185 protein-coding genes, 5 tRNA genes, 3 pseudogenes and 1 riboswitch (1 of these 194 running past the window's edge) are annotated in these 230686 nt (G+C 70.4%); of the genes and pseudogenes, 133 read left to right on the top strand and 60 right to left on the bottom strand.

All coding sequences use genetic code 11. The features are described 5' to 3' along the window. Positions 1–101 precede the first annotated feature (101 nt). On the top strand, positions 102–233 hold the full coding sequence (locus GWK25_RS44225) for a hypothetical protein (protein WP_005479955.1): 132 nt from the start codon (positions 102–104) through the stop codon (positions 231–233). Positions 234–324: 91 nt separating this feature from the next. Here the strand turns inward: GWK25_RS44225 and GWK25_RS08210 are convergent, their stop codons facing one another. Beyond that, a complete protein-coding gene (locus GWK25_RS08210; protein ID WP_215449152.1) occupies positions 325–1932 on the bottom strand; it encodes a metallophosphoesterase family protein in 1608 nt (535 codons plus the stop codon). A 142-nt stretch (positions 1933–2074) separates the two neighbouring features. Between GWK25_RS08210 and GWK25_RS08215 the strand changes: the two genes are divergently transcribed. The 4 genes from GWK25_RS08215 (at position 2075) to GWK25_RS08230 (ending at position 7999) form a co-directional block, all read left to right on the top strand. Further along, entirely contained in the window at positions 2075–3118 is a 1044-nt protein-coding gene (locus GWK25_RS08215) for a 3-isopropylmalate dehydrogenase (protein ID WP_184899745.1), read from the top strand. Between the two features lie 251 nt (positions 3119–3369). Then, positions 3370–4455 carry a branched-chain amino acid aminotransferase gene (locus GWK25_RS08220; protein ID WP_215449153.1) on the top strand — a complete coding sequence of 362 codons (1086 nt, stop codon included), beginning with the start codon at positions 3370–3372 and terminating at the stop codon, positions 4453–4455. Positions 4456–4804: 349 nt separating this feature from the next. After that, positions 4805–6409, top strand: a complete 1605-nt coding sequence (cimA, locus tag GWK25_RS08225) for a citramalate synthase (RefSeq protein ID WP_215449154.1) — start codon at positions 4805–4807, stop codon at positions 6407–6409. 207 nt (positions 6410–6616) lie between these two features. Continuing rightward, the gene (locus GWK25_RS08230) at positions 6617–7999 is read left to right on the top strand and encodes a hypothetical protein (RefSeq protein ID WP_215449155.1); all 1383 of its coding nucleotides are present in this window, start codon (positions 6617–6619) and stop codon (positions 7997–7999) included. Between the two features lie 183 nt (positions 8000–8182). Here GWK25_RS08230 and GWK25_RS08235 read toward each other — a convergent pair whose 3' ends face one another. Further along, positions 8183–8965 (bottom strand): serine protease, encoded by a 783-nt coding sequence (locus GWK25_RS08235; RefSeq protein WP_215449156.1) that lies wholly within the window; start codon positions 8963–8965, stop codon positions 8183–8185. A gap of 244 nt (positions 8966–9209) precedes the next feature. Between GWK25_RS08235 and GWK25_RS08240 the strand changes: the two genes are divergently transcribed. Next, entirely contained in the window at positions 9210–10082 is an 873-nt protein-coding gene (locus tag GWK25_RS08240) for an aminoglycoside phosphotransferase family protein (RefSeq protein ID WP_215449157.1), read from the top strand. A gap of 150 nt (positions 10083–10232) precedes the next feature. Here the strand turns inward: GWK25_RS08240 and GWK25_RS08245 are convergent, their stop codons facing one another. After that, on the bottom strand, positions 10233–10850 hold the full coding sequence (locus tag GWK25_RS08245; protein WP_215449158.1) for a YceI family protein: 618 nt from the start codon (positions 10848–10850) through the stop codon (positions 10233–10235). Positions 10851–11003: 153 nt separating this feature from the next. On the opposite strand from GWK25_RS08245, the gene GWK25_RS08250 reads away from it, so the two are divergent. From GWK25_RS08250 to GWK25_RS08260, 3 genes are all read left to right on the top strand, one after another. Further along, positions 11004–13331 (top strand): polysaccharide lyase 8 family protein, encoded by a 2328-nt coding sequence (locus tag GWK25_RS08250; protein ID WP_215449159.1) that lies wholly within the window; start codon positions 11004–11006, stop codon positions 13329–13331. 165 nt (positions 13332–13496) lie between these two features. After that, positions 13497–15080 carry an acyl-CoA carboxylase subunit beta gene (locus GWK25_RS08255; RefSeq protein ID WP_215449160.1) on the top strand — a complete coding sequence of 528 codons (1584 nt, stop codon included), beginning with the start codon at positions 13497–13499 and terminating at the stop codon, positions 15078–15080. A gap of 57 nt (positions 15081–15137) precedes the next feature. Then, positions 15138–15329: an acyl-CoA carboxylase epsilon subunit gene (locus tag GWK25_RS08260; protein ID WP_215449161.1), complete on the top strand. Its 192-nt coding sequence runs from the start codon at positions 15138–15140 to the stop codon at positions 15327–15329. Positions 15330–15602: 273 nt separating this feature from the next. On the opposite strand, the gene GWK25_RS08265 is transcribed toward GWK25_RS08260, so the two are convergent. The 8 genes from GWK25_RS08265 to GWK25_RS08300 all read right to left on the bottom strand — a co-directional run bounded on the left by GWK25_RS08265 (position 15603) and on the right by GWK25_RS08300 (position 26214). Further along, positions 15603–16184, bottom strand: coding sequence for an ATP/GTP-binding protein (locus tag GWK25_RS08265; RefSeq protein WP_043432136.1), 582 nt, complete (start codon positions 16182–16184; stop codon positions 15603–15605). Next, the gene (locus GWK25_RS08270; protein ID WP_215449162.1) at positions 16165–16734 is read right to left on the bottom strand and encodes a DUF742 domain-containing protein; all 570 of its coding nucleotides are present in this window, start codon (positions 16732–16734) and stop codon (positions 16165–16167) included. Before GWK25_RS08270 ends, GWK25_RS08265 begins: the two co-directional genes overlap by 20 nt. A gap of 98 nt (positions 16735–16832) precedes the next feature. Further along, a complete protein-coding gene (locus tag GWK25_RS08275) occupies positions 16833–17246 on the bottom strand; it encodes a roadblock/LC7 domain-containing protein (RefSeq protein ID WP_004983065.1) in 414 nt (137 codons plus the stop codon). 10 nt (positions 17247–17256) lie between these two features. Further along, positions 17257–20472, bottom strand: coding sequence for a nitrate- and nitrite sensing domain-containing protein (locus GWK25_RS08280; protein WP_215449163.1), 3216 nt, complete (start codon positions 20470–20472; stop codon positions 17257–17259). 398 nt (positions 20473–20870) lie between these two features. Next, positions 20871–21446 carry an ATP/GTP-binding protein gene (locus GWK25_RS08285; protein WP_215449164.1) on the bottom strand — a complete coding sequence of 192 codons (576 nt, stop codon included), beginning with the start codon at positions 21444–21446 and terminating at the stop codon, positions 20871–20873. Continuing rightward, positions 21427–21825 carry a DUF742 domain-containing protein gene (locus tag GWK25_RS08290; RefSeq protein ID WP_009314205.1) on the bottom strand — a complete coding sequence of 133 codons (399 nt, stop codon included), beginning with the start codon at positions 21823–21825 and terminating at the stop codon, positions 21427–21429. Before GWK25_RS08290 ends, GWK25_RS08285 begins: the two co-directional genes overlap by 20 nt. 111 nt (positions 21826–21936) lie before the next feature. After that, positions 21937–22350 (bottom strand): roadblock/LC7 domain-containing protein, encoded by a 414-nt coding sequence (locus GWK25_RS08295; protein WP_005479910.1) that lies wholly within the window; start codon positions 22348–22350, stop codon positions 21937–21939. Positions 22351–22359: 9 nt separating this feature from the next. After that, the gene (locus GWK25_RS08300) at positions 22360–26214 is read right to left on the bottom strand and encodes a nitrate- and nitrite sensing domain-containing protein (RefSeq protein ID WP_215449165.1); all 3855 of its coding nucleotides are present in this window, start codon (positions 26212–26214) and stop codon (positions 22360–22362) included. Between the two features lie 603 nt (positions 26215–26817). On the opposite strand from GWK25_RS08300, the gene GWK25_RS08305 reads away from it, so the two are divergent. The 9 genes from GWK25_RS08305 to GWK25_RS08345 all read left to right on the top strand — a co-directional run bounded on the left by GWK25_RS08305 (position 26818) and on the right by GWK25_RS08345 (position 30920). Continuing rightward, complete coding sequence (locus tag GWK25_RS08305; RefSeq protein WP_184899770.1) at positions 26818–26997, top strand: hypothetical protein; 180 nt, start codon at positions 26818–26820, stop codon at positions 26995–26997. A 217-nt stretch (positions 26998–27214) separates the two neighbouring features. Then, positions 27215–27991, top strand: a complete 777-nt coding sequence (locus GWK25_RS08310; RefSeq protein ID WP_215449166.1) for a fumarylacetoacetate hydrolase family protein — start codon at positions 27215–27217, stop codon at positions 27989–27991. Continuing rightward, positions 27984–29459 (top strand): glutamate--tRNA ligase, encoded by a 1476-nt coding sequence (gltX, locus tag GWK25_RS08315; RefSeq protein ID WP_215449167.1) that lies wholly within the window; start codon positions 27984–27986, stop codon positions 29457–29459. The genes GWK25_RS08310 and gltX overlap by 8 nt, the downstream gene beginning before the upstream one ends. Before the next feature lie 126 nt (positions 29460–29585). Then, positions 29586–30317 (top strand): HAD family hydrolase, encoded by a 732-nt coding sequence (locus GWK25_RS08320; protein ID WP_215449168.1) that lies wholly within the window; start codon positions 29586–29588, stop codon positions 30315–30317. Between the two features lie 90 nt (positions 30318–30407). After that, positions 30408–30479, top strand: a tRNA-Gln gene (locus tag GWK25_RS08325). Between the two features lie 40 nt (positions 30480–30519). After that, a tRNA-Glu gene (locus GWK25_RS08330) sits at positions 30520–30592 on the top strand. A gap of 62 nt (positions 30593–30654) precedes the next feature. Continuing rightward, positions 30655–30727: transfer RNA gene (locus tag GWK25_RS08335), tRNA-Glu, on the top strand. Positions 30728–30747: 20 nt separating this feature from the next. Beyond that, positions 30748–30819, top strand: a tRNA-Gln gene (locus GWK25_RS08340). Positions 30820–30847: 28 nt separating this feature from the next. Then, positions 30848–30920, top strand: a tRNA-Glu gene (locus GWK25_RS08345). A gap of 168 nt (positions 30921–31088) precedes the next feature. Here the strand turns inward: GWK25_RS08345 and ndgR are convergent. Next, on the bottom strand, positions 31089–31805 hold the full coding sequence (gene ndgR / locus GWK25_RS08350) for an IclR family transcriptional regulator NdgR (protein WP_020270051.1): 717 nt from the start codon (positions 31803–31805) through the stop codon (positions 31089–31091). 197 nt (positions 31806–32002) lie between these two features. Here ndgR and leuC point away from each other — a divergent pair, with 197 nt between their 5' ends. The 4 genes from leuC to GWK25_RS08370 all read left to right on the top strand — a co-directional run bounded on the left by leuC (position 32003) and on the right by GWK25_RS08370 (position 35341). Then, positions 32003–33433 carry a 3-isopropylmalate dehydratase large subunit gene (gene leuC / locus GWK25_RS08355; protein ID WP_215449169.1) on the top strand — a complete coding sequence of 477 codons (1431 nt, stop codon included), beginning with the start codon at positions 32003–32005 and terminating at the stop codon, positions 33431–33433. 6 nt (positions 33434–33439) lie between these two features. Continuing rightward, positions 33440–34033: a 3-isopropylmalate dehydratase small subunit gene (gene leuD / locus GWK25_RS08360; protein ID WP_215449170.1), complete on the top strand. Its 594-nt coding sequence runs from the start codon at positions 33440–33442 to the stop codon at positions 34031–34033. 287 nt (positions 34034–34320) lie between these two features. Further along, positions 34321–34551, top strand: a complete 231-nt coding sequence (locus GWK25_RS08365) for a hypothetical protein (RefSeq protein ID WP_215449171.1) — start codon at positions 34321–34323, stop codon at positions 34549–34551. A 139-nt stretch (positions 34552–34690) separates the two neighbouring features. Further along, positions 34691–35341, top strand: coding sequence for an HU family DNA-binding protein (locus GWK25_RS08370; RefSeq protein WP_215449172.1), 651 nt, complete (start codon positions 34691–34693; stop codon positions 35339–35341). 191 nt (positions 35342–35532) lie between these two features. Here GWK25_RS08370 and GWK25_RS08375 read toward each other — a convergent pair whose 3' ends face one another. Beyond that, a complete protein-coding gene (locus tag GWK25_RS08375; protein WP_215449173.1) occupies positions 35533–35736 on the bottom strand; it encodes a hypothetical protein in 204 nt (67 codons plus the stop codon). 9 nt (positions 35737–35745) lie between these two features. Beyond that, entirely contained in the window at positions 35746–36396 is a 651-nt protein-coding gene (cofC, locus tag GWK25_RS08380; RefSeq protein ID WP_215449174.1) for a 2-phospho-L-lactate guanylyltransferase, read from the bottom strand. 165 nt (positions 36397–36561) lie between these two features. On the opposite strand from cofC, the gene GWK25_RS08385 reads away from it, so the two are divergent. Genes GWK25_RS08385 through GWK25_RS08395 form a run of 3 tightly spaced genes read left to right on the top strand, consistent with a single transcriptional unit; the run spans position 36562 to position 39601 of the window. Next, complete coding sequence (locus tag GWK25_RS08385) at positions 36562–37377, top strand: 1-acyl-sn-glycerol-3-phosphate acyltransferase (RefSeq protein WP_215449175.1); 816 nt, start codon at positions 36562–36564, stop codon at positions 37375–37377. Further along, the gene (locus tag GWK25_RS08390; RefSeq protein ID WP_215449176.1) at positions 37374–38384 is read left to right on the top strand and encodes an NAD(P)H-dependent glycerol-3-phosphate dehydrogenase; all 1011 of its coding nucleotides are present in this window, start codon (positions 37374–37376) and stop codon (positions 38382–38384) included. The genes GWK25_RS08385 and GWK25_RS08390 overlap by 4 nt, the downstream gene beginning before the upstream one ends. 59 nt (positions 38385–38443) lie before the next feature. Then, positions 38444–39601: a D-alanine--D-alanine ligase family protein gene (locus tag GWK25_RS08395; protein ID WP_215449177.1), complete on the top strand. Its 1158-nt coding sequence runs from the start codon at positions 38444–38446 to the stop codon at positions 39599–39601. A gap of 106 nt (positions 39602–39707) precedes the next feature. Here GWK25_RS08395 and GWK25_RS08400 read toward each other — a convergent pair whose 3' ends face one another. Both GWK25_RS08400 and GWK25_RS08405 read right to left on the bottom strand, forming a co-directional pair. Then, the gene (locus GWK25_RS08400) at positions 39708–40229 is read right to left on the bottom strand and encodes a DUF3515 domain-containing protein (protein WP_215449178.1); all 522 of its coding nucleotides are present in this window, start codon (positions 40227–40229) and stop codon (positions 39708–39710) included. Positions 40230–40249: 20 nt separating this feature from the next. Next, on the bottom strand, positions 40250–40483 hold the full coding sequence (locus tag GWK25_RS08405) for an Lrp/AsnC family transcriptional regulator (protein WP_033526900.1): 234 nt from the start codon (positions 40481–40483) through the stop codon (positions 40250–40252). Between the two features lie 227 nt (positions 40484–40710). On the opposite strand from GWK25_RS08405, the gene GWK25_RS08410 reads away from it, so the two are divergent. Continuing rightward, positions 40711–41676, top strand: a complete 966-nt coding sequence (locus GWK25_RS08410; RefSeq protein ID WP_215449179.1) for a thiamine-phosphate kinase — start codon at positions 40711–40713, stop codon at positions 41674–41676. Then, positions 41673–42482, top strand: coding sequence for a bifunctional hydroxymethylpyrimidine kinase/phosphomethylpyrimidine kinase (thiD, locus tag GWK25_RS08415; protein WP_215449180.1), 810 nt, complete (start codon positions 41673–41675; stop codon positions 42480–42482). The genes GWK25_RS08410 and thiD overlap by 4 nt, the downstream gene beginning before the upstream one ends. A 98-nt stretch (positions 42483–42580) precedes the next feature. Here thiD and rpmB read toward each other — a convergent pair whose 3' ends face one another. Further along, positions 42581–42766, bottom strand: coding sequence for a 50S ribosomal protein L28 (gene rpmB, locus GWK25_RS08420; protein WP_003993230.1), 186 nt, complete (start codon positions 42764–42766; stop codon positions 42581–42583). A gap of 255 nt (positions 42767–43021) precedes the next feature. On the opposite strand from rpmB, the gene GWK25_RS08425 reads away from it, so the two are divergent. Then, positions 43022–44749 (top strand): DAK2 domain-containing protein, encoded by a 1728-nt coding sequence (locus GWK25_RS08425; RefSeq protein ID WP_215457267.1) that lies wholly within the window; start codon positions 43022–43024, stop codon positions 44747–44749. A 265-nt stretch (positions 44750–45014) separates the two neighbouring features. Here GWK25_RS08425 and GWK25_RS08430 read toward each other — a convergent pair whose 3' ends face one another. Together GWK25_RS08430 and GWK25_RS08435 are read right to left on the bottom strand one after the other, a co-directional pair. Then, positions 45015–47951, bottom strand: coding sequence for a tetratricopeptide repeat protein (locus GWK25_RS08430; protein ID WP_215457268.1), 2937 nt, complete (start codon positions 47949–47951; stop codon positions 45015–45017). Between the two features lie 17 nt (positions 47952–47968). Beyond that, the gene (locus GWK25_RS08435) at positions 47969–49864 is read right to left on the bottom strand and encodes an HSP90 family protein (protein ID WP_215449181.1); all 1896 of its coding nucleotides are present in this window, start codon (positions 49862–49864) and stop codon (positions 47969–47971) included. Positions 49865–50052: 188 nt separating this feature from the next. On the opposite strand from GWK25_RS08435, the gene GWK25_RS08440 reads away from it, so the two are divergent. The 8 genes from GWK25_RS08440 to mutM all read left to right on the top strand — a co-directional run bounded on the left by GWK25_RS08440 (position 50053) and on the right by mutM (position 58635). After that, complete coding sequence (locus tag GWK25_RS08440; protein WP_215449182.1) at positions 50053–53280, top strand: helicase-related protein; 3228 nt, start codon at positions 50053–50055, stop codon at positions 53278–53280. A 91-nt stretch (positions 53281–53371) separates the two neighbouring features. Next, entirely contained in the window at positions 53372–54004 is a 633-nt protein-coding gene (gene rsmD / locus GWK25_RS08445; protein WP_286014602.1) for a 16S rRNA (guanine(966)-N(2))-methyltransferase RsmD, read from the top strand. A gap of 26 nt (positions 54005–54030) precedes the next feature. Continuing rightward, complete coding sequence (coaD, locus tag GWK25_RS08450) at positions 54031–54510, top strand: pantetheine-phosphate adenylyltransferase (RefSeq protein ID WP_215457269.1); 480 nt, start codon at positions 54031–54033, stop codon at positions 54508–54510. Between the two features lie 89 nt (positions 54511–54599). After that, on the top strand, positions 54600–55688 hold the full coding sequence (locus GWK25_RS08455; RefSeq protein ID WP_215457270.1) for a cell division initiation protein: 1089 nt from the start codon (positions 54600–54602) through the stop codon (positions 55686–55688). 150 nt (positions 55689–55838) lie between these two features. Next, the gene (locus GWK25_RS08460; RefSeq protein ID WP_184899806.1) at positions 55839–56483 is read left to right on the top strand and encodes a DUF177 domain-containing protein; all 645 of its coding nucleotides are present in this window, start codon (positions 55839–55841) and stop codon (positions 56481–56483) included. Between the two features lie 2 nt (positions 56484–56485). Further along, positions 56486–56659: a 50S ribosomal protein L32 gene (gene rpmF / locus GWK25_RS08465; RefSeq protein WP_007493396.1), complete on the top strand. Its 174-nt coding sequence runs from the start codon at positions 56486–56488 to the stop codon at positions 56657–56659. A gap of 7 nt (positions 56660–56666) precedes the next feature. Then, a complete protein-coding gene (gene rnc / locus GWK25_RS08470) occupies positions 56667–57512 on the top strand; it encodes a ribonuclease III (protein ID WP_215449184.1) in 846 nt (281 codons plus the stop codon). Positions 57513–57774: 262 nt separating this feature from the next. Then, positions 57775–58635, top strand: a complete 861-nt coding sequence (gene mutM / locus GWK25_RS08475; protein WP_215449185.1) for a bifunctional DNA-formamidopyrimidine glycosylase/DNA-(apurinic or apyrimidinic site) lyase — start codon at positions 57775–57777, stop codon at positions 58633–58635. On the opposite strand, the gene GWK25_RS08480 is transcribed toward mutM, so the two are convergent. Both GWK25_RS08480 and GWK25_RS08485 read right to left on the bottom strand, forming a co-directional pair. Further along, positions 58608–59048: a helix-turn-helix domain-containing protein gene (locus GWK25_RS08480; RefSeq protein ID WP_215449186.1), complete on the bottom strand. Its 441-nt coding sequence runs from the start codon at positions 59046–59048 to the stop codon at positions 58608–58610. The genes mutM and GWK25_RS08480 overlap by 28 nt on opposite strands. Positions 59049–59184: 136 nt before the next feature. Continuing rightward, positions 59185–60165, bottom strand: coding sequence for a CAP domain-containing protein (locus GWK25_RS08485; RefSeq protein WP_215449187.1), 981 nt, complete (start codon positions 60163–60165; stop codon positions 59185–59187). A gap of 190 nt (positions 60166–60355) precedes the next feature. Between GWK25_RS08485 and GWK25_RS08490 the strand changes: the two genes are divergently transcribed. From GWK25_RS08490 to GWK25_RS08505, 4 genes are all read left to right on the top strand, one after another. Next, positions 60356–60637 (top strand): acylphosphatase, encoded by a 282-nt coding sequence (locus tag GWK25_RS08490; RefSeq protein WP_184899816.1) that lies wholly within the window; start codon positions 60356–60358, stop codon positions 60635–60637. A gap of 401 nt (positions 60638–61038) precedes the next feature. After that, positions 61039–61239 (top strand): hypothetical protein, encoded by a 201-nt coding sequence (locus tag GWK25_RS08495; protein ID WP_005479841.1) that lies wholly within the window; start codon positions 61039–61041, stop codon positions 61237–61239. 282 nt (positions 61240–61521) lie between these two features. Continuing rightward, the gene (smc, locus tag GWK25_RS08500) at positions 61522–65154 is read left to right on the top strand and encodes a chromosome segregation protein SMC (RefSeq protein ID WP_215449188.1); all 3633 of its coding nucleotides are present in this window, start codon (positions 61522–61524) and stop codon (positions 65152–65154) included. A gap of 90 nt (positions 65155–65244) precedes the next feature. Next, positions 65245–66660 carry a sugar porter family MFS transporter gene (locus tag GWK25_RS08505; protein ID WP_215449189.1) on the top strand — a complete coding sequence of 472 codons (1416 nt, stop codon included), beginning with the start codon at positions 65245–65247 and terminating at the stop codon, positions 66658–66660. Between the two features lie 81 nt (positions 66661–66741). On the opposite strand, the gene GWK25_RS08510 is transcribed toward GWK25_RS08505, so the two are convergent. After that, entirely contained in the window at positions 66742–67713 is a 972-nt protein-coding gene (locus GWK25_RS08510; RefSeq protein WP_215449190.1) for an LLM class flavin-dependent oxidoreductase, read from the bottom strand. Positions 67714–67847: 134 nt separating this feature from the next. Here GWK25_RS08510 and ftsY point away from each other — a divergent pair, with 134 nt between their 5' ends. Then, positions 67848–69044, top strand: coding sequence for a signal recognition particle-docking protein FtsY (gene ftsY / locus GWK25_RS08515; RefSeq protein ID WP_215449191.1), 1197 nt, complete (start codon positions 67848–67850; stop codon positions 69042–69044). A 113-nt stretch (positions 69045–69157) separates the two neighbouring features. Here ftsY and GWK25_RS08520 read toward each other — a convergent pair whose 3' ends face one another. Next, positions 69158–69814: a bifunctional DNA primase/polymerase gene (locus tag GWK25_RS08520; RefSeq protein WP_215449192.1), complete on the bottom strand. Its 657-nt coding sequence runs from the start codon at positions 69812–69814 to the stop codon at positions 69158–69160. 426 nt (positions 69815–70240) lie between these two features. Between GWK25_RS08520 and GWK25_RS08525 the strand changes: the two genes are divergently transcribed. The 5 genes from GWK25_RS08525 to ffh all read left to right on the top strand — a co-directional run bounded on the left by GWK25_RS08525 (position 70241) and on the right by ffh (position 77931). Next, the gene (locus GWK25_RS08525; protein ID WP_215449193.1) at positions 70241–71716 is read left to right on the top strand and encodes a hypothetical protein; all 1476 of its coding nucleotides are present in this window, start codon (positions 70241–70243) and stop codon (positions 71714–71716) included. Between the two features lie 411 nt (positions 71717–72127). Further along, positions 72128–73420 (top strand): ammonium transporter, encoded by a 1293-nt coding sequence (locus GWK25_RS08530; RefSeq protein WP_215449194.1) that lies wholly within the window; start codon positions 72128–72130, stop codon positions 73418–73420. Continuing rightward, positions 73417–73755 (top strand): P-II family nitrogen regulator, encoded by a 339-nt coding sequence (locus tag GWK25_RS08535; protein ID WP_003997576.1) that lies wholly within the window; start codon positions 73417–73419, stop codon positions 73753–73755. Before GWK25_RS08530 ends, GWK25_RS08535 begins: the two co-directional genes overlap by 4 nt. A 26-nt stretch (positions 73756–73781) precedes the next feature. Continuing rightward, a complete protein-coding gene (locus tag GWK25_RS08540; RefSeq protein ID WP_215449195.1) occupies positions 73782–76232 on the top strand; it encodes a [protein-PII] uridylyltransferase in 2451 nt (816 codons plus the stop codon). A gap of 148 nt (positions 76233–76380) precedes the next feature. Then, complete coding sequence (ffh, locus tag GWK25_RS08545; RefSeq protein ID WP_215449196.1) at positions 76381–77931, top strand: signal recognition particle protein; 1551 nt, start codon at positions 76381–76383, stop codon at positions 77929–77931. Positions 77932–78203: 272 nt separating this feature from the next. Here the strand turns inward: ffh and GWK25_RS08550 are convergent, their stop codons facing one another. Then, positions 78204–79064 (bottom strand): SAM-dependent methyltransferase, encoded by an 861-nt coding sequence (locus GWK25_RS08550; RefSeq protein WP_215449197.1) that lies wholly within the window; start codon positions 79062–79064, stop codon positions 78204–78206. A gap of 202 nt (positions 79065–79266) precedes the next feature. Here GWK25_RS08550 and proS point away from each other — a divergent pair, with 202 nt between their 5' ends. The 18 genes and pseudogenes from proS (at position 79267) to GWK25_RS08640 (ending at position 94306) form a co-directional block, all read left to right on the top strand. After that, entirely contained in the window at positions 79267–80682 is a 1416-nt protein-coding gene (gene proS / locus GWK25_RS08555) for a proline--tRNA ligase (RefSeq protein WP_215449198.1), read from the top strand. Positions 80683–80942: 260 nt separating this feature from the next. Then, positions 80943–81539, top strand: a complete 597-nt coding sequence (locus GWK25_RS08560; RefSeq protein WP_033526923.1) for a hypothetical protein — start codon at positions 80943–80945, stop codon at positions 81537–81539. Positions 81540–81901: 362 nt separating this feature from the next. After that, a complete protein-coding gene (gene rpsP, locus GWK25_RS08565) occupies positions 81902–82330 on the top strand; it encodes a 30S ribosomal protein S16 (RefSeq protein ID WP_215449199.1) in 429 nt (142 codons plus the stop codon). Between the two features lie 2 nt (positions 82331–82332). After that, a complete protein-coding gene (locus GWK25_RS08570) occupies positions 82333–82572 on the top strand; it encodes an RNA-binding protein (RefSeq protein ID WP_033526925.1) in 240 nt (79 codons plus the stop codon). Positions 82573–82691: 119 nt separating this feature from the next. Next, the gene (rimM, locus tag GWK25_RS08575; RefSeq protein ID WP_215449200.1) at positions 82692–83234 is read left to right on the top strand and encodes a ribosome maturation factor RimM; all 543 of its coding nucleotides are present in this window, start codon (positions 82692–82694) and stop codon (positions 83232–83234) included. Next, positions 83234–84067, top strand: a complete 834-nt coding sequence (gene trmD / locus GWK25_RS08580; RefSeq protein ID WP_215449201.1) for a tRNA (guanosine(37)-N1)-methyltransferase TrmD — start codon at positions 83234–83236, stop codon at positions 84065–84067. The genes rimM and trmD overlap by 1 nt, the downstream gene beginning before the upstream one ends. 134 nt (positions 84068–84201) lie before the next feature. Beyond that, positions 84202–84552 carry a 50S ribosomal protein L19 gene (gene rplS, locus GWK25_RS08585; protein WP_033526928.1) on the top strand — a complete coding sequence of 117 codons (351 nt, stop codon included), beginning with the start codon at positions 84202–84204 and terminating at the stop codon, positions 84550–84552. A gap of 56 nt (positions 84553–84608) precedes the next feature. Then, the gene (gene lepB / locus GWK25_RS08590; RefSeq protein ID WP_215449202.1) at positions 84609–85337 is read left to right on the top strand and encodes a signal peptidase I; all 729 of its coding nucleotides are present in this window, start codon (positions 84609–84611) and stop codon (positions 85335–85337) included. Continuing rightward, positions 85330–86430 (top strand): annotated as a pseudogene (gene lepB, locus GWK25_RS08595) (signal peptidase I); the annotation flags it as partial. The gene lepB (GWK25_RS08590) and the pseudogene lepB (GWK25_RS08595), both read left to right, overlap by 8 nt. After that, positions 86318–87331 carry a signal peptidase I gene (lepB, locus tag GWK25_RS08600; protein ID WP_374200600.1) on the top strand — a complete coding sequence of 338 codons (1014 nt, stop codon included), beginning with the start codon at positions 86318–86320 and terminating at the stop codon, positions 87329–87331. The pseudogene lepB (GWK25_RS08595) and the gene lepB (GWK25_RS08600), both read left to right, overlap by 113 nt. A 78-nt stretch (positions 87332–87409) precedes the next feature. After that, entirely contained in the window at positions 87410–88156 is a 747-nt protein-coding gene (gene lepB / locus GWK25_RS08605) for a signal peptidase I (protein WP_215449204.1), read from the top strand. Continuing rightward, on the top strand, positions 88146–88682 hold the full coding sequence (locus GWK25_RS08610; protein WP_215449205.1) for an NUDIX hydrolase: 537 nt from the start codon (positions 88146–88148) through the stop codon (positions 88680–88682). Before lepB (GWK25_RS08605) ends, GWK25_RS08610 begins: the two co-directional genes overlap by 11 nt. Positions 88683–88738: 56 nt before the next feature. Beyond that, on the top strand, positions 88739–89047 hold the full coding sequence (locus GWK25_RS08615; protein ID WP_005311352.1) for a DUF2469 domain-containing protein: 309 nt from the start codon (positions 88739–88741) through the stop codon (positions 89045–89047). 128 nt (positions 89048–89175) lie between these two features. Continuing rightward, positions 89176–89601: a YraN family protein gene (locus GWK25_RS08620; RefSeq protein WP_215449206.1), complete on the top strand. Its 426-nt coding sequence runs from the start codon at positions 89176–89178 to the stop codon at positions 89599–89601. Continuing rightward, positions 89601–91211: a YifB family Mg chelatase-like AAA ATPase gene (locus tag GWK25_RS08625; RefSeq protein WP_215449207.1), complete on the top strand. Its 1611-nt coding sequence runs from the start codon at positions 89601–89603 to the stop codon at positions 91209–91211. Before GWK25_RS08620 ends, GWK25_RS08625 begins: the two co-directional genes overlap by 1 nt. After that, complete coding sequence (gene dprA / locus GWK25_RS08630) at positions 91208–92353, top strand: DNA-processing protein DprA (protein WP_215449208.1); 1146 nt, start codon at positions 91208–91210, stop codon at positions 92351–92353. Before GWK25_RS08625 ends, dprA begins: the two co-directional genes overlap by 4 nt. A gap of 272 nt (positions 92354–92625) precedes the next feature. Beyond that, on the top strand, positions 92626–93462 hold the full coding sequence (gene whiG, locus GWK25_RS08635; protein ID WP_215449209.1) for an RNA polymerase sigma factor WhiG: 837 nt from the start codon (positions 92626–92628) through the stop codon (positions 93460–93462). 286 nt (positions 93463–93748) lie between these two features. Continuing rightward, positions 93749–94306, top strand: a complete 558-nt coding sequence (locus GWK25_RS08640) for a TetR/AcrR family transcriptional regulator (RefSeq protein ID WP_215457272.1) — start codon at positions 93749–93751, stop codon at positions 94304–94306. Between the two features lie 58 nt (positions 94307–94364). On the opposite strand, the gene GWK25_RS08645 is transcribed toward GWK25_RS08640, so the two are convergent. After that, the gene (locus GWK25_RS08645) at positions 94365–95018 is read right to left on the bottom strand and encodes a M23 family metallopeptidase (RefSeq protein WP_374200691.1); all 654 of its coding nucleotides are present in this window, start codon (positions 95016–95018) and stop codon (positions 94365–94367) included. A 295-nt stretch (positions 95019–95313) separates the two neighbouring features. On the opposite strand from GWK25_RS08645, the gene rpsB reads away from it, so the two are divergent. The 11 genes from rpsB to GWK25_RS08700 all read left to right on the top strand — a co-directional run bounded on the left by rpsB (position 95314) and on the right by GWK25_RS08700 (position 108210). Then, positions 95314–96222 carry a 30S ribosomal protein S2 gene (gene rpsB / locus GWK25_RS08650; protein WP_215449210.1) on the top strand — a complete coding sequence of 303 codons (909 nt, stop codon included), beginning with the start codon at positions 95314–95316 and terminating at the stop codon, positions 96220–96222. Between the two features lie 159 nt (positions 96223–96381). Beyond that, positions 96382–97218, top strand: a complete 837-nt coding sequence (gene tsf, locus GWK25_RS08655) for a translation elongation factor Ts (RefSeq protein ID WP_184899862.1) — start codon at positions 96382–96384, stop codon at positions 97216–97218. Positions 97219–97413: 195 nt separating this feature from the next. Beyond that, positions 97414–98172, top strand: a complete 759-nt coding sequence (gene pyrH, locus GWK25_RS08660) for a UMP kinase (RefSeq protein ID WP_045561445.1) — start codon at positions 97414–97416, stop codon at positions 98170–98172. Positions 98173–98327: 155 nt separating this feature from the next. Then, positions 98328–98885 carry a ribosome recycling factor gene (gene frr, locus GWK25_RS08665; protein WP_033526942.1) on the top strand — a complete coding sequence of 186 codons (558 nt, stop codon included), beginning with the start codon at positions 98328–98330 and terminating at the stop codon, positions 98883–98885. Then, positions 98885–100003, top strand: a complete 1119-nt coding sequence (locus GWK25_RS08670; RefSeq protein WP_215449211.1) for a phosphatidate cytidylyltransferase — start codon at positions 98885–98887, stop codon at positions 100001–100003. The genes frr and GWK25_RS08670 overlap by 1 nt, the downstream gene beginning before the upstream one ends. A 141-nt stretch (positions 100004–100144) precedes the next feature. Then, positions 100145–101791: an IS1182 family transposase gene (locus GWK25_RS08675; protein ID WP_215448706.1), complete on the top strand. Its 1647-nt coding sequence runs from the start codon at positions 100145–100147 to the stop codon at positions 101789–101791. A 329-nt stretch (positions 101792–102120) separates the two neighbouring features. Next, complete coding sequence (rlmN, locus tag GWK25_RS08680) at positions 102121–103227, top strand: 23S rRNA (adenine(2503)-C(2))-methyltransferase RlmN (RefSeq protein WP_215449212.1); 1107 nt, start codon at positions 102121–102123, stop codon at positions 103225–103227. Positions 103228–103250: 23 nt separating this feature from the next. After that, a riboswitch (TPP riboswitch) is annotated at positions 103251–103358 on the top strand. A 91-nt stretch (positions 103359–103449) separates the two neighbouring features. Continuing rightward, entirely contained in the window at positions 103450–104529 is a 1080-nt protein-coding gene (locus tag GWK25_RS08685) for a thiamine ABC transporter substrate binding subunit (RefSeq protein ID WP_215449213.1), read from the top strand. 179 nt (positions 104530–104708) lie between these two features. Further along, positions 104709–106307, top strand: a complete 1599-nt coding sequence (locus GWK25_RS08690) for an iron ABC transporter permease (protein WP_215449214.1) — start codon at positions 104709–104711, stop codon at positions 106305–106307. A 2-nt stretch (positions 106308–106309) separates the two neighbouring features. Then, on the top strand, positions 106310–107344 hold the full coding sequence (locus tag GWK25_RS08695) for an ABC transporter ATP-binding protein (RefSeq protein ID WP_215457274.1): 1035 nt from the start codon (positions 106310–106312) through the stop codon (positions 107342–107344). Positions 107345–107355: 11 nt separating this feature from the next. Beyond that, the gene (locus tag GWK25_RS08700; RefSeq protein WP_251828778.1) at positions 107356–108210 is read left to right on the top strand and encodes a maleylpyruvate isomerase family mycothiol-dependent enzyme; all 855 of its coding nucleotides are present in this window, start codon (positions 107356–107358) and stop codon (positions 108208–108210) included. 73 nt (positions 108211–108283) lie between these two features. Here the strand turns inward: GWK25_RS08700 and GWK25_RS08705 are convergent, their stop codons facing one another. The 7 genes and pseudogenes from GWK25_RS08705 to GWK25_RS08735 all read right to left on the bottom strand — a co-directional run bounded on the left by GWK25_RS08705 (position 108284) and on the right by GWK25_RS08735 (position 115577). Further along, positions 108284–109054, bottom strand: a complete 771-nt coding sequence (locus GWK25_RS08705) for an LAETG motif-containing sortase-dependent surface protein (RefSeq protein ID WP_215449215.1) — start codon at positions 109052–109054, stop codon at positions 108284–108286. A gap of 105 nt (positions 109055–109159) precedes the next feature. After that, on the bottom strand, positions 109160–110305 hold the full coding sequence (locus tag GWK25_RS08710) for an LOG family protein (protein ID WP_215449216.1): 1146 nt from the start codon (positions 110303–110305) through the stop codon (positions 109160–109162). Positions 110306–110448: 143 nt separating this feature from the next. Next, the gene (locus GWK25_RS08715; protein ID WP_215449217.1) at positions 110449–110856 is read right to left on the bottom strand and encodes a VOC family protein; all 408 of its coding nucleotides are present in this window, start codon (positions 110854–110856) and stop codon (positions 110449–110451) included. A 109-nt stretch (positions 110857–110965) separates the two neighbouring features. Further along, positions 110966–112255, bottom strand: a complete 1290-nt coding sequence (locus tag GWK25_RS08720) for a hypothetical protein (protein WP_215449218.1) — start codon at positions 112253–112255, stop codon at positions 110966–110968. Between the two features lie 458 nt (positions 112256–112713). After that, positions 112714–113427, bottom strand: a pseudogene (locus tag GWK25_RS08725) (ABC transporter ATP-binding protein); the annotation flags it as partial. Between the two features lie 250 nt (positions 113428–113677). Then, on the bottom strand, positions 113678–115042 hold the full coding sequence (locus GWK25_RS08730; protein WP_215449219.1) for an aspartate aminotransferase family protein: 1365 nt from the start codon (positions 115040–115042) through the stop codon (positions 113678–113680). Between the two features lie 19 nt (positions 115043–115061). Next, positions 115062–115577 (bottom strand): Lrp/AsnC family transcriptional regulator, encoded by a 516-nt coding sequence (locus tag GWK25_RS08735; RefSeq protein ID WP_215449220.1) that lies wholly within the window; start codon positions 115575–115577, stop codon positions 115062–115064. 174 nt (positions 115578–115751) lie between these two features. Between GWK25_RS08735 and GWK25_RS08740 the strand changes: the two genes are divergently transcribed. The 5 genes from GWK25_RS08740 to GWK25_RS08760 all read left to right on the top strand — a co-directional run bounded on the left by GWK25_RS08740 (position 115752) and on the right by GWK25_RS08760 (position 122158). Then, positions 115752–117188, top strand: coding sequence for a gamma-aminobutyraldehyde dehydrogenase (locus GWK25_RS08740; protein WP_215449221.1), 1437 nt, complete (start codon positions 115752–115754; stop codon positions 117186–117188). A 92-nt stretch (positions 117189–117280) separates the two neighbouring features. Further along, positions 117281–118438: a PotD/PotF family extracellular solute-binding protein gene (locus tag GWK25_RS08745; RefSeq protein ID WP_215449222.1), complete on the top strand. Its 1158-nt coding sequence runs from the start codon at positions 117281–117283 to the stop codon at positions 118436–118438. Between the two features lie 528 nt (positions 118439–118966). Then, a complete protein-coding gene (locus tag GWK25_RS08750; RefSeq protein ID WP_215449223.1) occupies positions 118967–119626 on the top strand; it encodes a YceI family protein in 660 nt (219 codons plus the stop codon). Positions 119627–119751: 125 nt separating this feature from the next. Beyond that, positions 119752–120297: a hypothetical protein gene (locus tag GWK25_RS08755; RefSeq protein ID WP_215449224.1), complete on the top strand. Its 546-nt coding sequence runs from the start codon at positions 119752–119754 to the stop codon at positions 120295–120297. 118 nt (positions 120298–120415) lie between these two features. Next, positions 120416–122158, top strand: a complete 1743-nt coding sequence (locus GWK25_RS08760; RefSeq protein ID WP_374200601.1) for a sigma-70 family RNA polymerase sigma factor — start codon at positions 120416–120418, stop codon at positions 122156–122158. Here GWK25_RS08760 and GWK25_RS08765 read toward each other — a convergent pair. Both GWK25_RS08765 and GWK25_RS08770 read right to left on the bottom strand, forming a co-directional pair. Next, positions 122140–122847 carry a glycerophosphodiester phosphodiesterase gene (locus GWK25_RS08765; RefSeq protein ID WP_215449225.1) on the bottom strand — a complete coding sequence of 236 codons (708 nt, stop codon included), beginning with the start codon at positions 122845–122847 and terminating at the stop codon, positions 122140–122142. The genes GWK25_RS08760 and GWK25_RS08765 overlap by 19 nt on opposite strands. A 25-nt stretch (positions 122848–122872) precedes the next feature. After that, positions 122873–124086, bottom strand: a pseudogene (locus GWK25_RS08770) (adenosine deaminase). Positions 124087–124184: 98 nt separating this feature from the next. On the opposite strand from GWK25_RS08770, the gene GWK25_RS43275 reads away from it, so the two are divergent. Next, entirely contained in the window at positions 124185–125399 is a 1215-nt protein-coding gene (locus GWK25_RS43275; protein ID WP_251828780.1) for a DUF4190 domain-containing protein, read from the top strand. A gap of 107 nt (positions 125400–125506) precedes the next feature. Here GWK25_RS43275 and GWK25_RS08780 read toward each other — a convergent pair whose 3' ends face one another. Further along, positions 125507–126100: an NADAR family protein gene (locus tag GWK25_RS08780; protein WP_215449226.1), complete on the bottom strand. Its 594-nt coding sequence runs from the start codon at positions 126098–126100 to the stop codon at positions 125507–125509. A 212-nt stretch (positions 126101–126312) separates the two neighbouring features. Between GWK25_RS08780 and GWK25_RS08785 the strand changes: the two genes are divergently transcribed. From GWK25_RS08785 to GWK25_RS08815, 7 genes are all read left to right on the top strand, one after another. Next, entirely contained in the window at positions 126313–127848 is a 1536-nt protein-coding gene (locus tag GWK25_RS08785) for a gamma-aminobutyraldehyde dehydrogenase (RefSeq protein ID WP_215449227.1), read from the top strand. 83 nt (positions 127849–127931) lie between these two features. After that, positions 127932–129176: a spermidine/putrescine ABC transporter substrate-binding protein gene (locus tag GWK25_RS08790; RefSeq protein WP_215449228.1), complete on the top strand. Its 1245-nt coding sequence runs from the start codon at positions 127932–127934 to the stop codon at positions 129174–129176. An 8-nt stretch (positions 129177–129184) separates the two neighbouring features. After that, complete coding sequence (locus tag GWK25_RS08795) at positions 129185–130357, top strand: ABC transporter ATP-binding protein (RefSeq protein ID WP_215449229.1); 1173 nt, start codon at positions 129185–129187, stop codon at positions 130355–130357. Then, positions 130357–131310: an ABC transporter permease gene (locus tag GWK25_RS08800; RefSeq protein WP_215449230.1), complete on the top strand. Its 954-nt coding sequence runs from the start codon at positions 130357–130359 to the stop codon at positions 131308–131310. Before GWK25_RS08795 ends, GWK25_RS08800 begins: the two co-directional genes overlap by 1 nt. Further along, positions 131311–132102 (top strand): ABC transporter permease, encoded by a 792-nt coding sequence (locus GWK25_RS08805; protein WP_215449231.1) that lies wholly within the window; start codon positions 131311–131313, stop codon positions 132100–132102. Between the two features lie 41 nt (positions 132103–132143). Further along, positions 132144–133562: an FAD-binding oxidoreductase gene (locus GWK25_RS08810; protein ID WP_215449232.1), complete on the top strand. Its 1419-nt coding sequence runs from the start codon at positions 132144–132146 to the stop codon at positions 133560–133562. 201 nt (positions 133563–133763) lie between these two features. After that, positions 133764–134216: a hypothetical protein gene (locus GWK25_RS08815; protein ID WP_215449233.1), complete on the top strand. Its 453-nt coding sequence runs from the start codon at positions 133764–133766 to the stop codon at positions 134214–134216. Between the two features lie 173 nt (positions 134217–134389). On the opposite strand, the gene GWK25_RS08820 is transcribed toward GWK25_RS08815, so the two are convergent. After that, positions 134390–135076, bottom strand: coding sequence for a phosphatase PAP2 family protein (locus GWK25_RS08820; protein WP_308404190.1), 687 nt, complete (start codon positions 135074–135076; stop codon positions 134390–134392). A gap of 390 nt (positions 135077–135466) precedes the next feature. Next, the gene (gene gabT, locus GWK25_RS08825; RefSeq protein WP_184899940.1) at positions 135467–136801 is read right to left on the bottom strand and encodes a 4-aminobutyrate--2-oxoglutarate transaminase; all 1335 of its coding nucleotides are present in this window, start codon (positions 136799–136801) and stop codon (positions 135467–135469) included. 271 nt (positions 136802–137072) lie between these two features. Between gabT and GWK25_RS08830 the strand changes: the two genes are divergently transcribed. Beyond that, positions 137073–139211: an ATP-binding protein gene (locus GWK25_RS08830; RefSeq protein ID WP_215449235.1), complete on the top strand. Its 2139-nt coding sequence runs from the start codon at positions 137073–137075 to the stop codon at positions 139209–139211. 228 nt (positions 139212–139439) lie between these two features. Continuing rightward, entirely contained in the window at positions 139440–141317 is a 1878-nt protein-coding gene (locus GWK25_RS08835; protein WP_215449236.1) for a PucR family transcriptional regulator, read from the top strand. Between the two features lie 78 nt (positions 141318–141395). Here GWK25_RS08835 and GWK25_RS08840 read toward each other — a convergent pair whose 3' ends face one another. Next, positions 141396–141974 (bottom strand): TetR/AcrR family transcriptional regulator, encoded by a 579-nt coding sequence (locus GWK25_RS08840; protein ID WP_215449237.1) that lies wholly within the window; start codon positions 141972–141974, stop codon positions 141396–141398. A 90-nt stretch (positions 141975–142064) separates the two neighbouring features. On the opposite strand from GWK25_RS08840, the gene GWK25_RS08845 reads away from it, so the two are divergent. After that, the gene (locus GWK25_RS08845; protein WP_215449238.1) at positions 142065–142511 is read left to right on the top strand and encodes a DUF1772 domain-containing protein; all 447 of its coding nucleotides are present in this window, start codon (positions 142065–142067) and stop codon (positions 142509–142511) included. A gap of 19 nt (positions 142512–142530) precedes the next feature. Here GWK25_RS08845 and GWK25_RS08850 read toward each other — a convergent pair whose 3' ends face one another. Beyond that, positions 142531–142881 carry a hypothetical protein gene (locus tag GWK25_RS08850; RefSeq protein WP_215449239.1) on the bottom strand — a complete coding sequence of 117 codons (351 nt, stop codon included), beginning with the start codon at positions 142879–142881 and terminating at the stop codon, positions 142531–142533. A gap of 192 nt (positions 142882–143073) precedes the next feature. Here GWK25_RS08850 and GWK25_RS08855 point away from each other — a divergent pair, with 192 nt between their 5' ends. Then, the gene (locus GWK25_RS08855) at positions 143074–144561 is read left to right on the top strand and encodes an aldehyde dehydrogenase family protein (RefSeq protein WP_215449240.1); all 1488 of its coding nucleotides are present in this window, start codon (positions 143074–143076) and stop codon (positions 144559–144561) included. Positions 144562–144705: 144 nt separating this feature from the next. Here GWK25_RS08855 and GWK25_RS08860 read toward each other — a convergent pair whose 3' ends face one another. After that, positions 144706–147558: a glycoside hydrolase family 3 C-terminal domain-containing protein gene (locus GWK25_RS08860; RefSeq protein WP_215449241.1), complete on the bottom strand. Its 2853-nt coding sequence runs from the start codon at positions 147556–147558 to the stop codon at positions 144706–144708. Positions 147559–147944: 386 nt separating this feature from the next. On the opposite strand from GWK25_RS08860, the gene GWK25_RS08865 reads away from it, so the two are divergent. The 6 genes from GWK25_RS08865 (at position 147945) to GWK25_RS08890 (ending at position 157098) form a co-directional block, all read left to right on the top strand. Then, positions 147945–149633 (top strand): extracellular solute-binding protein, encoded by a 1689-nt coding sequence (locus GWK25_RS08865; protein ID WP_215449242.1) that lies wholly within the window; start codon positions 147945–147947, stop codon positions 149631–149633. 27 nt (positions 149634–149660) lie between these two features. Continuing rightward, positions 149661–150695 carry a sugar ABC transporter permease gene (locus GWK25_RS08870; RefSeq protein ID WP_215449243.1) on the top strand — a complete coding sequence of 345 codons (1035 nt, stop codon included), beginning with the start codon at positions 149661–149663 and terminating at the stop codon, positions 150693–150695. After that, positions 150692–151654: a carbohydrate ABC transporter permease gene (locus tag GWK25_RS08875; protein WP_215449244.1), complete on the top strand. Its 963-nt coding sequence runs from the start codon at positions 150692–150694 to the stop codon at positions 151652–151654. The genes GWK25_RS08870 and GWK25_RS08875 overlap by 4 nt, the downstream gene beginning before the upstream one ends. Positions 151655–151912: 258 nt before the next feature. Then, entirely contained in the window at positions 151913–154141 is a 2229-nt protein-coding gene (locus tag GWK25_RS08880; RefSeq protein WP_215449245.1) for a 1,4-beta-glucanase, read from the top strand. 29 nt (positions 154142–154170) lie between these two features. Further along, entirely contained in the window at positions 154171–156222 is a 2052-nt protein-coding gene (locus GWK25_RS08885) for a beta-galactosidase (protein WP_215449246.1), read from the top strand. 150 nt (positions 156223–156372) lie between these two features. After that, on the top strand, positions 156373–157098 hold the full coding sequence (locus GWK25_RS08890) for a hypothetical protein (protein WP_215449247.1): 726 nt from the start codon (positions 156373–156375) through the stop codon (positions 157096–157098). Positions 157099–157206: 108 nt separating this feature from the next. On the opposite strand, the gene GWK25_RS43280 is transcribed toward GWK25_RS08890, so the two are convergent. Beyond that, positions 157207–159741: an alpha-galactosidase gene (locus tag GWK25_RS43280; protein WP_308404191.1), complete on the bottom strand. Its 2535-nt coding sequence runs from the start codon at positions 159739–159741 to the stop codon at positions 157207–157209. A 182-nt stretch (positions 159742–159923) separates the two neighbouring features. Here GWK25_RS43280 and GWK25_RS08905 point away from each other — a divergent pair, with 182 nt between their 5' ends. Beyond that, positions 159924–160961, top strand: coding sequence for a LacI family DNA-binding transcriptional regulator (locus GWK25_RS08905; RefSeq protein ID WP_215449248.1), 1038 nt, complete (start codon positions 159924–159926; stop codon positions 160959–160961). A 240-nt stretch (positions 160962–161201) separates the two neighbouring features. Then, entirely contained in the window at positions 161202–163676 is a 2475-nt protein-coding gene (locus GWK25_RS08910) for a CBM35 domain-containing protein (RefSeq protein ID WP_215449249.1), read from the top strand. 63 nt (positions 163677–163739) lie between these two features. On the opposite strand, the gene GWK25_RS08915 is transcribed toward GWK25_RS08910, so the two are convergent. The 4 genes from GWK25_RS08915 to GWK25_RS08930 all read right to left on the bottom strand — a co-directional run bounded on the left by GWK25_RS08915 (position 163740) and on the right by GWK25_RS08930 (position 169640). Then, on the bottom strand, positions 163740–164927 hold the full coding sequence (locus GWK25_RS08915) for a sulfotransferase (RefSeq protein ID WP_215449250.1): 1188 nt from the start codon (positions 164925–164927) through the stop codon (positions 163740–163742). 149 nt (positions 164928–165076) lie between these two features. Continuing rightward, complete coding sequence (locus GWK25_RS08920; RefSeq protein ID WP_308404192.1) at positions 165077–166270, bottom strand: AI-2E family transporter; 1194 nt, start codon at positions 166268–166270, stop codon at positions 165077–165079. Positions 166271–166472: 202 nt separating this feature from the next. Further along, the gene (locus GWK25_RS08925) at positions 166473–168524 is read right to left on the bottom strand and encodes a TIM-barrel domain-containing protein (protein ID WP_215449251.1); all 2052 of its coding nucleotides are present in this window, start codon (positions 168522–168524) and stop codon (positions 166473–166475) included. A 102-nt stretch (positions 168525–168626) separates the two neighbouring features. Continuing rightward, a complete protein-coding gene (locus GWK25_RS08930) occupies positions 168627–169640 on the bottom strand; it encodes a LacI family DNA-binding transcriptional regulator (RefSeq protein ID WP_215449252.1) in 1014 nt (337 codons plus the stop codon). A 358-nt stretch (positions 169641–169998) separates the two neighbouring features. Between GWK25_RS08930 and GWK25_RS08935 the strand changes: the two genes are divergently transcribed. Then, on the top strand, positions 169999–171939 hold the full coding sequence (locus GWK25_RS08935; protein WP_215449253.1) for an acyl-CoA dehydrogenase family protein: 1941 nt from the start codon (positions 169999–170001) through the stop codon (positions 171937–171939). Between the two features lie 133 nt (positions 171940–172072). On the opposite strand, the gene GWK25_RS08940 is transcribed toward GWK25_RS08935, so the two are convergent. Next, a complete protein-coding gene (locus GWK25_RS08940) occupies positions 172073–172528 on the bottom strand; it encodes a lamin tail domain-containing protein (protein ID WP_215449254.1) in 456 nt (151 codons plus the stop codon). A 192-nt stretch (positions 172529–172720) separates the two neighbouring features. On the opposite strand from GWK25_RS08940, the gene dxr reads away from it, so the two are divergent. The 6 genes from dxr (at position 172721) to GWK25_RS08970 (ending at position 180176) form a co-directional block, all read left to right on the top strand. Beyond that, the gene (gene dxr, locus GWK25_RS08945) at positions 172721–174004 is read left to right on the top strand and encodes a 1-deoxy-D-xylulose-5-phosphate reductoisomerase (protein ID WP_215449255.1); all 1284 of its coding nucleotides are present in this window, start codon (positions 172721–172723) and stop codon (positions 174002–174004) included. Next, positions 174001–175305, top strand: coding sequence for an RIP metalloprotease (locus GWK25_RS08950; protein WP_215449256.1), 1305 nt, complete (start codon positions 174001–174003; stop codon positions 175303–175305). Before dxr ends, GWK25_RS08950 begins: the two co-directional genes overlap by 4 nt. Positions 175306–175458: 153 nt before the next feature. Further along, on the top strand, positions 175459–176616 hold the full coding sequence (ispG, locus tag GWK25_RS08955; RefSeq protein WP_215449257.1) for a flavodoxin-dependent (E)-4-hydroxy-3-methylbut-2-enyl-diphosphate synthase: 1158 nt from the start codon (positions 175459–175461) through the stop codon (positions 176614–176616). A 209-nt stretch (positions 176617–176825) separates the two neighbouring features. Next, on the top strand, positions 176826–177680 hold the full coding sequence (locus GWK25_RS08960; protein WP_215449258.1) for a GNAT family N-acetyltransferase: 855 nt from the start codon (positions 176826–176828) through the stop codon (positions 177678–177680). A gap of 159 nt (positions 177681–177839) precedes the next feature. After that, complete coding sequence (locus GWK25_RS08965) at positions 177840–178370, top strand: GNAT family N-acetyltransferase (RefSeq protein ID WP_215449259.1); 531 nt, start codon at positions 177840–177842, stop codon at positions 178368–178370. Positions 178371–178472: 102 nt separating this feature from the next. Beyond that, on the top strand, positions 178473–180176 hold the full coding sequence (locus GWK25_RS08970) for a proline--tRNA ligase (protein WP_215449260.1): 1704 nt from the start codon (positions 178473–178475) through the stop codon (positions 180174–180176). A 309-nt stretch (positions 180177–180485) separates the two neighbouring features. Here GWK25_RS08970 and GWK25_RS08975 read toward each other — a convergent pair whose 3' ends face one another. From GWK25_RS08975 to GWK25_RS08985, 3 genes are read right to left on the bottom strand one after another with little or no spacing between them, the layout of a single operon-like run. Beyond that, entirely contained in the window at positions 180486–181418 is a 933-nt protein-coding gene (locus GWK25_RS08975; protein WP_215449261.1) for an aminoglycoside phosphotransferase family protein, read from the bottom strand. A gap of 28 nt (positions 181419–181446) precedes the next feature. Continuing rightward, positions 181447–181902 carry a ferritin-like domain-containing protein gene (locus tag GWK25_RS08980; protein ID WP_215449262.1) on the bottom strand — a complete coding sequence of 152 codons (456 nt, stop codon included), beginning with the start codon at positions 181900–181902 and terminating at the stop codon, positions 181447–181449. Continuing rightward, positions 181899–182504 (bottom strand): hypothetical protein, encoded by a 606-nt coding sequence (locus GWK25_RS08985; protein WP_308404193.1) that lies wholly within the window; start codon positions 182502–182504, stop codon positions 181899–181901. The genes GWK25_RS08980 and GWK25_RS08985 overlap by 4 nt, the downstream gene beginning before the upstream one ends. Positions 182505–182779: 275 nt before the next feature. Here GWK25_RS08985 and rimP point away from each other — a divergent pair, with 275 nt between their 5' ends. The 9 genes from rimP to GWK25_RS09030 all read left to right on the top strand — a co-directional run bounded on the left by rimP (position 182780) and on the right by GWK25_RS09030 (position 196010). Beyond that, positions 182780–183298 (top strand): ribosome maturation factor RimP, encoded by a 519-nt coding sequence (gene rimP / locus GWK25_RS08990; protein ID WP_184899989.1) that lies wholly within the window; start codon positions 182780–182782, stop codon positions 183296–183298. A gap of 2 nt (positions 183299–183300) precedes the next feature. Next, a complete protein-coding gene (gene nusA, locus GWK25_RS08995) occupies positions 183301–184287 on the top strand; it encodes a transcription termination factor NusA (RefSeq protein WP_215449263.1) in 987 nt (328 codons plus the stop codon). A gap of 134 nt (positions 184288–184421) precedes the next feature. Continuing rightward, on the top strand, positions 184422–184718 hold the full coding sequence (locus GWK25_RS09000; RefSeq protein WP_215449264.1) for a YlxR family protein: 297 nt from the start codon (positions 184422–184424) through the stop codon (positions 184716–184718). 147 nt (positions 184719–184865) lie between these two features. Then, complete coding sequence (gene infB / locus GWK25_RS44495) at positions 184866–187955, top strand: translation initiation factor IF-2 (protein ID WP_215449265.1); 3090 nt, start codon at positions 184866–184868, stop codon at positions 187953–187955. A 226-nt stretch (positions 187956–188181) separates the two neighbouring features. Then, positions 188182–188475, top strand: a complete 294-nt coding sequence (locus GWK25_RS09010) for a DUF503 domain-containing protein (protein ID WP_215449266.1) — start codon at positions 188182–188184, stop codon at positions 188473–188475. Between the two features lie 63 nt (positions 188476–188538). Then, entirely contained in the window at positions 188539–188997 is a 459-nt protein-coding gene (rbfA, locus tag GWK25_RS09015; protein WP_215449267.1) for a 30S ribosome-binding factor RbfA, read from the top strand. Next, positions 188994–189908, top strand: coding sequence for a tRNA pseudouridine(55) synthase TruB (gene truB / locus GWK25_RS09020; protein ID WP_215449268.1), 915 nt, complete (start codon positions 188994–188996; stop codon positions 189906–189908). Before rbfA ends, truB begins: the two co-directional genes overlap by 4 nt. A 529-nt stretch (positions 189909–190437) precedes the next feature. Continuing rightward, entirely contained in the window at positions 190438–194892 is a 4455-nt protein-coding gene (locus GWK25_RS09025; protein WP_215449269.1) for a trypsin-like peptidase domain-containing protein, read from the top strand. A gap of 155 nt (positions 194893–195047) precedes the next feature. Then, positions 195048–196010, top strand: coding sequence for a bifunctional riboflavin kinase/FAD synthetase (locus GWK25_RS09030; RefSeq protein ID WP_215449270.1), 963 nt, complete (start codon positions 195048–195050; stop codon positions 196008–196010). A gap of 94 nt (positions 196011–196104) precedes the next feature. Here the strand turns inward: GWK25_RS09030 and GWK25_RS09035 are convergent, their stop codons facing one another. The 3 genes from GWK25_RS09035 to eccE all read right to left on the bottom strand — a co-directional run bounded on the left by GWK25_RS09035 (position 196105) and on the right by eccE (position 201980). Beyond that, the gene (locus GWK25_RS09035) at positions 196105–199518 is read right to left on the bottom strand and encodes an SCO5717 family growth-regulating ATPase (RefSeq protein WP_215449271.1); all 3414 of its coding nucleotides are present in this window, start codon (positions 199516–199518) and stop codon (positions 196105–196107) included. A gap of 297 nt (positions 199519–199815) precedes the next feature. Next, positions 199816–200589 carry a hypothetical protein gene (locus GWK25_RS09040; RefSeq protein ID WP_215449272.1) on the bottom strand — a complete coding sequence of 258 codons (774 nt, stop codon included), beginning with the start codon at positions 200587–200589 and terminating at the stop codon, positions 199816–199818. A 5-nt stretch (positions 200590–200594) separates the two neighbouring features. Then, the gene (gene eccE, locus GWK25_RS09045) at positions 200595–201980 is read right to left on the bottom strand and encodes a type VII secretion protein EccE (RefSeq protein ID WP_215449273.1); all 1386 of its coding nucleotides are present in this window, start codon (positions 201978–201980) and stop codon (positions 200595–200597) included. A gap of 205 nt (positions 201981–202185) precedes the next feature. Here eccE and eccB point away from each other — a divergent pair, with 205 nt between their 5' ends. From eccB to GWK25_RS09060, 3 genes are read left to right on the top strand one after another with little or no spacing between them, the layout of a single operon-like run. Further along, on the top strand, positions 202186–203709 hold the full coding sequence (gene eccB / locus GWK25_RS09050) for a type VII secretion protein EccB (RefSeq protein WP_215449274.1): 1524 nt from the start codon (positions 202186–202188) through the stop codon (positions 203707–203709). 25 nt (positions 203710–203734) lie between these two features. After that, positions 203735–205057 (top strand): type VII secretion-associated serine protease mycosin, encoded by a 1323-nt coding sequence (gene mycP / locus GWK25_RS09055; RefSeq protein WP_215449275.1) that lies wholly within the window; start codon positions 203735–203737, stop codon positions 205055–205057. After that, positions 205045–205269 carry a hypothetical protein gene (locus tag GWK25_RS09060; RefSeq protein WP_215449276.1) on the top strand — a complete coding sequence of 75 codons (225 nt, stop codon included), beginning with the start codon at positions 205045–205047 and terminating at the stop codon, positions 205267–205269. Before mycP ends, GWK25_RS09060 begins: the two co-directional genes overlap by 13 nt. Positions 205270–205570: 301 nt before the next feature. Here GWK25_RS09060 and GWK25_RS09065 read toward each other — a convergent pair whose 3' ends face one another. Then, complete coding sequence (locus GWK25_RS09065) at positions 205571–205924, bottom strand: DUF4333 domain-containing protein (RefSeq protein WP_215449277.1); 354 nt, start codon at positions 205922–205924, stop codon at positions 205571–205573. Between the two features lie 331 nt (positions 205925–206255). Then, a complete protein-coding gene (locus GWK25_RS09070) occupies positions 206256–207059 on the bottom strand; it encodes an ATP-binding protein (protein ID WP_215449278.1) in 804 nt (267 codons plus the stop codon). A 590-nt stretch (positions 207060–207649) separates the two neighbouring features. Here GWK25_RS09070 and GWK25_RS09075 point away from each other — a divergent pair. Continuing rightward, positions 207650–208492: a helix-turn-helix transcriptional regulator gene (locus GWK25_RS09075; RefSeq protein WP_215449279.1), complete on the top strand. Its 843-nt coding sequence runs from the start codon at positions 207650–207652 to the stop codon at positions 208490–208492. After that, positions 208489–208710 carry a DUF397 domain-containing protein gene (locus tag GWK25_RS09080; RefSeq protein WP_215449280.1) on the top strand — a complete coding sequence of 74 codons (222 nt, stop codon included), beginning with the start codon at positions 208489–208491 and terminating at the stop codon, positions 208708–208710. The genes GWK25_RS09075 and GWK25_RS09080 overlap by 4 nt, the downstream gene beginning before the upstream one ends. A 272-nt stretch (positions 208711–208982) precedes the next feature. Here the strand turns inward: GWK25_RS09080 and GWK25_RS43285 are convergent, their stop codons facing one another. The 3 genes from GWK25_RS43285 to GWK25_RS09095 all read right to left on the bottom strand — a co-directional run bounded on the left by GWK25_RS43285 (position 208983) and on the right by GWK25_RS09095 (position 212489). Next, complete coding sequence (locus GWK25_RS43285) at positions 208983–209234, bottom strand: hypothetical protein (protein ID WP_251828782.1); 252 nt, start codon at positions 209232–209234, stop codon at positions 208983–208985. A gap of 314 nt (positions 209235–209548) precedes the next feature. After that, on the bottom strand, positions 209549–211867 hold the full coding sequence (locus GWK25_RS09090; protein ID WP_215449281.1) for a hypothetical protein: 2319 nt from the start codon (positions 211865–211867) through the stop codon (positions 209549–209551). Between the two features lie 115 nt (positions 211868–211982). Beyond that, positions 211983–212489 (bottom strand): hypothetical protein, encoded by a 507-nt coding sequence (locus GWK25_RS09095; protein ID WP_215449282.1) that lies wholly within the window; start codon positions 212487–212489, stop codon positions 211983–211985. A 600-nt stretch (positions 212490–213089) separates the two neighbouring features. On the opposite strand from GWK25_RS09095, the gene GWK25_RS09100 reads away from it, so the two are divergent. The 5 genes from GWK25_RS09100 (at position 213090) to GWK25_RS09120 (ending at position 217445) form a co-directional block, all read left to right on the top strand. Then, complete coding sequence (locus tag GWK25_RS09100; RefSeq protein WP_215449283.1) at positions 213090–213530, top strand: hypothetical protein; 441 nt, start codon at positions 213090–213092, stop codon at positions 213528–213530. Positions 213531–213532: 2 nt separating this feature from the next. After that, positions 213533–215299, top strand: a complete 1767-nt coding sequence (locus tag GWK25_RS09105; protein ID WP_215449284.1) for a hypothetical protein — start codon at positions 213533–213535, stop codon at positions 215297–215299. A 98-nt stretch (positions 215300–215397) separates the two neighbouring features. Beyond that, positions 215398–216624, top strand: coding sequence for a S8 family serine peptidase (locus GWK25_RS09110; RefSeq protein ID WP_308404195.1), 1227 nt, complete (start codon positions 215398–215400; stop codon positions 216622–216624). A 97-nt stretch (positions 216625–216721) separates the two neighbouring features. Then, positions 216722–217072: a WXG100 family type VII secretion target gene (locus tag GWK25_RS09115; protein WP_215449285.1), complete on the top strand. Its 351-nt coding sequence runs from the start codon at positions 216722–216724 to the stop codon at positions 217070–217072. 73 nt (positions 217073–217145) lie between these two features. Further along, entirely contained in the window at positions 217146–217445 is a 300-nt protein-coding gene (locus GWK25_RS09120) for a WXG100 family type VII secretion target (protein ID WP_215449286.1), read from the top strand. A 140-nt stretch (positions 217446–217585) separates the two neighbouring features. On the opposite strand, the gene eccCa is transcribed toward GWK25_RS09120, so the two are convergent. Then, on the bottom strand, positions 217586–221560 hold the full coding sequence (eccCa, locus tag GWK25_RS09125) for a type VII secretion protein EccCa (protein WP_215449287.1): 3975 nt from the start codon (positions 221558–221560) through the stop codon (positions 217586–217588). Positions 221561–221893: 333 nt separating this feature from the next. Between eccCa and eccD the strand changes: the two genes are divergently transcribed. Continuing rightward, positions 221894–223408, top strand: a complete 1515-nt coding sequence (gene eccD, locus GWK25_RS09130) for a type VII secretion integral membrane protein EccD (RefSeq protein ID WP_374200602.1) — start codon at positions 221894–221896, stop codon at positions 223406–223408. Positions 223409–223536: 128 nt separating this feature from the next. On the opposite strand, the gene GWK25_RS09135 is transcribed toward eccD, so the two are convergent. After that, the gene (locus GWK25_RS09135; RefSeq protein WP_215449288.1) at positions 223537–223830 is read right to left on the bottom strand and encodes a DUF397 domain-containing protein; all 294 of its coding nucleotides are present in this window, start codon (positions 223828–223830) and stop codon (positions 223537–223539) included. A 316-nt stretch (positions 223831–224146) separates the two neighbouring features. Here GWK25_RS09135 and rpsO point away from each other — a divergent pair, with 316 nt between their 5' ends. From rpsO to GWK25_RS09160, 5 genes are all read left to right on the top strand, one after another. After that, entirely contained in the window at positions 224147–224434 is a 288-nt protein-coding gene (gene rpsO / locus GWK25_RS09140) for a 30S ribosomal protein S15 (RefSeq protein WP_033529274.1), read from the top strand. A 456-nt stretch (positions 224435–224890) separates the two neighbouring features. Next, positions 224891–227110, top strand: coding sequence for a polyribonucleotide nucleotidyltransferase (locus GWK25_RS09145; protein WP_215449289.1), 2220 nt, complete (start codon positions 224891–224893; stop codon positions 227108–227110). Next, complete coding sequence (locus GWK25_RS09150) at positions 227107–228486, top strand: pitrilysin family protein (protein WP_215449290.1); 1380 nt, start codon at positions 227107–227109, stop codon at positions 228484–228486. Before GWK25_RS09145 ends, GWK25_RS09150 begins: the two co-directional genes overlap by 4 nt. Positions 228487–228530: 44 nt before the next feature. Beyond that, on the top strand, positions 228531–229283 hold the full coding sequence (gene dapB, locus GWK25_RS09155) for a 4-hydroxy-tetrahydrodipicolinate reductase (RefSeq protein WP_215449291.1): 753 nt from the start codon (positions 228531–228533) through the stop codon (positions 229281–229283). A 15-nt stretch (positions 229284–229298) separates the two neighbouring features. Continuing rightward, positions 229299–229754, top strand: a complete 456-nt coding sequence (locus GWK25_RS09160) for a hypothetical protein (protein WP_215449292.1) — start codon at positions 229299–229301, stop codon at positions 229752–229754. 88 nt (positions 229755–229842) lie between these two features. Here GWK25_RS09160 and GWK25_RS09165 read toward each other — a convergent pair whose 3' ends face one another. Further along, positions 229843–230400 carry a hypothetical protein gene (locus GWK25_RS09165; RefSeq protein WP_215449293.1) on the bottom strand — a complete coding sequence of 186 codons (558 nt, stop codon included), beginning with the start codon at positions 230398–230400 and terminating at the stop codon, positions 229843–229845. 189 nt (positions 230401–230589) lie between these two features. Here GWK25_RS09165 and thyX point away from each other — a divergent pair, with 189 nt between their 5' ends. After that, positions 230590–230686, top strand: partial view of an FAD-dependent thymidylate synthase gene (gene thyX / locus GWK25_RS44700; protein ID WP_215449294.1) — the beginning only. 1553 nt of this gene lie beyond the right edge of the window; only the first 97 of its 1650 coding nucleotides appear in the window; the start codon lies at positions 230590–230592; the stop codon falls past the right edge of the window.

A 230686-nucleotide genomic window follows, 5' to 3' on the forward strand; every position in this document is an offset into this window, starting at 1 on the left:
CCGAGGCAGGCAACCCCTGCGGCCCCGCTCCCCGCCCCATCCGGCGTCTCGTAACCCTCCCGTTTCCGTACTCCGGATTGCCTCGAAGGAGTCGATTCCCCATGGCCGAGACGACCGTCCGCCGCCGAGTCCGTCACGTCTCCCGGACCACCGAGTCCGACCGCAAGAACGCCGCCGCCGCGCTCCAGCGCGCCCTCGACCGCAGGGACAACGGCGGTTCTACCGGGCACTGAGGCCCGCCCACCTGCCGGGAGCCGCCCGTGTCGGGGTGCGGTGCGGCCGCGGGACGACGACCCGCGCGCCGCGCCGCACCCCGGAACAGCCTCACGTGCCGCGCCGCACCTCGAAGTGGTCGACGCGGTCGCCGTTCTGGGCCAGCGCGGACACCTTCAGGGCCGGTCGCGCCCCGCTGACCGCCTCCACCGAGAGCAGCGAGAAGCCCCGGTAGCGCACCCGCGACCACTCCACCGTCTCCGGTTTCGACGCGCGCGACCTGGTCCACTCGAAGGTCTCGACGGCCTCATGGCGGGTGACGTGCCCCTCGTAGCTCTCCTCCACGCCGGACGGGAAGCCGTACAGATCGCGTCCACCGCCGCCCGCCGTGACGTACACGACGCCGTCCCGGGTCGGGTCCGTCGACGCCCCGATGGGGACCGGCCTGCCGACCTCGCCGCCCTTGACGGCGTCGGTGCGCTCGTAGACGTGGTTGTGGCCGTTGATCACCAGGTCCACCCGGTGCTTCTCGAACAGCGGCGGCCACGCGTCCCGGACACCACCGTCGGAGGCGTGCGAGGACGTCGAGTAGGCGCAGTGGTGGAAGAAGACCACGATGAAGTCGACGCCCTTCGCGGCCCGCAGCTCCCCCAGTTTCCTGTCCAGCCACTCGGTCTGCCGTCCGCCCGAGTAGCCGAGGTTGGCGGGGATCTCGTACGACACGTCGTTCGCGTCCAGCGCCACGAAGCCGACGTTGCCGTAGGTGAAGGCGTACACGCCCGGCGCCGCGCGGGGGTCGAAGCCGTTGTCGGGGAGGGACCAGCGGGCGAGCTGGCCGCCGTAGCCGTCAGGCGAGTACCAGGCCTCCATGTCGTGGTTGCCCGTCGTCACCATCCACGGCACGGACCTCGCCACCGGCTCGTTCTGCTTGAGGAACAGGTCCCAGAACCCGGGGTCGTAGCCGTCCGACTCGACCCCCTTGCCGTTGCCGTTGGCGTAGCAGATGTCGCCTGCGTGGAGGTGGAAGGCAGGCTTCTGACGGACGATCAGGTTGTCGTTCGCCGCCGCCGCCTTGCCGACGCCCTGGTCGCCGAACGCGGTGAACACGAACGTCTCCGGTGCGGCGGGCGCCGTACGGAAGGTGGCGATCGTGGCGCGGTGCGCCGGGTCGGCCGGGTCGAAGCCCTCGTGGCCGACGCCGTAGTAGTACGTCGTGCCGGGGCGCAGGCCGTCCAGGGCCGCGTGCAGGTAGTACTGGTCCAGCTCCAGGCGCACGCCCTCGACCCCCGGCGTGTGCAGGTCGCGTACCTCCGCCTCGACCTTCCGGGTCAGCTCCTCGGGCTTCAGGCCCACCCGTACGTACGGCTTCCTGACCGCGAACGGCACCTGCCAGGAGATCCGCATCCGCGTCTTCGGGTCGGCGCCGAACGCCAGATGGCGGCCGAAGGGCCTGACGACGGAGCCGGGCGCCTTGGAGGTGGCGGGCGACGGGGCCGAGGTCGTCGCGTTCGGCGAGGCCGGCGAGCCGGACCCGCCGCAGCCGGTCAGCAGCCCGCCGGCCGCCAGCGAGCCCGCCGTCACCAGGGTGCGGCGCCGCGAGAACTTCGTACGCAGGTACTCGTACTGCTCGGCCATGCTCATCCGGCGCGCGAGCCGCGGCGGGATGCCGAAGTCGAGTACGGGAGGTCCGGGGGGTGTGTCCCTGGAAGGGTGGGTCATGCTCTCGAAGTTCCCAGCGATTCCCAACACCCGCCCCCCTTACGGGTGAACGCGTGGTGACGTGTGGGCAGCGTCACCCGATCGTGCGTCCGTATCGCGGACGCCTCGTGTCATTCCATGGGACAAGGAGTACGGTGCCGTCATGTCTCGCAGCCTCAATCTCGCAGTGATCCCCGGTGACGGCATCGGTCAGGAAGTCGTGGCCCAGGGGCTCAAGGTCCTCTCCGCCGTCCTTCCGCAGGATGTGAAGCTGGAGACCAAGGAGTACGACTTCGGCGCCAAGCGGTACCACGCCACCGGTGAGACCCTCACCGACGCCGACCTCGACGCGCTGAAGCAGCACGACGCGATCCTGCTCGGCGCGATCGGTGACCCGAGCGTCCCCTCCGGGGTCCTGGAGCGCGGCTTCCTGCTCAAGCTCCGCTTCGCCTTCGACCACCACGTGAACCTGCGCCCGTCGAAGCTGCTCCCCGGCGTCGCCACCCCGCTCGCCGGCCAGCCCGAGATCGACTTCGTCGTGGTCCGCGAGGGCACCGAGGGCCCCTACACCGGCAACGGCGGCACCATCCGCAAGGGCACCGAGCACGAGGTCGCCACCGAGGTCTCCGTCAACACGGCCTTCGGTGTCGAGCGGGTCGTGCGTGACGCGTTCGCCCGCGCCCAGGCCCGCCCGCGCAAGAAGCTCACCCTCGTCCACAAGAACAACGTGCTGACCTTCGCCGGTCACCTGTGGACGAACATCTTCAACAAGGTGGCCGAGGAGTTCCCCGAGGTCACCACCGACTACATCCACGTCGACGCGGCCACGATCTACCTGGTCACCGACCCGGCCCGGTTCGACGTGATCGTCACCGACAACCTCTTCGGCGACATCATCACCGACCTCGCCGCGGCCGTCTCCGGCGGCATCGGCGTCGCGGCCTCCGGCAACATCAACCCCTCCGGCGAGTTCCCGTCCATGTTCGAGCCCGTGCACGGCTCGGCCCCGGACATCGCCGGCCAGGGCAAGGCCGACCCGTCCGCCACGGTCCTCTCCGTCGCCCTGCTCCTGCGCCACCTCGGCCACGAGTCCGAGGCCGCTCGCATCGAGGAAGCCGTCTCCGCCGACCTCGCGGAGCGCGTGGGGAAGCCCGCCCGTTCGACGGCCGAGATCGGCGACGCGCTCGCCGTACGAGTAGCCGGCTGACCCGCCGCGCCCACTCGAAATCTTTCGAAGCCGCCGGGTCGCTACCGCACCCGGCGGCTTCCGCATGTCCCCGCCGGGTGCCACCATCATCCCCTGGGTCGCATTCACGCCGTTTTCTTCCGCCGACTCCGCTTGCGATAATCGAACGCGGAGCCGCCGAATGAGGGAATGCTCGGACGTCCTAGCACTCGCCACTGGCAGTACGGACGTGAGCGCGGCCCGTCACAACAACCGGTGAAGGACACCCACTCATGACGCCCACGATCGAGCTCAAGCCCTCCGCCAGTCCGCTCTCCGACGCCGAGCGCGACGCGGTCCTGGCCAACCCCGGTTTCGGCCGCCACTTCACCGACCACATGGTCGTCATCAAGTGGACCGAGGGTCGTGGCTGGCACGACGGCCAGCTCGTTCCGTACGCGCCGCTCTCCCTGGACCCGGCCACCATGGTCCTGCACTACGCGCAGGAGATCTTCGAGGGTCTGAAGGCCTACCGGCAGCCGGACGGCTCCGTCGCCACCTTCCGCCCGGAGAAGAACGCCCGCCGCTTCCAGGCGTCCGCCCGCCGGCTCGGCATGCCCGAGCTGCCGGTCGAGACGTTCATCGAGGCGTGCGACGTGCTGGTGCGGCAGGACCAGGCATGGGTCCCGGCCCACGGCGGCGAGGAGTCCCTCTATCTCCGCCCCTTCATGATCGCCACCGAGGTCGGCCTGGGCGTCAAGCCGGCGAACGAGTACCTCTTCCTGGTCATCGCCTCGCCGGCCGGCGCCTACTTCCCCGGAGGCGTGAAGCCCGTCTCCATCTGGGTCTCCGAGGACCACGTCCGCGCGGTGCCCGGCGGCATGGGCGACGCCAAGACCGGCGGCAACTACGCGGCCTCCCTCCTCGCCCAGGCCGAGGCGGCGGCCGAGGGCTGCGCCCAGGTCTGCTACCTCGACGCGGTCGAGCGCAAGTGGGTCGAGGAGCTCGGCGGCATGAACCTGTACTTCGTGTACGGCGACCGCATCGTCACCCCCTCCCTCACCGGCTCCATCCTGGAGGGCGTCACCCGTGACTCCCTGCTGACGGTCGCCTCGGACCTCGGCTACGCCGCCGAGGAGGGCCGGATCTCCATCGACCAGTGGCAGGCCGACTCCGAGAGCGGCGCCCTCACCGAGGTCTTCGCCTGCGGTACGGCCGCCGTCATCACACCCGTGGGCACGGTCAAGCGCACCGGCGCCGCCTGGCAGCAGTCCGGCGGCGAGCCCGGCCCCGTCACCCTCAAGCTCCGCGAGGCGCTGCTGAACATCCAACGCGGCACGGTCGAGGACAAGCACGGCTGGATGCACGAGCTGGGCTGATGCCGACGGTGAGTGCGGTGACCGTGAGGTGATCAGCACGCTGTTCGCATCCTGAGACGGACGGTGAGGGCGGGGGCGGTCTGTGCCAGACTGCCCCCGTGCTCTCGTTCGCCATGATTATTGGCAGCAGGCGCGCCGGTCCGCAGTGACCGCCACGTACGACCAGGTACGGGTGGACACCGTCGTCCTCGACCCGCGCGCAGACCTCTCGCACCCGCGAGGGGTTTTTCGCTTTTCTGGCCCACCTTCAGCCGGGAGCGCAGCGCGAGGGACCATTGGGGACGGTGGAGCCGGTCATTCCGGTACAGACCGAGATCCAGCGGGATCCAACAGCAGGAGCCTTGACACCATGACGGAAACCAGCGAACTCGACGACTCCTTCCATGTCTTCGACACCACCCTGCGCGACGGCGCCCAGCGCGAGGGCATCAACCTCACCGTCGCGGACAAGCTGGCCATCGCACGGCACCTGGACGACTTCGGCGTGGGCTTCATCGAGGGCGGCTGGCCCGGCGCCAACCCGCGCGACACCGAGTTCTTCGCCCGCGCGCAGAAGGAGATCGACTTCAAGCACGCCCAGCTGGTCGCGTTCGGCGCCACCCGCCGCGCGGGGGGTAAGGCGAACGAGGACCCCCAGGTCAAGGCCCTGCTCGACTCCGGCGCCCCGGTGATCACCCTGGTCGCGAAGTCCCACGACCGTCATGTGGAACTCGCCCTGCGCACCACCCTCGACGAGAACCTGGAGATGGTCCGCGACACCGTCGCCCACCTCCGTGCCCAGGGCCGCCGGGTCTTCGTCGACTGCGAGCACTTCTTCGACGGCTACCGGGCCAACCCCGAGTACGCCAAGGCCGTCGTCCGCACCGCCTCCGAGGCCGGCGCCGACGTGGTGATCCTCTGCGACACCAACGGCGGCATGCTGCCGGCGCAGGTCCAGGCCGTCGTCTCCACCGTGCTGGCCGACACGGGCGCCCGCCTCGGCATCCACGCCCAGGACGACACCGGCTGCGCGGTCGCCAACACCCTGGCCGCCGTCGACGCGGGCGCCACGCACGTCCAGTGCACCGCCAACGGCTATGGCGAGCGCGTCGGCAACTCCAACCTCTTCCCGGTGGTCGCCGCGCTGGAGCTGAAGTACGGCAAGAAGGTCCTCCCCGAGGGCGCCCTGCGCGAGATGACGCGGATCTCGCACGCCATCGCCGAGGTCGTCAACCTCACCCCCTCCACCCACCAGCCGTACGTCGGTGTCTCGGCCTTCGCGCACAAGGCCGGCCTGCACGCCTCCGCGATCAAGGTCGACCCGGACCTGTACCAGCACATCGACCCCGAGCAGGTCGGCAACACCATGCGGATGCTGGTCTCCGACATGGCGGGCCGCGCCTCCATCGAGCTCAAGGGCAAGGAGCTGGGCGTCGACCTCGGCGACGACCGCGAGCTGATCGGCCGGGTCGTCGAACGGGTCAAGGAGCGCGAGCTGCGCGGCTACACCTACGAGGCCGCCGACGCCAGCTTCGAGATCCTGCTGCGCGACGAGGTCGCGGGCAAGCCGCAGCGGTACTTCCGTACGGAGTCCTGGCGGGCCATCGTCGAGGACCGCCCCGACGGCAGCCACGCCAACGAGGCCACGGTCAAGCTGTGGTCCAAGAGCGAGCGCATCGTCGCCACGGCCGAGGGCAACGGCCCGGTCAACGCGCTCGACCGCGCCCTGCGCGTCGCCCTGGAGAAGATCTACCCCCAGCTCGCCAAGCTGGAGCTGGTGGACTACAAGGTCCGCATCCTGGAGGGCAAGCACGGCACCAACTCCACGACGCGGGTGCTGATCTCCACGACGGACGGTACGGGGGAGTGGTCCACGGTGGGTGTCGCCGAGAACGTCATCGCCGCGAGCTGGCAGGCGCTGGAGGACGCGTACACGTACGGCTTGCTCCGCGCGGGGGTCGAGCCGGCGGAGTAGGCCCGGGTGGGTGCGCTTGCGTCGTGAGGGGCGCGGGGAACTGCGCGAGAAGCCCCACCGACCCGCACCCGACAGCGCACCCCGAAAACCAACCCCACCCCGTACACGCCTCCCGACGGCGGAGCCGTCCATTCGAAAGCCCAGGCACTCACGGGACCTGTTGATCGAATCGTCCGTTTTCGTGACGATCGAGGTAGCTTCGAAGGTATGAAAGGCGTACCGGGTCGACGTCGTCTCCTCCTCCTCCGCCTGCTGATCGCGCCGCTCGCCGCGGCGGCCCTGGCGGTGCTGTCGGTCGGTGCGCCGAGCGCCCACGCGGCCACCGACCTGTCCACGGTGGCCGCGGCCCTGCGCGAGAGCCCCGTCTACGTCGACCCGGCCGCCACCGACCTGCTCTCCTCGACGGACGCCGAGGCCCTCGCGGACAAGATCGAGGACGCGGACGAGCCGATCTTCGTGGCGGTCCTCGCGGCCGACCAACCGACCGAGGACCTCTTCCAGAACCTCCGCACCGAGACGGGCATCACCGGTCTCTACGCCATCCGCCTCGGCGACCGCTTCGACGCCCGCGCCGACAGCAGCGTCCTGAGCGAGGACGCCGTCGCCAACCTGGTCACGGCGGTCCAGGGCGCCGGCGACCCGAAGGCCCAGCTCAACGACTTCGTGGACGACGCCCTGCGCAGCAACCCCGGCGGCACGGCCCCGTCGAGCTGGAGCGAGGGCACCGACGCGGGCGTGGACGCCGGTGCCCTGGCAGCGGCGGGCGCGGTCGTGGTGGCGGGCGGCGTCGGCGCGTACGCGCTGGTCCGTCGCAACCGCCGCCGGAAGGAGGAGGAACGCCGCGAGGCGCTGGCCAAGCTCGCGGTGGTGGTGGACGAGGACATCACGGCCTTCGGTGAGGAACTGGAGCGCCTGGACTTCCACCCCGCCGAGGCGGGCGCCGACGACGCGATGCGCGCGGATTACGAACGGGCCCTGGACGCCTACGAGAAAGCCAAGTCCCTCATGGCGGCGGCCACCCGCCCCGAGGAGGTCCGCACGGTCACCCAGACCCTGGAGGACGGCCGCTTCTCCCTGTCCCAGCTCGCCGCCCGCAGAGAGGGCCGCCCGCTGCCGGAGCGCCGCGCCCCCTGCTTCTTCGACCCCCGCCACGGCCCGTCGGTCGCGGACGTCCTGTGGGCCCCGGGTGTCGGCACCGCGCGCGAGGTGCCGGTCTGCGCCGCCGACCGGGCCCGCCTCGCCGACGGCCAGGACCCCATGATCCGCGAGGTGGAGACGGTCTCCGGCGCCCGCCGCCCGTACTGGGACGCCGGCCCCGCCTACGGCCCCTGGGCGGGCGGTTACTACGGCGGCGGCATCCTCCCCGGCCTCCTCGTCGGCACCATGCTCGGCAGCATGATGGCCACCCCCTCGTACGCCGCCATGTACGGCTCCGGTTACGGCGACTTCGGCGCGGCCTCCGGCTACGGCGGCGGCGACGTCTCGGGCGGCGACTTCGACACGGACGACTTCACCGGCGGTTTCGGCGGCGGTGACTTCGGCGGCGGCGGTGACTTCGGGGGCGGCGGCGATTTCGGCGGCGGCTTCTGAGACCCGCCCCGACGCGAGCCCGCGAGGCACGGACGCAGGCACAGGACAGGCACAAGCACAGACAGGCACAAGCACAGGACAGACACCGGCACGGACACGGACCCGGCGCTGGGAGCCGCCGGGCCCGTGGACGTCGTACGAGATCGCGTCAGAGACGATGCGCGTGCTGCCGCGCGGCCTCGCTCAGAGAGTCGCCGCGGCCGACGCGATCTGGGAAGCGAAGGTTGACACCTCGGTGTAGACACCGGGGGCGTTGGGCTGGGCGCAGCCTATGCCCCAGCTGACGATGCCGACCTGGATCCACTGGTTGGCGTTGTCCCGGCGGAACATCGGACCGCCGGAGTCGCCCTGGCAGGTGTCGACGCCGCCCGCCGCGAACCCGGCACAGATCTCCTCGCCGGCGACGAGCCCGCTGTAGCCGCTGTAGGAACGACAGGTCGCGTCGCTCACGAACGGCACGGTCGCCTTGAGCATGTAACGCTGCTGGGCGCCGCCCTGGGTGGCCGCGCCCCAGCCGGCGACCGTGAAGGTGCCGGAGTTGTAGGCGGTGGTCGTGGCGATCTTCAGCGTCGGGAGGTTGATGGGCGCGGCGAGCTTGATGAGCGCCCAGTCCTTGCCGGTGCCGTTGTAGCCCGGGGCTCGGTACACCTTGGTCGAGCGGACCTGGACCCGGCCGCTGGTGCTCTGGAGGTCCACGACACCGGCCGTGGCCGTGATGCCGGTGTTGTTGCCGGTCGCGCCGACACAGTGCGCGGCCGTGAGCACGATCTGCTGCGTGTACAGCGCGCCGCCACAGCCCATCGACAACCGGACCATGAACGGGAACTCGCCCTGCGCGGCCCGCGTTCCGCCGACCACCGGCGCCGGCGCGGCCGTCGCCGCCGACACGGGCTGCAGGCTGGCGATCGCGAGCGCGGCGGCGCCGACAGCCGCACATCTCTTCAGAGCGGTGATGAGTCGCTTCAACGTGATGCCTTCCGTGGGGGGTTGACATGCGATGGGTCGTTCGATGACGCGTACTGCCGAACCGCAGATATGACGCAGGCATGCCAATAAGGCGCCAGGAAACCGCCTTGGATGGCATGCCCAGGTCAATTTCTGTTGCAGGATTATGAGAACGCCGGAAGCCCCTGCACAAGAGGCGGGAACCAGCCAGCTTCTCTCGGAAAAGGGAGTGCGACGGAGCCGGAGGAGTGCGCACACTGACCTGGTGATCGACATTTCGGCCGAGCTCGTACGCACCCTGATCTCAAGCCAGTTCCCGGAGTGGGGCGACCTCCCGGTGAGAGCCGTCGACCGGCAGGGCTGGGACAACCGGACCTTCCGGCTCGGGGACCGGCTGACGGTTCGTCTGCCCAGCGCGGAAGGCTATGTGGCCGCCGTGACCAAGGAGGACCGTTGTCTGCCCGAGCTGGCCCGGCACCTGCCGCTGCCCGTCCCGGAGCCGGTCGCGGTCGGGGCGCCGGGGGCGGGATACCCGTTCCCGTGGTCGGTGCGGCGATGGCTCCCGGGGGAGACGGTCGAGGTCGCGGCGGGCGTCGACCGGACCCGTCTCGCCCGTGACCTCGGCGACTTCCTCACCCGGCTGCGTGAGGCGCCGGTCGGGCGGGGCCCGGCCGCCGGACGGCACTCGTACTTCCGTGGCTGCCATCCCAGCGTCTACGGCGACGAGGTCGAGGCGGCCCTGGAGCGACTGGCGGACTCCGTCGACGTCGCCGCCTGCCGGACCGTGTGGGCCGAGGCGCTGACAACCGCCTGGCCGTCCGCGCCGACCTGGTTCCACGGCGACGTCTCCGTGGGGAACCTCCTGGCGGCGGACGGGGCTCTCTGCGCCGTCATCGACTTCGGCTCCTCCGGCGTCGGCGACCCCGCCTGCGACCTTGTCATCGCCTGGAACCACTTCACGGGCGAGGAACGGAAGATCTTCCGTGAGGCCGTCGGCCTGCCCGACGACGCCTGGCGACGCGCCCGGGGCTGGGCGCTGTGGAAGGCCCTGGTGACTGTGGCGGGACTGTCCGGCCCCGACCCGGAGGGACGGCAGCGTCGGGTGCTCGACCGGGTGCTGGAGGACGCGGTGGTCTAGGAGACGCGCGCTCGGTGCGCCGACGACGCCCCCCAGGCACGGACCGTCGGGCGGACGGGCCGAGCCCTCGCCCTCCGACTGCCGCGGGGGCAGTCGAAGGGCGAGGGCTCGGTGGGGCGTCGATACCGCGCGGCGGCATCGCCGCAGGGATCACGCGTTCCGGATCGCCGAGATGTCGAAGGTGAGCTTGATCTTGTCCGACACCAGGACGCCGCCCGTCTCCAGCGCCGCGTTCCAGGTCAGGCCCCACTCGGAGCGCAGGATCTCCGCCTTGCCCTCGAAGCCGACACGCTCGTTGCCGAAGGGGTCCTTGGCGGCGCCGTTGAACTCCAGGTCGATGGTGAGCGGCTTGGTCGTGCCGAGGATGGAGAGATCGCCGGTGATGCGGTAGTCGTCGCCGCCGAGGGCCTCCGCCTTGGTGGAGCGGAAGGTCATCGTCGGGAACTCCTCCGTCCTGAAGAAGTCCGCGCTCTTCAGGTGACCGTCCCGGTCGGCGTTGCCGGTGTCGATGCTCTCCATCTTGACGTCGATGGAGGCGGTGGACAGGGACGGGTCCGTGCCGTCCAGGTGCAGGTCGCCGGAGAAGTCGAGGAAGGCGCCCTTGACGTTGGTGACCATGGCGTGGCGGGCCGTGAAGCCGATCGTGGTGTGGGACGCGTCGATCGAGTAGTCGCCGGTCAGCGCGGCGAGGTCGGGGTTCACCGCGGAGACGGTCGCCGAGGTGGTGGCGGTCTCGGTGGTCGAGTTGTTGCGGCCGAAGATGCCCATGACGTGCTCCTTGAGTGATGTCGTTCAATGTTCAACGAACTGAACACGGCCCACCGTAGACCCATTCCGTTCAATTTTCAACAGTATCGATTCGGTAGTCGCCGTGTCACGCGTTGTTGATCCGGTGGCTCGTCGGTGGTACACGGCGTGGGCATGACCCCCACACGCCGGACCGTCCTGCTCCTCGCCGCGACCCTGGCGGCCGCGACCGCCCCCGACGCCACCGCGAACACCGGCGACGAGTACGACGCCCTCCGCCACCGCTGGCTCGCCATCGCGCTCGGCGACGGATACGACCACACCGCCGAGCCCTACGCCAGCCGCCTGCGCGAGACCGGCGACCTCGCCCACGCCTTCCGCGCGGCCATGGAGCCCACCGCGCACTCCCTCTGGCCGGGCCACCCCTTCGACCCGCCCGCCGGCATCACCCAGAGCTACAGTCGCCTGTGGACGATGGCCCAGGCCTACACCCAGCCCGGCACCGGCCGCACCGGCGACAGCACCCTCCTCGCGGACGTCCTGCGCGGCCTCGACCACCTCACCGCGACCGTCTACCATCCCGGCACCACCCGCTACGGCAACTGGTGGGAGTGGCAGATCGGCAGCCCGCGCCTTCTGCTGGACATCGTCGCCGCCCTGCACGACGAACTCACCCCCGCCCGCACGGCCGACGCCTGCGCGGCGATCGACCACTTCATCCCCGACGCGATGCTCCGCGACTACAGCGGTACCTCCACCGGCGCCAACCGCGTCGACCTCTGCCGCTCCGTGGCCCTGCGCGGCATCCTCGGCCGCGCCCCCGAGAAGATCACCCTCGCCCGCGACGCCCTCTCACCCGTCTTCCCGTACGTCACCCGAGGGGACGGCCTCTACGCCGACGGCTCGTTCGTGCAGCACACCTGGGTCGCCTACTCGGGCACGTACGGGCAGGTCATGCTCGACGGACTGGGCCGGCTCCTCGCGCTGCTGGCCGGGTCGAGCTGGGCGGTCACGGATCCGAACCGGCGGACCGTGCTCGACGGCGTGGAGCGGGCCTTCGCCCCGCTCGTCCTCGACGGACTGGTGATGGACAGCGTCAACGGCCGTGCCATCAGCCGGGGTCACCTCAAGGGCGACGACCGGCACATCATGCGGAGTGACCACTTCCACGGCCAGGGGATCATCGCCGCGATCGCGCTGCTCGCACTCGGCGCCGACCCCGCCGAGCGCGAGCGGTGGCACGGGCGGATCAAGGGGTGGATCGAACGCGACACGGTGACACCGATCCTCACGGCGCGACAGTTCGGTGTCGCGGACCTCGCCCGGCTGCACGCCGTCGCCGCCTCCCCGGTCGCCGCCGCGCCCGAACCCGTCGGCCACCGTCTCTTTCCGGCCATGGACAGAGCCGTCCACCGTCGCCCCGCCTTCACCGTGAACATCGCCATGGCCTCCGACCGCATCGCCCACTACGAGTGCGGCAACGGCGAGAACCCGCGCGGCTGGCACACGGGTTCGGGGACCACCCTGTGGTGGGCCGAAGGGCACGGCGACCAGTACACGAACTGGTTCTGGCCCACCGTCGACTGGTACCGCCTCCCCGGCACCACCGTCTCCACCAAACGACTCGCCGACCGGGAGGGCGGCGAATGGGGCGCGCCGAAGCCCGCCGTCCGCTGGGTCGGCGGTACGACCGACGGCGAGTACGCGGCCGTCGGCCAGCACCTCGCCGGCCTCGGCTCCACGCTCAGGGCCCGCAAGTCGTGGTTCTGCGTCGCGGACGCCGTCATCTGCCTCGGGGCGGGGATCACGTGCGCGGACGGGGTGCCGGTGGAGACGGTGGTCGACAACCGGAACCTGGGGGAGACCACCGACACGCCCCGGACCCTGCTGCGGGGCCGACGCTGGGCACACCTGGAAGGCCACGGCGGCTGGGTCTTCCCCGAAGGACGTTCGGACGGCGCCCTGCGCACCCTCCGCGAGGACCGCTCCGGCGCCTGGTCCGACATCAACACCGGCGGTACGACAGAGCGCCGCACCCGGCGCTGGCAGACCCTCTGGCTGGACCACGGCACCGATCCGGTGAACGCCGGCTACGCCTATCTGCTCATGCCCGGAGCGTCCCGCCACGCCGTCGAGGCCCGCGCCGCCGACCGGCGCTGGTTGTCGATCTTCACCAACGACAGCACGAGCCAGGCCGTTCATGTCCCCTCCCTCGGGCTGACCGCCGCCAACTTCTGGGGGCCCGGTACGGCGGGCCCCCTCACGGCGTCCGCCGGGGCGAGCGTGCTGGTCCGCGGCCGGGGGAGGGGCGCTACGCTCTGTGTGAGCGAACCGCCGCGCACGGGCGAGCCGGTGGAGATCATCTGGCGTGGCCCGTTCCGTACGGTGAGCCGGGTGGACGATCCGGTCGAGGTGCTGGAGTCGGCCCCCGGTCGGCTACGGCTCCGCATCACCCCCGGCACGGCCTGCGCCACCCACACCTGTGACCTGATTCTCCCCTGACAGGTCCGAGCCGCCTTTGTGTGACCCCTACAAGCCCCACACCCCCTGAGCAGTCGGTTCGACTGCATGGCGACGAGGTTCTGTTCAGGGGTACCAGGAAAACACGCCGGAGACTGTACGGAGTCGACGGACCGCTTTCCTCGCTCGGCTTCGTAAGGTCACTACATGACCGTTTTGGATGAGGCACCGGGTGAGCCGACGGACGCGCGCGGGCGAGTGGCCGAACTGCACGAGATCCGTGCCCAGGCGTTGGCCGGCCCCAGCGAGAAGGCGACCGAGGCGCAGCACGCCAAGGGCAAGCTGACCTCCCGGGAGCGCATCGAGCTGCTGCTGGACCCGGGCTCCTTCAACGAGGTCGAGCAGCTGCGCCGGCACCGGGCCACCGGGTTCGGTCTGGAGGCCAAGAAGCCGTACACCGACGGTGTGGTCACCGGCTGGGGCACGGTGGAGGGCCGTACGGTCTTCGTCTACGCACACGACTTCCGGATCTTCGGCGGGGCGCTGGGCGAGGCCCACGCCACGAAGATCCACAAGATCATGGACATGGCCATCGCGGCCGGTGCCCCGCTGGTCTCGCTCAACGACGGCGCGGGCGCCCGGATCCAGGAGGGTGTCTCGGCGCTGGCCGGCTACGGCGGCATCTTCCAGCGCAACACCCGGGCCTCGGGCGTCATCCCGCAGATCAGTGTGATGCTGGGCCCGTGTGCGGGCGGCGCGGCCTACAGCCCGGCCCTGACCGACTTCGTGTTCATGGTCCGCGAGACCTCGCAGATGTTCATCACCGGCCCGGACGTCGTCAAGGCGGTCACCGGCGAGGAGATCACCCAGAACGGCCTGGGCGGCGCGGACGTGCACGCCGAGACCAGCGGCGTGGCGCACTTCGCCTACGACGACGAGGAGACCTGCATCGCCGAGGTGCGCTACCTCCTGTCGATGCTCCCGCAGAACAACCGCGAGAACCCGCCGCGTGTGGAGCCCTCCGACCCGGTGGACCGCCGCAGCGACGTCCTCCTCGACCTGGTCCCGGCCGACGGCAACCGGCCCTACGACATGACCAAGGTCATCGAGGAGATCGTCGACGACGGCGACTACCTGGAGGTCCACGAGCGCTGGGCCCGCAACATCATCTGCGCCCTCGGCCGGCTCGACGGCCAGGTCGTCGGCATCGTCGCCAACCAGCCGCAGTCCCTGGCGGGCGTCCTGGACATCGAGGCCAGCGAGAAGGCCGCCCGCTTCGTGCAGATGTGCGACGCCTTCAACATCCCGATCATCACTCTTCTGGACGTGCCCGGCTTCCTGCCCGGCGTCGACCAGGAGCACGGTGGAATCATCCGCCACGGCGCGAAGCTGCTGTACGCCTACTGCAACGCCACCGTGCCCCGGATCTCGCTGATCCTGCGCAAGGCGTACGGAGGTGCCTACATCGTCATGGACAGCCAGTCCATCGGGGCCGACCTCACCTACGCGTGGCCCACCAACGAGATCGCCGTCATGGGCGCCGAAGGCGCCGCCAACGTCATCTTCCGGCGCCAGATCGCCGAGGCCGAGGACCCCGAGGCGATGCGGGTCCGGATGGTCAAGGAGTACAAGGCCGAGCTGATGCACCCGTACTACGCGGCCGAGCGCGGCCTCGTGGACGACGTGATCGACCCCGCGGACACCCGCGCGGTCCTCATCCGCTCCCTGGCGATGCTCCACACCAAGCACGCGGACCTGCCGTCCCGCAAGCACGGCAACCCGCCGCAGTAACCCGCCGGTTCCTTCGCGGTACCCCTGCGGAAACTTCTCTCACGGAGACTGACACCCATGAAGCTGCCTGACATTCGCGTCGAGAAGGGCCACGCCGAGCCGGAGGAAGTGGCCGCGATCACCGCGCTGCTGCTGGCCCGAGCGGCCGCGCAGCCGGAGGCCACGCCGGTCCACCGAGGCCGCCTCCGCGCGGGCTGGCGCCGCCTGGAGCGCGAGCCCGGCTTCCGGGCGCCGCACAGCTGGCGCTGAGCCTTGGTTTTCGAAGGGCCCTCTCCGAATGGAGGGGGTCCTTTCACGTGTGGGTCGGGTGCGGGCCCGGTGGGGCTTCTCGCGCAGTTCCCCGCGCCCCTGAAAAGCAGGGGCTGCGCCCCGTGCTTCTCGGCCCGTAGGCCGTTGTTTTTAGGGGCGCGGGGAACTGCGCGACCAGCCCCCACCGGATCCGCACCCGACCCACAACGAAGGGGACCCCTCCCGGAACAACGGGAAGGGGTCCCCTTTCATCGTCGGCTGAGCGCCGCAGGCCTACCGCAGGCGAGCCATCAGCGCATGCTCGACCAGCGTGATCAGCGCCGACTTCGCATCGGCCCGATGCCGCGCGTCCGTCGTGATGATCGGGGTGTCGGGGCCGATCTGCAGCGCCTCACGCACCTCGTCCGGGTTGTACGGCTGCTGCCCGTCGAAGCCGTTGAGGGCGATGACGAAGGGGAGCCCGCTGTTCTCGAAGTAGTCGACGGCCGGGAAGCAGTCGGCGAGACGACGGGTGTCGACCAGCACCACGGCACCGATGGCGCCGCGGACCAGGTCGTCCCACATGAACCAGAAGCGGTCCTGACCGGGGGTGCCGAACAGGTACAGGATCAGGTCCTGGTCGAGGGTGATACGGCCGAAGTCCATGGCGACCGTGGTGGTCGTCTTGTCCCCGGTGTGGGTGAGGTCGTCGATGCCCGCGGACGCGGACGTCATCACGGCCTCGGTACGCAGCGGGTTGATCTCCGAGACGGCCCCGACGAACGTGGTCTTGCCCACGCCGAAGCCACCCGCCACCACGATCTTCGCCGAGGTGGTGGAGCGGGAAGGACCGCCGCTAGAGCTTGCGAAGTCCACTGAGCACCCTTTCGAGCAGTGTCACGTCTGGCTGGCCGCCGGCGCTCTCGTCGCCGCCGGGCTGATGAATGGCGACCAGGCCCGCCTCCGCCAAGTCGGCGACGAGGATCCTGGCCACGCCGAGGGGGATGGTCAGCAGCGCCGAGATCTCGGCGACCGACTTGATCTCTCGGCAGAGGTTGCAGATCCGCTGATGCTCGGGCAACTGGCCCTGCATCTGGTGCGGCTGCGCGGTGGTGTGCACCAGCGCCTCGATGGCGAGCTGGTAACGCGGCCTGGTGCGGCCGCCCGTCATGGCGTACGGGCGCACCAGGGGGTTGGTCGCCGCCCCCGCGGGCGACGGCTCAGGGGTGCGGCGCTGCGGCTGCACGGGCTGGATGCGCGGCGCCGACGGCTGGTCGTACGGCGAGGGGCCGGGGCCCTGCGGTGCGTACGGCTGCTGGCGGCTCGGTGCGGAGGGGAAGTTGTACCGGTTCTGGTCACCCTGGCCCGGCCCCTGGCCAGGGTAGGACCAGTTGCCCGACGATGAACCGCCTGGGGGTGTTGCCACGTTCTCTCCTCCTCCGACTGTGCTGGCATCCATGGCTCATTGGAAGCCGCGTCCCGAAACCTTACGGCCCCGGGACGCCAAAACGCACCGTCTGACTGTTAGTTGAGCAGGCTGCCCTGGAGCTCCGCACGAAGATCGGGCGTCAGGACCGTACCGGCACGATCCACCAGAAGGGCCATCTCGTACCCGATGAGACCGATGTCGGCTTCCGGATGTGCGAGTACGGCGAGCGAGGAACCGTCGGAAATGGACATGATGAACAGGAATCCCCGCTCCATCTCCACAACCGTCTGATTGACGCTGCCACCTTCGAAAATGCGGGAGGCACCCGCGGTCAGAGAGGTCAGACCCGACGCGACGGCCGCCAGCTGGTCGGCGCGGTCGCGGGGAAACCCTTCGGACATCGCCAGAAGGAGTCCGTCGGCGGAGACCACCACCGTGTGCGACACCCCGGGGGTGTTGTCCACGAAATTGGTGATCAACCAGTTCAGGTTCTGTGCCGCCTGGCTCATCGGGCTCACACTAACGCTCCTGGTTGTAGGTGCTGTCAGGACCGAAGCCCTGGCCGTTCGTTTCACTGCCTGCGTTGCGCCCACGCTGGACACCTCGGCGCAGGTTGCTCAGCCTGCCCCGGACGTCCTCGGGAGCGCGGGAGATCTGTGGACCTCCCTGCGGGGTCGTCTTGGCGGCTCCCTCGACCAGGTTGGCCTTGGGCACCCGCCGAGGCAGGCCGGAGGAGGTGACCCCGCCCGCCTTGGGCTTCTTCAGCTGGGAGGCCTGCTGCCAGCGCTCGTCGTTGGTCGAGCGCCAGTCGCCGTTCGGTCCCCCGGCCGTCGGCTGGTCCTGGGCCACTTCCTGCCGTCCGGTCGCGGCGCCCGCGCTCGTGCCGCCCGCGCTCGCGGCGGAGCCGCGGCGGGGAAGGCCGGCGTCGGTCAGCGTGTGGCCGGCGGAAGGGGTGGATCCCGGACGGTCGAAGCCTACGCGGTCCGGCTCCTTCACGTCAGCGGCCTGCGCAGATTCCGGTTCCGGAGCGTACTCGGAGCGGTACGAGCTCTGGTAGTCCTGCTGCTGCGGCCAGTCGTCCTGATAGGACTGCTCCTCGAAGCCCGCGTACGTCTCCGGGGCGTTCGCGGCGGCGGCCGCGTGCTCCTCCTGCACGGACTCCGCATAGGCGGGCTCGGGGTAACCGCCGGTAGCGGTGAACGTGTCGTTCCCCCCCGGGAGGTGCCCGTTGCCGTTCGCCACGCCGTTGTTCTGGCCGAAGTACGCCTCGTCGTACGACGGCTGCTGCGGCTCCTCGTACGGCGTCTGCTGGTCGTAGGACCGCTGCGGGTCCACGTACGCGGTCGCGCCGTTGTCGTAGGACGGCTCGGGCGACTGGAAGTCGTCGCCGTAGCGCGGCGCCTCGCCGGCGGGCAGCTGCGGGTTGTGCGCCTGGGACTCCAGAGCCGCCCGGCGCTCCTCGCGCATCAGGGAACGGCCCACGGGGTCCAGGTCGCGGATGTCGTCCGGAACGTCGTACCGGCTGTCGTCGAAGCCCAGCTCGGCGGCGGTCCGCATCGGGGCGACGCCCGGCTGCTGGAACGAGTGCTGCTCCGGGATGATCTGCGAGACCGTGAACTCGTCGGCCGACGGCTGGTGCTGCTCGCCACCGCCACCGTGGGTGATGACGTCGGGCAGCATGACCAGCGAGGTCGTACCGGCCTGCTCGCCCGAGGGGCGGAGCTGGACCCGGATGCCGTGCCGGTCGGACAGCCGGCCGACCACGAACAGACCCATGCGCTGCGAGATCGCGGCGTCCACGGTCGGCGGGTTGGCCAGCTTGTGGTTGATGTCCGCGAAGTCCTCGGCGGTGAGGCCGATGCCCTTGTCGTGGATCTCGATCATCACGCGGCCGTCGGGGAGACGGGTCGCGGTGACGCGGACCTTGGTCTGCGGGGAGGAGAACGTGGTGGCGTTCTCCAGGAGCTCGGCCAGCAGGTGCACGAGGTCGGTCACGGCGCGGCCGTGGATCTCGGCCTCCGGGACGCCGGAGAGCTCGATGCGCTCGTACTGCTCCACCTCGGAGGAGGCGGCGCGCAGCACGTCGATCAGCGGGACCGGCTGGTCCCAGCGGCGGCCGGGCTCCTCACCGGCGAGGACCAGCAGGTTCTCGCCGTTGCGGCGCATGCGGGTGGCCAGGTGGTCCAGCTTGAAGAGGTTCTCCAGCTGGTCGGGGTCGGCCTCGTTGTTCTCCAGGTCGGTGATCAGGGTCAGCTGGCCCTCGATCAGCGACTGGTTGCGGCGCGAGAGGTTGGTGAAGATCGCGTTGATGTTGCCCCGCAGCAGTGCCTGCTCGGCGGCGAGCCGCACGGCCTCGCGGTGGACCTGGTCGAAGGCGCGGGCGACCTCGCCGATCTCGTCCGTGGAGGTGATCGGGATCGGCGCGACCCGGGTGTCGACCCGGCCGGGGTCGGTGCGCGAGAGCTGGTCGACCAGCATCGGCAGGCGCTGCTCGGCGATGCCGAAGGCGGCGTTGCGCAGCTGGCGCATCGAGCGGCTCATCTGGCGGGCCATGATCCCGGCGAGGATGAAGGCGGCGAGCAGGGCGACGATGACGATGGCGCCGTTGATGTAGGCGTCGCGCTGGGCGTCGGAGGCGATCTGGCCGGCCTCGGACACCGCCCTGTTGATCAGCTCGGTCTCGACCTCGCTGTAGCCCTCGAACTTCAGCGTGGAGGCCGCCATCCAGTTCTGGTAGGTGACGCCCTGCTTGGCGAGGTCCTCGGGGGATGCACCGCTGCCGATCGCCTGGACCATCTTCAGCATGGTGTCCGGCGGCGCGACGTAGTCCGGGTCCTTCGCGGCGGCCTCGGCCACCTGCTTCTTGCCCTCTTCGGTCTTCTGCGCCATCACGGACTCGAGCCGCGCGGCGTCGGCCTCGGTGCCGCCGGAGACGTACTCCTGTACGGCGATGTTCTCCAGGTAGGCGTAGGAGGTGAAGGCGGTGACCTGCTGGCGGCGGACCTTCTCGTCCTCGCTGGGCCGGATCAGCAGGTGCGTGCCGATCGAACGCTGCAGCGAGGCGGCGCCCTTGGCGAGCGTGACCGCGTAGACCGTGCGGCCGTACGCGGTGATGTTGCCGGTACCGAGGCCGAGCTCGTTGGAGAACTCCGCCAGGAGGTGCTCGACGGTGACGTAGCCCTCTTCGGTCTGTACCGGGTCGGCGGCCCGGGTGAAGGCCGTCTGCCGGAGTTTCTCCAGCGCCGGCTCGGCCTCCTCCACCAGACGCAGACGCCGCTCCAGGCCCTGCCCGGCGGGCATCCCGACGACCTCGGCGTGGAAGGCGTCCGCCTTCTCGTCGGTGAAGGCGCGGGCATCCTTGACGACCTCGCTGTCGCGGTCGCCCTCCAGCAGCGGCTGGGCGGAGAGGTCACGCTCGTTGAGCAGTGCCTCGGCGTAGATACCGGCGGCGGCCACGATCTTGGCGACCTTCTCGGCGTCCTTCGCTTCCTGCCAGGTGTCGATCGAGCCCTTCACCTGGAAGCCGCCCATGATCAGGCCGACCAGCACGGGTATGAGGAGGATCGCGTTCAGGCGAGTGGGTACACGCCAGTTGCGGGGGGAGAGACGACTGCCGCTGGGCGCGGGAGCTGCCGTCGGCTCCGGTCCGGTCACTTGTGCGGGTGCCGCTCCGCGCGGCGGCGGGGTGAAGTTGCCCCGCGCCGACGGCTCGGGACCTTTCTTGCTTCGCCTCACTCGACCAACAACCTCTCGGCGCCGGCACCTACGTCGTGCCGCGGGTGACTCCACGCCCTAGTACGTCTTTGACTAATGGGCAGTTCAGGCATTCCAGCACGTCACGCTGAGGACTTCCAAACACTGGGAGGCAACGATTCCGCGTGATGTAAGTCCCAGATAAAACGGTCATAAAGAGCGAGCCCCAGCAAAAAGCGGGGGCATTGTGAGCGCAGCGGCACCGATCGACCGCGACGCGTGGTCGTACCACCCTATTTCTCTGTCGAAACGTTATGAACACCGGGGCCGACCGTGTCAAAGGACACAGCCGGCTCCGGTGTAACTACGACAACTGCCGTATGACGTTGTGGACTTGGGTCCTGTTTTGGGCCCAGTCGTGGTGCTTCGGCGCCTGTTCCCTAGCGCAGCCGCGCCATGAGCGCGTGCTCGACCAGGGTGATCAGGGCCGACTTGGCGTCCGCGCGGTGGCGGGCGTCCGTCGTGATGATCGGGGCGTCGGGGCCGATCTGCAGTGCCTCACGCACCTCGTCGGGCGTGTACGGCTGGTGCCCGTCGAAGCCGTTGAGGGCGATGACGAAGGGGAGCCCGCTGTTCTCGAAGTAGTCGACGGCCGGGAAGCAGTCGGCGAGACGACGGGTGTCGACCAGCACCACGGCACCGATGGCGCCGCGGACCAGGTCGTCCCACATGAACCAGAAGCGGTCCTGACCGGGGGTGCCGAACAGGTACAGGATCAGGTCCTGGTCGAGGGTGATACGGCCGAAGTCCATGGCGACCGTGGTGGTCGTCTTGTCCCCGGTGTGGGTGAGGTCGTCGATGCCCGCGGACGCGGACGTCATCACGGCCTCGGTACGCAGCGGGTTGATCTCCGAGACGGCCCCGACGAACGTGGTCTTGCCCACGCCGAAACCGCCCGCCACCACGATCTTCGCGGAGGTGGTGGCCCGTCCCGCTTCAGAGCTTCCGAAGTCCACTGAGCACCCTTTCCAGCAGAGTCACGTCCGGAGCGCCACCGGCGTTCTCGTCGCCACCGGGCTGATGGATCGCGACGAGTCCGGCCTCGGCGAGGTCCGCGACCAGGATCCGTGCCACACCGAGCGGCATGGACAGCAGGGCCGACACCTCGGCCACCGACTTCACCTCGTGGCACAGGTGACAGATCCGCTGGTGCTCGGGGAGCAGCCCCATCAGGTGGGCGGGGTCTGCCGTCGTGCTGATCAGCGCCTCGAGGGCGAGCTGGTATCGCGGCCGCGTCCGGCCACCGGTCATGGCGTAGGGCCGTACCAGCGGCTGGTCGCCCTCGTCTCCGTACGGCTCTGCGTACGGATCGTGAGGAGCGGTGGGCGGGGTCATTGATCCTCCGAGCGGGACAGCAAGTCGGTCAGTCGTGCCGTCTGACGGGGGCCGGTGGGGGGACTGCGTCGGCCGGACGGTGATGTGGTGAATTCTGTGATTCCGCAGGCGTCAGTGGAGCAGACTGCCTTGGAGTTCGGCGCGCAGGTCGGGCGTGAGCACGGCGCCCGCGCGGTCGACGAGCAGCGCCATCTCGTAACCGACCAGGCCGATGTCGCACTCGGGGTGGGCGAGGACGGCCAGGGACGATCCGTCGGAGACGGACATGAGGAAGAGGAATCCGCGTTCCATCTCGACCACGGTCTGGGCCACGTCCCCGCCCTCGAAGATCCGGGACGCCCCGGCCGTGAGCGAGGTGAGTCCGGAGGCGACGGCCGCGAGCTGATCGGCACGGTCGCGCGGAAAACCTTCCGACATCGCCAGAAGAAGACCGTCGGCGGACACGACGACGGTGTGGGACACCCCGGGGGTGTTGTCCACGAAGTTGGTGATCAACCAGTTGAGGTTCTGTGCCGCCTGGCTCATCTGGCTCAACTAACGCTCCTGCTGGTGAGTGGGGCTCGGGAAGCTGCCGGTCTGGCCGTTGCCGGCCTGTCGACCCTGCGCGATGCCCCGACGGAGATTGGTCAGCCGGCCGCGTACGTCGTCAGGCGAACGCGAGACCTGCGGACCGGTTTGGTGCTGTTGCTGCTGAGCCGTGCCCGGCACGAGGTTGGCGCGCGGGACCCGGCGCGGCAGGCCGGAGGTGGTGACCCCGCCCGCCGAGGGTTGACGGGCTCGTTCGGCCTGGCGGACCAGGTCGTCGTTGGGAGTGCTGCGCCAGCTGGAGGAGGCCGACGCGGCGGGAGCGGCAGGACGCTGGGGAGCGGCCGCCGGACGCTGGGGCGCCGGAGCGGTGTGCTGCTGAGGCGCGGAACCGTTGCCCTGCTGCTGACCGCTCTGACCGCTCTGGCCGCTCTGACCGCTCTGGCCGTTCTGGCCGCCCTGACCGTGGAACCAGTTGGTCTCCAGCGTGTCGTACAGCGGTGTACGGCCGTCCATCGGGCCCGTCGCCGGGGGCAGTGCCTCCGGCTCCTGCGGACGCGCGGGACGCTGCGGGGGCACCGGGGGCCGCTGCGGCGGAACCGGCGGGCGGGGCGCGCCGTAGTTCTCGCCGTTGACCTGCGGCCGCTCGAACTGACCGGTGTCCTGCGGGTTCTGCCGACCCGGCGCACCGTACTGCCCGGCGCCCTGCGGGTTCTGCCGACCCGGAGCCGGGAACTGGCCCGTGCCGGAGCCGTCGTAGCCCGGCGTGGCGAACTGCCCGGTGGATGACTGGTCCTGCGGGGTGCCGCGGGACGGCCCGGTGGGCGCCGGCGGAGCACCGGCCCCGCCGAACACGTCGGAGCGGACGTAGGACCCGGTGCCGTTCTGCGGGGTGCCCGCACCGGGGCGCCGGCTGTCGAAGTCGCCCTGCGGCGAACGCGGGAAGTCGTCGGACGGGCCAGGACCCTGGTGGGGGTCGACGCGCGGCATCGGCGCGGTGACGTCCGGCTGCTCCTCGTGGCCGCGCGGGGCGTCCAGCGAGGCGCGCGGCACCGGCGGCTGCGCGTTGTCGTCGCTCCAGCTCGGCCGCGCCGGGGAGTTGCCACCGGGCAGCTCGGCGCGTGCGCCACCGCGGCCGGGCAGCTGCGGGCGACGCCTGCCGGAACGTTCCTTGCCCTGCTTGGGCGGCACGGCGCCGGGGCCGTTGTCGGCGCCGCCCGGCCGTCCCGCACCGGTGTCACCGGGACCGCCGGCCGGGCGCATGCCCGAACCGGTGGGGAAGCCGCTCTGGCGTCCGGAGTCGTCGAAGCTCTCGAAGCCGCCCGGAGTACCGGTCCCGGCAGCCTGCAGCCCCTGCGGGGCACCCGGCGCCTGACGGCCGCCGAACCCACCGGCACCGGCACCCGCCGGAGCCGGCCGGCCGCCCTGCGGGGACATCGGCGGGCCGCCCTGCGGCCCACGCGGGGCGCCGGGGTTGCCGAAGCCGCCAGGACCACTGGGGTTGCCGGGCAGCGCGGCCCGCGGACCCTGGCCCGCGCCGACCTGCCCACGCTGCGGCGCTCCGCCCAGGAGTCCACCACCGGCGGAGGGACCGCCGAGCGGCGGACCCGACTGGTTGCCCGTCTGGCGACGCGCGGCCGCGGCACCGGCCGCGGCCTGCGCGGCTGCGGGGCCACCGGTGGAGGGGGCACCCTGACCGGGCTTGCCCGGGGAGGGCTTCTTGTTGCCCTGGGCCACGTCGACGGGAAGCATGACGAGCGCGGTCGTACCGCCCGAGTCGGACGGACGCAGCTGGATGCGGATGCCGTGGCGCTGCGACAGACGACCGACCACGAACAGACCCATGCGCCGGGAGACCGACACGTCCACGGTGGGCGGCGAGGCGAGCCGCTCGTTGATCGCCGCGAGGTCCTCGGGGGAGAGGCCGATACCGGTGTCGTGGATCTCGATCAGCACACGGCCGTCGGGCAGCGCGTGACCGGTGACCTTGACCTTGGTCTGCGGCGAGGAGAAGGAGGTCGCGTTCTCGAGCAGCTCGGCGAGCAGGTGCACGAGGTCGTTGACGACCCGGCCGGCCACTTCGGTGGTGGGCACGGCGGCCAGCTCGATGCGCTCGTACTGCTCCACCTCGGACGCGGCGGCGCGGAGCACGTCGACCAGCGGGACCGGACGGGTCCAGCGGCGGCCGGGCTCTTCACCGGCGAGGACGAGGAGGTTCTCACCGTTACGGCGCATGCGGGTGGCGAGGTGGTCGAGCTTGAAGAGGGAGGACAGCTGGTCCGGGTCGGCCTCGCGGGACTCCAGTTCGGAGATGAGCGACAGCTGACGCTGGATGAGGCCCTGCGAGCGGCGCGAGAGGTTGGTGAACATCGCGTTGACGTTGCCCCGCAGGAGGGCCTGCTCGGCGGCGAGGCGGACGGCCTCGCGGTGCACGTCGTCGAAGGCCGCGGCCACCTGGCCGATCTCGTCCCGGGAGTGCACACCGACCGATTCGACGGAGGTGTCGACGTCCTGCGGGTCCGATTCCGAGAGCTGCTTGACCAGCTCGGGCAGCCGGTCCTGGGCGACCTTGGTCGCGGTGTCCTGCAGCCGTCGCAGCGAGCGGATCATGGACCGGGCCACGACGAAGGCGCCGACGAGGGAGACACCGAGGACGAGCAGGATGAGCGCACCGGAGATGATCGCCTCTTGCTCGGCGTCGGCGCGCAGGTTGCGAGCGGTCTGCTCCATCTGCTCGAGGAGCGAGCCCTCGATCTTCTTCATCTGCTCGATCTTGGCCGACGAGTCGTCGGTCCAGTCCCGGTACGAGCGGTTGTCCTGGCCGCCCAGACCGCCGGCGCTGGCGAGCACCCGGTCCGCGTAGACGTCGGCGGCCTCGATGGTGGGGCTCGCGTCGTCGATCGGCTTGGTCAGTTCCTCGGCACCGGATCCGTAGATGTCGGTGAAGGTCCTGCGGTCCGACTCCTCGTTCGACAGGGCCGAGTTCGCGTAGAGCCGGTCGTTCTCGGAGAGCTTGCCGGCCTTGTCGTCGGTCGCGGGGAGCGCCGCCGCGATGACCGCGCGCTGGATGGAGGCGTACTCCTTCGCGGAGGAGAAGGCCGCGAGGGCACGGGTCCGCTTGATCATGTCCGGGTTGCTGGTGGCCTCGGCCATGTCCGTGGACAGGTCCAGCAGCTGGGAGATCAGTCGGTGGTAGGCCTCGACCGTCTGCGTGGAGTTCTTGGGGTCCACGTAGGCGTTCTTGCGGATGCTGCTGAGCTTGTAGAGCTCGCGCACCACCCGGACGAGGCTGTCGCGGACGCCGGGCATCTTCGCGGTGGTGTTCGCGGTCTCGGCGGCCTGGGTCGCGTCCGTGAACTGGACGCGGGCCTGGTCCGTCTTCTCGCGGGTGCCCTTGACGGTGAAGTCGGTGGCGTCCAGACCGTGCGCGAGGGGACCGGCCGACAGGTCGCGCTCCTGCTGGAGCGCGGCGGCGAGTTCGGTCGCCTGCTTGGTCATGTCGGTCAGCAGCCGCATGTTGTCGAGCTGCTGGATGTCGTCCACGTTGTCGCCGATGCGCAGCGCACCGAGCGAGGTCGCCGCCACCACGGGGAGCGCGAGCAGCGACACGAGACGGGTCGAGATGCGCCAGTTGCGCAGGGCTATTCGGGAGCCGCTACCAGCTCCGGTCTTGGTGCCGCCCTTGGGCTTGCCGGGCGGTACGGGAGCAACTGACGAGCCGGGGCGCCCGGAGCGCTCCCCGCCGTCGCCGATCTCCGCCGGACCCGGGTTCTGGGCGTGCTGGGGGGAGGAACCGTTGCCGGTTCCGTTGTGTGGCTCCGGCTCCGCCGAAGCGCTGCCATCCCTCTTGAAACGTCCCTGCACTAGCGTCGCAACCTCTGGACCAGGCGCCCCACCGCGTGAACGGCGGGACGGTGTCGGCGTCTTCGGGGGCGCCCTGAATACGTCCCCAATTGGTGGTCGTGAGTGACCGGCGCTGGCTCCCCCTTCCACCGCCACCAGGCGCTGTTCTTGCGCCCCTGCGCGCCGGCACGATCCGGCGGCGGTCCGTGGAATTCCAGCACAGTGCCGGATCTCCAACAAGGCCAATGGGTAACGGTCTGTTCACTGTGACAGCATGTGAGGACTACGTCACCAGGCGTGGAAGCTGTTTCCGTTTATTACGGACATACCCGTGCGATCCAGGGGTGTGAGCGGGGTGTCCCAGTCGCCATGATCAGGAGCGGAATGCGTGCTTCAGGTCGCTTATGTCGGTTTCACGGGGGCGAGTTGATAGCCCGGATTGCCTGTTTTGCCCATGAGTGAGTGAGCAAACTCACACGCCGATCATGCCTTCTTCACGACTTGACCCGGGAATCGGATGTTTAGCCTGACGCTTTACAGGGATGGCGAATCCGACAACCCGCGCTTGTGGGACGGCCCTTCCGGCCCGCCCGGCGCCCGTACACGACGAGGTCCAGGACAACAGTGAAGACGACGACGATGTTCCGCACGATAGCCAACCCCCGGCGCACGACCCTGGCCCACCTCGAAGACGCCGAGGACCTGCGTACGCCGGAGCAGGAGCACTCCGTCGACCTCCCCTCCGTGACCGCCAACCCCCGCCGGACGGTCCTGATGACGGTCCCGGTCCAGGCGGCGGAGTAGTTGCAGGGTCAAGTACGCGCGGAATCCGCCGATCACTCAAGTCGGTTCCTGTGAAGAATCAGCGGATTCCTGTGAGAGCTTCGCGGAAGGGTGCCCGGCACGTGCCGGGCACCCTTCCGCGCGTGTACCGGGGTTAATACGCGAGGCGGCCACCCCGCCCCGCGTTAGCCTGGACCGTCAGACTCCAGCCAGCTCAGTTAAGGGGCGCAAGCATCCCGTGCGCATCGCCAGGTTCTCCATCGACGGGAACGTAGCCTTCGGCGCGGTCGAGGGCGACAAGCCGGACGAGCTCGTCCTCGACATCATCAAGGGCATCCCGTTCGCGGACTTCGAGCTCTCCGGGACGAAGGTCCCGGTCAACAAGGTCAGGCTGCTGCCGCCGGTGCTCCCCAACAAGGTCGTGGCCTTCGGCCGCAACTACGCCGAACACGCCCGCGAGCTGGGCAACGAGGTCCCCGACGCCCCGTTCGCCTTCTTCAAGCCCGCCACCTCGGTGATCGGTCCCGGCGACGAGATCCAGTACCCCTCCTTCTCCGAGGATCTCCACCACGAGGCCGAGCTGGCCGTCGTCATCGGCCGGATGTGCCGCGAGGTCCCGCGCGAACGCGTCAAGGACGTGATCTTCGGCTACACCTGCGCCAACGACATCACCGCCCGTGACGTCCAGAAGCGGGAGAAGCAGTGGGCCAGGGCCAAGGGCTTCGACACCTCCTGCCCGCTGGGCCCCTGGGTGGAGACCGACCTCGACCCGAGCGACCTGACCATCCAGCTCACCGTCAACGGCGGGCAGCGCCAGCTCGGCCGGACGAGCGAGATGATCAATTCCATCGAGGACCTGATCGTCAACATCACCGAGGCCATGACGCTGCTCCCCGGCGACGTGATCCTCACGGGCACCCCGGCAGGGGTCGGCCCCCTCAACGTCGGCGACGAGGTCGCCGTCACCATCGAAGGCATCGGCACTCTCACCAACAAGGTGATCAAGCGTGGCTAACGGCTCCGTCCGCGTACGTTTCTGTCCGTCCCCGACCGGCAACCCTCATGTGGGCCTGGTCCGCACGGCCCTGTTCAACTGGGCGTTCGCCCGCCACACCGGCGGCACGTTCGTCTTCCGCATCGAGGACACCGACGCGGCCCGCGACTCCGAGGAGTCCTACGAGCAGCTCCTGGACTCCCTGCGCTGGCTGGGCTTCACCTGGGACGAGGGGCCCGAGATCGGCGGCCCGCACGCGCCGTACCGCCAGTCGCAGCGCATGGAGACGTACCGGGAGGTGGCCGAGAAGCTCAAGGACGCCGGCCACGCCTACTACTGCTACTGCACCGCCTCCGAGCTGGAGGAGCGCCGCGACGCCGCCCGCGCCGCCGGGAAGCCCTCCGGCTACGACGGCAAGTGCCGCGAGGTCACGCCGGAGCAGAAGGCGCAGTACGAGGCCGAGGGCCGCGAGCCGATCGTCCGCTTCCGGATGCCCGACGAGACGATCACCTTCACGGACCTGGTCCGCGGCGAGCTGACCTTCACCCCGGAGAACGTGCCGGACTACGGCATCGTCCGCGCCAACGGGGCCCCGCTCTACACGCTGGTCAACCCGGTCGACGACGCCCTGATGGAGATCACCCACGTCCTGCGCGGCGAGGACCTGCTCTCCTCCACCCCCCGCCAGATCGCCCTCTACAAGGCGCTGATCGAGCTGGGCATCGCCAAGGAGGTCCCCTCCTTCGGTCACCTGCCGTACGTGATGGGCGAGGGCAACAAGAAGCTGTCGAAGCGCGACCCGCAGTCGTCGCTCAACCTCTACCGCGAGCGCGGCTTCCTGCCCGAGGGCCTGCTCAACTACCTCTCCCTGCTCGGCTGGTCGCTCTCCGCGGACCAGGACATCTTCACGATCGAGGAGATGGTCGCCGCCTTCGACATCGCCGACGTGAACCCCAACCCGGCCCGCTTCGACCTGAAGAAGGCCGAGGCGATCAACGCCGACCACATCCGTCTGCTGGACGTGAAGGAGTTCACCGAGCGCTGTGCCCCCTGGCTGAAGGCCCCCTTCGCCCCCTGGGCGCCGGAGGATTTCGACGAGGCCAAGTGGGAGGCCATCGCCCCGCACGCGCAGACCCGCCTCAAGGTCCTCTCGGAGATCACGGAGAACGTGGACTTCCTGTTCCTGCCGGAGCCGGCCGAGGACGAGGCCAGCTGGACCAAGGCCATGAAGGAGGGCTCCGACGCCCTGCTCCGCACGGCCCGCGAGAAGCTGGAGTCCGCCGACTGGACCTCGGCCGAGTCCCTGAAGGAGGCCGTCCTGGCCGCCGGCGAGGCGCACGGCCTCAAGCTCGGCAAGGCCCAGGCCCCCGTCCGCGTCGCCGTCACCGGCCGCACGGTCGGCCTCCCCCTCTTCGAGTCCCTGGAGATCCTGGGCAAGGAGAAGACCCTGGCGAGGATCGACGCGGCGCTGGCCAGGCTGGCCGCGTGACGCGCGCACGCGACGCCCTCGTGTGACGAACGACGCAGGTGAGGGGCGGCACCCGGAGGACAGGGTGCCGCCCCTCGTCGTCCCGTCCTGCGGACAGGACGGCCGCCCTGCGGCTACGGTCGGATCATGGACATCAAGGCGGTGCTCTGGGACGTCGACGACACCCTCTTCGACTACACGGCGGCCGACCGGGCCGGAATGCGGGACCATCTCACCGCCGAGGGCCTGCTGCCCGGGCACGAGTCGGTCGAGGAGGCCCTCACCCGCTGGCGCGACCTCACCAGCCTGCACTGGCGCCGGTACGCGGCGGGCGAGGGTGACTGGGAGTCCACCCGCCGTGACCGGGTCCGCGACTTCCAGGGCCGGCCCCTGACCGACGCGGAGGCCGACGCCTGGTTCGAGCGCTATGTCGCGCACTACGAGCGGGCCTGGTCGCTCTTTCCGGACGTCCTGCCCGTGCTCGACGCCCTCGCCGCCAGCCACCGGCACGCGGTGCTCTCCAACTCCAGCCTCCCCGTCCAGGAACGCAAGCTGCGCACCCTCGGGGTGTGGGACCGCTTCGAGACGGTGCTGTGCGCCGAGCAACTGGGGGTCCACAAGCCGGCCGCCGAGGCCTTCCACGTGGCCTGCGAGGCGCTGGAACTGCCTCCGCACGAGGTCGCGTACGTCGGCGACCACCCGGAGATCGACGGCCGGGGCGCCGCCGACGCCGGTCTGCTGTCCGTCTGGATCGACCGCGGCGGGCTCTACGCGACCGTCGACCCGCCCGTCGGGCCGCACCGGATCGCCACCCTCGCCGAACTCCCCGCGATCCTCGGCTCGGATACCCGTTTTGGAGCGCCGTCCACCTTCGGGTAATGTTCTTTCTGCGCCGCCGGAGAGCGGGCCGAAAGGCCGGAACCGACGGAGCGAACTAGAACAAGATCCCCTCAGGGGCTTGCGTTCCAGTGGCCTATGGTGTAATTGGCAGCACGACTGATTCTGGTTCAGTTAGTCTTGGTTCGAGTCCAGGTAGGCCAGCTCGCAGAGCTCATCTGCAGGCGGAGATCAACTCCGCGAAGCCCCCGTTGTGTAGCGGCCTAGCACGCTGCCCTCTCAAGGCAGTAGCGCCGGTTCGAATCCGGTCGGGGGTACAGATCCTTCCCGCGAGGAGAGTTCGGGTCGCACCCGCTCACTTCGATGCAGGATCGCTAGGGCCCCCGTTGTGTAGCGGCCTAGCACGCCGCCCTCTCAAGGCGGTAGCGCCGGTTCGAATCCGGTCGGGGGTACTGACTGGTCTAAACCACATTGGTCTATGGTGTAATTGGCAGCACGACTGATTCTGGTTCAGTTAGTCTTGGTTCGAGTCCAGGTAGACCAGCTCGGACCTGCGGAAACGCAGGCTCCACGCCCCCGTTGTGTAGCGGCCTAGCACGCCGCCCTCTCAAGGCGGTAGCGCCGGTTCGAATCCGGTCGGGGGTACGTTTCACGAAGGCCCTCCACTTCGGTGGGGGGCCTTCGTCGTGTCTCAACTCGCCGTACCGGCCCAGGAGTTCGACGTCGACGGGCCCAGGGGGCGACCGTACGAGAAAAGGCCTGCCGCGGCGTTGAGGCAGGCCTTCTTCGTGGTCGGACGGGAGCTTCGGGGGATCAGCCAGTGCGGCGCAGGGCCTCCGAGAGGCGACCCGCGGCGTCGATCACCGCCTGGGCGTGCATACGACCGGGGTGGCGGGTGAGGCGCTCGATGGGACCGGAGACGGAAACCGCGGCGACCACACGGTTCGACGGCCCGCGCACGGGGGCGGAGACCGAGGCCACGCCCGGCTCGCGCTCGCCGATGGACTGGGCCCAGCCCCGGCGCCGCACGCCCGACAGGGCGGTGGCGGTGAAGCGGGCGCCCTGGAGGCCGCGGTGCAGGCGCTCGGGCTCCTCCCAGGCCATCAGGATCTGGGCCGAGGAGCCGGCCTTCATCGTCAGGGTCGAACCGACCGGGACCGTGTCCCGCAGGCCGGACAGGCGCTCCGCAGCGGCGACGCAGATGCGCATGTCGCCCTGGCGGCGGTAGAGCTGCGCGCTCTCGCCCGTCACGTCCCGTAGATGGGTGAGCACCGGGCCCGCCGTCGCGAGGAGGCGGTCCTCGCCGGCGGCCGCGGCCAGCTCGGCCAGCCTGGGGCCGAGGATGAAACGGCCCTGCATGTCGCGTGCCACCATGCGGTGGTGTTCCAGAGCCACGGCCAGGCGGTGGGCCGTGGGTCGTGCGAGTCCGGTGGCGCCGACCAGACCCGCGAGGGTGGCCGGACCGGACTCCAGAGCGCTCAGGACCAGGGCCGCCTTGTCCAGAACGCCGACGCCGCTACTGTTGTCCATGCAACGATACTCGCGTCTCACTCTGTGAAACGCAAGTTCAATTTCGCGTGGACCTTGCCACTCTGGAAGCAGAACAACGAACGGCTCGCGGACCAACGAGCCCGGCGGCCGGCGCTCATACGAGGGGTACGTGCGCTCGCCACCTCCGATATCTCTAGTTGGGCCGGCGCTCGGACAAGCCGGCCGGAGGGAAAGCGATGGGTAGGACACTCGCGGAGAAGGTCTGGGACGACCATGTCGTCCGGCGCGCCGAGGGCGAGCCCGACCTCCTCTTCATCGACTTGCACCTGCTGCACGAGGTGACCAGCCCCCAGGCCTTCGACGGTCTCCGCAAGAGCGGGCGGAAGGTTCGCCGGCTCGACCTGACCATCGCGACCGAGGACCACAACACTCCCACCCTCGACATCGACAAGCCCATCGCGGACCCGGTCTCCCGGGTCCAGCTGGAGACGCTGCGCGCGAACGCCGCCGAGTTCGGTGTGCGTCTGCACCCGCTGGGCGACGTCGAGCAGGGCGTCGTGCACGTCGTCGGCCCGCAGCTGGGTCTGACCCAGCCCGGTATGACGGTCGTCTGCGGTGACTCCCACACCTCGACGCACGGTGCCTTCGGCGGTCTGGCGTTCGGTATCGGCACCTCCCAGGTGGAGCACGTGCTGGCCACGCAGACGCTGCCGCTGGTCCGCCCCAAGACCATGGCGATCACGGTCGAGGGCGAGCTGGCCGATGGCGTCACCGCCAAGGACCTGATCCTGGCGATCATCGCCAAGATCGGTACGGGCGGCGGCCAGGGCTATGTCCTGGAGTACCGGGGCCCCGCCATCGAGAAGTTCTCGATGGAGGCCCGCATGACCATCTGCAACATGTCGATCGAGGCCGGTGCCCGTGCGGGCATGATCGCCCCCGACCAGACGACCTTCGACTACCTCAAGGGCCGTCCGCACGCCCCCGAGGGCGAGGACTGGGACGCAGCCGTCGCGTACTGGAAGACGCTGAAGACGGACGAGGACGCCGAGTTCGACGCCGAGGTGATCATCGACGGCGCCTCCCTGTCGCCGTTCGTCACCTGGGGCACCAACCCCGGCCAGGGCGCGCCGCTTTCGGCGTCCGTCCCCGACCCGGCTTCGTACGAGGACGCTTCGGAGCGCCTCGCCGCCGAAAAGGCCCTGGAGTACATGGGGTTGGAGGCCGGCCAGCCGCTGCGCTCCATCAAGGTGGACACGGTCTTCGTAGGTTCGTGCACCAACGGCCGCATCGAGGACCTGCGCGCCGCCGCCGAGCTGGTCAAGGGCCGCAAAGTCGCCGACGGCGTACGGATGCTGGTCGTCCCCGGCTCCGCGCGGGTCGGTCTGCAGGCCGTCTCCGAGGGCCTGGACGTGGTCTTCAAGGAGGCCGGCGCCGAGTGGCGGCACGCGGGCTGTTCGATGTGTCTGGGCATGAACCCCGACCAGCTGGCCCCCGGTGAGCGCTCCGCGTCCACCTCCAACCGCAACTTCGAGGGCAGGCAGGGCAAGGGCGGCCGTACCCACCTGGTCTCGCCGCAGGTCGCCGCCGCGACCGCCGTCCTGGGGCACCTGGCGTCCCCCGCGGACCTGACCGACGTCGACACCCCCGCGCCCGCTGGAGTCTGAACAGCCATGGAAGCATTCACCACGCACACCGGCCGGGCCGTCCCGCTGCGCCGCAGCAACGTCGACACCGACCAGATCATCCCCGCCCACTGGCTCAAGAAGGTGACCAGGGACGGCTTCGAGGACGGGCTCTTCGAGGCCTGGCGCAAGGACGAGACCTTCGTCCTCAACCAGCCCGAGCGACGCGGCGCCACCGTCCTGGTCGCCGGCCCCGACTTCGGCACCGGTTCCTCCCGTGAGCACGCGGTGTGGGCGCTGCAGAACTACGGCTTCAAGGCAGTCATCTCCTCCCGCTTCGCCGACATCTTCCGCGGCAACTCGCTCAAGAACGGCCTGCTCACGGTCGTCCTGGAGCAGAAGATCGTGGAGGCGCTGCAGCAGCTCACGGAGAACGACCCCGAGGCCGAGATCACCGTCGACCTCGAGGCCCGCGAGGTGCGTGCCGAGGGCATCACCGCCTCCTTCGAGCTGGACGAGAACTCCCGCTGGCGGCTGCTGAACGGGCTCGACGACATTTCCATCACCCTCCAGAACGAGGCCGACATCGCCGCGTACGAGGCCAAGCGTCCGTCGTACAAGCCGAGGACGCTGAAGGTCTGATCCACCGCGCGGACCCACCCCTCGGGCGGGCCGCGCAAGGCGGATTCCAGCCACCGCGACACCCCCAGGTACCCCCAATCGTGCACGGTTGGGGGTACCTCCATGTCCAGGTCCGGGCACCTTCGAAGTCATGTGCAGAAAGGTTTCAACTCCCCTAGTTACAAAGGCGATTGCCGGGGTACGCGCATCATGGTGTGGCATCTGCCCGGAGTCCTCCAAGGACCCTGGGGAGACGGCAGTTGCCCCCTGCGCAGGCGACAACTCGCCCCAGATGGCACAATCTGTGCATGGAACACGACGGCCAACTCGAGCTCTATGCGGCGGTCGCGAGCCAACTCAAGGAAGCGCACGCAAAGGTGCGCGCACTGCAAGTCCCGGAGGGCGTACGCATGGCGCTGACCCGGAAGCTGCTGGTCATTACGGCCGTGGCCAAGCACGATCTCGCCGACGCGGCAAGGCGTCTGGAGAGCTTCACGACGGACCTCGACGAGGGGCGAATGCCCGCGGAGGAACGCTGAAGGAACTCCATGACCGTCCGAGTTCGTTGCGGCACAAGGGTGATAAGCCCGTTTCGTGTTTGATTTGCGGTATATATCTGCCTAACGTGCGAAAAAGCTTGAACACTATCGTTCGGGCGATGTCTCCGAAGGGGAAGACGTGAACAAGGCGCAGCTCGTAGAAGCGATTGCGGACAAGGTCGGCGGGCGTCAGCAGGCCGCCGACGCGGTCGACGCCGTTCTGGACGCCATCGTCCGCGCGGTCGTCGGCGGGGACCGGGTGTCGGTCACCGGCTTCGGTTCGTTCGAGAAGGTCGACCGGCCTGCCCGTTACGCCCGCAACCCGCAGACGGGTGAGCGGGTTCGGGTCAAGAAGACCTCCGTGCCGCGTTTCCGCGCGGGTCAGGGCTTCAAGGACCTGGTGAGCGGTTCGAAGAAGCTTCCCCGTGGTGGCGAGGTCGCGGTCAAGAAGGCGCCCAAGGGCAGCCTGAGCGGTGGGGCTTCGGCGACGGTCAAGAAGGCGGCGGCGAAGAAGACCACCGCGAAGAAGACCACCGCCCGCAAGACCACGGCCGCCGCCAAGAAGACGACGGCCGCCGCGAAGAAGACCACGGCGAAGAAGACGACCGCCAAGAAGGCCACCACGAAGACGGCGGCGGCGAAGAAGACGACCGCCAAGACGACGGCGGCGGCGAAGAAGACCGCGGCGAAGAAGGCCCCGGCCAAGAAGGCCACCGCGAAGAAGGCGCCGGCCAAGAAGTCGACGGCTCGCAAGACGACCGCGAAGAAGACGGCCGCGCGTCAGGCCTAGGGCGCCGGGTACTCACACACACGCGCCGGGCCGGGTTCCTGCATGGGGAGCCCGGCCCGCGGCGTGTTTTCGAGCAGGGCGGAGGGCCTGTTCGCCGTGGGGGACGTGTTCGCGGGCGGGTGCGGGCTCGTGCGTGGTTGCTCGCGCAGTTCCCCGCGCCCCTTTCGGGCACGGCCCTGGTGCGAGTCCGTTCAGAAGGTCTGCAAGGTGATCAGGGTGATGCGCAGGCTGTCCGCCTCGCCCTCCGTCTCGATCCTGACGCGCTGGCCCGGGCGCAGCAGGCGCAGGGCGCCCGCGTCGAAGGCCGGGGCGTCGAAGGGGAGCGGGGTGCCGTCGTCGAGGAGGACCTGGCCGCTGCGGGTGGCGGGGTCGTAGGTGTACGCGGTGGCCTGCATGGCCGCAGCCTACTGGCCGGGGATCAGCAGGCGCGCGGCCGCCGCGGCCGTACGGGGGCCCACGCCGAGGCCCAGGGCGGCGCGCAGGTCGTCCCCGGTGTCGACGTCCTGGCGCACGGAGTCGACGTCGGCGAGAGCGAGCTCCACGGCGCCCGAGCGGCGGTGACGTCGACGGGAGTCGGGGCCGAAGGCGGGGGAGAGGCCATGGCCCGGGGTCGCGGCGAGCAGGGTCGTACCGGTGCCGGCGGCATCGGAGAGGAAAGAGCGGGGGAATTCGGCGGCCGCGTTCAGTACGCGGGCCAATTCCCCGGGACGCAGCGCGGGCAGATCCGCGTTCAGCGCCGCCACGGGGCTTTGCGGGTGTACACCGCGGACGACGGCCTCCGCGTGCCGCAGAGCGGCGTTCAGGCCGTCCCCGGAGCCCTCGTGGGGATTCTCGGGGACGGTGCGGGCGCCCAGGGCCGCCAGTTCGCGCGCGGCCAGTCGGTCGTCCGTGACCACCACCACACTCCGGACCGCCGGGGCGGCCACGGCCGCGGCCACCGTGTCCTGCGCGAAGGCGAGGGCCAGACCGGGGCGCACCCCGTCGTCGGCGGTGTCCGAGAGCCTGCTCTTGGCCCGCGCCAGGGGCTTCAGGGGTACGACCAGGGTCCACTGCACGGGCGTTCCGTCCCTCTCTTGTCGCGGCCATTGTCACCTGGGCGCAATGGACGGCCGCAGGGCGGGGCGTACGGTGTTCTCGACAGACCGGCAGCCCGGGGCGACACTTGTGCGGCTCCGGGCCCCCGGAACAGGCCCTGGGAAGTCCTAGAGGAAGGTGTCCGCGTGCCCCGCCGGAGAATCGGCTTCTGGTACCGCCTCGCCGCGGTGATCGCCAAACCACCCCTGGTGGTGCTGATCAAGCGGGACTGGCGTGGAATGGAGAACATTCCGGCCGAGGGTGGATTTATCACTGCCGTGAACCACAATTCGCATGTCGATCCCTTTGCGTACGCCCATTATCAGTACAACAGCGGCCGGGTTCCGCGATTTCTCGCGAAGAGCGGTCTCTTCGGCAAGGGATTCGTCGGCGCCGTCATGCGCGGCACCGGTCAGATCCCCGTCTATCGCGAGAGCACCGACGCGCTGAGCGCGTTCCGGGCCGCGATCGACGCCGTGGAGCGCGGCGAGTGCGTCGCCTTCTACCCCGAGGGCACGCTCACCCGCGACCCGGACGGCTGGCCGATGACGGCCAAGACCGGTGCGGCGCGGGTCGCCCTGCAGACCAGGTGCCCGGTGATCCCGGTCGCCCAGTGGGGCGCCAACGAACTGCTGCCGCCGTACGCCAAGAAGCCGAACCTCCTGCCGCGCAAGACCCACCACGTCCTCGCGGGCCCGCCCGTCGACCTCTCGCGCTTCTACGACAAGGAGATGAGCCCCGATGTGCTGAAGGACGCGACGGAGGTCATCATGGCCGCCATCACCCGCCAGCTGGAGGAGATCCGCGGCGAGAAGGCGCCCGCGACGCCGTACGACCCCAAGCGGGAGCGGATCGAGCAGCGGCGCAGGAGCGCCCGCGCGGTGCTCGACAATGGGAAGCGGCAACAGCACAGCCCGGTCCAGCGGGCCCAGGAGCATCAGGAAGAGGGGCAGGGCAAGTGAGCAAGCCGGTCAAGGCGGCCGTGTTCAGCGCCGGTTCATGGGGTACGGCCTTCGGTACGGTGCTCGCCGACGCCGGGTGCGAGGTCACCCTGTGGGCGCGGCGCCCGGAGGTCGCGGACGCGATCAACTCCACTCGGACCAACACCGACTACCTGCCGGGCCTGGAACTCCCGCAGAACGTGCGGGCCACCACGGACCCGGCCGAGGCCGCCGCCGACGCCGACTTCACGATCCTTTCCATCCCCTCCCAGACCCTGCGCGCCAACCTCGCCGAATGGGTGCCCCTGCTGGCCCCCGACACGGTCCTCGTCTCGCTGATGAAAGGCGTCGAACTCGGTTCCGCCATGCGGATGAGCGAGGTGATCGAGGACGTCGCCAAGGTGGGTCAGGACCGCGTCGCCGTCGTCTCCGGACCCAACCTGGCACGGGAGATCGCCTCCCGCATGCCGGCCGCCTCCGTGGTCGCCTGCACCGACGAGGCGGTCGCCCAGAAGCTCCAGGCCGCCTGCCACACTCCGTACTTCCGCCCTTACACCAACACCGACGTCGTCGGCTGCGAGCTGGGCGGCGCGGTGAAGAACGTCATCGGTCTCGCCGTCGGCATCGCGGACGGCATGGGCCTCGGCGACAACGCCAAGGGATCGCTCATCACCCGCGGTCTCGCGGAGACCACCCGGCTCGGTCTCGCGATGGGCGCCGACCCGCTCACCTTCTCCGGACTCGCGGGACTCGGCGATCTGGTGGCGACCTGTTCCTCGCCGCTCTCCCGTAACCACACCTTCGGCACCAACCTCGGCAAGGGCATGACCCTCCAGGAGACCATCGCGGTCACCAAGCAGACCGCCGAGGGCGTCAAGTCCTGTGAGTCCGTGCTGGACTTGGCCCGTCGGCACGGCGTCGACATGCCCATCACGGAGACGGTCGTCGACATCGTCCACGACGGCAAGCCGCCGGTCGTCGCCCTCAAGGAGATGATGTCGCGCAGCGCCAAGCCGGAGCGACGCTGAGCGAAAGCGACCGTTCGGGCACTGACTCGCGCCCTACCACCGGGTACTCTCGTCGCGATATGAGCAGCGAGAACCTCCCCCAGAGCCCTGAGCAGCCGTCCCGCAAGCCGCGCGTGGCCGTCGTCTTCGGCGGCCGCAGCTCGGAACACGGGATCTCCGTGGTCACGGCCGGCGCCGTACTGCGAGCCATCGACCGGAGCAAGTACGACGTCCTGCCGATCGGCATCACGCGGGACGGCCGTTGGGCGCTCACCGCCGACGAACCCGAGCGGATGGCGATCACCGACCGCCGTACGCCGAGCGTCGAGGAACTCGCCGAGTCCCGGGAGGGCGGCGTGATCCTGCCCGTCGACCCCGCCAACCGCGAAGTCGTCTACAGCGAGCCCGGTTCGGTGCCCAAGGCCCTCGGCGAGGTCGACGTCGTCTTCCCCGTCCTGCACGGCCCGTACGGCGAGGACGGCACCCTCCAGGGCCTCCTGGAGCTCTCCGGTGTCCCGTACGTCGGCTCGGGCGTCCTCGCCTCGGCCGTCGGCCAGGACAAGGAGTACATGAAGCGGGTGTTCACCTCCTTCGGGCTCAAGGTCGGCCCGTACGTGGTGATCAGGCCGCGCGAGTGGCAGCTCGATGAGTCGGCCGCCCGTAAGAAGATCATCGATCTCGCCGGTGAGCACGGCTGGCCTCTCTTCGTGAAGCCCGCCCGCGCGGGCTCCTCCATCGGCATCACCAAGGTCGACGACATCGTCGGCCTCGACGAGGCGATCGCCGAGGCCCAGCGCCACGACCCGAAGATCCTGGTCGAGGCGGCCCTGCGCGGCCGGGAGATCGAGTGCGGCGTCCTGGAGTTCGAGGACGGCCCGCGCGCCTCCGTCCCCGCCGAGATCCCGCCGCCCGAGGCCCACGCGTACTACGACTTCGAGGCGAAGTACATCGACTCGACCCCCGGCATCGTCCCGGCCCCGCTGACCCCCGAGGAGACCGCCGAGGTCCAGCGGCTCGCGGTCGACGCCTTCGAGGCCGCTTCCTGCGAGGGTCTGGTCCGCGCCGACTTCTTCCTCACGGAGGACGGCGACTTCGTCATCAACGAGATCAACACGCTCCCCGGCTTCACACCGATCTCGATGTACCCGGCGATGTGGAAGGCGAGCGGGGTGGAGTACGGCGAGCTGGTGGACCGCCTGATCCAGGCGGCGCTGCACCGCTCGACGGGCCTGCGCTGAGCCGCCTTCGGAATGGGGCGTAGCCCCTTTTCCGAGGGGCGCGGGGAACTGCGCGACCAGCCACGATCCGACGTGCAGCCTCCTGACGGCCTCCTGAGGCAACCTCTCAGGAGGCAACCCCTTCGGGAACCGCCTTCTTGATGGCGGGCGCCAGCCCCACCAGAATCGGCGACGTGTCCTGCGCGGCCCGCTCGGCCGTCACGGACACCTCCACGTACACGGACCGATTGGCTGTCGTGAAGCGGTAGGCGCCCCCGTCCCGCTTCTCCATCAGCCAGTCCACCCCGTCGACGGCCCCGGCCACCGCTTCGGCGTCCCGTCCCTCCGCCACCCCGGGGTCGACCATCTTGGGCGGCTGGGGCACCCCGCAGCGCAGTATGATCACCGCGTCGCCCCAGCCCGCCGTCAGCGAGGAGGCGGGCTGAGGATCCCGGCGGCCGAGACCGTCCACCGTCCGCGGCAACACCTCGTCCAGCTTCCGGCACAGTTTCGTGGCGGCGGCACCCGGGCTGGGAACCGCCGCCGAGCCGCTGTCGTCTGCTGAGGAGCAGCCCGCGACGGCGATCAACGAAACAGCCAGGACGGGCAGCCCGCGACGAGCGGGGCCCCGGTGACGCAACGAGTTCACCGGGCAAGGGTAGACGGGGGCTACAGGTGAACGACCGGGCAGGTCAGGGTACGGGTGATCCCGTCCACTTGCTGGACCTTCGCGACCACCAGCCGGCCGAGGTCGTCGACGGTGTCGGCCTGGGCGCGCACGATGACGTCGTACGGGCCCGTCACGTCCTCGGCCTGGATGACCCCAGGGAGCTTGCTGATCGTGTCGGCGACGGTCGACGCTTTGCCGACCTCCGTCTGGATCAGGATGTACGCCTGTACCACGGAACCTCCAGGGCGGCCACGAGGATCATGTGGATCATGTCGGGAAAAGGAACGCCACGGTATCGCGTCGCCGAGCGCCAGGGGGAGACCCCCGGAGGCCGCGCCGCACGCACCGGGGTGCGGGGGCGACGGAAGTTGACGGTCCACTCGACCGTACCGAGGACGACAACAGCCCGCGACCGGGCGCGAGTGACACTGGAAGCGGCACGAGAAGGGGCGATACGACGATGAAGGGCACCGTGGGAGAGCTGGGGGAGTTCGGGCTCATCAGGGAGCTCACCTCCCGGCTCACCACCACCCCGGCGGTCCGGGTCGGCCCCGGCGACGACGCCGCCGTGGTGGCGGCGCCGGACCGCAGGGTCGTGGCGAGCACCGACCTCCTCCTGGAGGGGCGGCACTTCCGGCGCGACTGGTCCACGGCCTACGACGTGGGGCGCAAGGCCGCCGCGCAGAACCTCGCGGACATCGCCGCCATGGGTGCCGTGCCCACCGCGCTGCTGCTCGGTCTGGTCGCGCCCGTCGACCTGCCGGTGACCTGGGCCACCGAGCTGATGGACGGCCTGCGTGACGAGTGCCAGGTGGCCGGCGCCGCCGTGGTCGGCGGTGACGTCGTCCGCGGTGACACCATCATGATCTCGATCACCGCGCTCGGTGATCTGCGCAACCACGAGCCGGTGACCAGGGCGGGTGCCCAGCCCGGCGACGTCGTGGCCGTCACCGGCTGGCTCGGCTGGTCCGCCGCCGGGCACGCGGTGCTCTCGCGGGGCTTCCGCTCGCCGCGCGCCTTCGTGGAGGCCCACCGGCGCCCCGAGCCGCCGTACCACGCGGGTCCCGCCGCGGCCTCCCTCGGCGCGACGGCGATGTGCGACGTCAGCGACGGGCTGATCGCGGACCTGGGACACATCGCCGAGGCGAGCAAGTGCCGGATCGACATCCGCTCCGGCGCGATCGACATCCCCACCCAGATGCACGACATCGGTCAGGCCGTCGGCGTCGACCCCCTCCAGTGGGTGCTCACCGGCGGTGAGGACCACGCGATCGTGGCCACCTTCCCGCAGGACGTGAAGCTGCCCGCGCGGTGGAAGGTGATCGGCGAGGTGCTCAACCCCTCCGCGTTGCCGCAGGTCACCGTGGACGGCGCGCCGTGGACCAGCAAGGGCGGCTGGGACCACTTCGGGGACATCGAGTCATGAGTCCGGCTCCCGCGCGGGTCCTGACCGTGGCCGGGTCCGACTCCGGCGGCGGGGCCGGCATCCAGGCCGACCTGAAGACGATGCTCGCGCTCGGCGTGCACGGTATGAGCGTCGTCACGGCGGTCACCGCGCAGAACTCCCTCGGTGTGCGGGGCGCTTGGGAACTGCCGGTGGAGGCGGTGCGCGCCCAGTACCGCAGCGTCGTCGACGACATCGGTGTCCAGGCCGTCAAGACCGGCATGCTCGCCTCTGCCGAACTCGTCGAGACCGTCGCCGAGTTGCTGGCCGCCACGGATGCGCCGGTCGTCGTCGACCCGGTGGGCGTCTCCAAGCACGGCGACCCGCTGCTGGCCGCCTCCGCGCTGGACTCCGTACGGACCCGGCTGCTGCCGGTGGCCACCGTGGCGACGCCGAACCTCGACGAGGTGACCCAACTCACCGGGGTCACGGTGGAGTCGGAGGCCGGTATGCGCGAGGCGGCCGAGGCCGTGCTGGCGTTCGGGCCGCGCTGGGCACTGATCAAGGGCGGCCATCTCCCGGGGGAAGCCGTCGATCTGCTCACCGACGGCTCCGAGGAGCACTGGCTGCGGGCCCCCAGGTACGACAACCGGCACACCCACGGCACGGGCTGCACCCTCGCCTCCGCGATCGCCTCCCACCTCGCCCTGGGACGGACCGTGCCGGAGGCCGTCACGGCCGCCAAGGAGTACGTCACGGGGGCGATCGCCGCCGGGTTCGCGCTCGGCGGGGGAATCGGACCGGTGGACCACGGGTGGGCCCTCGGGCGGGGCGCTCAACCGGCTTGATCCGCGGTTGGTGGGTCAGGGACAGCAAAAAGCCGGTCCACTCCAGGTGGACCGGCTCGATGCAGCGAACCAGCAGTGGCCGCGCGCTTAGCTGTGCGTCAGCGCGAGACCTTGCCGGCCTTGATGCACGAGGTGCAGGCGTTCACGCGCTTCGGCGTCCCGCCGACCACGGTACGGACGCGCTGGATGTTCGGGTTCCAGCGACGGGACGTACGGCGGTGCGAGTGCGAGATGTTGTTGCCGAAGCCCGGCCCCTTGCCGCAGACGTCGCAGTTGGCAGCCACGGGTCACTCCAAAGACTTCAGATGCACTTACGGATGATCCCGGCAGGCCGGGATCGAGATCATAGGATCAGAGATCTGAGTGGCGTTGCCAGGGGAATGGCCCGATGTGGATCGGGCAACCGGAGCAGCATACAACGACTGCGCCAGTACAACGAAACTACCATGGCCGCTCAGGAGCCCTGCCCCGCCCCCTTCCGGCGGACGCCCTTCCAAGGTCTACTCTGCGTCCAGTCCCAGCAGCTCAAGGAGGCGCAGGTGCCGCAGGTGCCGCAGACATTCTTCGATGCTCTCGCGGTGCGCACCTGGTGCGGACTCGCGCTGGCGGCGCTGGGACGCGCGCGCGAGGAGATCGACGCGATCAACGTGTACCCGGTGGCCGACGGCGACACCGGCACCAACCTGTACCTGACGATGGAGTCGGCCGCGGCGGCCGTCGAGGCGGTGTTCGCGGGCCACGAGACGGCGGGTCCGCCCCTCGGGGAAGGGCCGTACGCCGGAGGGGGTCCGTCCGGCGGAGCGGGGCAGCCCACGCTCGCCGAGGCCGCGCGGGCCATGGCGCACGGCGCGCTCATCGGCGCCCGGGGGAACTCCGGGACGATCCTCGCCCAGCTCCTGCGGGGCATGGCCCAGGTCCTCGCCGACGACGGCGAGGCGCCCCGTACCGACGGCCGGGGGCTGCGGCTCGCCCTGCGGCACGCCGCCGACTCCGCCCGGGACGCCGTCGCGCATCCCGTCGAGGGCACCGTCCTCACGGTCGCCTCCGCCGCCGCCGACGCGGCCGGCGACGCCGAGGACGACTGCGGGACCGTCGCCCGTGCCGCCTACGACGGCGCCGGCCGGGCCCTGGCGGCGACCCCCGCCCAGCTGGCCGCCCTGGCCCGCGCCGGCGTCGTGGACGCGGGCGGACGGGGCCTGGTGGCGGTGCTGGGGGCGCTGGTGGAGACGTTCACGGGAGAGGCGCCGAGGGCGGTGGCCGTGCCCGCCGTGCACGCGCGCGTGGCCGTCGCCGAAGCGGTGGCGGAGGTCTGCGACGGGGACGAGCGGCCCGAGGCGGGCGGCCCGGCCTTCGAGGTGATCTACCTCCTGGAGGCGGAGGACGCGGCGGTGGCCCGACTGCGGCGGCGCCTGGACGAGCTGGGGGACTCCCTCGTCGTGGTCGGCGGAGACGGGCTGTGGAACGTCCATGTGCACGTCGACGACGCGGGGGCGGCCGTGGAGGCCGGGGTCGAGGCCGGGCGGCCGTACCGGATCCGGATCACCCATTTCGGGGCCGAGGACGCCCACATGACCGGCGAGGCCGGGCGGCAGCCGCGCGAGCGCGCCCAGCGGGCCGTGGTGGCCGTCGTGCCGGGGGAGGGGCTGGCCGGGCTCTACGCCGAGGCCGGCGCGACCACGGTGCTGGCCCGGCCCGGGGAGCCGCCCGCCAGCGGCGAGCTGGTGGAGGCCGTACGGCGTGCCCACGCGCGCGAGGTGGTGCTGCTGCCCAACGACGCGGACCTGCGGCACACGGCGGCGGCCGCCGCCGAGCAGGCCCGCGCCGAGGGTGTCCGGGTCGCCCTCATCCCCACCCGCTCGGCAGTCCAGGGCATCGCCGCCCTCGCCGTCCACGAGCCCGACCGGCGCTTCGACGAGGACGTCGTCTCCATGACCTCCGCGGCCGGTGCCACCCGGTACGCCGAGGTCGTCATCGCCGAGCGTGAGTCCTGGACCATGGCGGGCATCTGTCAGGCCGGTGACGTCCTCGGTCTCGTCGACGGGGACGTGGCCGTCATCGGCTCCGACGTGACGGTGACCGCGGCGGCGGTGGTCGACCGCATGCTTGCTGCCGGGGGCGAGATGGTCACGTTGGTGCTGGGCGACGAGGCGCCCGCGGAGGTCGTGGAGCGGGTGGAGGCCAGGGTGCGTGAGGGGTACCTGGCGGTGGACACGGTGGTGTACCGGGGTGGCCGGCAGGGGGCGCTGCTGCTGATCGGCGTGGAGTAGCGCTTCCCGCGCCCCGCCGCCCCTACCCGTGCCATCCCCAGGGGCTGCGCGCCCCTTCGACCCCGCGTCAAAGATTCGGGGCTCCGCCCCGGACCCCGTTCGCGCAGTTCCCCGCGCCCCTAAAAAGGGGCGCGGGGAACTGCGCGAGAAGCCCCACCGGGCCCGCAGACGACCGACGACCGAGCGGGGCCGAAGGGGCGGCAGCCCCTGGAGGACGGGACGGGTAGGGGCGGCGAGGGCGAGGGCATTGGAGGCCCCCGGCTGCTCAGCCCCGCTCCGTCGCCTCCAGCAGCCGTCCCGCCTCCACCCGCCGAGCCACCACCGTCTCGTCGCCGTCACTCCCGTCCGCGCACACGGACAACACCCCCCGGGCCCGCTCGGCCGCGGCAGCGCCTCGCCGAAGGTCCACCTCCAACCATCCCGCCGCCAGCTCCGCGGCGGTACGCGCGTCGACGAAGTCCGGCCCCAGCGACCCGTACACCGACACCGCCCGCTCGACGAACCCCAGCGCCTCCTCGAAGACCGGCCCGAACGAGGCGAGTTCCGCGTCCTCGGCCACGGACCGGGCGAGCAGGTCGCCGAACTGCCGGCAGGTCTCGCCGAGCTCCGCGAAGATCCGCCGCCGGTTCTCCTCCCCGGTCACGTCGGACAGGGCCGCCTCACAGCCCGCCACCGCGTCCCCCATCAGCTCCCGGGCCTCGTCCAAACTCCCGGGCCCGGGAGCCTCAGAGCTCTCCCGCGCCGCGTACCACGCCCGCGCCCGCAGCGCCCGCACGTAGCCGTGGACGTTGCCCAGCTCGCCCCAGAGGTCGACCGCGCGCGCGTACGCCCGGTCGGCGTCGGCGGGGAGCCCCGCCCGCGCCAGCGCCTCGGCGGCGAGATGGGCGAGCATGGCGTGGTCGCGCTGCTCGGGCCAGTGCCGGGCGATGTCGGCGGCCCGCAGCCACCGCTGCGCCGCCTCGCGGTGCTCGCCCAGCTCGGTGTGGCAGTCCCCGAGCCACCACAGGGTCTGCGCCACCGCCCCGTCCCCGTGGGTCTCGGCCGTGAGATCCGGGAGCGCCGACTCCAGCACCTCGGCCGCCTCCGCCCACCGTCCCAGCCGCAGCAGGAACCCGCCGAGCAGATGCCGGGCCCAGGAGCCGAGTGTCGGACCCTCGCCCGCCTCGTCGGCCCAGTGCGCCGCCTCCAGGGCGTGCTCGGCGGCCTCCTCGACCCGTTCCCCGGCGCCCAGCAGCTCGGCCAGCTGGAGGCGCAGCTGGGCGTGGCCCACCGGCTCCAGCTCGGACCCGCCGTGCTCCAACGCGGCCCTGGCCGCCCGCTCCGCGGTCGCCAGGTCCCCCAGCTGCTGTGCCACTCCGGCGAGCCGCGCCTCGTACTGCACCGCGAACCACGGCAGCCCCGCCGCCACGTACCGTTCCGCGGCCTCCGCGAACAGTTCGGCGGCCGCCTCGGCGTCACCGCCGCGCGCGGCCAGTTCCCCGAGCATGCCCCGCGCCTCCGCGGCTCGCGAGGCCAGCCGTACGTCCTCCGCGCGGCGCGGCTCGACGAAGTCCGCCAGCTCCCGCACCGCGTCCTCGGCCAGGGCCACCGCGTCGGCGTCCTCGGACTCGTGCGTCCGCCGCACGAGTATCCGTGCCCGCCCGACCAGCACGGAGGCCGTCTGCCGCGCGCCCGTCCCGCCGGCCGACCAGAGGGCGAGGATCCGCTCGTACGGCTCGGATATCAGCTCCACGGCGGCGTCCACCTGGCCCGTGAGGGCGTGGACGTTCGCGGCACGCGCGCGTGCCGCCAGTGCCTCGCCGGGGTCGCCCGCCGCCTCGTACATATCGGCCGCCCGTTCGAAGAGCGGGCGGCCCTCCGGCCCGAGGCCGATCGCCTCGTGGTCCACGATCTCCGCGCGGTCCCAGGCGTCCAGCTCCGCGCCCTCGGTGTCGGCCGCCCGCGCCACGGCGGCCCAGGCCTCGACGGAACCGGGGTGAAGGGACGCCGAGAGCCGCCGCGCCTCGGCGAGGAGCGCGGGCAGACCCTTAGGCGCGGCGGCGCTCTCCGTCTTCTCCCCGGCGGCGGGCTGCCGGGGCGCGGGCACGGTCACGGCGGTCCGCTTCGCGCGCACGCCCAGCGGCAGCCGGTCCAGCAGGGGGCGCCGGTCCATCCGCTCCCGGACGTGCGTGCTGACGTACGCCGTGCCGTTGCGCGCGTCGAAGAGCGCGGCCAGCGCAAGTGCCTCCTCACGCGCGTGGGAGGCCAGTTCGCGGGCGGTCCACTCCCGGCCGGCGGGGCCGGGGACGGTCTGCTCGCCCAGCCCGCGCGCGGTGAGGCGGTCCATGAGCAGGGCCACCACGCTCAGGTAGTCGAGCTTGCTGCGCGGGTCGCCGGAATCGGTGAAGTACGCCGGACGCTCGGCCAGCAGCTCCAGACCGCGTGCCTCGTTGCCGGTCAGGGCGCAGAACTCCACATGGTCCGCGTACGCGCCCCGCATGCTCTCCATGGCCCGCACCATCCGGAAACCCCGCAGATGGTGGGTCCGCGCCTCGTCCGGGCGCCCCAGGCGCAGCAGCGGCACCAGCGAGGACGCGAGGACGGTGTGCGGCTCGTGGGCGCAGGTGTACTCGCCCTCCAGCACCGGAGCCCACAGCTCCAGCGCCTCGGCGTCCTCCCGGCGCCGCGCCCGCCACCAGCCCTGCCCGTGCAGCTCGCACGCGTGGCAGTCGGCCATCGTGTCCCGGTCGGCGGCCAGCCAAGCCCCGTACGCCCGCTCGGCCCGCGCCAGGTCGCCGATGTGCGCGGCCACACTGAACTCGGCGCTGCGCACGGCCCGTTCCGAGTGACCGGCGAGCCGGTAGCGGTGCTCCATCTCGCCGAGCCACTTCTCGATGGAGGCCAGCGGAATGTGCGGCTGGTTCAGCATGCCGGCCGACATCCACTTGAACACCCAGTGCAGGGAGTGGATCTCGTACTCGTCGAAGTCCTCCGGCCGTTCGTCCCACATGCGCAGCAGGCGCGCGAAGGGGACGAACATCTTGGCCTTCTCGGAGCTGTAGTTGTAGACCTTCAGCTGGTGCCCGAGCGCCTCGATCACGGCGAGCGGCTCGTTCAGCTTCTCGGCCTCGGCGAGCAGCCGCTCCGCGCGCGCGTTGCGCGCCGGGCCCTCCGGCTGCTCGTAGTTCTCCGCCATGGCCCGGCGCAGTTCGTCGAAGTCCATGGAATCCACGACGTCGGTCACCGGCGACCGCCCTCCCCTGAGCCCGCACCGGACCCGTTGCCCGGACCGGCCCCCGGCTCGGTGTGCGTGGCCCACTCCAGCAGGCCGATGAAGGCACGGTTCAGGAGCGCCGAGTCGGCCGGCCTGAGCGGCCGCTGGGCCATCAGCAGGGCCTGCCCGTACAGGGACTCCGTGGCCGTGCCGATCAGCTCCCGGTCGGTGAGGGAACTGATCCGGCGGATCAGCGGGTTGAGATGGTTGAGCACCAGCCGCGCGCGCGGGGCGCTGCCCCGCAGCGAGCCGAGGATGCCCGCCCACAGGTCGTCGGCCTGCTCCTCCGCCTCCGCGCGGGCCTGCTCGTGCCGGGCGGACCGGTCGTCCAGGTGCAGCGCGGGCACCGACAGCGGATGGAAGGCCCGCAGCACCACGTCGCAGCCCAGCGGGTCGAGCTTCGCCCGCGCGGCCGACAGGAAGCCCGCCAGCGCCAGCTCCTCGTCCGGGTCCGGCACGTCCAGGTGCGCCGTCACCGTCTCCGCGTCCAGTTCGGCGACCACCGTCCCCGGCCGCACCGACGGCAGCGCCTCGACCAGCTCGCTGTCGTACGTGTAGCCGCCGTTGACGACGCCGACGCCCTGCGCGGACGCGATCGGCGCGACCTGCCGGTACTCCTCGACCGTCCGCGTGAAGTGCACCACCGGGTGCCGCTGCGCGAACTCCTCCAGGGACAGCCGGCCGTCGGTGGTCTCGAAGGGCAGCCACGGCAGCATCGTGCGCAGCATCTCCCTGTCGTGCCGCGCCAGCGACTTCACGCCCAGGTAGTGCACGGACAGGAAGGCCGCAAGCCGCTCCGGATCGCCCGCGGCGAGCCCCGTGAGCCAGCCCCGGATCCGCTCGCCGAGCGCCTCCCGCACGGCCGCCAGCGTCTCGTCCTCGTACAGCGACTCCCGCGACGCCGTGGGCCGCAGGCTGTCCGTGTCGAGGACGCAGCGCACGAAGAACGCCCAGTCCGGCAGCAGCTGTTCGGCCCGCTCGGTGAGCAGCATGCCCTTCAGATGCACCCGGTGGCTCGCTCGCTGCGCCGGGCTGACGGCGGTCGGCAGGACGTATGCGACGCCCCGGATCCCGGCCAGCGGTACGTCCAGCTCGATCGAGTCCAGCGGTGTGAACCCGAACAGGTCGTGACAGTGCCGGGCCAGGGCCACCCGCCGGCTGGCCGGGGAGGCGTACGCCCGGTCCCAGGGCGCCGGAAGATCGGTGACCGCCTCGTCGCCCACCCGCACGTCGTACGGCAGCAGCGAACCGAAGTCCCGCGCCAGCGTCAGCACGCGCGCGGGGGAGAGCCATTCGGCGGCCCCGGGCCGCGCGGCCAGATGCACGGTCGTACCCGGTTCGGGGCGCGCCTCGTCGGGCAGTGTCCGCACGGTGTACGAGCCGTCGTCGGCGGCCGTCCACTCCACGGGCGGCGCGTCCGGCGTACGGGCGCTACGGCTGACCACCCGGATGCGCTCGGCGACCACGAAGCAGGCGAGCAGTCCGATGCCGAACTGTCCCAGGAAGTCCGAGCGGACCTCCTGTATGCCTCCGTCGTCCCGCTTGGAGCTGCGGCCGATCGTGGCGAGCAGGTTGTGCACATCGGTCTCGGTGAGCCCGATGCCCGAGTCCTCCACCCGCAGCGTGCCAGCCTCGGCGAACAGCCGTACCCGGGCGGGCGCGTCGGGCTGCTCGGACCGGCGCGCGGTGATCGCGTCCACCGCGTTCTGCAGCAGTTCGCGCAGATAGACCTTCGGACTGGAGTACAGGTGGTGCGAGAGCAGATCCACCAGGCCACGCAGATCGACCTGGAACGTGTGAGGCGACTGGGGTGCCTGAGGGGTCTGGGGTGCCTGGGATGACTGTGAGGTCATTGAATCCATCGTCGCAGCGCCGGTGGGAAGGGATTCTGGCGACGGCGGCGGGGTCGGGCGGTCCCGTCGGACGGTGACCGCGGACGGCGGCAGGGCCCGGCTACTGGGCCCGGGAGTGCGTCATCCTAGGCGCGAACGACCCGCCTGACCAGCGGATTTCAAGGACGTATACGGGATTGTCAGTGGCGTGGTGTGCAATGGATCTCGTGCCCGCGCTCGAAGAACCGCTCAAGAACACGCTCGGCGCCGCCACCGCGAAGGTGATGGCCGAGCACCTCGGCCTGCACACCGTCGGCGATCTGCTGCACCACTATCCCCGCAGATACGAGGAGCGCGGCCAGCTCACCCACCTCGCCGACCTGCCGATGGACGAGCACGTCACGGTGGTCGCCCAGGTAGCCGACGCCCGCCTGCACAGCTTCGCCTCCGCCAAGGCCCCCCGGGGCAAGGGCCAGCGCCTCGAGGTCACCATCACCGACGGCAGCGGCCGCCTCCAGCTCGTCTTCTTCGGCAACGGCGTGCACAAGCCCCACAAGGACCTCCTCCCCGGCACCCGCGCCCTCTTCGCCGGCAAGGTCTCCGTCTTCAACCGCCGCCTCCAACTGGCCCACCCGGCCTACGAACTGCTGCGCGGCGACGACGTCACGGAGACCGTCGACACCTGGGCCGGCGCCCTCATCCCGATCTACCCGGCCACCGCCAAGCTGGAGTCCTGGAAGATCGCCAAGGCCGTCCAGACCGTCCTGCCGAGCGCCCGGGAGGCCGTGGACCCCCTCCCGGACTCCCTGCGCGAGGGCCGGGGCCTGGCCACCCTCCCCGAAGCCCTCCTGAAGATCCACCGCCCGCACACCAAGGCCGACATCGAGTCCGCCCGGGACCGCCTCAAATGGGACGAGGCCTTCGTCCTCCAGGTCGCCCTGGCCCGCCGCCGCCACGCCGACGCCCAGCTGCCCGCCGTCGCCCGCCGCCCCGCCCCCGACGGGCTTCTCACCGCGTTCGACGCCCGCCTCCCCTTCACCCTCACCGAGGGCCAGCAGAAGGTCTCCAAGGAGATCTTCGACGACCTGGCCACCGAACACCCGATGCACCGGCTGCTCCAGGGCGAAGTCGGATCAGGAAAGGCCCAACCCCTCGACTCGCTCGTGCTCACACCTGCCGGTTTCCGTCGAATGGGGGAGATGCGGGTCGGTGACGAAGTCGTCGTACCGGACGGGGAGATCGCGTTGATCGACGGCGTCTTCCCGCAAGGAGAGCGCGATGTGTGGCGCCTGGTGCTTTCCGACGGAAGTTCTGTGGAGTGCGACGACGAGCATCTCTGGATCGTCGAAACGAGTTGTGGGTGGCACCGGGGCCAAGCGCCGAGGGTCATGACGACACGGGAGATCCGTCTCGATACGTTCAAGGTGAACGGGTCCTCGAAGTGGTACATCCCGGCCGCAGCACCCGTCGACCTCGGAGGCGACTCGGGGCTGCCACTGGACCCTTATCTGTTCGGCCTTCTCCTCGGGGACGGCTCTTTCCGGCACAACCTGCGGCTGTCCACGATCGACGACGAGATCCGCGATGCCGTGGCCGCAGCCGTGGCGCCGGAATGCCGTCTCGTACCGGTGAAGGGCTCTCGCTGCGACTACACGATCCAGCTCTCCCAAGGAGTCCGCGGATTGCGCAACCCGGTGATCCAGACCCTGCGGGATCTGAACCTCTGGGGCGAGACGTCGCACGGCAAGTCCGTTCCCGACGAGTTCAAGAACACGTCGGTCAAGAACCGTCTCGCTCTGTTGCAAGGACTCCTGGACACCGATGGCACGGTCCATGCGGACGGCATGAGCGTGTCGCTCTGCACGGCCTCGCGCAGGCTTGCGGACGATGTCGCCTGGCTGGTGCGCTCGCTCGGCGGCCGTGCCCGCGTCCTGCCGCAGCAAGCGGCTTTCAACGTCTCGGTCGCGTTGCCCGACGAGTACCCGCCGTTCAGGCTGACCCGTAAGGCCGACCGTGTCCGGCCACGGCCGAAATACAACACCTTCCGGCGGGGAATCCGAGCCGTCGAGCATGTGGGGCGAAAGCCGGTCCAGTGCATCAGCGTGGCGCACCCGAGCCACGCATACGTCACCGACAACTTCACGGTCACGCACAACACGATGGTGGCCCTGCGCGCCATGCTCGCCGTCGTCGACGCGGGCGGGCAGGCGGCCATGCTCGCGCCCACCGAGGTGCTCGCCCAGCAGCACCACCGGTCGGTGACCGAGATGATGGGGGAGCTGGCCGAGGGCGGGATGCTGGGCGGCGCCGAGCACGCCACCAAGGTGGTCCTGCTCACCGGCTCGATGGGCGCCGCCGGCCGTCGGCAGGCACTGCTGGACCTGGTCACCGGCGAGGCGGGGATCGTCATCGGCACGCACGCGCTGATCGAGGACAAGGTCCAGTTCCACGACCTGGGCCTGGTCGTGGTGGACGAGCAGCACCGCTTCGGCGTCGAACAGCGCGACGCCCTGCGCGGCAAGGGCAAACAGCCGCCCCACCTCCTCGTCATGACGGCCACCCCCATCCCGCGCACGGTCGCCATGACCGTCTTCGGCGACCTGGAGACCTCGGTCCTGGACCAGCTCCCCGCCGGCCGCTCACCCATCGCCAGCCATGTCGTCCCGGCCGCCGACAAGCCCCACTTCCTCGCCCGCGCCTGGGAACGCGTCCGTGAGGAGGTGGCGAACGGCCACCAGGCGTACGTCGTCTGCCCGCGCATCGGCGACGACGTCGACGAACCAGGCGACCCGAAGAAGGCCGGGAAGTCCCCGGGGGACGAGGCCGAGAAACGCCCGCCCCTCGCCGTCCTCGACGTCGCCGACCAGCTCGCCGAGGGCCCCCTCCGGGGCCTGAAGGTCGAGGTCCTGCACGGCCGTATGCACCCCGACGACAAGGACGCGGTCATGCGCCGCTTCGCCGCCGGCGAGACGCAGGTCCTGGTCGCCACCACGGTCATCGAGGTCGGTGTGAACGTCCCGAACGCCACCGCCATGGTGATCATGGACGCCGACCGCTTCGGCGTCTCCCAGCTCCACCAGCTCCGTGGCCGGGTGGGCCGGGGTTCCGCCGCCGGCCTCTGCCTCCTGGTCACCGAGATGCCCGAGGCCAGCGCCGCCCGCCAGCGCCTGGGCGCCGTCGCCTCCACCCTCGACGGCTTCGAACTCTCCCGCATCGACCTCGAACAACGCCGCGAGGGCGATGTCCTCGGCCAGGCCCAGTCCGGCGCCCGCACCAGCCTCCGCATGCTGACCGTCATCGACGACGAGGAGATCATCACGGAGGCGAGGGAGGAAGCCGCGGCGGTGGTCGCGGCCGACCCGGACCTGGAGCACCTCCCGGCGCTGCGCACAGCCCTGGACGCCCTCCTGGACGAGGAGCGGGAGCAGTACCTGGACAAGGGCTGAGGCCCAGCGCCCCCGAAGGGGCGCGGGGAACCGCGCGAGAAGCCCCACGAGCCCGCGGCCGTCCACGACGCAACAGCCTCCCCGCCTTCGACTGCCAGACTGGACCCGTGACCACGTCCACGAACAAGGACCCAAGATGACCCGCGTGATCGCCGGCGCCGCCGGCGGACGGCGCCTCTCCGTACCGCCCGGCACAGGAACCCGGCCCACCTCCGACCGCGCACGCGAGGGCCTCTTCTCCACCTGGCAGTCCCTCCTCGGCGGCCCCCTGGACGGCGAACGGGTCCTGGACCTGTACGCCGGCTCCGGTGCCGTGGGCCTGGAGGCGCTCTCCAGAGGCGCGGCCCACACCCTGCTCGTGGAGGCCGACGCCCGCGCCGCGAAGACGGTCCGCGACAACGTCAGATCGCTCGGTCTCCCCGGCGCCGAGGTGAGATCGGGCAAAGCCGAGCAGATCATCCAGGGCCCGGCGCCGGACGAGCCGTACGACCTCGTCTTCCTGGACCCCCCGTACGCCGTCTCGGACGACGATCTTCGAGAGATCCTGCTCACACTCCGTACCGGGGGCTGGCTCGGCGACGAAGCCCTCGTCACCGTGGAGCGCAGCACCAGAGGCGGTGAATTCGCCTGGCCGACCGGTTTCGAAGCCATCAGGGCCCGTCGCTACGGCGAGGGAACGTTTTGGTACGGTCGCGCCGCCTCTACGTGCGAAGACGCACGATGACCGGACCGGAGAGCGAGGGATCCCAAGTGCGCCGTGCCGTCTGTCCCGGGTCGTTCGACCCCATCACCAACGGACACCTCGACATCATTGGCCGCGCCTCCAAGTTGTACGACGAGGTCTATGTCGCGGTGATGATCAACAAGTCCAAGAAGGGCCTCTTCGAGGTCGAGGAGCGGATCGAACTGATCCGCCAGGTCACCGCCGAGTACGCGAACGTACGGGTGGAGGCCTTCCACGGACTGCTCGTCGACTTCTGCAAGCAGCGCGACATCCCGGCCATCGTCAAGGGCCTGCGCGCGGTCAGCGACTTCGACTACGAACTGCAGATGGCCCAGATGAACATCGGCCTGTCGGGCGTGGAGACCCTCTTCGTCCCCACCAACCCCACCTACAGCTTCCTGTCGTCCTCCCTGGTCAAGGAAGTCGCGACCTGGGGCGGCGACGTCTCCCACCTGGTGCCCCCGCTGGTCCTCGAAGCACTGGCCGAGCGACTGAGGCGGGACTGAGCGGACGAACGTCCCCCGCTGGCCGTACAGTCGACCCGACCGTCTCCAACACAGCTGTAGAGAGTGGCGAGCACACGGTGGACCACACGGTGGACGTGCAGAAGAAGCTCGACGAGATCGTCTCGGTGGTCTCCGGCGCCCGGGCCATGCCCATGTCGGCCTCGTGCGTGGTCAACCGCGCCGAACTGCTCTCCCTGCTCGACGAACTGCGCGCGGCCCTGCCCGACTCCCTCGCCCAGGCACAGGAGCTGATCGGCGACCGTGACCACATGGTCGAGCGGGCCCGCCTGGAGGCCGAGCGGATCATCGAGAACGCGCACGCCGAGCGCGGCTCCCTGATCTCCGACACCGAGGTCGCCCGCCGTTCCCAGAACGAGGCCGACCGCATCCTCGGCGAGGCCCGCCGGGAGGCCGAGGAGGTCCGCGCCGAGGCCGACGACTACGTCGACTCCAAGCTCGCCAACTTCGAGGTCGTGCTCACCAAGACCCTCGGCTCCGTCGGCCGGGGCCGCGAGAAGCTCCTCGGCACCGGGCCCGGCGTCGACGAGCGGGGATACGAGAACCCCGAAGACGACGACGCCCCCGAGCGCAGCCACGACCCCGAGACCCTGCGCCGCGACGCCGACGCCTACGTGGACGCCAAGCTCGGCGCCTTCGAGGCCGTCCTCGCCAAGACCCTGGAGGCCGTCGGCCGCGGCCGGCAGAAGCTGCACGGCCGGATCGCCACCGACGACCTCGGCGCCCTCGCCCTGAACGACGACGGCACCTCCCCCCGCCCCACCAGCGACGCCGACTACCTGGCCGAGCTCGCCGCCCTCTCGGACACCCCCGCCCAGCACTCCCCGTCCGTGCCGGAGCAGCCGTCGTACGGGCAGCAGCAGGACTCCTACGCGGCGACGGCGTACCAGCAGGACCCGTACGGCTACCAGCAGCAGTACGCGCAGCCCCAGCAGTCCGCCGACCCCTACGGCTACCAGCAGGCCGACCCGTACGCGGCCGGCTACCCGCAGCAGCCCGCGTACGACCCGAACCAGGGGCACATGGACCCGCAGGGGCACCAGGACCAGGGGCACCAGGGGTACGCGCTGTCGCAGGGGAACCAGCTCGACGAGACCAGCCTCTTCGACACCACCATGATCACGGCGGAGCAGTTGCGCCGCTACGAGCAGGGCCGCTGAAGCGGATTGGGCCGATAGCGAAAGGTCCAGTATCCTGGCTCTTCGGTCGCGCGTGCGCTGATGCTGTCCGCAACAGACGCCCGCGATCGAGCGCTGCCCGGAACACCAGGGGTGGCGCCCTCCTCCGAGTTCCGAAGACCGAAAGCAGAAATGGCTCTGAACGCCCGCCTCGACCACCGCAACCCCCTCGTGTTCGACACGCACGAGCTGGGTCGGCGGCCCGGTGCGCAGCAGCGCCTGACGCGTTCGGTCGACGCTCCCAAGGACCTCGGGATCAAGGGGGTCGTCGGAGTGCCGGAAGGCGCCCCGGTGGAGCTCGAACTCCGTCTGGAGTCGGTCATGGAAGGGGTGCTCGTCACAGGCACCGCCCGTGCCGACGCCAAGGGGGAGTGCGTAAGGTGTCTGGAGCCGCTCGAGCTGGAGCTCGAAGCGGACTTCCAGGAGATGTTCTCGTACCCCGACGCCGATGAGCGGGGCCGCGTGATCGCGGAACCCGACAGCGACGCCGAGGACGACGAGGACAGGCTCTTCCTCGAGGACGGCCTGTTCGACCTCGAACCCGTGCTGCGTGATGCGGTGGTGCTCGCACTGCCGATGCAGCCGGTGTGCCAGGACGACTGCCCCGGCCTGTGCTCCGAATGCGGAGCCCGGCTCGCGGACGACCCGGACCACCACCACGACGCCGTCGACATCCGTTGGGCGGCACTGCAGGGACTCGCCGGTTCACTCGAAGACGGCGAGAAGGACGAGATGAGCGGCGCCGAATCCGGTGTCGACGAGAAGCAGGAGAAGTAGCCGTGGCTGTTCCGAAGCGGAAGATGTCGCGCAGCAACACGCGCCACCGCCGGTCGCAGTGGAAGGCTGCGGTCCCCACCCTGGTTGCGTGCGAGCGCTGCCACGAGCCCAAGCTGCAGCACATCGCGTGCCCGTCTTGCGGCACCTACAACAAGCGCCAGGTCCTCGAGGTCTGAGCGGCTGGTGAGAGGCACTGTGTCCAGCCCCAAGAAGGCGGATGACGCCAAGGCGGAGACCAACGCCAAGAAAAAGGCGGAGAACACAGCCTCGTCCCACACGCTTCTGGAAGGGCGGCTCGGCTATCAGCTCGAGTCCGCCCTTCTGGTGCGTGCGTTGACGCACCGTTCGTACGCGTACGAGAACGGCGGTCTGCCCACCAACGAGCGCCTGGAGTTCCTCGGGGACTCCGTACTCGGCCTCGTGGTGACGGACACGCTGTACCGCACCCACCCCGACCTGCCCGAAGGCCAACTGGCCAAGCTGCGGGCCGCGGTGGTCAACTCTCGTGCGCTGGCGGAGGTGGGCCGCGGGCTCGACCTCGGCTCCTTCATCCGGCTCGGCCGCGGTGAAGAGGGCACGGGCGGCCGGGACAAGGCGTCCATCCTCGCCGACACCCTCGAAGCGGTGATCGGCGCGGTCTATCTCGACCAGGGCCTCGACTCGGCGGCGGAGCTGGTGCACCGCCTGTTCGACCCGCTGATCGAGAAGTCCTCGAACCTCGGTGCCGGCCTGGACTGGAAGACCAGTCTCCAGGAGCTCACCGCGACCGAGGGGCTCGGTGTGCCCGAGTACCTGGTCACGGAGACCGGCCCCGACCACGAGAAGACCTTCACCGCTGCCGCCCGCGTCGGAGGCGTCTCGTACGGCACCGGCACCGGCCGCAGCAAGAAGGAAGCGGAGCAGCAGGCGGCCGAGTCCGCCTGGCGCGCGATCCGCGCCGCGGCGGACGAGCGGGCGAAGGCGGCGGCCGAGGCCGCGGCTCTGCCCGACGAGCCCGCGGACAGTCCTTCGGACGCGGCCCCGGCGTAACGGCACCGCCGGGTGCGGTGCGGTGCGGTGTGGTGTGGTGCCGTGTGTTGTGTTGTGTTGTGTTGTCGGGTGCGGGTGAGTAGGGCTTCTCGCGCAGTTCCCCGCGCCCCTGAAAGACCAGGCCCTGCGGGCCTGTGAAAAGCACGGGGCGCAGCCCCTGCTTTTCAGGGGCGCGGGGAACTGCGCGACCAGCCCTCACTGACCCGCACCCGACCCACGACCTCACCCACCTCCCACCCCCCCGCTCTCCCCGGAGGACCCCGTGCCAGAACTCCCCGAGGTCGAGGTCGTGCGGCGCGGCCTGGAGCGATGGGTGGCCCATCGGACCGTCGCCGATGTCGAGGTCCTCCACCCCCGGGCGATCCGTCGGCACCTGGCCGGTCCGGAGGACTTCGCGCACCGGCTCAAGGGCCATCGCATCGGTGAGCCCAGCCGCCGCGGGAAGTATCTGTGGCTGCCCGTGGAGGACACCGGCGTCGCCGTCCTCGCCCACCTCGGCATGAGCGGCCAACTGCTCGTGCAGCCGCACGACGCGGCCGACGAGAAGCACCTCAGGATCCGCGTCCGCTTCGCGGACGACCTCGCCACCGAACTGCGCTTCGTCGACCAACGCACCTTCGGCGGCCTGTCGTTGCACGACACCACCCCGGACGGTCTGCCGGACGTCATCGCGCACATCGCCCGCGACCCCCTCGACCCGGGGTTCGACGCGGAGGCCTTCCACCAGGCGCTGCGGCGGAAGCGTACGACGATCAAACGGGCCCTGCTCGACCAGTCGTTGATCAGTGGGGTCGGCAACATCTACGCGGACGAGGCGCTCTGGCGCGCGCGGATCCACTACGAGCGCCCCACGGCCGGTTTCACCCGCCCCCGCACCACCGAACTCCTCGGCCATGTACGGGACGTGATGAACGCGGCCCTCGCGGTGGGCGGCACGAGCTTCGACAGCCTCTACGTCAACGTCAACGGCGAGTCGGGGTACTTCGACCGCTCGCTGGACGCGTACGGCCGCGAAGGACTGCCCTGCCGCCGCTGTGCCACGCCCATGCGGCGGCGGCCGTGGATGAACCGGTCCAGCTACTTCTGCCCGACGTGTCAGCGGGCGCCGCGCGTCGCGTCGTAGCGCTCGCGGGACCGGAGCACCTCCTCCATGCGGTCCTCCACGAAGGTGATGAGGGACAGCAGGCGTTCGGAGATCTCGCGGCCGAGCGGCGTGAGGGTGTAGTCGACGCGCGGCGGGTTGGTGGGCTGCGCGTCGCGGTGGACGAGGCCGTCGCGCTCCAGGGCGTGCAGGGTCTGGGAGAGCATCTTCTCGCTGACCCCGTCGACGCGGCGGCGCAACTCGTTGAAGCGGAGCGAACTCTCGTACAACGCGCCCATCGTGAGCGCGCCCCAGCGGCCCGTGACGTGCTCCAGCGTGCCCCGTGAGGGACAGTTCCTGGCGAACACGTCGAAGGCGAGGTCGTCGAGGCCCGAGGCGTCCGTACCCGCGGCGGCCCGCGTGGACGTCACGCCGGTCTGCGCGGCTGATTCCATACCACTGAGGATACTCCGGCACAGCGCTGGCCAGAAGAACGCACTAACTGCCGGTTAGCGGTGGGTGGGGAGCCGGTGACGGGCCGGCCCAGGGGAGCTGGGCCGACCGGACCGGTCGGGCGGATGCGGTTGGGGCCTAGTAGCCGAAGTCCTGCGTCCACCACGGTCCGCCGTCGCCCAGGTGGACGCCGACTCCGAGGGTCTTGAAGTCGCAGTTCAAGATGTTCGCCCGGTGACCGGGGCTGTTCATCCAGGCCTCCATGACCGCCTCGGCGGTGGCCTGGCCGCGGGCGATGTTCTCGCCGCCGAGGCCGGTGATCCCGAGGGTGGCCGCACGGTCCCACGGGTCGGAACCGTCGGGGTCGGTGTGGTCGAAGAACCCGCGCAGGGCCATGTCCTCGCTGAACGCCTCGGCCAGTTTCGCCAGGTCGCTGTTGGCCGCCACCGGCTGGCAGCCCGCCTTGGCCCGCTCCTCGTTGACCAGCAGGAGGACCGCGGCCTCGGCCTGGGTCTCGGAGGAGAGCTCCGCCGGAGAAGTGGTGTCCTTCTCCTTGCCCTTCTCCTTCTCCTTGGTGGGCTTGTCGGACGGCGTCTTGGTCTTCTGGGAGCCCTTGTCCGTGTCCTCGGCGGGCTTCTTCTCCGACGGAGGCGTCGAGGGGGCCGGGGTGTTCGACGGAGAGGCCGCGCGCTCGGCGTCCCGGCTGGTGGACTCGTCCTCGCGCTGTTCCTGCGCGGCGCCGTCCGTACCGCCCTGCTGGGTGGCCGCACCCGTCGGCGAGCCGGCGGGCACCACCGTCTCGTTGGCGTTGCCACCGCTGATCGTGTACTGGTCGCCGCCCGGCAGCACCCCGGTGGCCACCGCGACGGTGCCGAGGGCGACGGCGGCGGAGACACCGAGGAGACCGGTCTTCACAGGAGTCACGGTCTTCTTCTTGCGGCGGCGCGAGCCACCGTTCCGCGAAGCCGCCTGGGCGTCGGCCTCCAGGAACGCGGCGAACCCGTACAGGTTCTCCGGACCGTAGTGCGGCTCCTCGGGAACGAAGCCCCTGTCAGTGACCCCGGCGGCGCGGCCCCCCCTGGCGGCGCGGCCGGCGGCGGAGCGTCGGTGGCGTCCCATGTCTTGGCCTTCCTCGTCCTTGCGGTGTCCTGCGGTCAACGTTGGGGAGTTCGTCAACGTTGTGATCGTCGTCTTCACGAATCTCACACGAAGGAGTGAGTTTCATATGAGATTCATTGGGTGGGGACGGTACAGCATGGCGCCTGGGGAGGGAGAGACCCGGGAGACATTGGCCCGTTAGCGTGCAGTCATGAGCGAGGATGTACGGCTGGTCGCCTGGGTGCGTGGACGGGTGCAAGGTGTGGGTTTCCGCTGGTTCACGCGGGCCAGGGCCCTGGAGATCGGGGGCCTGAGTGGTTTTGCTCTCAATTTGGCCGACGGGCGGGTCCAGGTGGTCGCCGAGGGGCCGCGCGAGGCGTGCGAGGGGCTCCTGGAGTGGCTTCAGGGTGACGACACGCCCGGGCGCGTGGTGGGTGTGACCGAGATCTGGGACACACCGCGCGGGGGGTACGAGGGCTTCGCCATTCGCTGATCCCGCCGAGGGGGCGAGTCGCGCGCGAGCGGAGGGGAGCGCCGCCGGCATATGCCAGGAGCATGCACAAACCAGAAATGTGCAGGTGATTGCCAAGACGGGTTTGTCATGGCAGGCTCCGAAGAGAGGATGATCCCCTCGCTCCGCCGGCCAGGAGAGGTCCCGGAACCGCCGCAGCGTCGCCCGTTCGGGGCCGCGCGGCAAAGGGGTGCCCGCCATTGCGGGGCGTGATCGTGTTGACCGTCAAACTTTTTGGTGAGACGCTAAAAGCAACCCCGCGCACCTTAGCTGTTTGGCATGAAGACGGCAGCAAAAACTCAACAGTGCCAAGCAATGCGGGTGCGATTCCCTCACGACCCACACCGCTTCGGTCGGTCACTCAGTGTGGAGGACCATCCATCATGGCAAAGGCGCTTCTCGGTTACGTCGGCGGCTCCGACCCGCGACTCCTCGCCGAGATGCGACGGCTCCAGCAGCGTGTCCAGGACCTGGAATCCGAGCTCGGACGCATCCAGGCGGAGAACGACGCGCTGACGGCTGCCGCTTCTCACGACTCGCTCATGGAGCTCGACGCACGCCAGGCGGAGCCTGCGCTCACCTGATCACTGCATCGCACCACGACAGACAGCAGTGGTTGGGCTGCCCGTATCAACCGCTAAGTTGTCAGATCTGCAAGGGACGCCTTCTCTAGAGGCGTCCCTTCTTTCTGTCCCGAGTCCCCGGCTCGGCCCTTGGCTCTGGTGGCTCTGGCTCCCCGCCTCGGCCCCTCGATCGGCCCCCCCGACCCACCTCACCCTCTTTAACGTCTGATGTGCCCTGCACGTTCATGGGCGAAACCGCGCGTTCATGGAGTGAGACAAGGCCGGAAGGTAGAGTCCAGCGCCGTGCACCTCAAGGCCCTGACCCTCCGCGGGTTCAAATCGTTCGCCTCGGCGACCACGCTCCGGTTCGAACCGGGCATCACGTGCGTCGTCGGGCCCAACGGTTCGGGCAAGTCCAACGTCGTGGACGCGCTCAGCTGGGTCATGGGCGAACAGGGCGCCAAGTCGCTGCGCGGCGGCAAGATGGAGGACGTCATCTTCGCCGGCACCACCGGGCGCCCGCCGCTCGGTCGCGCGGAGGTGTCGCTGACCATCGACAACTCCGACGGGGCCCTCCCCATCGAGTACTCCGAGGTCACGATCACGCGGATCATGTTCCGCAACGGCGGCAGCGAGTACCAGATCAACGGCGACACCTGCCGACTCCTCGACATCCAGGACCTGCTCTCCGACTCCGGCATCGGCCGTGAGATGCACGTCATCGTCGGCCAGGGACAGCTGGACTCCGTCCTGCACGCCGACCCCATGGGCCGCCGCGCCTTCATCGAGGAGGCCGCCGGCGTCCTCAAGCACCGCAAGCGCAAGGAGAAGGCGCTCCGGAAACTGGACGCCATGCAGGCCAACCTGGCCCGCGTCCAGGACCTCACCGACGAACTCCGCCGCCAGCTCAAGCCGCTGGGCCGCCAGGCCGCCGTCGCACGCCGGGCCGCCGTCATCCAGGCCGACCTGCGCGACGCCCGCCTTCGCCTGCTCGCCGACGATCTCGTACGCCTCCACGCCGCGCTCCGTACGGAGGTCGCCGACGAGGCCGCGCTGAAGCAGCGCAAGGAGGCCGCCGAGACCGAGCTGAAGAAGGCGCTCCAGCGGGAGGCCCATCTGGAGGGCGAGGTGCGCCGGTTGGCCCCGCGCCTCCAGCGCGCCCAGGAGACCTGGTACGAACTGTCGCAGCTCGCCGAACGGGTGCGCGGCACGATCTCCCTGGCAGACGCCCGGGTCAAGAGCGCCACCTCCGCGCCCGCCGAGGAGCGGCGCGGCCGCGACCCGGAGGACATGGAGCGCGAGGCCGCCCGCGTCCGTGAACAGGAGGCCGAACTCGAAGCGGCCCTGGAGGCCGCCGAGCGCGCCCTGGAGGACACCGTCGAGCACCGCGCCGACCTGGAGCGGCAACTCGTGGTCGAGGAGCGCCGGCTGAAGGACGTCGCCCGCACCATCGCCGACCGCCGCGAGAGCCTCGCCCGGCTGAACGGCCAGGTCAACGCCGCCCGCTCCCGCGCGGCCTCCGCACAGTCCGAGATCGACCGCCTCGCCGCCGCCCGCGACGAAGCGCGCGAACGTGCCGCCGCCGCCCAGGAGGAGTACGAGGCGCTCAAGGCCGAGGTCGACACCCTCGACGCCGGCGACTCCGACCTGGCCGAACAACACGACGCCGCGAAGCGCGCCCTGGCCGAGGCCGAGACCGCCCTCGCCGCCGCCCGCGAGGCCACGACCACGGCCGAACGCCGCCGCGCCGCCACCCAGGCCCGCCACGAGGCCCTCGCTCTCGGCCTGCGCCGCAAGGACGGCACGGGTGCGCTGCTCGCCGCGAAGGACCGGCTGGGCGGACTGCTGGGGCCTGCCGCCGAACTGCTGACGATCACGCCGGGCTACGAGATCGCTCTCGCGGCGGCCTTCGGCGCGGCGGCCGACGCGATCGCGGTGACCTCACCCTCCGCGGCGGCGGAGGCCATCCGCCTGCTGCGCAAGCAGGACGCGGGGCGCGCGGCGCTGCTGCTGGCAGGAGCACCGGACGACGTGGCGCCGTCCTCAGGGACAGCGGCTCAAAGGGGCCCGGGGAACTGCGCGGCCAGCTACGACGGGCCCGCGGACGAAAGACGACCTCTCCCGGCATCCCCTCCCGCGCACTTCGCCGCAGACCTGATCCGGACCCCCTCCGACCTCACCGCCGCCGTACGCCGGCTCCTGCACCGCATCGTCGTCGTGGACACCCTCGAAGACGCCGAGGAGCTGGTCTACGCCCGTCCCGACCTCACCGCCGTGACCGCCGAGGGCGACCTGCTCGGGGCCCACTTCGCGCACGGCGGCTCGGCCGGGGCACCGAGCCTGCTGGAGGTGCAGGCCGCCGTCGACGAGGCGGCGGCCGAGCTGGAGCAGCTCGCCGTACGGTGCGAGGAGCTGGCCGAGGCCCAGCAGCACGCGGTCGAGGTGCGCCGGGAGCGGGCCGGGATCGTGGAGGAACTGGGGGAGCGGCGCCGGGCCGGCGAGCGGGAGAGGTCGGCGGTCGCGCAACAGCTCGGGCGGTTGGCCGGTCAGGCACGGGGCGCCGCCGGCGAGGCGGAGCGGTCCACGGCAGCCGCCGCACGTGCCCAGGAGTCGCTAGACAAGGCCGTGGAGGACGCCGAGGAGCTGGCCGAACGGCTCGCGGTGGCCGAGGAGATGCCCGTCGAGGAGGAGCCGGACACCTTCGTACGGGACCGGCTCGCGGCGGACGGGGCCAACGCGCGGCAGACCGAGATGGAGGCCCGACTCCAGGTGCGGACGCACGAGGAGCGGGTCAAGGGGCTCGCGGGGCGCGCGGACTCCCTCGACCGGGCCGCGCGCGCCGAGCGCGAGGCGCGGGCGCGGGCCGAACAGCGCAGGGCGCGGCTGCGGCACGAGGCGGCCGTGGCCGAGGCCGTCGCCTCCGGCGCCCGGCAGCTGCTCCGCCACGTCGAGGTCTCCCTGACCCGCGCGGAGCGCGAACGCACCGCCGCCGACGCGGCCAAGGCCCGCCGTGAGCAGGAGCTCGCGCAGGCCCGCAACGAGGGCAGGGACCTCAAGGCGGAGCTGGACAAGCTGACCGACTCCGTCCACCGGGGCGAGGTGCTCGGCGCCGAGAAGCGGATGCGGATAGAGCAGCTGGAGACCAAGGCGCTGGAGGAGCTGGGTGTCGAGCCGGAGGGGCTGATCGCGGAGTACGGGCCCGACCAGCTCGTACCGCCGTCGCCGCCTGCGGAGGGGGAGGAGCTGCCGGAGGATCCGGAGCATCCCCGCAACCAGCCGAAGACGTTCCACCGCGCCGAGCAGGAGAAGCGGCTGAAGGCGGCCGAACGGGCCTACCAGCAGCTCGGCAAGGTCAATCCGTTGGCGTTGGAGGAGTTCGCGGCGCTGGAGGAGCGGCACAAGTTCCTCAGCGAGCAGCTGGAGGACCTGAAGAAGACCCGGGCCGATCTGCTGCAGGTGGTGAAGGAGGTCGACGAGCGGGTCGAGCAGGTCTTCACCGAGGCGTACTGGGACACCGCACGGGAGTTCGAGGGCGTGTTCAGCCGGCTCTTCCCCGGCGGCGAGGGACGGCTGATCCTGACCGACCCGGACAACATGCTGACCACCGGTGTCGACGTCGAGGCCCGGCCGCCGGGCAAGAAGGTCAAGCGGCTGTCGCTGCTCTCCGGCGGGGAGCGGTCGCTGACCGCCGTCGCCATGCTCGTGTCGATCTTCAAGGCGCGGCCCAGCCCGTTCTATGTGATGGACGAGGTCGAGGCGGCGCTCGACGACACCAACCTCCAGCGGCTGATCCGGATCATGCAGGAGCTGCAGGAGGCCTCGCAGCTGATCGTGATCACCCACCAGAAGCGGACCATGGAGGTCGCCGACGCGCTGTACGGCGTGTCCATGCAAGGCGACGGCGTCTCGAAGGTGATCAGCCAGCGGCTGCGTTAGGCGGTTCCGAGCGGGGGTAGGCGCGGCTGGTCCAGCAGCATCAGGCCCGTTCCCCCGACATCGGCGACGTGCCCGCCGAGGAGTACAGACGTGACCAGCACAGCGCAGCCCAAGGCAGGAGCTCGCGGCGCTCAGCCCGACCATCTCTCGCACGTGATCTTCATCGCGGCGGCGGCCGCGATGGGAGGCTTCCTCTTCGGCTACGACAGCGCCGTGATCAACGGCGCTGTCGAAGCCATCCGCCACCGCTACGACATCGGCTCCACGGCCCTGGCACAAGTCATCGCCGTCGCGCTGATCGGCTGTGCCGTGGGCGCGGCCACGGCGGGCCGGATAGCCGACCGCATCGGCCGTATCCGGTGCATGCAGATCGCGGCCGCCCTGTTCACGGTCAGCGCCGTCGGCTCCGCGCTTCCCTTCGCGCTGTACGACCTGGCCTTCTGGCGGATCGTCGGCGGCTTCGCGATCGGTATGGCGTCCGTCATCGGCCCCGCCTACATCGCCGAGGTCGCGCCGCCCGCCTACCGGGGCCGGCTGGGCTCGTTCCAGCAGGCCGCGATCGTCGTCGGCATCGCCGTCTCCCAGCTGGTCAACTGGGGCATCCTGAACGCCGCCGACGGCGACCAGCGCGGTGAGCTGCTCGGCCTGGAGGCCTGGCAGATCATGCTCGGTGTCATGGTCGTCCCGGCCGTGCTCTACGGCCTGCTCACCTTCGCGATCCCCGAGTCGCCGCGCTTCCTGATCTCCGTCGGCAAGCACGAGCGCGCCCGTGAGGTGCTCACCGAGGTCGAGGGCGGGGACGTCGATCTCGACGCGCGGGTCGCCGAGATCGAGTCGGCCATGAACAGCGAGCACAGGTCCACCTTCAAGGACCTGCTCGGCGGCAGCTTCCTCTTCAAGCCGATCGTCTGGATCGGCATCGGCCTGTCGGTCTTCCAGCAGTTCGTCGGCATCAACGTCGCCTTCTACTACTCCGCGACGCTGTGGCAGTCCGTGGGCGTCGACCCCAGCGAGTCGTTCTTCTACTCCTTCACGACCTCGATCATCAACATCGTCGGCACCGTCATCGCGATGATCTTCGTCGACCGGATCGGCCGCAAGCCGCTCGCCCTCATCGGCTCCGTCGGCATGGTCCTCGGCCTCGCCCTGGAGGCATGGGCCTTCTCCTACGACCTCGTCGACGGCAAGCTCCCCGCCACCCAGGGCTGGGTCGCCCTGATCGCCGCCCATGTCTTCGTCCTCTTCTTCGCCCTCTCCTGGGGTGTCGTCGTCTGGGTCATGCTCGGCGAGATGTTCCCGAACAGGATCCGCGCCGCCGCCCTGGGCGTGGCCGCGTCCGCCCAGTGGATCGCCAACTGGGCCATCACGGCGAGCTTCCCGTCCCTGGCTGACTGGAACCTCTCCATGACGTACGTGATCTACACGGCCTTCGCCGCGCTCTCCATCCCCTTCGTCCTGAAGTTCGTCAAGGAGACCAAGGGCAAGGCGCTGGAGGAGATGGGCTAGCCCCACCCTTCGTACCCCTCCGCCGCCCCGGCCCGACCACCGAGCGGGCCGGGACGGCGGCTCTCCGGGGACGTGCCACGGTCAGCCGGCGAGGCGCGGCAGCACCCGCTCGGCGAACAGGCACAGTCCCCGCCACCCCTCCTCGACCGGCATCCCGCCGACCAGCGGGTGCAGGACGTAGCTGTCCAGGCCCAGCGCCACGCACTCGTCCGGCGTGACGATCCGGTACACGCCCTCCGTGCGCAGCTCCGCCACCGTCGCCGCGCCCGACCGCACCGCCGACCGGATGCCGGCCGACTGCCAGGAGGCGTACGTCCGCGCCTCGTGCAGGAAGTGCCCGCCGTACTCGGCCCACGCCCGGTCCGGGTCCTCCGCCACGTGCAGCAGGGGTGTCTCGGCGGCCGGCATCATCGTCCAGCCGACGGTGCCGTACTCCACGAGCCGCTCCTTGTAGTAGGCCTCCAGCTCAGGCAGGTGCGCGCTCGGGAAGAAGGGGAGCCCCAGGCGTGCCGCCCGGCGAGCCGCCGCCTTCGAGGAACCGCCGACCAGCAGCAGCGGGTGCGGCTCGGTGCCCGGGCGCGGGGTGACGCGGACCGTGCGCCCCCGATAGGTGAACGGCTCGCCCGTCCACGCCCGGAGCAGCGTCTCCAGCACCTCGTCCTGGAGCTTGCCCCGCCCCTTCCAGTCCACGTCGAACTGCGCGTACTCCTCCGGCCGGTACCCGATCCCGGCGACGGTCACCAGACGCCCGCCGCTCACCAGATCCAGTACGGCGATGTCCTCCGCCAGCCGCAGCGGGTCGTGCAGCGGCCCGATCGCCGCCGACACGGTGACCGCGATCCGCCGGGTGGCTCCGAACACCGCGCCCGCGAAGACGAACGGCGACGGCAGCCAGTTGTTCTCGACCCCGTGGTGCTCCTCCGTCTGCACGGTGCTGATGCCCTGCTCGTCGGCGTACGCGGCCATCTCGACGGCGGCCCGGTAGCGGGTCCGGAGCGAGGCGGGCGTGGCGCCGGGCTCGACCAGGTTGAGACGGACGACCGTGACGGGCATGGGACCCCCTTCGCGCGGCTGTGAAGGGTGGACGTTAGCTGACGGCTCGTCAGGTGACCAGGGGTGTGGAAGGCCCGTGTTCCCCGTACGGCGATCGAACGCCTCGGGTGGCGGTCCCGCATACTGGTCCCGTTATGGAACTCATCCTTGCTGTAGTCATCGCCGTGGTCGTGCTCGGCGTGCTGGGCGGGCTCGTCGTAGGCAGCCGCAGGAAGAAGCCGCTGCCCCCGGCTCCCCCCACGACACCCGACATCACCGCCCCTCCGGCCGAGCCGCATGTCGGCGACGAGGCCGAGACGCCGCGCGACGAACCGCGCCGGACGATCGAGGAGGTGGACCTCCCGGACGGTTCGGCGTCGGCGCCCGTGGCCGTCGAGGAACCGCCCGCCCCCGAGATCGAGATCCCCGAGCCGACCGCCGGCCGTCTGGTACGGCTGCGCGCCCGGCTCTCCCGCTCACAGAACGCGCTCGGCAAGGGGCTGCTCACGCTGCTCTCGCGCGAGCACCTCGACGACGACACCTGGGAGGAGATCGAGGACACCCTCCTCACCGCCGACGTCGGCGTCCAGCCCACCCAGGAACTGGTCGAGCGACTGCGTGAGCGCGTGAAGGTCCTCGGCACCCGCACCCCGGCGGAGCTGCGCACACTGCTGCGCGAGGAACTGCTGAAGATCCTCGTCCCCGAGTTCGACCGGGCGGTCAACACCGACTCGCCGCTCGACACCCCGGGCATCGTGATGGTCGTCGGCGTCAACGGCACCGGCAAGACCACCACCACCGGCAAGCTCGCGCGTGTCCTCGTCGCCGACGGCAAGAACGTCGTCCTCGGCGCCGCCGACACCTTCCGCGCCGCCGCCGCCGACCAGCTCCAGACCTGGGGCGAGCGCGTCGGTGCCCGTACCGTGCGCGGCCCCGAGGGCGGCGACCCGGCGTCCATCGCCTTCGACGCCGTCAAGGTGGGCATCGAGGAGGGCGCCGACGTCGTCCTCATCGACACCGCCGGCCGGTTGCACACCAAGACCGGCCTGATGGACGAGCTCGGCAAGGTCAAGCGCGTCGTCGAGAAGCACGCGCCGCTGGACGAGATCCTGCTCGTCCTCGACGCCACCACCGGCCAGAACGGTCTCGTCCAGGCGCGGGTCTTCGCCGAGGTCGTCGACATCACCGGCATCGTCCTCACCAAGCTGGACGGCACCGCCAAGGGCGGCATCGTCGTCGCCGTGCAGCGTGAGCTGGGTGTGCCCGTCAAGCTCGTCGGCCTGGGAGAGGGAGCGGACGATCTGGCGCCGTTCGAGCCGGAGGCGTTCGTGGATGCCCTTATCGGCGAGTGACAGGCAGTGGCCACCTGCGGGAACCCGTAGCCGGCACGGAAGAAGCGCCCGCCCCCAAGGTGCAGTTGGGGACGGGCGCTTCGCTGTGTACGGACAGGGGGCGGGCGGCCGGGTCAGGCCCGGGAGCGGTGGGCCACGTAGGCCAGGGTGCCCAGCAGCAGCCGCGCGGCCGGTGGCCTGGTCGCCGAGTCGAGCGCGGGGGAGCGGAGCCAGCGGACCGGGCCGAGGCCGCCGCGGTCGGACGGCGGGGCGGTGACATGGGCGCCGGGACCGAGGCCGCGCAGGTCCAGGGCGGAGGGGTCGTCCCAGCCCATGCGGTAGAGCAGGGAGGGCAGCTCGGCCGCGGCGCCGGGGGCGACGAAGAAGTGGGCGCGGCCCTCGGGGGTCGCGATCACGGGGCCGAGGGGGAGACCCATGCGCTCCAGGCGGACCAACGCGTGCCGCCCGGCCGACTCGGCGACCTCGATCACGTCGAACGAGCGGCCCACCGGCAGCATCACGGAGGCGCCGGGGAACTCGGCCCAGGCCTCGGTCACCTCGTCGAGCGTCGCTCCGGCGCGGATGGGAGGCGCGAAGCCGAGGGGGTGTGCGCCGGGCGCGGAGCAGGTCGTCCTGCCGCACGAGCACGCGCCCGCAGCTGTCCGCGCGCCGGGGACGACGTCCCATCCCCAGAGGCCGGTGAACTCGGCCACCGCCGTGCACTCCGAGGAACGGCCGCGTCGACGCGTGCCGGATCGCATCTCCCGGATGCCGCCGATCGTGAAGCCCATGCCCCCTCCAACGGGTCCAGCGCGCGAGTGGTTACGCCGCGGAGTCGGAATGCGACGCTCTGCTTCCGCATGGGCGGCGCACTGCGGCACCCCGGGTGGCGCGGTCGCCGACGCGCGCCCCTGAATGCATCGCTACGCCCACTCCCGGCCGTCTTGTGTCAAGTGAATCGCGGACGGGCCACCGTTAGTTCATTCGAAGGGGTGGCGAATGGTGGCGTTTCTGGAATCGCCGTGGCCGGACGCGTGATCGTAGGATTACTTTGAGTGCACGGGGTCTGGGGACGTACACGCTCGTGGGTATGCCGGAGGCAAGTCGTCTTTCCGTTCGATGGGTGACGGAGGTCGGACGTACGGCGTGGTAACCGGCATTCTGGTAGGGCTTGGCGCACACAGCGCACAAGTGGGTTCAGGGATGGGGGCGTTCCAGTGGGCGGCAACGGCGGAAGCGGCACGAACGCTGAGAAACGCCCGAACGAACTGCTCGGTTCGTGGTTCGTCCGCAGCGGGTGGTCCAAGGGCGAGCTCGCCCGGCAGGTGAACCGCCGGGCCCGTCAGCTCGGCGCCAACCACATCTCCACCGACACCTCGCGCGTACGCCGGTGGCTCGACGGGGAGAACCCGCGCGAGCCGATCCCGCGGATCCTGTCCGAGCTGTTCTCCGAGCGGTTCGGCTGTGTCGTCGCGGTGGAGGACCTGGGACTGCGCGCGGCGCACCAGTCCCCGTCCGTGTCCGGCGTCGACCTGCCCTGGACGGGCCCGCAGACCGTGGCGCTGATCAGCGAGTTCTCGCGCAGCGACCTGATGCTGGCGCGGCGCGGCTTCCTCGGGAGCTCGCTCGCCCTCTCCGCGGGCCCGGCCCTCATCGAGCCCATGCAGCGCTGGCTCGTCCCCTCGCCGCCCGCCCCGCGCACGGAGCCCGAGCCGCCGCTCGCCGCCCGCCGCGCCGGCCGGCTCTCCCAGCCGGAGCTGGACCTCCTCGAGTCCACGACGGTGATGTTCCGGCAGTGGGACGCCCAGTGCGGCGGCGGTCTGCGCCGCAAGGCGGTCGTGGGCCAGCTGCACGAGGTGACCGACCTCCTCCAGGAGCCGCAGCCCGAGGCCACCACCCGGCGACTGTTCAAGGTCGCCGCCGAACTGGCCGAGCTGGCCGGCTGGATGAGCTACGACATCGGCCTCCAGCCCACCGCCCAGAAGTACTTCGTCCTCGCCCTGCACGCGGCGAAGGAGGCAGGCGACAAGCCCCTCGGCTCGTACGTCCTGTCCAGCATGAGCCGGCAGATGATCCACCTCGGTCGGCCCGACGACGCGCTCGAACTGATCCATCTCGCCCAGTACGGCAGCCGTGACTGCGCGAGCCCGCGCACCCAGTCGATGCTGTATGCGATGGAGGCCCGTGCCTACGCCAACATGGGCCAGCCGGGGAAGTGCAAACGGGCGGTCCGGATGGCCGAGGACGTCTTCGCGGACGCGGAGGAGTGGGACGACCCGGACCCCGACTGGATCCGCTTCTTCAACGAGGCCGAACTGCACGGCGAGAACAGCCACTCCTACCGCGACCTCGCCTATGTCGCCGGCCGCAGCCCCACCTACGCCTCCCTCGCCGAGCCCGTGATGCGCCGGGCCGTCGACCTCTTCGCCACGGACACCGAGCACCAGCGGTCGTACGCGCTGAACCTGATCGGCATGGCCACCGTGCACCTGCTCCAGCGTGAGCCCGAGCAGGGCGCCACCATGGCCAAGGAGGCCATGGACGTCGCGCGCAAGGTCCGCTCCGAGCGCGTCAACACCCGCATTCGCAAGACCGTCGACACGGCCGTACGGGATTTCGGCGGCCTCGCCGAGGTCGTCGACCTCACGGACCAGCTCGCCGTCCACCTCCCCGAGACCGCCGAAGCGGTCTGACCAGGCCCGTACAACGCCAGGGCCCCTTCCACGCCGGCCGCGGCCTGCCATCCCGACTGCCCGACTCGGCTCCCCCATGCCAGGTCATCGGATGGTCTGCCGCGGTCGGTCCGTTCCGGGATGTCCCACCGGAAGCCCCGCGGAAGTTCCACCGGAAGTTCCATCGGATACGAAACCGTTATCCGCCGAGGGGCCCGCAGAGCCTGGGCCCCACACGGGATGAATCCGCCGCGATTCACGTTTCACCTGTCCGTAACGTGATGGGTGCCTTCGTCACGTCCGGGAAACATTTCCAATCTCCCTGTGAAACGGTGCTGCGTCAGTCTCCTGAGCACAGTCGGCCCTCCCCGATAGCTCCCCCACAGCTTCCGCATCCGCACGGGCCGTTCCGACCACGAGGAGATACCGGCATTGAACGGCACAGATACCGGATTCGTATTGATCAGTGCGGCGCTCGTCATGGTGATGACGCCGGGCCTGGCGCTCTTCTACGGCGGCATGGTCCGTGCCAAGAGCGTGCTGAACATGCTCATGATGTCCTTCATCTCGCTGGGCATCGTCAGCATCCTGTGGGTGCTGTTCGGGTACTCGCTCGCTTTCAGCGGTGACGTCGGCCACGTCATCGGCAACCTCGACGCCATCGGCCTCAAGGGCATCGACATCACGAGCACGGCCGACAGCTTCGTCACCAACGCCAAGGGCGAGCCGCACAAGATCGCCGCGTTCTCGTTCATCCTCTTCCAGATGTTGTTCGCGGTGATCACCCCGGCCCTGATGAGCGGCGCGCTCGCCGACCGCGTCAAGTTCAGCGCCTGGATGATCTTCGTTGCCCTATGGGTCACCCTCGCGTACTTCCCGGTCGCGCACTGGGTCTGGGCGCCGGGCGGCTGGCTCTTCGACATGGGTGTCATCGACTTCGCCGGTGGTACCGCGGTCCACATCAACGCCGGTATCGGCGCGCTCGCCGCGGTCCTCGTCGTAGGCAAGCGAGTCGGCTTCAAGAAGGACCCGATGCGGCCGCACAGCCTGCCGCTGGTCCTGATCGGTACCGCCCTGCTGTGGTTCGGCTGGTTCGGCTTCAACGCCGGTTCCTGGCTCGGTGTCGACGGCACCACCGCCCGCATGGCCATCAACACGCAGATCGCGACCGCCGCGGCCATCATCGGCTGGCTGATCTACGAGCGTATCCGCCACGGTGCGTTCACCACCCTCGGTGCCTGCTCCGGCGCCGTCGCGGGCCTTGTCGCGATCACCCCGTCCGGCGGTCACGTCAACGCCTTCGGCGCCATCCTGATCGGTGTCGTCGCCGGTGCCCTCTGCTCCTGGGCCGTCAGCCTCAAGTACAAGCTGGGCTACGACGACTCCCTCGACGTCGTCGGCGTCCACCTGGTCGGCGGTGTCATCGGCACCCTGATGGTCGGCTTCCTCGCCACCGAAGCGGGCGGCTGGGACCAGTTCGGCAAGCAGGCCACCGGTGCCTTCTCCGTCATCGGCTACACCTTCGTGGTGACCTGGATCATCGCCTTCGCCATCCAGAAGACGATCGGCTTCCGGGCGTCCGAGGAGGACGAGATCACCGGTGTCGACCAGGCCCTGCACGCCGAGACCGCGTACGACTTCAGCTCGGCAGCCGGTTCGCACATCTCCGCCAGCACCACGAGCAGCATCGCTGCCGCCACCGAGAGCAAGAAGGTCGAGGCATGAAGCTGATCACCGCCGTCGTCAAGCCCCACCGGCTCGACGAGATCAAGGAAGCCCTGCAGGCCTTCGGGGTGCACGGACTTACGGTGACCGAGGCCAGTGGGTACGGTCGGCAGCGGGGACACACCGAGGTGTACCGCGGCGCCGAGTACACGGTCGACCTGGTTCCCAAGATCCGGATCGAGGTCCTGGCCGAGGACGACGACGCCGAGCAGCTGATCGACGTCATCGTCAAGGCCGCCCGCACCGGCAAGATCGGTGACGGCAAGGTCTGGTCCCTCCCGGTCGAGACGGCCGTACGGGTCCGGACCGGCGAGCGCGGCCCGGACGCGCTCTGACCGAAGAGAAGAACAGGAGTCGCTGGGTGACGAGTACGGACGTACGTACGGATGCAGAGGACTCGGGACCCAGCGGCTATGCGGCGGCCCGGCTGCGCCTCCTCCAGGAGGGGGCGCGGTCCGGGCCGCCGCGCCGTTCGGCCCTGGCCGAACTGACCGACGACTGGCTGGCCGGCCTCTTCGGAGCGGGAGCCACCGAGCCGCGCGGGGTCTCCCTCGTGGCCGTCGGGGGATACGGGCGCGGCGAGCTCTCGCCCCGCAGCGACCTCGACCTGCTGCTCCTGCACGACGGGTCCGACGAGGAGGCGGTGGCCGCGCTGGCCGACCGCATCTGGTACCCCGTCTGGGACCTGGGGCTGGCCCTCGACCACTCCGTGCGCACCCCCGCCGAGGCCCGCAAGACGGCCGGCGAGGACCTCAAGGTGCAGCTCGGGCTGCTGGACGCCCGCCACATCGCCGGTGATCTGGGCCTGACCGCCGGGCTGCGGACCTCCGTCCTCGCCGACTGGCGCAACCAGGCGCCCAGACGCCTGCCGGAGCTCCAGGAACTGTGCGCCGAGCGGGCCGAGCGGCAGGGGGAGCTGCAGTACCTGCTGGAACCCGACCTCAAGGAGGCGCGCGGCGGGTTGCGTGACGCCACCGCCCTGCGCGCCGTCGCCGCCTCCTGGCTCGCGGACGCCCCGCGCGAGGGGCTCGCCGACGCCCGGCGCCGCCTGCTCGACGTCCGGGACGCGCTCCATCTCTCCACCGGGCGCGCGACCGACCGGCTCGCGCTCCAGGAACAGGACCAGGTCGCCGCCGAGCTGGGGCTGCTGGACGCCGACACGCTGCTGCGGCAGGTGTACGAGGCGGCGCGGGTCATCTCGTACGCCAGCGATGTCACCTGGCGTGAAGTGGGGCGCGTGCTGCGTTCGCGCGCCGTGCGGCCCCGGCTGCGCGCCATGCTCGGCGGGGGCAAGCCGGCGCCGGAGCGGTCGCCGCTCGCCGAGGGCGTGGTCGAGCAGGACGGCGAGGTCGTGCTCGCGCGCGCCGCCCGGCCCGAGCGGGACCCCGTGCTGCCCCTGCGCGCCGCCGCCGCTGCAGCCCAGGCCGGACTGCCGCTGTCCCTGCACGCCGTACGCCGGCTCGCGGCCACCGCCCGGCCGCTCTCGACGCCCTGGCCGGCGGAGGCACGCGAGCAGCTCGTCACCCTGCTGGGTTCCGGGCGCCCGACCGTCGACGTCTGGGAGGCGCTGGAGGCCGAAGGGCTCATCACCCATCTGCTGCCCGACTGGGAGCGCGTGCGCTGCCGGCCGCAGCGCAACGCCGTGCACATCTGGACCGTCGACCGGCACCTCATCGAGACCGCGGTCCAGGCCTCGGAGATGACCCGCCGGGTGCACCGGCCCGACCTGCTGCTCGTCGCCGCGCTGCTGCACGACATCGGCAAGGGCTGGCCCGGCGACCACTCCGTGGCCGGCGAGATCATCGTCAAGGACGTGGCCGCCAGGATCGGCTTCGACCGCGACGACGTGGCGGTGCTCTCCACCCTCGTACGGCATCATCTGCTGCTCGTCGACACCGCCACCCGGCGTGATCTGGAGGACCCGGCAACCGTCCGCTCGGTGGCCGACGCCGTCGGATCGCCGGGCACGCTCGAACTGCTGCACGCGCTGACCGAGGCGGACGCGCTGGCCACCGGACCCGCCGCCTGGTCGTCGTGGCGGGCCTCCCTCGTCTCCGAACTCGTCCAGCGGGTCGACGCGCTGTTCGCTGGGGACGAGCCGGAGGAGCCGGAGCCCGGCGAGACCAGCGCCGAGCAGGAGCGGCTCGCCATCGAGGCGTTCCGCACGGGCGGGCCGGTGCTGTCGCTGCGCGCGCAGACGGAGGCCGCGGCCGAGGAGAAGGATGAGAAGGCGGACCCCGAGCCGCTCGGGGTCGAACTGCTCATCGCCGTGCCCGACCAGGCGGGCGTGCTGCCCGCGGTCGCCGGCGTGCTCGCCATGCACCGGCTCACCGTGCGCACGGCCGAACTGCGCAGCTTCGACCTCCCGGACGGCGTCGAGGGCTCGGTCCTGCTGCTGAACTGGCGGGTCGCCGCCGAGTACGGCTCGCTGCCCCAGGCGGCCCGGCTCCGCGCCGACCTCGTCCGGGCGCTCGACGGTTCCCTGGACATCACCGGGCGGCTCGCCGAGCGGGACGCGGCCTACCCCCGGCGGCGGGGCGTGGTCGCGCCGCCGCCGCGCGTCACGGTGGCCCCGGCGGCCTCCCGGCACGCCACGGTCATCGAGGTCCGTGCCCAGGACGCGCCCGGGCTCCTGCACCGCATCGGACGGGCCCTGGAGGACGCGCACGTGCGGGTGCGCAGCGCGCATGTCAGCACGCTGGGCGCCAACGCCGTGGACGCGTTCTACGTCACCGGACCGAAGGGGGCTCCGCTGCCGGGCGACGAGGCGGCGTCCGTGGCGCGCAAGCTGGAGGAGACCCTGCGCGGCTGATCACGTCGGGTACGGGACCGCCCGGTTCCGTACCCGACGCGGCCGGGCTCCGTCACCGTTGTCCACAGGGGTGGAGACCCGACCACACCCAGACAGATACCCTGGAGGGCAGCCCACCCTGCCCCCGACTCCGAGGACCGACACCGCCGTGTTCGATACGCTCTCCGATCGCCTCTCAGCGACTTTCAAGAACCTGCGCGGCAAGGGGCGCCTTTCCGAGGCCGACATCGACGCCACGGCGCGCGAGATCCGCATCGCGCTCCTGGAAGCGGACGTCGCCCTGCCGGTCGTCCGGGGCTTCATCAAGAACGTCAAGGAGCGCGCGCTCGGCGCCGAGGTCTCCAAGGCGCTCAACCCGGCCCAGCAGGTCCTCAAGATCGTCAACGAGGAGCTGGTCGGGATCCTCGGCGGCGAGACCCGCCGTCTGCGCTTCGCCAAGCAGCCGCCGACCGTGATCATGCTCGCGGGTCTCCAGGGTGCCGGTAAGACGACCCTCGCGGGCAAGCTGGGCCGCTGGCTGAAGGAGCAGGGCCACTCGCCGCTCCTCGTCGCCTGCGACCTCCAGCGCCCGAACGCCGTCAACCAGCTCAGCGTGGTCGCCGAGCGCGCCGGCGTCGCGGTCTACGCCCCCGAGCCGGGCAACGGCGTGGGCGACCCGGTCAAGGTGGCCAAGGACTCCATCGAGTTCGCGAAGTCGAAGGTCCACGACATCGTGGTCGTCGACACCGCGGGCCGCCTGGGCATCGACCAGGAGATGATGCAGCAGGCCGCCGACATCCGGGACGCGGTCTCCCCGGACGAGATCCTCTTCGTCGTCGACGCGATGATCGGTCAGGACGCCGTCAACACGGCGGAGGCCTTCCGGGACGGCGTCGGCTTCGACGGCGTGGTCCTGTCCAAGCTCGACGGTGACGCCCGCGGTGGTGCCGCCCTGTCGATCGCCTCGGTCACCGGCAAGCCGATCATGTTCGCGTCGAACGGCGAGAAGCTCGACGAGTTCGACGCGTTCCACCCGGACCGGATGGCCTCCCGCATCCTCGACATGGGTGACCTGCTCACCCTGATCGAGCAGGCGGAGAAGACCTTCAGCCAGGAAGAGGCCGCCAAGATGGCCTCCAAGCTGGCGTCCAAGAAGGGGCAGGACTTCACGCTCGACGACTTCCTGGCCCAGATGGAGCAGGTCAGGAAGATGGGCAGCATCAGCAAGCTGCTCGGCATGCTGCCCGGCATGGGGCAGATCAAGGACCAGATCAACAACATCGACGAGCGTGACGTCGACCGCACGGCCGCGATCATCAAGTCGATGACCCCGGCCGAGCGCCAGGAGCCGACGATCATCAACGGCTCGCGCCGCGCCCGTATCGCCAAGGGCTCCGGTGTCGAGGTCAGTGCGGTGAAGAACCTCGTCGAGCGGTTCTTCGAGGCCCGCAAGATGATGTCCCGTATGGCCCAGGGCGGCGGCATGCCCGGGATGCCGGGGATGCCCGGCATGGGCGGTGGCCCCGGCCGGACCAAGAAGCAGCCCAAGCAGGCCAAGGGCAAGCAGCGTTCGGGCAACCCGATGAAGCGCAAGCAGCAGGAGCAGGAGGAGGCCGCGCGCCGGGCCGCCGCGGCCCAGGGCGGCGCCTTCGGACTGCCGGGCCAGCAGGCCGGTCAGGACTTCGAGCTGCCGGACGAGTTCAAGAAGTTCATGGGCTGAGGCCCGGGACGGCAGACGCCGCGTGACCGGCCGGGGGGTGTGGCCGGGCGCGCGGCGCCGGGTTGCCGTGTGCGTGGACGGCATGGGTGTGGTGTCGCTCGTGGTGCTCCTGCTGGCAACCCCCGTACGCGGATGTGTTGTTCCCCTGGACGATGCGTCAGGTTAGGCGCGCGGCACGGCACTTGACCAAGGGAAAGCGCTATCGGCCCGCTTTCTTCACACCATTCGCAACACCGTTCACACCCGCGTCGGAAGACGTGGCGAAGACCTTCTCAGGGTGTCCGCGCGATCAGGTAGCGGAACACGTTCGGCATCCAGACCGTCCCGTCCCGACGGCGGTGCGGATGCAGCGCCTCGGTCAGTTCCTTGTCCACCTGGTCCTGGTCCGTGGCCCCGATCGCCGCGTCGAACAGCCCGGTCGACAGCAGCCCACGCACGGCGTTGTCCACGTTGGCGTACCCGAACGGGCAGGCCACCCGTCCGGAGCCGTCAGGCTTCAGCCCGGCCCGCTGGGCGACCTCCTCCAGGTCGTCCCGCAGCGCCGGACGCCAACTGCCGGCGCTGCGCAGCGGATCGGCGAGCTTCGTGGCCACGCGGAGCACCGCGGACGTGGTGCAGCGCTCCGGTGGGCCCCAGCCGGCGAGGACCACGGGGGTGCCGCGCTCCGCGAGCGGGGGCGTGGCGGCGAGCAGCTCGCCGAGCCCTTCGGAGTCCCCGGCCAGACAGCCGATCGGCTCGAAGGCGGTCACCAGGTTGTAGAGCGGTTCACCGGGCGCACGGGCCACGTCCTCGGGAACACCGTCGACGACACGGGTGCCGGCGCCCGCGCGCGTGCCCCAGGACTCCGGCCGCAGCCGCTCCCGTGCCAGGGCCGTTCTCTCCGGGGCCGTCGAGTCGACGCCGGTGACCGCGGCTCCCCGCCCCGCCGCCATCAGCAGCGCGAGCCCCGACCCGCAGCCGAGGCCGAGCAGCCGTGTACCGCTACCGACGTCGAGGCGCCGGTACACGGCCTCGTACAGCGGTACCAGCATCCGCTCCTGGATCTCCGCCCAGTCACGCGCGCGTGCACACCGGTCCACGCGGGTTGTCCTTCCCGCGCGAGGCAGTTGCTGCCGCACGAGCGTAGGTGTCATATCGAAAGCGCCCCAATCCGCCGTGAGTTGCTGTTGCCGGATTTCCTGGCCCCCGTGGCAGTGCGCGCTCGCACTCCCCCCGTATGCCAGGTAACTCCGCACCAGGCGTGCCGTCCAGGGGTCTCGGACACCGTTCTGCGAACTGTCCAGGGAAGGAAAAAAGAATTCACATCGCCGCAATATGCCCCCGTACCATTCGGCCATGGCAAAGGCACCCGTTCTCACGCCGCGCGCGCACGACTTCCCGCGCTGGTACCAGGATCTGATCACCAAGGCCGAACTGGCCGACAACGGTCCGGTGCGCGGCACCATGGTCATCCGACCGTACGGGTACGGCCTCTGGGAGCGGATGCAGCAGGAGATGGACGCCCGGATCAAGGAGACGGGCACGCAGAACGCGTACTTCCCGCTTCTGATCCCGCAGTCGTACCTCACCCGCGAGGCCGAACACGTCGAGGGTTTCGCGCCCGAGCTGGCGGTCGTGACGCACGGGGGCGGCAAGGACCTCGAAGAGCCCGCGGTGGTCCGCCCCACCTCCGAGATGATCATCAACGCCTCCTTCTCGAAGTGGGTGCAGAGCTACCGCGACCTCCCCCTGCTGATCAACCAGTGGGCCAACGTGGTCCGCTGGGAGCTGCGCCCCCGCCTCTTCCTCCGCACGAGCGAATTCCTCTGGCAGGAGGGCCACACGGCGCACGCGACGTACGAGGAGGCGCGCGACTTCGCCGCGCACATCCACCGGGAGGTCTACGAGGACTTCATGGTGAACGTGCTCGCGATGGACGTCGTCCCCGGCCGCAAGACCGTCAAGGAGCGTTTCGCCGGCGCGATCAACACCCTCACGCTCGAAGGCATGATGGGCGACGGAAAGGCCTTGCAGATGGCCACCAGCCACGAACTCGGCCAGAACTTCGCCAAGGCCTTCAACACCCGCTACCTGTCGAAGGACGGCACGCAGGAACTCGTCTGGCAGACCTCCTGGGGATCCACCACCCGCATGATCGGCGCCCTGGTGATGATGCACGGCGACGACGCCGGTCTCCGCGTCCCGCCCCGGCTGGCCCAGGTCCAGGCTGTCGTCGTCGCGATCAAGGGCGACGACGCGGTTCTGGCCAAGGTCCGCGACATCGGCGCGCGTCTGAAGGCGGCGGGCGTTCGCGTCCAGGTGGACGACCGTACGGACGTCCCGTTCGGCCGCCGAGCCGTCGACTGGGAACTGAAGGGCGTGCCCGTACGCATCGAGGTCGGCCCCCGTGACCTGGAGAACGGCACCGCGATGCTCGCCCGCCGCATTCCGGGCGGCAAGGAGCCGGTCGCGCTCGACTCGCTCGTGCACCTGCTCCCCACCGTCCTGGAGGAGGACCAGGCGCTCCTGCTGCGGCAGTCGCGCGAACGGCGCGAGTCCCGGACGACCGACGTCGCCACGCTCGAGGAGGCGATCGAGGCGGCCACGGCCGGCGGCTGGGCGCGGATCCCCTGGTCGACGCTGGGCGAGGACGGCGAGAACCGGCTCGGGGAGCACGCCGTGACCGTACGGTGTCTGGTCGCCGAGGACGGGTCGGTGCCCGACTCCTACGACGCACCCGGTAACGTCGCCGTCGTGGCGCGCGCTTACTAGAGCACCCCGCTCCGCCGGGAGAGCGACCGAAACGTCCCTTGCGCATCTGCCGAACTCAGGTGCCCCGGCGCGCGGAACTCGTCTACGCGCCGGGGCGTACGTGTGCCTACGTACCGCCTTGTGGCGAGCTGCGAGGCTTCTCCGCAGATCAGCGCACCCGCCCTCGTCAGGACGCACTAGTGGCAACTGACGGGTACGTGCAAAATATTTGGGATGGCCCGGAATCGGAACACAGGGGCACTCAGGCTCGTTGTCATTACGTGAGCACGACACAGACACCACCTGTTCTCGCCGCAGAACTGGCACAGGCGTGGGCCGACATTCAACGGCACCACCCCGAGCTGCCGGATCTTGCCGCTCCCGAGTCCCTGATCGGAGAGTCGTCGTCCGCCTGCGGGCACGAACTCTCCTTCGAGCGACTGCTCCATGAGGCAGTCCATGGCATCGCCGCCGCGCGTGGGGTCCGCGACACCTCACGTGCCGGCCGGTACCACAACCGCAGATTCCTCGCGATCGCCGAGGAGCTCGGCCTCGACCACCCCGAGGAACCGCATCCCAGCAGCGGTTTCTCGCTGGTCACGCTCAATCCCGAGGCCAAGCGTCGCTATCGCCCGACCATCGACCGACTGCAGCGCGCACTCAAGGCCCACACCGCCGCGACCTCCGCGGACACGGCCCGCAGCTTCCGGGGTCCGGCCGCCCGGCACGGCTCCTCCGGCGGCGGCGTCCGCGTCAAGGCCGTGTGCGACTGTGGCCGCAACGTCCGCGTGGTCCCGTCCGTACTCGCCCAGGCACCCATCGTCTGCGGCGGCTGCGGCAAGCCCTTCCGGATCCCGGAGGTCGTGGGCGCGGCGTGAGACGAGGGCGAGCCGAGGAGACGGCGAGCTGAACAGACGGCTGCTCGTGGCAGCCGTATCCGGTTCGCGGTCGGTCTGTGGTCCGCCCTCGCCGCGGGCAGTCGTGCCGCTGCGGTGGCACGGGTGGATGCGGGCGGCACCCGGTGAACGAGTCCTGACGCCGGGTGCCGCTTCGGCATGACCGCGTGCACTCCCGGTGAGAGGCGAACCCCAGCGTGTGGCACAATGGCTAGCTGTACTCGACAGTCGCACAGGACCCCTCTCTCCTCCGGCTGACGCGTCCATCGGGCACTCGGGTACCGCAACCCCACGCGGCTCTCTCGCCGTGCCCAACCACGTCAAATCCAGGAGAACCCACTCCCGTGGCAGTCAAGATCAAGCTGAAGCGTCTGGGCAAGATCCGTTCGCCTCACTACCGCATCGTCGTCGCCGACTCCCGCACCCGCCGTGACGGCCGTGCGATCGAGGAGATCGGCAAGTACCACCCGACGTACAACCCGTCGGTCATCGAGGTCGACGAGGAGCGCGTCGCGTACTGGCTGGGTGTCGGCGCGCAGCCGACCGAGCCCGTGCTCGCCATCCTGAAGAAGACCGGCGACTGGCAGAAGTTCAAGGGCGAGCCCGCCCCGGCGCCGCTGCTCGTGGCTCAGCCGAAGTCCTCGCGCCCGTCGTTCGAGGCCCTGGGCGGCGACGACGAGGGCAAGGGTGAGGCGATCACCCAGAAGAAGAAGGCCGACAAGAAGGACGAGGCCGCGGCTGAGTCTTCCGCGTCTGAGCCGACCGAGGCCTGAGCATGCTCGAGGAGGCTCTCGAGCACCTCGTCAAGGGCATCGTCGACTACCCCGACGATGTGCAGGTCGCTTCCCGCAACCTGCGCCGTGGGCGCGTACTCGAGGTCCGGGTCCACCCCGACGACCTCGGCAAGGTGATCGGTCGTAACGGCCGTACCGCCCGCGCCCTGCGTACCGTCGTGGGCGCCATCGGCGGCCGCGGTGTCCGCGTCGACCTCGTCGACGTGGACCACGTCCGCTGACGAACATCGCAGCACCGGCTCGGGCCGGGGAGGGCCACTCGGCCGTCCCCGGCCCGTAGTCGTATGCGTGGTATCAGTCCTATGCGTTGCATGAGTTGTATGACAGGAGATCGAGCACAGTGCAGCTCGTAGTCGCACGGATCGGCCGCGCCCACGGCATCAAGGGCGAGGTCACTGTCGAGGTCCGCACCGACGAACCGGAACTCCGGCTCGGCCCCGGCGCCGTCCTGCTCACGGACCCCGCCTCGACGGGCCCCCTCACCATCGAGACCGGACGAGTCCACAGCGGCCGGCTGCTCCTGCGCTTCGAGGGCGTCCGGGACCGCAACGCCGCCGAGGCCCTCCGCAACACCCTGCTGATCGCGGAGGTGGATCCGGAGGAACTGCCGGAGGAGGAGGACGAGTACTACGACCACCAGCTGATGGACCTGGACGTGGTCACCAAGGACGGCGTCGAGGTCGGCAGGATCACCGAGATCTCGCATCTGCCCTCCCAGGACCTGTTCATCGTCGAACGGCCCGACGGGAGCGAGGTGATGATCCCGTTCGTCGGGGAGATCGTCACCGAGATCGATCTGGAGGAGCAGAAGGCGGTCATCGACCCGCCGCCCGGTCTGATCGACGACCAGGCGGAGATCGCGTCCTCCCGGGACGAGTCCTGATGCGGCTCGACGTCGTCACGATCTTCCCCGAGTACCTCGAACCCCTGAACGTCTCCCTCGTCGGCAAGGCCCGCGCCCGTGGGCAGCTCCAGGTGCACGTCCACGACCTGCGGGACTGGACGTACGACCGGCACAACACGGTCGACGACACCCCGTACGGCGGCGGCCCCGGCATGGTCATGAAGACCGACCCCTGGGGCTGCGCGCTCGACGACGTGCTGGCTCAGGGATACGAGACGGGATCCGCCCGGCCGGCCCTCATCGTCCCCACCCCCAGCGGCCGCCCCTTCACCCAGGCGCTCGCCGTCGAACTCTCCGAGCGCCCCTGGCTGGTCTTCACGCCGGCGCGCTACGAGGGCATCGACCGGCGTGTGATCGACGAGTACGCCACCCGCATGCCGGTGTACGAGGTGTCCATCGGTGACTACGTCCTCGCCGGCGGCGAGGCGGCCGTCCTCGTCGTCACCGAGGCCGTGGCACGACTGCTGCCCGGCGTCCTCGGCAACGCCGAGTCCCACCGCGACGACTCCTTCGCGCCCGGCGCCATGGCCAACCTCCTGGAGGGGCCGGTGTACACCAAGCCCCCCGAGTGGCGCGGCCGGGACATCCCCGAGGTGCTGCTCAGCGGCCACCACGGCAGGATCGCGCGCTGGCGACGGGACGAGGCGCTGAAGCGCACGGCCGCCAACCGGCCCGACCTCATCGAGCGCTGCGACCCCAAGGCCTTCGACAAGAAGGACCGCGAGATGCTCTCCATCCTGGGCTGGGCGCCGGATCCGGAGGGGGCACCCCACGGCCGATTTTGGCGGCGGCCCGAGGGCGTGGAACAATAGGCCGCTGTTGTGCGTCGTCCGGCGCGCGCCCCTGCCACAGGGGGACACGACGCCCGCCCCGACCCGGACAGCATCCTCTCGTAACACCTAGCTCCCGCCTATGACCTGTGGCATGGGCGAAGAAAGCAGACGAAATGTCTCACCTGCTCGACTCCCTCGACTCCGCGTCGCTGCGGAGCGACATCCCGGCGTTCCGCCCGGGTGACACCGTCAACGTCCACGTGCGCGTCATCGAGGGCAACCGCTCCCGTGTGCAGCAGTTCAAGGGCGTCGTCATCCGTCGCCAGGGCGCCGGTGTCCGCGAGACCTTCACGGTCCGCAAGGTCTCGTTCTCCGTCGGCGTCGAGCGCACCTTCCCGGTGCACACCCCGATCGTCGAGAAGATCGAGCTCGTCACCCGCGGTGACGTCCGTCGCGCCAAGCTGTACTACCTGCGCGAGCTGCGCGGCAAGGCGGCGAAGATCAAGGAGAAGCGCGACAACTGATCGCGCGTTCGAGTCACCAAGGTCGTCGCACCGGGGCCGGATACGATCTGGCCCCGATGGACACCGAAGCACAGCAGTACATGGAGCGCGACCGTTCCCCCCGCCCTTCCGGCGCGGAGGTCTCCGAGGAGATCTCCGCCACAGGAGGGTCGGAGGAGCGGTCGCGTTTCGCGTGGGTGGACCGGACCACCGCGCGGGTGCCGGGCGGGGGATACACCCTGACCGTGCTGATCTGCCTGCTCTTTCTGACGCTCTTCAGCAACTTCGTGATGCAGCCGTTCCAGATTCCCAGCAGCTCCATGACCCACTCATTGAGGATCGGGGACCGCGTTCTCGTAAATAAGTTGGCGTACCGTTTCGGATCTGAGCCGCGGCGCGGTGACGTCGTCGTGTTCGACGGCACCGGCTATTTCGGGAACGCCGACTACGTCAAGCGCGTTGTCGGCGTGGGGGGAGACCGGGTGGTCTGCTGCGACCAGGAGGGGAGGCTTGAGGTGAACGGCCGGTGGGTCGACGAGTCGTCGTTTCTGTACCCGGGCGACAGCCCGTCGAACGTCCCCTTCGACGTGGTCGTCCCCGAGGACAGACTGTTCCTCCTCGGCGACCACCGCAGTGACTCCAGTGACTCCCGTGACCATCTCGGGTCCCCCGGCGGCGGCATGGTCCCCCTGGACTCCGTGATCGGCAGGGCCGAGTGGATCGTCTGGCCCGCCGACCGCTGGACGCGTCTGCACCGCCCCGACGCGTACGCACGCGTGCCCGCCGCCGGCGGTGCGCATGGGTAACCGCGGCAAACCCCGCGGTGCCGCTCCCAGCACCCCGGCCGACAATCTGCTGCCCACCGGTACGCGCCGCTCCGGCGGCGCCGCCCGGCCGAGCCGCGTCGAGCGACGGAAACTCGCCCGCAAGATCAAGCGGCGCAGACGGCGTTCGGCGGTCAAGGAGATCCCGCTCCTCGTCGGTGTCGCCGTCCTGATAGCCCTCGTCCTCAAGACGTTCCTCGTCCAGGCGTTCGTGATCCCGTCGGGCTCCATGGAGCAGACGATCCAGATCGGCGACCGCGTCCTGGTCGACAAGCTCACGCCCTGGTTCGGCTCCAAACCCACCCGTGGGGACGTCGTCGTCTTCAAGGACCCGGGCGGCTGGCTGGAGGACGAGCAGACGACGATCGCCACCGAGGACCCGATCGTCATCAAGCAGATAAAGGAAGGCCTGCAGTTCATCGGCCTGCTCCCGTCCGACGACGAGAAGGACCTGATCAAACGCGTCGTCGCGGTCGGTGGTGACACCGTCAAGTGCTGTGACACCCAGGGGCGCGTCACGGTCAACGGCATGCCCCTGGACGAGACGGCGTACATCCACCCCGGCAACCAGCCCTCGACCCAGCGGTTCGAGGTGACCGTGCCGCAGGGCCGCCTGTGGGTGATGGGCGACCATCGGGAGAACTCCGCCGACTCGCGCGCCCACCAGTCCGACGATTCGAAGACGGCTCAGTTCGGCGGTACGGTGCCGGAGGACTCCGTCGTCGGCCGGGCGGTCGTCATCGCCTGGCCGGTCGGTCACTGGGGGCAGTTGGAGGAACCTGACACGTTCTCAGCCGTGCCGAGCGGGTCGACCATTGCCCTCGGCGCTTCGCATAGGGTGGCCCCCGCGGATCGAAACGGATTGATCCCCCTCCCGACCCCTGCGGAACTCCCGCTCGTTATGGGAGTGGTGGGCCTGCACCGGTTGTGGCGCGGGCGGCGGTACGGAGTGAGGAGTGGATGTGGGGGATTTGGCGGTCGGCGCACGGTCGGGACACGGTGGTTCCGAAGAACGGCCGGAGCGATCCGACGAGGCGGCTTCCCCGGCCGCGGAGAACGTGGAGGACGTGGAGAACGCGGTGAATTCCGAGGGTCCGGCCGGCTCCGGGAGTGACTCCCCGGACGGCGAAGCGACGGACGGCGAGGACGGCCCCCGGACCTCGGCCGACGACGGCGACCAGGACGAGCGGCCCAAGAAGAAGCAGCGCTCCTTCTGGAAGGAACTGCCGATCCTGATCGGCATCGCGCTGGTGCTCGCACTGCTGATCAAGACGTTCCTGGTGCAGGCGTTCTCCATCCCCTCCGCCTCGATGCAGAACACCCTGCAGGAGGGCGACCGGGTCCTGGTCGACAAGCTCACCCCGTGGTTCGGCTCGGAGCCCGAGCGCGGCGAGGTCGTCGTCTTCCACGACCCGGACGGCTGGCTGGACGGCGAGCCCACCCTGGAGCCCAACGCCGTGCAGCGGGTCCTCGGCTGGATCGGTCTGATGCCGTCCGCCGAGGAGAAGGACCTCATCAAGCGTGTCGTCGGCGTGGCCGGCGACACCGTGGAGTGCAAGGGCACCGGCCCGCTCAAGGTCAACGGCAAGGCGCTGAACGAGCCGTACGTCTACCCCGGCAACACCCCCTGCACCGTCGACGACACCGGCGGTCAGTTCAAGGTGAAGGTGCCCGAGGGCAAAATCTGGGTCATGGGTGACCACCGCCAGAACTCGCTGGACTCCCGCTACCACCAGAACGACAGCAACAAGGGCATGGTCCCGGTGAGCCAGGTCGTGGGCCGCGCCATCGTGGTCGCCTGGCCGCCCACCCGCTGGTCCACGCTGCCGGTTCCCGACACCTTCGAGCAGAACCTGAGTGCCGCCGCCCCCGGAGCGCTCGGCCTCGCGGGCGCGGTGCCGCTGGTGCTGTGGCGCCGGCGCCGCCTTCTGGCCACCGAAAGCCCGAGGGTTTCTGGCACGGGTACCGCCGGGTAGGGTGCGGTCCCAGATCGCCGATCTTCCGTGGCCCGCCCGGGCCAGGAGGGCCGATTCTCCGACCTGGGGAGCACTGGGATGAGCGGGACCACAAGTCGTACGGACGAGGGCCGCGGACGGCTCGGCAGCAAGCTGTCGGGGCTGGCCGTGGCCCTCGGCTGTGTCCTCTTCCTGGGCGGCTTCCTGTGGGGCGCGGTCGCCTACGCGCCCTACACCGTGCCCACCGACTCGATGTCGCCCACCATCACCTCCGGGGACCGCATACTCGCCGAGCGGGTGGACGGCTCCGAGATCAGGCGCGGTGACGTCGTGGTCTTCCGGCAGGAGACCTGGGGCAACGCCCCCATGGTCAAGCGCGTCGTCGCGGTCGGCGGGGACACGGTCGCCTGCTGCACCGACGGCAAGCTGACCGTCAACGGCAAGCAGATCGACGAGGGCTACCTCCCCGAGGGTGAGCAGGCCGAGCTGACCGGGATCCCCGAGATCACCGTCCCCAAGGGCCGGCTGTTCCTCCTCGGCGACGAGCGCAGCGGTTCCCTGGACTCCACCGCCCACCTGACGGAGGCGGGCAACGGGACGGTGCCGCGCAGCCATGTGGACGCGCGCGTGGACGCCGTCGTCTGGCCCATGGACGGCATGCTGGCCCGCCCCACGGGCTTCGAGAAGCTGGGCGCGCTGTCCTCTCCGGGCCCGCTGCGGCTGATCACCACCGCGCTGGTTGTGGGCATGGTGCTCGTGCTGGGCGGCGCGGCCTACGGGCCCGTCGCCAAGCGGTTCGGCGGACGCGGCCGTACGACGCAGCCGGAGCCCGCCGGTGTCGGCTGAGGGCACGGTCGGGGGCACGGGGGACACGTACGAGGGCGGGCTGCGCAGGGTGGCCCGGGTGATCCTGCTGGATCCGCGGGAGCGCGTCCTGCTGCTGCACGGGCACGAGCCGGACGATCCTGCCGACGACTGGTGGTTCACGCCGGGCGGCGGTGTGGAGGGCACGGAGACCCGGGAGGAGGCCGCTCTGCGGGAGCTCGTGGAGGAGACCGGGATCACGGACGTGGAGCTCGGCCCTGTGCTCTGGCGGCGGATGTGCTCCTTCCCCTTCGCCGGGCGCCGCTGGGACCAGGACGAGTGGTACTACCTCGCCAGGACCCCCGAGGCGCACGAGGTCGTGCCTGTCGCCGCCGGCCTCACCGAGCTGGAACGGCGCAGTGTGGCCGGAGCGCGCTGGTGGACGTGCGGGGAACTGGCCCGGACGCATGAGACGGTGTACCCGACCAGACTCGCCGAACTGCTTCGCACACTGCTCGACGAGGGTCCCCCCGCCAGACCCGTGGTCCTCGACACCGAAATTGTCTAGGGGATCGCGGGACTGACGCACAATGGTGGGATCGCACGGCTGAAGGGGAACATGCCATGAGCGCCGAGGACCTCGAGAAGTACGAGACCGAGATGGAGCTGAAGCTCTACCGGGAGTACCGCGATGTCGTCGGTCTGTTCAAATACGTGATTGAGACCGAGCGGCGTTTCTACCTCACCAATGACTACGAGATGCAGGTGCACTCGGTCCAGGGTGAGGTGTTCTTCGAGGTGTCGATGGCGGATGCCTGGGTGTGGGACATGTATCGGCCGGCTCGCTTCGTGAAGCAGGTGCGGGTGCTCACGTTCAAGGACGTGAACATCGAGGAGCTGAACAAGAGCGATCTGGAGCTGCCGGGCAGCTGAGAGTGGCTCGGGGATGAGGTGCCGTCATTCGTGTGGGTGGTGAAGATATCCACAATCGGCAGTCTGTCCACCAAGATCCACTAGCGGGCTGAGCCGCCCTCAGTGTTGGCGCCGGAGGTGGTGCCGACATGAGCGAGGCACGAGGTGACGGTGCGCGCCGAAGCGAGGCGCGGGGCGGACAAGGCCGGGGCAAGAGCGCGCGGGGCGCGCTCGGGAAATACGGCGAGGACCTGGCCGCGCGGCGGCTGGTCGAGGCCGGGATGACGGTCCTGGAGCGCAACTGGCGCGGCGGGCGGTCGGGTGAGATCGACATCGTGGCGCGTGACGGGGACGCGCTGGTCGTCTGCGAGGTGAAGACCCGCAGGGCCGGCCCGTTCGAACACCCGATGGCCGCGGTCACGCCGACCAAGGCGGAACGGCTGCGCCGCCTCGCCGAACGCTGGCTCCAGGAACACGGGGGGAGCCCGCCGGGCGGCGTCCGCATCGACGTCGTCGGCGTCGTCCTGCCCGACCGCGGCGCCCCCGTCGTGGAGCATGTGCGGGGGGTGGCCTGATGGGATTCGCCCGCACATGCTCCGTGGCCCTCGTCGGCGTCGAGGGCGTCGTGGTCGAGGTCCAGGCCGACCTGGAACCTGGCGTGGCGGCCTTCACCCTGGTGGGACTGCCGGACAAGAGCCTGACGGAGAGCAAGGATCGGGTCAGGGCGGCGGTGGTGAATTCGGGCTGCGCATGGCCGCAGAAAAAGCTCACGGTGGGGTTGAGTCCGGCGTCGGTCCCGAAGAGCGGCAGCGGATTCGATCTTGCCATCGCGGCCGCGACGCTAGGCGCGGCAGAGCGGATCGATCCACGGGTGCTCGCCGACATCGTCATGATCGGAGAGCTGGGGCTGGACGGCCGGGTCAGGGCGGTCCGAGGCGTCCTGCCCGCGGTGCTCGCGGCAGCCGACGCCGGATACGAGCAGGTAGTGGTGCCCGAGTGCGCGGTGCCCGAGGCCTCGCTGGTCCCCGGGGTGTCCGTCCTGGGCGTACGTAGCCTTCGCCAGTTGATCGCCGTGCTCACGGACGAGCCCGTGCCCGAAGAGGATCCGGTCCTGGGCGACATCCGCCCGGACCCGTTCCTCGCGGGCCTCTCGCTCCCCGGAACCGGCCTCGGGACGGGCTTGGGCGGCGACGAGCAGCCACGCGACCTTGCCGACGTGGCCGGTCAGCACACGGCGCGGGCGGCCCTGGAGGTCGCCGCGGCGGGCAGGCACCACATCTTCTTCAAGGGGCCTCCGGGGGCGGGCAAAACCATGCTCGCCGAGCGCCTGCCGGGTCTGCTCCCGAGGCTGAACTCGCAGGAGTCTCTGGAGGTCACTGCCGTCCACTCGGTTGCCGGCACCCTGCCACCGGGGCACCCGCTGGTCGACAAGCCGCCGTACTGCGCTCCGCACCACTCGGCGACCATGGCCTCGTTGATCGGCGGCGGCACCGGGCTGCCGCGCCCCGGAGCCGTTTCCCTGGCACACCACGGGGTGCTCTTCATGGACGAGGCCGCGGAATTCCACAGCAGCGTGCTGGACTCCTTGCGTCAGCCCCTGGAATCAGGACACGTGGTGGTCGCCCGGGCGGCCGGGATGTTGAGAATGCCCGCGAGGTTCGTCATGGTCCTGGCTGCTAATCCCTGCCCCTGCGGCCGACATGGCGTGGGGCACGACATCTGCGAGTGCAGGCCCTCCTCGATCAAGCGGTACAGGGCCCGGTTGTCCGGTCCGCTCATGGACCGCGTCGACCTGAGGGTCACCGTGCAGCAGGTGGCGAGGGCCGAGTTGCTGAGCCTGCACACCGGTGCCGAGTCCACAGAAACGGTGGCCGCACGGGTCCGCACCGCACGGGAGCGGGCGGCCAAGCGGTATGAGGGCACACCCTGGCGGACGAACAGCGAGGTCCCCGGGCATGAGCTCCGTACGCGATGGCACGTGCAGCCCGGGGCGTTGCGCAAGGCCGAGGACGATCTGGACCGAGGTCTGCTGACTGCACGCGGCCTGGACCGTGTGCTGAGGGTCGCCTGGACGGTCGCGGATCTCGCCGGGCGCGACCGTCCCTCGGAGCGCGACGTGAACTGGGCGCTGGAACTGCGCACCGGCATTCGACGCGGTGCCGTCCTGGAGGGGGCCGGCACGTGACGGACGACGAGCGGCTCGCTCGTGTCGCCCTGACGAGGATCGTCGAGCCCGGCGACGAGGTCGGCGGACGGTGGCTGCGACAGTACGGCGCCCTGACGACACTCCAGCGCCTGACAACGGAGGACGAGCCCCTGCCCTGGGTCACCCCCAAACGTTGGGAGGCGCTCCGGGCACGAGCCGACCACATCCGCCCCGAGCGTGACCTCGAGGACGCGGCGGCGGCCGGAGTCCGTTTCCTCATCCCCGGGGACGGGGAGTGGCCCCAGCAGCTTGATGATCTCGGGGACGGGCGGCCCGTGGGGTTGTGGGTGCGGGGGAACGCCAACGTGCGGATGTGGGCGTTGCGGTCGGTGGCCGTCGTGGGGGCGCGGGCCTGCACGGAGTACGGCGCACACATGGCGGCGTCCCTGGCCGCGGATCTTGCCGAGCGGGGGTGGGTGGTGGTGTCCGGGGGCGCGTACGGCGTGGACGGCGCCGCGCACCGGGGCGTGCTCGGGGTCGGCGGAGCGACCGTCGCCGTGCTGGCCTGCGGGGTGGACCGGCCGTATCCCCGAGGGCACGTCCAGCTGATCGGCAGGATCGCGGAACAGGGGCTCGTGGTAGGGGAGTTGCCGCCCGGAGAACACCCGACGCCGAGCCGGTTCATCCAGCGGAACCGGGTCATCGCCGCGCTCACCAGGGGCACCGTGGTCGTGGAGGCGGCCTACCGCAGTGGCTCGCTGGTCACGGCGCGGGCGGCACAGCGGCTGGGCCGGTTCGCCATGGGGGTGCCGGGCCCCGCCACCTCGACGCTCTCGGCCGGCGTGCACGACCTGCTGCGGAATGACGCCGTCCTCGTCTCCGACGCGGCGGAAGTCGTCGAGCTGGTGGGTGACATGGGAGAGCTGGCGCCCGACCGCCGAGGCCCCGTCCTCCCTCGTGACCTGCTGGAACCCGGCGCGCGGCAGGTGCTGGCCGCGTTGCCGGGGCGAGGGAGCGCGGCCCCCGGCGAGATCGCGCGCGGCGCGGGCACGACCGTGGACGACGCGGTCGGGAGACTGTACGAACTGCGCGCACTCGGTTACGTCGAACGACACGGCGACAGCTGGAAGTTGACACGCCAGGCGATGATCTCGGTCTCGCCCGATCGGAGGTCGGGTTGACGGAGTGTGTTCGGCCGTCCGGGGGAACGCCGACGGCCTTGCTGTTTCCGGCAGTTGACGCGCCGAAGCGGTCAGACCCCGCGATCGCCGAGCCCTGGTGCGGCGTCCAGCGGAACGTATCTGCGCACCGGCGATCCCTCGGCCTTCGCGCACTGCGACTCCTCAGTCACGCTACGCTCACGAGGATTCCGACTCAGGACAGGCAACTCGACATCAGACCGACAGCTCACCCAGGCATCCCCAGTTCACGGCAGAACGGCACAAGGCGACGAATGCCCCAGCACACCTCCGGGTCTGACCGGGCGGCGGTACCCTCCGCCGCTCGCGGCACCGTGCGCCCATCCGCCCCCTCGACACTCGACGAGCTGTGGCGGACGTACAAGACGACGGGCGACGACCGGCTGCGCGAGCAGCTGATCCTGCACTACTCACCGCTGGTGAAGTATGTGGCGGGCCGGGTGAGCGTCGGCCTGCCGACCAATGTCGAGCAGGCGGACTTCGTCTCCTCCGGGGTCTTCGGGCTCATCGACGCGATCGAGAAGTTCGACATCGACCGGGAGATCAAGTTCGAGACCTACGCGATCACCCGGATCCGGGGCGCCATGATCGACGAACTGCGCGCGCTGGACTGGATCCCCCGGTCGGTGCGGCAGAAGGCCCGCAACGTCGAGCGGGCCTACGCCACGCTGGAGTCGCGGCTCAGACGCACTCCGAGCGAGGGCGAGGTCGCTGCCGAGATGGGCATCGCGGTCGACGAACTCCACTCGGTCTTCAGCCAGTTGTCGCTGGCCAACGTGGTCGCTCTGGAGGAGCTGCTGCACGTCGGGGGCGAGGGCGGCGACCGGCTGAGTCTGATGGACACGCTGGAGGACACCGCCGCGGACAACCCCGTCGAGGTCGCGGAGGATCGGGAGCTGCGCCGCTTCCTGGCGCGGGCCATCAACACGCTGCCCGAGCGTGAGAAGACCGTCGTCACGCTCTACTACTACGAGGGGCTCACCCTCGCGGAGATCGGGAACGTGCTGGGCGTCACCGAGAGCCGGGTGAGCCAGATCCACACGAAGTCCGTGCTGCAGCTGCGGGCGAAACTGGCGAGTTTCGGCCGTTGACCCACGTGATCCGGCCGAATGTCGGGGTGTGGTCCGGGTGGAGGGGCGGGCCGGTGGACCGGGTGCGGGCGGCTGCGGGCCCCGGTGGGTGGCGTAGGGCCGTCCATGGTCGTCCGAAGGTGGTCGACGACCATCCGTGGAGCGGACGGCGGTCGCCCGGCGACCGCCCGGCGATCGTCCGACGGCCGTCGGACGGTTGTCGGCGAGGGCGCGTCGGGAGAGGCACTCCCGTGGGTGGCGGTCCGTCCGTAGAGTGGATGTCGTGCCAAGGATTCGAGCGGCCTCCGTGGCCGAGCACCGGTCGATGCAGCGAGCCGCCCTGCTGGACGCGGCTCGATCGCTGTTGTCCGAGGGAGGGACGGAGGCGTTGACGTTCCCCGCGCTCGCCGAACGTACGGGGCTGGCGCGGTCGTCCGTGTACGAGTACTTCCGCTCGCGGGCCGCCGTCGTCGAGGAGCTGTGCCAGGTCGACTTTCCCGTCTGGGCGGCGGAGGTCGAGGCCGCGATGGCCGCGGTCGAGCGGCCCGAGGGCAAGGTCGAGGCGTACGTCCGCAAGCAGCTGGAGCTGGTCGGGGACCGGCGGCACCGGGCCGTGGTGGCGATCTCGGCGAGTGAGCTGGACGCCGGCGCGCGGGAGAAGATCCGGGCTGCGCACGGGGGGCTCGTCGCGATGATCGTGGATGCGCTGGCGGAGCTCGGGCAGGCTGAGCCCCGGTTGGGCGCGATGTTGCTCCAGGGAGTCGTGGACTCGGCCGTGCGGCGGATCGAGCTGGGGGCCGCGGAGGATCCGGCGGTGATCACCGAGGCCGCCGTGGGGATGGCTCTGCGGGGGGTGCGGGGCTGAGCCCTCTGGGCCGGGTCGTTCGGACCGTTCGGGCCGTCGGAACACTGGGCGCCTGCGGTTACGCCAGGGGAAGCAGGCGTGAAGGCCCCCGACGGAGCAGCCACGGCGGGAGCAGCGCGAGCGGGTCCAGGTAGCTGTCACCTCTGCGCAGGCCCCAGTGGAGGCATGCCGCCGGACAGTGGGAAGGGGTGGCCTCCAAAGTGCCCAAGAGGGTGCCCGCCGTCACCGCGTCCCCCTTCCTCACCGAGGTCCGCACCGGTTCGTAGGTCGTGCGCAGGGGCGGGTCGCCGGTGCCGGTCAGTTCGATCGAGACGACTCCCCGGCCCGCCACCCGGCCGGCGAACGCGACGCGTCCCGGGGCCACCGCGCGAACCGGGGAACCGGCCGGTGCGGAGAGGTCGACGCCCCGGTGGCCTCGTGCGTAAGGGGTGGGCGGGGGCTCCCAGGCCCGGGCCACCAGGGGGCGCAGGCCGACGGGCCAGGCGCGCGCCACGGCCGGGACGGGCTCCACGGCGGGGACGGGCTCCACGGCCCCCGGTGGTGCCGGGGCGGCGTCCTGTCCCGGGGCCGCGCGGGGCGCGGTCGTCCAGGCCGTGAGCAGAAGCGCCGGCAGCAGGCACAGCAGCAGGGCCCGCCACGGGCGTACACGTGGCGGGGATGTGCCCCCGTGAGTCAGCTGGTGGATCATCTGGTGAGGCTTCTCGTCAGGCATCTCGTCGGACATGGGGGAAGCGTCCCGCGAGTGGCGCGATCATGGCCGGGATCTGTGGACTACTCGTCGGTTGTGGATATCGGCGTCACCCGGGACCTCGCGGGTCCCGTACACTTCTGGTGGCGATCCGGGTCACCGGGTCGACTTCGCACGCCCCGGTACGAGGTCCGTCAGATTCGTCAGACGGTCTGTATCAGCGCCCCTCGGTCCTCAGTGGCAACGGCGCATCGCGGGCGTCAGGCGCGGGAGCCGTCCGGTTCTCGCGGCACAACCGAGAAATTCAAGGAGAACGGCCATGGCCGTCGTCACGATGCGGGAGCTGCTGGAGAGCGGCGTCCACTTCGGTCACCAGACCCGTCGCTGGAACCCGAAGATGAAGCGCTTCATCTTCACCGAGCGCAACGGCATCTACATCATCGACCTGCTCCAGTCGCTGTCGTACATCGACCGCGCCTACGAGTTCGTCAAGGAGACCGTCGCCCACGGCGGCACGGTCATGTTCGTCGGCACGAAGAAGCAGGCGCAGGAGGCCATCGCCGAGCAGGCCACCCGCGTCGGCATGCCCTACGTCAACCAGCGCTGGCTGGGCGGCATGCTCACCAACTTCTCGACCGTCTACAAGCGTCTGCAGCGCCTTAAGGAGCTCGAGCAGATCGACTTCGAGGATGTCGCGTCGTCGGGTCTGACCAAGAAGGAGCTCCTGGTCCTCTCGCGTGAGAAGGCCAAGCTGGAGAAGACCCTCGGTGGTATCCGCGAGATGCAGAAGGTGCCCAGCGCCGTCTGGATCGTGGACACCAAGAAGGAGCACATCGCGGTCGGCGAGGCCCGGAAGCTCAACATCCCGGTCGTCGCCATCCTCGACACCAACTGCGACCCCGACGAGGTCGACTACAAGATCCCCGGCAACGACGACGCGATCCGCTCCGTCACGCTGCTCACCCGTGTGATCGCCGACGCGGTCGCCGAGGGTCTCATCTCCCGCTCCCGTGTCGCCACCGAGGGCAAGGGCGACAAGGCCGCGGGCGAGCCGCTGGCCGCCTGGGAGCGCGACCTGCTCGAGGGCGAGAAGAAGGCCGACGAGGCCCCGGCCGCCGCTGAGGCCCCGGCTGCCGCTGAGGCTCCGGCTGCCGCCGAGGCACCGGCCGAGGCCGCTGCCGAGGCCCCCGCCGCCGAGGCTCCGGCCGCGGACGCCGAGCAGGCCTGACCTTCACGGTCGTAGGGCTGTCGACATGACGGCGGGTGGCGCCGACCGCGCCACCCGCCGTTCACCCGCAGCCCGTAGATCTTCGGCGGGCGCCCGCCCTACGAGCGGCGGCGGACGCCGACTTCGAGACTTCGAACTCCGAGAAGAGATTCACAGATCATGGCGAACTACACCGCCGCCGACGTCAAGAAGCTCCGCGAGCTCACCGGCGCCGGCATGATGGACTGCAAGAAGGCGCTGGACGAGGCCGAGGGCAACGTCGACAAGGCCGTCGAGGCCCTGCGCATCAAGGGCCAGAAGGGCGTCGCCAAGCGCGAGGGCCGCTCCGCCGAGAACGGCGCCGTGGTCTCCCTCATCGCTGACGACAACACCTCTGGTGTCCTCGTCGAGCTGAAGTGCGAGACGGACTTCGTCGCCAAGGGCGAGAAGTTCCAGGCCGCCGCGAACGCCATCGCCGCGCACGTCGCCGCGACCTCCCCGGCCGACCTCGACGCCCTGCTCGCCTCCGAGATCGAGGCCGGCAAGACCGTCCAGGCGTACGTCGACGAGGCCAACGCCAACCTCGGCGAGAAGATCGTCCTCGACCGCTTCGCGCAGTTCGCCGACGGCTTCGTCTTCGCCTACATGCACCGCACCATGCCCGACCTGCCCCCGCAGATCGGTGTCCTGGTCGAGCTGGACAAGGCCGACGCCGACCTCGCCAAGGGTGTCGCCCAGCACATCGCCGCCTTCGCGCCGAAGTACCTCTCCAAGGAGGACGTGCCGGCCGAGGTCGTCGAGTCCGAGCGCCGCGTCGCCGAGGAGACCACCCGCGCCGAGGGCAAGCCCGAGGCCGCCCTGCCGAAGATCGTCGAGGGTCGCCTCAACGGCTTCTTCAAGGACGCCACGCTGCTCGGTCAGCCCTACGCGCTGGACAACAAGAAGTCCGTCCAGAAGGTCCTGGACGAGGCCGGTGTCACCCTGAAGCGCTTCACGCGCATCAAGGTCGGCATCTGAGTCCGTTACGCGACCAGCGCCCGGCCCCGATAGGGTCGAGTGCAGTCGTTCGCGTACGCCGCCCCGTGCGCGCGTGACGCGATGCGGACGACAGCAGATCTGACGAGGAGGCCATTGCCGCGCATGGGATGCGAACACCACCCCACCGGCAATGGCCTTCTTCGTATGTGCGACACGTAAAGAGGCGAGATCTCCATGACCACCAAGCCCCAGAAGAGCGACGACGGCAAATTGAGCGGCCGGTTTCTGCTGAAGCTGTCCGGAGAGGCGTTCTCCGGGGGCGGTGGCCTCGGCGTCGACCCAGACGTGGTGCACGCGATCGCCCGGGAGATCGCGGCCGTCGTACGCGACGGCGCGGAGATCGCCGTCGTCATCGGCGGCGGCAACTTCTTCCGCGGCGCCGAACTCCAGCAGCGCGGCATGGACCGGGCCCGCTCCGACTACATGGGCATGCTCGGCACGGTCATGAACTGCCTCGCCCTCCAGGACTTCCTGGAGAAGGAGGGCATCGACAGCCGCGTCCAGACCGCCATCACCATGGGCCAGGTCGCCGAGCCGTACATCCCGCTGCGCGCCGTGCGCCACTTGGAGAAGGGCCGTGTGGTCATCTTCGGCGCCGGTATGGGCATGCCCTACTTCTCCACCGACACCACCGCCGCGCAGCGCGCCCTGGAGATCGACGCCGAGGCGCTGCTGATGGGCAAGAACGGCGTGGACGGGGTCTACGACTCCGACCCCAAGACCAACCCGGACGCGGTCAAGTTCGACTCCCTCGGCTACGGCGAGGTCATCACCCGCGAGTTGAAGGTCGCCGACGCCACCGCGATCACGCTCTGCCGTGACAACAAGCTCCCGATCCTCGTGTTCGAGCTTCTCAAGGAGGGCAATATCGCGCGGGCCGTCAAGGGTGAGAAGATCGGCACTCTCGTGGGTGATCAGGGAAGCCGGGCCTGACCGGGTCCTTCCCCTGCCCGGGGGACGGAGCCTGACCGGGGGATGGACAATGTCCTGCCGGTCGGGAACCGTGCAGGAACAAGACGCGACGCAGCCGGCCGCCGACCAGACCAAGTACAGCTGCCGGGCCTACTCAAGACACGCAGGAGCAAGTGGTGATCGAAGAGACCCTCCTCGAGGCCGAGGAGAAGATGGAGAAGGCCGTCGTGGTCGCCAAGGACGACTTCGCCGCGATCCGCACCGGTCGTGCGCACCCGGCGATGTTCAACAAGATCGTGGCTGACTACTACGGTGCGCTGACGCCGATCAACCAGCTCGCCTCGTTCTCGGTGCCGGAACCGCGCATGGCCGTGGTGACCCCGTTCGACAAGACGGCCCTGCGCAACATCGAGCAGGCGATCCGCGACTCCGACCTCGGCGTCAACCCGAGCAACGACGGCAACATCATCCGGGTGGTGTTCCCCGAGCTCACCGAGGAGCGCCGCCGCGAGTACATCAAGGTCGCCAAGAGCAAGGCGGAGGACTCCAAGGTGTCCATCCGCTCGGTCCGCCGCAAGGCCAAGGACGCGATCGACAAGCTCGTCAAGGACGGCGAGGTCGGCGAGGACGAGGGCCGCCGTGCGGAGAAGGAGCTCGACGACACCACCGCGAAGTACGTCGCTCAGGTGGACGAGCTGCTCAAGCACAAGGAAGCGGAGCTCCTCGAGGTCTGATGAACGACTCTTCCTGGGGGGCGCCGTCACAAGCCGGGTACTGGGCGCCGACCGACCGGGGACCTGTCCAGGGGCAAGCCCCGGCGGGTCCCACGTACGATGCGCCTGAGGCCCAGCAGACTCGCCCCATGCCCATCGTGCCCGATGTACCCGCGCATGGCGGGAACCAGGACGACGACCGGGGGGCCGCTCGGCAGGCCGGTCCCCCCTTCCGCGACGAGACGCCGTCGGCGCAGCCCCACGGGGCGGCGCCGCAGAAGCCGGAGCCCATGCCCGACGCCCCACAGCCCGCCCCGCAGAAGAAGAGCGCGGGCCGTGACCTGGGCGCCGCCATAGGGGTCGGCGTCGGCCTCGGTGTGGTCATCGTCGCCTCGCTGTTCATCGTCAAGGCGGCCTTCGTCGGGGTGATAGCGGTCGCCGTGGTGGTGGGGCTGTGGGAGCTCACCTCGCGCCTGGCGGAACGCAAGGGCATCAAGGCGCCCCTCGTGCCGCTCGCGGTCGGCGGGGCGGCCATGGTCGTCGCCGGGTACGTCCGCGGGCCCGAGGGGGCCTGGGTGGCCATGGCGCTCACCGCGCTCGCCGTCCTCGTCTGGCGGATGACGGAACCGCCGGAGAACTATCTGAAGGACGTCACCGCGGGGGTCTTCGCCGCGTTCTACGTGCCGTTCCTGGCCACGTTCGTCGCGCTCATGCTCGCCGCCGACGACGGGCCGCAGCGGGTCCTGGTGTTTCTGCTGCTCACCGTCGTCAGCGACACGGGCGCGTATGCCGTCGGCTGGCGCTTCGGCACGCACAAGCTGGCGCCGCGCATCAGTCCCGGCAAGACCCGCGAGGGGCTGCTCGGCGCAATCGCCTTCGCCATGGTCGCGGGCGCGCTGCTCATGGAGTTCGTCATCGACGACGGCGCCTGGTGGCAGGGCCTGCTCCTCGGTCTCGCCGTCGCGGCCAGCGCCACGCTGGGCGACCTCGGCGAGTCCATGATCAAGCGGGACCTCGGCATCAAGGACATGGGCACGCTCCTGCCGGGCCACGGCGGCATCATGGACCGCCTGGACTCGCTGCTCCCGACGGCCCCGGTGGTCTGGCTGCTGCTGGTGCTGTTCGTGGGCTCGGGCTGAGCGTCGATCGAGCCTGCCGAGCCGAGTGGGCCCCGTCCTGGTTCCAGGACGCTGTTGGTAAATCCGGGGGCCTGCGTGACGACGGCCTGCACGACCCCGTTGGGGTTGTGCAGGCCGTCGTCATGTTCGTGGGGTGGGTTCGTGTCGTTGCGTGGGGTGGATCTGGCGGAGATTCCGGAGGAGACCGCGCGGCTGGCGCGTGCGGTGTTTCCGAAGGGGTGTCTGGTGATGCGGGTTCGGGATGCGCTCGGGCCGGTCTTCGCCGATGCCGACTTCGAGGAGTTGTTCTCGGCGCGGGGGCGGCCGGTGGTCTCGCCGGCGCGGCTGGCGCTGGTGTCGGTGTTGCAGTTCGCCGAGGGTCTGACCGACCGGCAGGCTGCGCACGCGGTCCGTTCGCGTCTGGACTGGAAGTACGCCCTGTCGCTGGAGCTGGCCGACGTGGGGTTCGACTTCTCCGTGCTCAGCGAGTTCCGGGCCCGGCTGACCGAGTCGGATGCGGGCCGGGCGGTGTTCGACGCGGTGCTGACGGCCGCCGGGGAGGCCGGGCTGGTCAAGGCGGGTAACCGGCAGCGCACGGACGCCACCCATGTACTGGCCGTGACCAGGGATCTGAGCCGGCTGGAGTTCGTGGTCGAGACACTGCGGGCGGCTTTGAACCAGATCGCCGAGGCGGCCGGGGACTGGCTGATGGGGTTGGCTGCGCCGGAGTGGTTCGACCGGTACTCGGCGCGTCCGGAGGACAGCCGTTTCCCGTCCCGGTGGGCCGCCCGGATCGAGCACGGCGACCAGTGCGGGGCCGACGGCACGGTGCTGCTGGAAGCGGTCTGGTCGACATCGGCACCGCCCGGCCTGCAGCGTCTTCCCGCGGTGGAGTTCCTCCGCCAGACCTGGGTGCAGCAGTTTCACCGCGTCGACGGCACCGTGCGCTGGCGGGAGCCGAAGAACACCCCGCCCGGCCTGATCCGCTTACGCACCCCGCACGAGCCCGGGGCCAGGACCGGAGCGAAGCGCGATCTGGCCTGGTCCGGATACAAGGTCCACCTCAGCGAGACCTGCGAGCCCGACGCCCCGCACCTGATCACCCACATCCACACCACCCCGGCACCGGTGACCGACAACGCCGTGCTGGAGGACATCCACACCGCCCTTGCCGACCGCCAACTGGTGCCGGACGAACACCTGCTGGACGCCGGATACGTCGACGCCGAGCAGATCCACCACGCCCGCCGCGATCACAGCATCACCCTCGTCGGACCGGTCGGGAAGAACACCATCCGGCAACAGGCAACCGGCGACGTCTTCGACAGCACGCGCTTCACCGTCGACTGGGAGCAACGCCAGGCCGTCTGCCCCGGCGGCCACACCAGCGTCCAGTGGAGAGACGCCCAGAGCCACCGCGGCACCCCGGTCACCCGCGTCCGCTTCGCCGAACGCCACTGCACCCCCTGTGAACTGCGGACTTCCTGCACCACCGCCGAAACCGGCCGCAATCTGACCCTGCGCCCCAAAGCCGAACACGAGATCCTCCAGCAGGCCCGCACCGAGCAGGACACCCACCACTGGCGCCGCCGCTACGGACACCGCGCCGGCGTCGAGGGCACCATCTCCCAAGGCGTCCAGGCATTCGGCCTGCGCAGATCCCGCTACCGCGGCCTCGCCAAAACCCGGCTGCAACACCACTTCACCGGCGCCGCCATCAACCTCGCCCGCATCGATGCCTGGCTCACCGGCAGACCGCTCGCCCGCACCCGCACCTCACCCTTCGCAGCACTCCGCCCCGCTGAATGAGATCCAGCGGGGCGGATTTACCAACAGCGTCCTGGTTCCAGGGCGGGGCCCTTTGCCACAGCCCCTCGCGAGATCGGCGGACATCGATAGGATCCGTGTCCATGGGGAGAGCGCGGGTGGGGGACGACGGCAGATATCACGGCGATCTGCCGTGCCGCTGGTGCCAGACACTCATCGACCAGGCGGGCCGACGCAGGCCGCGGCTGTACTGCCGGATGTCACATCGCTGGAAGAACTACGGCGCGTGGGTCGTGAGCGTGGTGGGCGGAATCTTCTGAGCCGACGACTGGCCCGGGCCATACAGATTGATCTGCGACACTTGACGGGTTATGCCGAAGCCCGGAGAACTCACATTCGTCGCCCCCCGCGGAGCCAAGAAGCCGCCGCGGCATCTTGCTGATCTTTCGCCTGCGGAGCGGAAGGAGGCTGTTGCCGCGATCGGGGAGAAGCCGTTTCGCGCCAAGCAGCTGTCCCAGCACTACTTCGCGCGGTACGCGCACGACCCGGAGCAGTGGACCGACATCCCCGCGGGTGCGCGGACGAAGCTCCAGGAGGCGCTGCTTCCTGAGCTGATGACGGTCGTGCGGCATCTGTCGACGGACCAGGAGACCACCCGCAAGACGCTGTGGCGGCTGTTCGACGGGACGCTCGTGGAGTCGGTGCTGATGCGGTACCCGGACCGGGTCACCATGTGCATCAGCTCGCAGGCCGGATGCGGGATGAACTGTCCGTTCTGCGCGACCGGACAGGCCGGGCTGGACCGGAATCTGTCCACCGCCGAGATCGTCCATCAGATCGTGGACGGGATGAGGGCCCTCAGGGACGGTGAGATTCCCGGCGGGCCCGCGCGGCTGTCCAACATCGTCTTCATGGGGATGGGCGAGCCGCTCGCCAACTACAACCGGGTCGTCGGGGCCATTCGCCGGCTCACCGATCCGGAGCCGGACGGGCTGGGGCTGTCGCAGCGCGGCATCACCGTGTCCACGGTCGGACTGGTGCCCGCCATCCACCGGTTCTCCGACGAGGGCTTCAAGTGCCGGCTCGCCATCTCCCTGCACGCCCCGGACGACGAACTGCGCGACACCCTCGTCCCCGTGAACACCCGGTGGAAGGTGCGCGAGGTCCTGGACGCCGGGTGGGAGTACGCGGCCAAGTCCGGGCGTCGGCTGTCCATCGAGTACGCGCTGATCCGGGACATCAACGACCAGGCGTGGCGCGGTGACCGGCTGGGCCGGCTGCTCAAGGGCAAGCCGGTGCATGTGAACCTGATCCCGCTGAACCCCACCCCGGGCTCCAAGTGGACCGCCTCCCGGCCCGAGGACGAGAAGGCGTTCGTCGAGGCCATCGCCGCCCACGGCGTGCCGGTGACCATCCGGGACACCCGGGGCCAGGAGATCGACGGGGCGTGCGGTCAGCTCGCGGCGACCGAGAGGTAGTCTGAGCCCGTACGTACATATCCATATTCCGACAGGGGAGCGCCACAGCGCTGAGAGTGCGGCATCCGGGCCGCAGACCCTCTGAACCTCGCCCAGGTCATTCTGGGTAGGAAGTTCGGTCATCACTCAAGCTGTTGCGCCCTGCCCGGGAGCCCTCGAATCGACAAGGGTCCCGGGCGGGGCCGCGTCTCTTCCTGGTCACTTCCAGGAGGATTGAATTCAGTGGGCATCACCAGGAGAGCAACGGTTCTCGTCGTCGGCCTCGGGCTCGTCACGCTGTCCGCGTGCGGCTCGTCCTCGGACGACACCGGTGCCGGCGACTCCAAGACCGTCACCCTCGTCAGCCACGGCTCCTTCGCCTACTCCAAGGACGTGCTGAAGGCGTTCGAGAAGGAGTCCGGGTACAAGGTCAAGGTGCTGAAGAGCGGCGACGCCGGGCAGGCCGTCAACCAGGCCATCCTGACCAAGGACAACCCGCAGGGCGACGTCTTCTTCGGCGTCGACAACACGCTGCTCTCGCGCGCCCTCGACAACGGCCTCTTCCAGCAGTACGAGGCGAAGGGGCTCGACAAGGTCGGGGCCGAGTACCAGCTGGACAAGGACGAGCACCGGGTCACGCCCATCGACTCCGGTGACATCTGCGTCAACTACGACAAGGCGTACTTCGAGAAGAACAAGATCGAGCCGCCGAAGACCTTCGACGATCTGATCAAGCCCGAGTACAAGGACCTCCTCGTCACCGAGAACGCCTCCACCTCCTCGCCTGGGCTCGGCTTCGTCCTCGGTACGGCCGCGAAGTACGGCGACGGAGGCTGGGAGGGCTACTGGGAGAAGCTCAAGGCCAACGGGGTGAAGGTCGTCGACGGCTGGGAGCAGGCGTACTACCAGGAGTTCTCCGGATCGACGGACGGCAAGAAGGCCGGGGGCGACCGGCCGCTCGTCGTCTCGTACGCCTCCTCGCCGCCCGCCGAGGTCGTCTACGCGGACCCGCGCCCGAAGACCGCGCCGACCGGGGTCGCCGAGGGCACCTGCTTCCGGCAGATCGAGTTCGCTGGGCTGCTGAGCAACGCGAAGAACGCCGAGGGCGGCAAGGCGCTGATCGACTTCCTGATCTCGAAGCGGTTCCAGGAGGACATGCCGCTCAACATGTTCGTGTACCCGGTCGTCGAGGGGGCGTCCGTGCCGGCCGAGTTCACCGAGTACGGGCCCGCGGCGAAGGACCCCGAGACCATGGCGCCGGAGAAGATCGCCGAGAACCGCGACCAGTGGGTCAAGTCGTGGACCTCCCTCGTACTGAAGTAGCCAAGGCTGCTGAGGCAGTCAAGGCGGCCAAGGCGGTTGAGGCAGCCGAGACGGCCGAGGGCGCCGGTTCGGGTGGGGACGTCGGGTCGGTCCAGGTCGCAGCGCGTCGATCTCGTCCGTCCCGTCGACCCCGTTCACCCCGTCCCGGTCGGTCGGGCGGGGCGGCTCGGCTCGGTCTCATGGCGCTGCCCGTCGTCTTCTTCGGGGTCTTCTTCGCCCACCCCGTCGCCGCGATCGTCGTCCGGGGGCTCAAGGCGGACGGCACCTGGCACCTCGGGCGGATCGGGGAGGTGCTGGCGGACGCCGGGATCCGGCACGTGCTCTGGTTCACCACCTGGCAGGCGCTCGTCTCGACCGCGCTCACGCTGGTGATCGCGCTCCCCGGCGCGTATGTGTTCGCGCGCTTCGATTTCAGGGGCAAGGAACTCCTGCGGGCGGTCGTGACCGTGCCGTTCGTCCTGCCGACCGTGGTCGTCGGGACCGCGTTCCTCGCGCTGGTCGGGCGCGGCGGGCTCTTCGACGAGCTGTGGGGCATGAGGCTGGACACGACGGTCTGGGCGATCCTCCTCGCCCATGTGTTCTTCAACTACGCGGTCGTCGTACGGACCGTCGGCGGGCTCTGGTCGCAGCTCGACCCGCGGCAGGAGGAGGCCGCGCGGATGCTCGGCGCCTCCCCGTTCGCGGCCTGGCGCAAGGTGACCCTCCCGGCGCTCGCGCCCGCCGTGGCCGCCGCCGCGCTGATGGTCTTCCTCTTCACCTTCACCTCGTTCGGGGTGGTGCAGATCCTCGGCGGACCGACGTTCTCCACCCTCGAAGTGGAGATCTACCGGCAGACCTCGGAGATCTTCGACCTGTCCACCGCCGCCGTACTGACGCTGGTGCAGTTCGCCGCGGTCGGGCTGATCCTCGCCGTGCACGCCTGGACCGTACGGCGGCGGGAGACCGCCCTGCGCCTGGTGGACGCCTCGCTCACCGCCCGGCGACCGCGCGGGGCCGGGCAGTGGGCACTGCTGGGCGCGGTCCTCGTGACCGTCGTCGTGCTGATCCTGCTGCCGTTGGGCGTGCTGGTGGAGCGGTCGCTCGACGCACCTGGCTTCGGCTACTACAAGGCGCTGACCAGCGACGAGAGCGGAATCTTCCTGGTCCCGCCGATCGAGGCGGTCGGGAACTCGCTGCGCTACGCGGCCGCCGCGACCGCCATCGCCCTGCTCGTCGGCGGACTCGCCGCCGCCGCGCTCACCCGGCGGGCGGGCCGGCTCGTGAGGGGCTTCGACGCGCTGCTGATGCTGCCGCTCGGCGTGTCCGCGGTGACCGTCGGCTTCGGGTTCCTGATCGCGCTGGACGAGCCGCCGCTGGATCTGCGGTCGTCCTGGATCCTGGTACCGCTCGCCCAGGCCCTGGTCGGCGTTCCCTTCGTGGTGCGGACCATGCTGCCCGTCCTCCGCGCGGTGGACGAGCGGCTTCGGGAGGCGGCGGCCGTGCTCGGAGCGTCGCCGTGGCGGGTGTGGCGCGAGGTCGATCTGCCCATGGTGCGACGGGCTTTGCTGGTCGCTGCCGGGTTCGCCTTCGCCGTGTCGCTCGGGGAGTTCGGGGCGACCGTCTTCATCGCGCGCGCCGACAATCCGACGCTGCCGGTCGCCGTGGCACGGCTGCTCGGACGGCCGGGCGAGCTCAACTACGGCCAGGCGATGGCCCTTTCGACGATTCTGATGGTGGTGTGCGCGGTGGCCCTGCTGGTGCTGGAACGCCTCCGTACCGATCGGACGGGGGAGTTCTGATGGTGCTGCTCAGGCTTGAGGACGCGACCGTACGGTTCGACGGTCGGTCCGTGCTCGACGCCGTCGACCTGGAGGTCGCCGAGCATGAGATCGTCTGTGTGCTGGGGCCCAGCGGCAGCGGCAAGTCGACGCTGCTGCGGGTGGTCGCGGGGCTCCAGCCCCTCGACGGCGGACGGGTCTCGCTCGACGGGCTGGACCAGCGCGGCGTGCCCGCCCACAAACGCGGTGTCGGCCTGATGTTCCAGGACCACCAGCTCTTCCCGCAGCGGGACGTGGCGGGCAACGTCGCCTTCGGGCCCCGCATGCACGGCGCCGCGAAGGACGAACGCACCGTACGGGTAAGGGAGTTGCTGGAGCTGGTCGGGCTGCCCGGGGCCGCACGCCGACGCGTCGGGGAGCTCTCCGGCGGCGAGCAGCAGCGGGTCGCGCTGGCCCGGGCCCTCGCGCCGCGTCCCCGGCTGCTGATGCTCGACGAGCCCCTCGGCCAGCTGGACCGATCGCTGCGGGAGCGTCTGGTCGTCGAACTCCGGGAGCTTTTCAGCGAGTTGGGGACCACCGTGTTGGCGGTCACGCACGACCAGGGCGAGGCTTTCGCGCTGGCCGACCGGGTCGTGGTGATGCGGGACGGGCGGATCGCCCAGTCCGGTACGCCCCTTGAGGTGTGGCGGCGACCGGCCGACGAGTTCGTGGCCCGTTTCCTCGGCTTCGACAACGTGGTCGACGCGACGGTGACCGGGCAGGCGGCGGACTCGGCGTGGGGCAAGGTGCCGGTCCCGGAGGGCTCACCGCAGGGGGCGTGCGCGCTGCTCGTGCGGCCCGCCGGCGTACGACTGGTGGATGTGGCGGACGGGCTGCGCTGCACGGTGGCCGCGCGCACGTTCCGGGGCACGCATGTCGCGCTGCACCTCCAGCCGGAGGACGCACCACGGCTGGAGGCGGCGTGCGCGCTGCGGGACGCGCCGGAGCCCGGGGACCAGGTCGGCGTGCGCTTCGACGCGGCCGAAATCGTCGTGCTGGGGGCCGGTCCCGCCGCATAAGGTGCGGCACCATGGCGATGCGTACGCAAGAACCCCGGGCGCGGCATGAGCGCTACTGTGCCGAGATCGAGCTGCAGGTAAGGAAGTTGCGGGACCTGGTGACCTCCGGTGCCGATCTGTCGGCGACCGTGCCGACCTGTCCCGACTGGTCGCTGGAACAACTGCTGCGGCACACCGGCGGCGCCCTGCGCTGGGTCGAACTGAACATACGGACCCGGGCGAAGGAGGAGGTCCCCGAGGCGGATGTCCCGCTGTACGACGGACCCGGGCGGCACGGGGACCGGGCCGCGCTGGACGCCTGGCTGGCCGAGACCGGCGAGATGACCGTGGCCACGTTGCGCGAGGCGGGCCCCGAGGCGCCCGTCTGGTCGTGGGGGTGGGAGCACAGTGCGGGGTTCTGGGCCCGCAGGATGGCCCACGAGCAGGTCATCCACGGAGCCGATGCCGCGCTCACCGTCGGACGGGCGGTCGAGGTGGCGCCGGAGATCGCCGCCGACGCGATCGACGAGTGGCTGGAGATCGTGAGGTTCGTGCAGCGGACCATGCCGCACGACGAGGCGGCCGAACTGCGCGGTCCGGGGCGCAGCATCCACCTTCACGCCACCGACACCGCCGCCGAGGTCGACGCCGAGCGGAGCGAGAGGGGGGTCTCCCCGCTCGAAGGGTGGGGGAGGGTGGTCGAGCTGACCGAGGACGTGGTGCGCTGGCGGCGCGGCCATGAGAAGGCGACGGTCGAGCTGCGCGGCCCGCTCACCGAGGTGCTGCTCGCCTTCTACCGTCGACTGCCGCCGGACGGTGGGCAGTTGCAGGTGCTGGGTGACCGGGAGCTGCTGGACTTCTGGCTGGAGCGGGCCACGTTCGGGTGAGCGCGCTCCGGAACGGCGGGTGGCCCGTACCCCCTGGCGAGGGGGTACGGGCCACGGCCCTGAGGAACAGGGATCAGCGTGTGGAGGCCCCACGCCGCCGCATGCTGTAGTAAACGGCACCGGCGCCGAGGGCGACCAGTGCGGCGGCGGCGCCGACGATCGTGCCGGTGTTGGAGTCGGCGCCGGTCTCGGCGAGGTTGGAGTCACCGCCCGGGGAGGGGGCGTTGTCGCCGTCCGAACCCGCGGTCGCGGTGTCCTCGGACTCCGACGCGGTGGGGGACGTCTTGGTCCGGGACGGCTCGCCCTCGTCCTCGCCCGCCTCCTTGCCCGGCTCCTCGTCTCCGTCCTTGTTCTTGTCCTTGTTCTTGTCCTTGTCTTCGTCCGACTTCTCGTCGGTCGAAGGCTTCTTCGGGGCCTTCGCGGCTGCCGGCGGGGTGATGGCCTCGGCCGTGCAGGCCTCCGCGGGGGCCACCAGGATCGGCAGGTCCTCGTCGACGTAGTCCTCCGCCTCGACGTGGATGCGGTACTCGGCGTTCGGCTCCCAGTCCTCGTCGAAGGTGACGGTGACGCCCTTGGCGGTGGAGTCGACGATCGTCCGGCTGCCGACCATGCGCAGGTCGGCGCCGTTGTTCTCCAGATAGACGCTGATCTCGGCCTTGACGCCCAGCGGGTCCACGTCGGTCACCCGGATGACGCCCGTGTCGCCCTCGCACTCGGCGACGGCGGAGAAGTCCTTGATGGTGCATGCCATGGCGTTGCCCGCGACACCGAGCACGAGTGCGGCGGCGGCGAAAACAACACCGATGGAGCGCGAAGTCCGTGCGCTGCGGGGTGATATGGACACGTTTGCCCTTCAAGGGAAGCACAGGGGAGTGGGGGTGACGGAGGGCCGCTGAGGGAGCGGCTTCCCCATGTGCCTCACAGGTTTATAAGCGCGCCGTAAGCGATGTCAATCCGAAGAAGTGTTTGGACGGTCCCCGAGACGCGCCAGGGCCTCCGGTGCCTCCTCGATCCGGTCGACCAACGCGATCCGGGCCTCCATCGAACGGCCGCGCGCCAGCGATCGCAGCAGTGGCCAGGCCGGCAGCCGCTCCGTCCAGTGGGCCCGGTCGACGAGGACCATGGGGGTCGGTTCGCCGCGCGACTCGTAGTAGTTGGGGGTCGCGTTGTCGAAGATCTCCTGGACGGTTCCGGCGGCTCCGGGCAGGAAGACGACGCCGGCGGCGGAGCGGGCGAGAAGGCCGTCCTCGCGGGTGGCATTGGCGAAGTACTTGGCGATGTGCGAGGCGAACGGGTTCGGCGGCTCGTGGCCGTAGAACCAGGTGGGGATGCCGACGGACGCGCCGCCCCTCGGCCAGCGGGTGCGCACCTCGAAGGCGACGCTCGCCCAGTCGGTGATCGACGGCGTGAACTTCGGTGCCTTCGCCAGCAGTCGCAGCGCCTCGGTGAGCATCTCGTCGCCGAACGGGGCCGCGTAGGCGCCCAGGTTGGCCGCCTCCATCGCGCCCGGACCACCGCCGGTGGCGACCGTGAGGCCCGAGCGGGCCAGGGTGCGGCCGAGGCGGGCGGCGCCCTCGTACGCCTCGGTGCCGCGCGCCATCGCGTGGCCGCCCATCACGCCCACCACCCGGGCACCGGAGAGGAGTTCGTCGAGGGCGTCCGAGACGGAGTCGTCGTGGACGGCGCGCAGCATGGAGGCGTAGACGTCCCGGTCGGCCTTGGTGCGCTGGAACCAGGCGTACGCGAGGGCGTCGGGCGTGGCCTCGTAGCCGCCGTCGGACAGGGACGCGAAGAGTTCGTCGGGGGAGTAGAGCAGGCCCCGGTACGGGTCGAAGGGCAGACCGGGGACGGGCGGGAAGACCAGGGCGCCGTCCGTGCGTATCTTCGCCGCCGCCTCCGGGCGCATCGGGCAGCCGAGGAAGACGGCCTCCGCCGTGTCGGTGGCGAGCAGTTCACGCGTACGGTCCGTCAGATCGACGGCCTGGACGCGGAATCCGGCGAGGGTGCCCCGTGCTGAGACGGTCGCGTCGAACTCCTCGATCGTCTCGATCTCGTGGTCGTCGTGGTGGGCCGCGTGGGCGGGCATCGTCTGCACCCGTCCATGCTATTGCGCTCCGCTGGGCGGGCCGGGCCGCCTATGGGGGTGGGGGCGACTGTGCTTGGCGGCTGCGGGTGGGTGGGGGTTGCTCGCGCAGTTCCCCGCGCCCCTGACGGGGCGCGGGGTGGGCTGCGGGTGGTTCAGCCCTCGATCGCGGACGGGTCCATCCACACGACCTCCCAGGTGTGGCCGTCGAGGTCGTCGAAGGCGCGGCCGTACATGAAGTCCATCTCCTGGACCTTCTCCGACGCGGTGCCGCCGGCGGCGACCGCCTTCTCGACCAGTTCGTCGACCTTCGCGCGGCTCTCGGCGCTCAGACAGAGCAGCACCTGGCTGGTCTTCGTCGCGTCCGCGATCTCCTTCTTGGTGAAGGTCGCGTAGAACGGCTTGGTGAGCAGCATCGCCACGATGGTGTCGCTGATCACGACGGACGCCGCGTTCTCGTCGCTGAACTGGGGGTTGAGCGAGTAGCCGAGCTCCGTGAAGAACTTCTTCGAGGCGTCGAGGTCGTTCACGGGCAGGTTCACGAAGATCATCTGCTGGTACATGGCGAGGTCGCTCCTGTATCGGTCGTATCCGTTTCGGTCTGTTCGCAGGGGTAGACCGAGGGCCCCCGCGAAACTCATCGCCGCGCGCGAACTTTTTTCGTACGAGTTCTCAGGCGGCCAGCGGTAGCGCGGCCAGCTGGGCGATCGTCCAGGTCAGGGCGCCGAACACGGCGAGCAGGGCGCCCGCGCGGAGCAGGGCCGCCTGCCGGGGCAGTGCGCGGGGCGCCCCCAGCCGCACCAGCGCGGCCATGGTGTCCGCGCGGGCCCGCCGGGCCTCGACGGCGGCTGTCGCGAGGGTGAGCACGGCGCAGCCGGCGACCACGAGCGCGCCCAGCAGGGTGAGCGGGCCGACCGCGGGGCGCACGCCAGAGGCCAGCGTCACCATGGCGTACGCGCCGGAGGCCACCGCGCAGACCACACCGAGCGGGCGACCGATGCGCCGGGCTTCCTCCTGAAGCATGCGCCCGGCGAGGAGACGCCGTGCGCCGGGGCGTACGGACTGGAGCAGGAGTCCGGTGAGGTGGGTCAGGCCGGGCCCGGTGAGGACCAGCCCCAGGGCGGTGAGCAACCAGCCGCCGAGGACGCCCGCGGGGCTGTCGGCGAAGCCGCCGGGGAGGGTGAGGCCCAAGCGGTGGTCGGACCGTCCGGCGTAGGTCTCCAGGGCGAGGCCGACGGCGAGCACGGTGATGCCCCAGGGGAGGCCGCCGGGGGCCGGGCGCGGAGCCGGCGGTTCCGTCAGCTCCTGGGCGGTCTCCGAGACGGTCCCTGCCTCGTCGTCCGGCTCCTCCTCGTACCTCGTCGCGCCCGCCGGGGGCGCGGTGCGCCGGCCGATGGCGAAGGTGTCGTACGCCATGAAGCGGGTGCGGGGGCCGGTGGGCCGGGCCCTGGTGTCCCTCGGGCGCAGGACGAGGGCGGTGGTGACGGAGGCGGCGGCCGGGACGACCGCGAGGAGGGTGAGGGCGGCCGGGAGGGGCAGGGGCCGTCCGGCGGCGAGGACGTCCATGGCCGCGCCGTCGAAGGGGAGGCCGGTGAGGTCGCCGCGCAGGTGGAGGAAGAAGAGGAGGGCGAGGAGTGAGCCGAGGACGGTGGACAGGGCCGTGGTGACCGCGGAGATGGCCATGAGCCGGCCGGGGCCGAGGCCGATCGCGGAGAGGCCGGGGCGGGGCCGGGTGCCGGGGTCGGTGCGGGCGACCGTCGCCGCGAAGTACACGGTGGCGGCGGCGGGTGCCACGCACCAGGCCAGGCGGAGCACCGAGCCGGCCGGGGCGTGCGGGTGTGCCATGGCGTGGCCGAGCGCGCAGAGCAGCAGGAAGCCGGTGCCGCCGGCGGCCGCGGCCACCAGGAGCCGACGGAGCTGGACCACGGGGTGGGCCCGGCGGGCTAGACGGAGAGCGAGCACGCTGCCCGGCCTTCCCCGTCGGCCGCGGAGGGCCGCGCCGCCCCGGCCGACTGCCCCTCGGCTCCGCCGGACTGCCGGGCTTCCCCTTCGGCGGGGGGCCGGGCCTCTCCTTCGGCGGCGGGGCGCACGACTTCTGCGGTGGGGGCCGGGCGACCGTCGGCTCCGCCGGCCTGCCGGGCTCCCCCCTCGGCGGGTGGCTGGGCTGGTCCTTCGGTGGGCGGCCGGGCCCCTCCCTCGGCTGCGGGGCGGGCCGCCTCCGGAGTGGGGGAGAGGGGAGACTTCGGCGGCGTGGCGTCGGACCGGGGCGCCGTCGTGGAGGGCGTTGTCGTCTCGGGGGTGGGGCCGTTCGGTTCCGGGGTGGGCCCGTTCGGTGTCGTGGTGACGGGGTGTACGGCCGGGGCGGTGCATGGCTGGGCGGGCGTCGCGGGAGGGGGCTCGGCCCGGGCGCGGCGGTCGGCGCGGGTCTCGGGGGCCGTGGTGGCGGGCAGGTGGACCGTCCTCACGTGGCGGCCGTCCAGGAGGGACACCGTGCGGTCCGCCAGGGCCGCCGTGTCGGGGTCGTGGGTGGCGAGGACGACCGTGATCCGGTGGGAGCGGGCCGCCGTGGTGAGCGTGCGCAGGACGTGGGTGTGTTCGGCGCGGTGCAGCGGGGCGGTCGGTTCGTCGGCGAAGAGCACCGTGGGGGCGCAGACGAGGGCGCGGGCCACCACCACACGCTGGCGCTCCGACTGGAGGAGGGCGTGCGGGCGCCTGCGGGCCACGTCGCGGATGTCGAGGCGCTCCAGCCACTCCAGGGCGGCCGCCTTGGCGGCCCGGCGGCCCGTGCCGCGCAGCATCAGCGGCAGGGCGGTGTTCTCCCAGGCGTTCAGCTCGGGGACGAGGACCGGCTCGGGGTCGATCCACCCGAAGCGGTCGAGCCGCAGCCGTTCCCGGGCGAGCGCCCCCATCGTGTGGACGGGGACGCTGTTGAACCACACCTCTCCCCGCTGGGCCCGCAACTGTCCGGACAGGCACCGCAGGAGCGTGGTCTTGCCGCTGCCGCGCGGGCCCGTGACGGCGAGGATCTCGCCCTCCCGGACCTGCATCGACACACCGTGCAGGGCGGGCGTGCCGTCGTGCGCGTAGGTCAGACCACGTGCCCAGAGCACGTCGTTGTCCGGCGGGGCCACCATGGGCGTACACCTCGGTTCGGATCAGGGTTGCCGGGGGAGCCCCCCGTCCGGGGGAACGAAGGCAGGGCCGATCGGTTACAGAGGCACGCTAGGGAGTCGGGGCGGCGGGGGGCGGACAGCACACGGCCCGGGGCGCCCCCATCTCACTCGGATGGGGGCGCCCCGGGCCGTTTGAAGGGCCGCAGGCGCGGCCGCCGCTGCAGGGTCGCGGCGGAGGACCGGGGCGCCGGGTTCGCCCAGGGGGCGATGCCTACAGCAGCGTCCACGCCTCCGTCAGCGTCGCGCGCAGGATCTGTTCGATCTCGTCGAAGGTCGACTGGTCGGAGATCAGCGGCGGGGCGAGCTGGACGACCGGATCGCCGCGGTCGTCGGCCCGGCAGTAGAGGCCGTTCTCGAACAGCTTCTTCGACAGGAAGCCGTAGAGGATCCGCTCGGTCTCGTCGTCGTCGAAGCTCTCCTTCGTCGTCTTGTCCTTGACCAGCTCGATTCCGTAGAAGTAGCCGTTGCCGCGGACGTCGCCGACGATCGGCAGGTCGTGGAGCTTCTCCAGGGTGGAACGGAAGGCCGCCTCGTTGTCGAGGACGTGCTGGTTGAGCTTCTCGCGCTCGAACAGGTCGAGGTTGGCGAGGCCGACGGCCGCGGAGACCGGGTGGCCGCCGAAGGTGTAGCCGTGCAGGAAGGTGTTGTCGCCCTTGTAGAAGGGCTCGGCTATGCGGTCCGAGACGACACAGGCGCCGATCGGGGAGTAGCCCGAGGTCATGCCCTTGGCACAGGTGATCATGTCCGGGACGTAGCCGAACTTGTCGCAGGCGAACATCGTGCCGAGCCTGCCGAAGGCGCAGATGACCTCGTCCGACACCAGCAGGACGTCGTACTGGTCGCAGATCTCGCGGACCCGCCGGAAGTAGCCGGGCGGCGGCGGGAAGCAGCCGCCGGCGTTCTGCACCGGCTCCAGGAAGACGGCCGCGACCGTCTCCGGGCCCTCGAAGAGGATCTGCTGCTCGATCTGGTCGGCCGCCCAGCGGCCGAAGGCCTCCGGGTCGTCGCCGTGGATCGGGGCGCGGTAGATGTTGGTGTTCGGGACCTTGTGCGCGCCCGGCACCAGCGGCTCGAAGGGGGCCTTGAGGGCCGGCAGGCCGGTGATGGACAGGGCGCCCTGCGGGGTGCCGTGGTAGGCGACGGCGCGGGAGATGACCTTGTACTTGGTCGGCTTGCCCTGGAGCTTGAAGTACTGCTTGGCGAGCTTCCAGGCGGTCTCGACCGCCTCGCCGCCGCCGGTGGTGAAGAAGACCTTGTTCAGATCGCCGGGCGCATGGGAGGCGATACGTTCCGCCAGCTCGACGGCCTTCGGGTGCGCGTACGACCACACCGGGAAGAAGGCCAGCTCCTGCGCCTGCTTGAACGCGGTCTCCGCCAGCTCGGTGCGGCCGTGGCCGGCCTGGACCACGAAGAGACCGGCGAGACCGTCGAGGTACCGCTTGCCCTTGTCGTCGTAGATGTACGTGCCCTCGCCCCGGACGATGGTGGGGACCGGGGAGTTCTCGTACGAGGACATGCGGGTGAAGTGCATCCACAGGTGGTCGTACGCGGTCTGGCTGAGGTCCTTGGGGCTCACGGTTATCGCGTCCTCACGGTTATCGGGTTCCCCACATGTAGGTCTGCTTCTTGAGCTTCAGGTAGACGAAGCTCTCGGTGGACCGCACTCCGGGCAGGGTCCGGATGCGCTTGTTGATGACCTCCAGGAGGTGGTCGTCGTCCTCGCAGACGACCTCCACCATCAGGTCGAAGGAGCCGGCGGTGATGACGATGTACTCGACCTCCGGCATGGCCGTCAGGGCGTCCGCCACGGGATCCAGATCGCCGTCGACGTTGATGCCGAGCATCGCCTGCCGCCGGAAACCCACGGTGAGCGGGTCGGTGACGGCGACGATCTGCATCACGCCCTGGTCGAGCAGCTTCTGGACGCGCTGGCGCACGGCCGCCTCGGAGAGGCCCACGGCCTTGCCGATCGCGGCGTACGGCCGACGGCCGTCCTCCTGCAACTGCTCGACGATGGCGAGGGAGACGGCGTCCAACTGGGGAGTGCCGTTCTTGGGCTCCCTGGAGTCCTTCTGGTCTGCGCTTCGACTTGCCACGGCCACACTGTGCACGACGTCTCGACAGTTCCGCAAGGCTGAACCGATGAAATTCGTTGTTTACGGGCTCGTGGCTTGCGGATTTCGCAGTCGGTGAGGTGTCAGGGGTGTTGAAAACGTCGGGCGGCGGATTAGGGTGGTGTCTCAAGGAATGGACACCCCGATCTGGACCCATCTGGAGGGCCGGCAGTGAGCACCGAGCTGCGTCGTCTGCGCAACTACATCGACGGCGAATTCCGTGACGCCGTCGACGGACGGACCACCGAGGTGGTCAACCCCGCGACGGGCGAGGCCTACGCGACCGCGCCCCTGTCCGGTCAGGCCGACGTCGACGCGGCGATGGCCGCCGCCGAGGCCGCGTTCCCGGGCTGGCGGGACACGACCCCGGCCGAGCGTCAGAAGGCCCTGCTGAAGATCGCCGACGCGTTCGAGGAGCGGGCCGAGGAACTCATCGCGGCGGAGGTGGAGAACACGGGCAAGCCGATCGGGCTGACCCGCTCCGAGGAGATCCCGCCGATGGTGGACCAGATCCGCTTCTTCGCGGGCGCCGCGCGGATGCTGGAGGGCCGCTCGGCCGGCGAGTACATGGAGGGCATGACCTCGATCGTCCGCCGTGAGCCGGTCGGTGTCTGTGCTCAGGTCGCGCCGTGGAACTACCCGATGATGATGGCCGTGTGGAAGTTCGCGCCGGCGATCGCCGCGGGCAACACGGTCGTGCTGAAGCCGTCGGACACGACGCCCGCGTCGACCGTCCTGATGGCTGAGATCATCGGTGCGATCCTGCCCAAGGGCGTCTTCAACGTCATCACCGGCGACCGCGACACCGGCCGGCTGATGGTCGAGCACCCGGTCCCGGCCATGGCGTCCATCACCGGGTCCGTGCGGGCCGGCATGTCCGTCGCCGAGTCCGCGTCCAGGGACCTCAAGCGGGTCCACCTGGAGCTGGGCGGCAAGGCGCCGGTCGTCGTCTTCTCCGACACCGACATCGCCAAGGCCGTCGAGGACATCTCCGTGGCGGGCTTCTTCAACGCGGGGCAGGACTGTACGGCCGCGACCCGTGTCCTCGTCCAGGAGGGCATCCACGACGAGTTCGTGGCCGCGCTCGCGAAGGCGGCGGCCGAGACGAAGACCGGGCAGCCGGACGACGAGGACGTGCTGTACGGCCCGCTCAACAACCCCAACCAGCTCAAGCAGGTCGCCGGGTTCATCGAGCGGCTGCCGGCCCACGCCAAGGTCGAGGCCGGTGGTCACCAGGTCGGCGAGAAGGGGTACTTCTACGCGCCGACCGTCGTCTCCGGGCTGAAGCAGGACGACGAGATCATCCAGAAGGAGGTCTTCGGGCCGGTCATCACCGTGCAGTCCTTCTCCGACGAGGGGCAGGCCGTCGAGTGGGCGAACGGCGTGGAGTACGCGCTGGCCTCGTCGGTGTGGACGAAGGACCATGGGCGGGCCATGCGGATGTCCAAGGCGCTGGACTTCGGGTGTGTCTGGATCAACACGCACATCCCGCTGGTCGCGGAGATGCCGCACGGCGGGTTCAAGAAGTCCGGGTACGGCAAGGACCTCTCGGGTTACGGCTTCGACGACTACACGCGGATCAAGCACGTGATGACGTCGTTGGACTGACAGCGGTTTTCGGCTGAAGGTTCGTCGTGGTCGATCGCGCGGTTCCCCGCGCCCCTGCAGGCCCTTCGGCCCAACGGGGCGCGGGGGCACCTATGTTCACGCGTCGCTCCCTGCTGGGTGTGGGGGCGGCTCTCGGCGCACTCGCCGGGTGCGGTGTGCCCCCCGCCTATGTGGCGCCCGGTGACCGGGCCGGGGTCGACCTCTCGGCCCGGGACAAGCGGCTGAGCTGGTCGAACTGGCCGCTCTACATCGACACGGACGACGAGGACGACTCACGGCGGCCGACGCTGGAGGCGTTCGAGGAGCGCACCGGGATCGCCGTCGACTACACCGAGGAGATCAACGACAACGACGAGTTCTTCGGCAGGATCGGCCCGGCTCTGATGAACCATCAGCAGACCGGCCGTGACCTCGTCGTCGTCAGTGACTGGATGTGCGCCCGTTTCGTACGGCTCGGCTGGGTGCAGGAGATGGACCGGGCCCGGCAGCCCAACGTCAGCCGCCATCTGGATCCGCAGCTCCGGTCGCCCGCCTTCGATCCCGGCCGGGCCTTCACGGTGCCGTGGCAGTCGGGGATCACCGGTATCGCGTACAACCGGCGGAAGGTGGGCCGCGAGATACGCCGGGTCGCCGACCTGTGGGCGGACGACCTGAAAGGGCGGGTCACCCTGCTCTCCGGCCTGGACGAGGCGTTCGCCTTGCTGATGCAGGGCAACGGTGTCGATGTGACGCGCTGGACCGCGGACGACTTCCACACCGTCTGCGACCAGGTCGCCTCCCGCGTCCGCGCCGGTCACATCCGCCGCTTCACGGGCAACGACTACATCAAGGACCTCTCCAGCGGGGACGTCCTCGCCTGCCAGGCCTACTCGGGGGACGTCATCCAACTCCAGGCCGACGACCCGGACGTCCGGTTCGTCGTGCCCGAGGAGGGCGGCGAACTCTGGTCCGAGTCCCTGATGATCCCCAACCTCGCACGCCACAAGGCGAGCGCCGAGCGCCTTGTCGACCACTACTACGACCCCGAGGTGGCCGCCGAACTCGCGGCCTGGGTCAACTACGTCTGCCCCGTCCCGGCGGCCCGCGACGTCCTGGCCTCGGCCAAGGATCAGGAGACCGCCGCCCTCGCCGAGGACCCCCTGATCTTCCCCGACGACACCATGCGCGCCCGGCTCGCCGTAGCCCGGGACATCACCTCCCGGGAACGGCGCGAGTTCGCCCGGCGGTGGAACGGGATCGTGGGGCTCTAGGGAGCGCCACGAGGGCCACGCCCGACGGCTACGAGGGCCGAGGGGGCGCGGCCCCGGCGGAGGGACGGGTGGCTGACGGCTGAAGGGTCACCTCCGGGGCGGTACCGGCGCTGGGGAAGGCGGGCGAGGGCCGTCGTACGGCCGAACTGTCTCCGGGGACCGCGTCTTCACCGGCGGACGCGTCTCCCTGCAGAACCCGCACGACTGCCGGGTCCGAGATCTCGCTCGCGCGGGCCGGGCGCCACCTGGCGGCGTCCCGTGACACTCTGGCCCGTGGACTGCTGCCGAAGAGCACCGCATGACCCCCGTTCGCCTCTGTATGGCCTTGGGGTACTACGTCTGCATTCATTTTCCTTCAGGCCGTTCCGGGGCGAATCGGGGCGAGCGAATTCGTGGAGACCTTGTGGAGGCGGCGTAATTGTCTGGCGTGCGGTGGCGTTTTATCAGTCTTTCACGGTTGATTCGGACCGGACGGATCCGTCGACCAAGGGTTGCGGCGTATCCCCTCGTGCCGTAGTTACGTGAATCATGAACCTGTTCACCCGTGCTGCGTCCCTGCGCCGCCCGGCAGCCCCCACAGCCTCGCGACTCCCCCACGAGTCCGGGGAGTTCGCTCCCGACGGCACGTCCGATCCCGCACTCACGATGCTGACCGGCGAATGGATGATCGACGCGGCGCACAGCCGTATCGGTTTCTCCGTCAGACACGCCCTGGTCACGACCGTGCGAGGCGCGTTCACCGAGTATCAGAGTCGACTCTATTTCGACGGCCGTGATCCTTCGCGTTCGCGGGCCGAGATAGTGCTGTCCACCACGTCCGTCGACACCGGAGTGGAACAGCGTGATGCCCATTTGATGGGTCGCGATTTCCTTGATGCCGCGACTTATCCCCGTATGCGCTTCGTCAGTACGGCGGTGCGTCTCGTGGGCAAGGATGTCTACCGCATGGCCGGTGAACTCACGATCAAGAGCACCACCCGTCCCGTCGATCTGGAACTCACCTACATAGGGCACGTCATGGACCCGTTCGGATATGAGCGGGTCGGTTTCGACGGGACCACCACCATCAATCGCTCCGAATGGGGCCTCACCTACGACCAGCGGCTCGCGGAGGGTGGCGCCATGGTGAGCGAGAAGGTGCGCCTGCAGTTCGACATCGCCGCGATCCGCGCCGTCCCCGGCGCCTGACGGTCCGTCGCGTGCCCGGCGGCTGACGGCCCGTCGCGTTCCCGTGTTCCGTGTGCCCGTGAGGGCCCGACATCTGTCGGGCCCCCACTTTTGAACACGTTCAAGCGGGGGCGTACGCTCGCGGCATGAGCGACAGAGCCGCCCTGTTGAAGGGCATCCGTGCGTGGCTGGTCTTCTTCGTCGTCTGTCTGGTGCTGAGCGGCGCCACAGCCTTCCCGCTGGTCCACGAGCTGCGCTGGACCGAGGAGTTGCTGCGGTCGCTGTCCGTCGGCGAGTACCTGCCGGCGTTCGTGGAGTGGATCGAGCGGGTGCGGGCGGGACTCGACGAGGCCGACGCCACCTACCCGTTCCTCCTGTACGGCACGGACTGGCTGGCCTTCGCGCACCTGGTGATCGCGGTGTCCTTCTACGGCCCCTACCGTGACCCGGTCCGCAACATCTGGGTCATCGAGTTCGGCATGATCGCCTGCGCGGGCATCATCCCGCTGGCCCTGATCTGCGGGCCGATCCGCGGCATCCCCTTCTGGTGGACCGTGATCGACATGTCGTTCGGGGTCTTCGGGATCATCCCGCTCCACGTCGTACGGCGGCGGATCAAGCGGCTGGAGGCCCTCACCGGCGGATGGGACCGGAAAACTGTTATCCCGGCCGCCTCCACACCGTCTCCGTAGGCACCCCTGTCTCCCCGCATACAGGAGCGAGCCGTATGGACAGTGTGAGCGGTGTGATCTCCGCCTCGGAGGTTCCCCAAGCCCGAACGATGGCTGAGAAGGTACGGAACACAGCCGAGTGAACCGGGTGAGCCCAGCAGGATCGAAGGGGACGTACGTGGACGGGCGGCAGTGGCGGTCCACCATCGCGGCCGCGCAGGCGGGGGACCGGCGCGCCCTCGACGAACTGGTCGAGGGCTGGTTGCCGCTTGTCTACAACATCGTCGGCCGGGCCCTCAACGGCCACGCAGACGTCGACGACGTCGTGCAGGACACCATGCTGCGCGCCGTCGGCAACCTCGACACGCTACGCGATCCGGACAGCTTCCGTTCCTGGCTGGTCGCGATCGCGATGCGGCAGATACGGGACCGGGCGCGCCGCCGCACCGCCGACCAGCTCGACGACCACGACGCCCAGGGTGCCGCCGACTTCGCCGAACTGACCGTGCTGCGGTTGCAGTTGGAAGGGCAACGCAAGGAGGTCGCGGAGGCGGTCCGTTGGCTCGACGACGAGGACCGGCAACTGCTGTCGCTGTGGTGGCTGGAGGTCGCGGGCGAACTGACCCGGCGCGAACTCGCCGCCGCCGTCGGTATCAGCCGGCAGCACGCCGCCGTCCGCGTCCAGCGGATGAAGGCCCGGCTGGAGACCGCGCGCGGCATCGTCCGTGCCCTCGACTCCTCCTGCTCCGACCTGGGCCGCGTCACCGCACGCTGGAGCGGGCGGCCCGACTCGGTGTGGCGCAAGCGCATCGCCCGGCACATCCGCGGCTGCGCCCGCTGCGACGGCCACGGCCGCCCCGGTGAGGTCTTCGTCCCCGCCGAACGGCTCCTCGTCGGGCTCGCCCTGGTCCCCGTCCCCGTCGGCTTCACCCTGTCGCTGGCGTTCGGCGGCAAGACGGCCGTGGCGGCGACGACCGCGACCGCCTCCCTGAGCTGGTCCGCCAAGGTGATCGGTGCCCTCACCAAGCCCGCCGTCGCGGTGACGGCGAGCGCGACGGTGGTCGCCGGGGGCGCGTACGTGGTGACCCAACCTTCCGAGGACCGGCCCGCGCAGGTCGCGCCGACCGTGCTGAGCACGGCCCGTGGGCCCGCGCCCCCGGCGCCCCGCACCCCGTCGCGCTCCCCGTCGCCGTCGTCCTCACCGTCCCCCTCGGCCTCCCCGTCGCCGAAGAAGGAGAAGGAGAAGAAGCCGAAGAACCTGTACGGCACGGTCGTCGACGTGGCGGACCGGGCACCGGACCCGGACAGCCCGCCCGCCGCCCTCCCGCGCCGGCCCGAGTCCGGTGTCACCAGCAGCGGTGGCCCGCGGACCGCGATGAACCACCGGGGCGACAACGTGACGTTCACGGGCCAGGGGTACGTCCTGGTCCGCTGGCAGATCTTGCCCGAGTACCGGCCGGGCGGACTGGTCATGCCGGCCTGGACCGGTCTGGAGGGCATGCTCTTCCACGTCGCCTCGGGCGGCGGCCGCCGCATGGACGACCCGACCTCCGCCGACGGCAGGACCTCGAGCATGGGCGGCCCCGACATCGGCTACACCGTCCTGCCCGAGGGCGCCCAGCAGATGTGGCAGAACGAGTACTACTACCTCGACGGCACGGTCACGCTCACCCAGAACGAACGCGGCGCCGACTACAACATCACTGTCGCCCCCTCCACCTGGGACGCCGTGACCGAGGACATCACCGTCGGCCCCGACCGGGGCGCCATCCGCTACGGCCTCGTCCGCGACGACGGCAAGGACTCGGCGCCGGTGCCGCAGTACGTCACACGGGAGAGGCCGGCGGACGCGGCGACCGTGCCTCAGCGGTCCGAGGTGTAGCCCTCACCGCTCGCTCTGAGGGTGCACAGGGCGTCGACGCGGTTGGTGGTGATCGAGTCGACACCCCAGGACAGCAGACGGCGCATGGAGCGCCGGGTGTCCGGGGTCCAGGCGGAGAGGAGGTAGCCGTCCCGGTGGACACGGTCCGTCAGGGGGCGGGTGAGGAGACCGAAGCGGTAGTTCAGCCAGCGCGGACGGATGGCGTCGAGCAGGGCGGGACGCGGCGGTGCGGAGGTCTTCCAGGTCAGCGCGAGCTCGGCCGTGGGAGCGGAGGCGCGGACCGCGAGCACGGTCCGCGGGTCGGCGCTGTAGTAGACACGGTCCTCGGCGTCGCAGTCCCGCACGACGCCGAGGATCTGTCGCACCGCCCGCAGGTTCACCGCACCCGGCAGATCCACCATGACGCGGCTGCCCTCGGTGGCGAGCAGCGCGTCGGCCAGTGTCGGCACCCCGTCGGCCGTCAGCCCGCGCAGCTCGGCGGCGGACAGCGCGGCCAGCGGCCGGTCCACCTCCCAGAGCCGGTTCAGCGTCGAGTCGTGGAGCAGGACCGGTACCCCGTCACGAGTCGTCCGTACATCGAACTCGACGACGTCCGCGCCCAGTTCCAGCCCGGCCCGCAGGGAGTCGAGCGTGTTCTCGCGGTGGCGGTAGGGGGCGCCGCGATGGGCGACGGCTGTCACGGTGCGCATGGTGGGGCCTTCGGTGCCGATCGGATCAGGGGGCGAGCCAGGCCGAGGTGTAGGTGTCGATCTCGGCGGTCACCCGGGCCTTGCCGGGCTCGTCGAGGAAGGACGCCTCCACGGCGTTCTTCGCGAGCGCGGCCACTCCCTGCTCGTCGAGGTCGAGGAGGCGCGCGGCCACCGCGTACTCGGTGTTCAGGTCGGTGCCGAACATCGGCGGGTCGTCGGAGTTGACGGTGACCAGCACTCCGGCCGCCACGAACTCCTTGATGGGGTGCTCGTCGAGGGTGCGGACCGCTCGGGTCGCTATGTTCGAGGTCGGGCAGACCTCCAGGGCGATCCTCCGCTCGGCGAGATGGGCCAGCAGCTTCGGGTCGCGGGCCGCGCTGGTGCCGTGGCCGATGCGCTCCGCGCGCAGCTCGTTCAGCGCGTCCCAGATCGTCTCGGGCCCCGTGGTCTCGCCGGCGTGCGGCACGGAGTGCAGCCCGGCCGCGATCGCCCGGTCGAAGTACGGTTTGAACTGCGGCCTCGGCACACCGACCTCGGGTCCGCCGAGGCCGAACGACACCAGCCCCTCCGGGCGCAGCCGGTCGTCGGTGGCGAGCCGCGCGGTCTCCTCGGCCGAGGCCGGCCCCGCCTCGCCGGGAATGTCGAAGCACCACCGCAGGACGGTCCCGAACTCGGCCTCCGCCGCCTTCCGGGCGTCCTCGATCGCGTCCATGAACGCCCGCTCATCGATCCCGCGACGGGTGGAGGAGTACGGGGTGATGGTCAGCTCGGCGTAGCGCACCTGCTGCCGGGCGAGATCCCGGGCCACCTCGAACGTCAGCAGACGGACGTCCTCCGGGGTGCGGATGAGGTCGACGACGGACAGGTACACCTGGATGAAGTGGGCGAAGTCCGTGAACGAGAAGTAGTCCGCGAGGGCTTCGGGGTCCGTGGGCACCGGGGAGTCGGGGTGGCGGGCGGCGAGTTCCGAGACGATACGGGGGGAGGCGGAGCCGACGTGGTGCACATGCAGTTCGGCCTTCGGCAGACCGGCGATGAAGGCGTGCAGGTCGCGGGTGCCGGAAGCGCCGAGGGCGGTGTCGGCGACGGCGGGGCTCAGGGGCACGCCCTGCGTGGTGCGGTGGTCGGTCAAGGTTCCTCCCCGGGAACGGCGTCCGCCCCGGACCGTGGTCTGCTGCGGGGGACGCGGGTGATCGGCTGATCGTTGACTCGGGGATCATCGTAGGCGGCCGTCCACACGGCTAACCCCGGGCCTTAGCATGACCGAACGTACAGCTGATCGCGTCCGACGGAAAAGCGACGCGGAACGGCACGGAACGTCACAGGGGGACCCGCTCATGTCAGCCGACGAGGCACCGATTCCGGAAACACCGGCCGCTCCGGAGCCGGCCCCGTGGACGTCCCCACAGGGCGACGCCGCGCTGCCGCCGACCGTGGTCGACGGCACCACGCTCCGCACGGTGACCGACGACGCCGCCCCGCTGACGGTGGTCGACGGTGCGACGCTGCCGACGGTGACCGACGACGCCGTGCCGCTGACGGTGGTGAACGGCGCCACACTCCCCACGCTGACGGAGGACGCGGTACCGACTCCGACGGTCGCCCTCGACAAACCGAGTACGCCGACCGGGTCGACCGGCTCCACCGACTCCGTCGACGCAGCGGGCTCCGCCGAGGGCGAGCGGCCGGTCGGGCCCGCCGGAGCCGCCGGGACCGCGGCCCCGGTCCCGCCCGCGTGGTCGGCTCCGGGCGCGTCCACCGCACCCGCGCCTCAGGCCCCGTACGATCCCTGGACCGCTCCGGCCGACACCCCGGCTCAGGGCAACGCCGCCGCCTCTCCCACCCCTTCCGCGCCCTCGCCGCACGACCAGATGACGGTCCTGTCCGCTCCCGGCGCGTTCGCACCCCCGGGTGACCGGCAGGCGACGCCATCGCCCGCCCCGGCCCCCAATCCCTTCGCCCCGCCCGCGCCCGGCGCGGCCGGGGCACATCAGCCACACCCCGCGCCCCACGCGTCGTACCCGTCGCCCGTGGCCTCCGCGCCCTACGGCGCCCCCGGCGCAGCCGTACCTCCCCCGCCCATCGGCCCCGAAGGGCCGGGACAGGTTCCGTACGGCTACCCCCAGTACCCGGGGTACCCGGGTGCGCAGGCTCACCCCGGCGCCGGTTACCCCGGCCCGGGAGCGGGCTACGCCTGGCCCGTCCTGGCGCCGCCGCCGAGCAACGGGATCGGGATCGCGGCGATGGTGCTCGGCATCTGCGCCGCCGTGCTGTTCTGTCTGTGGCCGTTCGCGATCCTGCTCGGGATCATGGCCATGATCTTCGGCTTCGTCGGCCGGGCCAAAGCGCGCCGGGGCGAGGCGACGAACCCGGGGCACGCCCTGGCCGGGATCATCTGCGGAGCCGCCGGCATCCTGCTCGGCATCGGCTTCATCGTCCTCATCGTCCTGGCGTCCGAGAACGACGGCTACGACTCGGACACCGACCCCTTCGACGACAGCTACTCGACGTCACTGTCCCTGGTGCTGCCGGTGAGGGAAGGCGGCGTGTAGGCCCCTCGAAGAGCGCCCCGTCAGGGGCGCGGGGAACTGCGCGACCAGCCACGACGTGCCCGCAGCCGCCCACCCGACGTGCCCGCGGCCGCCCACCCCCCGTCGTGTCACCCCGGGACCGCGCCCCCCACCTCCAGCGGAGCGCCCCCGCTCGCCAGTCTCTCCCGTGCCGCCATCAGCGCGAAGCCCAGCAGATTGGGGCCCCGCCAGCGCGCGGGGTCCATGGCGCGCTCGTCGTCCGCCGCGAGCCCGATGCCCCAGACCCGGTCGACGGGGCTGGCCTCGACGAGCACCCGGTGGCCCGTGCCTACGAGGAAGGCCCGCAGGCCGGCGTCGGCGGCGAACTTGTGGACGCTGCCCTCGACGACGATGCCGAAGCGCTCCCGCTCCCACAGGGCCTCGTCGAAGCCGCGCACCAGCCGCCCGATCTTCTTGGCCTGCGCGGGGCTCGACGCGGCCACGGCCTTGCGCTCCGCCTCCGGGTCCCCGAACAGACGGGCCTTCGAGGCCATCATCCAGTGCTCGGCCGTCCCGTACTCCACGCCGTCCACCGTGAACGGCGACGGCCACCACTGGCTCAGACAGCTCGCGCCGATCCGGCCGTCCGGCAGCGGACGGTGCCCCCAGAAGTGCAGGTACTTGACCCTTGCCCCCGTGCGGACCGCCTCCGTCAGCGTGTCCCAAGAATCGATCTTCTCCATGCCGACGAGTCTGGCAGGAACCACCGACAAACCGTCCTCGTTTTCCTGTGCCGACTGGACACCTGGTCGACAGATTCCGTCGCGTAACCAAAAGGCAACAACGGAATCCCTTGTTGGTGCCGCCCAGCTCTGTCAGGATCGGCACTCAAATCGAGCTGGAGCTACGCCACCCGCCCCCGAGGGACAGAGGTGCGCCGGCGGAGGAGAGCGACATGCAGAACCCGGGCACCGCCACCCCGGAACGATTCCCCGCACAGGACCGCTTCGCGGTCGGCGCGCAGTTCGTCGCCGGCCGCCCGGCCAAGGGCACGTCGGGCCGCACCCACGCGGTCGTCGACCCCGCGACCGGCGACGAGGTCCTCACCTACGAGCTGGCCGGACCCGACGACGTGGACGCGGCCGTCGCCGCCGCCCGCGCGGCGTTCCCCGGCTGGGCCGCCACCACGCCCGGCGAGCGGTCGGACGCGCTGCACCGCCTCGCCGCGGTCCTGGCCGAGCGGGCGGAGGAGTTCGCGCGGGCCGAGTCCCTGCAGTGCGGCAAGCCGCTCAAGCTGACGCGCGAGTTCGACGTGCCCGGCACCATCGACAACACGGCGTTCTTCGCGGGTGCCGCCCGCCACCTCCAGGGCCAGTCGGCGGGGGAGTACTCGGGGGACCACACCTCGTACGTACGCCGTGAACCCGTCGGTGTCGTCGGTTCCGTCGCGCCCTGGAACTACCCGCTGCAGATGGCCGCCTGGAAAATCCTCCCGGCGATCGCCGCGGGCAACACGATCGTCCTGAAGCCCGCCGAGCTCACCCCGCTCACCTCGTTGCTCTTCGCCCAGGCCGCCACGGACGCCGGCCTCCCCGACGGTGTGATCAACATCGTCACCGGCACCGGCAAGGAGGCCGGTGAGCACCTCGTCGGCCACCCCGATGTGGTCATGACCTCCTTCACCGGGTCCACGGCCGTCGGCAAGCGCGTCGCCGAGATCGCCACCGCCACCGTCAAGCGCATCCACCTGGAGCTCGGCGGCAAGGCCCCGTTCGTGGTCTTCGACGACGCCGACCTGGAGGCCGCCGTCCACGGCGCGGTCGCGGGTTCCCTCATCAACACCGGCCAGGACTGCACGGCCGCCACGCGCGCGTACGTGCAGCGGCCCCTCTACGAGGAGTTCGTCGCACGGACGGCCGCCCTGATGGAGACCGTCCGGCTCGGCGACCCCTTCGCCCCGGGCACCGACCTCGGCCCGCTGATCTCGCACGTCCAGCGCGACCGGGTCGCCGCCTTCGTCGAGCGGGCACGCGCGTACGCGCGCGTGGTCACCGGCGGTGAGGCGCCCCGGGGCGAGCTGGAGAGCGGCGCGTACTACCGGCCCACTCTGATCGCGGACGCCGCCCAGGACAGCGAGATCGTGCAGGCGGAGATCTTCGGCCCGGTGCTCGTGGTCCTGCCCTTCGACAGCGACGACGAGGGCATCCGGCTCGCCAACGACACCCCGTACGGACTCGCCGCCTCCGCCTGGAGCCGGGACGTGTACCGCACGGGCCGCGCCACCCGCGAGATCAAGGCCGGGTGCGTGTGGGTCAACGACCACATTCCGATCATCAGCGAGATGCCGCACGGCGGCTACAAGGCGTCCGGCTTCGGCAAGGACATGTCCGCGTACGCGTTCGAGGAGTACACCCAGATCAAGCACGTCATGTTCGACAATACGGCGATCGCCAGGAAGGACTGGCACCGCACGATCTTCGGGGACCGCTAGTCAGCCCGGGGACCGGCCGCCCGACCCTCGGCCGGTCCCCGCCCACCCTCCCGAAAGGGCACCTCCGAAAGGGCACCACGCGCATGGAGCAGTACGAGCCCGACCGCCTCTCACCGGCCCAGCAGGCCGCCGTACGGCGCAGCCTCTCCGGCGGCCGCGCCGCGCTCAGCCGCCGTTCACTGCTGCGCGCCGGAACGGGCGGCGCACTCGCGGTCGGCGGGCTCGGGGCGCTGAGCGCCTGCGGCATCCCCGCGGCGAAGAGCACCTCGGGCGGCTCGTCCGAGGACCACTCGGCGAAGGAGAAGGAGGTCAACTTCTCCAACTGGACCGAGTACATGGACGTCGACGACAGCGGCAAGCGCCACCCCAGCCTGGACCAGTTCGCCCGGCGCACCGGCATCAAGGTCAAGTACACCGAGGACATCAACGACAACGTCGAGTTCTTCGGCAAGATCAAGCCGCAGCTCGCCGCGGGCCAGGACACCGGACGCGACCTCATCTGCGTCACCGACTGGCTCGCCGCCCGGCTGATCCGCTTCGGATGGGTCCAGAAGCTGGACGCGTCCAACCTGCCGCACGCCTTCATGAACCTGTCCCAGCAGTTCCGCAGCCCCGACTGGGACCCGGGGCGGGCCTACTCCTACCCCTGGCAGGGGATCTCGACCGTCATCGCCTTCAACAAGAAGGCCCTGGACGGCGAGGAGGTGCGGTCCGTCTCCGACCTGCTCGACAACCCGAAGCTCAAGGGGCGCATCGGCTTCCTCTCCGAGATGCGCGACAGCATCGGGATGACCCTGCTCGACATGGGCAAGGACCCGGCGAAGTTCGGCGACGACGACTACGACGCGGCGATCGCCCGCCTCCAGAAGGCCGTCGACAAGGGCCAGATACGCCGCTTCACCGGCAACGACTACACCTCCGACCTGACCAAGGGCGACCTCGCGGCCTGTATCGCGTGGGCCGGTGACGTCGTCCAGCTCAAGGCCGACACCCCGGACGTCGACTTCGTCATCCCCGACAGCGGCTACATGACCTCGACCGACAACCTGCTGATCCCGAACAGGGCCCGGCACAAGACCAACGCCGAACGGCTCATCGACTACTACTACGAGCCGAAGCCGGCCGCCGAACTCGCCGCGTACATCAACTACGTGTGCCCCGTCGACGGTGTGCAGACGGAGCTGGCCAAGATCGACCCGGACGCGGCGAAGAACCCGCTGATCATTCCCGACGCGGCCATGGCAGCCAAGTCCCACGCCTTCCGCTCCCTCAGCAGTAAGGAAGAGACGGCGTACGAAGAGAAGTTCGCGAAGCTGACAGGGGCGTGACGAGGACGATGACCAGCAAGAAGAGCAGCAAGAACGCCGCGGACGACGGCAGCGGCGACGTCCGTCTCTCCGGCATCGGCAAGACCTACGGCTCCTTCACCGCCGTGCATCCGCTCGACCTGACCGTGCCGGAAGGCTCCTTCTTCGCCCTGCTCGGCGCCTCCGGCTGTGGCAAGACCACCACCCTGCGCATGATCGCGGGACTGGAGGAACCTTCCTGCGGAAGCGTCCGGCTCGGCGATCAGGACGTGACGCACCTGCCCCCGTACAAGCGGCCGGTGAACACGGTCTTCCAGTCGTACGCCCTCTTCCCGCACCTCGACATCTTCGAGAACGTCGCCTTCGGTCTGCGCCGACGCGGCATCAAGAGCGTGAAGAAGCAGGTCGAGGAGATGCTGGACCTGGTCCAGCTCGGCGAGCAGGCCCGCAAGAAGCCGCACCAGCTCTCGGGCGGCCAGCAGCAGCGCGTCGCCGTCGCCCGCGCCCTCATCAACCACCCCAGGGTGCTCCTCCTCGACGAGCCCCTCGGCGCCCTCGACCTCAAACTGCGCCGCCAGATGCAGCTGGAGCTGAAGCGCATCCAGACCGAGGTCGGCATCACGTTCATCCATGTCACGCACGACCAGGAGGAGGCCATGACCATGGCCGACACGGTCGCCGTGATGAACGGCGGCCGGGTCGAGCAACTCGGCTCGCCCACCGACCTGTACGAGAACCCGCGGACCACCTTCGTCGCCAACTTCCTCGGCACCTCCAACCTCATCGAGGCCGAGGTCGACTCCCGCAGCGGCGCCGACATAGTGCTGAAGGCCGGCGACGGCAAGCTGATCCTGCCCGACGCCCGATGCTCGGCGCCCGCCACCACCGGCGGCAAGGTCCTCGTCGGCGTACGCCCCGAGAAGATCACCCTCACCCACGCGGACGACGCGGGGGAGATCCCGGTCGGCCGCAACCGCGTCACCGGGACGATCGCCGCGACCAGCTTCATCGGCGTCTCCACGCAGTACGTGATCGACAGCTCGGTCTGCCCCGAGTTCGAGGTCTACGTCCAGAACATCGACCGCGACACCCGGCTCGTCCCCGGCGCCGAGGTCGTTCTGCACTGGAGCCCCGCGCACACGTTCGGCCTGGACGCCGCCCAGGACATCGACGCGGGTGTGGACGAGGGGGCGGCCGCCTGATGTCGACCGGAACCCTCGCCGAAGCCGAGGCGCCCCCGCCCCAGCCCCCACCTCTCGCCCCGGTCCCGGCCACCGGGAAACCGCCCCGCAAGCGGGGCCGCTGGACGCCGTACCTGCTGCTCGCGCCCGGTCTGATCTGGCTGCTGGTCTTCTTCGCGATGCCGATGGTCTACCAGGCCTCCACGTCCGTGCAGACGGGCTCGCTGGAGGAGGGCTACCAGGTCACCTGGCACTTCGCGACCTACTGGGACGCGCTCGGCGAGTACTGCCCGCAGTTCCTGCGCTCGGTGCTCTACGCGGGCTCGGCGACGGTCCTGTGTCTGCTCCTCGGCTATCCGCTGGCATATCTGATCGCCCTCCGGGCCGGCCGCTGGCGCAATCTGATCCTGATCCTGGTGATCGCCCCCTTCTTCACCAGCTTCCTCATCCGCACCCTCGCCTGGAAGACGATCCTCTCGGACGGCGGCCCGGTCGTCGGCGCCCTCAACACGCTGCACGTCCTGGACGTCACCAGCTGGCTCGGCCTCACCGCCGGGGACCGGGTGCTGGCCACCCCGCTCGCCGTGGTCTGCGGCCTCACGTACAACTTCCTGCCGTTCATGATCCTGCCGCTCTACACCTCCCTCGAACGCATCGACGGACGGCTGCACGAGGCGGCCGGCGACCTGTACGCCCGACCGTTCACCACGTTCCGCAGGGTGACCTTCCCGCTCTCCATGCCGGGCGTCGTCTCCGGCACCCTGCTGACCTTCATCCCGGCCAGCGGCGACTACGTGAACGCCGAACTCCTCGGCTCCACCAACACCCAGATGATCGGCAACGTCATCCAGAGCCAGTTCCTGCGGATCCTCGACTATCCGACGGCGGCGGCGCTCTCCTTCCTTCTCATGGCCGCGATCCTCCTCATGGTCACGGTCTACATACGAAAGTCCGGGACGGAGGACCTGGTTTAAATGGCCTTCGTCAATTGGCTCAAGCGCCGACTCGTCGTCATCGCGGGACTGCTGACGCTCGGGTATCTCCTGCTGCCGAACATCGTCGTCACGGTCTTCTCCTTCAACCAGCCGAAAGGCCGCTTCAACTACGAGTGGCAGGAATTCTCCACCGCCGCCTGGACCGACCCGTGCGGTGTCGCCGACCTGTGCGGCTCGCTCTCGCTCAGCCTCCAACTCGCCGCCTGGGCGACGCTCGGGGCGACCGCCCTCGGCACGATGATCGCCTTCGCGCTGGTGCGGTACCGCTTCCGCGCGCGCGGCGCTGTCAACTCGCTGATCTTCCTGCCGATGGCGATGCCCGAAGTCGTGATGGCCGCCTCGCTGCTCACCCTGTTCCTCAATCTGGGTGCGCAGTTGGGATTCTGGACGATCCTCATCGCGCACATCATGTTCTGCCTCAGCTTCGTCGTGGTCGCCGTCAAGGCACGGGTGATGTCGATGGACCCGAGGCTGGAGGAGGCCGCGCGCGACCTCTACGCCGGGCCCGTCCAGACCTTCGTCCGGGTCACCCTGCCGATCGCCGCACCCGGTATCGCGGCGGGCGCGCTGCTCGCCTTCGCGCTCTCCTTCGACGATTTCATCATCACCAATTTCAACGCGGGCTCGACCGTCACCTTCCCCATGTTCGTCTGGGGTTCGGCACAGCGCGGCACACCCGTCCAGATCAATGTCGTCGGTACGGCCATGTTCCTGGTCGCCGTACTGTTCGTGGTGGCCGGAATGGCCATCGGAAATCGCAGAAAGAAGTAAAAGGCCTAAAGCCTCTGTTGACTCTGTAGGGAGTTGAAATCATGGCCCCGAGCGCCATGAACCGTTGGACAAAGTCTCTCTCCGACGCACAGCCGGTCCCGTTCTGGCTCGAAGACCCCGGCAAGCCCCACCCCGAGCCCGCGCTCACCGGCGCCGAGACCTGCGACCTGCTGGTCGTCGGCGGCGGCTACAGCGGACTGTGGACCGCGCTGAACGCCAAGGAGCGCGACCCCGGACGGGACGTCGTCCTGCTGGAAGGCCGCGAGGTGGGCTGGGCCGCCTCCGGCCGCAACGGCGGCTTCTGCGCCGCCTCCCTCACCCACGGGCTGGCCAACGGCCTCGCCCGCTGGCCCGACGAGATCCACAAGCTGGAGGAACTGGGCGCCCGCAACCTCGACGAGATCGAGGCGGCGGTCGCCCGCCACGGCCTGGACTGCGACTTCGAACGCACCGGCGAGATCGACGTCGCCACCGAGACGTACCAGGCCTGGGAGCTGCGCGACTGGTACGACGAGATCGCCCGCAAGGGCCTCGCCGACGGCATCGAGTTCCTGGACGCCGACGCCGTGCGCGACCAGGTCGCCTCACCCACCTTCGAGGCGGGCCTGCACGACCGCCGGGGTGTGGCCATGCTGCACCCCGCCAAACTCGCCTGGGGCCTCAAGCGGGCCTGCCTGAACCTCGGCGTCCGGGTCTACGAACACACACCCGCGCTGAACCTGAAGGCGTACGGCGCCGGCATGGCCGTCCGCACCCCCTACGGCCAGGTCCGTACCCGGCAGGTGGCGCTCGGCACCAACATCTTCCCCAGCCTGGTCAGGCGCGTCCGCGCGTACACGGTCCCCGTCTACGACTACGCCCTGATGACCGAGCCGCTCACCGCCGACCAGCTGGCGTCGATCGGCTGGAAGAACAGACAGGGGCTCGGGGACTCGGCCAACCAGTTCCACTACTTCCGGCTCAGCGCCGACAACCGGATCCTCTGGGGCGGCTACGACGCGGTCTACCAGTACGGCGGCCGGGTACGTGCCGAGTACGACGACCGGCCGGAGACGTACGCGAAGCTCGCCGGGCACTTCTTCACCTGCTTCCCGCAGCTGGACGGCGTCCGCTTCACCCACGCCTGGGGCGGCGCCATCGACACCTGCTCCCGCTTCTCCGCGTTCTTCGGCACCGCTCACCAGGGCAGAGTCGCCTACGCGGCCGGCTACACGGGGCTGGGCGTGGGCGCCACCCGGTTCGGCGCGGACGTCATGCTGGACCTCCTCGCGGGGGAGCGCACCGAGCGCACCGAGCTGGAGATGGTGCGCAAGAAGCCGCTGCCATTCCCGCCGGAGCCGTTCGCCTGGACCGGTATCGCCCTCACCAAGTGGTCGCTGGCCCGCGCCGACTCCCACGCGGGCCGCCGCAACCTGTGGCTGAAGGCCATGGACCGGCTCGGGCTGGGCTTCGACAGCTGAGGCAGCGGGCACCCGAACCCGCGGTCGACAGGGCGTGCGGGCGCACCCGTGATCCACAGGCGTGCGCCCTCTCCGGCCGCCTTACGCCATTCACCACCAAGAAATTGCCAGAAGCCGCGTAATGCCCGGCCGGAACCTCTGTCTGTGCTCCTGACGCGAAACCGCGTCCGTAGGAGCTCTAGAGAGAGGAAGGTCCCTGTCATGACTGGGGCCAAGACGGCGGTCGAGTGGCTGGCATCCGTGTCACCGGATCCCGAGGCCTGCCGCTGGGAGTGGGAGCGCAACCCCCTGGGGGTCGCCCTGCTTCCGGCCGGCAGGGCCTGGGACGTGCTGATCCTGCCGGGGGAACTCGGCTATCCCACGCTCGATGTCCTCACCCGCATCATCGATCAACCCGGGCCCGTGCTCGCCGACTTCGGCGACGACCGCATGGGGTTCTTCGTACCGCCGGGCACGGCCTCCCGATGGCTGGGCACGGGGGTGCGCAGCGCGGGCGGCGGCACCTGGATCGTGGTGCCGTACCCGGGCCGGCAGACCGGCGGCGTCCGCTGGCTGGTCCCGCCGGACGGCAGCGGCACCCTCAACGACCCGGCCCTCCTCGAACTGGCCATGCACGAGGCGGCGGCGAGCCTGGCGAGGGACGAGGACCGGTAGCCGGGGCCGACCGCCCCGTGTCGTGACGAGCGGCCGTCCCCCGGCCGCACCCGCTCTCGTCGGCCGCCCGTGCGGCCGACGCGAAAGCGGACACCGAAGAAATGTCGAACGGACGTCGAACTGAACCCGCGAGCGTCGAACTGAACCCACGAGCGTCCAACGGGGCGCGCACGTCAGCCGGGAAGGCGCCGCACCCCGAACCACAGCGAGGAGAGCAGCAGCGCGCACACGCACCAGCTCGCCACCACATCGAGCGGCCAGTGGTAGCCCTGCCGGACCAGCCCGAAGCCGACCCCGATGTTCACCACGACCGCGACGGCGACGGCCGCGCGGCGCGCGAGGGTGCCGCGCAGCCAGGGCCACAGCAGCAGGACGGCGGAGCCGTACGCGACCGAGGCGGTCGCGGTGTGGCCGGAGGGGTAGAAGCCGGTGCCCGGGCCCATGATCGGCGGGCCGGACCGGGCGATGAGCTCCTTCAGCGGGACGACCCACAGGGGTACGGCGGCCATCAGGAGGGCCGCGGCGGCGGACGGCCGCCACCAGTGGTCCCGACCGGTGGCGCGCGCCCGCCACGCGACGAACAGGAGTGCCAGGGCGAGGACCGGGACGGCGACCGTGACGTTGCCGAGGTCGGCGAGGAACTGCGTGGGGGCGCCCCGGTGGACGAGTGAATCGCTGAGGCGTTCGTCCAGGCGGGCCAGTGGGCCGTGCGCGAGGACCTGCCAGGTGATCAGCGCGAAGAGAAGGGCCGGGGCGCCGCCGAGAAGGAGGAGAGCGGCGCTGCGGCCTGCGGGGGTGGTCGGCCGTCCTCGAACAGGGGGGGTGGTTCGAGGACGGCCGTCCGGATCGGTGTGCCGCACGCCCCGGGGGGTTTGGGGCGGGCGGCCATCCGATCGGTGAGGAGATCCGGAGCCGGAAGCTCCGAGTGTGTGCGCGAGGGCACGACCAGGGCGAAGCTGGGGAGGCCCCGACCCGGTGTCACCCACAGTCCCCTGTGGGCGGGGTGTATCTCTCATCTGCGTCAGAACCTACGGCAGCGAGCGCGGCGAGGACAGGCGGAATCGCGACCCGACATGCACCTTGCACACCTTCTTCACGCCCTCTGACGCTTGCCCACAGGGACCGGAATCCGGGCTCGGATTCCGGTTCCGCGAAGCGTGGGACGTCGGGGACGGATGGGGGATTCCGTATGCGGGCGCCGTGCGCGGCAGCGGGCTCCCGCGCACGTGTCCGGCCCTCTCGGACGTGTGTCAGATGCGGGCGAACGCCTGCTCGATGATGTCGAGGCCCTCGTTCAGGAGGTCGTCGCCGATGACGAGCGGCGGCAGGAAGCGCAGCACGTTGCCGTAGGTGCCACAGGTCAGGACCAGCAGCCCCTCCTGGTGGCAGGCCTTGGCGAGCGCGGCGGTGGCCTCCGGGTTCGGTTCCTTCGTCGTACGGTCCTTGACCAGCTCGATGGCGATCATGGCGCCGCGGCCGCGGATGTCACCGATGACGTCGAACTTCTCGGCCATGGCGGTCAGGCGCGCCTTCATGGTCGCCTCGATGTTCTTCGCCCGGGTGTTGAGGTCGAGTTCCTTCATCGTCTCGATCGAGCCGAGGGCGCCCGCGCAGGCGACGGGGTTGCCGCCGTAGGTGCCGCCCAGACCGCCCGCGTGCGCCGCGTCCATGATCTCCGCGCGGCCGGTGACGGCGGCGAGCGGGAGACCGCCGGCGATGCCCTTGGCGGTGGTGATCAGGTCCGGCACGATGCCCTCGTCCTCGCAGGCGAACCACTGGCCGGTGCGGCAGAAGCCGGACTGGATCTCGTCGGCCACGAAGACGATGCCGTGGTCGGAGGCGAACTTGCTGATCGCGGGCAGGAAGCCCTTGGCCGGCTCGATGAAGCCGCCCTCGCCGAGCACCGGCTCGATGATGATCGCGGCCACGTTCTCCGCGCCGACCTGCTTGGCGATCTGGTCGATCGCCTGCGCGGCGGCCTCCGGGCCCGCGTTCTCCGGACCGGTGGGCCAGCGGTAGCCGTAGGCGACGGGCACGCGGTACACCTCGGGCGCGAACGGGCCGAAGCCGTGCTTGTACGGCATGTTCTTCGCGGTGAGGGCCATCGTGAGGTTGGTGCGGCCGTGGTAGCCGTGGTCGAACACGACCACGGCCTGGCGCTTGGTGTACGACCGGGCGATCTTCACGGCGTTCTCGACGGCCTCGGCGCCGCTGTTGAACAGCGCGGACTTCTTGGCGTGGTCGCCCGGGGTGAGCTCGGCGAGGGCCTCGGCGACCGCGACGTAGCCCTCGTACGGCGTGACCATGAAACAGGTGTGCGTGAAGTCCTGGAGCTGGGCGGTCGCCCGGCGGACCACGGCCTCCGCGCTCGCGCCGACGCTCGTGACGGCGATGCCCGAGCCGAAGTCGATCAGCCGGTTGCCGTCGACGTCCTCGATGATGCCGCCGCCCGCGCGCGCGGTGAACACGGGCAGCACCGACCCCACGCCCGCCGCGACGGCGGCGACACGACGAGCCTGCAGTTCCTGGGACTTCGGTCCGGGGATGGCGGTGACGACGCGGCGCTCCTGGGGAAGTGCGCTCATGTGGGGCTCCTGGGGTGGTACGGACGTCCTGGCTTCTTTTCTCGCAGGCTAGGGCGACGGCCGGTGGGTGGGCATGCTCCATGTGGGCGTTGTCGGGTGTTCGTCTTGTCCGGGTTGGACATGGAGGAACGGGGGCACGGGTGTACGCCCTGCCGCGTAATACGGTGAGCGCACGGGTCCGCCCGGCCGCGTAAACGGTGAACTCCCCATGCGGGAGCGTTAGATTGGCTCGCTGATGGTGGACGGGACGGCTGGTCAGGGGGCAGGCGCGATGAACAGCGACGGGACGCGGGACGCGCGGGGCACACATGCGAATCCTGTGCCGCGTCCGGCGGGGTCGCCGGAGATGCCGGCCGCACCTCCCGTGCCGCCGATGCCCGCGGGGGCGCCGGGAGCTCCGGGCGTGCCGCCCCGGCCGGACGGGAACGCCTTCCTGTCCTGGCTGCGGACGCCCAGGCCCGACGCGGCCCCCGGAGTGTGGCGGTTCGGCCACCGGCCGCGGCCGGAGGAGGAACCGGAGACCGTCCCCGCCCGGCAGTTGCTGGGCGGCGCCCTGATCGCCTTCCTCGTCGGCTGGCTGATCTGGTCCCTGCTCTGGAACGGCTACCTCGGCGGCTGGTGGCTGGTGCCGCTCTACGCCATGATCCCGGACTCCTGGGCGCCGGCCCACTCCTACTCCGCCGTGGTGCTCAGCTACGTCTGGTACGCGGTCGTCGCTCTGGCGATCTTGATCGGCGTGGGACGGCTCGGCCGCTGGGGCGAGGTCTGGCGCCGTTACGGTGCCTCGCGCCTCCGCCAGCCGCGGGAACGGCAGGTCGTACCGCCGCCCCAGGACGACCCCGCCCAGTGGAACCAGCTGCGGGAGGCGGGGGCCGGCGAGGCTGCCGAGCGGCTCGTGGCCGAGGCCGGGGCCGGGCTGATGCGGGACGTGGACCATGCGCGGATCATGCGGGCGTGGCAGGGCGTGCGCAGCGGCCGGCACAGTCTGGCGACGTTCACCGGCGCCGTGCTGAAGGACGGGGCGGCAGCGTGCCTGCACCCCTCCGGGGAGCGCGACCTGCCCACCCGGCTCGCCAGGCACGACCTGGTCACCGGGCAGGTCCGTCTCGGCGGCACCGTCGACGACCCGCGCAACCCGTACGCCTACCGGGGCACGGGCCTCGCCCTCGGCCCCGAACTGCTCGGCACGTCCCTGCTGGCCGTCGGGCCCGCCGGGTCGGGGAAGACCGGCAGCGTCGTCTGGCCCGTCGCCGAGTCGCTGTGTCTGCACGCGCTCGCCGGGCGGGCCGCCGTGGTGGTCGTGGGCGCGGCGGGGGCGGGGCTCGGCCCGGCCGACGCCTACGACGTCGTCGTGCGGATCGGGAATCCCGAGTCGGTGTACGACCTCGACCTCTACGGCGGGACCACCGATCCCGACGAGGCCGCCGCCGTCCTCGCCGAGGCGCTCGTCGGTGATCTCGCCGACCCGCACCCCGGCGGCGACAGCCGGCGCTCGACCACGGTCCTCGCCCAGTTGCTCGGCCCGTTCCGGGCGGTGCACGGACGGTTCCCGTCGGTGCCGCAGCTGCGGCAGCTGCTGGACGGCGCCCCCGGCCCGCTCGGCGAGCTGCGCGCGGCCCTCCAGGACGCCGGGCAGGAGTCGCTGCTGCGGGAGCTGGACGCGCGGGAACGCCAGCTCGGACACCCCGGGGACGTCGGGAGCGTCCTGGCGGACCGGGTCGCCCTGCTCGACCGGCCCGCCTTCGCCGCGTTCTTCGACACTTCGGGCCAGTCCCGGCCCTTCTCGCTGCGGGCCCTGGACCACCCCGTCCGGGTCCGGATCGACCTGCCCGAACGCGGCCACGCCGACGCCTCGCGCATCCTGGCGCGGCTGGTGCTCGCGCAGTTCACCGCGAGCGTCGCCGTCCGGGAGGACAGGTCGCTGTTCGCCTGCCTCGTGCTGGACGACGCCACGGGCGTGGTCACGCCGGAGGCCGTACGCGGCATCCAGCGGCTGCGGTCCACCAACGCGGGGGCCGTCCTCACCCTGCGCACCCTCGACGATGTGCCCCGGCCGTTGCGCGGCCCGCTCCTCGGTGCCACCGGCTGCCGGATGGCACTGTCCGGCCTCACCCCGTGGGACGGGCAGGACTTCGCCGAAGTGTGGGGCAAGGAGTGGACCGAGGCCAGGGACGTCACCGACCGGCAGATCATCGCCGACTCCCCGGCGGGCAAGGCCTGGCACGCGCTGCGCCGCGTCATGACCGGCCACGCGCCCACCGCCCGGGCCGTCACCGTCCGGCAGGTGGAGCGGGAACGCTGGTCCGCGTCCGAACTGGCGCACGGGGTGCCCCCGGGGCACGCGGTGCTGTCCCTGACGAACGTGCGGGGCGAGCACGCGCCGCCGTTGCTGGTGGACCTGCGAGGCTGACCTGCGCGGGCCGAGGGCGTTGCCGGGGGCCGTTCGTGGGGTGGTCGGAGGACCGTTCGCGGTGGCGTCGGGTGCGTTCGATTTGAGCCATTCGGTGTGCGGTGCGTGGGACTTGTGATCGTACGGTGAGGCAGAATCGGGACAGGCCGTTCATACGCGGCGGCCAAAAGGTCTTGTCTGTTCCCCGTCCGTCCTCCTCTCCGCCTCCGACGTCGACCTGAAGGTCCCATGCCCCCGACGCTCGCCTCGCTCGTCCACCACTCCGCGCTCAAACTGACCGTGCGGGCGGGCGAGGACCGCCTCGACGTGCCGGTGCGCTGGGCGCACGCCAGTGAGCTCGCCGACCCCGTGCCGTACATGGAGGGCGGGGAACTGCTGCTGATCACCGCGCTGAAGCTCGACGCGGAGGATCCGGAGGCGATGCGGCGCTATGTACGGAGGCTGGTGGGGGCCGGGGTGGTCGGGCTCGGGTTCGCCGTCGGGGTGCACTACGAGGAGATCCCCAGGGCGCTCGTCGACGCGGCCGAGGGGGAGGGGCTGCCCCTCCTGGAAGTCCCCCGGCGCACGCCCTTCCTCGCCATCAGCAAGGCGGTGTCCGCCGCGATCGCCGCCGAGCAGTACCGGGCGGTCACGGCGGGATTCGCCGCGCAGCGCGAACTCACCCGGCAGGCCCTGGCCGCCGGACCCGAGGGGCTGCTGGGCGCGCTCGCCGGGCAGGTCGACGGGTGGGCGGCCCTGTACGACGCCTCCGGGGCGGTCGTCGCGGTGGCGCCCGAGTGGGCGGAGCGGCGGGCCGGGCGGCTCGTCGCCGACGTCGAACGGCTGCGCGACCGGCCCGCTCCGGCCAGCGCGGTCGTCGGCGGCGAGGACCGCGTCGAGCTGCACTCCCTCGGCACCGGCCGCCGGGCCCGCGCCGCCCTCGCCGTCGGCACGGCGGCGGCTCTCGGGACGGCCGAGCGGTACGCCGTGCACTCCGCGATCGCGCTCCTCACCCTCACCACGGAACGGTCGGGCTCGTTGCACGCCGCCGAGCAGCGGATCGGCGCGGCGGTGCTGCGCATGCTGCTGGCGGGGGAGTGCGACCACGCGCGCGCCGTCGCCGGGGATCTGTACGGGGGCCTGCTGGACGCCCCCTTCCGGCTGATCCTCGCGGAGGCGGCGTCGGCTTCGGCCGCGCGGGCGCGGATGGAAGGGGCGGTCGGTGCGGTGGGGACGGCGGGCGCCGTGGAGGAGTCGGTCGGGGCTGGGTCGGTGAGTTCGGCCGGGGGCGCGCGTGCCTCCGTAGGGGCGCGCGGGGTCGGGGAGGGGGCTCGGTCCGGGCTCGGGGGCGCTCAGGGGGCCGCCGGGTCAGGGGGCGCGGCGGCGGGCGTTACAGGGGGCGTGACTGCCGAAGTCGTACGGACCCCGGCGGGCGGGGCGGCCTGTGGCGACTCGGGTGGGGAACTGCTCGGGCAGCTCGTCGAGGTGGTGGAGGCGGCCGCGGCGCGCGCCGGGGAGGCGGTGCTGGTGGTGCCCGACGGGGAAAGGCTCGTCGTGCTCGCCGTCGACGGGGGCGCGGCGGTGGCCGCGTGCGGGGAGTTCGCGGTGGCGTTGGAGACGGCTCGGGCGGCGGGGCGGGACCCGGCGTCCGTCGGCGGGCCCGGCTCCGCCGCTGTCGGTGGGGGCGTCGAGGAGGAGGAACTCGTCGTCGGGCTGTCCGCGCCGGCCGGGCCGATAGCCGCGGCGGCGGCGTACAAACAGGCCGAGCAGGCGCTGTCGGTCGCCCGGCGCCGGGGGCGTTGTCTGGTCGAGCACGAGGAGCTGGCGGCGGGGTCCGTGCTGCCGCTGCTCGGGGACGACGCCGTGCGGGCCTTCGCCGACAGCCTGCTCCGCCCGTTGCGTGAGCACGACGCGACGGGGCGGGGGGACCTGGTCGCCTCGCTGCGGGCGTGGTTGTCGCGCCACGGCCAGTGGGACGCGGCCGCCGCGGACCTGGGAGTGCACCGGCACACGCTGCGGTACCGGATGCGCCGGGTGGAGGAGATCCTCGGCCGGTCCCTGGACGATCCGGACGTCCGGATGGAGCTGTGGCTGGCCCTGAAGGCCACGGCGGCGGCGGGGGAGTAGGGCGCATTTCCGTGCGGGTGCCGACACCGGTGCCCCATGCCCTTGCCCGTGCGGCTGCGGGCCCGCTGGGGGGCACCTTCAGACGAGGGCGAGCCGGTCCACCAGCAGTTCCACCCTGCGTTCGGTGTCCTCCGGCGGGAGCCGTCGCGCGCGCGTGAGGCCGGCGAGGCCGTGCAGGGCCGCCCAGAACACCTCGGTGAACAGTCCCGGGTGGACGCCGTCCCCGGCGACCTCGTCGAGGTTCTCCAGCAGCGCGGCGAAGGCGTCCTTCAGTGGCTCGGGGGTGTCCTCGTGGGCGAACGCCAGGCCGCCGTCGAGCCGGAACATGGCGTCGTAGACCGCCGGGTGGCGCTCGGCGAAGTCGAGGTAGGCGCGGGCCAGGGCGGCGACCCGGGAGCGGGGACCTTCTGCGGCCGAGGTCGCGGCCCGTAGCGCCGCCGCCATCTCGGTGGCCCCCTCCAGCGCGACGGCTCCGATGATCTCGCGCTTGCCGCGGAAGTGGCTGTAGAGGACGGGCTGGCTGTACTCGATGCGCTCGGCGAGCCGACGGGTGGTGACCGCGTCCCAGCCCTGATCCTCGGCCAGTTCGCGGGCCGTGGCCACGATGAGGCGCTCGCGGACCGCCCGTTCGCGCTCCTTGCGTTCCTGTACCGACATGTCTCGATCCTAGCATTGCTAGACAATCGAGCGATGGAAGGTCTAGCGTTGCCTCATCGGCTAGCGGCGCTAGATTCCTGGAGGGTCAACATGCTCGACGCACTTGAGGTGTTCACCACGGTGGTCATCGGCCTGATGGTGGGGGTGGAGTTCTCCGTCGCCTTCGTCGTCAACCCGATCCTCAACGGACTGCCCGAGGAGAGCGTCGTGCTCGGCCGCGCCCGTGGGGGCCGGATGCTCGGCGCCGTGATGCCGGTCTGGTACATCACGTCGCTCGTGCTCGTCGCGGTCTGGGCCGCCGCCGGCTGGCAGCATCGCGGCACCGGCCTCGTGGTGACCGCAGGGGTCCTGCTGGTCGTCAGCGTGATCATGTCGCTTCTGCTGCTCGTCCCGATCAACAACCGGGGCAAGACGTGGACGCCCGAGAACCGACCCGAGGACTGGAAGGAGCAGGCGAGCCGCTGGGACCGCTTCCACTACGCCCGCGTCGCCGTCATCGTCGCCGCCTTCACCCTGCTGGTCGCGGCCCTCGCCTGAGCCCGCCGACGCACGGGGCTCACGCCCGTAGGCGTGCCACCTGCGGGTCGTAGCAGACGAGCCCGTGCTCGCGGGCCAGTGAAGCGGCGTGGTCGAGGACTTCTTGCGCCGCGCGGTAGGACATGACCAGGTACACGATCGGTCCCGAGGCTTCGTCCATGACCGGGGGCGACGCCCAGACGGTGTCGCCGTCGATGTCGTCCGGGTATCGCCGCAGGAGTGCCTCGACGTAGGCCACGACGGCCGGGGTCGGAGGCGCGGCGGCCTCGTCCGACTCCAGGTGGCGCGCACAGAGCTCGTCGTAGACCGAGCCCGCCTGCTCGTCGTCGAGTGGGCGTGCGCCGTCCCACACGGCGAGGTCGTAGCTCATGGGCGGATCCTCGCAGGCGGCGCTTCGGTCGGTGCCGACGGGTCCGGCTCCGCGGGTCCCGGTGCCTCACTCGTCCAATCCGGCGCAACCCTCGGTCGTACTCATACGTGCCGGACAAACGACCCCTCGGCGCCCCGGCCCTACCGTGGAGCGGAAGACGAAGTGTCACTTACCGAAGGGCCGGGAACGACTATGACCGCCACTCACGCCTTCTGGCTCGCCGGCCGTCGGGCCACCGGTGAGACCGCGTTCGATGTGACGTCCCCCTGGGACGGCCGCTCGGTCGGCAGCGTGAGTGTGCCGACGGACGAGCAGGTGGAGGAGGCCGTGGCCGCCGCGTACGCCGTGCGGGACGAGTTCGCGGCGACGCCCGCGCATGTGCGGGCCGCGGTCCTGGACCGGGTCAGCCGGAGCCTGGCCGAGCGGACCGAGGAGATCGCGCAGCTGATCTCCGCCGAGAACGGCAAGCCGATCAAGTGGGCGCGGGGCGAGGTCGGCCGGGCCGTGTCCGTGTTCCGGTTCGCGGCCGAGGAGGCCCGGCGGTTCAACAGCGGCGAGGCGCAGCGGCTCGACACCGACCTCGGCGGTCAGGGGCGGCTGGCCCTCACGCGCCGCTTCCCCAAGGGTGCCGTCCTCGGGATCGCGCCCTTCAACTTCCCGCTCAACCTCTGCGCCCACAAGATCGCCCCGGCGATCGCGGCCGGTGTGCCGATCATCCTGAAGCCCGCCCCGGCCACCCCCCTCTCCGGGCTGCTCATCGGCGAGCTGCTCGCCGAGGCCGAGGCCCACACGGCGACCGCGGCAGGCGCGGGCGCCGGGACCGTGCTTCCGGCCGGCTCCTGGAGCATCCTCCCCGTCGCCAACGACCGCATGCCCGCTCTCGTCCAGGACGAGCGGCTGCCCGTGATCTCCTTCACCGGCTCCGAGAAGGTCGGCTACGCGATCATGGACTCGGTGCCGCGCAAGCACTGCACCCTGGAGCTGGGCGGCAACGGCGCGGCGGTCGTGCTGGCCGACTACGCGAGCGACGAGGACCTCGACTGGGCCGCGACCCGGATCGCGACCTTCTCGAACTACCAGGGCGGCCAGTCCTGCATCTCGGTGCAGCGGGTGATCGCGGACGCGTCCGTGTACGAGCGGCTGCTGCCGCGCATCGTCGCCGCCGTCGAGGCCCAGGTGACCGGTGACCCGTCCGACGGCGCCACCGACGTGGGACCCCTGGTGGACGAGAACGCCGCCAAGCGGGTCGAGGCGTGGGTCCAGGAGGCGGTCGACGCCGGGGCCGCCCTCCTCACCGGCGGAAAGCGCGACGGCGCCACGTACGCGCCGACGGTCCTGGCCGACGTACCCGCCGACGTGACCGTCTCCTGCGAGGAGGTCTTCGGACCCGTCCTCACCGTACGGAAGGTGGACGGGGAGGCCGAGGCCTTCGCCGCCGTCAACGACTCCAAGTACGGCCTCCAGGCAGGCGTCTTCACCCACGACCTGCAGACCGCCTTCCGCGCCCACCGCGCCCTGGAGGTCGGCGGCGTGATCATCGGTGACGTGCCCTCGTACCGCGCCGACCAGATGCCGTACGGCGGCGTGAAGCAGTCCGGGACGGGGCGTGAGGGCGTGAAGTTCGCGATGGACGACTACACCTACGAGCGGGTCATGGTCCTGACGGGGCTCCAGCTCTGACGCCCCACTGAGATCTCCCGCCCCACCCCTAGCTTCTGACAATCGTTTTCAGGTAGGCTGGGGTCAGATCCCGGGATGAAGGGGCCCGGCACCGATGCCTTCCGGTGCCGGGCCCCTTCTGTGCGTCGGCCTGCTTCCGGACCCTCAGCCGGAGAAGCCGACGTGCGCCAGCCGCAGCGGGCCGCGCAGCTCCAGGTGGACGTCGCGCACACCGGCAGCGGTCACGTCGGCGCGCAGCGTGGTGTAGGTGTACGGGTCGCCGGTGGGACGGTCCGGTGTCAGTGTCGCGAGGACCGGGCCGCCGATCAGGGAGAACTCGACGGTGCCCTCCCCGGACACCTCCACCTCGACGCCGGTGATGCCGGCGCCGAAGTCGCAGTTCCGGAAGAGCAGTTCACCGGATCCGCCGTCGGCCGGTGTCACGGCGTCCCCCGACTCCTTGGTGCGGTCGACGATCTCCGTGCCGCGCTGCTCGTCGAAGTCCGCCGCGTCCAGGCCGTGCGTGACGACCGCGCGCGGAGCCACGGGTTCGCCCTCGACGATGACGGTCCTGCGGAGACGGATGTCCTCGCTCGACGCGCCGGCCAGGAGTTCGTACGCGCCGGGCTCCAGGTGCCAGGCGCCGTGGGCCACGTCCCAGAACTCCAGCACGGAGAGCGGGAGTCGGAAGGTCAGCTCGGACGCGGCGCCCGGCGCGAGCGTGATCCGGCGGTGCCCCACCAGCTCGCGGCGGGGGCGCGGGACCGACGGGTTCTCGGCGCGGACATACAGCTGGGCGACCTCGTCGGCCGTCTTCGCGCCTGTGTTGGTCACGGTGAACGAGACCGTCAGGGCGTCGTCACCCACCTGGGCGACCAGGTTTCCGTACGCGAACTCCGTGTACGACAGGCCGTGGCCGAACGGGAAGAGCGGGGTGCCCTCGAAGTAGAGGTACGTCTGCCCGGCGGCGAGCACGTCGTAGTCGAGGAGGTCGGGGAGGTCGGCGTCGGCGGCGTACCAGGTCTGGGGGAGGCGCCCGGCGGGGGAGACGTCGCCGGCGAGGATCCGGGCCAGGGCGGTGCCCGCGGCCTGGCCGCCGTGCGCGGTCCACAGGACGGCGGGCAGGTCGGCGGGGTCGACCGCATAGGGATAGGCCGAGACCAGGACCAGCGCGGTGTCGGGGTTGGCGGCGCGGGCCGCGCGCAGCAGGCGCTCCTGGTGGGCGGGGAGCGCGAGGCCGGTGCGGTCCTCGGTCTCGCGGCCGTTGATGTGCGGGTCGTTGCCCGCGACGACGAGGACCACGTCGGCCTCGGCGGCCACCCTCGCCACGGCCTCCTCGCCGGGCTGCACCACCACGAGTTCGAAGGTTTCCGGATTCTCGTCGGCAACCTTCACACCGTCGGCGCCGACAGTGACGTACCGGCCTGTCCCCGCGTGCCTGAGGAGGTGACCGTTCCCGTGGGATCCCGAGGGCTCCAGGTGGAACGTCTCCTGCACGATCCAGCCGCCCGGCTGGTCCGCCGCGGCGCGCAGGTATCCGTCGTCGGCGACCGAGAGATAACGGCCGTCGGGGGCACGGAAGGTGAGGACGCCGCCGCCCCAGTCGACGAGGGCCAGTTCGGTTCCGTCCGGGTCCGTGGTGAGCGGGGGCAGGTCGGTGCGGCCGGCCAGCAGCGCCGGGTCGAGGGCGCCCTCCGCGCCGCGCACCTCGTCGGCGGCCTCGGGGGCCTCGGGCACGGACACGAACGCGCCGGTGGACAGCGCCCTCAGGCGTACGCGGTCCACGCCCTCCGCGAACGTCACCCGCTCGGCGCCGAAGCGGTCGTACAGGCCTTCGAGCGGGGTGGAGCGGTGCAGAAGGGTGCCGCTGTACCAGTCGAGTTTGCACTCGTCGGCGAGCAGCCCGACGACGGCGATCCGGGCGTCGGCCGTCAGCGGCAGCAGCTCTCCCTCGTTCTTCAGCAGCACGACCGCCTGCTCGGCGGCCTCCTGGGCGAGGGCACGGTGGGCCGGGGTGTCGAAGTCCGTGACGGCGGCGTACGGGTCGGCTTCGGTGTCGAACTCGCCGAGGCGGAAGCGCACCGAGAGCTGGCGGCGGACCGCCCGGTCGATGTCCTCCTCCGTCAGCAGGCCCTTGTCCAGGGCGCCCCGGATGCGGCCGATCATCGTCGAACTCTCCGTGCCGTGGTCGGTGAAGCTGTCGACTCCGGCGCGCAGCGAGGCGGCGGTCGCCTCCTCGTGGGTGGCGTAGTAGTGCTCGGAGTCGACGAGGTTCGACGGCGCGCCCGCGTCCGAGCAGACCAGCAGGTGCTCGTCGGTCCAGCGGCGCAGGTGCTCGGCCAGGTGCGGCGAGACGTGATTGGGGCGGCCGTTGACCAGGTTGTACGCGGGCATCACCCCGGCGACGGCACCCGCCTCGACGGTCTCGCGGAAGGCGCGCAGGTCGTACTCGTGCAGGACACGCGGGCGGACCGAGGAGGAGGTGGTGGAGCGGTCGGTCTCGTTGTTGTGCGCCAGCCAGTGCTTGAGCACGGGGGCCGTGCGCCAGTACGTGGGGTGGTCGCCGCGCAGACCGCGGGTGTACGCGGTGGCGATCGCCGAGGTCAGCTTGGGGTCCTCGGAGTAGCCCTCCTCGTTGCGGCCCCACAGCGGGTGGCGCAGCAGGTTGACCGTGGGGGACCAGACGTTGAGGCCGACGCGGTCGTCGCGGGCGCGCATCGCGCGGACCTCGGTGGAGACGGCCTCGCCGACGCGGCGGACAAGGTCCTCGTTCCAGGTCGCGCCAAGGCCGACGGCCTGGGGGAACACCGTCGCGGGGCCCATCCAGGCCACCCCGTGCAGGGCCTCCTGGCCGGTGCGGAAGGCGGCCAGTCCCAGACGTTCGACGGCGGGGGTGAACTGGTGCAGGAAGGCGATCCGCTCGTCCAGGGTGAGCCGCTGGAGCAGATCGTCGATGCGCTTCGCGAGCGGCAGCTGTGGATCGCGGAAAGGCGGCGTGGGCGTCGTCTGTGCGGTCACGTTGGGGTTCCCTTTGCGATGGAGCGACGGGGCGCTTTCGAAGCGCTTCGATGCTCATTCGACCGTAGGCCGGGTGTCAAGAGACCGAGGCGCAACAGATCCGTTTCCGCACCGACATACAGGCCGGGATATCGAAGGTCGGAGGGGGGTCTTCCGGTCGCCGGCACCGCCGAGGAATCTGGGAATCGCCCCTTGTGCACCCCTCGTCGTTCACTTAACCTCGCAGCAACATCGAAGCGCTTCGACTGTGGAGGGCAACGCTTCGCGTGCTCAACCTCCCTCCGCCGCTCGAGGGTTCACCGCTTCAGCACAGCCAGTTCCTCACTGACACCGCAGCCGACGGCCACCGCCGGGTGTCCTGGTGTGCGCCATGAAGGGTTGACGCAATGACGCCGAACTCCGCCACCCCCGCCCCGAGCCGGAGAAGCTTCCTCGCTTCCACGGCGGTCGCCACCGCAGCGGTCGCCGGGGGGCTGCCGCTGCTGTCCGCCTGCGGAGGCTCGGACAGTGGCTCGCGCGAGGGCACCACGTCGGGCAAGGACGCCAAGAAGATCCTCCCGGCGTATGTGGCGAGCGACGTGGTGAAGCCGGACATCCCGGCGAAGAACGGTTCCGCGATGGGCTTCACCGCCAAGCTCGACAGCGCCGACCTCAAGACGTCGGTCACCAAGAAGCTCGGCAAGGGCGGCAAGGTCACCATCATGTCGCCGTTCTGGGGATCACCGCCGAAGGGCGACAACCCCTACTACACGTCGATGAACGACCTGATCGGCGTCGACGTCCAGTGGCGCAACCAGGACGGCAACACCTACGACCAGAAACTCGGCGCGGTCCTCGCCTCCAGCGACATCCCGGACGTGGTCGTCATCCCCGGCTGGAACATGATGGGCAAGATACCCAGCGCCATCATCGCCAAGTTCGCCGACCTCGGCCCGTACCTCTCCGGGGACAAGGTCAAGGAGTACGCCAACCTCGCGGCGATCCCCAGCGACGCCTGGCAGCGCTCCATCTTCGGCGGCAAGCTGATGGGCCTGCCGATGCCCGCCGGGTACGTAGGGAACATCGTGCCGCTCTACCGCCAGGACATCTTCGACAAGGAGGGCTACGAAATCCCGCGGTCCGCCGACGAGTTCATGGCCCTGTGCAAGGACATCACCAACCCCAGGGCCAAGCGGTGGGCCTGCGGTGACATGAAGTGGACCGCGTTCAGCAACTTCGGCGTGCTCGGGGGCGGTGAGAAGCCGCTCTGGTGGAACCTGGTCGACGGCAAGCTGATCAACCGCATCGAGACCCCGGAGTACCTTGAAGCCATCGAGTGGACGCGGAAGCTGTTCGCCGCCGGAGTGGTCCACCCCAACTTCAAGCTGGGCAAGAGCCAGATCGCCGACCCGGCAACCAAGTTCGCCGCCGGCGAGTTCCTGATCTGGAACACCGACATGTCCGGCTGGTACGGGCACCAGGCCTCCTTCTCGACCCAGAACCCCGACGTCAAGGTCTGGGGCATGGACATCTGGGGCCACGACGGCGGTGACCCGACGCTGTACGCCACGATGCCGGCCAACATCTTCGCCTTCGTCAGCAAGAAGGCCTCCGAGTCCGTCATCCGCGACGTGCTGGCGGTCGCCAACGTCACCGCGGCGCCGTACGGCACCAAGGAGTGGATGATGACCAACTACGGCGTCGAGGGCACCCACTACACGCTCAAGGACGGTGTCCCCGTCAAGAACGACAAGGGCAACAACGAGGTCATCAACGCCTATGTCATGGTGGCGAGCCCTGCCCCGACCATCGCGCACCCCGACCTCCCGGACTACACCAAGGCCCAGGTCGAATGGCAGCAGCGGATGGGCGCCTTCACCAAGAAGTCGTCCTTCTGGGGCCTGCAGATCACCGAGCCCTCCCGCTACACCAACCTCGCCAACGACTTCGAGCAGCTCGAGGACGACATCATCCGCGGGCACAAGAAGATCGGCGACATGCAGCAGGCCGTGTCCGACTGGAAGAGCAAGGGCGGCGACAAGCTGCGCGACTGGTACAAGAAGCTCCTCGACGAGAACGGTTCGGCGGCGAGCTGACCGGGCTCTGAGGCAAGGAGAGCGGCTGTGTCCCACAGCACGGTGCCTCGCAGCGAGACCGAGGCCAGCACGCCGGTGAAGACCCGGGTGACACCCGACGGCACCACCGGCTCCCCCGAGAAACGCCCCCCGGAGAAGCTGAGCCTGCGGGTCAGGTTCCGACGCGACCGGGTCCTGCTCCTGATGACGCTGCCGGCCGTCGTGCTGGTCCTGGTCTTCAACTACCTGCCGGTGCTCGGCAATGTGGTCGCCTTCCAGGACTACGACCCCTACATCAGCGACAACGGCATCGTGTCCATGCTGAACAGTCCCTTCGTGGGCCTGGAGAACTTCCAGCGCATCTTCGAGGACTCGGCCTTCTGGAACGCCGTCGAGAACACGCTGGTGCTGTTCTTCGTCCAGCTCGTGCTGTTCTTCCCGATCCCGATCCTGCTCGCGCTGCTCATCAACAGCGTGATCCGGCCCCGGGTTCGGGCCGTCGCCCAGGCCGTGCTCTACCTGCCGCACTTCTTCTCCTGGGTGCTCGTCATCGCCGTCTTCCAGCAGATGTTCGGCGGCGCCGGGATGCTCTCCCAGTTGCTGCGGCAGAACGGCTACGACGGTTTCGACATCATGACCAACCCGGACACCTTCCCGTTCCTGATCACCGCGCAGAGCGTGTGGAAGGACGCCGGCTGGGGGATCATCGTCTTCCTCGCCGCGCTGGCCTCGGTGCCCACGGACCACTACGAGGCCGCCGCGATGGACGGTGCCGGACGATGGCGCCGGATGTGGCACGTCACGCTTCCCGCCCTGCGTCCGGTGATCGCCCTTCTGCTCGTCCTGCGCGTCGGCGACGCCCTGACCGTCGGGTTCGAACAGATCCTGCTGCAACGCGACGGTGTCGGACCGGGCGCGGGGGAGGTCCTCGACACCTTCGTGTGGTGGAACGGCGTACGCAACCAGGACTTCGGCTACGCGGCCGCCGCCGGCCTCGTCAAGGGCGTGGTCAGCATCGGCCTGGTGCTCGCCGCCAACAAGGTGGCCCATCTCATGGGCGAGCAGGGGGTGTACAAGAAATGACGTCCGTGATGGCGCGGCCGCGCCAGGACACCGAGCCGGACCGGCGGGAGAGGACCCCCCGCTGGTGGCAGGCCCCGCCCCGACCGGCCTGGGAGGAGGCACCTTCGAAGGCCGGCGTCGCGGGCAAGGGGATCGCCCTGTCGTTCGCGTGTCTGGCGGTCCTCTTCCCGCTGTGGATCGTGGTCGTCACCAGTCTGTCGTCCCGCAGGACCATCGACGAGGCGGGCGGCCTGGTGATCGTGCCCAAGGGCATCACCTTCATCGCCTACGAGGAACTGCTGAGCGGCGGTCAGGTCACCCGCGCCGCGGTCATCAGCATCCTCATCACCCTGGTCGGCACAGTGTTCTCCATGGCGGTGTCCGTCCTGTGCGCCTACGGTCTGTCGCGCAGCGGATCCTTCGGGCACCGCTGGATCCTGATGACGCTGCTGGCGACCATGTTCTTCAGCGCGGGGCTCATCCCCACCTACCTGCTGGTGCAGTCCCTCGGACTGATGGACACCTATCTCGCACTGATCCTGCCGAGCGCGGTGAGCATCTTCAACATCCTCGTGCTGCGGGGCTTCTTCATGGGGATATCGCAGGAACTCATCGACAGCGCGCGCATCGACGGCGCGGGTGACCTCCGGATCCTCTGGCAGATCGTCATGCCGCTGTCCCGGGCCGTCCTCGCCGTGATCACGCTGTTCTACGCCGTCGGGTACTGGAGCGCCTGGTTCAACGCGTCGATCTACCTGAACGACCAGGACATGATGCCGTTGCAGAACGTCATGATCCAGCTCGTGCAGAAGCAGGAAGCGCCGGTCGGACTGAGCCAGGCGATCAGGACCGGTCAGCTGTCCGGCCTGGCCGTTCAGATGGCGGTCATGGTGATGGCCCTGCTGCCGGTCGCGGTGCTCTCGCCCTTCGTCCAGAAGCACTTCAAGAAGGGCATGCTCACCGGCGCGATCAAGGGCTGACCGGGGCGCCTTGCGACTCGGGGGCGCGGGTTCGTCGGCGGGTGCGGGTGCGTGGGGCTTCTCGCGCAGTTCCCCGCGCCCCTGGAAAGCAGGGGCTGCGCCCGTGCTTTCCAGCCCGAAGGGGCCGTAGGCCCTACAGGGGCGCGGGGAACTGCGCGACCGGCCACGAACCACCCGCACTCGTCCACGCACCGGAACCCCCGAGCCATGGGGCGCTCCACCCACCCCACCCCTCCCCCGTACAAGACGAGGTATGTCATGCGCACCTCCCACCCGACCCGCCGCATCGTACTCGCCGGCACCGCGGCCGCCGCGGCTCTCACGACCCTCCCCGCACCGACAGCCCAGGCCCACGCCACCGAGGCTCGAAGCGGCTCGACCGCCGGAGGCTACCGGTGGCGCAACGCCGTGATCGGCGGCACCGGCTTCGTCAGCGGCGTCCTCTTCCACCCGGCCAGACGCGGTCTCGCCTACGCCCGCACCGACATCGGCGGCGCCTACCGCTGGGACGACCGCAAGGCCCGCTGGACCCCGCTGACCGACCACCTCGGCTGGGACGACTGGAACCTCCTCGGTGTGGAGGCCATCGCCCTCGACCCCGCCCACCCGGACCGCGTCTACCTCGCCCTCGGCACCTACACCCAGCCCTGGGCCGGCAACGGCGCGATCCTGCGCTCCGACGACCGCGGCGCCACCTGGACCCGCAGCGACCTGACCGTGAAGCTCGGCGCCAACGAGGACGGCCGGGGCACGGGCGAACGGCTCCTCGTCGACCCGCGCGACAGCGACACCCTGTGGCTGGGCACCCGGCACGACGGTCTGCTCAGGTCGACGGACCGGGGCGCCACCTGGGCGCCCGTGACCGGCTTCCCGGCGGCCCCGAGCGCCTCCGGCCAGGGTGTCACCCTGCTCGTGGCCGCCGGCCGCACCGTGTACGCCGGCTGGGGCGACGCCGACGGCACCTCCGCGACGGCGAACCTCTTCCGCACAGGCGACGGCACCACCTGGGAGGCCGTCCCCGGCAGCCCGACCGGCGCCGCCGCCAAGGTCCCGATCCGCGCCGCCTACGACCGGCACACCCGCGAGCTGTACGTGACGTACGCGAACGCCCCCGGCCCCAACGGCCAGTCGGACGGCAGCGTGCACAAGCTCCGCACCGCCAACGGCACATGGACCGAGGTGACCCCCGTGAAGCCGGGCGGCACCGCGACCGACGGCGGCACCGACGCCTTCGGCTACGGCGGGGTCGCCGTCGACGCCCGCCGTCCGGGCACGGTGGTCGTGTCCACCAACAACCGCTGGGCCGAGATCGACACCCTGTTCCGGTCCACCAACGGCGGCCGCACCTGGACGTCCCTCAAGGACTCCGCCGTACTCGACGTGTCCGAGACCCCCTATCTCAAGTGGGGCGCCGACAAGCCCAAGTTCGGCTGGTGGATCCAGGCGCTCGCCCTCGACCCGTACGACTCGAAGCACCTCGTCTACGGCACCGGCGCGACCCTCTACGGCACCCGGGACCTGAAGAACTGGGCCCCGCAGATCCGGGGCCTGGAGGAGACGGCGGTACGCCAGCTGATCTCGCCCCCGACCGGGCAGGCGCACCTGATCAGCGGCTGCGGCGACATCGGCACGATGTACCACGAGCGGCTCACCGCCTCACCGTCGCGCGGCATGGCGTCGAACCCCGTGTTCGGATCGGCGACCGGACTCGCGCAGGCCGCGGCGAAGCCGTCGTACGTGGTTCGCACCGGCTGGGGCGACCACGGCAACGGGGCCCGCTCGAAGGACGGGGGCCGGACCTGGGAGCCCTTCGGGACCCAGCCCGACATCGCGAAGAGTGCGCCGGGACCGATCGCCGTGAACGCCGACGGCAGCGTGCTGCTGTGGTCCTTCGCGCACTGGGACGGCACGAAGTACGCGGCCCACCGCTCCACCGACCACGGCGCGACCTGGGCCGAGGTCCCCTCCTTCCCCAAGGGCGCCACGCCGGTCGCCGATCCGGTCGACCCGGCGCGCTTCTACGCCTACGACACCGACGCGGGAACGCTGTACGCGAGCACGGACGGCGGTGCCTCCTTCTCGCCCCGGGCCACCGGACTGCCCGCGGGGGACATCCAGTTCAAGGTGGTCGCGGCCCCCGGACGCACCGGTGACCTGTGGCTGAGCGCGAAGACGAACGGGCTGTACCGGTCCACCGACGCGGGGGCGGTCTTCTCCAAGGTCGACAGTTGCCGGGCCTCCTACACCCTCGGCTTCGGCAAGGCGGCCCCGGGCGCCGACTACCCGGCGATCTACCAGGTCGGCTCGACGGAGACCCGGACCGCCGTCCACCGTTCCGACGACGCCGCCAAGACCTGGACCCGTATCAACGACGACGCCCACCAGTGGGGCTGGACCGGCGAGGTCATCGTCGGCGACCCGCGCGTCTACGGCCGTGTGTACCTGGGCACCAACGGGCGCGGCATCCAGTACGGGGAGCCGGTCTGATGCCGGGGCCGGCGGGATCGACGGGGTCGATGGGACCGACGGGATCGACGCGGCCAACGGGGTCGACGGGACTGAAGGGGCCTGCGGGGCTGACGGCACCGTCCCTGGCGGACGCCACCCGCGGCCGCATCCTCTTCGGGGGCGACTACAACCCCGAGCAGTGGCCCGAGGAGATGTGGCACGAGGACGTACGCCTGATGCGGGAGGCGGGCGTCAACTCCGTCACCCTCGGTGTCTTCTCCTGGGCCAAGCTCGAACCCCGGCCCGGAGCACGGGAGTTCGGCTGGCTCGACCGGTTGATGGACCTGATGCACGCGAGCGGGATCGGCGTCGTCCTCGCCACCCCCACCGCCTCTCCGCCGCCGTGGATGGGGCGCCTGTACCCCGAGACCCTCCCGCGCGACGAGGACGGCCGGATCGAGTGGTGGGGCTCCCGCCAGCACTTCTCCCACTCCAGCGACGCCTACCGGCGTCACGCCGCCGCCATCACCGAGGATCTCGCCGCCCGCTACGCCGACCACCCGGCCCTCACGATGTGGCACATCAACAACGAGTACTGCACCTACGACTGGGGCGACGAGGCGGCGCGCACCTTCCGGGTGTGGCTGCGGCGGAAGTACGGCACGCTCGAAGCGCTGGGCGACGCCTGGGGCACCGCGTTCTGGAGCCAGGGCTACGACGGCTGGCACGAGATCCTCCCGCCGCGCCGGGCCCACTACCTGCGCAACCCCACCCAGGTGCTCGACTTCAAACGCTTCACGAGCGACATGCTCCTGGAGTGCTACGTCATGGAGCGCGACATCGTCCGCCGGCACACCCCCCACCTTCCGGTCACCACCAACTTCATGCCGATGTGGGTGGGGCAGGACGCCTGGCGGTGGGCCGAGGAGGAGGACGTCGTCTCGGTCGACCTCTACCCGGATCCGCGCGACCCGCTCGGCGCGCAGAACGGCGCCCTGGTCCAGGACATGACCCGTTCCCAGGCGGGCGGCGGCCCCTGGATGCTGATGGAGCAGGCGGCGGGGCCCGTCAACTGGCGCGGGGTCAACCACCCCAAACCCCGCGGGCTCAACCGTCTGTGGTCCTTCCAGGCCGTGGCTCGTGGCGCGGACGCCGTCTGCTACTTCCAGTGGCGGCAGTCCCGGCAGGGCGCGGAGAAGTTCCACTCGGGCATGGTCGGCCACGCGGGTGAGCAGGGGCGCGTCTACCAGGAGGTGAAGCAGCTCGGCCGGGAACTCGCGGCCATCGCGAGCGAGGTGACAGGCCGACACATCCAGGCGGACATCGCCGTGCTGTTCGACTGGAATTCCTGGTGGGCCGGTGCCCAGGACGGCCGGTTGTCGTCCGAGGTCGATCTCCCGCAGGTCGTGGGCGCCTGGCACCGCGCGCTCTGGGAGGCCAACCTCACCACGGCCTTCGCCCACCCCGAGCACGATCTCTCCGCGCACCGTCTCGTCGTCGTACCGCAGCTCTACCTGCTCACGGACGCGGCCGTGGACAACCTCCTCGCGTACGTGCGGGGCGGCGGCACCCTCGTCAGCGGCTTCCTGACCGGTGTCGCCGACGAGGACGACCGGGTGCGCCCCGGCGGCATGGACGCCCGGCTGCGCGACCTCTTCGGCATCCGCACCCTGCAGGAGTGGTGGCCGCTCGATCCGGGGGAGGAGGTCGAGTGCGACGGCGCCCGGGGCGTCTTCCGGGGAACGCTGTGGTCCGAGGAGATCGAGCCGGCGGACGTGGACGAGGCCGTTCCCTACAAGGGCGGCGAACTCGACGGTCTCCCGGCGGTGCTGCGGAAGGGACGCGCCTGGTACGTCTCCACGCTGCCCGAACCGGCCGAACTGCGTGCCCTGTTGGGGCGGATCGCCGCCGACGCCGGGGTTCGGCCGGTGCTGGACGGACTGCCCGGCGGGGTCGAGGCGGTGCTCCGCGGCGACCTGCTGTTCGTGCTCAACCACGGCCGCGACGAGGTCACCGTCGACGTGCCCGGTGCCCATCGCGACCTGCTGACGGGGGCGACCGTCACCGGGTCGCTGTCGCTCGGTCGGCACGGCGTGGCGGTGCTGAAGCCGGGACCGTGACCATGCCCATGACTTCCCCGGCTCCGCGGCGGGTCGGCGTCCGCAGTGATCGGCCCGGCCCCGGTGCCGGAGAAGACCGCGTCCTCCCCACGGGGGCGCGGTAGCTCCCCACCCCGCACGTCCCCCCACCCATGGAAGGAACCGACACCCATGGCACTACGCACCCGCACCCGCACCCTGGGCCGGATCGGCAAGGCCCTGCTCGCCCCCGCGCTCGCGCTCGGCGCCACGATCGGCCTCGCCTCCGCCCCCGCCTCGGCCGCCGTCTGGAACTCGTGCGACCAGTGGGGCAACACCAGTCTCAACGGCTACACGCTCTACAACAACATCTGGGGCTCCGGCGCCGGCAGCCAGTGCATCTGGGCCAACTCCGGTACCAACTGGGGAGTCTGGGCCAACCACCCCAACACCGGCGGCATCAAGTCGTACCCCAACTCCAAGAAGGTGATCAACAGGACGATCACCTCGCTCGGCTCGCTCAACAGCAGCTACAACGTGACGGTCCCGTCGTCGGGCGCGTACAACTCGTCGTACGACATCTGGGACACGGACTACGACTACGAGATCATGCTCTGGGTCAACTACAACGGAGCCGTCGGTCCGCTCGGCACCGCGCAGGGCAACGTCACGCTCGGCGGCCACACCTGGAGCGTCTACAAGGGCAGCAACGGGGCCAACGAGGTCTTCTCCTTCCTGCGCACCTCCGACTCGAACTCCGGCACGGTCCAGATCCTCCCCATTCTCAAGTGGATCAAGGACACCAAGGGCTGGATGGGCAACGAGACCATCGGTGACGTCCAGTTCGGCTTCGAGGTCACCTCGTCCTCCGGCGGCCTGAACTTCACCACCAACAACCTGACGGTCAGCAGCAGTTGATCTGCGGACGTCGGCGGCGAACGGGTCGTGACTAGGCCCGCGCACGAGTCCGAGCCGGTGCCGCGCTCCCACGCGGTGCCGGCTCGGATCGTCCCGGGCCCTTGCCCTCTAGGCCCTGGCCCGCTCCTCCTGGGTCAGGCGAATCAGCAGGACGCCGGGGACGCGCGGCACCGAGACCCGGAGTTCGCCGGTGGCGGGGTCCCAGGACACCGCCGAGTCCGCGCGCGCGGCCGAGGGGTGCAGGACCTCGGTGTGCACGGGCCGATCCGAGCCCCTCAAGTGCGCCACCGGGAACCGTACTTCGGGCGCGCCACCCCTCCGCCACACGGACACGTACGCCGGTCCTCGTCCGTCCTCGGCGCGCAGCCCCAGCCCCAGCCACTCGTCCGTCCAGCCCGGCAGGCCGAGCGGCCAGAACGGCACGGCACGCGCCAGGTCCCCGCGAATCGACTTGTACGTGCCCACCGCCTCACGCACAAGACGGAGTTGACGTTCCGTCATGCGGTCCAGGTGTCCCGACAGGTGGATGCGGCCCAGGAGGGCGCCGCCCAGGGTGAACGTGATCAGGTCGTCCTCGTACTCGTGCTGCGGATAGGCCCAGACGGCGCCCTGCTCCGGGGGCACCGCCGTGGGCGCGGCGGCGGCGATCGGGGGACAGCGCAGCGGGTCCTGCTGATCGCTGGTGGACTGGAGCTGGGCCACGGCCAGGGTGGCGCCGTCCATGCGCATCCCGCCGGAGGCGCAGTTCTCGACGACGAGGTGCGGGTAGCGGTCCAGGACGTCGGAGAGCCACTCCAGGTAGGCGTGGGCATGGCCCAGGAGGCCGGCGCCGGGGGAGAGATCGCCGGGGGCGGTCGTGCCGGGGTCGATCACGATGTTGTAGTCGAGCTTGAGGTAGCCCACGCCCCAGTCCCCGACGAGACGGTCCACCGTCCTGTCGAGGTGGGCACGGGCCGCCGGGTGGCGCAGGTCGAGCTGGTGGCGGCCCTGTTCCGTCAGCCGCACGCCGTCGCGCTGGAAGAAGGCCTCCGGCGGCAGCTCCGCCGCGACCGCGCTGCGCACGCCGACGACCTCGGGCTCCAGCCAGAGCCCGGGAACCATGCCGCGCTCCCGGATCCGGCCCAGCACGGCACGGATCCCCCCGTCGACCGGGCCACCCGCTCCTGCCTCGCCGCCGGCCGCCCGGCCCGCTTCGGCCGTGCCGGTGCCGCTCCCTCCGGCTGCGCCGCTCGCCCCCGCCCCGGCACCGGGGCCGCCGCTCGCCCCCGCCCCGCCATGACCACCGGCCTCTGCGGCCGCCCCACCGTCCGTACCCCCCGTCGGAAACCGGCGCGACGACGGCAGCCACTCGCCGACGCCGTCCCACCAGCCGCCGTCCACCGTGTCGTCGTACCAGCCGGAGTCGATGCAGAAGTACTCGGCGCCCGCGTCCGCCGCCGCGTCGATCAGCGGCAGCAGCTTCGCGGTGGTCGGGTCGCCCATCAGCGTGTTCATGTAGTCGTTGAAGATCACGGGAAGCGTGTCGTGGTCGGGATGGGGGCGGCGAACGGCACGGCGGTACGCGGTCAGCGCCGCCAGCGCGTCATCGAGCCCGGAGCCGCGCCCCGCCCCAAGCCCGGAGCCGCGCCCCGCCCCAAGCCCCGAGCCGCGCCCCGCCCCAAGCGCCGAGCCGACCATCGACCCCGGTCCCGACCCGCCTCCCGACCCGAGCGCGAGCGCCGCCGCCACGGTGGTGAACGTCTCGCCCTGCGCGAGCCGCACCCGCCACTGGTGCTCCGCGTCCGTCGGCCCGTTCAGCGCGAGATACGTGCCGTGCGCCCGTTCCCCCAGGTCCCAGCGCCAACCGGCCGCCGACTCCACCTGCCAGACCCAGGCCCGGCCCCTGCCGCGCTCCCGGTTCCCGTCCCCGGCCTCACCCCCGTCCCCACCCCGCTCCGTGAGCGCCCCCATCGCCAGATGCCCGTCGCTGGGCCAACTCCCGCGCCCGGTCAGGGTGAGCGCCGCCCGGCTGTCGTGCTGATGGGCGTCGACGCTGATGTCGGCGACCGTCGCCCGCAGCGGCTCGGCGTACCAACGGCACTCCGCGAGCCAGTCGTTGCGCGCCCGGTGCACATCGAGGTCGTCGGGGGAGGGCAGCCCGCCGAGGAGGAGACTGCTGACGGACTGCACGACGAGGGGCTCGGCACCGTCGTTGCGCAGCCGTACCCGGGAGCGGAGGACGGCGACCCCGGCAGGGGAGGACAACTCGACGAACGCGGTCAACCCGGTCACGGGATCCTGAAGTTCGACGGTCAGCCGCTCCCAGTCGCCGCCGCCATCACCGCCACGGCCACCCCTTCCCCCCTCGGCACGGTGCCCCCGGTACACGAGCCTCGCCCCGAACGCCGTCCCCGTGAACCGCGGCCCCGACCACCCGCTGCCGTGCCCGAACGCCGTCAACTCGACGAGCGGGAGTGCGGTTTCGGGATCCACGGTGTCACCGGAGGGCCCGAGCCGGATCAGCCGCAGGGTCCCGTCGGCAGCCGTCGCGAACACGCTCGCGACGGCCGGGTGCCCCCAGCCGAAGACCGTGCCCGCGCGACCGGGCACGGTCACACCGCCCGTCACGCCACCCGCCCGTGCACCCGCCTGGCCGCCCGTCACACCGTCTTCTGGCTCGCTCTCCGGCCCGCCCCCGCCGAAATCGTTCGCACCCGAGTCCACGTCGATTCCCCTCCCTGGCCGTCCGAACCACCTGCCCGTGTGCCGTCCGCAGCCGGAGGCGCCCGCGTGGAACTCTCGTGCGTTCTCTTGACGCCCTCTGTGTGACCGGTCACAATCCTGGCATGCATGTGACCGGTCACACAAGGCGCCCGGCGAGCATCCGGGACGTCGCGACCGCCGCCGGGGTCTCGTACCAGACGGTCTCGCGGGTGATCAACGACCACCCCAGCGTCAAGCAGTCGACCCGGGAGCGGGTGCAGGCCGCCATCGACGAGCTGGGCTTCCGGCGGAACGTCACCGCGCACGCGCTGGCCAGCGGCCGCAGCCGGGCGGTGACCGTCCTGACCGCGAACACCACGCACTACGGCTACGCCTCGATCCTCCAGGGCATCGAGGAGGCGGCGCGGTCGGCGTCGTACGCGGTCGGCATCGGCGTCCTGGAATCGGCGGACGAGGCCGCAGTCGCCGCCGAGGTGCGTCGCGCGGCGGACGTGGGCGGTGGTCTCATCGTGATCGCCTACGATCCGGCCGGTGTCGCGGCCCTCGGGGCCGTGCCCGCCGAACTGCCGGTCGTGGGCGTGGTGGAGACGCCGGCCGCCCCGCCCGGCGGCGACCGCCCCTGGGTGTGGACCGACGACCGCGAGGCCGCCTGCCAGGCGACCCGCCACCTCCTCTCCCTCGGCCACGAGACCGTGCACTACGTCGCGATCCCCTCCAGCACCCGGCGGACCAGTGCCCGTACCTCCGGCTGGCGGCAGGCGCTCAAGGAGGCCGGGGCGCCCGAACCCCGTCCGGTGCAGGGCAGTTGGGGCCCGGCGGGCGGTCACGCGGCCGGCCGCCGGCTGGCCGGGGACCCGGCGGTCACCGCGATCCTCTGCGGCAACGACGACCTCGCGCTCGGCGTGCTGCGCGCGCTGCACGAGGCCGGGCGGTCGGTGCCGGGGGAGGTCAGCGTCGCCGGGTTCGACGACGCCCCGCACTCCGCCTATCTGACCCCGTCCCTGACGACGGTCCGGCTGGACTTCACCGGCCTTGGGCGGTCCGCGTTCGCCTTGCTGCACGGGGTGGTCGAGGAGTCCGCGCAGATCGCCCCGCACCCCGTCTCCGTCCCGGAACTGGTGGTGCGGGAGAGCGTCGGGCCCCCGCCCGCGAAGCCCTGACCCCCAGCGCCACCCTGTTCGGCCTCTCCAGCCCCGCGCGAAGTCACCCAGTTCTCCGACCACACACTCCGACCGAGCTCTCCGCCCCCCCAGACGTGTCCGGAATCACCAGTGGAGCCGTCAAACGACCGGAGGTCCAGCCGCGTGATCACCCCCACCCGCACGAGAGCCCGCAGTCGGCACCGCAGCAGGTCCCGAACGAGAACCGCCCTGGTCACAGCGCTACTTGGAGTCACCGCCATGGCAGGCAGCACCCTCCCCGACACCGGACCGGCCGCGGCCGCGGTCGCCGATCCGCAGCGCCTCACCGTCGACCTCTCCGCCTCCGAGGGCCCGGTGATGCACGGCGCCAACGGCGCGCTGTACGGGCTCAGCGACGACGGGGTGCCCAGTGACGCGGTCCTCGCGCCGCTGAAGATCACCAGCATCTCGCAGAAGCCGGAGGGCGGCGCCCAGCACCCCAACGGTGACGCGCTCACCGTCTCCAGGTCGTTCTTCCGCAACGGCGGCGGCGAGATCAACGTGATGATGCAGGACATCTACGCCAAGTGGCCGTACGAGGACCTCGGCATCGACGACTACCTCCCCAAGGTCGACAGGATCGTCGAGCAGGTCTCGGCCGACCCGAACAGCGACCGCTTCGTCTACATCCCGTTCAACGAGCCCGACCAGATCTGGTACAAGCTCGACGTCGCCGACCAGGCCCAGTACGAGGTCAACCGCGACCGGTTCTTCCGGGACTGGAAGACGGTCTACGAACGCATCCGCGCGATCGACCCCGACGCGCGCATCGCCGGCCCGAACGAGGCCGGCTACCACACCCGCCTGCTGCGGGACTTCCTCGCCTTCGCCAAGCGCGAGAACGTCCTGCCGCAGGTGATGACCTGGCACGAACTGGGTTCGGGATCACTCCGCGACTTCCAGGGGCACTACGACGACTACCGCGCACTGGAGCGGGCGGCGGGCGTGGCCCCCCTGAAGATCAACATCGACGAGTACGCCAACCGCCGCGACCTCTCCGTCCCGGGCCAACTCGTCCAGTGGGTCTCGATGTTCGAGCGCAACAAGGTGTACGCCAACCAGGCCTACTGGGACGCGGCCGGCAACCTGGACGGCAACGTCGTCCGCTCCAACATCCCCAACGGCGGCTGGTGGTTCTTCCGCTGGTACGCCGGTCTGACCGGGAACACCGTCAAGGTCACCCCGCCGCGCGCGAACACCGTCGACACCCTCCAGGGCCTCGCCTCCCTCGACACCTCCCGCCGTCAGGCCCAGGTCCTGCTCGGCGGCTCCGCCGGCGACGCGGACGTCGTGGTCCAGAAGGTCCCCCGGTCCCTCTTCGGGCGCACGGTCACCGCGACCGTCGCCGAGGCCGCCTGGTCCGGCTACGAGGGACAGCACGCCGCCCCGCGCGTCCTGTCCCGCACGAAGGCGCGGATCGCGGACGACGGCACGGTCACCGTGCCGCTGCGCGGCCTGCACAAGATGTCGGCCTACCGCGTCGTCCTCACCCCGGGCGGCTCCGGCACCCCGACCACGCCCGCCGTCCCCTGGAGCGCCTCCTACGAGGCCGAGGACGCCGCGATCACCGACGGCAAGGTCTACACCCAGGGCACGGTGAGCAACGCCAACGGCTACGCCGCCTCCGGCACCAAGGACGTCGGCTCCCTCGACCAGCCCACCAGCAAGGTCGACTTCACCGTGTCCGTCCCCGAGAACGGCACGTACGACCTGGCGATCCTCTACGGCAACCAGTCCGGGACCCCGGCCACCCAGAAGCTGACCGTCGACGGCGGCGAACCGGTCACGGTCACCTACCCCTCCACCGAGAACTGGACCTACCGCGCCAAGAAGGACCTCACCGTCCGGCTCACGGCGGGCACCCACCGACTGACCCTCGCCAAGGGCGACACCGAGGTCACCCTCGACCGGATCGACCTCACCGCCCGCACCGGCGAGCCCGCCGCCTCCTACGAGGCCACCCTCGCCGACGTCAGCGGGAAGCCGTCGTACGACTACTCCTCCTCGGCCGGCGTCGGCACCGGCGCGCTCGTGCTGCGCTCCGGCGACAAGGCGGTCTTCGACGTGTACGCCCCGCGCGACGGCTACTACCGGGTGGTGCCCCGGGCGTCGGCGCCGGTGCGGCTCGCCCTGCACGGGCAGGCGGTGGCGGCGGTGCCCGACCGGCCGCTGCGGCTCTACCTGGTCGCGGGCAACAACCGGATCACCGCGACCGCCAAGCACTCGGCCGTGCGCTCCGTCGACGTCACGGGCGCCGGCTCGACCACCGGGACCCTGGCGTACGAGGCCGCCACCGCCACACTCACCGGCGGGGCCCGACTCGTGGACTCCCCCCACGCCTCGGGCGGTTCGTACATCGGCCGGCTCGGCAACGGCGCGGACTCCACCGCCCAGTTCACGGTGGACGCCCCCACCGCCGGCCGGTACGTCCTGGTCGTCCACTACGCCCACAACGACCGCCGCGACAACGGCCACGCCTACAACACCGACATCATGTCCCGCACGGCGGACATCACGGTCGGGGACGGTGAACCGCGCACGGTCACCTTCAAGAACACCTGGAGCTGGGACGACTACTGGACCGTGGGCGTCCCGGTCGACCTGAGGAAGGGAGCCAACAAGGTGACCTTCGGCAACGCGGGCGCCTGGGCGCCGAACATCGACCGGATCGAGGTGGGCCGGGTCGTCGGCTAGTCACCACGGGACGAGCGGGCCCCCGGCCGACGGCGACCGCCGGCGGCCGGGAGCCTTCGTGCGTCAGGCGCGGTCGACCTCGGCCCGCAGCGCCTCGTACTCCGTGAACTCGGCCTCGACGCCCTCGCGGGTCAGCCCGTAGCGGGCCAGGTCGTAGCGGTGGGGGCGGGCGCCCTTGAGGCCGGTGGCGACCTGGGGCAGCCGGGCGGCGTCCGCGTCGGTCCAGCGGGCGCCGACGGCGTCGTACAGCTTCGGCACCCCCGTGGCCGGATCGGAGCCGAGCCATGCGTACGGCACGTCCACCACGGCCTCGCGGGGGAGGCCGGCGCGGGCGGCGAGACCCCGCCGTACCGAGCGGCTCAGCAGGTCCAGCCAGGTCGCGCCGAGGTGGTGGGGGTCGACCGTGCGGCGGGAGAGGGTCATGCCCACCTCGACCAGACTGCAGAACGAGGCGACGGCGGTCACCGGATCTCGGTGCGTCCACACGAGCGTGGCGTCCGGGAACACGGCGAACAGGGCGTCGAGGTTGCCGGTGTGGAAGGGCGACTTCAGGATCCAGCGACGGCGCGGGCGGCCGTACTGGAGCACCTGGAAGACCTGCTTGAGGTGCCGGTAGTCGGGGACGAAGTCCCGCTCGAACTGCCAGGCGTGGTAGCGCGGCAGATGCGCCTGGGACAGCGGCACCAGGGCGTGCGGCAGAAGGAACGTGTCCTCCTCGGGGCCCTCGGCGGTCATGGGGTGGATCTCGCGGAAGCGCGGGGCGAGCCGATGGGTGCCGTCGAGCATCCGGCGCGCCGAGGTGATCGCCTTCCGCCGCTGCTCGGGCGACGGTTCGAGGCCGGGGGCGAGCAACTCCCACAACCGCGGGGACCGGTGGTCGTCCGAGAGGGAGAGAACGCCGTGGGCGAGCGTGGTGGCCGTGCGCGGCAGACCCACCACGAACACCGGCCGCTCGACCGGCTCCTCCTCGACGGCCGGGTTCTCGGCGATCAGCCGCCGGACACGGGCCCGGTTGGTGAGATGCCGGCGCACATGGGCCTGCGCCGACTGCCAGCCGACCGGGGACAGGCCCGGGTCGTCCGCCCAGTCGCGCAGCAGTGACCGGAAGCCGTCGAGGTACTCCTCCTCGCCGTCGGTCCATCCGGCCCCGTCGAGGATCCGCGCGAAGACCCGGTCGGGGTCGCGACGGGAACGGAGCGTGGGTCGGAGCAGGAGGTTGACCAGGGTGAGGGCCGACGGGGTGGAGGGCACGGGCGTGTCCTTTCCGGGAGAGCGACGGACGGCACGCGTCGCGTCGGACCGGCTGGGGACCCCAGCATAAACGGGGAGTGGTCCCCGGAACGTGTCACCGTGCGTCCGCCGACGGTCCCGGGCACCGCACGGGCCCCGGAACCGTCACGTCATGTCCGCCCCGCCGGGACGCTCACCCCCTGGTCCTGCCCCTGTCCGTCCCCGTACCGCGCCCGCAGCTCCGACAGCACCCCGCTGGCCGCCGCGACGAGCGGCACCGCCAGGAGCATGCCGAGGATGCCGGCGATGGAGGCCCCCGCCGTCAGGGCCAGCAGGATCGCCGCCGGGTGCATCTGCACGGTCCGGCTGTGGATCATCGGCTGGAGCACGTTCCCCTCGATCAGCTGCACCGCGAAGACCACCCCGACCGCCCACAGCGCCGTCACCAGGCCCCGGTCCGCGAACGCGACCAGGATCGCCACCGCCCCGGACAGGAACGCGCCGAGGTACGGGATGTACGCGCCGACGAACACCAGCGCGCCGAGCCCCACCGCGCCCGGCACCTGGAGGATCAGCAGGCCGATGGCGATCAGGGCACCGTCGATGAAGGCGATGAGTGTCGTCCCCCGCATATAGCCCTCGATCGCCCGGAACGCGCGCCGGGCCATCACCTCCAGCGTGTCACCGGAGCCGCGCGGCGCGAGCGAGTGCAGGGACGCGACCGCCTTGTCGGAGTCCCGCAGGAAGAAGAACATCAGCAGCATCGCCAGGACCGCGCTGGCCACGAACTCGCTGACGGCGCTGACCCCGGTGAGCACCCCGGAGGCGGCGGTCCCGCCGAACTTCGACAGCAGCTCCTTGGCGTTCTTGGCGAGGTCGTCCAACGACGTCCCCGCCAGCCCGAATTCGTCGCTGAGCGACTTCGCCGCGTCCCTGAGCGACGAGATGATCTGGTCACCGGTGTCGATCAGCGCGGCGACCACGATGTACCCGGCCCCGCCCATCACCACCAGCACGGCCGCACAGGTCAGCCCGGCGGCGAGGGACCTGTTGAACCGCATCGCCACCAGCCGCCGGTACAGCGGGCCGAGCAGCGCGGTACCGAGCAGTGCGATCAGCAGCGGCGTGACCGCCGTCTGGAACGTCACACAGATCCACACGCCCACGCACACGACACCCGTCACCAGCAGGGTGAGCGCGCTCCATGCGGCGACGTGCCGCGCGGGCCCCGGCAGGAACCCACGGGGCGCGACCGGTTCCGAGGGCGCCGCGACCGCCGCCGGCACCTCCACGTACCCGCCGGGCCCGGCGTACCCGCCGGTGGTGCGTATCGTCGTACGCGTCCGATGAACCGGTCTGCGCACCGGCCCGCCACCCCTACGACCAGGCCGTCCCCCGCGCAGGGCGCGGGAGTCTCCCGTACGGCTGTTCACTGTCATCTCCACTCACTCGGGGGTCGCGCACACCCCCTGAGGATCATGGGATGGCCGTGGCGCCATAGCGTAGACCCGGCCGGCGAACGGCCCTTGAGCCGGGAGACCCCCTCCACCTCACCGGGTTGCGGGCCTACTCGGCGATCGGCAGGGACACCCCGTCCCGCAGGAACACCGGGATCCGTTCCAGCGGCGCGTCGACGGTCACGGTCGCACCGCCCTCGTACGTCGCCCCGGTCCACGCGTCGGTCCACCGCGCCCCCGCCGGAAGGTACGTCGTCCAGACCGTCGCCCCCGCCTCCAGCACCGGCGCCACCAGCACATCCCGCCCGAACAGATACGCGTCGTCCACGGACCAGGCCCGCTCGTCCTCGGGGAACTCCAGGAACAGCGGCCGCATCACCGGCAGCCCCTCCTCGTGGGCCTCCCGCATCACCCGCAGCACATACGGCTTCAACCGTTCCCGCAGCCGCAGATACGCCTCCAGGATCGCCCCGGCCTCCTCCCCGTACGACCACACCTCGTTGGGCCCGCCGGTCATGTCCGGCCCCAACGGCATCCCGGGCTCCCGGAACCCGTGCAGCCGCATCAACGGCGAGAACGCCCCGAACTGGAACCAGCGGACCATCACCTCGCGGTACGCCGGATCGTCGGGGTCGCCCCCGTGGAAGCCGCCGATGTCCGTGTTCCACCACGGGATGCCCGACAACGCTGTGTTGAGCCCCGCCGCGATCTGCCGCCGCAGGGTGGGGAAGTCCGTGCCGATGTCACCGGACCACAGCGCGGCCCCCCACCGCTGACTGCCCGCCCACGCCGACCGGTTGAGGGAGACGATCTCCTCCCGGCCGGCCGCCCGCAGCCCCTCGTAGAAGGTCCGCGCGCTCTCGGCCGGATAGATGTTGCCGACCTCCAGACCGGGCCCCGCCCAGTAGCGCAGGTTCTCCTGGAAGCCCGGCTTGAGCTCCGGCTCGCAGGCGTCCAGCCAGAACGCGTCGATGCCGTACCGGTCCAGGTAGTTCTCCTTCACCCGCGACCACACGAACTCACGGGCCTCGGGGTTCGTCGCGTCGTAGAAGGCCACCTGGACCGTCGACGCGACCTCCTTGTCCGGCCAGTCGGCGTGCGCCATCGGGCCGTACTGCGTCCCGATGAAGTACCCGCGCTGCTCCATCACAGAGTGGTTCTCGCTCAGCGGCGACACCGACGGCCACACGGACACGACCAGCTTGATGCCCAGCTCGTCCAGCTCCCGCACCATGGCCGCCGGATCGGGCCACTCGGCCGGGTCGAACTTCCACTCGCCCAGATGCGTCCAGTGGAAGAAGTCGCACACGATGACGTCGATGGGCAGCCCCCGCCGCCTGTACTCCCGTGCCACCGCGAGGAGTTCGTCCTGCGTGCGGTAGCGCAGCTTGCACTGCCAGAACCCGGCCGCCCACTCCGGCAGCATCGGCGTACGGCCCGTCGCCGCGCTGTAGCGGCGCTGCGCGTCGGCCGGATCGCCCGCGGTGATCCAGTAGTCGATCTGCCGCGCCGAGTCGGCGACCCAGCGGGTGCCGTTTCCCGCCAGCTCGACGCGGCCGATCGCCGGGTTGTTCCACAGCAGGGTGTACCCCCGGCTGGAGGTGAGCACCGGGATGCCGACCTCCGCGTTGCGCTGCACCAGGTCCAGCACCAGACCCTTCTGGTCGAGCCGCCCGTGCTGGTGCTGCCCGAGGCCGTACAGCTTCTCGTCGTCGTACGCGGCGAACCGCTGCTCCAGGCGGTGGTACCCGTTGCCGACGGCCGTGTAGAGGCGCGGGCCGGGCCACCAGAAGTGGGCGCGGGCCTCCGACAGCAGCTCGCTCCCGTCGGCCGTGCGGCTGTAGCGGACCAGGCCCTCCGCGTCCACCTCGACGGTGAGCGCGCCGACGGTCAACCGCCCGAGCCCGTCCTCGATCTTGACGCTGCTCTCGGTGGACTCGGCCTCGTCGAGCAGGGCGCCCGGCAGCCCGTCGAGCACCGGGCCGCCGAGGCGGGCCCGGACCCGGACCGCGTCCGGGCCCCAGGGCTCGATCCGCAGGGTCTCCTGACGTCCGCTCCACTCCAGGGCACCGTCCCGCTCACGGAACGTGCCGACGGTGGGGGAGGACTGGGCGAGGCTGACCGCACCCGTCGGGGTCTGGTTATCGGCAGGCTGATTCACGTGAGGTCTCCTGGGAGGGAGGAGTGAAGGAAGGAATCGAAGCGGGCGGTGCCTTGCGTACGGCTCCGGCTCGCATGCCGTCGGCTCACGTACGCCGTCGGCTCAGCCGGTGGGGGACAGCGGCCCCGTGCTCGCGCGGACCGTCAACTCGGGGGCGAGGAGCACCACTTCCTCGGCGTCCCGGCCCTCCAGCTTGGTGACCAGCTGCTCCACGGCCCGGCGGCCCATCTCCTGGGCGGGGATGGCCACGGACGTCAGCCGCACCGATGCCTGTACGGCGACCTGGTCCGGGCAGACCGCGATCACCGAGACGTCCTCCGGCACCGCGCGCCCCTGCTGCCGCAGCAGCGCGAGCAGCGGCTCCACCGCGGACTCGTTCTGCACGACGATCCCCGTGGTGCCGGGCCGTTCGTCGAAGATCCGGGCCAGGGTCGCGGCCATCGCGTCGTAGCCGCCCTCGCAGGGCCGGTGCAGCACGCGCAGGCCCAACTCCCTTGCCCGGGACCGCAGTCCGTCGAGGGTGCGCTCGGCGAAACCGGTGTGCCGCTCGTACACCGCGGGTGCCTCGCCGATGACGGCGATGTCGCGGTGGCCGAGCATCGCCAGATGCTCCACGCACAGTGCGCCCGTCGCCCCGAAGTCGAGGTCGACGCAGGTCAGACCGCTGGTGTCGGCGGGCAGCCCGATGAGCACGGACGGCTGGTCGGTGTCGCGCAGCAGCGGCAGCCGCTCGTCGTCGAGCTCCACGTCCATCAGGATCATCGCGTCGGCGAGCCCGCTGCCCGTGACCCGGCGCACCGCGTCCGGGCCCTCCTCACCGGTGAGCAGCAGCACGTCGTAGCCGTACGTACGGGCCGTGGTGGCCACCGCGATGGCGATCTCCATCATCACCGGCACGTACATGTCGGTACGCAGCGGGACCATCAGAGCGATGATGTTCGACCTGTTGCTCGCCAGGGCGCGGGCCCCCGCGTTCGGGTGGTAGCCGAGCTCCTGGATGCTCCGCTCGACCCGCTGCCGGGTGCCGGCGGAGATGGACCGCTTGCCGCTGAGGACATAGCTCACCGTGCTCGCCGAGACTCCGGCGTGCTGGGCGACCTCGGCGAGGGTGACCATCCAGCTCTCCAAGGGTGTTTAAGCGCTTCGATGGTGCGCTGACTGTGAACAAGGGCGAGTGGGGGTGGCTCGACAGTAGCTCGGCGGTGAGTGGGTGTCCATAGGTTGTCGAAGCGCTTCGATTATTCGCCGGTCGTCCAAGGGAGGGGGTGGGGGTGTGTCGGGTGGCGGCTGCGGTTCCGTGGGGCTTCTCGCGCAGTTCCCCGCGCCCCTTCAGGGCGCTGTTGTCGCCCTCAGCTTAGAACGCGAGGGGTGGCGGGGTCGTCCCGGATCGGGTACCAACGATCGAGTAGCACCCATCGGTAACCAATCAGGTACCCATCGGTACGAGATCCCGATTCGCGGCGAGGTGAGCCTCATGTCCGCCCCACCCCTCAAGAAGCCCGTCGTCACAGAACGTGAGGCCCGCCAGGTGGCGGAGGCCGCCCGGGAGCAGGCCTGGCGCAAGCCCAGCTTCGCCAAGGAACTGTTCCTGGGCCGGTTCCGCCTCGACCTCATCCACCCCCACCCGCTCCCCACCGACGAGGCCGTCCGGCGCGGCGAGCAGTTCCTGACCAAGCTCCGCGCCTTCTGCGAGACGAAGGTCGACGGGGCCCTGATCGAGCGCGAGGCCCGGATCCCCGACGAGGTGATCAACGGCCTCAAGGAACTCGGCGCCCTCGGCATGAAGATCGACCCCAAGTACGGCGGTCTCGGCCTCACCCAGGTGTACTACAACAAGGCGCTGGCCCTGGCCGGCTCGGCCAGCCCGGCCATCGGCGTCCTGCTCTCGGCGCATCAGTCGATCGGCGTACCGCAGCCGCTGAAACTGTTCGGCACCCCCGAACAGAAGGAGAAGTTCCTCCCGCGCTGCGCCCGCACCGACATCAGCGCCTTCCTCCTCACCGAGCCCGACGTCGGCTCCGACCCCGCCCGACTGGCCACCTCGGCCGTGCCGGACGGTGACGACTACGTCCTCGACGGAGTGAAGCTCTGGACCACCAACGGCGTCGTCGCCGACCTCCTCGTCGTCATGGCGCGCGTCCCGAAGTCCGAGGGGCACAAGGGCGGCATCACCGCCTTCGTCGTGGAGGCCGACTCGCCCGGCGTCACCGTGGAGAACCGCAACGCCTTCATGGGCCTGCGCGGCATCGAGAACGGCGTCACCCGCTTCCACCAGGTCCGGGTCCCCGCCGCGAACCGCATCGGCCCCGAGGGCGCCGGCCTCAAGATCGCCCTGACCACCCTCAACACCGGGCGGCTCTCCCTGCCCGCGTCCTGCGTGGCCGCCGGCAAGTGGTGCCTGAAGATCGCCCGGGAGTGGTCGGCGGCCCGTGAGCAGTGGGGCAAGCCGGTCGCCCACCACGAGGCGGTCGGCCAGAAGATCTCCTTCATCGCGGCGACCACCTTCGCCCTCGAAGCCGTGCTGGACCTCTCCTCCCAGATGGCCGACGAGGACCGCAACGACATCCGTATCGAGGGCGCCCTCGCGAAGCTCTTCGCCTCCGAGATGGGCTGGAAGATCGCCGACGAACTGGTCCAGATCCGCGGCGGCCGGGGCTTCGAGACCGCCGACTCCCTCCGGGCCCGCGGCGAACGGGCCGTGCCCGCCGAGCAGATGCTGCGCGACCTGCGCATCAACCGGATCTTCGAGGGTTCCACGGAGATCATGCACCTGCTGATCGCCCGCGAGGCCGTCGACGCCCACCTCACCGTGGCCGGCGACCTCATCGACCCGGAGAAGTCCCTGTCCGACAAGGCGAAGGCGGGCGCGAACGCGGGCGTCTTCTACGCCAAGTGGCTGCCGAAACTGGTCGCCGGACCGGGCCAACTCCCGCGCACCTACGGCGACTTCCACCCGGCGGGCCACCCCGACCTGGCGACCCACCTGCGCTACGTCGAACGAGGCGCCCGCAAGCTCGCCCGCTCCACGTTCTACGCCATGTCCCGCTGGCAGGGCCGGATGGAGACCAAGCAGGGCTTCCTGGGCCGGATCGTCGACATCGGCGCCGAGCTCTTCGCGATGAGCGCGGCCGTCGTCCGCGCGGAACTGCTCCGCACCACCACCGACCACGGCCGCGAGGCCTACCAACTGGCCGACACCTTCTGCCGCCAGTCCCGCATCCGCGTCGAGGAACTCTTCGGCCGCCTGTGGACGAACACCGACGACATCGACCACAAGGTGGTCAAGGGTGTCCTGGGCGGCGCCTACGCATGGCTGGAGCAGGGCGTGATCGACCCGTCGGGCGAGGGCCCCTGGATCGCGGACGCGACACCGGGCGAGAGCGGGAAGGAGAACGTCCACCGCCGCATCCAGTGACCTGACACGCCGCCCCGCGCCTCATGAAGATCGGCCCGCAGGGCCGTCTTCAGGGGCGCGGGGAACTGCGCGACCAGCCGCCACGGCCCCGCACCCGCCCGACGGCAGGGCGCGGCACCCGAAAGGCGCGCGGCTAGCAGTACTTGTCGCTGGCGTCCCGCGTCGTCCAGGAACAGGAATCGACCTTCGTCCCGCTCGCCCTGGACAACGTCGCCGTGTCGCTCGTGTTGTTCCACACATAGGCCTTGCGGTTCTGGAACTTGGTCGCGCTCGTGTCCGTGCCCGACCCCGTACGGACCTTGATGTACTTCTTCGCCCCGATCTTGACGTTCGGGAACGTGTACTTGTGGTTGTCGGGGTCCTTCAGCACCCACCCCTTCAGCGAGATCGCCGACGAGCTCGTGTTCTTGATCTGCACCCACTCACCGTTGAGGCTCGTGTTGGAACGCGTGTCCTTGCCCGGGCTGTCGAAGTAGACCCGGTAGATGACCACACCCCCCGCGGCTTCCGCCGGGCTACTGAGCAGGGTGCCGGTCAGGGCCACCGCTCCGGCGAGCGCGGGCAGGGCAGCGCGTACGCGCTTGTGCATGGATCCCCCCAGGGTCCTCGTTCATGGTCGGTTGATCCGACAATCGGACCGACAGGCCAGAAGTCATATCACCCCTTCTTCACGCCTGCTTCACAAACGGAGAAACAGCCCCGTCAACCACAGACGGCACGAAGCGGGTCATCAGGGGGACGCGCGGTCCTGACGGAGACCGGATGCGGCCACAATGGGGGGATGAGCGACAGTCCAGCCCCTCTCGCCGATCCGCATCTCGTCTACGACCCGGTCGACGGAGTACGGGACGTAGTGATCCTCGGATCGACCGGCTCGATCGGCACCCAGGCCATCGACCTCGTCCTGCGCAACCCGGACCGCTTCCGCGTCACCGGGCTCTCCGCCGCCGGAGGGAGGGTGGACCTGCTGGCCGAGCAGGCGCACCGCCTGCGCGTGCGGACCGTCGCCGTCGCCCGCGAGGACGTCGTACCGGCCCTGCGCGAGGCCCTGGCCACGGCGTACGGCGCGGGGGAGCCGCTGCCCGAGATCCTCGCCGGCCCGGACGCCGCCACCCACGTCGCCGCCTCCGACTGCCACACCGTGCTCAACGGCATCACCGGCTCCATCGGCCTCGCCCCGACCCTCGCCGCCCTGGAGGCGGGCCGCACCCTCGCGCTGGCCAACAAGGAGTCGCTCATCGTCGGCGGCCCGCTGGTGAAGGCCGTGGCGAAGCCGGGCCAGATCATCCCGGTCGACTCCGAGCACGCCGCCCTCTTCCAGGCCCTCGCCTCCGGCACCCGCGCCGATGTGCGCAAGCTGGTCGTCACCGCCTCCGGTGGCCCGTTCCGCGGCCGTACGAAGGCGGAGCTGGCCGACGTCACGCCCGCCGACGCGCTCGCGCACCCCACCTGGGCCATGGGCCCGGTCATCACGATCAACTCCGCGACCCTGGTCAACAAGGGCCTGGAGGTCATCGAGGCGCACCTGCTCTACGACATTCCCTTCGACCGCATTGAGGTCGTCGTGCACCCCCAGTCGTATGTCCACTCGATGGTTGAGTTCACGGACGGATCGACGATGGCCCAGGCGACGCCCCCCGACATGCGGGGCCCCATCGCCATCGGCCTCGGCTGGCCGCAGCGCGTCCCCGACGCGGCGCCCGCCTTCGACTGGAGCAGGGCCTCCACCTGGGAGTTCTTCCCCCTCGACAACGACGCGTTCCCGTCGGTCGGGCTCGCCCGGCACGTCGGAGAGCTCGCGGGCACCGCACCGGCGGTGTTCAATGCGGCGAACGAGGAGTGCGTCGACGCGTTCCTGCACGGGGGTCTCCGCTTCGACGCGATCATGGAGACCGTCACGCGGGTCGTGCAGGAGCACGGCACCCCCGCCGCGGGAACTTCCCTGACCGTGGCGGACGTCCTCGAAGCGGAGACCTGGGCACGCGCCAGGGCCCGCGAACTCACCACACCGACCACCTCGACAGGCAAACCCACCGAGCGGACGACCGCGGAGGCCCGTGCATGACGACCCTGATGTTCATCCTCGGCATAGTGGTCTTCGTGATCGGCCTGGCGTTCTCGATCGCGTGGCACGAACTGGGCCACTTCTCGACGGCGAAGCTCTTCGGCGTGCGCGTGCCCCAGTTCATGGTGGGCTTCGGGCCCACCCTCTGGTCGAAGAAGAAGGGCGAGACCGAGTACGGCGTCAAGGCGATCCCGCTCGGCGGCTACATCCGCATGATCGGCATGATCCCGCCCGGCGAGGACGGCCGGATCGAGAGCCGCTCGACCTCCCCCTGGCGCGTGATGATCGAGGACGCCCGCGCGGCCTCCTTCGAGGAGCTCCAGCCCGGCGACGAGAAGCGGCTGTTCTACACGCGCAAGCCGTGGAAGCGCGTCATCGTCATGTTCGCCGGCCCCTTCATGAACCTGGTGCTGGCCGTCGTGATCTTCGTCGGCGTGATGATGACCTTCGGCGCCCAGACCCAGACCACCACCGTCAGCAAGGTCTCGGACTGCGTCATCGAGGCCAGCGAGAACCGCTCCAAGTGCCGGTCCGGCGACGAGGAGGCCCCCGCCAAGGCCGCTGGCCTGAAGCCGGGTGACAAGATCGTCGCGTTCAACGGTGAGCCCGTCGACGACTGGGCCGCCCTGCAGTCCGACATCCGCTCCAACCCCGGCAAGCAGGTCACCGTCACCGTCGACCGCGACGGCAAGCAGCTCGACCTCACCGCCACCCTCGTCAAGAACCAGGTCAGCAAGACCGACGGCAACGGCGGCTACGTCGCCGACAAGTACATCTCCGCCGGCTGGTTCGGCTTCACCCCCGCCTCCGGCATCGTCCCGCTCTCCTTCGGCGAGTCGGTCGACCGCATGGGCGACATGATGGAGAACGGCGTCGAGTCCCTGCTCGCCCTGCCCTCCAAGGTCCCCGCCCTGTGGGACGCCACCTTCGGCGACGGCGAACGCGAGGCCGACTCACCCATGGGCGTGGTCGGCGCGGCCCGCGTCGGCGGCGAGATCTTCACCATGGACATCCCCGCCACCCAGCAGCTCGCCAGCTTCCTCATCCTGCTGGCCGGCTTCAACCTCTCCCTCTTCCTGTTCAACATGCTCCCGCTGCTCCCGCTCGACGGCGGCCACATCGCGGGCGCCCTGTGGGAGTCGCTGCGCCGGAACGCGGCGAAGCTGCTGCGCAGGCCCGACCCGGGTCCGTTCGACGTGGCGAAGCTGATGCCCGTCGCCTATGTCGTGGCCGGCATCTTCGTCTGCTTCACCCTCCTTGTCCTCATCGCGGACCTCGTGAACCCGGTGCGCATCTCCTAGCCACCCGCGGTTCACGACGGCCGGGCACACTCACGCGGTGGGCCCGGCCGGACGGTGATGTGCTCGGGCTCGTGCCGGTGCCGTAATCTCGAAGCCTGGAGCCCGCCCGTACCGGGACCCGATCCTGATCCACAACTTGGGGTTGCACAGCAGATGACTGCGATTTCTCTCGGCATGCCGTCCGTTCCGACCAAGCTCGCCGAGCGCCGGAAGAGCCGGCAGATCCAGGTCGGGTCCGTGGCGGTGGGCGGAGACGCACCGGTGTCGGTCCAGTCCATGACGACCACGCGTACGTCCGACATCGGCGCCACGCTCCAGCAGATCGCCGAGCTGACGGCCTCCGGCTGCCAGATCGTCCGGGTCGCCTGCCCGACGCAGGACGACGCCGACGCGCTGCCGGTGATCGCCAGGAAGTCGCAGATCCCGGTCATCGCCGACATCCACTTCCAGCCGAAGTACGTGTTCGCCGCGATCGAGGCCGGCTGCGCCGCCGTCCGCGTCAACCCGGGCAACATCAAGCAGTTCGACGACAAGGTCAAGGAGATCGCGGCGGCAGCCAAGGACCACGGCACCCCGATCCGTATCGGCGTCAACGCCGGTTCCCTGGACCGCCGCCTCCTGCAGAAATACGGCAAGGCCACCCCCGAGGCGCTCGTCGAGTCCGCCCTCTGGGAGGCCTCCCTCTTCGAGGAGCACGGCTTCCGCGACATCAAGATCTCGGTCAAGCACAACGACCCGGTCGTCATGGTCAACGCCTACCGCCAGCTCGCCGCCCAGTGTGACTACCCGCTCCACCTCGGCGTCACCGAGGCGGGCCCCGCCTTCCAGGGCACCATCAAGTCCGCGGTGGCCTTCGGCGCGCTCCTCTCCGAGGGCATCGGCGACACGATCCGCGTCTCCCTGTCGGCCCCGCCGGTCGAGGAGATCAAGGTCGGCAACCAGATCCTGGAGTCGCTGAACCTCAAGCCGCGCCGCCTGGAGATCGTCTCCTGCCCCTCCTGCGGCCGCGCCCAGGTCGACGTGTACAAGCTCGCCGAGGAAGTCACCGCCGGCCTCACCGGCATGGAGGTCCCCCTCCGCGTCGCCGTCATGGGCTGCGTCGTCAACGGCCCCGGCGAGGCCCGCGAGGCCGACCTCGGCGTCGCCTCCGGCAACGGCAAGGGTCAGATCTTCGTCAAGGGCGAGGTCATCAAGACCGTCCCCGAGTCCAAGATCGTCGAGACCCTCATCGAGGAAGCGATGAAGATCGCCGAACAGATGGAGGCGGACGGCGTTGCGTCGGGCGAGCCGACGGTGGCCGTAGCGGGCTGAGACCCGCTGCTCTTGGAGGGCAGGCCGCAGGCCGTCCTCCAGGGGCGCGGGGAACTGCGCGACAAGCCACGAAGCACCCGCACCCGCCGAAGCACAGGAGCCCCCGAGCCGTCAGGCGCCCGGCCGCGGCGCAGCCGCAGGGCGCCCCGCCGAGCCCGGCAGGGTATCGTGCCAAGACCAGCGCAGACCCCAGGGTGAGGCCCCCGCACGTGTTGACCCAGACCACCACCAGGGTCCTCGAACCGAGTGACCTGGACGCCGCACTCGCCGTCCTGGACCGAGACCCCGTCGCGAACGCCTTCGTGACCTCCCGCGTCCAGGTCGCCGGGCTGGACCCGTGGCGGCTGGGCGGCGAGATGTGGGGCTGGTACGAGGACGGCGCCCTGACCTCCCTCTGCTATGCCGGTGCCAACCTCGTCCCCATCTGCGCCACCTCCCGCGCCGTGCGCGCCTTCGCCGACCGAGCCCGCCGGGCCGGCCGCCGCTGCTCCTCGGTCGTCGGCCCCGCCGAGCCCACCGCCCAGCTCTGGCGCCTCCTCGAACCCAGCTGGGGCCCGGCCCGCGAGGTCCGCTCGCACCAGCCCCTCATGGTCACCGACCGGCTGCCCGACCCCGCCGAGGTCACCCCCGACCCGTACGTCCGCCGGATCCGCAAGGACGAGATGGACACGATCATGCCGGCGTGCGTCGCCATGTTCACCGAGGAGGTCGGCGTCTCCCCGCTGGCCGGCGACGGAGGCCTCCTCTACCAGGCCCGGGTCGCCGAACTCGTGGGCTCCGGCCGCTCCTTCGCCCGTCTCGACGCCGACGGCCGCGTCGTCTTCAAGGCCGAGATCGGCGCCGCCACCCCCCAGGCCTGCCAGATCCAGGGCGTCTGGGTCGCCCCCGAGTACCGGGGCCAGGGCCTCGCCGCCCCCGGCATGGCAGCGGTCCTCCGCTACGCCCTGGCCGACGTGGCCCCGCTGGTCAGCCTCTACGTCAACGACTTCAACACGGCCGCGAGGCGCACGTACCAGCGCGTGGGCTTCCAAGAGGTGGGCGCCTTCATGAGCGTGCTGTTCTGAGCATCGGCTTCGACAGGCACTACTTCTGAGCGCCGGGCAGGGCCGCGCCCTTCAGTGGCGCGGGGCTGTATCGATGTGAGGCTCCGCCGCGGGCGCGCGACCAGCCACATCCGGCCCGCACCCCGCGGACAACCCGAACCCCCCTGTAGCATCCGCAACATGAGCCTCGTCATCGGCCCCTTGGACCTCTCCGCCCACGTAGACGAGGCCCTGGCAGTCCAAGCCGTAGCCTTCGGACTGGGCCCCGACGAGGTCGCGGTCCGCCGCCAGATCGTCCTGCGCCACATGACGTACCCGGGGGCCAGAGCCCTCGGCGCCACGGCCGGAGGGCGGCTCGTCGGGTTCGTCTACGGCATGCCCAACGACCGTACCCACTGGTGGTCCACCGTCGTCGAGCCCTACCTCCGCGCCCTCGGCCACGACCACTGGCTGGACGACTCCTTCGTGATCACCGAACTGCACGTCCACCCCCGTCACCAGAACCACGGCGTCGGTCGCGCCCTCATCACCACCATCACCGACAGCGCCGTCGAACCCCGTTCGATCCTCTCCGCGATCGACGTCGACAGCCCCGCCCGCGGCCTCTACCACTCCCTCGGCTACACCGACCTCGCCCGCCAGGTCGTCTTCCCCAGCGCCCCCAAGCCGTACGCGGTGATGGGCGCCCCCCTGCCCCTGCGCCGCAGGTAGCCGCCCCGCCGGCCCCCCGCCGCCACCACCGGATTTCCACGGGCACCCGCCCCCCGGCTAACCTCCTGCCATCAACCAAACCCCGGCAGGAGTACGACAACCATGGCGAACGCACCGGTCCAGCGCATGTCCCAGTTGATGGCGAAGACGTTGCGCGACGACCCCGCGGACGCCGAGGTGCTCAGCCACAAGCTCCTCGTCCGCGCCGGTTACGTCCGCCGCACCGCGGCCGGTGTGTGGACCTGGCTGCCGCTCGGCAAGAAGGTCCTCGCCAACGTGGAGCGCATCGTCCGTGAGGAGATGGACGCGATCGGCGCCCAGGAGGTGCTGCTCCCCGCGCTGCTGCCGAAGGAGCCGTACGAGGCGACCGGCCGCTGGGACGAGTACGGCCCGGAGCTGTTCCGCCTGAAGGACCGCAAGGGCGGCGACTACCTCCTCGGCCCCACCCACGAGGAGATCTTCACGCTGATCGTGAAGGACCAGGCGTCCTCCTACAAGGACCTGCCGGTGATCCTCTACCAGATCCAGACCAAGTTCCGTGACGAGGCCCGCCCCCGCGCCGGCATCCTGCGCGGCCGTGAGTTCCTGATGAAGGACTCGTACTCCTTCGACACCGAGGACGAGGGCCTGGCCCAGTCGTACGCCCTGCACCGCCAGGCGTACCAGAAGGTGTTCGAGCGCCTCGGCCTCGACTACCGCATCTGCGCCGCCACGGCCGGCGCGATGGGCGGCTCGAAGTCGGAGGAGTTCCTCGCCCCGGCGGGCGCCGGCGAGGACACCTTCGCGGACTGCCCCGCGTGCGACTTCGCGGCCAACACCGAGGCGATCACGTTCGAGTTGAAGCCGGTCGACGCCGACGGCGTGCCCGCCCTCGAGGAGATCCCGACCCCGGACACCCCGACCATCGAGACCCTCGCCGCGCACCTCGGCGTCGAGGCCTCCGCCACCCTGAAGAACCTCCTCGTCAAGGTCGACGGCGAGATCGTCGCCGTCGGCGTCCCCGGCGACCGCGAGGTCGACATGGGCAAGGTCGAGGCCCACTTCGCCCCGGCGGTCGTCGAGATGGTCACCGAGGCGGACTTCGCCGGCCGCCCCGACCTGGTCCGCGGCTATGTCGGCCCGCAGGGCCTCGGCGAGAAGGTCACCTACATCGCCGACCCCCGCGTCGCCCCGGGCACCAGCTGGATCACCGGCGCCAACAAGCCGGGCACGCATGCCAAGAACGTGGTCGCGGGCCGGGACTTCGAGGTCGCCGAGTACGTCGACGTCGTCGTGGTCCAGGAGGGCGACCCCTGCCCGAACTGCGGCACCGGCCTCAAGCTGGACCGCGCCATCGAGATCGGCCACATCTTCCAGCTCGGCCGCAAGTACGCCGACGCCCTCAAGCTCGACGTCCTCGGCCAGAACGGCAAGCCCGTCCGCGTCACCATGGGCTCCTACGGCATCGGCGTCTCCCGCGCGGTCGCCGCCCTCGCCGAGCAGTCCGCCGACGACAAGGGTCTGTGCTGGCCCGCCGAGGTCGCCCCGGCCGACGTCCACGTCGTCGCCGCGGGCAAGGCTCTCCAGACCGAACTGGCCCTCGACGTCTCCGAGCGGCTGCGGGCCGCCGGCCTCCGCGTCCTGGTCGACGACCGCGCGGGTGTCTCCCCGGGCGTGAAGTTCACCGACTCCGAGCTGATCGGCGTACCGAAGATCCTGGTCGCAGGCCGCCGCTCCGCCGAAGGCGTCCTGGAGCTGAAGGACCGCCGCACCGGGGAGCGCGAGGAGCTCACGGTCGACGAGGCGATCGCCCGCCTGACGGTCTGAGCAACCTCGCCTCTCCCGTACCGTTCCCCGGCCGTCGGGCGTGACAGAACGCCACTGCGGTCGGGGAAACGGGCGGTACCCCAGGGTGCGGGGCTGTATCGATGTGCGGCTCCGCGGCGCGGAGGCGGCCAGCCACGCACGACCGTCACCGTCCGAACGAGCCTCACCGTCCGAACGAGCCTCACCGTCCGCACGACCGTCACCGTCCGACGACCCTCGCCGTCCGCACGACCGTCACCGTCCGCACGCTCCGGACCGGATCAGCCCGTCATCCGCCATGCGCCATCCGTCATCCGGCATCCGATCCGCTCACAGCCACCCGGCGAACTCCAGCAGCAGCTCGGCGTCCTGCGGCCGCCCCACCCGCCGAGCCCGCACCCCCGACTCCACGGCCCGGAACAACGTCCAGCCCCGCAGCCGCTCCTGATCCACGTCCAGCGACTCGGCCAGTTTCCGCACCCGCCGCCGAGTGATCGCCGCCCCCGACGGCGAGGCGATCAGATCCTCCACGCGATCGCGCACCAGCCGGGCCAGATCGAACGCGCACTCACCCACCACGGGATCCGGCCCCACCGCCAGCCACGGCAACCGCTCCCCGGCCAGCACCTTGCTCTGCCGGAACGTCCCGTGCAGCAGCCGCTCCTCCGGCGCGGACTCCAGCAGCTCCGCACGGACCCCGAGAGCCGCGTCGACCAGCCCCCGCACCTCGGGGTCCTCCTCGGCGCCCGCCCGCAGGGCCTCCGCCTGCCGGCCCGTCCGCTCGGACACGGTCTCGAAGACATGCGCCTCGGGCGGCTCGACCCACAGCCGGCGCAGGGTCGCCGCGGCCTCCAGCAGCGCCTTCGCCTCGGGCAGCGACCGCACCGACAGATCGGGATGCAGCCGCTCCAGCAGCAGCACGCCATGACTGTCCCCGGGATTCAGCAACTGAACGGCTCCCCGCCCGTCCCAGTGCGCGAGCGCGGCCCGCTCGCCCTCCGGCCGGGCACGCTCGGGCGCCAGCTTGAGCACGGCGGGCGTGTCGTCGATGAGCCGCACCAGCAGCACCAGACTGCTCCGCCCGCCTGGGGCTTGTACGCGTTCGACCGTCAACTCGCGTAGATCCACGGCTTGTCGGGCCAGCGCAGGGAGTCCTTCCAGCCACTCGGCGGTCCCGTCCCCGTCGTCCGGACGGCGGGTCTCGGCGAGCGCTCGCACCAGCCGCCGCGGTGGTTCGAAGTCCTCGAAGGCCATGCGCGCCATGGGCGAGTCGTTCCCTTCCGGAGCGTGATCAGGTGTGCGGTGTCGCCGACGGGCCTGCGGCGGCGGTCCGCTCGGCGAGACCAGGGAAGGCTACGCTTCCGCCCCGCCACCGCACCGCCCGCACCGCCGCCTCCCGCAGTGCCTCGGCGGCCGTGGCGCGCCGGTCGCCCTCGGCGGCCCGTACGAGATCGGAGTAGACGCCCGCCACCCGCTCCTCCAGTTCCGCGGCGAGCCGCACGGCGGACTCGGAATCGGCCACCTGGAACGGCAGCGCGTACCCGGCGGCCGCCGCGGAGGGCTCGCCGCCCAGGTCCCGTACGGCCCGGGTGAGCTCGTCGCGGCGGGCCCGGTGCGCGTCGTACGCCTCCCGGGCCTCGCGCCGGCGCGCCTCGCCGATCTTCCCGCCGACGACGCCGTAGCCGTACACGGCGGCGTGCTCGGCCCCGAGCGCCGCCTGTACCGCCTTCAGCTCCCCGCTGCTCACTTCGCATCCTCCGTCAACATGTACGCGTGCCCGGCGCCCGCCGCCGCCACCGAGGCCATCAGCCGCGCCACCTCACCCGGCACCCGCAGCAACGCCTTGGCCCGCTTGTCGGCGAGCGCCCGCTCGGCGGCGGCCAGCTCGGTGAGGGCGGCACCGGGGTCGTCGGGCACGGGGGCGGCCGAGGCGGAGGCGGACGGCACGGGGGCGGCCGAGGCGGAGGCGGACGAGGACGGCGTACCGGACGGGGAGGGCGCACCCGAGGAGGAGGACGAACCGGACGGGGAGGCGCCCGCCTCACTCGCGCCCGCCCCCTTCGCGCCGCCGAACGCCTCGGCGTGCCGTACGATCTCCGCCCGCAGCGGGGTCAGCAGCGCGGTCAGGTCCGGATGGGCGGCGAGCACGAGGTCGTACCGCTCCACGAGCCCCTCGCTGTCCCGCGCCGCACGAGCGCGCGCCAGCTCCAGCTCCGACCTGCCACTCCCGCCGTCGGACCCCTCGCCCCCGGACGAGCACCCCGCGAGCAGCCCCACACCGGCGGCCCCGACGAGCAAACTCCTTCTGCGCGGCCCCGACGGGGCACGCGACGACAGGCTGAACGACACAGCAGACGTCCTCGAGGGGTCGTACGAACAAAGAAGCGGTGCGATCACCGTACCCGTGAAACACGCTGCACCCCGCTAGGGGCGCGGGGAACCGCGAGACGAGCCCCCGCGTGGCCGTGGCCGCCCGCATACGAGCACCCCCGAGCCATGAGACGCCCCCACAGTCCCCCCACCCACAGTCACCGCATGGACGGCAACACCCCAGCGGAGCGGCTACCCTTTGACCTGACACGCGCCCTACCCACAACAGCACACGCGGCCGAGGAGTCACCCGGATGAGCACCACCCAGAGCGAGAGGCTGCGAGAACTGCTGGAACCGCTCGTACGCTCCCAGGGCCTGGATCTCGAAGAGATCGCAGTGGACTCGGTCGGACGCAAGCGGGTGCTGCGCGTGGTCGTCGACTCGGACGAGGGCGCCGATCTGGACACTGTCGCCGACGTCAGCCGCGCCCTCTCGGCCAAGTTGGACGAGACGGACGCCATGGGCCAGGCGGAGTACACCCTGGAAGTCGGTACGCCGGGCGCCGAGCGCGCCCTCACCGAACACCGTCACTACCGCCGTGCCGTGGACCGTCTGGTGAAGTTCGCGCTCCGCGAGGACGGGGAACTGATCGCCAGAATCCTGACCGTGGACGACGACGGCCTCGACCTCGAAGTGCCCGGGGTGAAGGGCCGCAAGGCCACCACCCGCCGGCTCGCCTTCGCGGAGATCGACAGGGCCCGCGTCCAGGTCGAGTTCAACCGCAAGGACAAGAAGGACCAGAAGGACATGACGGAAGAGGAGGAGGCGTAGCCGTGGACATCGACATGAGTGCCCTCAGGGGCTTGGTGCGGGAGAAGGAGATCTCCTTCGACCTGCTCGTCGAGGCGATCGAGGCGGCCCTCCTCATCGCCTACCACCGCACCGAGGGAAGCCGCCGCCACGCGCGCGTGGAGCTCAACCGGGAGACCGGCCATGTGACCGTGTGGGCGAAGGAGGACCCCGAAGACCTGGAGGAGGGGCAGGAGGCACGCGCGTTCGACGACACCCCGTCGGACTTCGGGCGCATCGCCGCCACCACCGCCAAACAGGTGATCCTGCAGCGACTGCGGGACGCCGAGGACGACGCCACGCTCGGTGAGTACGCCGGGCGCGAGGGCGACATCGTCACCGGTGTGGTCCAGCAGGGCCGCGACCCGAAGAACGTGCTCGTCGACATCGGCAAGCTGGAAGCCATCCTGCCCGTGCAGGAGCAGGTCCCCGGCGAGACCTACCAGCACGGCATGCGGCTCCGGTCGTACGTCGTACGGGTGGCGAAGGGTGTGCGCGGCCCCTCCGTGACGCTCTCCCGCACCCACCCCAACCTGGTGAAGAAACTGTTCGCCCTGGAGGTGCCGGAGATCGCCGACGGGTCCGTCGAGATCGCCGCCATCGCCCGGGAGGCGGGACACCGCACGAAGATCGCCGTCCGCTCGACCCGCAGCGGTCTGAACGCCAAGGGCGCCTGCATCGGCCCCATGGGCGGCCGGGTGCGCAATGTCATGGGCGAGCTGAACGGTGAGAAGATCGACATCGTCGACTGGTCGGACGACCCGGCGGAGATGGTGGCGAACGCGCTCTCCCCGGCCCGGGTCTCCAAGGTCGACGTGGTGGACCTCGCCGCCCGCTCCGCGCGGGTGACGGTGCCCGACTACCAGCTGTCGCTGGCGATCGGCAAGGAGGGCCAGAACGCCCGCCTCGCCGCCCGTCTCACCGGCTGGCGGATCGACATCCGACCGGACACCGAGCAGGCATCGGAGTAGTCGTCGCAGTCGTCCGAGCAGTCGGGGAACAGATCCAAGCCGCAGGTCGCTTAGATCACGTCAGTTATATGCGCGGCAAGTGTTCGATTCTTGCCCCAAAGGGGTGAGGTCGCTGCGGGGAGGTAGACTTAGCAGTGTCTGGCCGGACGCGTGCCCGTGCATGCCCTGAACGCACCTGTGTGGGGTGCAGGCAGCGAGCGGCCAAGACCGAACTGCTGCGCGTCGTGGCGATCGAGGACGAATGCGTCCCCGATCATCGCGGTACGCTGCCCGGCCGGGGTGCGTACGTCCACCCCGCCCAGGTCTGTCTCGACCAGGCGGTACGCCGCCGGGCGTTCACCAGGGCGCTGCGTGCCCAGGGAGCGCTCGACACAAAGGCGTTGCGCCGATACGTGGAGCAGACAACAGTTGCCGAGCAGGCAACACCGTAAGACGTGTCGCACGGAACCTCCGTGCGGCCCTGGTACCCCGCGAGTTGGAAGTAGGTCGAGATTGCGATGAGCACTCGATGAGCACGCGATGAGTACGCCCATGAAGTAGCGACGGTCCGGACGCACCCGGACCTAAAAAGGAGCGAAGTGGCTAAGGTCCGGGTATACGAACTCGCCAAGGAGTTCGGGGTGGAGAGCAAGGTCGTCATGGCCAAGCTCCAAGAACTCGGTGAATTTGTCCGTTCGGCGTCCTCGACGATCGAGGCGCCCGTTGTACGCAAACTGACTGACGCCCTCCAGCAGGGCAGCGGCGGCGGCAAGCCCGCCCCGCGCAAGGCCGCCCCGGCCCGTCCGGCGGCCCCCTCTCCCGCGCAGGCCGCACGTCCGGCCGCGCCTCGTCCCGGCCCGGCCGCGCCGAAGCCGCCCGCCGCCGAGCGGCCCGCCGCTCCGGCCCCGGGTCCGCGCCCGACGCCCGGCCCCAAGCCACCGACGCCGAAGCCCGCTCCGGCCTCCCCGGCCCCGAGCGTGCCCGAGTTCCAGGCGCCCCCGTCGGCTCCGGCCGCCCCCTCGTCGACCCCGCGTCCGGGCGCCCGTCCCGGCCCGGCCGCTCAGCGACCGGCCGGAGGCCCCCAGCGCCCGAGCGGTCCCGGCCAGGAGCGTGGCGGCCAGGCCCCGCGCCCCGGTGGCGCCCGTCCCGGCGCCGGCGCGCCCAAGCCGGGCGGTGCCCGTCCCGCGGGTCCGCGCCCCGGCAACAACCCCTTCACCTCCGGTGGCTCCACCGGCATGGGTCGCCCGCAGGGCCCCCGTCCCGGTGGCGCTCCCCGGCCCGGTGGCCAGGGCGGTCCCGGCGGTGCCCAGGGCGGTCCGCGTCCCGCGGCTCCCGGCCAGGCGCCCCGTCCGCAGGGTGCCGGCGGCGGTCCCCGTCCGCAGGCTCCGGGCGGTCCCCGTCCGACCCCGGGCGGCATGCCCCGTCCGCAGGGCGGTCCCCGTCCCGGCGGCGGCCCCGGTGGCCCCCGTCCGAACCCCGGCATGATGCCGCAGCGCCCGGCTGCCGGCCCGCGTCCCGGTGGCGGTGGCCCCGGCGGCCGCGGTCCCGGTGGCGGCGGTCGCCCCGGTGGCGGTGGCGGCGGTCGTCCGGGCGGCGGCGGCTTCGCCGGTCGTCCCGGTGGCGGCGGTGGCGGTTTCGCCGGTCGTCCCGGTGCTCCCGGTGGCGGTGGCGGTTTCGCCGGTCGTCCCGGCGGTCCGGGTGCCGGCGGCGGTGGCCGTCCCGGCTTCGGTGGCCGTCCCGGCGGTCCGGGTGCCCGTGGTGGCACGCAGGGCGCCTTCGGCCGTCCCGGCGGTCCCGCGCGTCGCGGTCGCAAGTCGAAGCGGCAGAGGCGCCAGGAGTACGAGGCCATGCAGGCCCCGTCGGTCGGCGGCGTGATGCTGCCTCGCGGCAACGGCGAGACCATTCGCCTGTCGCGCGGTGCGTCGCTCACCGACTTCGCCGAGAAGATCGGCGCCAACCCCGCCTCCCTCGTCGCGGTCATGATGAACCTCGGCGAGATGGTCACGGCCACGCAGTCCGTCTCCGACGCGACCCTCGAGGTCCTCGCCGGCGAGATGAACTACACGGTCCAGATCGTCAGCCCCGAGGAGGAGGACCGCGAGCTGCTCGAGTCCTTCGACCTGGAGTTCGGCGAGGACGAGGGCGACGAGGACGACCTGGTCGTCCGCCCGCCGGTCGTCACCGTCATGGGTCACGTCGACCACGGTAAGACCCGACTGCTCGACGCCATCCGCAAGACGAACGTCATCGCGGGCGAGGCCGGCGGCATCACCCAGCACATCGGTGCCTACCAGGTCACGACCGAGGTCAACGAAGAGGATCGGAAGATCACCTTCATCGACACCCCGGGTCACGAGGCGTTCACCGCCATGCGTGCCCGTGGTGCCAAGTCGACCGACATCGCGATCCTGGTCGTCGCGGCCAACGACGGCGTCATGCCGCAGACGGTCGAGGCGCTCAACCACGCCAAGGCGGCCGACGTCCCGATCGTCGTCGCGGTCAACAAGATCGACGTCGAGGGCGCCGACCCGACCAAGGTGCGCGGTCAGCTGACCGAGTACGGCCTGGTGGCCGAGGAGTACGGCGGCGACACGATGTTCGTCGACATCTCCGCCAAGCAGGGTCTGCACATCGACTCGCTGCTGGAAGCGGTCATCCTGACCGCCGACGCCTCGCTCGACCTGCGGGCCAACCCGAAGCAGGACGCGCAGGGCATCTCGATCGAGTCCCGTCTCGACCGCGGCCGCGGTGCCGTGGCGACGGTCCTCGTCCAGCGAGGCACGCTGCGGGTCGGCGACACGATGGTGGTCGGCGACGCGTACGGCCGTGTCCGTGCCATGCACGACGACAACGGCAACAACGTGCTCGAGGCGGGCCCGGCGACGCCGGTGCAGGTCCTCGGTCTCACCAACGTCCCGGGTGCGGGCGACAACTTCATCGTCGTGGACGAGGACCGTACGGCCCGTCAGATCGCCGAGAAGCGCGCCGCCCGTGAGCGCAACGCCGCGTTCGCCAAGCGCACGCGCCGTGTCTCGCTCGAGGACCTGGACAAGGTGCTCAAGGCCGGCGAGGTCCAGCAGCTCAACCTCATCATCAAGGGTGACGCTTCTGGTTCCGTCGAGGCCCTGGAGTCCTCCCTGCTCCAGCTGGACGTCGGCGAAGAGGTCGACATCCGCGTCCTGCACCGCGGCGTCGGTGCGGTCACGGAGTCCGACATCGACCTGGCGATGGGCTCCGACGCCATCGTGATCGGCTTCAACGTGCGCGCCGCCGGGCGTGCGCAGCAGATGGCCGAGCGCGAGGGTGTGGACGTCCGCTACTACTCGGTCATCTACCAGGCGATCGAGGAGATCGAGGCGGCCCTCAAGGGCATGCTCAAGCCGGAGTACGAAGAGGTCGAGCTCGGTACGGCGGAGATCCGCGAGGTCTTCAAGTCGTCCAAGCTGGGCAACATCGCGGGTGTTCTCATCCGCTCCGGCGAGGTCAAGCGGAACACCAAGGCCCGCCTCCTCCGCGACGGCAAGGTCATCGCGGAGAACCTCAACATCGAGGGCCTGCGTCGCTTCAAGGACGACGTCACCGAGATCCGCGAAGGCTTCGAGGGTGGTATCAACCTCGGAAACTTCAACGACATCAAGGTCGACGACGTCATCGCGACGTACGAGATGCGCGAGAAGCCGCGGGCGTAAGCCGGTGGTTCACGCCGGCCGGGGGTGCCACGGGCACCCCCGGCCGGCGTGGCCGTTCCTGGGGGCTGCGCCCCCAGACCCCCTTCGCGCAGCTCCCCAGCCGCCGGCCAGAGGGCGACACAAATCCTGTCGAGCCCCCACTGCGTTCGATGTACGGTTCTGATGTTGCCGCCCGGCCTACGGGTGGGCCATCGATCCCGTACCGGCGGGTGAACCGGATACACACATGTACGTGGGGACCCTGTCCTTCGATCTCCTCCTCGGCGACGTACGGTCGCTCAAGGAGAAGCGCTCCGTCGTCCGCCCGATCGTGGCCGAGCTGCACCGGAAGTTCGCGGTGAGCGTGGCGGAGGTCGACCATATGGATCTGCACCGCAGGGCCGTCATCGGTCTGGCGGTGGTGTCCGGTGACACGGGGCACCTGACCGACGTACTGGACCGGTGCGAGCGGCTGGTGGCCGCGCGCCCCGAGATCGAGCTGCTGTCGGTACGCCGGCGCCTGCACGGCGACGACGACTGAACCGGCGGCGCGGGGACAGTTGAACAAGCAGTAGTCACGCAGAACGAGCTAGGAGACGGACCAGTGGCCGACAACGCGCGTGCCAAGAGGCTGGCGGACCTCATCCGAGAGGTGGTGGCCCAGAAGCTGCTGCGCGGGATCAAGGACCCGCGGCTCGGCTCACACGTCACCATCACGGACACCCGGGTGACCGGGGACCTGCGGGAGGCGACCGTCTTCTACACGGTGTACGGGGACGACGAGGACCGGGCGGCTGCCGCCGCGGGACTGGAGAGCGCCAAGGGCATCCTCCGTTCCGAGGTCGGCCGGGCCGCCGGCGTGAAGTTCACGCCGACCCTCACGTTCGTGGCCGACGCCCTCCCGGACACCGCCAGGACCATCGACGACCTCCTCGACAAGGCGCGGGCCTCGGACGCCGCGGTGCGCGAGAGCGCCTCGGGGGCCAAGTACGCCGGTGAGGCCGACCCGTACCGCAAGCCGGGCGACGACGCCGATGACGACGAGGATGCCGCCGCCGAATGACCCAGCAGCGCCAGAAGAACACCACGCCCGACGGCCTTGTCATCGTCGACAAGCCGTCGGGCTTCACTTCGCACGATGTCGTCGCCAAGATGCGGGGCATCGCCCGGACCCGACGGGTCGGGCACGCGGGGACGCTCGACCCCATGGCCACCGGAGTGCTCGTCCTGGGGGTGGAGAAGGCGACCAAGCTGCTCGGTCACCTCGCCCTCACCGAGAAGGAGTACCTCGGCACCATCCGGCTCGGGCAGACGACGGTCACCGACGACGCCGAGGGCGAGATCACGGCGTCGGTCGACGCGTCGAAGGTCACCCGGGACGCCGTCGACGCCGGTGTGGCCGAGCTGACCGGACAGATCATGCAGGTGCCGTCCAAGGTCAGCGCCATCAAGATCAACGGGGTGCGCTCGTACAAGCGCGCCAGGGACGGCGAGGACTTCGACATCCCCGCCCGGCCCGTCACCGTCTCCTCCTTCGCCGTGTACGACGTCCGCGAGGCCGTCGCCGAGGACGGCACCCCCGTACTCGACCTGGTGGTGTCGGTGGTGTGCTCCTCCGGGACGTACATCCGCGCCCTCGCCCGCGACCTGGGCGCGGGGCTGGGCGTCGGCGGCCATCTCACGGCGCTGCGCCGCACCCGCGTCGGTCCGTACAAGCTGGACTCCGCGCGCACCCTCGACCAACTCCAGCAGGAGCTGACCGTCATGCCGGTCGCCGAGGCCGCCGCGGCCGCGTTCCCCCGCTGGGACGTGGACGAGAAGCGGGCCAGGCTCCTGCTGAACGGCGTCCGCCTGGACATGCCCGAGGAGTACACGGACCGGGGCGCCACCGCCGTCTTCGACCCCACGGGCCGTTTCCTGGCCCTGGTCGAAAGCCAGAAGGGCAAGGCAAAGAGCCTGGCAGTCTTCGGCTGAGCCCGGGCTGACCCATGGGTTATGGGTGGGTGTCAGGGGCTGAGACTCTTGGGCCCCCGGGGCCCTGAGGCCTTGCAAAGGCGCGGGACATGGCGGGTTCTGCGAGGCGTGGGGCACGCCGGTTTCCAGGGGCGCGGGGAACTGCGCGATCAACCACGCACGACCCGCACCCGCAAAACCCGGTGCGGCAACCCGAGTCACAAGCCGGGGGTCCCAGGGGCGCAGCCCCTGCCCCTGGCCGAAGCCACACCCATCGCACCGCATCGCACCCCACCGCACCCGTCACGACACGGCCGAACCCAGCGGAGCGTGGAGCGGCGGTCACGGGGTAGCTGTTCCCGCCGCTCCACGGTCCCCCCTCGGTTCCCCCACCCAGAGGTGTATCCATCTGCTCGGGGCTATTCACCCCTTCGTGCAGGCGCTCGGAGTGAACCGAGGGAGCGGAAGGGGGCGCGTTCACCGCGCGATCTGTTCCGCTGATCTTCACGTGCCTACCGTCGGAACACAGGTACGACGGGGAGGTCAGGACATGGTGGTACGGGGCCGTCGGGCGACCGACGACGGCCGCCGGGCGGCGCGGGACGAAGTCCTGGTGCGGGTCGGCGATCTGGCGGGACGACCACGCGGCACGGGCTTCGTCGCCGACCACCACGGCACGGTCGTCACCAGCCACGAGGCGGTGGACGGGCTGGCCCGGATCGTGGTGCGCGCCACCGGCGACCGTGTCTGCGTGGTGACGTCCGACGCGGTCACCCCGCTGCCCGCCCTCGATCTCGCCCTCATTCGCACCCAAGGGCTGTCCGTGGACCCGCTGCCCTTCGCCCCGAGGGACGAGGTCGACACGGGCGCGTACGTCCGCATCGCGGCCGGCGGCTGGCGCGAGGCCCGGGTGCTGGGCACGGCGGACGTCACGTACACCGCGACCGACGGTTTCCATCTGCTGCGCGGCGCCATGGAGTTGGCGATCGGCACCGCCGGGAGCGAGGCGCTGCGGCTCGGCGGGGGCGCGGCCGGGGGACCCGTGCTCGACATGACCACGGGTGCGGTCCTGGGTGTCCTCGGTACGGCCCTGGAGGCACAGCACCGGGCTTCCGGCTTCGCCGTCCCCCTGCGCGGGTGGCGGGCCGAGCAGCCGCTGGCCGAGCTGCTCGCGCGCAACGCGGCGACCGTACCGGCGTACGGCACCGATCTGAACCTGGCGGGGGTACTGGAGCTCACGGCCACGACGGTGGGCTCGGACGGGCCCGGTGCGGGTGCGGGTGCGGGTTCCGGGGGCGTGGTTGCTGTCGGTGCCGATCCCGTCGAACGGGTCGATGTCGTACGGGAGTTCAGCGCCTTCTGCGAGGGCTCCGCCACGGTTCTCGGTCTCGTCGGTCCGCCCGGCAGCGGCCGCACGACGGAACTGGCCGCGCTCGCCTCCCGACGCGGGCGGGGTCCCGCCCCCGCCCCCACCCTCTGGCTCCGTGGCGCCGACCTCCTCTCCGACGACACCTCCGTTGCGGACGCGGCCCGCCGCGCCCTGGAACGCGCGGGACGGATCGTGGCGGCGTCCACGGCGGCGGCCTCGGCGGCCGGGGCGGACGCGGAGAGTTCGACGGGGGAGTGGGACGGCTCGCCCGAGGTTGGCGAGGCCGGTGGGTGGGCCGCGTCGGACTTCTCGGCCGCCTCCGCGGGCGCGTGCGGCGGTGAGAGTTCCCCGGGCGGTGGGGCCGGGCGGCCCGGGCTGCCTGGCCGCTACCAGGGCGAGTTGGGGGACATCCGGCCCGAGCGGCTGGCTCGGCTCGCGGAGGCCGAAGGGCGGCCGCTGCTGCTGCTCCTCGACGGGCCCGAGGAGATGCCGCCGACGCTCGCTCACCGGCTGGCCGAGTGGACCGCGGGGACGGTCGAGTGGCTGCGGGCGAACGGGGCTCGGCTCGTGGTGGCCTGCCGCGCCGAGTACTGGGAGCGGGCGGGGGCGCACTTCCCGGCGGAGTTGCTGCACGGTGAGGGGCACCCCGGAGCGGCCTGCGTGCGCCTGGGCGACCTCACCGAGAGCGAGGCCCGCCGGGCACGCCTGCGCTACGGGATCCCCGAGGACGCGCTCCCCGCCGCGGACGCCCGCCATCCCCTCACCCTGCGACTCCTGTCCGAGGTCCGGGGCGCCCTCTCGGCCCCCACGAACGGCAGGCCCGGCGAGGATGGCGCCTTCGCCGGCCCACCGGACGAGCCCCCGGCAGGGTCCACCTGGACGGACCGGGCGGACGATGCCTCGGAGGACCTGGCCCCGGGGGACTGGGCACCGGGGGCCCTGGGGCCGGAGAAGCAGGGCCGGGGTGGCCGAGAGTCGGAGAGCCAGGGCGGGTACGGCGCTCACCCGCCGGGACGGACGCCGCCCTCCACCGGCCGAGAACCGTCCTCCTTCAGCGCCACGGCATCCTCCTTCGGCGCGACTGCACCCTTCCCCGGCGCGACCTCCGTCCCGGGATCAGCCGCCTCCGTCCCGGGATCAGCCGCTTGGGCCCCGGGATCGACCGCCTCCTCCCCGGGATCGACCGCCTCCTCCCCGGGATCGACCGCCTCCGCTGCCGCGTCGGCCGTCTATTCGCCGGACGCGGCTTCTTCCACAGGCGCGGCGTCCGCGTACGGTGCGGCCTCCCCGCACGGCACCGCGTCCGTGTACCGCGCGGCCTCCTCCCCAGACCCGGCGGCCCCTTCTCCCTTCTCGACCGGATCCTCCGCCCACTCGAACACCCACGGCCCCAGCGCAACCAGACCCCCCTCCGGCCCGACCACACTCCCCGAACCCCCCACCCCCTCCGGCCTCCCGGGCAGGGACGACGTGTTGGCCGCCTATCTGGATCTGATGTGTCTGCGGGTCGCCGTGCGGCTCGCCGCGGTGAACGGGGTGCGAGGGACCGGCGTACGACGGCTGGCGGCGCAGGTCGCGGGGCAGGTGCACGAGGCCGCCCGGCGGTGTCTCGGCCCCGGGCAGGGGGAGTTGGACCGGGCGGCGTTCGAGGCCGTGTTCCCGTGGGGGCCCGTGCCGGGACGGCGGCTCGGCGGCACCACCGGCTGGGCCTCGGCCGTACTCACCGAGGGCCTGCTCGTCCCGGCCGGCGACGGCTACCGCTTCGCCCACGAGGAGCTGGCCGACTGGATCCAGGGCGCCCACCTGGACCTCGACGCCGCACTGCACGCGCTCGTGCACCACGGCTGGGTCGCCCAGGCCGAGGCACGGCGGGGGTGGGGCACCATGCCCTCGGAGGCGCGCGTCCGCAGGCAGGCCCGCCGGGCCACCCGCAACCTCCCCGTGCCCCGCCACCGGATCGGCCCCGTCGTCCACGCCCTGCTCCTCCTCGGCCGCCAACAGGGCCCCACCGAACTCGCCGGACGCCTGGAGGAGTTGCTCGACGCCCTGGACGCCCTGTTGCCCCCGGGCGCCCCCGCCCCCGACGACCCCACCTGGTGGGCCACCCGGCTCCTGGCCGAGGTCCTGCTCCGGGTGCCCGACGCGACGCCGTACACGAGGGTGCTGCGGTTCCTCACCGAGCGGATCGGGGCCTGGCGTGCCCAGGGCCGAGGCGTGCCGGCCGAGTTCGGGCCGGACTTCTGGGCCTCGCTGCCCTTGCCCGAGGCGGAACGGTTCGACCTGCTGCGACGCCTGGTCGTCGCCGACCCGGCCACCGGCGAGGGGCCCCGCTATCTGGACGCGGTCTCCCGGCTGCTGGCGGCCGACCCCACCGCCGTACAACCGCTCCTCACCCGCTGGTTCCTGGACGACACCCCGTTGGTCGCGACCCCGGACGCCACCGTGGCGACGGCCGCGCAGGCACTGCTGCACACCCATCGCCGATGCGCCCTGGACGACCTGACCGAAGCCCTCGTCGAGAGCGCGCACCGACGGGGCGACGAACTCCTCGCCGTGCTGTCCGAGGAGGAGCCCTCGGCGGTGTGCCGGGCCGTCGACCGGTGGGCGCACGACGAGCGTCCGGCCCGGCGCGTCGCGGGGCTCGCGTACGGGCTGCGGACCGCTCCGCACGTCAGCACCGAGGCGGACCGCGAACTCCTCCGTTACGCGGCACTCGCCCTGCTGGGCCGTCCCGCCGACGTCACCCTGCACAGCGGCGCCCTCGCCCTGCTCGTACGGGATCCGCGGACCCGGTCGCGGTATCTGCCACAGGCGCTGGCGCGCTTCGCCGACGGGGACCCCCAGCTGCCCGCCAGTGCCGTGGTCACCGCGCTGGCCACCGACCCGGACCCGGTCCTGGAGGCATTCCGCGCGCGGCTGCGCGTGCCGGGCGCCGATGGCTCGGACGGGGAGGCCCTGCGCATGCTCGCCGAGGTCACCACGCCCGGCCTCGCGCGCCGCGTCACCACCCTCGTACGGGAGGTCGTCGCGCTGCGCCCCGAGGTGGCCGGACACGTGGCCGCGTACGTCGACCGCAGACTGGAACACGGTCCGGGCACCCGCTCCGTACTGTTCCCGCTGGTCAGCGGCCTCATCGTCGACGGTCCGGTCCAGGCGCGTGCGGCCCTCGCTGGGGTCTTCGCCGAGCCGGGCACCACCGTCTCCGGCCCGCTGCGGCGCGAACTGCTCGACCTGCTGATGGCGACCGAGCGGGACCCCTCCGTCCTCGACGCGCTGCTGCGGGCGGTCGTCGCGAGCACGACGGGCAGATCGAACACGGCGGGCAGATCGGATACGGCGGGCAGATCGGATACGGCGGGCAGGGCGAACATGACGGGAGCGGTGGACACGATCGACGGCGAATCCGTCCGGGTGCTGGTCCACCGGATCGGCCTGCTCCTCGTCCGTACGCCCGAAGGGGCCACCCGGTTCGACTGGGCCCTCGTCGACATGGCCCGCCATGTGCCGGGTTTCGCGGAGCGAGTGGCCGGCTGGCTCAGCGGTACGCCCCAGGAGTGGGCGGCGGTGGTGGGTCCCAGCACGCGTCGGATGATCGAGAACCTGGCGGGCGTCCCCGGTGTGCGGGTGCCCGCGTGAGGAGGAGCGCGTGTACCGGGGCGAGGGGCTGGGTGCCGTGCTCCGGGTCACAGCCCGGATGCCGATGCGGGCGGAGAGCATCGGGCATGGCACCCTTAGACCTGCGCAAGGATTGAGCGTCAATACGGACACGGGTTCGACGAGGAGCGGTCACAGTGCAGCGCTGGCGTGGCTTGGAGGACATCCCCGAGGACTGGGGGCGCAGCGTCGTCACCATCGGTTCCTACGACGGGGTGCACCGCGGGCACCAGCTGATCCTCCGGCACGCCGTGGAGCGCGCGCGTGAGCTGGGCGTTCCCTCCGTCGCGGTCACCTTCGACCCGCACCCCAGCGAGGTCGTGCGCCCCGGTACGCATCCTCCGCTGCTGGCCCCGCACCACCGCCGTGCCGAACTGATGGCCGAGCTGGGCGTGGACGCGGTCCTGATCCTGCCCTTCACGACCGAGTTCTCGCGGCTGTCCCCGGCCGACTTCGTCGTCAAGGTGCTGGTCGACAAGTTGCACGCGAAGTTCGTCGTCGAGGGCCCCAACTTCCGCTTCGGCCACAAGGCCGCCGGGGACGTGGCGTTCCTGACCGAGCAGGGCCGGACGTACGACTTCGACGTCGAGGTGGTCGACCTGTTCGTCACCGGTGAGGCGGGCGACGGTCAGCCGTTCTCCTCCACACTGACCCGGCGACTGGTGACCGAGGGCGATGTCGAGGGCGCGCGCGAGATCCTCGGTCGCCCCCATCGCGTCGAGGGTGTCGTCGTACGCGGCGCCCAGCGCGGCCGCGAGCTGGGCTTCCCCACGGCCAACGTCGAGACCCTCCCGCACACCGCGATCCCCGCCGACGGGGTCTACGCCGGCTGGCTGCACGTCGCCGGCGAGGCCATGCCCGCCGCGATCTCGGTCGGCACCAACCCGCAGTTCGACGGCACCGAACGCACGGTCGAGGCGTACGCCATCGACCGCGTCGGCCTCGACCTCTACGGCCTCCACGTCGCCGTCGACTTCCTCTCCTTCGTGCGCGGCCAGGCGAAGTTCGACTCGCTGGACGCGCTCCTCGTGGCGATGGGCGAGGACGTGAAGCGGTGCCGGGAGCTGATCGGCGCGTACGAGGGCGACGAGGCGAAGTAGCCGCTGAGACCTGGGGACGGACCGAGGCCCGTACGTTTCACGGATCGTGAACCGTACGGGCCTCAGTCGTGCCACTTTGTAGTGCGGCGCCGGGCTACTGCTGGGGCGGGGCCGGGGGGTGCGGCTGACCCTGCTGCGGCGGGTACGGCGCCCCGGGGGCGGGCTGGCCGGGATGGCCGGGCTCCCCGGGGTGGCCGGGGTGGCCGTAGGGCTGCGGGGCCTGGCCGGGGGCCGGCTGACCCGGATAGGGCTGACCGGGATACGGCTGCTGCCCCTGCTGTGGATGTTGCGGATACTGCGGCGCGTACGGCTGCTGACCGGGCGTCTGCTGGCCCGGCGCCTGCTGACCCGGCATCGGCGGGGCCACGACCGGCGGCGGGTTGCCGTCCGACGTCCACAGGCCGTGCGACTGCTGGTGCCGGGCGATGTCCTCGGCGACCATCGCGGCGAGCGTGAAGTACGCCTCCCGCACCTTCGGCCGCATCATGTCGAGGTCCAACTCGGCGCCCGCGGAGAGGTGTTCGTCGAACGGCACGACCACGACGCCACGGCAGCGCGTCTCGAAGTGGGAGACGATGTCCTCCACCTTGATCATCTTGCCGGTCTCGCGCACGCCGGAGATCACCGTGATGGAGCGTGCCACGAGATCCTGGTACCCGTGCGCGGAGAGCCAGTCCAGTGTCGTACTGGCGCTGCTCGCACCGTCCACGGACGGCGTCGAGATGATGATCAGCTGGTCGGCGAGGTCGAGCACCCCGCGCATCGCGCTGTAGAGGAGACCGGTGCCCGAGTCGGTAAGGATGATCGGGTACTGCTTGCCGAGGATGTCGATCGCCCGCCGGTAGTCCTCGTCGTTGAACGTCGTCGAGACGGCGGGGTCCACGTCGTTGGCGATGATCTCCAGACCGGAGGCCGCCTGCGAGGTGAACCGCCGGATGTCCATGTACGAGTTGAGGTACGGGATCGCCTGGACGAGGTCGCGGATGGTGGCCCCGGTCTCGCGCCGCACCCGACGGCCGAGCGTGCCGGCGTCCGGGTTGGCGTCGATCGCGAGGATCTTGTCCTGGCGCTCGGTGGCGAGGGTCGAACCGAGGGCCGTGGTGGTCGTCGTCTTGCCGACGCCGCCCTTGAGGCTGATGACCGCGATGCGGTAGCAGGACAGCACCGGCGTCGTGATCAGCTCCAGCTTCCGCTGCCGCTCGGCCTCCTCCTTCTTGCCGCCCAGCTTGAACAGCCCGCCGCCCGAGGCCGGACGGCTGCTCTTCTGCTTCTGCTTCTTGCTGTTCAGCAGCCGGTCCGACGACAGCTCCACGGCGGCCGTGTAACCGAGCGGTGCCACACCCGGGTTGGTCGGCTGCCGCTGATCGTGCTGCACGGCCTGCGGCCAGGCGGCACCGGTGCGGGGGTCGACGGGAGCGGACGGCTGGGGCTGCCCACCGGGCTGACCGGCCTCACCAGGATGTCCCGGGTGTCCGGGCTGTCCGGGCTGACCGGCGAAGGGAGGCTGGGAAGGCTGGGGTTGACCGGGGTGGCCCGGGTGTCCCGGCTGGGCGGGGGGCTGGGGGAACCCGTACCCGGCCTGGGGCGCCGGGGAGTTGGGCGGTCCCGGAGGGGTCGGCGCCGGGGCTCCCGGAGCGGCGGCGGGCGGGAACCCGTAGCCGGGCTGGGGCGCCGGGGGGTACTGGGGGCCGGGCTGCCCGGCCTGCTGAGGAAAGCCGTAGCCCTGCGGCGGAGGCACGGGCACACCGCCGGGGGTCCCCTGCTGCTCCGGCTGGCCTGGTCGCTGGCCTGGTCCCGGCTGTCCCGGCTGTCCCGGCTGGCCTGGTTGGGCGGGGGGCTGGGGGAAGCCGTAGCCGCTCTGCTGGGGGATGGGGGCCTGCGGGGGAACGGGAGCACCGGGCGGCGGGAAGCCGTAACCGGCGGGGGAGGGGGTGCCGGGGGTCTGCGGGGGCGTCGGACCGGCTGCGGGGGTCGGCGCAGCGGAGGCATCGGCGGGCGGCACGGGTGCGCCGGGGATGCCAGATGCACCGGGGGCGGCGGCGGACGCGGCGTCGACCGGATTGCCCCAGGCCGAGGGCGCGCCCTGAGGGGCTTGCGGGTGGAACGGCTGCTGGGGCGGCACGGAGGGCTCCCCCTGCGCGGCAGCCGGCTGCTGCCCGCCGGGCGTTTCAGGAACCGCAGGTGTCGTCGGCGCCTGCGGTGCGGACGGGGGCCAGGGCGCCGCCGGTGCGGGAGCCTGGGCGTCAGCGAGCTGAAACGCGGGCGGCAACGGCGGAAGCGCACTGTGCGGCGGCGGAGGCGTCCAGGCGGGAGGCGCCTGCGGTACGGCGGTGGGGGCGCCGGGAGCGTTGGCGGGCGGGGCGGCCTGAGGAGTGGCGGGCTGCGCCGGGACGTCCTGGGGCGGGGTGGGCTGAGGAGCCGCACCCTGGGGCGCGGTGGCTTGGGGAGCGGACTCCTGCGAAGCGGTGGCCCGGGGCTCAGCGCCGGGAGAGGAATGGGCGGCCTTGGGGGCGTCGGGAGCGGGGTCCTGCGGGGCGGGATCCTCAGGAAGGGCATTCGGCGGAGTCGCGTCCAGCGGAGCCGCGCCCTGCGGAGCGATGCCCTCGGCGGGAGCCCCCTGTGGGACGGTGCCGGGGGCGGGACTGTCCTGCGAATCCGGCCCCTGGGCGGACGGCTCCTGTGGGTCTGAGCCCTGAGGGGAGGGGGCCTGTGGACCGGCAGTCTGCGCAACGGCGTCCTGAGATCCCGAACCCACCGGCTCGGCCGCATCCGTGACGCTTGCGGAGACGTCCTCGGAGGCCGCGACGTCGCCGGCCTGCTCGCTCCCAGCGGTACCGGCAGAACCAGCCGCCACCTCTGCACCGGCAGAACCAGCCGCCACCTCTGCACCGGCAGAACCAGCCGCCACCTCTGCACCGGCAGAACCAGCCGCCACCTCGGCGGCATCACCCGACGTCCCGACGACCTCAGCGGCAGCGGAGGCGGCGCCACTCACTTCGCTCGCACCCGAAGCTGCACCCGCATCCGCATCCGCAGCCTCGCCGGAGGCACCCGTGGGCGCGGCCACATCCGCGATCTCACGCTTCAACGCGGTGGCGGAAATGCGCATGGTCGCGCCGCTCTCGATGTCCGCACCCTGGCCGCCGACCTCGGGCGCGGCGGCCACCGGGGGCCAGGGCGGCGGCAACGTCCCACCCGAACCACCCGAAGCGCCAACCGGCGCACCGGACGCATCGACTGGCGGACCGACCGGCGGCGCGGGCGGAGGCGTCACGGCCCCCACGGCGGGCGAAACGCCTTCCGGGCCCGCCCCCGCGTCAGCGTTCGTACCCGCACCCGAACTCGCTTCCGAACCGGCCCCCTGCGAAGAAGCATTCTGCGTGTACCAGGCAGGCGGCGCGTAGTCGATGGTGAACTCGCCCGTCGCCTCGACGGCGGACTCCGCGTCGGGCTGGTCATCGTCGGGTGTGGCCCATCCCCCGCGCATCCCGTCCCGATCGCTGCTCACAATTCCTCCTGGTGTGGTCGAGCACCCTCATGTCGTGCTGGGGCGACCGTTCCTGTCGTCCGTTTCGCCGGGCTGATCCCCCCTCGGGCCCCGGGCCATGTCGCACAGCCCGTACCACCCGATCGCGGGCAACTCGCGACGTGCTGTACCCCAGCCTAATCATCGCAACCGCGGGCACAGCAGGCCCGTCTCTCCCGACCGGCTTTCGCGAAGTGCTCAATCAGCGCGACTATGCGGCAACTTGGACATATGGACTCTGCCTGGTCGTCGCTGCCGGGCTCGTCCTGAACGGGCGGTTCAGTCCATGCGACGCGCCACACCCAGGAGACCGGTCTCCGCGTCGGTGGCCTGGGTCATCACGTACTGCCGGTCCCTCTCTGCGCACCACAGTGTGATGCCGTCCTGCAGTCCGGGCAGGGACCGGACCTCGGGGTGCGGCAGGCTTATCACGCGCCCGATCTCCGTGGCCTCGTCCGGCGACACCCGCTGTACGCCCACGAGACGGGCCTGGCGCATCAGCCGCGGCGCGACCGGACTCAGATAGGGAAGAAGCGTGAGTACGGACTGCCAAGGTGCTGTTGCCACGCGTCCGCGGGGAGGTCGCATGCCGCAGTCACGCACCACCAACACCGGTGTGCCGGCCGACGCGCCCTGGGGCGGCACTCGCCCCACGTCGTAAACGGCCAGGCCGTTCTGACCGCCGCCCAAGGCGTGCACCAGCGGTATCCAGGCCTGTGCCCGTCCCGTCTCCACGGCGACGCGCGCCCCCGTCGCTGCCGTGCGGAGCGCCAAAACCTGGGCCGTCCACAGACCGCCGATGAGGACGACGTCGAACGGGGTCGGCCGGTTGATCCCGAGAACGGCGGGCTGGCCCTGTTGGTTGACACCCACCACCACACCGTCGTCTCCGATGGGCAGGGAGAGTGCCCCCACCTGCTCCACGGGCAGTGTGTGCCGCGGGTGCCGGGGACCCAACAGCCCGAACCCGGTGCGCAGTCGCCGTCCGAGGCCCGTGACCTCCGAAGTGACTTCCGGTGCGGACGCGGATGACGGCGATGCCGATGCCCTCATGGCCATCAGCGGGTACCTCCGAGCGGCAGGGTGGCGAGGACGCCGGGGAGTTGTTCACGGTCCAGACGCACGAGCCCGGTCCGCGCCTGACGCGCGGCATGCTCCAGCTCGCGCCGCGCGTCGGTCAGCTCCTGATTGCTGCGACCGGTGATGCGAAGGTGACCCGCAAGGGTGACGTCTTTTCGGCCTCGCTCGGCCAGCGTCAGACTGAAGGTCGTCGCCAGCGCGGGAACCGCGGTCAGGTGTGCCACCAACTGTGCCAGCGAGGTGCCGGACTCGCCCAGTTGAGGCCAGCGGCGCACCCAGTACGTGGTGTGGCGACGATTGTCACAGCGCCAGCTGCGGCTGGACTCCTCGGTCCGCCGCTGTGGTGCCTCGTCCCGCCCGGTCTGTGCGGCCTGCGCGGTCACCATCGGGTTGGCGCACGCGGAGGTGGCGATGGCGGCTGTCAGCTCCTCCTCCGTCAACAGATTGGCCCGGAAGCCGGCGCCGGTCAGTCGACTGGACAAGTGTTCCGCAGACCGCACCAGACACTTCTGCGCCCCACGGAGCCCGCCGCCGCGCGCGGCCACCGCTTCAGGGCACGACTCCGGGTCGAGTTTCAACGCTATCCACATGATGCGCACCGCCGGAGCGCCGGTCTGGGCCTGGAGCGGTGCGTAATTGCTCACGACGACCGACTGCTGGGGCAGATGCAGCGCGGGCGCCGGCTGGGTGTGCACCAGGATCTGGGCCGACTCCAGCCGGATTCCGTCGACTTCGAGGACGTCCTGCACGAGAGCGACGGGGAGTGGTCGGCGACTGCGCTCGGCGCGCAGCGCACCGGCATCCGACTCCAGCTGGAGCACCGCGGTGAGGAATCCTCCGTCGCCCACCATGCCGACCGGCCGTTGATCGCGACGGTCGCCGCGGTGGAAGCTGTACGTCCGCAGGCTGGGATCACACTCCACGGCAGGTGCGAGGCCGGAATCGATCCCCGAAGGGGCCGGTGTGCTCGCGGCCCTGCGCATACGGGCCCGAAGTGCCAGCAGCGAGACCAGCCACTCGGGCAGGGAGTGTCCGCGGCGTCGTACGAGAGCGAGCACGACCAGCACGGCGGCGGCCGCGACGGCCGGAATGAGCGCGGCCGTACCGACGAGCCATCCGACGACCACGAGGGCGGCCGCCATCTCCAGCATCACCAGCCGCTGTACCGCGAACGAGCCACCGTGCCCCGAGTGGGACCTCAGATGGGGCGACACGGACCCGCGTGAAGACGCGGCGGCGTCGGGAGCCGCTCCCGACCGCGCTGTCGGAGAAGGAGAAGACGAACCGCGCGAACGCGACCGAAGCGTGCCACCTGATCGCGGCCCCGATTGCGATCGCGACCGGGCCCGTGTTGCGGAAGCCACTGCTCCAAAACCCCCGAACTCTCCCGAAAACCCATGCACTCAGAGCCCTGCGCAGCCTGAGCGCCCTGCCCGTGCCATCAGCACAGTCACGCAACAGGCATAGTAGGGGGCGGCTCTGACAGCCTGGGCGCCAGAGGCAATTGAGGACTGGGGCGGATCTTCACAGTTCCCCCCATGGCTCCGCACGGGGAGAGAGCGGACACAGATGGCATCACGGCGGGACGAACTCAACGCCTACACCTTCGCGAAGCGCCGTACGCTCGCATCCTTCCTTCAGCCGTCTCCATCGGGTTCGGAGGAAGGCGCCCCCAAGCCGCTGCGGGCGCTGTGGCCCGGCGCTGTCGTCGGTGTCGTGATTCTCGCGGTCTTCGGGGGCATCGGTGTGTTCAGCCCGAAGGCACCCAAGGACTGGGCCAAGGCGGAGGAGCACGTCATCGTGGCGAGCGATTCCACCACCCGCTACGTGGTGCTGAAGACGGATGGTCGCGAGCAACTGCATCCGGTTCTCAACATGGCGTCGGCCAAACTGCTCCTGGATCCCGGCAAGGCCGACATCATCACCGTCGACGAGGAGATCCTCGACAGCGGCAAGCCACCACACGGCGCCACGATCGGGATCCCCTACGCGCCCGACCGTCTCCCCTCCCCCGACGAGGCGGAGGTCGCCAAGCGCTGGGCCGTGTGCGAGCGTCCCGGTGACGGGGGCCGCGCCATCCAGAAAGCCGCGTTCGTCCTGGCCGAGAAGGAGTTCGGCAAGACGCAAGGCTCCGAGAAGCTCTCCGGCGGCGACCTGATGTACGTCGTCGGCCCCGACGGCAAGACGCAGTACGTGATCGACGCGCGGGGCACGGCGTACCAGCTGGCCGACCCGACCGACACCGAACTGCTCAAGGCCCTCGACACCCAGGGCAGAGACCCGCAGCGCGTGTCCCAGAAATGGCTCGACACCCTCCACAAGGGCGACCCGATCTCCATCCCCGAGATCGGCGGTACGCCCGGCACGAAGGCGAACGCCTCCACCGGCCTCGACCAGTACGACAAGGTCGGTGAGGTCATCAAGGCATACGACGGCCGGCGAATGCAGTACTACGTGGTGCTGCAGGGCGAGGTGGCCCGGATCTCCGAGTTCGTCGCCACGCTGCTGCTCAACAGCGGGGACCTCGTCGACGTCGGACAGGCCGGGGAGGCGCAACAGGTCCACCCCAGTGCGGTCGCCGACAGTACGACCTTCGAGGCGGACAAGACCTGGCCGGAGTTCAAGCCGAAGACGGTGAACGACGGGTCCAGCGCCAGCTCGGGACGCAACACCGTCTGCAACGTCCTGCTGTCGGTCGGCTCGAAGGGGAAGACGAAGCTGTCCACCTGGGTGGGCACCGACTTCCCGGCTCAACTGCCGACCGGTTCCTCCAGCGCGTATGTCACTCCGGGCTCCGGCCAGCTCTACCGTCAGTTCAAGGGCGCTGAGACGAGGGCAGGTGGCGTCTTCCTGGTCACGGACACGGGCCTGCGTTACGCGCTGCAGTCCAACAGCGACAGCACCACCGGGGACGACGGCATCGGCACCTCGGCGAAGCAGCGTGAGGAAGAGCTCAACGAGGCGAAGATCGCCCAGACCCGGCTCGGCTACGAGAAGGTGACGCCCTCTCCCATCCCGGCGCAGTGGTCGACGTTCCTGCCGACGGGGCCGCGCCTGTCGGAGGCGGCGGCGCGGCAGCCGCAGGGTTCGTAGACGCGCGGGGGAGTGGAGCGAAGCGATGTCGAAGACGAACGCGAGGGTGCTGAGCGCGCGGATCAGGCGGAACACAGAGACGTGGTGGCTCCGGGGCGTCTGGGATACGAGACCGACGGTCCGGGCCGCCGCGACCGCGCTGATCGCCACCACCTCGGTACTCGCTCTGCCCGCGACCACTGCCTGGGCCGACGCCGGCCAGTGCACGTTCCCGTCGAAGGACTACGTGGGCCGTCCCTGGGCGCTGCAACGCGTCAACCTCGACGAGCTGTGGGCGCTGTCCACGGGGAAGAACGTCCAGGTGGCCGTGATCGACACAGGGGTGGATGTCAAGAACCCCCAGCTCACCGAGGCCGTGGACGCCGCCAAGGGCGCGAACTACCTGCCTGCGAAGAACTCCGAGGGTGAGAAGATCGACCGGGGCAACAGCCAGGGCACCACCGACACAGTGGGCCACGGCACGCGCGTGGCCGGCATCATCGCGGCCCGGCCGCTGAAGGGGACCGGCTTCGTGGGCCTGGCCCCGGACGCCAAGATCATTCCGATCAAGCAGAACAACGCGGAGGGCGACGGAACGGCCCTCACCCTGGCGTCGTCGATCCGTCACGCCGTCGACGTGGGCGCCGATGTCATCAACATCTCGCAGGACACGGCCAACGCCGTGAGGCCCGATACGAGACTGGAGGACGCCGTCGACTACGCCCTCGACAACAAGGTCGTGGTCGTCGCCTCGGCCGGCAACGACGGCCTGGGCGGCAACGTCAAGGTCACCTACCCGGCGTCGTACGAGGGAGTCCTGGCGGTGGCGTCCTCCGACCGCAACAACGAACGCGCCCCCTTCTCACAATCAGGGGAATTCGTAGGAGTCGCAGCCCCAGGCGTCGACATGATCTCCACAGTCCCCGACGGCGGCCACTGCTCCGACAACGGCACGAGCTTCTCCGCGCCGTACGTGGCCGGTGTGGCGGCTCTCCTGAAGTCCAAGTACCCGGACTGGACCGCCCAGCAGGTCGTCGCCCAGATCGAACAGACAGCGGAACGCTCGATCCCCGGTCATGACCCCTTGGTGGGGTGGGGAGTGGTCGACCCCGTCAACGCGCTGACGAACGTGGACCCGGAGCGCCCTGTCGAGAGCCCGAAGCCCGAGGGCGGAGTAGCCAGGGGCGAGGCACCCTCGGTCACCCCGCTGCACTTCGGCGAGTCAGCGGAGGAACGAAACACGCGCCTGGCTACGTATGTGACCGTAGGCGGCCTCGTCCTGGTGGCGGGACTGAGCGGCACGGCGGTGGCGGTGCGGGATGCACGACGCAAGCAACGACGGCCGGGAGGCAACACATGGACGCACTGACCCAACTGACCGTACTGGGCCTGATTCTGTCCGTGGCACTTCTGGCCATGGCCTGCGTCAAGGCGGACTGGGTACGCGCCTGGCGCTCCCGCATCAACCCATCGGCCGAGGAGCTGCCCGACTCCGCCTTCATCGTCGCCCGCATCACCTTCATCACGATGGCCGGCATGCTCATCTACCTGGCTGTCGAGAGCTTCGGCGTCTCCCGATGACGCGCGGGACGACAGCGAGCCGACCGGGGGGGGGCAGGGCCACGGACGGCCTGGACGGCTGGGTGTACCGCCGTCTCGGGTGCAGACACCGAACCGGCTGACGCCAACACCGACTTCGCACGTCTACTTCATGGTCAGGGGAACGGAACTGTCGTCGTGTTCTGTATGCATATCGAACTCTTTCTGTCGAATGAGGACGACTGCATACAGATGTGCATCACCGGCGTCCAGGGACGCTCACTTTCGTGAACAGACGTGGACGATCGTCACTCGTGAGGGGTAGCCAGGAATTGCTCAGTTGTCAGTTCGGAGCTGGCGAAGCCGCGCTGTCGGCCTTGATGTCGAAGTTGATCTGGTCTCCTTCGACAGAAGTCACCTTGACCGCTACGCCCAAGGTGCTGCCGTCGTCTGCTGTGAGCGTGCAACGCGTCGTAGTGCCAACCTTCCCCACGAGGTCCTCGGGGCAGGAGATGTCTGGCTTCGGCTGGCCGGTTGTGGCGGCGAGCTTCTCTGCGACGATGGTGGCCAGTTTGTCCGAGGACATCTTCGTCGTGGACGTTCCGACGTCGACCGAGGCCGAGCAGCCGCCGAGCAGCACGCCGACGGAGACGGCCGCGAGGCTCCAAGTTGCTGCGGACAAGCGGACTACGGTCATGGGTGGTTCCGTTCCTAGTGATCAAGGCGCGAGACTCTGGAAGCGTACTGGGCATGCTGGAGAGGCTCTTGGGTGCACAGGACGCCGCCCTAGAGGACGGGAGGCTGGTGCTGGCCAAAGGGCGGAAGCTCAGGAATCTTCCGATCGTTGGTTGTGACCCCGCGGTGCCGCTCGGAGCGTCGTACCTACTACGCCGCCCACAGCCGCCCGCCGTCGGCCCGCAGCCTGCGCGATGCCGAGCTCACCGAACAGATACGCCTGATCCACGCCGACAACTACGGTGCGAGACCCCTGGCAAAAAGGGGTCCTCACAAGGTGGTGTTCGTGGATATCACCTGGCGAGCCCTGGCGACCGAGTGGTGAATTCGGCCCAGAACGTCAGGCCGCCGCCCGCCCGGCGCTGCCCCCAGCGGGTGGCCAAGGCAGCCGTGATGAGCAAGCCGCGCCCGTGTTCTTCTTCTGCATCTACTTCCGATTTCGGAGGTCGGGGCGGCGGGAACGGGGCCATGGCCCCCTGCCCTGCACTCGTGCCTTCGTCGGTCACGCTCACGGTGGCTGTAGTGATGCCGAGCGCGAGAGTGATCGCGATGAGACGGCTGTCGCTGTGCTCCAAGGCATTGGCCATCAGCTCACCCGTAACGGTTTCCAAGTCGTTCACGGCATCCGGCGCGAGCCCCCACCACTGAGCCGCGTCACGCACGTAGCGGCGTGCGACACTTGCGGAGGCGAAGTCCGCCCCGGGCAACGTGAGCAGACCGAAGGCCCGCGGTTCGACGGGGCTTGTGCATGACAGCGCCTCGGGCACGCCAGGGATGTTTTCCACCGACGGCGGTGCTGCCGGGGCTGCACCAAGATGAGCGCCCCGAGAGCGAGCGATCAACAATGCGTCTGTGAGCGCATCACTCAACTGAGTTGCGAGAAAACCGAGATGCCCGATCGCCTTCCCGCCGCTGTCTGTCAGGGCATCCCGTGCACGGCTGAGCAGCCGGTCCGCCAGGTCCAGTTGCCTGCTCTCCTGATCGGTCAGCCGGGAGACAGGGCCGCTCTCGCCGCCGTCCGCGAGGAGGAGGCACGCCTGACGGTGCGCATCGGTCCATGGCAGGAGCCTTACGTGAGTCGCTTCCTTGTCACCCATCACGCTGCCTCCAACTGTGCATGGATGTCGTGGGCGTTGCGGTCGATCCGGTGCGTCGCAGACCGCAGGGTGTCGTCTCGACGCCGCTGGACCCGGGCCTCCTCGTCACGCTCGTGCGCGGTGAGGTATGGGCGAACGAGGCGGGTCGTGGTGCCGTCGATGGGCTCGTACCAGGCTTGGACGGTGGGGGAGATGAGGGGGCGAAGCCGAGCTGGCGCCGACGGGTGCGGGGTCAGCGGTCGCCCTCCTCGATGACGCCCAGTCGGAACGAAGAACCCCATTGCTCGGTTACCGAGTTGTGAGATCAGCCGCCTCACGACGACTCCTTCAGATCGATGGATGCATTGACCTGTAATGAGCAGAGGTATGAGCGCTTGGTGCGCCCGTCGAGCATGCTTCCATTGAATTTCAATGGTCGATAGTCGCTTGGCTGGGCTCTCACTCGATCTGGTGAACGTAGCAGTGGGGTATGCGCCAACGCCTGCGTAGGCTCTGGGCGTTGGCCCCGAGAGCTAGGGACCCATACCGAAAGCGGCCGGGCAGGATACGAGATGGCGACAGTACGAGGATCAGTAGGCCCCGCCGGCCGCATGCAGATCGCCCGCGCGCTTAAGGCGCTTCGCTCCAGGGTGAGCCTCACGCAGTCCGAAGTCGCCAAGCGGGCAGGTGTGTCCGTAGGGACCGTGAACCGGTACGAGACATGGCAGGACCGCGCCAGGCTCCGGGTGCCCACCATGCGGGCCCTCGCCGACTCCTGCGATGCGACGACCGAGGAACGGGACACGCTGGTCGAGCTGGTCCGGAACCTGGACAACGGCTGGTGGATGGACCACCCGGCCGTGCCGGAGGTCATGGACCCACTGATGTCCTTCGAGGATGTCGCCACGTACGAGCACGTCTTCGCGAACGCGCTGGTACCGGGCCTGCTCCAGACCCCGCGCTACGCGCTCGCGCTATATGAGGCACAGGACGTCCGCACCGAAGCGGACGTGATCGCGAACAAGGTGGACGCCCGCATCAGGCGGCAGGCCATCCTCGACCGCATCCCTGCGCTCCACCTGTGGGTGGTTCTCGACCACTCGGTGCTCCGGCGACTCGTCGGCGGCACGGACGTGATGGCCGAGCAGATCAATCATCTGCACGCTATGGCTCAACGCCCCAACGTCGACATCCAAGTACTCCCATTCACCGCGGGCGCCCACGCAGCCGGCTCCGGCGGCCACTTCCTCGTCCTCGGACGCGACAGCGAGGACCCCCTACTCAGCAGCATGAACGTGGTCTATCTCGAACTCCACAAGCGGGGGCTCTACCTCGACGCTCACACCGAAGTCCAGAACTACAAACTCATGTTTGACTACCTGCGTTCACAAGCTGCCGACACCTCGGCCAGCCTTGATCTACTGACTGCAGCACGACAGGAGTTCACTCGATGAACGATCTACCGGCCTCTGCCAAGCTAGCGACAGCAGCCTGGTTCAAGAGCAGCTACAGCGCGGCGGACAACGAGTGCGTTGAAATAGCCCTGGCGTCGCCGTGGGTCGGGATACGCGACTCGAAAGCGCTCCATCGAGGTGCACTGGCCATCAACACCAACGCATTTACGAGGTTCGTCAACGCGACGAAGACAGGGAACAGCATACGAATACTTTGATTGCGCCGCCAAACGTTCACCAAGGAACTTCTGGGTCAAGGTACGGGTTGGCGTGCTCGACTCTCCCTACCATCGTCCAGCCCTTGTTGCGGTCCAGATCCGACAGCAGCCCCTCGATGCACCAGCCACTCCACAAGATCAAGCCGACTTTGCAACAGCCCTGCGGCCTCCGCGAGTTCAACCTGAGTAGATGGTCAGGTCGGGTTGAAGTGGTTGTTGCCGGGTGTGGTTCATCAAGAAAACCACGAGCGGTTCGGTGAGTTTGTCCTGCGTCAGTTGCACTGCGTGGAACTCTCGGCAGCCTTGGTGAAGCCGGCAATGAGCTGCTTCATTGCAGCAGCGTCTCTATGCTTCGAGCCGGGTGCTTGAACGGCGGTAAAGAGAACTTGTTCTTTATGCTTACTGTTCTGGCAGTTTGCCGCCTTGCCGAAAGCTTGGTAGCCCGAGTAAGCATACTTGCCATCATCTGTTTGATGATTGGGATCATCCAAGGTCATGCCGCGCGCGAACTGAAGAATGCTCATGTCGTTCCACCATTCCTGAGAAGTCTGAACGATCATCTTTCCGTCCACGGAGATGGAACATTTGGCGACCCCCTGAGGGCTTGAGGTCGCCTTGCTTGTGAGTTTTTCTCCGGAAGGCAAAAAGGGGGACAGCGCCTTTGCGTTGATTGAGGTTCCGCATGCCGAGTCGGGAACTGTGTATTCGCGCTTCTCCTGATCTCCGGAGCACCCCGAAATAATCGTGAGGGACGCAATCGCCCCAACTGCGGCGGACGTGCGGTGCTTTCGAGTGCAGATATGAGAGTAACTCACAGTGTGCTCGCTAAGTTGAGAGTTTATCCGGGAGGGGTTGTGCTACCGGGGGCCTGGCCGTCAAGGAGGGCGCGCGCATTGACGTAACCTTGTCGAGCTCCTTCTCTAGACCAGGTTTCGATATCTTCGGCATTGGACAAGCCGTGTTCAGCGGCTGCGGTGTGTGCTCCAATGCCGACGTACTCGTTGTTCGTGACAAGAGCGGCTTGCCAGGCGTCGCCCATTTGTTGGTACTTGTCTGCCAGGGCGTTCCCCTCGGCGTCCTTGAATACTTGCTCCAGGACCAGGCTTGTCGCTGTGCCAGCGCCGCCACCCACCAAAGCCCCGATCCATGGCGTCGCAATGAAGGAAGTGCCGACCCCTACGGCAGTTCCGACACCACCGGAAATTGCGTTCTTGTACTGAGCCATAGAGTGGTCGAATTCCTTGTCCTCGTCGGAACCGGGATTTCCAATGGCTTCCTGACGTCCGAGTCCGAGGGTGCCTGATAGCTCACCGGAGCGTGAGGAGATGTACCGGACAGTGGTCTCTGTATTCTCGGAGAATCTTTGGTCGGCTGGCAAATCCGGATCAAGGTGGTAATCCATCAATTTTGCCATGTATGCTTGCTGCCCGACTTCGACAGCGGCGTATCCCTCGTCATTCTGTCCCAACGCGAAGAGGAATTTGGTGACGTCTGGGTGATCCAGCGAGGCGTCGGTACCTGCAACGGGGTAAAGTCTCTTGATGTCGTTCCAGGCGTGCGAGTCCTCATCCCTCGCCACGTCGCTCACTGCCCTATTGATGTCCGGCAGATACTCCGAGGCCATCTGTCCCATGCTGTCTGACATGTACCCGTTATCGGTCAGGCGTCCAGAGTCATCTCCAACGGAAGCGACGATGGCGTTGAAAAGCTTCGCTTGCTGATCGTTGTGAGCAGGCGTATCCGGGGTTGGCAGCTCGCCGGCCGGGTGCCCCGTCGTAGCTGCCTCCAGCGCCAACGCAAGGTTGTTCTGCCCCGTGTGGAGATCATCGCCCTTCGAGTCGGTCTCCTGCGGCCACTGCCGCTCCTCGAACAAGTACTGGAAATTGGACAGTGACACCTTGCCCTTGTAGGTGTTGGCGTCGTCCGAGTCCCGTTCGAAGGGGTTGTCGGGGTTGTCCTTCGACACGTATTGCTGGTTGAAGAAATCGGTAGCCGCCGCGGGGCTGTTGGACAGGCCCTTCAAGTAACCCGTGAGTGGGTCGGAGCCGCTGTCCTCTCCGATCCGGTTCAGTTGGGGACTGCTGCCGACCTGCTGCCAGACCCCGTTCCCATGCTCGCCATTTCCGGTGAGCCTGCGCTCGGCGTCCATGAGTTTGGTGCCGTAATCGTGCAGGAACTGGTCGTCGTAGTCGCCGGTTCGCATCAGGTTGCTCATGACCTGGAAGCCCATCGGGCCGCCGCCGGTGCCGTAGATCGGCTTGTCGCCGATGTCGATCACGTGGCGCTTCCAGTCGGTCATGGCCAGGGAGTCGCTCTGCGAGGCGTGGGCCAGCGTGGTGCCGAGGTTGCGCTGGAGGTCGTCGAACTGGTCGAGACGCTTGTGAGTGAGTTCGTAGTTTCCCCTGTTGGTGTCGGTGACACCGGTCCAGAACTCAAGAGTCTTCTTCGGACCAAGGGTTGTCGCGAACGTTTCGCCGAAGAGGGCATCGTTTGCGTACTTCTTGAGTCCGTCGTTGAGCCTGTCGAAGTCCTTGACCGTCAGGTCGTCGGGGTCCTTCTTCGCGAGCTTCGCCAGTTCCTTGGCCGCCTTGACGGCTGCGGCCGCGGAATCCCGGTCGGAGTACTTGGCGTCCGAGAAGCCCAGCCTGCTCTGATCAGCGATTGCTTGGAGGACGGTACTTGCCGAGTCATCGCTCTGGGTGGCTTTGTTCAGAATTCCCTGGACCTCGTCGCGAAGCGCGGTGATGTCCCCCTGGTTGTCCGTGTCCGCCTTGGCGCGGCCTTCCGGAGGAACGTCCGAGGTGACTGTGAATCCGCCCTCGTACCCGATGACTTTCAGGTTCTTCTTGCGGCCGCGGTCGATGGCCTCGGTCAGTTGCCGGTGATAGCCCTTCAGCTCACCCCGGGTGTCGCTGAGGATGCTGTGAATGGTTTTGGCCTGTGTGTGGGCATCGGCGAACTCACCCGCCGTCTTGCCGATGAACTCTTTGGAGACCTGGGCGTTCATACCAGCCCAGTTGGCCTTGTTCGCGGCCTGATGCAGCCCGTCTTCGGCGTCCTTCTTCAGTTCTTCGAGGCGATCGACGAGTGTCGACCAGTCGGTGACGGCGTCGTCGAGCAGTTTGAAGCTGGCATGGAGGAGAGTGTCGAGTTGCATCGGGTTTCGTCCTCAGGGCAGGGAAGTAGGGGGAGTAGGCGTCGGGTGCTTCACGGCGCAGATGCTGGTACCGGGCGGCGCGGTGGGACCATGCCGTCGACGGCCCGAGCCGCCGCTACTCCTTCTTCTTGCTCTCCTCCGGGTAATAGGCGCGGTTCTTTTCACCAGGCCCGCCGACGCGTTCGTCGAATCCTGCGTCCAACGCGTCGATGCTGCTCATTTGCCGCTGGATGTAGCCATCGTCACCGTCGTGCAGCTTCGTGGTGACATGCATGTGGTTCGAGATGTGCGCGACGGCGTCCCTCAGGGACTTGAGCTGCTCTTCCCAGCGGGTCGACACATGCTTGAGGCCGGCGCCGAGAGCGAAGCCCTGCTTCGACAAGTCACCGGCCGCCGAGTCACTGCTGGGGACGGCGACGCGGGCCTTGTCCCAGAGATCGTTGTAGAGGGTGTGCGCGATCTTGCCGATCTTGCTCAGATCGGTCTGACTGGCCTTGAGGACCCCGAACTTCTCCGGAAGCGCAGTAGAGCCGCCACCACCCTCGACCTGGTTCAACTGCATGTGCATCGACTGCCGCTGGGCTGCCTCCGCTTTGAGCTGCTCCCACTCTTCCCATGCCATGCGTAGACCCTTCCCCCGTGTGCTCGGCCAGCGCTCCTCGTGCCACCGTCTGGGACAGACGCTGCTGTTCCGATGGTGCAGGTGCGAGTCAAGTTAGCAACCCGGCCCATGGTGAGTTTGGATCACGTCCACTGTACGTAGATTGTCAGTCGTGAAGGTTCGCAGGAGACGTGTGCTCGGGACCCCGGTGACGGCTGGTAGGGGGAGGGGACCCGTGGCTGGGTGCCGCTTCGGCTACGACACGCAGGAGTTGACGCGGAGATCCGATTGACCGCCTGCGCGAGTCTGATGAAGATCGCAAGCAGTGTGATGCCGTCGTCCGTGGTGCCCTGCATCATGGGGCAGAGCCACGCGGGCCCGGTGCACGGCCCGTCATGTGCACCCGTTCACAGCGAACAGGCAAGAGGGGCAAAGGATGACAGCCGGTCGGTCCCGTAACCGGGCTGACGTACATCGCTGTTGGCCCTGTTGTGCAGGTTGACTACAGTGGCAAAGCGCCGAGAGGTACGGCTCGCTTTGCGAATCGTACGGCGCGTGGTTGGCCGAGTCCCGATCAAGGTAGGGGCTGACGGGTGTACGGGGAAACGGGGGAGGGGCATCGTGCTTCCGGCAGAGATGGCGGGGGGTGTGTCGGCGGCCAGGGCGGCGAACCTGGAGGCCAGTGGTGAGGCCCTGGACAAGTTCGTGAAGCGGGTGGATGCGGTTCTCCGCGACCTCGAGACCTCGGCCGGCAACCCGACGAGGGTGGGCGCTCAGACCATCAGATCCACATCCCTGAGCGCGGGGGCTGACGGCATCTTCCCTGAGGCCGACGGCTTGTACATGCAGTACAACCGGGTCCATCGAGAGCTCACGTCCTTGTCGAAGATCCTGCATCTGCAGATTGAGGCGACCGCCATCGCGGTTCAGGGTGCGCATTGGGGATTCGACAATCTCGAAGAGGAACTGCGTCAGAGGTTCTACGCCATCCAGGGGCAGGTCAAGGACATCCAGGATGGCAAGCAGCACATCAACGACGGTCGCACCGGCATGAAGGCGTGACGATGACCGACAAACAGCACGAGGCGGATCTCGATCGCGTCGAAGGACAGAACGGCGTCACGGATATTGTCCGAGGGGTTGAGGACCGTCCGCAAGGTGGGTTGCTCAACCGCATGATGCGCTCGGCCTTCGTGGACAGTCCGCTCGGGCGGACCATCGCGGAGCGGACGGACTTCGAGAAGCGCGACTTCGACCTCAATCAGCTGGTCGACCTCGTCGAGCAGACGGACCCGGAGGATCTGGAAACCTCGGGCAAGGCTCTGTGGGACGCACGCGACGCCATCAAAGCGGCGGCTGACGAACTCAAAGGTCACATCGACAACGTCCACTGGATCGGAGAGTCGGGTGATGCCTTCCGTAAATGGGGCAGCTCGCTCGTCACCAACACACAGCACTTGAGTGACTTCGCCGGCGCGGCGGGAGATCAGATCACTGCTGCTGCCGTGGGTCTGGCGTCGGTGCGCGGCGCCATGCCGTCTCGCGATTCGGAACCGAGCCGGAAGCGACCTGAGCGCTTTACGGAGGCTGAGAAAGTCGCTGACAAGAGTGAGTACGCCGCTGCCGTACGGGTGGAGAAAGACCGCCAAGAGGCGATCAACCAGATGAACCGGTTGGCTTCGTACTACGCGGTGTCCGAAGAGATGTTGGCGTCTTTGCCCGCGAATGACAAGACACCGGTTTTTGCGGCGATGCCTGATGTCGGGGTTCCCAAGCCTGTGGCACCGCAGGCGGACTACGCCAGTTCGGTGTCCGGCGCGGGCTCCCACGCCACCGGGACGACATCCCCCATGGGTGATCAAGCGACGGGCGAAGTCTCCAGGCACGGTGCAAGCGACAATCAACTGACTTCCAAGGACGTCACCAGCAAGAGCACGTACCCCGACGAGCATGTCCGTATCAATATCGACAGCGTCGGCACGCTGCCACCGTCCACGACCACACCTGGGACTGGTCACACTCCGCAGACATCGGGTACCCCTACTCCCGGGGGCGGCCAGTCGAGCATGTTCGGGGGCGGCCTTGGGACGCCGTTCTCCAATGGCACGGCAGGCCGGAATTTGGGTGGAACGGGTGGTCTTCGTACCCCTGCGTCGGCTCAGGGCCGCGCCAGTACGCCCGGTTCGAGTAATTCTGGTCCTGGGCGCTCCACTGGGCAGGGACCCATGAACCAGATGGGGCGTGCCACGCCGACCGGGCAGCCCGCTAGAGGCATGGCTTCTGGAGCGCACTCGTCCCAGATGGGTCGAGCGGTCACCGGTGGTACACCGCGAGCCGGCGGCACGGCCGCTCCGCGGGTGAACGGCGGTCCTGCGACCGGAGCCGGTCGGGTCAACGGAGTGGTCGGGGGACAACCCACGGCTGGCGGTAGCTCGTCCGCGAAGGGTGGGGCGAGGATTCCTCGTGGCATGGTCGTCGGTGGCGAGGGGGCAGCCAACTCACGGCCCAATGCTGGCCGCCCTGGGCAGCGTGGGGTCTTCGGAGCGTCCAAGTCCACGGCGGGGTCGAGTTCAAGCCCGACACCCCCGCGTGGTGGTTCAGGAGCATCCGAAGCAGTGACGGGCAGGGCGGTCGCACGTAACTCCATCGCAGGAGCCGAGCGCAACGGGCTGACGCAGGGCGGCGCCGGTCTCGTGCGCGGTCCTGACCCTGGAGGGCCTGGTGGAGACGGGTACGCCCAGGCATCGCCGCGTAGCGACCCCCAGGTCGAAGACGAAGCGTCGCATCTGCGCAACCGGCCGCGGCGTGATGTGCCGCCGGTCGCCAACTGAACGTGAGCGAGGACACGGACACAATGAGGTCAGGGACCAGTCGACGAGCCGAGCGGACCGCGCTCCACAGATCGCATTGCCGTAGACCGGCGCGGGCTGTGGTCGCGGTCCTCGGTGCCCTGGCGGTTGTGAACGTGGGTTTCGCCCCTGGCGCCGCTGCGTACGATGCTCAATCCAAGCAGTGGTACCTGGAACCGATGCAGGCCGAACAAATGTGGAAGGTCAGCACGGGGAAGGGCATCAAGATTGCACTCATCGACAGCGGGGTGAACGCGAATACCGCTTCCTTGAAGGGGCAGGTCCTGACCGACGAAGTGCCCAAGTCGGTTGCGTACGGAGCCACGGACGATTATCTCGGTCATGGAACTTCCATGGCTGAATTGATAGCAGGTACGGGAGCCGGAGGGAGCCTGCAGGGCTTGGCACCGGGGGCGAAAATCGTTCCGTATCGCATCGAGCTTGATGGACTCAAAGGGGGAGCGGAGGAACGGGAGAAGACGCCGGATGCCATAGACGCGATCAGGGCGGCTGCCGACACCGACGCGCAGATCATCAGCATGTCGTTCGGATCGGTGGGGCCGAGTTCCGAGGAGGAAGAGGCCATCGAGTACGCCGCCTCGAAGGGAAAACTGATGATTGCCTCTGTTGGTAACAAGGGGCAGACCAAAGGCTCGATTGGTTACCCGGCAGCATACCCGTATGTAGTCGGGGTCGCGGCTGTGGATTCCTCCGGCACGGTGCCAGAGTTCTCCTCCTCCGGAGACTACGTTGACCTCTCGGCGCCGGGAGACGGCTTCCCAGGGTGGTGCGATACGACCTTCCGTTCGTACTGTGACGACAAGTCTGGTACGAGTCCCGCAGTCTCCATCGCCTCAGCCTCCGCCGCCCTGATCTGGTCCGCCCACCCCGACTGGACGGTGAACCAGGTCACCCGATCCCTGATCGACACCGCCAGCCGTACGTGGGCGAAGGGCGATCCGAGCAAGTACGCCGGTTATGGAATGGTCCGCCCGCGTAAGGTCCTCGAAGACCCCAACTACGACGCAGGCCCCGCAAACGTCGACCCCCTCGCAAAGGAGAACGGCGGCGACTTGCTGGCCAACTCCGCATCCACCGCCTCACCCTCTCCCTCCTCCACCTCCTCTCACTCAACCGCGTCCCAAGCCCCCGAAAGGGCCTCGACAGGCGGCACCTCCGCGGCTGGATCAGCCGCGGAATCGACCAACGACAGCAACATCCTGTGGATCACGCTCGGCGCAGCCGCCGCGGCCATCGTGATCGCTGGTGTCGGCGTGGCTGTCCTACGGGCGCGACGCGCCAGGTGAACCTCGGCCGCAGTAAGGGGCCTTCAAGCGCCCTGTGCTGTTCGGCTCAAACCCAGCCAGTTGGATCGCGAAAAAGACACAGGAAGGACGGCTGACCATGGCCGGTTCGCAGAAGCAGAAGCTCGAAAATGATGCCGTAATTCTGCTGCAGAAGCAGATGTCCGAGAAGTACGAGAACGTCAGATCGCGTGTGCACAGGCTTCAGGGAATCATCGACAGCCTGGAGACCGGTCAGTGGGACGGAATCGGCCGCGCCGCCTTCGACAAGAAGCAGTTCGAGATCAACCAGTCGCTGCAGAGCATGGGCAACATCCTCGCCGAGGTCATCGACGCGATGACCTCGACGCGCAACATCATCGACAGCAAGGAAGACGAGGTGCGCGCGGCGGTCAACAGGATTGACCTCCAGGACGGTGCGCCTACGGTGTCTCCCTTGAGTTCCTACTGAACTGAGCCGAGTTCAGGACCACGGCCGGGCATCGGCTTCATCAGCACGCAGCAGCGAGACGAGGTAGGTAGGCATGGGTAAAAACATGGACGGGCTTTCCGTCACTTATGACGCGCTCGACATCACGGCGACCAAGATTGCCAACGAGGCGAGGGACCTCGAGACGGATCTGCGGGAGTTGAAGAGGCTCGTCGAGAACAGCGTGCAGTACTGGGAGGGTGAGGCCCAGGACACGTTCAAGGTGAAGCTGGAACGTTGGGACAAGGAGGCCGCCGACATCCACACGGCGCTCACCGGTATCGGTCACGTCGTGGCCACGGCTGGCGGTACCTACATGGAGGGCGACAAAAAGGGAGCCAGCTACCTTCAGTAGCACGAGTTCATGAAGCACTACCGGGGTGGGCGCGCGCGGGAGGCGCCCACCCCGTCGTTGCTCAGGGCCCGTCGGACCGCAGGAGTGGCATGTGCGCGGGCTCCGCGCTGCCCGGGTATGGGCGCACTGTCCGCAGGCCGTCAGCCATCCCCGCCCCCGACCAACCCGACCTGCACCAACGGCTTCCCCCGCTTCCGGGACACGAACACACCGCGCCCCGCAGGCATCGGCCGCGGCCGTACACCGCCCAGCAGGTCGCCCTCGCCCGGGTCGCCCGCGAGGACGACGCCTTGGGCCCCGAGTTCCTTGATGCGCTGTGTGAAGGCCTCGTAGCCTGCGCGGCCGGCGCCCGCGGTGGAGCGGGCGATGATGAAGCGGACGCCGACGTCACGGGCGAACGGAAGCATGTCCGTGAGTCCCGAGAGCGGGTTGCCGCTCGACGTGGACACCAGGTCGTAGTCGTCGACGATCACGAACACCGTGGGGCCCCGCCACCAGCTGCGGTTGCGCAGCTGCTCCTGGGTGACGTCCGCTGTGGGGGTGCGGCGTTGCATGAGGTCGGCCAGGGCGTCCATATGGTGCTGCATCTGGTTCGACATGGGGATGTACTCCGCCAGATGGGAAGGAGGGGTGACACCCAGCAACGAGCGGCGGTTGTCGACCACGAACAGCTTGCAGTAGTCGCTGTCGTAGCGCTCGGTGAGCCGCTTGATGAGCAGTTTCAGCAGATTCGACTTACCGGACTCGCTCTCGCCGAAGATGAGGAAGAACGGGTCTTGGTCGAAGTCGACGAACACCGGCTCGAGGCTGTCCTCGTCGAGGGCGAAGGAGATACCGCGGTTCGGGAAGCGGTGGCCCGGGGGCAGTTGAGATGCCGGGAACTCCCGTGGCAGCAAGCGGACTTCGGGAGCGCCAGGCTGTTGCCAGTGGCGGCCGACCTCGGAGGCGAGGGCCGCCGTCGCCTCCGCCAAGTCCGTGTCGGAGGACAGGCCGTCGATACGCGGGACCGCCGCCATGAAGTGTTGCTTCTGCGGTGTCTGACCGCGTCCAGGAACACCTGTGGGCACGTTCGCTGCCACCTTGCGGTCGAACTCGGAGTCCATGGGGTCGCCGAGCCGCAACTCCAAGCGGTTCATCAGCTGATCCTTGAGGTTCGAACGGACCTCCATGGAGCGCGAGGCGGTGAGGATCAGGTGGATGCCGTAACCGAGGCCGCGCGCCGCGATGTCCAGGATCACCGGATCCAATGCCTCGTAGTCGCTACGGAAATTGCCCCAGCCGTCGATGGCGAGGAAGACGTCGCCCCAGGGCTGGTCGGTCACGGAGATGTCCCCCCGGGCACGGCGCGCACGGAACTCGGCGATCGACGAGATGTTCGCGGTGCGGAAGTACTCCTCACGGCGGGTCAGGACGCCGTACACCTCGGCCACCGTACGCCGGACCTTCTCGGGGTCCAGTCGTGAGGCAACCCCTCCCACATGCGGCAGGTCGGCCACGGCCGACAGACCGCCGCCACCGAAGTCGAGTCCGTAGAACTGCACTTCGTGAGGGGTGTGGGTGAGGGCGAACGACGCGATGATCGAGCGCAGCAGTGTCGACTTGCCGGACTGCGGGCCGCCGAGGACCTGCATGTGGCCGGCCGCGCCGCCGAAGTCGGTCCAGAGAGGTTCGCGCCGCTGCTCGTACGGCTTGTCGACGAGGCCGACCGGGACGACGAGCCGACCGGCACCCTCGTAACCGGGCTGTGTCATGCCCCGGCCGGGCACCGGGGCCAGCCCCGGGAGCAACGAGTCGAGCGATGGTGGACTGTCCAGTGGGGGAAGCCACACCTGGTGGGCGGCCGGCCCCTGGGCCTCCAGGCGCCGGACGATCACGTCCAGCACGGTGTCGGCGAGCGCGTCGTCCTGCTGCGCGTCGGGCTCTTCCTGACGCTGCTGCGGTACCGGCGCGTACCGCACAGGGACATCGGCCGCGGTGAACAGCACGGGTCGACGGTCGACCGGGAGCGGTCCGCCGGGCACGACGGCCTGCTGGGAACCCGTGCGGTACACACCGGAGACGTACGCCGCCTTGAAGCGCACCATCTCCTCCGTACCGAACTTCAGGATGCCGGAGCCCGGCACGTTCGGCAGCTCGTACGCGTCGGGGACGCCGATCGCGGCTCGGGACTCGGCCGCCGAGAACGTCCGCAGACCGATCCGGTACGACAGGTAGGTCTCCAGCCCTCTCAGACGGCCTTCCTCCAGACGCTGCGAGGCGAGGAGCAGGTGCACACCCAGAGATCGGCCGATACGGCCTATCTGCACGAACATCTCGATGAAGTCCGGCTTCGCGGTCAGCAGTTCGCTGAACTCGTCGATCACCAGGACCAGCGACGGAATGGGCTGCAGCGGGGCGCCGGCGGCGCGTGCCTTCTCGTAGTCGTGGATGTTGGCGTAGTTGCCGGCATCGCGCAGCAGCTCCTGGCGACGGTTCAGCTCACCGCGGATGGAGTCGCCCATGCGGTCGACGAGGGTCAGGTCGTCGGCGAGGTTGGTGATCACGGCCGCCACGTGGGGCATCTGCGCCATGCCGGCGAAGGTCGCACCACCCTTGAAGTCCGCCAGGACGAAGTTCAGCGTTTCGGAGGAGTGGGTCACGGCCAGGCCCAGGACCAGCGTGCGCAGCAGCTCCGACTTTCCGGAACCGGTCGCGCCGACGCAGAGGCCGTGGGGACCCATGCCCTCCTGCGCGGCCTCCTTGAGGTCGAGCATCACGGGCCTGCCGTCCTCGCCGAGGCCGATCGGCACGCGCAGCCGCTCCGACTGCGAACGCGGGCGCCAGGTGCGCCGTGGGTCGACCGAAGCCGCGTCGCCCAGGTTCAGCAGTTCCGTGAAATCCAAGTTGGCCAGCAGCGGTTCGCCGTCATCGCCACCCGACGCCATGCGCAGCGGCGCCAGTTGTCGGGCGAGAGCTTCGGCGGCCTCGTACGACAGGACGTCCGGTGTGCCCTCGTAGACCAGGCCGTGCGCCGACTCCAGACGCAGTTCCTTGGGCTGCACGATGATCGAGAGGTCGCCGCGCCCGGAGCTGAGGTCACCGGGGACGATCTCGACGACCGTCACGCTCTGCAGACCTTCAGGACTGGCCAGCAAAGAAGCGGGCGGCAGTGAGACACCGTCGAGCAGGACGACCAGGTGCGGTTGCTCGGAGACCGGCGGAGCGGCGGGGTGGAAACGCGGGCGGCCCTGGAGGACGTCGGTCAGCCGGTCCTCCAGTTCCATCGGATCGGTGGTGATCAGTCGCATGCTGCCCGCGCCGTCCGTGACGCCCCGCGCCTGCGTGTGGGGCAGCCACTTCGCCCATTCCCACGCGGGCGCCGCCTCCCGCCCGGTGGCGATCGCGATGACCAGGTCCTCGGATGAGTGCAGCGCCGCGAGACAGGCCGTGACCGCTCGGGCGGTGCCGCGCACGGTGCCGGGTTCGCCACTGATCGTCACGTGGTAGAAGGCGCGTAGCGAGACCGCCATCGGCAGGCCCTCGAGCGTGCTGTGCGTGGCCAGGAATCGCTGCATGGCCCCGGCGGTCAGCGGCTCCAACTCGTCGACCGGAGCGGTCTGCGGTGCGATCAGGGGAGTGGCCAGACCCTGCGGGCCGAGGCCTACGCGCACCTGCCCGAAGTCCTCGTCACCGGTGCGCCGTTCCCACACTCGGCTGCCCTCGGCGACCAGGGCCCACAGTTGCTCCGGCGAAGGGTGCAGGTAGTACTGGGCGTCGCGCTGGGCCTGGGCGGTGTCCATGGCCTGGCGCCGGGTCTGCGACAGGTAACGCAGGTAGTCCCGTCGGATGTCCGCCAGTTGGCCCTGGTTGCCGCGGCGGTAGCGGACCAGCATCGCGACGCCCATGGCGATCGTGGAGGCCACCATCACCATGCCCATGATCTTCATGAAGGGCTGGGCCTGCGGGTTGAAGAAGAACACCACGGAACCGCCCATGCCGAGCATGGGCAGCAGTTGCATGAGCGCACCCTCCTGCTGCCCACGCGGAAGCTCCGGCGGAGGCTGCAGCACGACCTCGTCCGTGGGCACTTCCTTCGGCAGCGCCCGCGGTGGGCGCTTGACGACGATGTGGCTCACTACGCACCAATTCCCTTGCCGGACCGAGATGTTTCGTCCGCCGCCCCGTGTCCGGCGGACGTCGATCGCGAACGGTGATCCTACTGACAACCACCGATACCGGCGGGCGGTAGGGTGCCCGTGAGGTGTGTGAGCAGTTGCGAATCGTTCCGGGAAAACCGGGCAATCCGCGACGCTCGGAAACCAAGCGCCGCCCCGCACTTCCCGGGCGTGACGACATCGTTGCCCGGTTACGCGGGCGGCGCGGCGCAACGTGCACAGGATCTTTGCGGGCGGACGGGTAGGCAGCGGCACTGCACGGACCGCCCGATCACCGACGAGGGGGAACAGCAGGTGAGCTTGACGGCCTCCGCGCCGGTCGGCGCGACCGGCGGACGGGGCATCGGAGTCCCTTCCGGAGCAGGCACGGGCCTGGGTTTCTGCCGGGTCACCATCGTGGCACCCGACAGCCGCATCGACGTGGCGCTGCCCGACGACGTACCGGTCGCCGACCTGTATCCGGAGATCCTGAGGCTTTCCCAGCAGAGCCCCGACGAAGGTGCTCCTGTCGGCTATCACCTCGTACGCCGTGACGGCACAGTCCTCGACGGAGCGCGGTCGTTCGCGGCGCAGCGCATCCTCGACGGAGAGCTGCTCAGCCTGCGGCCGTTCGCAGCGTCGCTGCCGCCGGCCGTCCTCGACGACGTATCCGAGGCGGTGGCCGCTGCCGTCACCCGTGACCGCACCCTCTGGAACGGCGAACTCACACGAACCGCCGGTCTCATCGCGGGCGGAGTCCTGCCCGTGCTCCTGGCGTTCGTGGCCTGGAGCTCCGAGATCCGTCACGACATGCACGGCCTGCAGGGCGTCATCGCCGGCGTTTTCGGACTGCTGTTGCTCACCATCGCCTGCGTGCGTGCACGGGTGTACGGCGATCGCGGCTCAGCGATCGCTCTCGGCCTGGGCTCCTTCCCGAACCTCGCTGTGGCTGCTTCCGGACTCCTTCCTCTCTCCGGGGGACAGGGCATCGGGCGGCTGCAGTTTCTGCTCGCCTGCACGGCCGTCCTGCTCGCCGCCGTGGTACTCACCTTGTTGTCGCCGGGAGGCGACGGTCCCTTCGTGGCCTTCGTCTTCGCCACCGCGATCGGTCTGATCACCACCTTCATCGCCATCCTCACGAAGCTGCGGCCCATCGAGACGGCCGCCATCTGTGCCCCGCTCTCCGTTGTCGCGCTCGCCTTCCTGCCCGGCCTGTCCATGCGTTTCGCGCGATTGCCGATCGGTTTCGAACCGCCCAATCCGTCTTGGGGCGGCTACGACGAGGGTGAGTCGGACGCGCTGGATCCCATCGACGTCGAGCGCGTCGCGGCACAGGCCCGCCGCGGCCACGAGCTTCTCGTCGGTCTCGTCGGCGGCTGTGCGCTCGTCTCCGTGGGCGCGTCGATCGTCCTGGCCTTCTCCGGCAATGTGTGGGCGGAGCTTCTGGCTCTGTCCACAGGTGTGGCGATGCTGATGCGCGCCCACCTCTTCCGCTACACCGCGCAGGTGAGCGCTGCCCTGGCGGCGGGCCTCACGGCCCTGGTCTTCCTCGGACTCGGGCTCGCCCTGAACCCGCCGCAGGACTACGTGCGCGACGCCGTCCTCGGCGATACGACTGCCCTCGACATCCGTAGCGTCTGGCTCGCTGCGGCGATCGCCACAGCCGTCGTCCTCGTCACCGCGATCGGTCTGATCACCCCGCAGCGTGGCGTGACCCCGTTCTGGGGACGCTTCCTGGAGATCGCCGAGGGCTTCGTACTGCTCACGCTCATCCCGTTGGCTCTGGCAGTCTTCGACGTGTACGCACGGGCACGGTCCATGACCAGGTAGCTTCCCCAGGGCGAGTAGCTCTCAAGCCCCGGGCCGATACGGAGAGCACAGCCGTAGGTGCCCGGCAGTGCAAGCCAGTGGGGCAGGCAGCCGGAAGCTGGTTCCTGCCCCATCCGCCCACACTCGTCCTACGTGTCCGGGCCCCCGTTGCGCGAAGTCGGCTCCAGGTCGAACTCACCGTCCCGGGCGCCCAGTACGAAGGCCGTCCACTCCGCCTCCGTATAGCGGAGCACAGTGTCGGGATCGAGAGACGACCGCATCGCCACCGCCCCCTCCGGGAGGTACGCGATCTCCACCCGCTCCTCGTGTTCCTCCGTGCCCGGTGCGCAGTGCCACTCGACACCCGAGATGTCGAGCGCGTAGAGCTCGTCCTTCTCCCGCTCCTTGCGTGCCTTGAGTTCCGTGTCCTCGGCCTCGGCCATGACGGCTCCGATCCTTCCTCCGCGCCAACGCACTGTGCGGTCACCCTACTTGCGAACGTTCCGGCTGCTCAGAGGTTTAGGGAAGGACGACCGTAACGAGGTGTGTCCGCTGTGTCACCGACCCGCCTCGACGTCCCCCGGCCGGCCCGGTCCTGCCGTACTGGTACGCTGACTGACGGCCGTCTGTGTACGCACCCCGGTTCCCATGGACCCGGCGGAAGCGCCGACGGACCCCGTCACCAGAGTCACGTAAGCCCCCCTGAGACGAAGACCAGGGGCACTCGGTGGCATCAATGAGACTCATGAGGAGTATCGCGTGTCGCTCGACGCCGCTACGAAGAAGCAGATCATCAGCGAGTTCGGTACCAAGGAGGGCGACACCGGCTCCCCCGAGGTCCAGGTCGCGATGCTCTCCCGCCGGATCTCGGACCTGACCGAGCACCTCAAGACCCACAAGCACGACCACCACTCCCGCCGTGGTCTGCTGATCCTGGTCGGTCAGCGCCGCCGTCTGCTGCAGTACCTCGCCAAGAAGGACATCCAGCGCTTCCGTACGCTGGTCGACCGCCTCGGCATCCGCCGCGGTGCGGCGGGCGCCAAGTAAGACGCCGTGCAGGGGAGCGGTTCCCGGGAAATGGGGACCGCTCCTTTTGCTGTATTCGCGGTACTCGCTGTATCCGCGGTACTCGCCGACTTGTCGTACGCCCTCCACGGCACGCGCCGGATCCCCGGCGCGACCTCGCCCGGAGGGGGCGCGCGGCCCGCCGTACGCGGGACGTACGGGCGGAAACGTGCGGAGTGTCACCACCCCTTTGTAGTGTGGTAGCACAACGCAAGAGACACGACACAGTGTGAGGACGCCCGGGCACGGGCGACCGCACGCACACCGAACGAGGAGAAGCGCACCTCGCCGCCGCCGGTCCTCGGTAGTGGCCCCCGGGGAATTGCGAACCCCGAGGGCTTCGATCGAAGACCGGCCCGCACCAGACGGCGCGCTTCTCCGCCACCGTCCCCCTGCCACACGGGCGGGATCCGGGACGAAGACGAGGAGAAATCACTAGTGGAGAACGAGACCCACTACGCCGAGGCCGTCATCGACAACGGTTCCTTCGGCACCCGCACCATCCGCTTCGAGACGGGCCGCCTGGCCAAGCAGGCCGCCGGCTCCGCCGTGGCGTACCTGGACGACGACACCATGGTGCTGTCGGCCACCACCGCCTCCAAGAACCCCAAGGACCAGCTCGACTTCTTCCCCCTCACGGTGGACGTCGAGGAGCGGATGTACGCCGCCGGCAAGATCCCCGGCAGCTTCTTCCGCCGCGAGGGCCGTCCCTCCGAGGACGCCATCCTCACCTGCCGCCTCATCGACCGCCCGCTGCGCCCGTCCTTCAAGAAGGGCCTGCGCAACGAGATCCAGGTCGTCGCCACGATCATGGCGCTCAACCCCGACCACCTGTACGACGTCGTGGCGATCAACGCCGCCTCCGCGTCCACGCAGCTGGCCGGTCTGCCCTTCTCCGGCCCGATCGGCGGCGTCCGCGTCGCGCTGATCAACGGCCAGTGGGTGGCCTTCCCGACGCACTCCGAGCTCGAGGACGCCGTCTTCGACATGGTCGTCGCGGGCCGCACCCTGGAGGACGGCGACGTCGCGATCATGATGGTCGAGGCCGAGGCCACCGAGAAGACCATCCAGCTCGTCAAGGGCGGCGCCGAGGCGCCGACCGAGGAGGTCGTCGCCGCCGGTCTGGACGCCGCGAAGCCCTTCATCAAGGTCCTCTGCAAGGCCCAGGCCGACCTCGCGTCGAAGGCCGCCAAGCCCACCGGCGAGTTCCCGATCTTCCTCGACTACCAGGACGACGTCCTGGAGGCCCTCACGGCCGCCGTCCGGGACGAGCTCGCCCAGGCCCTCACCATCGCCGGCAAGCAGGAGCGCGAGTCCGAGCTGGACCGCGTCAAGGCGCTCGCCGCCGAGAAGCTGCTCCCGCAGTTCGAGGGCCGCGAGAAGGAGATCTCCGCCGCGTACCGCTCGCTGACCAAGACCCTGGTCCGTGAGCGCGTCATCAAGGAGAAGAAGCGCATCGACGGCCGTGGCGTGACGGACATCCGTACGCTCGCCGCCGAGGTCGAGGCCATCCCGCGCGTTCACGGTTCCGCCGTGTTCGAGCGTGGCGAGACCCAGATCCTGGGCGTCACCACCCTCAACATGCTCCGCATGGAGCAGCAGCTGGACACGCTGTCGCCGGTGACACGCAAGCGCTACATGCACAACTACAACTTCCCGCCGTACTCCACCGGCGAGACGGGCCGCGTCGGCTCCCCCAAGCGCCGCGAGATCGGCCACGGCGCTCTCGCCGAGCGCGCCCTCGTCCCGGTCCTGCCGACGCGCGAGGAGTTCCCCTACGCGATCCGCCAGGTCTCCGAGGCGCTGAGCTCCAACGGCTCGACGTCCATGGGCTCGGTCTGCGCCTCCACCATGTCGCTGCTGAACGCCGGTGTGCCCCTGAAGGCCCCCGTCGCCGGTATCGCCATGGGCCTGATCTCCCAGGAGATCGAGGGCGAGACGCACTACGTCACCCTCACCGACATCCTCGGTGCGGAGGACGCCTTCGGCGACATGGACTTCAAGGTCGCCGGCACCAAGGAGTTCGTCACCGCCCTCCAGCTCGACACCAAGCTGGACGGCATCCCGGCCTCCGTCCTGGCCGCCGCCCTCAAGCAGGCCCGTGACGCCCGCCTCCACATCCTCGACGTGATGATGGAAGCGATCGACACCCCGGACGAGATGTCCCCCAACGCCCCGCGGATCATCACCGTCAAGATCCCCGTGGACAAGATCGGTGAGGTCATCGGCCCCAAGGGCAAGATGATCAACCAGATCCAGGAGGACACCGGCGCCGAGATCACGATCGAGGACGACGGCACCATCTACATCGGTGCCGCCGACGGCCCGGCCGCCGAGGCCGCCCGCGCCACGATCAACGGCATCGCCAACCCGACCATGCCGGAGGTCGGCGAGCGCTACCTGGGCACCGTCGTGAAGACGACGACCTTCGGCGCGTTCGTGTCGCTGCTCCCGGGCAAGGACGGTCTGCTGCACATCTCGCAGATCCGCAAGCTCGCCGGCGGCAAGCGCGTGGAGAACGTCGAGGACGTCGTCGGCGTGGGCCAGAAGGTCCAGGTCGAGATCGCCGAGATCGACTCCCGCGGCAAGCTCTCCCTCATCCCCGTGATCGAGGGCGAGGAAGGCTCTGAGGACACGAAGGACGACGGCGACAAGTGACGTCCCGTAGCTCCAAGGCGACGGCCCGCACCTCCACGGAGGCGCGGGCCGTCGCCCGTACCCAAACCCTGATCAAGGGCAGAGACGGCATCGGCACGGTCCGCAAGACCACCCTCCCGGGCGGCCTGCGCATCGTCACCGAGACCCTGCCGTCCGTGCGGTCGGCGACCTTCGGCATCTGGGCGCACGTCGGCTCCCGTGACGAGACGCCCGCGCTCAACGGCGCCACGCACTACCTGGAGCACCTGCTCTTCAAGGGCACCGCCCGCCGCAGCGCGCTCGACATATCGTCCGCGATCGACGCGGTCGGCGGCGAGATGAACGCGTTCACGGCGAAGGAGTACACCTGCTACTACGCGCGTGTGCTCGACTCCGACCTGCCGCTGGCCATCGACACGGTCTGCGACATGCTCACCGGTTCGCTCATCCGTGAGGAGGACGTCGACGTCGAACGCGGCGCCATCCTCGAGGAGATCGCGATGACCGAGGACGACCCGGGCGACTGCGTGCACGACCTCTTCGCGCACACGATGTTCGGCGACACTCCTCTCGGGCGCCCGGTCCTCGGCACGGTCGACACGGTCAACGCCCTCAGCGCCGACCGCATCCGCCGCTTCTACAAGAAGCACTACGACCCCACCCACCTCGTGGTCGCCTGCGCCGGCAACATCGACCACAACAAGGTCGTACGCCAGGTCCGCGCCGCCTTCGAGAGCGCCGGCGCCCTCACCCGCGTCGACGCCGTCCCGATCACCCCGCGCGAGGGCACCCGGGGCCTGCGCACGGCCGGTCGAGTCGAGCTGATCGGGCGGAAGACCGAGCAGGCGCACGTCGTCCTCGGCATGCCCGGCCTCTCCCGTACCGACGATCGCCGCTGGGCCCTCGGCGTCCTCAACACGGCACTCGGCGGCGGTATGTCCTCCCGCCTCTTCCAGGAGGTCCGGGAGAAGCGCGGCCTCGCCTACAGCGTGTACTCGTACACCTCCGGCTTCGCCGACTGCGGACTCTTCGGCGTCTACGCCGGCTGCCGCCCGTCCCAGGTCCACGACGTGCTCAAGATCTGTCGCGACGAACTCGACCAGGTCGCCGAGCACGGGCTGCCCGACGACGAGATCGCGCGCGCCATCGGCCAGCTCCGTGGCTCCACGGTCCTCGGCCTCGAGGACACCGGCGCGATCATGAACCGCATCGGCAAGAGCGAGCTGTGCTGGGGCGAGCAGATGTCCGTCGACGAGATGCTGACCCGGATAGCCATGGTGACCCCGGACGAGATCCGCGCCGTGGCCCGCGAGATCCTGGGTCGACGCCCCTCCCTGTCGGTAATCGGCCCGCTCAAGGACAAACAGGCGTCCCGTCTGCACGAAGCCGTCGCCTGACGCCTGACGTCGTCGCCCGACAACCCCAGTTAAGGAACCAAGCAATGAGCAAGCTGCGCGTGGCGGTCCTCGGTGCCCGGGGCCGTATCGGCTCCGAGGCCGTACGGGCCGTCGAGGCCGCCGAGGACATGGAGCTGGTCGCCGCCCTGAGCCGGGGCGACAAGCTGGAGACGCTGGCGGAGACCGGCGCCCAGGTGGCCGTCGAACTGACCACCCCCGCCTCGGTCATGGACAACCTCGACTACTGCGTCCGCCACGGCATCCACGCGGTCGTCGGTACGACGGGCTGGACCGACGAGCGCCTCGCGCAGCTGAACGGCTGGCTGGCCGCGTCCCCGGAGACCGGCGTGCTGATCGCGCCCAACTTCTCCATCGGGGCCGTCCTGAACATGAAGTTCGCGCAGATCGCCGCCCCCTACTTCGAGTCGGTGGAGGTCGTCGAACTGCACCACCCGAAGAAGGTCGACGCCCCTTCGGGCACCGCCACGCGCACGGCTCAGCTCATCGCCGAGTCACGCCGCGCGGCAGGCACGGACCCGGCGCCGGACGCCACGGAGACGGCTCTGGACGGCGCGCGCGGCGCGGACGTCGACGGCATCCCCGTCCACTCCGTCCGTCTGCGCGGCCTCCTGGCCCACCAGGAGGTCCTCCTCGGCGGCGAGGGCGAGACCCTCACCATCCGCCACGACTCCCTCCACCACAGCAGCTTCATGCCGGGCATCCTGCTCGGCGCCCGCCGCGTGGTCACCACCCCGGGCCTCACCTTCGGCCTCGAACACTTCCTCGATCTGGGCTGACAGGCCGGGAACGTCATGCGCGCGAAGATCACCTACGCCGTCACGGCAGCCGTCCTGGTCGTCTACTTCGCCCTGGTCGGCAGCCGCGGGATCCTGCTCATAGAGACGGGCACACCGGTCACGATCGCCTTCGGCGTAGCCGTGCTCGTCCTGCCGGCGATCGGCCTGTGGTTCCTGTGGAAGAACACCCAGTTCGTCCGCCGGGCCAACCAGCTCGCCGCCGAGCTCGACGCCGAAGGGGGCCTGCCCGTCGACGAGTTGAGGCGGACCCCGAGCGGCCGCATCGACCGCGACTCGGCCGACGCGGTCTTCGCCCAGCGCAAGGCGGAGACCGAGGACGCCCCCGACGACTGGCGCACCTGGTTCCGTCTCGCCGTCGCCTACCACGACGCCCGCGACACACCGAGGGCCCGCAAGGCCATGCAGCGCGCCATCGCCCTGCACGACGGCAGGCCGGCGCCGACCGCCTGACCCGCCGTCCCGAGGAGACAGCGAGGAGGGGCCGGTCCGCACCCGCGGACCGGCCCCTCCTCGCTGTCTGCGGCCCTCGGGCGCTCGACTACGCGGCGCGTCCGTACTCCGCGGCCCACGCCTCGATCGTGTCGGCCGCCCGGTCGAAGGCCTCCGTACGCGCCAGGAAGTCGGCGTTGTGCGTGGTCATCAACGGCGTCACGTACTCCTGCACCCGGTCCCTGCGGACGAGGAGCAGCGCCTGCCCCTGCACGGACCGCGGGAGCCCGAGCCAGCGCACCGGCTGCTGCACGGTACGCACCGAGATGCTCGCCTCCCAGGAGGCCGTACGCGTGCGGAAGAAGCTCACCTGCCGCACCCCGCGCGCGCTCACCCAGATGCCGACCCGCAGCAGCCTCAGGGCGCAGATGATGATGAGCAGCGCACCCCCGAAGCAGATGGCGCCCGCCTCGGGTGTCTCGGCCGCCGCGATGATGACCGCCGCGACCAGCACGTACGAGGCGAGCAGCAGCAGGAGCGCGGCCGCGCCGACCCGCCACGGGCCGGGCCGGTAGGGACGCCGCCAGCGGTCACGGTCCTCGAACGGCAGCGCCTCGTCCACCGCCTGGTCGAAGGCGCGGTCGGCGGTCAGGAAGGGCAGGGGCACGGCTGATCCTCACTCGATCCACGCACAGCTGTCGCCGGGTGAGGCTACCGAGCCGGACCCCTCGCCACCACTTCCGGGGGTCCAACAGGGGCACAGGAGTGTGCAACTCGGGGCATCCTGCCCCTTGTCGGTGTCGGCCCGTAGAGTGGGCGCCGCCCGAGAGCAGCCATGGGAAGGACCCTCCGAGCCGTGACCGACACTCCCGTCGACGATCTCAAGCCCAGCTTCCGCAGCGATGTCACCGTCGAGTTGGTGAAGCACAGCGCCGCCGACTCGGACGTGCTGT

The sequence above is a fragment of the Streptomyces sp. ATCC 21386 genome, assembly GCF_018728545.1.
In the GTDB taxonomy this organism is placed as follows: domain Bacteria; phylum Actinomycetota; class Actinomycetes; order Streptomycetales; family Streptomycetaceae; genus Streptomyces.

Bases quoted from the DNA above. Each gene is read 5' to 3' on its own strand.
- GWK25_RS08490 (WP_184899816.1), top strand. From the start codon at position 60,356: ATGAGCGAGGATGTACGGCTGGTCGCCTGGGTGCGTGGACGGGTGCAA.
- GWK25_RS08815 (WP_215449233.1), top strand. From the start codon at position 133,764: ATGACTGGGGCCAAGACGGCGGTCGAGTGGCTGGCATCCGTGTCACCG.
- GWK25_RS08690 (WP_215449214.1), top strand. From the start codon at position 104,709: ATGGCGCTGCCCGTCGTCTTCTTCGGGGTCTTCTTCGCCCACCCCGTC.
- eccB (WP_215449274.1), top strand. From the start codon at position 202,186: ATGGCATCACGGCGGGACGAACTCAACGCCTACACCTTCGCGAAGCGC.
- GWK25_RS08970 (WP_215449260.1), top strand. From the start codon at position 178,473: ATGGCGAACGCACCGGTCCAGCGCATGTCCCAGTTGATGGCGAAGACG.
- GWK25_RS09075 (WP_215449279.1), top strand. From the start codon at position 207,650: ATGCAGATCGCCCGCGCGCTTAAGGCGCTTCGCTCCAGGGTGAGCCTC.
- GWK25_RS08805 (WP_215449231.1), top strand. From the start codon at position 131,311: ATGGCCTTCGTCAATTGGCTCAAGCGCCGACTCGTCGTCATCGCGGGA.
- GWK25_RS08755 (WP_215449224.1), top strand. From the start codon at position 119,752: ATGAGCGACAGAGCCGCCCTGTTGAAGGGCATCCGTGCGTGGCTGGTC.
- lepB (WP_215449202.1), top strand. From the start codon at position 84,609: ATGGACACCGAAGCACAGCAGTACATGGAGCGCGACCGTTCCCCCCGC.
- GWK25_RS08750 (WP_215449223.1), top strand. From the start codon at position 118,967: ATGAACCTGTTCACCCGTGCTGCGTCCCTGCGCCGCCCGGCAGCCCCC.
- truB (WP_215449268.1), top strand. From the start codon at position 188,994: ATGACCCAGCAGCGCCAGAAGAACACCACGCCCGACGGCCTTGTCATC.
- GWK25_RS08785 (WP_215449227.1), top strand. From the start codon at position 126,313: ATGCAGAACCCGGGCACCGCCACCCCGGAACGATTCCCCGCACAGGAC.
- GWK25_RS08930 (WP_215449252.1), bottom strand. From the start codon at position 169,640: ATGGTCACCCTCGCCGAGGTCGCCCAGCACGCCGGAGTCTCGGCGAGC.
- GWK25_RS09080 (WP_215449280.1), top strand. From the start codon at position 208,489: ATGAACGATCTACCGGCCTCTGCCAAGCTAGCGACAGCAGCCTGGTTC.
- GWK25_RS09115 (WP_215449285.1), top strand. From the start codon at position 216,722: ATGGCCGGTTCGCAGAAGCAGAAGCTCGAAAATGATGCCGTAATTCTG.
- GWK25_RS08290 (WP_009314205.1), bottom strand. From the start codon at position 21,825: ATGACCCCGCCCACCGCTCCTCACGATCCGTACGCAGAGCCGTACGGA.
- lepB (WP_215449204.1), top strand. From the start codon at position 87,410: ATGAGCGGGACCACAAGTCGTACGGACGAGGGCCGCGGACGGCTCGGC.
- whiG (WP_215449209.1), top strand. From the start codon at position 92,626: ATGCCCCAGCACACCTCCGGGTCTGACCGGGCGGCGGTACCCTCCGCC.
- GWK25_RS09120 (WP_215449286.1), top strand. From the start codon at position 217,146: ATGGGTAAAAACATGGACGGGCTTTCCGTCACTTATGACGCGCTCGAC.
- GWK25_RS08570 (WP_033526925.1), top strand. From the start codon at position 82,333: ATGCTCGAGGAGGCTCTCGAGCACCTCGTCAAGGGCATCGTCGACTAC.
- GWK25_RS08865 (WP_215449242.1), top strand. From the start codon at position 147,945: ATGACGCCGAACTCCGCCACCCCCGCCCCGAGCCGGAGAAGCTTCCTC.
- ftsY (WP_215449191.1), top strand. From the start codon at position 67,848: ATGGAACTCATCCTTGCTGTAGTCATCGCCGTGGTCGTGCTCGGCGTG.
- GWK25_RS08905 (WP_215449248.1), top strand. From the start codon at position 159,924: ATGCATGTGACCGGTCACACAAGGCGCCCGGCGAGCATCCGGGACGTC.
- GWK25_RS09060 (WP_215449276.1), top strand. From the start codon at position 205,045: ATGGACGCACTGACCCAACTGACCGTACTGGGCCTGATTCTGTCCGTG.
- GWK25_RS08940 (WP_215449254.1), bottom strand. From the start codon at position 172,528: ATGCACAAGCGCGTACGCGCTGCCCTGCCCGCGCTCGCCGGAGCGGTG.
- GWK25_RS43275 (WP_251828780.1), top strand. From the start codon at position 124,185: ATGTCAGCCGACGAGGCACCGATTCCGGAAACACCGGCCGCTCCGGAG.
- GWK25_RS08670 (WP_215449211.1), top strand. From the start codon at position 98,885: ATGAACGACTCTTCCTGGGGGGCGCCGTCACAAGCCGGGTACTGGGCG.
- GWK25_RS08210 (WP_215449152.1), bottom strand. From the start codon at position 1,932: ATGACCCACCCTTCCAGGGACACACCCCCCGGACCTCCCGTACTCGAC.
- proS (WP_215449198.1), top strand. From the start codon at position 79,267: ATGGCAAAGGCACCCGTTCTCACGCCGCGCGCGCACGACTTCCCGCGC.
- GWK25_RS08460 (WP_184899806.1), top strand. From the start codon at position 55,839: ATGGCTCTGAACGCCCGCCTCGACCACCGCAACCCCCTCGTGTTCGAC.
- GWK25_RS09040 (WP_215449272.1), bottom strand. From the start codon at position 200,589: ATGAGGGCATCGGCATCGCCGTCATCCGCGTCCGCACCGGAAGTCACT.
- GWK25_RS08700 (WP_251828778.1), top strand. From the start codon at position 107,356: ATGGCGATGCGTACGCAAGAACCCCGGGCGCGGCATGAGCGCTACTGT.
- GWK25_RS08230 (WP_215449155.1), top strand. From the start codon at position 6,617: ATGAAAGGCGTACCGGGTCGACGTCGTCTCCTCCTCCTCCGCCTGCTG.
- GWK25_RS08320 (WP_215449168.1), top strand. From the start codon at position 29,586: ATGGACATCAAGGCGGTGCTCTGGGACGTCGACGACACCCTCTTCGAC.
- GWK25_RS08435 (WP_215449181.1), bottom strand. From the start codon at position 49,864: ATGGATTCAATGACCTCACAGTCATCCCAGGCACCCCAGACCCCTCAG.
- leuC (WP_215449169.1), top strand. From the start codon at position 32,003: ATGGGTAGGACACTCGCGGAGAAGGTCTGGGACGACCATGTCGTCCGG.
- thiD (WP_215449180.1), top strand. From the start codon at position 41,673: ATGAGTCCGGCTCCCGCGCGGGTCCTGACCGTGGCCGGGTCCGACTCC.
- trmD (WP_215449201.1), top strand. From the start codon at position 83,234: ATGCGGCTCGACGTCGTCACGATCTTCCCCGAGTACCTCGAACCCCTG.
- GWK25_RS09010 (WP_215449266.1), top strand. From the start codon at position 188,182: ATGTACGTGGGGACCCTGTCCTTCGATCTCCTCCTCGGCGACGTACGG.
- GWK25_RS08245 (WP_215449158.1), bottom strand. From the start codon at position 10,850: ATGGGCATCTTCGGCCGCAACAACTCGACCACCGAGACCGCCACCACC.
- GWK25_RS08485 (WP_215449187.1), bottom strand. From the start codon at position 60,165: ATGGGACGCCACCGACGCTCCGCCGCCGGCCGCGCCGCCAGGGGGGGC.
- GWK25_RS08430 (WP_215457268.1), bottom strand. From the start codon at position 47,951: ATGGACTTCGACGAACTGCGCCGGGCCATGGCGGAGAACTACGAGCAG.
- GWK25_RS09095 (WP_215449282.1), bottom strand. From the start codon at position 212,489: ATGGCATGGGAAGAGTGGGAGCAGCTCAAAGCGGAGGCAGCCCAGCGG.
- pyrH (WP_045561445.1), top strand. From the start codon at position 97,414: ATGACCACCAAGCCCCAGAAGAGCGACGACGGCAAATTGAGCGGCCGG.
- GWK25_RS08215 (WP_184899745.1), top strand. From the start codon at position 2,075: ATGTCTCGCAGCCTCAATCTCGCAGTGATCCCCGGTGACGGCATCGGT.
- GWK25_RS44225 (WP_005479955.1), top strand. From the start codon at position 102: ATGGCCGAGACGACCGTCCGCCGCCGAGTCCGTCACGTCTCCCGGACC.
- GWK25_RS08535 (WP_003997576.1), top strand. From the start codon at position 73,417: ATGAAGCTGATCACCGCCGTCGTCAAGCCCCACCGGCTCGACGAGATC.
- GWK25_RS09090 (WP_215449281.1), bottom strand. From the start codon at position 211,867: ATGCAACTCGACACTCTCCTCCATGCCAGCTTCAAACTGCTCGACGAC.
- GWK25_RS08880 (WP_215449245.1), top strand. From the start codon at position 151,913: ATGCGCACCTCCCACCCGACCCGCCGCATCGTACTCGCCGGCACCGCG.
- GWK25_RS08625 (WP_215449207.1), top strand. From the start codon at position 89,601: ATGGGATTCGCCCGCACATGCTCCGTGGCCCTCGTCGGCGTCGAGGGC.
- GWK25_RS09135 (WP_215449288.1), bottom strand. From the start codon at position 223,830: ATGGCCGAGGCCGAGGACACGGAACTCAAGGCACGCAAGGAGCGGGAG.
- GWK25_RS09105 (WP_215449284.1), top strand. From the start codon at position 213,533: ATGACCGACAAACAGCACGAGGCGGATCTCGATCGCGTCGAAGGACAG.
- GWK25_RS08255 (WP_215449160.1), top strand. From the start codon at position 13,497: ATGACCGTTTTGGATGAGGCACCGGGTGAGCCGACGGACGCGCGCGGG.
- GWK25_RS08615 (WP_005311352.1), top strand. From the start codon at position 88,739: ATGAGCGCCGAGGACCTCGAGAAGTACGAGACCGAGATGGAGCTGAAG.
- dapB (WP_215449291.1), top strand. From the start codon at position 228,531: ATGAGCAAGCTGCGCGTGGCGGTCCTCGGTGCCCGGGGCCGTATCGGC.
- GWK25_RS08835 (WP_215449236.1), top strand. From the start codon at position 139,440: ATGCCCCCGACGCTCGCCTCGCTCGTCCACCACTCCGCGCTCAAACTG.
- rplS (WP_033526928.1), top strand. From the start codon at position 84,202: ATGTCTCACCTGCTCGACTCCCTCGACTCCGCGTCGCTGCGGAGCGAC.
- GWK25_RS08295 (WP_005479910.1), bottom strand. From the start codon at position 22,350: ATGAGCCAGGCGGCACAGAACCTCAACTGGTTGATCACCAACTTCGTG.
- GWK25_RS08910 (WP_215449249.1), top strand. From the start codon at position 161,202: ATGGCAGGCAGCACCCTCCCCGACACCGGACCGGCCGCGGCCGCGGTC.
- GWK25_RS08795 (WP_215449229.1), top strand. From the start codon at position 129,185: ATGACCAGCAAGAAGAGCAGCAAGAACGCCGCGGACGACGGCAGCGGC.
- GWK25_RS08520 (WP_215449192.1), bottom strand. From the start codon at position 69,814: ATGGGCTTCACGATCGGCGGCATCCGGGAGATGCGATCCGGCACGCGT.
- GWK25_RS08965 (WP_215449259.1), top strand. From the start codon at position 177,840: ATGAGCCTCGTCATCGGCCCCTTGGACCTCTCCGCCCACGTAGACGAG.
- rlmN (WP_215449212.1), top strand. From the start codon at position 102,121: ATGCCGAAGCCCGGAGAACTCACATTCGTCGCCCCCCGCGGAGCCAAG.
- GWK25_RS08495 (WP_005479841.1), top strand. From the start codon at position 61,039: ATGGCAAAGGCGCTTCTCGGTTACGTCGGCGGCTCCGACCCGCGACTC.
- GWK25_RS08375 (WP_215449173.1), bottom strand. From the start codon at position 35,736: ATGCAGGCCACCGCGTACACCTACGACCCCGCCACCCGCAGCGGCCAG.
- GWK25_RS08975 (WP_215449261.1), bottom strand. From the start codon at position 181,418: ATGGCGCGCATGGCCTTCGAGGACTTCGAACCACCGCGGCGGCTGGTG.
- GWK25_RS43285 (WP_251828782.1), bottom strand. From the start codon at position 209,234: ATGAGCATTCTTCAGTTCGCGCGCGGCATGACCTTGGATGATCCCAAT.
- GWK25_RS08935 (WP_215449253.1), top strand. From the start codon at position 169,999: ATGTCCGCCCCACCCCTCAAGAAGCCCGTCGTCACAGAACGTGAGGCC.
- ndgR (WP_020270051.1), bottom strand. From the start codon at position 31,805: ATGGACAACAGTAGCGGCGTCGGCGTTCTGGACAAGGCGGCCCTGGTC.
- GWK25_RS08250 (WP_215449159.1), top strand. From the start codon at position 11,004: ATGACCCCCACACGCCGGACCGTCCTGCTCCTCGCCGCGACCCTGGCG.
- GWK25_RS08875 (WP_215449244.1), top strand. From the start codon at position 150,692: ATGACGTCCGTGATGGCGCGGCCGCGCCAGGACACCGAGCCGGACCGG.
- GWK25_RS08745 (WP_215449222.1), top strand. From the start codon at position 117,281: ATGTTCACGCGTCGCTCCCTGCTGGGTGTGGGGGCGGCTCTCGGCGCA.
- GWK25_RS08645 (WP_374200691.1), bottom strand. From the start codon at position 95,018: ATGCCTGACGAGAAGCCTCACCAGATGATCCACCAGCTGACTCACGGG.
- GWK25_RS08950 (WP_215449256.1), top strand. From the start codon at position 174,001: ATGACGACCCTGATGTTCATCCTCGGCATAGTGGTCTTCGTGATCGGC.
- GWK25_RS08765 (WP_215449225.1), bottom strand. From the start codon at position 122,847: ATGCGCACCGTGACAGCCGTCGCCCATCGCGGCGCCCCCTACCGCCAC.
- GWK25_RS08845 (WP_215449238.1), top strand. From the start codon at position 142,065: ATGCTCGACGCACTTGAGGTGTTCACCACGGTGGTCATCGGCCTGATG.
- GWK25_RS09070 (WP_215449278.1), bottom strand. From the start codon at position 207,059: ATGGGTGACAAGGAAGCGACTCACGTAAGGCTCCTGCCATGGACCGAT.
- GWK25_RS08810 (WP_215449232.1), top strand. From the start codon at position 132,144: ATGGCCCCGAGCGCCATGAACCGTTGGACAAAGTCTCTCTCCGACGCA.
- GWK25_RS08715 (WP_215449217.1), bottom strand. From the start codon at position 110,856: ATGTACCAGCAGATGATCTTCGTGAACCTGCCCGTGAACGACCTCGAC.
- GWK25_RS09025 (WP_215449269.1), top strand. From the start codon at position 190,438: ATGGTGGTACGGGGCCGTCGGGCGACCGACGACGGCCGCCGGGCGGCG.
- GWK25_RS08840 (WP_215449237.1), bottom strand. From the start codon at position 141,974: ATGTCGGTACAGGAACGCAAGGAGCGCGAACGGGCGGTCCGCGAGCGC.
- GWK25_RS08780 (WP_215449226.1), bottom strand. From the start codon at position 126,100: ATGGAGAAGATCGATTCTTGGGACACGCTGACGGAGGCGGTCCGCACG.
- ispG (WP_215449257.1), top strand. From the start codon at position 175,459: ATGACTGCGATTTCTCTCGGCATGCCGTCCGTTCCGACCAAGCTCGCC.
- cimA (WP_215449154.1), top strand. From the start codon at position 4,805: ATGACGGAAACCAGCGAACTCGACGACTCCTTCCATGTCTTCGACACC.
- mycP (WP_215449275.1), top strand. From the start codon at position 203,735: ATGTCGAAGACGAACGCGAGGGTGCTGAGCGCGCGGATCAGGCGGAAC.
- GWK25_RS08790 (WP_215449228.1), top strand. From the start codon at position 127,932: ATGGAGCAGTACGAGCCCGACCGCCTCTCACCGGCCCAGCAGGCCGCC.
- GWK25_RS08830 (WP_215449235.1), top strand. From the start codon at position 137,073: ATGAACAGCGACGGGACGCGGGACGCGCGGGGCACACATGCGAATCCT.
- GWK25_RS08855 (WP_215449240.1), top strand. From the start codon at position 143,074: ATGACCGCCACTCACGCCTTCTGGCTCGCCGGCCGTCGGGCCACCGGT.
- GWK25_RS08440 (WP_215449182.1), top strand. From the start codon at position 50,053: ATGGATCTCGTGCCCGCGCTCGAAGAACCGCTCAAGAACACGCTCGGC.
- GWK25_RS08220 (WP_215449153.1), top strand. From the start codon at position 3,370: ATGACGCCCACGATCGAGCTCAAGCCCTCCGCCAGTCCGCTCTCCGAC.
- leuD (WP_215449170.1), top strand. From the start codon at position 33,440: ATGGAAGCATTCACCACGCACACCGGCCGGGCCGTCCCGCTGCGCCGC.
- dxr (WP_215449255.1), top strand. From the start codon at position 172,721: ATGAGCGACAGTCCAGCCCCTCTCGCCGATCCGCATCTCGTCTACGAC.
- GWK25_RS09065 (WP_215449277.1), bottom strand. From the start codon at position 205,924: ATGACCGTAGTCCGCTTGTCCGCAGCAACTTGGAGCCTCGCGGCCGTC.
- GWK25_RS08275 (WP_004983065.1), bottom strand. From the start codon at position 17,246: ATGAGCCAGGCGGCACAGAACCTGAACTGGTTGATCACCAATTTCGTG.
- tsf (WP_184899862.1), top strand. From the start codon at position 96,382: ATGGCGAACTACACCGCCGCCGACGTCAAGAAGCTCCGCGAGCTCACC.
- GWK25_RS08395 (WP_215449177.1), top strand. From the start codon at position 38,444: ATGAGCAGCGAGAACCTCCCCCAGAGCCCTGAGCAGCCGTCCCGCAAG.
- GWK25_RS08480 (WP_215449186.1), bottom strand. From the start codon at position 59,048: ATGGAATCAGCCGCGCAGACCGGCGTGACGTCCACGCGGGCCGCCGCG.
- GWK25_RS08620 (WP_215449206.1), top strand. From the start codon at position 89,176: ATGAGCGAGGCACGAGGTGACGGTGCGCGCCGAAGCGAGGCGCGGGGC.
- GWK25_RS08550 (WP_215449197.1), bottom strand. From the start codon at position 79,064: ATGACACCTACGCTCGTGCGGCAGCAACTGCCTCGCGCGGGAAGGACA.
- GWK25_RS08800 (WP_215449230.1), top strand. From the start codon at position 130,357: ATGTCGACCGGAACCCTCGCCGAAGCCGAGGCGCCCCCGCCCCAGCCC.
- GWK25_RS08260 (WP_215449161.1), top strand. From the start codon at position 15,138: ATGAAGCTGCCTGACATTCGCGTCGAGAAGGGCCACGCCGAGCCGGAG.
- GWK25_RS08850 (WP_215449239.1), bottom strand. From the start codon at position 142,881: ATGAGCTACGACCTCGCCGTGTGGGACGGCGCACGCCCACTCGACGAC.
- rpsB (WP_215449210.1), top strand. From the start codon at position 95,314: ATGGCCGTCGTCACGATGCGGGAGCTGCTGGAGAGCGGCGTCCACTTC.
- GWK25_RS08510 (WP_215449190.1), bottom strand. From the start codon at position 67,713: ATGCCCGTCACGGTCGTCCGTCTCAACCTGGTCGAGCCCGGCGCCACG.
- GWK25_RS08365 (WP_215449171.1), top strand. From the start codon at position 34,321: ATGGAACACGACGGCCAACTCGAGCTCTATGCGGCGGTCGCGAGCCAA.
- GWK25_RS08890 (WP_215449247.1), top strand. From the start codon at position 156,373: ATGGCACTACGCACCCGCACCCGCACCCTGGGCCGGATCGGCAAGGCC.
- rimP (WP_184899989.1), top strand. From the start codon at position 182,780: ATGAGCACCACCCAGAGCGAGAGGCTGCGAGAACTGCTGGAACCGCTC.
- GWK25_RS08410 (WP_215449179.1), top strand. From the start codon at position 40,711: ATGAAGGGCACCGTGGGAGAGCTGGGGGAGTTCGGGCTCATCAGGGAG.
- GWK25_RS09160 (WP_215449292.1), top strand. From the start codon at position 229,299: ATGCGCGCGAAGATCACCTACGCCGTCACGGCAGCCGTCCTGGTCGTC.
- gabT (WP_184899940.1), bottom strand. From the start codon at position 136,801: ATGAGCGCACTTCCCCAGGAGCGCCGCGTCGTCACCGCCATCCCCGGA.
- GWK25_RS08885 (WP_215449246.1), top strand. From the start codon at position 154,171: ATGGGACCGACGGGATCGACGCGGCCAACGGGGTCGACGGGACTGAAG.